General features: G+C 64.3%; 214 protein-coding genes, 1 tRNA gene, 7 pseudogenes and 1 riboswitch. Of the genes and pseudogenes, 134 read left to right on the forward strand and 88 right to left on the reverse strand.

Translation table 11 applies throughout. The features are described from left to right. Positions 1–79: 79 nt before the first annotated feature. Complete coding sequence (locus tag FJ527_RS22435; RefSeq protein ID WP_181166446.1) at positions 80–1,615, reverse strand: winged helix-turn-helix domain-containing protein; 1,536 nt, start codon at positions 1,613–1,615, stop codon at positions 80–82. Between the two features lie 113 nt (positions 1,616–1,728). On the opposite strand from FJ527_RS22435, the gene FJ527_RS22440 reads away from it, so the two are divergent. Beyond that, a complete protein-coding gene (locus tag FJ527_RS22440; RefSeq protein WP_140824042.1) occupies positions 1,729–1,917 on the forward strand; it encodes a hypothetical protein in 189 nt (62 codons plus the stop codon). A gap of 59 nt (positions 1,918–1,976) precedes the next feature. Here the strand turns inward: FJ527_RS22440 and FJ527_RS22445 are convergent, their stop codons facing one another. Further along, positions 1,977–2,417 carry a hypothetical protein gene (locus FJ527_RS22445; protein WP_140663452.1) on the reverse strand — a complete coding sequence of 147 codons (441 nt, stop codon included), beginning with the start codon at positions 2,415–2,417 and terminating at the stop codon, positions 1,977–1,979. A 221-nt stretch (positions 2,418–2,638) separates the two neighbouring features. Here FJ527_RS22445 and FJ527_RS22450 point away from each other — a divergent pair, with 221 nt between their 5' ends. Next, positions 2,639–3,004: a hypothetical protein gene (locus FJ527_RS22450; RefSeq protein ID WP_140824043.1), complete on the forward strand. Its 366-nt coding sequence runs from the start codon at positions 2,639–2,641 to the stop codon at positions 3,002–3,004. A 66-nt stretch (positions 3,005–3,070) separates the two neighbouring features. Here FJ527_RS22450 and FJ527_RS22455 read toward each other — a convergent pair whose 3' ends face one another. Further along, positions 3,071–3,781 (reverse strand): hypothetical protein, encoded by a 711-nt coding sequence (locus FJ527_RS22455; protein ID WP_140824044.1) that lies wholly within the window; start codon positions 3,779–3,781, stop codon positions 3,071–3,073. A gap of 604 nt (positions 3,782–4,385) precedes the next feature. Between FJ527_RS22455 and FJ527_RS22460 the strand changes: the two genes are divergently transcribed. From FJ527_RS22460 to FJ527_RS22470, 4 genes are all read left to right on the forward strand, one after another. Beyond that, positions 4,386–5,360 carry a GlxA family transcriptional regulator gene (locus FJ527_RS22460; protein WP_015316877.1) on the forward strand — a complete coding sequence of 325 codons (975 nt, stop codon included), beginning with the start codon at positions 4,386–4,388 and terminating at the stop codon, positions 5,358–5,360. Between the two features lie 130 nt (positions 5,361–5,490). After that, positions 5,491–5,943, forward strand: a complete 453-nt coding sequence (locus tag FJ527_RS29860; protein ID WP_281406541.1) for an aminotransferase class III-fold pyridoxal phosphate-dependent enzyme — start codon at positions 5,491–5,493, stop codon at positions 5,941–5,943. Further along, positions 5,861–6,820 carry an aminotransferase class III-fold pyridoxal phosphate-dependent enzyme gene (locus FJ527_RS22465; protein WP_281406542.1) on the forward strand — a complete coding sequence of 320 codons (960 nt, stop codon included), beginning with the start codon at positions 5,861–5,863 and terminating at the stop codon, positions 6,818–6,820. Before FJ527_RS29860 ends, FJ527_RS22465 begins: the two co-directional genes overlap by 83 nt. Positions 6,821–6,906: 86 nt before the next feature. Continuing rightward, positions 6,907–8,064, forward strand: a complete 1,158-nt coding sequence (locus FJ527_RS22470; RefSeq protein WP_140824045.1) for an FAD-dependent oxidoreductase — start codon at positions 6,907–6,909, stop codon at positions 8,062–8,064. Positions 8,065–8,236: 172 nt separating this feature from the next. Here FJ527_RS22470 and FJ527_RS22475 read toward each other — a convergent pair whose 3' ends face one another. The 6 genes from FJ527_RS22475 to FJ527_RS22500 all read right to left on the reverse strand — a co-directional run bounded on the left by FJ527_RS22475 (position 8,237) and on the right by FJ527_RS22500 (position 15,475). Further along, on the reverse strand, positions 8,237–9,400 hold the full coding sequence (locus tag FJ527_RS22475; protein WP_140824046.1) for an ABC transporter ATP-binding protein: 1,164 nt from the start codon (positions 9,398–9,400) through the stop codon (positions 8,237–8,239). Beyond that, positions 9,393–10,535 (reverse strand): ABC transporter substrate-binding protein, encoded by a 1,143-nt coding sequence (locus tag FJ527_RS22480; protein ID WP_140617953.1) that lies wholly within the window; start codon positions 10,533–10,535, stop codon positions 9,393–9,395. Before FJ527_RS22480 ends, FJ527_RS22475 begins: the two co-directional genes overlap by 8 nt. After that, positions 10,532–11,374, reverse strand: a complete 843-nt coding sequence (locus tag FJ527_RS22485; RefSeq protein WP_140617954.1) for an ABC transporter permease — start codon at positions 11,372–11,374, stop codon at positions 10,532–10,534. Before FJ527_RS22485 ends, FJ527_RS22480 begins: the two co-directional genes overlap by 4 nt. Positions 11,375–11,387: 13 nt before the next feature. Continuing rightward, the gene (locus FJ527_RS22490) at positions 11,388–12,266 is read right to left on the reverse strand and encodes an ABC transporter permease (protein ID WP_083883012.1); all 879 of its coding nucleotides are present in this window, start codon (positions 12,264–12,266) and stop codon (positions 11,388–11,390) included. A 203-nt stretch (positions 12,267–12,469) separates the two neighbouring features. After that, positions 12,470–14,362 (reverse strand): molecular chaperone HtpG, encoded by a 1,893-nt coding sequence (gene htpG / locus FJ527_RS22495; RefSeq protein ID WP_140824047.1) that lies wholly within the window; start codon positions 14,360–14,362, stop codon positions 12,470–12,472. Positions 14,363–14,590: 228 nt separating this feature from the next. Then, complete coding sequence (locus FJ527_RS22500; RefSeq protein ID WP_140824048.1) at positions 14,591–15,475, reverse strand: hypothetical protein; 885 nt, start codon at positions 15,473–15,475, stop codon at positions 14,591–14,593. Positions 15,476–15,638: 163 nt separating this feature from the next. Between FJ527_RS22500 and FJ527_RS22505 the strand changes: the two genes are divergently transcribed. Further along, positions 15,639–17,648: an ABC transporter ATP-binding protein/permease gene (locus tag FJ527_RS22505; protein WP_041163784.1), complete on the forward strand. Its 2,010-nt coding sequence runs from the start codon at positions 15,639–15,641 to the stop codon at positions 17,646–17,648. A gap of 46 nt (positions 17,649–17,694) precedes the next feature. Here the strand turns inward: FJ527_RS22505 and FJ527_RS22510 are convergent, their stop codons facing one another. Further along, on the reverse strand, positions 17,695–18,417 hold the full coding sequence (locus FJ527_RS22510; protein WP_015316887.1) for a haloacid dehalogenase type II: 723 nt from the start codon (positions 18,415–18,417) through the stop codon (positions 17,695–17,697). A 50-nt stretch (positions 18,418–18,467) separates the two neighbouring features. Then, entirely contained in the window at positions 18,468–19,403 is a 936-nt protein-coding gene (locus FJ527_RS22515) for a DMT family transporter (RefSeq protein WP_140824049.1), read from the reverse strand. Between the two features lie 205 nt (positions 19,404–19,608). On the opposite strand from FJ527_RS22515, the gene FJ527_RS22520 reads away from it, so the two are divergent. Continuing rightward, positions 19,609–20,499 carry a LysR family transcriptional regulator gene (locus FJ527_RS22520; RefSeq protein ID WP_015316889.1) on the forward strand — a complete coding sequence of 297 codons (891 nt, stop codon included), beginning with the start codon at positions 19,609–19,611 and terminating at the stop codon, positions 20,497–20,499. A 66-nt stretch (positions 20,500–20,565) separates the two neighbouring features. Here FJ527_RS22520 and FJ527_RS22525 read toward each other — a convergent pair whose 3' ends face one another. The 3 genes from FJ527_RS22525 to FJ527_RS22535 form a co-directional block, all read right to left on the reverse strand. Then, positions 20,566–20,916, reverse strand: coding sequence for a DUF2200 domain-containing protein (locus tag FJ527_RS22525; RefSeq protein ID WP_015316890.1), 351 nt, complete (start codon positions 20,914–20,916; stop codon positions 20,566–20,568). 104 nt (positions 20,917–21,020) lie between these two features. After that, entirely contained in the window at positions 21,021–22,679 is a 1,659-nt protein-coding gene (locus FJ527_RS22530) for an acyl-CoA synthetase (RefSeq protein ID WP_015316891.1), read from the reverse strand. Between the two features lie 155 nt (positions 22,680–22,834). Beyond that, complete coding sequence (locus FJ527_RS22535; RefSeq protein ID WP_140824050.1) at positions 22,835–23,728, reverse strand: LysR family transcriptional regulator; 894 nt, start codon at positions 23,726–23,728, stop codon at positions 22,835–22,837. A 103-nt stretch (positions 23,729–23,831) separates the two neighbouring features. Between FJ527_RS22535 and FJ527_RS22540 the strand changes: the two are divergent. Beyond that, a pseudogene (locus FJ527_RS22540) lies at positions 23,832–24,591 on the forward strand (SDR family oxidoreductase). Between the two features lie 87 nt (positions 24,592–24,678). Then, on the forward strand, positions 24,679–24,891 hold the full coding sequence (locus tag FJ527_RS22545; RefSeq protein ID WP_015316894.1) for a 4-oxalocrotonate tautomerase family protein: 213 nt from the start codon (positions 24,679–24,681) through the stop codon (positions 24,889–24,891). Between the two features lie 74 nt (positions 24,892–24,965). Here FJ527_RS22545 and FJ527_RS22550 read toward each other — a convergent pair whose 3' ends face one another. Continuing rightward, positions 24,966–25,502: a DUF6428 family protein gene (locus FJ527_RS22550; RefSeq protein ID WP_140824051.1), complete on the reverse strand. Its 537-nt coding sequence runs from the start codon at positions 25,500–25,502 to the stop codon at positions 24,966–24,968. 42 nt (positions 25,503–25,544) lie between these two features. On the opposite strand from FJ527_RS22550, the gene FJ527_RS22555 reads away from it, so the two are divergent. From FJ527_RS22555 to arsK, 4 genes are read left to right on the forward strand one after another with little or no spacing between them, the layout of a single operon-like run. Then, on the forward strand, positions 25,545–25,898 hold the full coding sequence (locus FJ527_RS22555; RefSeq protein ID WP_140824052.1) for a metalloregulator ArsR/SmtB family transcription factor: 354 nt from the start codon (positions 25,545–25,547) through the stop codon (positions 25,896–25,898). Beyond that, positions 25,895–26,689, forward strand: a complete 795-nt coding sequence (locus FJ527_RS22560) for an MIP/aquaporin family protein (protein ID WP_140824053.1) — start codon at positions 25,895–25,897, stop codon at positions 26,687–26,689. Before FJ527_RS22555 ends, FJ527_RS22560 begins: the two co-directional genes overlap by 4 nt. Further along, a complete protein-coding gene (gene arsC / locus FJ527_RS22565; RefSeq protein WP_140824054.1) occupies positions 26,629–27,042 on the forward strand; it encodes an arsenate reductase (glutaredoxin) in 414 nt (137 codons plus the stop codon). The genes FJ527_RS22560 and arsC overlap by 61 nt, the downstream gene beginning before the upstream one ends. After that, entirely contained in the window at positions 27,023–28,249 is a 1,227-nt protein-coding gene (gene arsK / locus FJ527_RS22570; RefSeq protein WP_140824055.1) for an arsenite efflux MFS transporter ArsK, read from the forward strand. Before arsC ends, arsK begins: the two co-directional genes overlap by 20 nt. 165 nt (positions 28,250–28,414) lie before the next feature. Here arsK and FJ527_RS22575 read toward each other — a convergent pair whose 3' ends face one another. After that, the gene (locus FJ527_RS22575; RefSeq protein ID WP_140824056.1) at positions 28,415–29,230 is read right to left on the reverse strand and encodes an oxidoreductase; all 816 of its coding nucleotides are present in this window, start codon (positions 29,228–29,230) and stop codon (positions 28,415–28,417) included. A 51-nt stretch (positions 29,231–29,281) separates the two neighbouring features. Then, positions 29,282–29,578 (reverse strand): YciI family protein, encoded by a 297-nt coding sequence (locus tag FJ527_RS22580; protein ID WP_015316901.1) that lies wholly within the window; start codon positions 29,576–29,578, stop codon positions 29,282–29,284. A gap of 114 nt (positions 29,579–29,692) precedes the next feature. Here FJ527_RS22580 and FJ527_RS22585 point away from each other — a divergent pair, with 114 nt between their 5' ends. Then, on the forward strand, positions 29,693–30,145 hold the full coding sequence (locus FJ527_RS22585) for a helix-turn-helix domain-containing protein (RefSeq protein ID WP_140824057.1): 453 nt from the start codon (positions 29,693–29,695) through the stop codon (positions 30,143–30,145). 69 nt (positions 30,146–30,214) lie between these two features. On the opposite strand, the gene FJ527_RS22590 is transcribed toward FJ527_RS22585, so the two are convergent. After that, complete coding sequence (locus FJ527_RS22590; protein WP_015316903.1) at positions 30,215–31,126, reverse strand: transcriptional regulator GcvA; 912 nt, start codon at positions 31,124–31,126, stop codon at positions 30,215–30,217. Between the two features lie 216 nt (positions 31,127–31,342). On the opposite strand from FJ527_RS22590, the gene FJ527_RS22595 reads away from it, so the two are divergent. The 3 genes from FJ527_RS22595 to FJ527_RS22605 all read left to right on the forward strand — a co-directional run bounded on the left by FJ527_RS22595 (position 31,343) and on the right by FJ527_RS22605 (position 33,620). After that, positions 31,343–31,540 carry a DUF1127 domain-containing protein gene (locus tag FJ527_RS22595; RefSeq protein ID WP_140663408.1) on the forward strand — a complete coding sequence of 66 codons (198 nt, stop codon included), beginning with the start codon at positions 31,343–31,345 and terminating at the stop codon, positions 31,538–31,540. Further along, positions 31,537–32,433, forward strand: a complete 897-nt coding sequence (locus FJ527_RS22600) for an NmrA family NAD(P)-binding protein (RefSeq protein WP_140824058.1) — start codon at positions 31,537–31,539, stop codon at positions 32,431–32,433. Before FJ527_RS22595 ends, FJ527_RS22600 begins: the two co-directional genes overlap by 4 nt. 86 nt (positions 32,434–32,519) lie before the next feature. Continuing rightward, positions 32,520–33,620, forward strand: a complete 1,101-nt coding sequence (locus FJ527_RS22605; RefSeq protein WP_181166447.1) for a KamA family radical SAM protein — start codon at positions 32,520–32,522, stop codon at positions 33,618–33,620. An 8-nt stretch (positions 33,621–33,628) separates the two neighbouring features. Here FJ527_RS22605 and FJ527_RS22610 read toward each other — a convergent pair whose 3' ends face one another. From FJ527_RS22610 to FJ527_RS22620, 3 genes are read right to left on the reverse strand one after another with little or no spacing between them, the layout of a single operon-like run. Next, positions 33,629–34,273, reverse strand: coding sequence for a 4'-phosphopantetheinyl transferase superfamily protein (locus FJ527_RS22610; protein ID WP_140824060.1), 645 nt, complete (start codon positions 34,271–34,273; stop codon positions 33,629–33,631). Then, on the reverse strand, positions 34,270–34,746 hold the full coding sequence (locus FJ527_RS22615) for a GNAT family N-acetyltransferase (protein ID WP_140663404.1): 477 nt from the start codon (positions 34,744–34,746) through the stop codon (positions 34,270–34,272). Before FJ527_RS22615 ends, FJ527_RS22610 begins: the two co-directional genes overlap by 4 nt. Before the next feature lie 29 nt (positions 34,747–34,775). Further along, complete coding sequence (locus tag FJ527_RS22620; protein ID WP_181166448.1) at positions 34,776–38,894, reverse strand: Pls/PosA family non-ribosomal peptide synthetase; 4,119 nt, start codon at positions 38,892–38,894, stop codon at positions 34,776–34,778. 627 nt (positions 38,895–39,521) lie between these two features. On the opposite strand from FJ527_RS22620, the gene FJ527_RS22625 reads away from it, so the two are divergent. The 13 genes from FJ527_RS22625 to minE all read left to right on the forward strand — a co-directional run bounded on the left by FJ527_RS22625 (position 39,522) and on the right by minE (position 54,278). After that, entirely contained in the window at positions 39,522–39,767 is a 246-nt protein-coding gene (locus FJ527_RS22625) for a DUF680 domain-containing protein (protein ID WP_140663400.1), read from the forward strand. A gap of 130 nt (positions 39,768–39,897) precedes the next feature. Beyond that, positions 39,898–40,869, forward strand: a complete 972-nt coding sequence (locus FJ527_RS22630; protein ID WP_140663398.1) for an MBL fold metallo-hydrolase — start codon at positions 39,898–39,900, stop codon at positions 40,867–40,869. 31 nt (positions 40,870–40,900) lie between these two features. Further along, positions 40,901–41,380 carry a tetratricopeptide repeat protein gene (locus FJ527_RS22635; RefSeq protein ID WP_140617977.1) on the forward strand — a complete coding sequence of 160 codons (480 nt, stop codon included), beginning with the start codon at positions 40,901–40,903 and terminating at the stop codon, positions 41,378–41,380. A 293-nt stretch (positions 41,381–41,673) separates the two neighbouring features. Beyond that, the gene (locus tag FJ527_RS22640) at positions 41,674–42,180 is read left to right on the forward strand and encodes a DoxX family protein (protein ID WP_140725199.1); all 507 of its coding nucleotides are present in this window, start codon (positions 41,674–41,676) and stop codon (positions 42,178–42,180) included. 120 nt (positions 42,181–42,300) lie between these two features. Next, on the forward strand, positions 42,301–42,900 hold the full coding sequence (locus FJ527_RS22645; RefSeq protein ID WP_140663394.1) for a BA14K family protein: 600 nt from the start codon (positions 42,301–42,303) through the stop codon (positions 42,898–42,900). 120 nt (positions 42,901–43,020) lie between these two features. Beyond that, positions 43,021–43,344: a DUF2934 domain-containing protein gene (locus FJ527_RS22650; RefSeq protein ID WP_015316915.1), complete on the forward strand. Its 324-nt coding sequence runs from the start codon at positions 43,021–43,023 to the stop codon at positions 43,342–43,344. Positions 43,345–43,538: 194 nt separating this feature from the next. After that, positions 43,539–43,826 carry a hypothetical protein gene (locus tag FJ527_RS22655; protein WP_015316916.1) on the forward strand — a complete coding sequence of 96 codons (288 nt, stop codon included), beginning with the start codon at positions 43,539–43,541 and terminating at the stop codon, positions 43,824–43,826. 56 nt (positions 43,827–43,882) lie between these two features. Then, positions 43,883–44,032, forward strand: a complete 150-nt coding sequence (locus FJ527_RS22660; RefSeq protein WP_015316917.1) for a hypothetical protein — start codon at positions 43,883–43,885, stop codon at positions 44,030–44,032. A 169-nt stretch (positions 44,033–44,201) separates the two neighbouring features. Continuing rightward, positions 44,202–49,952 carry a HAMP domain-containing protein gene (locus tag FJ527_RS22665; RefSeq protein WP_246677779.1) on the forward strand — a complete coding sequence of 1,917 codons (5,751 nt, stop codon included), beginning with the start codon at positions 44,202–44,204 and terminating at the stop codon, positions 49,950–49,952. 3 nt (positions 49,953–49,955) lie between these two features. Then, a complete protein-coding gene (locus tag FJ527_RS22670) occupies positions 49,956–52,013 on the forward strand; it encodes a response regulator (RefSeq protein ID WP_140824063.1) in 2,058 nt (685 codons plus the stop codon). 161 nt (positions 52,014–52,174) lie between these two features. Further along, a complete protein-coding gene (gene minC / locus FJ527_RS22675) occupies positions 52,175–53,026 on the forward strand; it encodes a septum site-determining protein MinC (RefSeq protein ID WP_140824064.1) in 852 nt (283 codons plus the stop codon). A 167-nt stretch (positions 53,027–53,193) separates the two neighbouring features. Continuing rightward, a complete protein-coding gene (minD, locus tag FJ527_RS22680) occupies positions 53,194–54,009 on the forward strand; it encodes a septum site-determining protein MinD (RefSeq protein WP_015316922.1) in 816 nt (271 codons plus the stop codon). Continuing rightward, the gene (minE, locus tag FJ527_RS22685) at positions 54,006–54,278 is read left to right on the forward strand and encodes a cell division topological specificity factor MinE (protein ID WP_015316923.1); all 273 of its coding nucleotides are present in this window, start codon (positions 54,006–54,008) and stop codon (positions 54,276–54,278) included. The genes minD and minE overlap by 4 nt, the downstream gene beginning before the upstream one ends. An 84-nt stretch (positions 54,279–54,362) precedes the next feature. Here the strand turns inward: minE and FJ527_RS22690 are convergent, their stop codons facing one another. Continuing rightward, complete coding sequence (locus FJ527_RS22690) at positions 54,363–55,010, reverse strand: sulfotransferase family protein (RefSeq protein ID WP_342447678.1); 648 nt, start codon at positions 55,008–55,010, stop codon at positions 54,363–54,365. Positions 55,011–55,236: 226 nt separating this feature from the next. Between FJ527_RS22690 and FJ527_RS22695 the strand changes: the two genes are divergently transcribed. Beyond that, positions 55,237–56,697 (forward strand): hypothetical protein, encoded by a 1,461-nt coding sequence (locus FJ527_RS22695; protein WP_140824065.1) that lies wholly within the window; start codon positions 55,237–55,239, stop codon positions 56,695–56,697. A 75-nt stretch (positions 56,698–56,772) separates the two neighbouring features. Here the strand turns inward: FJ527_RS22695 and FJ527_RS22700 are convergent, their stop codons facing one another. Beyond that, positions 56,773–58,014 carry an ATP-binding protein gene (locus tag FJ527_RS22700; RefSeq protein ID WP_015316926.1) on the reverse strand — a complete coding sequence of 414 codons (1,242 nt, stop codon included), beginning with the start codon at positions 58,012–58,014 and terminating at the stop codon, positions 56,773–56,775. Beyond that, positions 58,011–58,739: a response regulator transcription factor gene (locus FJ527_RS22705; RefSeq protein WP_140617985.1), complete on the reverse strand. Its 729-nt coding sequence runs from the start codon at positions 58,737–58,739 to the stop codon at positions 58,011–58,013. The genes FJ527_RS22700 and FJ527_RS22705 overlap by 4 nt, the downstream gene beginning before the upstream one ends. A 220-nt stretch (positions 58,740–58,959) precedes the next feature. Here FJ527_RS22705 and FJ527_RS22710 point away from each other — a divergent pair, with 220 nt between their 5' ends. The 7 genes and pseudogenes from FJ527_RS22710 to FJ527_RS22745 all read left to right on the forward strand — a co-directional run. Further along, on the forward strand, positions 58,960–59,661 hold the full coding sequence (locus FJ527_RS22710; protein ID WP_015316928.1) for a hypothetical protein: 702 nt from the start codon (positions 58,960–58,962) through the stop codon (positions 59,659–59,661). Positions 59,662–59,764: 103 nt separating this feature from the next. Beyond that, positions 59,765–59,995 (forward strand): hypothetical protein, encoded by a 231-nt coding sequence (locus FJ527_RS22715; protein WP_246677780.1) that lies wholly within the window; start codon positions 59,765–59,767, stop codon positions 59,993–59,995. 278 nt (positions 59,996–60,273) lie between these two features. Beyond that, positions 60,274–61,548, forward strand: a complete 1,275-nt coding sequence (locus FJ527_RS22720; RefSeq protein ID WP_140617987.1) for an efflux RND transporter periplasmic adaptor subunit — start codon at positions 60,274–60,276, stop codon at positions 61,546–61,548. Between the two features lie 4 nt (positions 61,549–61,552). After that, positions 61,553–64,708: an efflux RND transporter permease subunit gene (locus tag FJ527_RS22725; RefSeq protein WP_140824066.1), complete on the forward strand. Its 3,156-nt coding sequence runs from the start codon at positions 61,553–61,555 to the stop codon at positions 64,706–64,708. A 44-nt stretch (positions 64,709–64,752) separates the two neighbouring features. Further along, positions 64,753–64,940, forward strand: a pseudogene (locus FJ527_RS22730) (RND transporter); the annotation flags it as partial. Positions 64,941–65,171: 231 nt separating this feature from the next. Next, positions 65,172–66,254 (forward strand): histidine kinase dimerization/phosphoacceptor domain -containing protein, encoded by a 1,083-nt coding sequence (locus tag FJ527_RS22735; RefSeq protein WP_140792425.1) that lies wholly within the window; start codon positions 65,172–65,174, stop codon positions 66,252–66,254. Between the two features lie 413 nt (positions 66,255–66,667). Then, a pseudogene (locus tag FJ527_RS22745) lies at positions 66,668–67,546 on the forward strand (DMT family transporter); the annotation flags it as partial. 63 nt (positions 67,547–67,609) lie between these two features. Here the strand turns inward: FJ527_RS22745 and FJ527_RS22750 are convergent. Together FJ527_RS22750 and FJ527_RS22755 are read right to left on the reverse strand one after the other, a co-directional pair. After that, a complete protein-coding gene (locus tag FJ527_RS22750; RefSeq protein ID WP_181166449.1) occupies positions 67,610–72,019 on the reverse strand; it encodes an autotransporter outer membrane beta-barrel domain-containing protein in 4,410 nt (1,469 codons plus the stop codon). 211 nt (positions 72,020–72,230) lie between these two features. Then, positions 72,231–73,187, reverse strand: a complete 957-nt coding sequence (locus tag FJ527_RS22755) for an AraC family transcriptional regulator (protein ID WP_140824067.1) — start codon at positions 73,185–73,187, stop codon at positions 72,231–72,233. 46 nt (positions 73,188–73,233) lie between these two features. Between FJ527_RS22755 and FJ527_RS22760 the strand changes: the two genes are divergently transcribed. Further along, positions 73,234–74,535 carry a PAS domain-containing protein gene (locus FJ527_RS22760; protein ID WP_224683851.1) on the forward strand — a complete coding sequence of 434 codons (1,302 nt, stop codon included), beginning with the start codon at positions 73,234–73,236 and terminating at the stop codon, positions 74,533–74,535. Positions 74,536–74,570: 35 nt separating this feature from the next. Here the strand turns inward: FJ527_RS22760 and FJ527_RS22765 are convergent, their stop codons facing one another. Further along, positions 74,571–75,500, reverse strand: coding sequence for a LysR family transcriptional regulator (locus tag FJ527_RS22765; protein WP_015316939.1), 930 nt, complete (start codon positions 75,498–75,500; stop codon positions 74,571–74,573). 92 nt (positions 75,501–75,592) lie between these two features. Between FJ527_RS22765 and FJ527_RS22770 the strand changes: the two genes are divergently transcribed. Continuing rightward, entirely contained in the window at positions 75,593–76,603 is a 1,011-nt protein-coding gene (locus FJ527_RS22770) for an NAD(P)-dependent alcohol dehydrogenase (protein WP_140663371.1), read from the forward strand. A gap of 94 nt (positions 76,604–76,697) precedes the next feature. Here the strand turns inward: FJ527_RS22770 and FJ527_RS22775 are convergent, their stop codons facing one another. From FJ527_RS22775 to FJ527_RS22800, 6 genes are all read right to left on the reverse strand, one after another. Next, positions 76,698–79,013, reverse strand: a complete 2,316-nt coding sequence (locus FJ527_RS22775) for a xanthine dehydrogenase family protein molybdopterin-binding subunit (protein WP_140824068.1) — start codon at positions 79,011–79,013, stop codon at positions 76,698–76,700. Continuing rightward, positions 79,010–79,993 carry a xanthine dehydrogenase family protein subunit M gene (locus tag FJ527_RS22780; RefSeq protein ID WP_140824069.1) on the reverse strand — a complete coding sequence of 328 codons (984 nt, stop codon included), beginning with the start codon at positions 79,991–79,993 and terminating at the stop codon, positions 79,010–79,012. The genes FJ527_RS22775 and FJ527_RS22780 overlap by 4 nt, the downstream gene beginning before the upstream one ends. Then, positions 79,990–80,472, reverse strand: coding sequence for a (2Fe-2S)-binding protein (locus tag FJ527_RS22785; protein WP_140824070.1), 483 nt, complete (start codon positions 80,470–80,472; stop codon positions 79,990–79,992). The genes FJ527_RS22780 and FJ527_RS22785 overlap by 4 nt, the downstream gene beginning before the upstream one ends. A 230-nt stretch (positions 80,473–80,702) precedes the next feature. Beyond that, complete coding sequence (locus FJ527_RS22790; protein ID WP_140824071.1) at positions 80,703–82,961, reverse strand: xanthine dehydrogenase family protein molybdopterin-binding subunit; 2,259 nt, start codon at positions 82,959–82,961, stop codon at positions 80,703–80,705. Continuing rightward, positions 82,951–84,009 (reverse strand): xanthine dehydrogenase family protein subunit M, encoded by a 1,059-nt coding sequence (locus tag FJ527_RS22795; protein WP_140824072.1) that lies wholly within the window; start codon positions 84,007–84,009, stop codon positions 82,951–82,953. Before FJ527_RS22795 ends, FJ527_RS22790 begins: the two co-directional genes overlap by 11 nt. Continuing rightward, the gene (locus FJ527_RS22800; RefSeq protein ID WP_140824073.1) at positions 84,006–84,536 is read right to left on the reverse strand and encodes a (2Fe-2S)-binding protein; all 531 of its coding nucleotides are present in this window, start codon (positions 84,534–84,536) and stop codon (positions 84,006–84,008) included. Before FJ527_RS22800 ends, FJ527_RS22795 begins: the two co-directional genes overlap by 4 nt. Positions 84,537–84,788: 252 nt before the next feature. Between FJ527_RS22800 and FJ527_RS22805 the strand changes: the two genes are divergently transcribed. After that, positions 84,789–85,406, forward strand: coding sequence for a TetR/AcrR family transcriptional regulator (locus tag FJ527_RS22805; protein WP_140824074.1), 618 nt, complete (start codon positions 84,789–84,791; stop codon positions 85,404–85,406). A gap of 132 nt (positions 85,407–85,538) precedes the next feature. Here FJ527_RS22805 and FJ527_RS22810 read toward each other — a convergent pair whose 3' ends face one another. Continuing rightward, positions 85,539–86,492: a LysR family transcriptional regulator gene (locus FJ527_RS22810; protein ID WP_140824075.1), complete on the reverse strand. Its 954-nt coding sequence runs from the start codon at positions 86,490–86,492 to the stop codon at positions 85,539–85,541. 116 nt (positions 86,493–86,608) lie between these two features. Here FJ527_RS22810 and FJ527_RS22815 point away from each other — a divergent pair, with 116 nt between their 5' ends. Beyond that, a complete protein-coding gene (locus tag FJ527_RS22815) occupies positions 86,609–87,982 on the forward strand; it encodes an MFS transporter (RefSeq protein ID WP_181166450.1) in 1,374 nt (457 codons plus the stop codon). Here FJ527_RS22815 and FJ527_RS29400 read toward each other — a convergent pair. Beyond that, positions 87,964–88,167, reverse strand: a complete 204-nt coding sequence (locus FJ527_RS29400) for a hypothetical protein (RefSeq protein WP_181166451.1) — start codon at positions 88,165–88,167, stop codon at positions 87,964–87,966. The genes FJ527_RS22815 and FJ527_RS29400 overlap by 19 nt on opposite strands. A 296-nt stretch (positions 88,168–88,463) precedes the next feature. On the opposite strand from FJ527_RS29400, the gene FJ527_RS22825 reads away from it, so the two are divergent. Beyond that, a complete protein-coding gene (locus FJ527_RS22825) occupies positions 88,464–89,462 on the forward strand; it encodes a bestrophin family ion channel (protein ID WP_140725270.1) in 999 nt (332 codons plus the stop codon). Positions 89,463–89,504: 42 nt separating this feature from the next. Here FJ527_RS22825 and FJ527_RS22830 read toward each other — a convergent pair whose 3' ends face one another. The 3 genes from FJ527_RS22830 to FJ527_RS22840 form a co-directional block, all read right to left on the reverse strand. Then, positions 89,505–89,768 (reverse strand): hypothetical protein, encoded by a 264-nt coding sequence (locus FJ527_RS22830; RefSeq protein WP_140663353.1) that lies wholly within the window; start codon positions 89,766–89,768, stop codon positions 89,505–89,507. 99 nt (positions 89,769–89,867) lie between these two features. Next, entirely contained in the window at positions 89,868–90,614 is a 747-nt protein-coding gene (locus FJ527_RS22835; protein WP_140824076.1) for a thioredoxin family protein, read from the reverse strand. Further along, positions 90,611–90,790, reverse strand: coding sequence for a hypothetical protein (locus tag FJ527_RS22840; RefSeq protein ID WP_140618005.1), 180 nt, complete (start codon positions 90,788–90,790; stop codon positions 90,611–90,613). The genes FJ527_RS22835 and FJ527_RS22840 overlap by 4 nt, the downstream gene beginning before the upstream one ends. 115 nt (positions 90,791–90,905) lie before the next feature. On the opposite strand from FJ527_RS22840, the gene FJ527_RS22845 reads away from it, so the two are divergent. From FJ527_RS22845 to FJ527_RS22855, 3 genes are all read left to right on the forward strand, one after another. Continuing rightward, positions 90,906–92,126, forward strand: coding sequence for a helix-turn-helix domain-containing protein (locus FJ527_RS22845; RefSeq protein WP_140824077.1), 1,221 nt, complete (start codon positions 90,906–90,908; stop codon positions 92,124–92,126). A gap of 34 nt (positions 92,127–92,160) precedes the next feature. Continuing rightward, entirely contained in the window at positions 92,161–92,793 is a 633-nt protein-coding gene (locus FJ527_RS22850; RefSeq protein ID WP_140824078.1) for a PQQ-binding-like beta-propeller repeat protein, read from the forward strand. 87 nt (positions 92,794–92,880) lie between these two features. Further along, complete coding sequence (locus FJ527_RS22855; protein WP_015316957.1) at positions 92,881–93,711, forward strand: aldo/keto reductase; 831 nt, start codon at positions 92,881–92,883, stop codon at positions 93,709–93,711. A gap of 21 nt (positions 93,712–93,732) precedes the next feature. Here FJ527_RS22855 and FJ527_RS22860 read toward each other — a convergent pair whose 3' ends face one another. Then, positions 93,733–94,041, reverse strand: a complete 309-nt coding sequence (locus tag FJ527_RS22860; RefSeq protein WP_015316958.1) for a hypothetical protein — start codon at positions 94,039–94,041, stop codon at positions 93,733–93,735. A 198-nt stretch (positions 94,042–94,239) separates the two neighbouring features. On the opposite strand from FJ527_RS22860, the gene FJ527_RS22865 reads away from it, so the two are divergent. The 3 genes from FJ527_RS22865 (at position 94,240) to FJ527_RS22875 (ending at position 96,993) form a co-directional block, all read left to right on the forward strand. Further along, positions 94,240–94,947, forward strand: a complete 708-nt coding sequence (locus tag FJ527_RS22865; protein ID WP_181166452.1) for a glutathione S-transferase family protein — start codon at positions 94,240–94,242, stop codon at positions 94,945–94,947. A 337-nt stretch (positions 94,948–95,284) separates the two neighbouring features. Beyond that, positions 95,285–96,787, forward strand: a complete 1,503-nt coding sequence (locus FJ527_RS22870; protein ID WP_140824079.1) for an ATP-binding protein — start codon at positions 95,285–95,287, stop codon at positions 96,785–96,787. Next, positions 96,784–96,993, forward strand: a complete 210-nt coding sequence (locus tag FJ527_RS22875) for a hypothetical protein (protein ID WP_181166453.1) — start codon at positions 96,784–96,786, stop codon at positions 96,991–96,993. Before FJ527_RS22870 ends, FJ527_RS22875 begins: the two co-directional genes overlap by 4 nt. Positions 96,994–97,081: 88 nt before the next feature. Here the strand turns inward: FJ527_RS22875 and FJ527_RS22880 are convergent, their stop codons facing one another. Further along, entirely contained in the window at positions 97,082–97,360 is a 279-nt protein-coding gene (locus tag FJ527_RS22880; protein WP_015316961.1) for an usg protein, read from the reverse strand. Positions 97,361–97,751: 391 nt separating this feature from the next. Here FJ527_RS22880 and FJ527_RS22885 point away from each other — a divergent pair, with 391 nt between their 5' ends. The 7 genes from FJ527_RS22885 to FJ527_RS22920 all read left to right on the forward strand — a co-directional run bounded on the left by FJ527_RS22885 (position 97,752) and on the right by FJ527_RS22920 (position 102,573). Beyond that, the gene (locus tag FJ527_RS22885; RefSeq protein WP_015316962.1) at positions 97,752–98,066 is read left to right on the forward strand and encodes a co-chaperone GroES; all 315 of its coding nucleotides are present in this window, start codon (positions 97,752–97,754) and stop codon (positions 98,064–98,066) included. A gap of 59 nt (positions 98,067–98,125) precedes the next feature. Continuing rightward, entirely contained in the window at positions 98,126–99,757 is a 1,632-nt protein-coding gene (gene groL / locus FJ527_RS22890; protein WP_140791289.1) for a chaperonin GroEL, read from the forward strand. Between the two features lie 61 nt (positions 99,758–99,818). Next, the gene (locus FJ527_RS22895) at positions 99,819–100,043 is read left to right on the forward strand and encodes a hypothetical protein (RefSeq protein ID WP_015316964.1); all 225 of its coding nucleotides are present in this window, start codon (positions 99,819–99,821) and stop codon (positions 100,041–100,043) included. A 137-nt stretch (positions 100,044–100,180) separates the two neighbouring features. Beyond that, complete coding sequence (locus FJ527_RS22900; protein WP_140824080.1) at positions 100,181–100,489, forward strand: DUF982 domain-containing protein; 309 nt, start codon at positions 100,181–100,183, stop codon at positions 100,487–100,489. 105 nt (positions 100,490–100,594) lie between these two features. Further along, positions 100,595–101,197: a cupin domain-containing protein gene (locus FJ527_RS22905; RefSeq protein WP_140824081.1), complete on the forward strand. Its 603-nt coding sequence runs from the start codon at positions 100,595–100,597 to the stop codon at positions 101,195–101,197. A 773-nt stretch (positions 101,198–101,970) separates the two neighbouring features. After that, entirely contained in the window at positions 101,971–102,195 is a 225-nt protein-coding gene (locus tag FJ527_RS22915) for a hypothetical protein (protein WP_023782864.1), read from the forward strand. Between the two features lie 69 nt (positions 102,196–102,264). Then, positions 102,265–102,573 carry a DUF1236 domain-containing protein gene (locus tag FJ527_RS22920; RefSeq protein WP_015316968.1) on the forward strand — a complete coding sequence of 103 codons (309 nt, stop codon included), beginning with the start codon at positions 102,265–102,267 and terminating at the stop codon, positions 102,571–102,573. 116 nt (positions 102,574–102,689) lie between these two features. Here FJ527_RS22920 and FJ527_RS22925 read toward each other — a convergent pair whose 3' ends face one another. The 9 genes from FJ527_RS22925 to FJ527_RS22970 form a co-directional block, all read right to left on the reverse strand. Beyond that, positions 102,690–103,664 carry a nucleoside hydrolase gene (locus FJ527_RS22925; protein ID WP_140663339.1) on the reverse strand — a complete coding sequence of 325 codons (975 nt, stop codon included), beginning with the start codon at positions 103,662–103,664 and terminating at the stop codon, positions 102,690–102,692. 60 nt (positions 103,665–103,724) lie between these two features. Next, positions 103,725–104,723 (reverse strand): ABC transporter permease, encoded by a 999-nt coding sequence (locus FJ527_RS22930; protein ID WP_015316969.1) that lies wholly within the window; start codon positions 104,721–104,723, stop codon positions 103,725–103,727. A gap of 91 nt (positions 104,724–104,814) precedes the next feature. Further along, on the reverse strand, positions 104,815–105,789 hold the full coding sequence (locus tag FJ527_RS22935) for an ABC transporter permease (protein WP_140824082.1): 975 nt from the start codon (positions 105,787–105,789) through the stop codon (positions 104,815–104,817). Beyond that, positions 105,786–107,333 (reverse strand): sugar ABC transporter ATP-binding protein, encoded by a 1,548-nt coding sequence (locus FJ527_RS22940; RefSeq protein ID WP_140791302.1) that lies wholly within the window; start codon positions 107,331–107,333, stop codon positions 105,786–105,788. Before FJ527_RS22940 ends, FJ527_RS22935 begins: the two co-directional genes overlap by 4 nt. A 208-nt stretch (positions 107,334–107,541) precedes the next feature. Continuing rightward, positions 107,542–108,576 carry an ABC transporter substrate-binding protein gene (locus FJ527_RS22950; RefSeq protein ID WP_015316972.1) on the reverse strand — a complete coding sequence of 345 codons (1,035 nt, stop codon included), beginning with the start codon at positions 108,574–108,576 and terminating at the stop codon, positions 107,542–107,544. Positions 108,577–108,665: 89 nt separating this feature from the next. Further along, complete coding sequence (locus FJ527_RS22955; protein ID WP_140725298.1) at positions 108,666–109,580, reverse strand: sugar phosphate isomerase/epimerase; 915 nt, start codon at positions 109,578–109,580, stop codon at positions 108,666–108,668. A gap of 35 nt (positions 109,581–109,615) precedes the next feature. After that, positions 109,616–111,148 (reverse strand): mannitol dehydrogenase family protein, encoded by a 1,533-nt coding sequence (locus FJ527_RS22960; RefSeq protein WP_140824083.1) that lies wholly within the window; start codon positions 111,146–111,148, stop codon positions 109,616–109,618. After that, positions 111,145–111,927 (reverse strand): SDR family oxidoreductase, encoded by a 783-nt coding sequence (locus FJ527_RS22965; protein ID WP_140824084.1) that lies wholly within the window; start codon positions 111,925–111,927, stop codon positions 111,145–111,147. The genes FJ527_RS22960 and FJ527_RS22965 overlap by 4 nt, the downstream gene beginning before the upstream one ends. A 78-nt stretch (positions 111,928–112,005) precedes the next feature. Further along, complete coding sequence (locus FJ527_RS22970) at positions 112,006–112,899, reverse strand: MurR/RpiR family transcriptional regulator (protein WP_140824085.1); 894 nt, start codon at positions 112,897–112,899, stop codon at positions 112,006–112,008. Positions 112,900–113,098: 199 nt separating this feature from the next. Between FJ527_RS22970 and FJ527_RS22975 the strand changes: the two genes are divergently transcribed. Further along, on the forward strand, positions 113,099–114,286 hold the full coding sequence (locus FJ527_RS22975) for a Gfo/Idh/MocA family oxidoreductase (protein WP_140824086.1): 1,188 nt from the start codon (positions 113,099–113,101) through the stop codon (positions 114,284–114,286). 50 nt (positions 114,287–114,336) lie between these two features. Here FJ527_RS22975 and FJ527_RS22980 read toward each other — a convergent pair whose 3' ends face one another. Then, entirely contained in the window at positions 114,337–114,801 is a 465-nt protein-coding gene (locus tag FJ527_RS22980) for an NUDIX domain-containing protein (protein WP_140824087.1), read from the reverse strand. Positions 114,802–114,985: 184 nt separating this feature from the next. Here FJ527_RS22980 and FJ527_RS22985 point away from each other — a divergent pair, with 184 nt between their 5' ends. Further along, complete coding sequence (locus tag FJ527_RS22985) at positions 114,986–115,519, forward strand: sterol desaturase family protein (protein ID WP_140824088.1); 534 nt, start codon at positions 114,986–114,988, stop codon at positions 115,517–115,519. Between the two features lie 73 nt (positions 115,520–115,592). Here the strand turns inward: FJ527_RS22985 and FJ527_RS22990 are convergent, their stop codons facing one another. Beyond that, a complete protein-coding gene (locus FJ527_RS22990; RefSeq protein WP_140824154.1) occupies positions 115,593–115,976 on the reverse strand; it encodes a YkvA family protein in 384 nt (127 codons plus the stop codon). Between the two features lie 231 nt (positions 115,977–116,207). Further along, positions 116,208–116,486 carry a hypothetical protein gene (locus FJ527_RS22995; protein ID WP_140824089.1) on the reverse strand — a complete coding sequence of 93 codons (279 nt, stop codon included), beginning with the start codon at positions 116,484–116,486 and terminating at the stop codon, positions 116,208–116,210. Positions 116,487–116,649: 163 nt separating this feature from the next. On the opposite strand from FJ527_RS22995, the gene FJ527_RS23000 reads away from it, so the two are divergent. Continuing rightward, positions 116,650–118,743, forward strand: coding sequence for an alpha/beta fold hydrolase (locus FJ527_RS23000; protein ID WP_140824090.1), 2,094 nt, complete (start codon positions 116,650–116,652; stop codon positions 118,741–118,743). 52 nt (positions 118,744–118,795) lie between these two features. Here the strand turns inward: FJ527_RS23000 and dinB are convergent, their stop codons facing one another. Then, positions 118,796–120,043: a DNA polymerase IV gene (gene dinB, locus FJ527_RS23005; protein WP_140824091.1), complete on the reverse strand. Its 1,248-nt coding sequence runs from the start codon at positions 120,041–120,043 to the stop codon at positions 118,796–118,798. A gap of 161 nt (positions 120,044–120,204) precedes the next feature. Beyond that, complete coding sequence (locus FJ527_RS23010) at positions 120,205–120,621, reverse strand: helix-turn-helix domain-containing protein (RefSeq protein ID WP_140725326.1); 417 nt, start codon at positions 120,619–120,621, stop codon at positions 120,205–120,207. Positions 120,622–120,731: 110 nt separating this feature from the next. Between FJ527_RS23010 and FJ527_RS23015 the strand changes: the two genes are divergently transcribed. The 6 genes from FJ527_RS23015 (at position 120,732) to FJ527_RS23040 (ending at position 125,813) form a co-directional block, all read left to right on the forward strand. Further along, complete coding sequence (locus tag FJ527_RS23015; protein ID WP_140824092.1) at positions 120,732–121,610, forward strand: NmrA family NAD(P)-binding protein; 879 nt, start codon at positions 120,732–120,734, stop codon at positions 121,608–121,610. A gap of 37 nt (positions 121,611–121,647) precedes the next feature. Continuing rightward, positions 121,648–122,235 (forward strand): dihydrofolate reductase family protein, encoded by a 588-nt coding sequence (locus FJ527_RS23020; protein ID WP_140725331.1) that lies wholly within the window; start codon positions 121,648–121,650, stop codon positions 122,233–122,235. 123 nt (positions 122,236–122,358) lie between these two features. Beyond that, the gene (locus FJ527_RS23025) at positions 122,359–123,240 is read left to right on the forward strand and encodes an SDR family oxidoreductase (RefSeq protein ID WP_140824093.1); all 882 of its coding nucleotides are present in this window, start codon (positions 122,359–122,361) and stop codon (positions 123,238–123,240) included. Between the two features lie 106 nt (positions 123,241–123,346). Continuing rightward, positions 123,347–124,285 (forward strand): alpha/beta hydrolase, encoded by a 939-nt coding sequence (locus FJ527_RS23030; protein ID WP_140824094.1) that lies wholly within the window; start codon positions 123,347–123,349, stop codon positions 124,283–124,285. A gap of 2 nt (positions 124,286–124,287) precedes the next feature. Beyond that, positions 124,288–124,818 (forward strand): dihydrofolate reductase family protein, encoded by a 531-nt coding sequence (locus FJ527_RS23035; protein ID WP_140716281.1) that lies wholly within the window; start codon positions 124,288–124,290, stop codon positions 124,816–124,818. Further along, positions 124,815–125,813, forward strand: a complete 999-nt coding sequence (locus tag FJ527_RS23040; protein ID WP_140716279.1) for a sigma-70 family RNA polymerase sigma factor — start codon at positions 124,815–124,817, stop codon at positions 125,811–125,813. Before FJ527_RS23035 ends, FJ527_RS23040 begins: the two co-directional genes overlap by 4 nt. Here FJ527_RS23040 and FJ527_RS23045 read toward each other — a convergent pair. Both FJ527_RS23045 and FJ527_RS23050 read right to left on the reverse strand, forming a co-directional pair. Beyond that, positions 125,782–126,543: an alpha/beta hydrolase gene (locus tag FJ527_RS23045; RefSeq protein ID WP_140716277.1), complete on the reverse strand. Its 762-nt coding sequence runs from the start codon at positions 126,541–126,543 to the stop codon at positions 125,782–125,784. The two genes, FJ527_RS23040 and FJ527_RS23045, sit on opposite strands and share 32 nt — an antisense overlap. A gap of 116 nt (positions 126,544–126,659) precedes the next feature. Next, positions 126,660–127,574 carry an alpha/beta hydrolase gene (locus FJ527_RS23050; protein WP_140716275.1) on the reverse strand — a complete coding sequence of 305 codons (915 nt, stop codon included), beginning with the start codon at positions 127,572–127,574 and terminating at the stop codon, positions 126,660–126,662. A 120-nt stretch (positions 127,575–127,694) separates the two neighbouring features. On the opposite strand from FJ527_RS23050, the gene FJ527_RS23055 reads away from it, so the two are divergent. Continuing rightward, positions 127,695–128,627: a LysR family transcriptional regulator gene (locus FJ527_RS23055; RefSeq protein WP_140824095.1), complete on the forward strand. Its 933-nt coding sequence runs from the start codon at positions 127,695–127,697 to the stop codon at positions 128,625–128,627. On the opposite strand, the gene FJ527_RS23060 is transcribed toward FJ527_RS23055, so the two are convergent. The 5 genes from FJ527_RS23060 to FJ527_RS23080 form a co-directional block, all read right to left on the reverse strand. Next, a complete protein-coding gene (locus FJ527_RS23060) occupies positions 128,605–129,348 on the reverse strand; it encodes a 2OG-Fe(II) oxygenase (RefSeq protein ID WP_140618029.1) in 744 nt (247 codons plus the stop codon). The genes FJ527_RS23055 and FJ527_RS23060 overlap by 23 nt on opposite strands. Then, complete coding sequence (locus tag FJ527_RS23065) at positions 129,345–129,893, reverse strand: methylated-DNA--[protein]-cysteine S-methyltransferase (protein ID WP_140618030.1); 549 nt, start codon at positions 129,891–129,893, stop codon at positions 129,345–129,347. The genes FJ527_RS23060 and FJ527_RS23065 overlap by 4 nt, the downstream gene beginning before the upstream one ends. Positions 129,894–130,014: 121 nt before the next feature. Next, the gene (locus tag FJ527_RS23070) at positions 130,015–130,233 is read right to left on the reverse strand and encodes a hypothetical protein (protein WP_224526894.1); all 219 of its coding nucleotides are present in this window, start codon (positions 130,231–130,233) and stop codon (positions 130,015–130,017) included. A gap of 14 nt (positions 130,234–130,247) precedes the next feature. After that, positions 130,248–131,366 carry a bifunctional DNA-binding transcriptional regulator/O6-methylguanine-DNA methyltransferase Ada gene (ada, locus tag FJ527_RS23075; protein WP_140824155.1) on the reverse strand — a complete coding sequence of 373 codons (1,119 nt, stop codon included), beginning with the start codon at positions 131,364–131,366 and terminating at the stop codon, positions 130,248–130,250. A gap of 134 nt (positions 131,367–131,500) precedes the next feature. Further along, positions 131,501–132,193, reverse strand: coding sequence for a helix-turn-helix domain-containing protein (locus FJ527_RS23080; RefSeq protein WP_140824096.1), 693 nt, complete (start codon positions 132,191–132,193; stop codon positions 131,501–131,503). 176 nt (positions 132,194–132,369) lie between these two features. Between FJ527_RS23080 and FJ527_RS23085 the strand changes: the two genes are divergently transcribed. Both FJ527_RS23085 and FJ527_RS23090 read left to right on the forward strand, forming a co-directional pair. Next, positions 132,370–132,696: a DUF1330 domain-containing protein gene (locus tag FJ527_RS23085; protein ID WP_140824097.1), complete on the forward strand. Its 327-nt coding sequence runs from the start codon at positions 132,370–132,372 to the stop codon at positions 132,694–132,696. Between the two features lie 127 nt (positions 132,697–132,823). Next, complete coding sequence (locus tag FJ527_RS23090) at positions 132,824–133,354, forward strand: hypothetical protein (protein ID WP_181166454.1); 531 nt, start codon at positions 132,824–132,826, stop codon at positions 133,352–133,354. A gap of 61 nt (positions 133,355–133,415) precedes the next feature. Here FJ527_RS23090 and FJ527_RS23095 read toward each other — a convergent pair whose 3' ends face one another. Beyond that, positions 133,416–133,865 carry an ester cyclase gene (locus FJ527_RS23095; protein ID WP_140618033.1) on the reverse strand — a complete coding sequence of 150 codons (450 nt, stop codon included), beginning with the start codon at positions 133,863–133,865 and terminating at the stop codon, positions 133,416–133,418. 229 nt (positions 133,866–134,094) lie between these two features. Between FJ527_RS23095 and FJ527_RS23100 the strand changes: the two genes are divergently transcribed. Next, positions 134,095–136,200 (forward strand): EAL domain-containing protein, encoded by a 2,106-nt coding sequence (locus tag FJ527_RS23100; protein WP_140824098.1) that lies wholly within the window; start codon positions 134,095–134,097, stop codon positions 136,198–136,200. A gap of 96 nt (positions 136,201–136,296) precedes the next feature. Here FJ527_RS23100 and FJ527_RS23105 read toward each other — a convergent pair whose 3' ends face one another. Then, positions 136,297–136,491, reverse strand: a complete 195-nt coding sequence (locus tag FJ527_RS23105; RefSeq protein ID WP_023774040.1) for a hypothetical protein — start codon at positions 136,489–136,491, stop codon at positions 136,297–136,299. Positions 136,492–136,692: 201 nt separating this feature from the next. Here FJ527_RS23105 and FJ527_RS23110 point away from each other — a divergent pair, with 201 nt between their 5' ends. From FJ527_RS23110 to FJ527_RS23120, 3 genes are all read left to right on the forward strand, one after another. Next, positions 136,693–137,418, forward strand: a complete 726-nt coding sequence (locus FJ527_RS23110) for a 3-keto-5-aminohexanoate cleavage protein (protein WP_015317001.1) — start codon at positions 136,693–136,695, stop codon at positions 137,416–137,418. Between the two features lie 126 nt (positions 137,419–137,544). Next, positions 137,545–138,108 (forward strand): cytochrome b, encoded by a 564-nt coding sequence (locus tag FJ527_RS23115; RefSeq protein ID WP_140824099.1) that lies wholly within the window; start codon positions 137,545–137,547, stop codon positions 138,106–138,108. A 204-nt stretch (positions 138,109–138,312) separates the two neighbouring features. Further along, a complete protein-coding gene (locus tag FJ527_RS23120) occupies positions 138,313–139,461 on the forward strand; it encodes a Fic family protein (RefSeq protein WP_140824100.1) in 1,149 nt (382 codons plus the stop codon). A 66-nt stretch (positions 139,462–139,527) separates the two neighbouring features. Here FJ527_RS23120 and FJ527_RS23125 read toward each other — a convergent pair whose 3' ends face one another. From FJ527_RS23125 to FJ527_RS23135, 3 genes are all read right to left on the reverse strand, one after another. Further along, positions 139,528–140,631 (reverse strand): serine hydrolase domain-containing protein, encoded by a 1,104-nt coding sequence (locus tag FJ527_RS23125; RefSeq protein WP_140824101.1) that lies wholly within the window; start codon positions 140,629–140,631, stop codon positions 139,528–139,530. 242 nt (positions 140,632–140,873) lie between these two features. Beyond that, a complete protein-coding gene (locus FJ527_RS23130; RefSeq protein ID WP_140824102.1) occupies positions 140,874–142,502 on the reverse strand; it encodes an ABC transporter substrate-binding protein in 1,629 nt (542 codons plus the stop codon). Positions 142,503–142,546: 44 nt separating this feature from the next. Continuing rightward, positions 142,547–143,680: an FAD-binding oxidoreductase gene (locus tag FJ527_RS23135; protein WP_140824103.1), complete on the reverse strand. Its 1,134-nt coding sequence runs from the start codon at positions 143,678–143,680 to the stop codon at positions 142,547–142,549. 133 nt (positions 143,681–143,813) lie between these two features. On the opposite strand from FJ527_RS23135, the gene FJ527_RS23140 reads away from it, so the two are divergent. Next, the gene (locus FJ527_RS23140; protein WP_140824104.1) at positions 143,814–144,431 is read left to right on the forward strand and encodes an XRE family transcriptional regulator; all 618 of its coding nucleotides are present in this window, start codon (positions 143,814–143,816) and stop codon (positions 144,429–144,431) included. A gap of 122 nt (positions 144,432–144,553) precedes the next feature. Further along, complete coding sequence (locus FJ527_RS23145; protein WP_140824105.1) at positions 144,554–145,258, forward strand: SDR family oxidoreductase; 705 nt, start codon at positions 144,554–144,556, stop codon at positions 145,256–145,258. A gap of 178 nt (positions 145,259–145,436) precedes the next feature. Here FJ527_RS23145 and FJ527_RS23150 read toward each other — a convergent pair whose 3' ends face one another. Beyond that, positions 145,437–146,705: a cytochrome-c peroxidase gene (locus tag FJ527_RS23150; RefSeq protein WP_140824106.1), complete on the reverse strand. Its 1,269-nt coding sequence runs from the start codon at positions 146,703–146,705 to the stop codon at positions 145,437–145,439. A 195-nt stretch (positions 146,706–146,900) separates the two neighbouring features. On the opposite strand from FJ527_RS23150, the gene FJ527_RS23155 reads away from it, so the two are divergent. Further along, positions 146,901–148,436: an acid phosphatase gene (locus FJ527_RS23155; protein ID WP_140716249.1), complete on the forward strand. Its 1,536-nt coding sequence runs from the start codon at positions 146,901–146,903 to the stop codon at positions 148,434–148,436. 47 nt (positions 148,437–148,483) lie between these two features. Here FJ527_RS23155 and FJ527_RS23160 read toward each other — a convergent pair whose 3' ends face one another. Beyond that, entirely contained in the window at positions 148,484–149,080 is a 597-nt protein-coding gene (locus tag FJ527_RS23160) for a DUF922 domain-containing protein (protein WP_224622495.1), read from the reverse strand. Between the two features lie 106 nt (positions 149,081–149,186). On the opposite strand from FJ527_RS23160, the gene FJ527_RS23165 reads away from it, so the two are divergent. The 3 genes from FJ527_RS23165 (at position 149,187) to FJ527_RS23175 (ending at position 151,583) form a co-directional block, all read left to right on the forward strand. Next, positions 149,187–149,681, forward strand: a complete 495-nt coding sequence (locus FJ527_RS23165; protein WP_224719810.1) for a hypothetical protein — start codon at positions 149,187–149,189, stop codon at positions 149,679–149,681. 97 nt (positions 149,682–149,778) lie between these two features. Beyond that, a complete protein-coding gene (locus FJ527_RS23170; protein WP_140824107.1) occupies positions 149,779–150,237 on the forward strand; it encodes a GNAT family N-acetyltransferase in 459 nt (152 codons plus the stop codon). Between the two features lie 176 nt (positions 150,238–150,413). Further along, a complete protein-coding gene (locus FJ527_RS23175; RefSeq protein WP_181166458.1) occupies positions 150,414–151,583 on the forward strand; it encodes a PLP-dependent aminotransferase family protein in 1,170 nt (389 codons plus the stop codon). Positions 151,584–151,675: 92 nt separating this feature from the next. Here the strand turns inward: FJ527_RS23175 and FJ527_RS23180 are convergent, their stop codons facing one another. After that, positions 151,676–151,930 carry a hypothetical protein gene (locus FJ527_RS23180; protein ID WP_246677781.1) on the reverse strand — a complete coding sequence of 85 codons (255 nt, stop codon included), beginning with the start codon at positions 151,928–151,930 and terminating at the stop codon, positions 151,676–151,678. A gap of 156 nt (positions 151,931–152,086) precedes the next feature. Between FJ527_RS23180 and FJ527_RS23185 the strand changes: the two genes are divergently transcribed. The 9 genes from FJ527_RS23185 to FJ527_RS23230 all read left to right on the forward strand — a co-directional run bounded on the left by FJ527_RS23185 (position 152,087) and on the right by FJ527_RS23230 (position 161,390). After that, positions 152,087–152,515, forward strand: a complete 429-nt coding sequence (locus FJ527_RS23185; protein WP_140824110.1) for a VOC family protein — start codon at positions 152,087–152,089, stop codon at positions 152,513–152,515. A gap of 226 nt (positions 152,516–152,741) precedes the next feature. Then, positions 152,742–153,701: an AraC family transcriptional regulator gene (locus FJ527_RS23190; RefSeq protein WP_140824111.1), complete on the forward strand. Its 960-nt coding sequence runs from the start codon at positions 152,742–152,744 to the stop codon at positions 153,699–153,701. Positions 153,702–154,042: 341 nt separating this feature from the next. Then, on the forward strand, positions 154,043–154,690 hold the full coding sequence (locus FJ527_RS23195; RefSeq protein WP_246677782.1) for an outer membrane protein: 648 nt from the start codon (positions 154,043–154,045) through the stop codon (positions 154,688–154,690). 228 nt (positions 154,691–154,918) lie between these two features. Next, positions 154,919–155,635 carry an outer membrane protein gene (locus FJ527_RS23200; protein ID WP_140824113.1) on the forward strand — a complete coding sequence of 239 codons (717 nt, stop codon included), beginning with the start codon at positions 154,919–154,921 and terminating at the stop codon, positions 155,633–155,635. Positions 155,636–155,682: 47 nt separating this feature from the next. Then, positions 155,683–156,507, forward strand: a complete 825-nt coding sequence (locus FJ527_RS23205; RefSeq protein ID WP_140824114.1) for an outer membrane beta-barrel protein — start codon at positions 155,683–155,685, stop codon at positions 156,505–156,507. 514 nt (positions 156,508–157,021) lie between these two features. Beyond that, complete coding sequence (locus FJ527_RS23215) at positions 157,022–157,480, forward strand: hypothetical protein (protein WP_224719955.1); 459 nt, start codon at positions 157,022–157,024, stop codon at positions 157,478–157,480. An 82-nt stretch (positions 157,481–157,562) separates the two neighbouring features. Continuing rightward, the gene (locus tag FJ527_RS23220) at positions 157,563–158,180 is read left to right on the forward strand and encodes a C39 family peptidase (protein ID WP_140824115.1); all 618 of its coding nucleotides are present in this window, start codon (positions 157,563–157,565) and stop codon (positions 158,178–158,180) included. 22 nt (positions 158,181–158,202) lie between these two features. Then, the gene (locus FJ527_RS23225) at positions 158,203–159,282 is read left to right on the forward strand and encodes a D-alanine--D-alanine ligase family protein (protein ID WP_140824116.1); all 1,080 of its coding nucleotides are present in this window, start codon (positions 158,203–158,205) and stop codon (positions 159,280–159,282) included. A 122-nt stretch (positions 159,283–159,404) separates the two neighbouring features. Then, positions 159,405–161,390: an AI-2E family transporter gene (locus tag FJ527_RS23230; protein WP_140824117.1), complete on the forward strand. Its 1,986-nt coding sequence runs from the start codon at positions 159,405–159,407 to the stop codon at positions 161,388–161,390. A gap of 320 nt (positions 161,391–161,710) precedes the next feature. On the opposite strand, the gene FJ527_RS23235 is transcribed toward FJ527_RS23230, so the two are convergent. Then, positions 161,711–162,019 (reverse strand): hypothetical protein, encoded by a 309-nt coding sequence (locus tag FJ527_RS23235; protein ID WP_140824158.1) that lies wholly within the window; start codon positions 162,017–162,019, stop codon positions 161,711–161,713. Positions 162,020–162,284: 265 nt separating this feature from the next. On the opposite strand from FJ527_RS23235, the gene FJ527_RS23240 reads away from it, so the two are divergent. Beyond that, a complete protein-coding gene (locus FJ527_RS23240) occupies positions 162,285–162,527 on the forward strand; it encodes a hypothetical protein (RefSeq protein WP_015317026.1) in 243 nt (80 codons plus the stop codon). A gap of 76 nt (positions 162,528–162,603) precedes the next feature. Continuing rightward, positions 162,604–163,698, forward strand: a complete 1,095-nt coding sequence (locus FJ527_RS23245) for a PAS domain S-box protein (RefSeq protein WP_015317027.1) — start codon at positions 162,604–162,606, stop codon at positions 163,696–163,698. A 27-nt stretch (positions 163,699–163,725) separates the two neighbouring features. On the opposite strand, the gene FJ527_RS23250 is transcribed toward FJ527_RS23245, so the two are convergent. The 7 genes from FJ527_RS23250 to FJ527_RS23280 form a co-directional block, all read right to left on the reverse strand. Then, on the reverse strand, positions 163,726–163,992 hold the full coding sequence (locus tag FJ527_RS23250) for a DUF982 domain-containing protein (RefSeq protein ID WP_140824118.1): 267 nt from the start codon (positions 163,990–163,992) through the stop codon (positions 163,726–163,728). A gap of 110 nt (positions 163,993–164,102) precedes the next feature. After that, positions 164,103–164,309 carry a hypothetical protein gene (locus FJ527_RS23255; protein WP_015317029.1) on the reverse strand — a complete coding sequence of 69 codons (207 nt, stop codon included), beginning with the start codon at positions 164,307–164,309 and terminating at the stop codon, positions 164,103–164,105. 143 nt (positions 164,310–164,452) lie between these two features. Further along, entirely contained in the window at positions 164,453–164,743 is a 291-nt protein-coding gene (locus FJ527_RS23260; RefSeq protein ID WP_140824119.1) for a hypothetical protein, read from the reverse strand. 209 nt (positions 164,744–164,952) lie between these two features. Continuing rightward, positions 164,953–165,198, reverse strand: a complete 246-nt coding sequence (locus FJ527_RS23265; protein WP_140824120.1) for a hypothetical protein — start codon at positions 165,196–165,198, stop codon at positions 164,953–164,955. A gap of 204 nt (positions 165,199–165,402) precedes the next feature. Then, a tRNA-Gln gene (locus FJ527_RS23270) sits at positions 165,403–165,476 on the reverse strand. Between the two features lie 35 nt (positions 165,477–165,511). After that, on the reverse strand, positions 165,512–165,808 hold the full coding sequence (locus tag FJ527_RS23275) for a hypothetical protein (RefSeq protein WP_181166456.1): 297 nt from the start codon (positions 165,806–165,808) through the stop codon (positions 165,512–165,514). A gap of 383 nt (positions 165,809–166,191) precedes the next feature. Beyond that, complete coding sequence (locus FJ527_RS23280) at positions 166,192–167,100, reverse strand: alpha/beta hydrolase (protein WP_140716214.1); 909 nt, start codon at positions 167,098–167,100, stop codon at positions 166,192–166,194. 271 nt (positions 167,101–167,371) lie between these two features. On the opposite strand from FJ527_RS23280, the gene FJ527_RS23285 reads away from it, so the two are divergent. Further along, on the forward strand, positions 167,372–167,668 hold the full coding sequence (locus FJ527_RS23285; RefSeq protein WP_015317034.1) for a hypothetical protein: 297 nt from the start codon (positions 167,372–167,374) through the stop codon (positions 167,666–167,668). 92 nt (positions 167,669–167,760) lie between these two features. Then, positions 167,761–167,895, forward strand: a complete 135-nt coding sequence (locus FJ527_RS29865) for a hypothetical protein (protein ID WP_015317035.1) — start codon at positions 167,761–167,763, stop codon at positions 167,893–167,895. 67 nt (positions 167,896–167,962) lie between these two features. Here FJ527_RS29865 and FJ527_RS23290 read toward each other — a convergent pair whose 3' ends face one another. From FJ527_RS23290 to FJ527_RS23305, 4 genes are all read right to left on the reverse strand, one after another. Then, the gene (locus tag FJ527_RS23290; protein ID WP_015317036.1) at positions 167,963–168,208 is read right to left on the reverse strand and encodes a DUF982 domain-containing protein; all 246 of its coding nucleotides are present in this window, start codon (positions 168,206–168,208) and stop codon (positions 167,963–167,965) included. Positions 168,209–168,252: 44 nt separating this feature from the next. Then, the gene (locus FJ527_RS23295; RefSeq protein ID WP_023782817.1) at positions 168,253–168,489 is read right to left on the reverse strand and encodes a DUF982 domain-containing protein; all 237 of its coding nucleotides are present in this window, start codon (positions 168,487–168,489) and stop codon (positions 168,253–168,255) included. A gap of 112 nt (positions 168,490–168,601) precedes the next feature. Further along, the gene (locus tag FJ527_RS23300) at positions 168,602–169,045 is read right to left on the reverse strand and encodes a GFA family protein (protein WP_140824121.1); all 444 of its coding nucleotides are present in this window, start codon (positions 169,043–169,045) and stop codon (positions 168,602–168,604) included. 247 nt (positions 169,046–169,292) lie between these two features. Then, the gene (locus FJ527_RS23305) at positions 169,293–169,472 is read right to left on the reverse strand and encodes a DUF3606 domain-containing protein (protein ID WP_015317039.1); all 180 of its coding nucleotides are present in this window, start codon (positions 169,470–169,472) and stop codon (positions 169,293–169,295) included. Between the two features lie 606 nt (positions 169,473–170,078). Between FJ527_RS23305 and FJ527_RS23310 the strand changes: the two genes are divergently transcribed. Then, complete coding sequence (locus FJ527_RS23310; protein WP_140824122.1) at positions 170,079–170,507, forward strand: DoxX family protein; 429 nt, start codon at positions 170,079–170,081, stop codon at positions 170,505–170,507. Positions 170,508–170,552: 45 nt separating this feature from the next. Here the strand turns inward: FJ527_RS23310 and FJ527_RS23315 are convergent, their stop codons facing one another. Beyond that, positions 170,553–170,858, reverse strand: a complete 306-nt coding sequence (locus tag FJ527_RS23315; RefSeq protein WP_015317041.1) for a hypothetical protein — start codon at positions 170,856–170,858, stop codon at positions 170,553–170,555. Positions 170,859–170,956: 98 nt separating this feature from the next. Further along, complete coding sequence (locus FJ527_RS23320; RefSeq protein WP_015317042.1) at positions 170,957–171,226, reverse strand: hypothetical protein; 270 nt, start codon at positions 171,224–171,226, stop codon at positions 170,957–170,959. 307 nt (positions 171,227–171,533) lie between these two features. On the opposite strand from FJ527_RS23320, the gene FJ527_RS23325 reads away from it, so the two are divergent. From FJ527_RS23325 to FJ527_RS23370, 10 genes and pseudogenes are all read left to right on the forward strand, one after another. Next, positions 171,534–171,908, forward strand: a complete 375-nt coding sequence (locus tag FJ527_RS23325) for a hypothetical protein (RefSeq protein ID WP_140824123.1) — start codon at positions 171,534–171,536, stop codon at positions 171,906–171,908. Continuing rightward, positions 171,901–172,290 carry a hypothetical protein gene (locus FJ527_RS23330; protein WP_140824124.1) on the forward strand — a complete coding sequence of 130 codons (390 nt, stop codon included), beginning with the start codon at positions 171,901–171,903 and terminating at the stop codon, positions 172,288–172,290. The genes FJ527_RS23325 and FJ527_RS23330 overlap by 8 nt, the downstream gene beginning before the upstream one ends. Then, positions 172,244–172,906, forward strand: a pseudogene (locus FJ527_RS23335) (terminase family protein); the annotation flags it as partial. The gene FJ527_RS23330 and the pseudogene FJ527_RS23335, both read left to right, overlap by 47 nt. Positions 172,907–173,158: 252 nt before the next feature. Beyond that, positions 173,159–173,524, forward strand: coding sequence for a terminase family protein (locus FJ527_RS23340; RefSeq protein ID WP_348642623.1), 366 nt, complete (start codon positions 173,159–173,161; stop codon positions 173,522–173,524). Between the two features lie 47 nt (positions 173,525–173,571). Next, positions 173,572–175,995 carry a hypothetical protein gene (locus tag FJ527_RS23345; protein WP_210241263.1) on the forward strand — a complete coding sequence of 808 codons (2,424 nt, stop codon included), beginning with the start codon at positions 173,572–173,574 and terminating at the stop codon, positions 175,993–175,995. Positions 175,996–176,038: 43 nt separating this feature from the next. Next, entirely contained in the window at positions 176,039–176,986 is a 948-nt protein-coding gene (locus FJ527_RS23350; RefSeq protein ID WP_348642624.1) for a glycosyl hydrolase 108 family protein, read from the forward strand. A 2-nt stretch (positions 176,987–176,988) separates the two neighbouring features. Further along, positions 176,989–177,189, forward strand: coding sequence for a hypothetical protein (locus tag FJ527_RS23355; protein WP_140824128.1), 201 nt, complete (start codon positions 176,989–176,991; stop codon positions 177,187–177,189). After that, a complete protein-coding gene (locus FJ527_RS23360; protein WP_023769504.1) occupies positions 177,186–177,425 on the forward strand; it encodes a hypothetical protein in 240 nt (79 codons plus the stop codon). The genes FJ527_RS23355 and FJ527_RS23360 overlap by 4 nt, the downstream gene beginning before the upstream one ends. Then, the gene (locus FJ527_RS23365; RefSeq protein ID WP_140620656.1) at positions 177,410–177,604 is read left to right on the forward strand and encodes a hypothetical protein; all 195 of its coding nucleotides are present in this window, start codon (positions 177,410–177,412) and stop codon (positions 177,602–177,604) included. The genes FJ527_RS23360 and FJ527_RS23365 overlap by 16 nt, the downstream gene beginning before the upstream one ends. Before the next feature lie 25 nt (positions 177,605–177,629). Continuing rightward, entirely contained in the window at positions 177,630–177,947 is a 318-nt protein-coding gene (locus FJ527_RS23370; RefSeq protein WP_140824160.1) for a hypothetical protein, read from the forward strand. Between the two features lie 158 nt (positions 177,948–178,105). On the opposite strand, the pseudogene FJ527_RS23375 reads toward FJ527_RS23370, so the two are convergent. Then, positions 178,106–178,812 (reverse strand): annotated as a pseudogene (locus tag FJ527_RS23375) (hypothetical protein). A gap of 198 nt (positions 178,813–179,010) precedes the next feature. Here FJ527_RS23375 and FJ527_RS23380 point away from each other — a divergent pair. The 4 genes from FJ527_RS23380 to FJ527_RS23390 all read left to right on the forward strand — a co-directional run bounded on the left by FJ527_RS23380 (position 179,011) and on the right by FJ527_RS23390 (position 182,641). Then, on the forward strand, positions 179,011–180,558 hold the full coding sequence (locus tag FJ527_RS23380; RefSeq protein ID WP_224587957.1) for a glycosyltransferase family 39 protein: 1,548 nt from the start codon (positions 179,011–179,013) through the stop codon (positions 180,556–180,558). A gap of 173 nt (positions 180,559–180,731) precedes the next feature. Then, positions 180,732–181,250, forward strand: a complete 519-nt coding sequence (msrA, locus tag FJ527_RS23385) for a peptide-methionine (S)-S-oxide reductase MsrA (protein ID WP_140665813.1) — start codon at positions 180,732–180,734, stop codon at positions 181,248–181,250. Positions 181,251–181,400: 150 nt separating this feature from the next. Next, complete coding sequence (locus FJ527_RS29500; RefSeq protein ID WP_210161496.1) at positions 181,401–181,490, forward strand: putative RiPP precursor; 90 nt, start codon at positions 181,401–181,403, stop codon at positions 181,488–181,490. Positions 181,491–181,588: 98 nt separating this feature from the next. Continuing rightward, on the forward strand, positions 181,589–182,641 hold the full coding sequence (locus FJ527_RS23390; protein ID WP_140824130.1) for a formyltransferase family protein: 1,053 nt from the start codon (positions 181,589–181,591) through the stop codon (positions 182,639–182,641). Positions 182,642–182,699: 58 nt separating this feature from the next. Here FJ527_RS23390 and FJ527_RS23395 read toward each other — a convergent pair whose 3' ends face one another. Continuing rightward, a complete protein-coding gene (locus tag FJ527_RS23395) occupies positions 182,700–183,008 on the reverse strand; it encodes a hypothetical protein (RefSeq protein WP_140718388.1) in 309 nt (102 codons plus the stop codon). Positions 183,009–183,284: 276 nt separating this feature from the next. Further along, positions 183,285–183,398, forward strand: a riboswitch (TPP riboswitch). Here FJ527_RS23395 and FJ527_RS23400 point away from each other — a divergent pair. From FJ527_RS23400 to FJ527_RS23450, 11 genes and pseudogenes are all read left to right on the forward strand, one after another. Beyond that, a complete protein-coding gene (locus FJ527_RS23400; RefSeq protein WP_140824131.1) occupies positions 183,389–183,997 on the forward strand; it encodes a YkoF family thiamine/hydroxymethylpyrimidine-binding protein in 609 nt (202 codons plus the stop codon). (Overlaps the previous riboswitch by 10 nt.) Then, a complete protein-coding gene (locus tag FJ527_RS23405) occupies positions 183,960–184,823 on the forward strand; it encodes an ABC transporter permease (protein ID WP_210241264.1) in 864 nt (287 codons plus the stop codon). The genes FJ527_RS23400 and FJ527_RS23405 overlap by 38 nt, the downstream gene beginning before the upstream one ends. Further along, positions 184,820–185,587 (forward strand): ABC transporter ATP-binding protein, encoded by a 768-nt coding sequence (locus FJ527_RS23410; protein WP_140824132.1) that lies wholly within the window; start codon positions 184,820–184,822, stop codon positions 185,585–185,587. The genes FJ527_RS23405 and FJ527_RS23410 overlap by 4 nt, the downstream gene beginning before the upstream one ends. Continuing rightward, positions 185,580–186,596 carry an ABC transporter substrate-binding protein gene (locus FJ527_RS23415; protein ID WP_015317053.1) on the forward strand — a complete coding sequence of 339 codons (1,017 nt, stop codon included), beginning with the start codon at positions 185,580–185,582 and terminating at the stop codon, positions 186,594–186,596. The genes FJ527_RS23410 and FJ527_RS23415 overlap by 8 nt, the downstream gene beginning before the upstream one ends. Before the next feature lie 204 nt (positions 186,597–186,800). After that, positions 186,801–187,487: an isoprenylcysteine carboxylmethyltransferase family protein gene (locus tag FJ527_RS23420; protein ID WP_224531680.1), complete on the forward strand. Its 687-nt coding sequence runs from the start codon at positions 186,801–186,803 to the stop codon at positions 187,485–187,487. A gap of 405 nt (positions 187,488–187,892) precedes the next feature. Next, positions 187,893–188,537 (forward strand): hypothetical protein, encoded by a 645-nt coding sequence (locus FJ527_RS23425; RefSeq protein ID WP_015317055.1) that lies wholly within the window; start codon positions 187,893–187,895, stop codon positions 188,535–188,537. A gap of 230 nt (positions 188,538–188,767) precedes the next feature. After that, positions 188,768–188,932, forward strand: coding sequence for a DUF3309 family protein (locus FJ527_RS23430; RefSeq protein ID WP_023769518.1), 165 nt, complete (start codon positions 188,768–188,770; stop codon positions 188,930–188,932). Between the two features lie 236 nt (positions 188,933–189,168). After that, positions 189,169–189,337 (forward strand): annotated as a pseudogene (locus FJ527_RS29940) (ABC transporter permease); the annotation flags it as partial. A 57-nt stretch (positions 189,338–189,394) separates the two neighbouring features. Then, positions 189,395–189,511, forward strand: a pseudogene (locus FJ527_RS29945) (spermidine/putrescine ABC transporter ATP-binding protein); the annotation flags it as partial. A gap of 77 nt (positions 189,512–189,588) precedes the next feature. After that, complete coding sequence (locus tag FJ527_RS23445; protein ID WP_140824133.1) at positions 189,589–190,839, forward strand: aconitase X; 1,251 nt, start codon at positions 189,589–189,591, stop codon at positions 190,837–190,839. Beyond that, complete coding sequence (locus FJ527_RS23450; RefSeq protein ID WP_140824134.1) at positions 190,836–191,282, forward strand: DUF126 domain-containing protein; 447 nt, start codon at positions 190,836–190,838, stop codon at positions 191,280–191,282. Before FJ527_RS23445 ends, FJ527_RS23450 begins: the two co-directional genes overlap by 4 nt. 156 nt (positions 191,283–191,438) lie before the next feature. Here FJ527_RS23450 and FJ527_RS23455 read toward each other — a convergent pair whose 3' ends face one another. Beyond that, complete coding sequence (locus tag FJ527_RS23455; RefSeq protein ID WP_140824135.1) at positions 191,439–192,467, reverse strand: LacI family DNA-binding transcriptional regulator; 1,029 nt, start codon at positions 192,465–192,467, stop codon at positions 191,439–191,441. Positions 192,468–192,822: 355 nt separating this feature from the next. Between FJ527_RS23455 and FJ527_RS23460 the strand changes: the two genes are divergently transcribed. From FJ527_RS23460 to FJ527_RS23525, 14 genes are all read left to right on the forward strand, one after another. Continuing rightward, positions 192,823–194,436 (forward strand): extracellular solute-binding protein, encoded by a 1,614-nt coding sequence (locus tag FJ527_RS23460; RefSeq protein WP_140824136.1) that lies wholly within the window; start codon positions 192,823–192,825, stop codon positions 194,434–194,436. Between the two features lie 82 nt (positions 194,437–194,518). Continuing rightward, on the forward strand, positions 194,519–195,379 hold the full coding sequence (locus tag FJ527_RS23465; RefSeq protein ID WP_015317068.1) for a carbohydrate ABC transporter permease: 861 nt from the start codon (positions 194,519–194,521) through the stop codon (positions 195,377–195,379). Continuing rightward, positions 195,376–196,335: a sugar ABC transporter permease gene (locus tag FJ527_RS23470; protein WP_140824137.1), complete on the forward strand. Its 960-nt coding sequence runs from the start codon at positions 195,376–195,378 to the stop codon at positions 196,333–196,335. Before FJ527_RS23465 ends, FJ527_RS23470 begins: the two co-directional genes overlap by 4 nt. After that, entirely contained in the window at positions 196,332–197,423 is a 1,092-nt protein-coding gene (locus FJ527_RS23475; protein WP_140824138.1) for an ABC transporter ATP-binding protein, read from the forward strand. The genes FJ527_RS23470 and FJ527_RS23475 overlap by 4 nt, the downstream gene beginning before the upstream one ends. Before the next feature lie 3 nt (positions 197,424–197,426). Then, complete coding sequence (locus tag FJ527_RS23480) at positions 197,427–198,497, forward strand: ABC transporter ATP-binding protein (protein WP_140824139.1); 1,071 nt, start codon at positions 197,427–197,429, stop codon at positions 198,495–198,497. 35 nt (positions 198,498–198,532) lie between these two features. Next, positions 198,533–199,630, forward strand: coding sequence for a Gfo/Idh/MocA family oxidoreductase (locus FJ527_RS23485; protein ID WP_015317072.1), 1,098 nt, complete (start codon positions 198,533–198,535; stop codon positions 199,628–199,630). 43 nt (positions 199,631–199,673) lie between these two features. After that, complete coding sequence (locus FJ527_RS23490; protein ID WP_015317073.1) at positions 199,674–200,588, forward strand: sugar phosphate isomerase/epimerase; 915 nt, start codon at positions 199,674–199,676, stop codon at positions 200,586–200,588. A gap of 54 nt (positions 200,589–200,642) precedes the next feature. Continuing rightward, positions 200,643–201,587 (forward strand): substrate-binding domain-containing protein, encoded by a 945-nt coding sequence (locus FJ527_RS23495; protein ID WP_140620622.1) that lies wholly within the window; start codon positions 200,643–200,645, stop codon positions 201,585–201,587. A gap of 44 nt (positions 201,588–201,631) precedes the next feature. Beyond that, positions 201,632–202,651 carry an ABC transporter permease gene (locus FJ527_RS23500; protein ID WP_140824140.1) on the forward strand — a complete coding sequence of 340 codons (1,020 nt, stop codon included), beginning with the start codon at positions 201,632–201,634 and terminating at the stop codon, positions 202,649–202,651. Between the two features lie 2 nt (positions 202,652–202,653). Continuing rightward, the gene (locus tag FJ527_RS23505; protein WP_140824141.1) at positions 202,654–203,436 is read left to right on the forward strand and encodes an ATP-binding cassette domain-containing protein; all 783 of its coding nucleotides are present in this window, start codon (positions 202,654–202,656) and stop codon (positions 203,434–203,436) included. Positions 203,437–203,446: 10 nt separating this feature from the next. Further along, positions 203,447–204,628 carry an aldose 1-epimerase family protein gene (locus tag FJ527_RS23510; RefSeq protein WP_140824142.1) on the forward strand — a complete coding sequence of 394 codons (1,182 nt, stop codon included), beginning with the start codon at positions 203,447–203,449 and terminating at the stop codon, positions 204,626–204,628. Between the two features lie 79 nt (positions 204,629–204,707). Beyond that, the gene (locus FJ527_RS23515; protein WP_140824143.1) at positions 204,708–205,796 is read left to right on the forward strand and encodes a fatty acid desaturase family protein; all 1,089 of its coding nucleotides are present in this window, start codon (positions 204,708–204,710) and stop codon (positions 205,794–205,796) included. A gap of 28 nt (positions 205,797–205,824) precedes the next feature. Next, the gene (locus FJ527_RS23520) at positions 205,825–206,136 is read left to right on the forward strand and encodes a MocE family 2Fe-2S type ferredoxin (protein ID WP_140824144.1); all 312 of its coding nucleotides are present in this window, start codon (positions 205,825–205,827) and stop codon (positions 206,134–206,136) included. A gap of 59 nt (positions 206,137–206,195) precedes the next feature. Next, positions 206,196–206,996, forward strand: a complete 801-nt coding sequence (locus tag FJ527_RS23525) for a 3-methyl-2-oxobutanoate hydroxymethyltransferase (protein ID WP_140824145.1) — start codon at positions 206,196–206,198, stop codon at positions 206,994–206,996. On the opposite strand, the gene hutH is transcribed toward FJ527_RS23525, so the two are convergent. Both hutH and FJ527_RS23535 read right to left on the reverse strand, forming a co-directional pair. Then, positions 206,961–208,478, reverse strand: a complete 1,518-nt coding sequence (gene hutH / locus FJ527_RS23530; RefSeq protein WP_140824146.1) for a histidine ammonia-lyase — start codon at positions 208,476–208,478, stop codon at positions 206,961–206,963. The two genes, FJ527_RS23525 and hutH, sit on opposite strands and share 36 nt — an antisense overlap. Continuing rightward, positions 208,475–209,476, reverse strand: coding sequence for an ornithine cyclodeaminase family protein (locus FJ527_RS23535; protein WP_140824147.1), 1,002 nt, complete (start codon positions 209,474–209,476; stop codon positions 208,475–208,477). Before FJ527_RS23535 ends, hutH begins: the two co-directional genes overlap by 4 nt. A gap of 126 nt (positions 209,477–209,602) precedes the next feature. On the opposite strand from FJ527_RS23535, the gene FJ527_RS23540 reads away from it, so the two are divergent. Then, positions 209,603–211,036 carry a DHA2 family efflux MFS transporter permease subunit gene (locus FJ527_RS23540; protein ID WP_140824148.1) on the forward strand — a complete coding sequence of 478 codons (1,434 nt, stop codon included), beginning with the start codon at positions 209,603–209,605 and terminating at the stop codon, positions 211,034–211,036. Between the two features lie 270 nt (positions 211,037–211,306). Further along, on the forward strand, positions 211,307–212,105 hold a 799-nt coding region (locus FJ527_RS23545; protein ID WP_140824149.1), incomplete at its 3' end, for an ABC transporter permease.

Below are 212,105 nucleotides of genomic sequence, written 5' to 3' on the forward strand. Positions count from 1 at the left end.
ACGATCGAGCCTGAAGAATGCGGCAACTACTTCGCGAATGCTGGATACGCTGCCATCAAAACATGAAAGACTCTAGCCCTCAGTCGAGTCCGGCGACGCGCAACCCCTCGATATAGCGCGCCCGGTCCCTTCCGTGGACGATGGGGTGGTATTTCTCGACCCAGTCCAAGGACACGGCAGGATGCAGGCGCCTCGCCTGAGACAGCGCGTGGGCAGCGGCTGCGCGATCGCCCGCCATTCCGGCCGACGCGGCGTATGTGCGCCAGGCCGTGCCGAAATTCTGCCTGAGGTCCACCGCCCGCCGCTCAAACTCGGCGGCCTCGGTATAACGGCCGGCCATGAAATGGCAGAGCCCAACGACAGAGAGGCTGCCTGCCTGCGTGAAATCGCGTGGGCTGAGGCGGTCGGCAAGCGCGACATGGTGCAGGCCGTCGTCTGGCATGCCCGCATAAGCATAGGTGGATCCGAGGATCATATGCGCGTAGGCTAGGCTCGGATTGAGGTTGATCGCCTCGGAGAGAGCCTTGACCGCCGGATCGAAACGGCGCGAGGCCATATGTACGAAGCCGGTGGCGAAGTGCGTCCAGGGGTCTTCCGGGTCGCTCCGAATGGCCCGTTGCGCCATGTCGTGGGCGGTCGCCAGGGCAGCTTGGGCATCGGCCAGTCCAAGCATCGCCTTTGCGGCGAGACCCCATGCGCTCAGGCAGTTGGCCCGCGGATAGTCGGGGTCGATGTCGATGGCTTTTTGGAGCAGCGGCTCGGCGATCTCGAAATCCGGCAGCGAGGCCCAGGTCCAGACATAGGGCATCGCCTTCATCACGTACCCCCAGGCGTCGAGGTTGCCGGGCGACCGGCTCTGGAAACGCTCCTGTTCGGCGACGTAGAGTCTGGGTTCGATGGCGCCGATCACACTTTGTGAGATCTCATCCTGCAGCCCGAAGAAATCGGCAATCTCCGCGTCGTAGCGCTCTGCCCAGATCTGGCGCGCGGTATCGGCGTCGCTCAGCCTGGCATTGATCCTGAGCCACTGTCCGGAGCGGCGCACGCTTCCGTCGAGCACATAGCGCACGCCCAGCTCGCGCCCGATCTGCTTCACGTCGACCGCCTTGCCGCCATAGGTGAATGAGGAGTTTCGCGCCGAGACGAAGAGCCAGCGCAGCCGCGCAAGGCGCGTGATGATGTCTTCGGCAAGGCCGTCGCCGAAATACTGCTGCTCGGCTTCGTCGCTGAGATTGGCAAAGGGCAGTACGGCGATCGAGGGACCGGCCTCGACGCTATCGGACGGTGCGGCGGCGTCCAGGCAATCCACCGCGCCGCCGAAGCGGTAGCCGACCCGGGGGATAGTCGCGATCCACTCTGCGTCGTCGGGACCCGGCCCAAGCAGTTTGCGGAGCATTGCTATCTGGACGGAAAGGTTGCTTTCCTCGACCGCCGCGCGTGGCCATGCCGCGTCCATCAGCTCAGCCTTGGAGAGTACTTCGCCGGCCCGCTCGACCAGTGCTGCCAGGAGCAACACGCCGCGATACCCAACGGGAATGGGCATGCGGCGCCGGAGCAGCGTTCCCGCCTCCGGGTTGAGCTCGAACGGGCCGAAAGCGAACCGTTTCCCCACCATGGTGCAAACTAGCATCTTTTCGGGGCTTTTCGGAACTATTCGGCCGCGCGCCCGGGACGAAGCTGCCCGCCCGGCTCATCCTGTCACAGTGTTTCCAAGACAGGAGAGCCGGGATGTCCGCAATTGCTTTCGACCGCGTTGGACTTGAGACCGAGACCAACCGACCGGCCCCAGTGAGCAATCCGCGCTCACGCGAAGAAGAATTCCGCGCCGCTCTCGACCATTACATGGCGGATTACGTCGCCCGCCAGAAACGCTGCGCCGAGGCCAGGGATGCCGCCTCGCAACGCGATAGGGCATGACGAGGGCCAGCATCGAGACCAAGTCCGTCATCTCTGAAACGGCCGGCAGGCCGAGGCTCCTACCTCAGCGAGATGGCGAGCCCGCTCAGGTCGGCGTTGACCTGCAGGCCTACCTGTCGGCCCGTGAGTTCAAGCTGGGCGCCCTTGTCGTTTGTCATCACGATCACCTGGGCGCCTTTGCCGAGCGTGCCGCCGCCGCCGGCGGCGCCGTATACGCCAGTCACATCCCGGACGCGCTTGATGTGGCGCACGGTGCCCTGGAAATAGGTCTTGGAGACCCCGAAGGCGAGGCCGCCCGAGACGCCGCCGATCGAGATCGGGTATTTGCGGCCATGGAAAGTCAGCGTGCCCTCGCCACCGGAGCCGCCGACAAAGAAGGCCGCCTTGTAGACGGAGAAGCGGATTTTACCGCTGTCGGCATGCGCGGCGCTGGCCAGGCTGACGCCCGCAGCGGCGATCGCGGCAATGGCGATTGAACGAAATCCGGACGAAATAGTCATGATGGGAACTCCTGAAGATGGCCGCCTTGCCCGCCGGCAAGAATGTCAGCGTCGTATCAAGTTACAACTGAACAGTCTCGCCCATCATTGGTTCCAAGCCGCGGTCCAAATCTGGCGACGGGCGGGCCCAGGAACGAGGCCGGGCTCTCTGGTCGCAACGCTCCCCTTGTGAGATGAAGGCGTCCATGTACTCTCCACGGTGGTTGGCAAAGGGCTTCTGGATGAAAATTGCGGTGGGGCTTGCAATGTCCGCATTGGCCGCGACGATGGCCGGATGCGCGACCTCTCCAGTCGATTACGGAGCCTCTCTTTCGCAGCAGGACCAGAAATGGGCGTCGCCGCAATGCCAGCAAGCTCGAGCGGCGGCTTCGGACTACGCGGTCCGCGAAAAAACGCATCCGGGTTGGGAATTCGTCGCACTTGGCCCGTATGGATTGGGGATCATAGCAGCCACCAAGGAGCACGAGCAGAAGCAGCGAAAGCTGCTCGCCCGCGACGTCCATCTGCAATGTTCGAGCCTTCCCCTGCCAAAGGAGTTGCAGGGCGATCTCGGCGCTGCCGGCCCCGGTAAGGCGCAATATCCCTAGACGGGAATGGGGCGCGAGCGCGATCCTCGTCGGAAAATCGTTACACGTTTTGCTGGGGTTGTTGCTCTACCGCAGCAATCCTTCCGCCTCGAACGTGTCCCAGCCTTCGAGCTTTGGCGCATCGTCTTTTCCCGAATTCCTGGTCTTGCGGGCGTTGCCCGTCCGCTTGCCTGCTCGCGTCAGCGCGGCCTTGCCGGCTCCGCGCCTCCTGTTTTCGGATATTTCCCGCGCGTCCTCCTCCCGCCAGGCGGTCGCCAGGTCACGATCAAGAACGTCCTCGATGTGGCGTGGATCGAAGACATGGAAGGTCACGGCCTTGGATCGCCCGCGCATCTTCACGGTGCGCGTGCCGATGCTTTTCAGGCGACCGTCCCTGAGCCACCTGTGCCGCTCGCGCGACGAGATGGTGAGAATGTCCTCCGCTTCTCGCGGAAGCACGGCCAGCGCTTCGATCCCCTCCAGCGTCCTGGAGATGGTCGCCGAGGCGGCCCGGAACGCATCCGCGTCGGCTTGCAGCATGCGCAAGACGATGCGGCCGGTCTCGGCCTTGGCAAATTTCCTCACTGTCCAGGGTAGCCTGGCTCGTACTTCGCGTTCGATCCCTTTCAGGCGCAAGGAGGAGCCAAGCGTCGCAGATGGCGGCAGCGGCCATTCGGCAACCATTGACGCGGTGCTCGCGCCTTGCTCGGCCCTCCGGTCAGGGGTGGTCGCAATCGCCGCTGCGATGCCACCTAGGACCTTCCGCAGGGAACCACGCCGCTTGGCTGCAGGTTTCATCTCTCATCTTCGCTCGTCAGGTGCCTGCCGTGCAACGATCGTTCGCACAACAGACAACCGAAACCAGGCTCGATCAGTTCCCCCTGGCATGGGACCCGGCGGGTGTTCGGCTTCATCGGCGGGGCAGTTGGATTCGCCGCCCGATGGACACGCTTCATTCGGGTTCGCCAAACCACCGCGCCGCGGCCTTGGCAACTCCCTCCAGGTCCGGATCAGCGTCGGTGGCCCTGGGGCCTCCACCGCAGCCAATAAGCCAGCGCGCGCGAAGTGTCTCGCCGCCGGCGCGGACGGTCGTGCTCATCCGACTGCTCGAAGTCCTCGACTCCGAGGCCGCGCCTGATCTCGACGCTGATCGCGCGGCGAGAAGGGTTGCGCTCGCCTTCATGTCGGACGCGACGGGCGCTTGAGCAGCGTCCGATGTCGTCGCGGGGATCTCGTGCACGAAGCCGAAGACCAGAACTTTCCCGGCGAAAGGAATTCGCTGGCGAAAGGAGTTGGGCTTGCCAAACCAACTCTGCCTTTTCCGACACGGGCTATATAAGGGGGTGGCGATTGATGCGCAGCAGGGTGCAATCAGAGGGCACGAGGACGGTTCCGAACAACAATGGCCAGGCGTTTTGCGTTTCTCCTCGTTCGCGACTTCACGCTGTCGCCGCTATCGTTGTTCATCGACACGCTGCGGCTGGCGGGCGATGAGGGCGACCGCAGCCGCAGGATAGAGTTCGACTGGGAGATCGTCGGCGAACGCGGCCTGCCGATCCGGGCAAGTTGCGGCGTCGAATTGCTGCCGACCGGGGGGATCGGCAACCCCGAGGATTTCGATAACGTGGTCGTGGTCGGCGGCCTGCTCGACACAAACCGCAGCCTGAGTTCCGAGAAGGAGGCGTTTCTTTTGCGTGCCGCCGGCAAGGGAGTGCCGCTGACGGCGCTCTGCACGGGAAGCTTCGTGCTGGCGCGCTACGGGTTGCTCGACGGCTACAGCGCTGCCGTCAGCTGGTTCCACATCAAGGATTTCCGCAGCCGGTTCCCGGAGGTCAACGCCCATGCCGACAGCCTTTTTACCGTCGACCGGGGCCGCGCGACATGCGCGGGCGGCACGGGTGCCGCCGACCTCGCGGGCCATTTCGTGTCCCAGTTCATCGGCCAGAAGGCGGCCGAGAAGGCCGCCAAGATCCTGGTGCTCGACCGGATCAGGAGCAGCCGCGACGTGCAGCCCGTCGGCGACCTGTTTCCGGCGGCGTCGAGCCGGGCGGTGAAGCGGGCCTTGCTGTTGATGGAGAGCAACCTGCAGGAGACGCTGTCGGTGGCGGAGATCGCAAGCCGCCTGAACTGCTCGCGGCGCCAGCTCGAACGGCTCTTCGGGTTGGAACTGGGCATCGGCCCGATGGCGGCATATCTGGCGCTCAGGGTGCATCATGCGAAGTCGCTGCTGGAAGGCAGCGACTTGCAGATCGGCGACATCGCCTACCGCTGCGGCTTCACCAATGCCGGCCATTTCAGCCGTGTGTTCCGCCAGCAGACCGGCATCACGCCAACCCACCTCAGGCATCCGAACCGGGCAGTGGCGGCGGGAGGATAATGGTCGGTGACGGCCTGGTCGTGTCGCATACTCCGCCTGGCCGATTGCGTCGGTGCAGAAGCTGGCCATAGCATTGCGACGAGCGGCGGTGCCGCCGCCGCCTTGACGGTCGAATTCGCCAGCGAGAGCCATGCCGCATTATCCCGACGCCATGCCTGGATCAAAGAGCCTCTTCGAGCGCGCCAAGAAGGTGATGCCGGGCGGCAATACGCGCACCACCGTCTTTGTCGATCCGTTTCCGATCTATGCCGCGCGAGGCGAGGGGTGCAGGGTCTGGGATGTCGACGGCAACGTCTACTATGACTGCATCAACAATTTCACCTCGATGATCCATGGCTACACGCATCCCGATGTCGCTGCCGCCGTGGTCGAGCAACTGCCGTTCGGCACGGCCTTCGGCGCCCCGACGCTCAGCGAGATCGAGCTTGCCGAGCTTCTCGTCGACCGGCTGCCCTCCGTCGACCGGATTCGCTTCACCAACTCCGGCACGGAGGGGGGTGATGATGGCCATCAAGGCCGCGCGCGCCTTCACCGGGCGGCCGAAGATCGTCAAGATCGAAGGCGCCTACCATGGGTCGTATGATTTCGCCGAGGTGAGCCTGGACAGTTCCCCGTCCAATTGGGGCGACGTGCCAAGCTCGACGCCTTACGCAAAGGGAACGCCGCGCGGGGTGCTGGACGATGTGATTGCCGTGCCCTTCAACGATATCGAGGCGCTTCGCGCCGTCTTCGCCGCCCAGGGCGACAGCATAGCAGGCGTGCTGATCGATCCTATACCCAATCGTGCCGGCCTCATCCCGGCACGCCGGGACTATCTGCACGCAATGGTCGAGATCGCCCGGGCGGCCGGGGCCCTGATTGTCTTCGACGAAGTCATCTCGTTTCGCCTTGGCTGGTCGGGCGCGCAGGGGTTGTGGGGCATCGAGCCCGACCTGACCGCGCTCGGAAAGATCATCGGCGGCGGCTTCCCCGTGGGCGCCGTTGGCGGGCGCGCCGATGTCATGGCGGTGTTCGATCCGACCAGGGGCAAGCCCGCTCTTCCCCATGGCGGCACGTTCACCGCCAATCCGGTGACCATGCGGGCCGGGCTCGCCTCGATGCGGGCGCTGACGAAGGAGAGCTTTGCCCATCTCGATACACTGGGCGCATTCCTGCGCGAAGGGGTGTCCGCCTCGTTCGACAGGCATGGCCTTGCCGGCCAATGCGTGGGCCTCGGTTCGCTGTTCAAGGTTCATTTTACCTCGCATCCGGTTACGGACTATAGATCCGTCTATCCGGGCCAGGCCGAGCACCGGAGGTTCGATACATTCCACAAGGGCTTGCTCGGCCGCGGCGTCCTGTCTGCCAGCTACGGCCTGTTCGCGCTCTCGACGCCCATGACACAGGCGGACGCGCGCAGCATTCTGCATGCGATCGACGACACCTTGGGCGAGATCGCCGCGCAGCGTGGATCAGGATGACGTTTGGTCGATTCGCCTCCCTATCCCTTTGTCGAAGCATGAGCTCTGGAACATCGGGGATCATGCCTGAAAGCAGGTGACCCTATATGACAGCTTCCCTCCATGTCGTGGTGATCGGTGCGGGCACGCTGGGCCTATGCACGGCGCTCAACCTCCTCGAACAGGGCGCGCGCGTGACGGTGCTGGAAGCGCAGTCGATCGCTTCAGGCTCGAGCGGCAGGTCGGTCGGCGTTGTCGGGTCGCAATTTACCGATCCGTTCGAGATCATGCTTCGCGTTCAATCGTTCCGCCGGTTTCGCCAGTGGGAGGGGCAGGGGCTTCAATTCAACCACATCGGTTATCTTCGGCTCGCGCGCACGCCCGCGCAGATGGAGCTGTTCGCGAAATCAGTCGAGATTCAGGGCGGGGCCGGCCTGAAGTCGCGCCTGATCCGCGCGAACGAACTCAGGGACCTTGTTCCCCACCTCAGCCCCGACGGGCTCGAAGGCGGTTTGTACGGACCCGACAACGGCTTTCTCGATCCCTATGACATGTGCAATTTCCTGGCGCGGATCGTCCGCGAAAAGGCCGGCGACATCCGCCAGTACCGCAAGGTGCTCGGGGTGGGAAGGCGGCCAGGCGGCTACAGGCTGGAGACCAATGGCGATCCGGTCGAATGCGATGCCGTGGTCAACGCAGGCGGCGCCTGGGCGCCGCGGGTCGCCGAGCTCTTCGGCCAGCGCCTGCACATTTGGCCCGAGCGCCATGAGGCGGTCGTCATCCATCTGGACAGGCCGCTCGACTATACGATGCCGATGGTCATGGACCTCGTGGACGGCGAGGGCAGCGGCCTTAATTTCCGCCACGACAAGCCTGGCGCGCTGATTGCCGAGATCCACAAGGTGACGTCCATCGCTCCCGAGGATCCGGACAATTACAACGACCAGTGCGAGGAGCAATCGAAGGTCCACCTGGCCGAACTGCTGCTGGAACGGCTGCCCGATCTGCCGGGCGCGCGGCTTGGCCGTGGCTGGGCCGGCCTTTATCCTGTCACGGCCGATCATCGGCCGCTCGTCGGACCGATCGATGCCTCGGAACCGGCATTGGTCACCGCCGCCGGCGCCGGCGGCTATGGCATCCAGCTGGCGCCGGTGATCGGGCAGATCGCGGCGGATTGGGTTCTTCAAGGCGCGCCGGCTTCAGTGCCCGGAGCCGGGAGCCTTGCACCCACGGCCGAGCGCAACATCCGCAAAGTCGATCACTGACCGGTGCGAGTTGAAACCAGACCGGCGCTGCCGGAATTGCGGAAACAAGCGTTTAGAGCCCCGATGGGGATCTGCAGACCCCACGCCTTCAGGTGGCTGGGATCTGGGCTGTTGCGCGAGACGGCACGGGCGCGTCAAATGGTGGCTGAACCGCACCAAGCGCCCGCGACCTTCAGGAAATCCGCTTCCCGGCCCCGTCCAGCAGCACGCAGCCGTCCGGGGCAAAACCCAACTCGATCGTCTCGCCTTCGCGAAGCACGCGGCCAGTGATCGGTGTATTGGCGCGGAGGCTGGTCTTGCCGCCGATGTCGATCTCGTAGATCGCGCTGCCGCCCAGATAGGAGGCCGAGATCACGCGGCCGGACAGTCGATTGGCGCTCGTTCCAGCACCGACCGAAAATTTCTGCGGCCGCACCACGACGGTGACCTTGCTGCCGTCGGCAAGCGGCCTTGGACAAGCCACGCTGACCGTCTGGCTGGTGCCAAGCACCACCGTTACCGTTCCTTGGCCGGACCGGCTCACGGTCCCTGCAAGCATGTTGGCCTTGCCAAGGAAGTCGGCGACGAAGGCTGTCGCCGGCGCCTCGTAGACCTCCTCCGGAGTGCCGATCTGCTCCACCGCGCCCGCGTTCATCACCACGATACGATCCGACATGGAAAGGGCTTCTTCCTGGTCGTGCGTGACGAAAATGGCGGTGATGCCGGTTTCCTTCTGGATCTTCTTGATCTCGACGCGCATCTCCTCGCGCATGTTGGCGTCCAGCGCCGACAACGGCTCATCCAGCAGCAGCACCTGCGGCTCGAAGACGATGGCGCGGGCGAGCGCGATGCGCTGCTGCTGCCCGCCTGACAGTTGCGACGGCAGCTTCTTCTCGCTGCCCGGCAGCCGCACCATTTCGAGCGCCTTGCCGACCTTGCGCACGATCTCGGGCTTCGGCACGTTGCGGTACTTCAGGCCGAAGGCGACGTTGTCGAATACGTTCTTGTGCGGGAAGAGCGCGTAGCTCTGGAAGACCAGCCCGATGTTGCGCTTGTAGATCGGGACGTCGTCGACGCGCCGCCCGTCGATCATGATCTGGCCGCCCGAAATATCGACCAGGCCGGCGATGGAGCGCAGGATCGTGGTCTTGCCGCAACCCGAAGGCCCGAGCAAGGTGACGAAGCTGCCCTTGCGGATCGAGAGCGAGAAATCGCGCACCGCGACGAACTTGCCGTAGGCGATGTCGATGTCGCGGAACTCGACCGCCGGGCTGTTCGCCTCGGCGGCCGCGCTCGAGCCGGCTGCCCCGGCCTGGACAGGCCGGGGATGGAGTGTCGTGTCCTGGCTGTCAGGCACCCTTCGAGATCCTGTTCCACTGCTTGGTCCAGGCGTCCTCGTTGGTCGCCCAATAGGTCGGATCGGCGAAGGTCAGCGACTTCATCGTGCCCGTCTTGTCGAATGCCGGCAGCTTCTCGATCTTCTCGGTCAGCTTGACCTTGTTCGGATCGAGCGACGGCGGATAGCTCTGGCCCTCGGCCACCGCGATCGAGGTCGCCGGGTCGAGCATGAAGTTGATGAGCTCCTCGCACTCGGCCATGGGCGAGCCCTTGAGGATCAGCATGTCCTCCATCCAGGCGTAGGAGCCGGCCGGATCGAGATAGCCGATCGGATGGCCCTGGTCCTGCAGCGCGGCGACGCGGCCCGACCAGGCATCGGTCACCACGATCTCGCCCTTGGAAAGCAGGTCCATCAGCTCCGCGCCGGAACTCCAGAACTTCTTGGCGAGGTCGCGCGTCTCGCGCACCTTGGCCCAGATGGCGTCCATGTCCTTGAGGTTGTTGGGGTCCTGCCCGGTGGCGAGCGCCGCATACCAGACGCGCGTCGTCATGTCGGAATAGCCGCCGACCTTGCCGGCGTATTTCTTGTCGAGCAGGAGCCCGGCGCCCTTTTCCTTGGCTTCCTCCGGCGAGATCACCTTGGTGTTGTAGGCTATGCCCGTCGTGCCGTAGTCGTAGGGCACGGCGGAGAGCTTTGGCGTCAGCTTGCGGAACGGCTCGATCATTGGCTGCAGCACGTTCGCCATGTTGGGAATGTTGGCCTCGTTGATTTCCGAGGTCAGGCCGGCGTTCACGTATTTGATGTAGTAGTTGACGCCGGAGGAATGGATGACCTGGTAGTCGCCGGGCTTGGCGGTCTTGATCTTGGTGATGATCTCGTCCTCGTCGCCGAACGTGCCCTGGACCACCTTGATCTTGGTCTTGGTCGTGTAGGGCTGGAAGGCGAACTTGTCGATCGCATCCTGCACCGTGCCGCCCCAACCGTCGAAGCGAACCTCCTGGACCGCGGCGAGCGCCCGGCCCATCCAGGGCATCGAAAGGCCCGCCGATGCTGCCGCGGCTGCGGTCAGCGTCAGGAACGTGCGGCGGCTCAGGTCGCCATTGGCGTATCGATCGTGCAGCCGTTCCAGCCGCTTGGTGGTGGTGAGTTTCATTGTATTTCCTCCTTTGGTTCGCCACGTCTTCTCAGTTTTGTCAGGCTTTGCAGGATCAGGCCACCGATCAGCGGGATGCCGACGGTCACCAGGATCATCACGGTGCCGAGCGCGTTGATCTCCGGGCTGATCGAAATCTTGAGCATGGAAAGGATCTGGGTCGGCATGGTCTCGACGCCGGCCGGCCGCCAGAACAGGCTGGCCGAGGTGTTGTCGAACGAAATGGTGAAGGCGAGCAGGGCGCCGCCGACAACGGCCGGGATGAGCAGCGGCAGCGTGATCTCGCGGAAGGACGAAAAGCGAGAGGCGCCAAGCGACAGTGCCGCCTCCTCGTAGACGCGCCGGATGCCGATCATGCGCGCCTGGGCGATCAGCACCACATAGGGCACGGCGAGCAAGATATGGCCGAGCACCAGGAGCAGCATTGTCCTCGGCTGGTCGACGGCCTTGATCAGCACCAGCAGGCCGACGCCGAGGATGGTTTCCGGCACCAGCGCCGGCAGGATCACCAGCGTGCTCAGCGCCTGCTTGCCGCGAAATTCGAAGCGGACCAAGGCAAACGCCGTGGTGACGCCGATGGCGGTGGTGACGATGGCGGTGACCAATGCGATCCACAAGGATGTTCGAAAGGCAGCCAGCACCGCCTCGTTGGCCATCAGCTTGCCGTACCATTGCAGGCTGAAGCCGGTCATCGGGAAGCCGCCGAACATCGAGGCGTTGAACGACAGGACCACTGTCGCCACGATCGGAGCGAACATGAAGATGTAGACGCAGACCGTGACGAAGCCGGTCAGCCGCCAGGCCCATCTGCCTTCCTGCCTGCGCCGTGTTCCTCTCATCCTCCAAACCCCGTCATCCGCCAAGCCCTTTGACGATCTGCGACATGCCCATGTAGCGCGTGTAGACGGCGGCGAAGAAGCCGAGCACGATGAACAGCACGATCGAAAGCGTGGCCCCCATCGGCCAGTTCAGCTCGCCCATGATGGTGTCGTAGATCAGGTTGCCGAACAGCGCGTCGCGGCCCGAGCCGAGAAGCTGCGGGGTGACATAGCTGCCGGCGGCCAGCACGAAACAGAGCAGCAGGCCCGCAGCCAGGCCGGGCAGCGACAGCGGCAGCGTGACCTCGCGGAACGCCTGCGCGCTCGTGCAGCCCATCGATCGGGCCGCCGAAATCAACGTGCGGTCAATGCTCTCCAGGCTGACATAGACGTTGAGGATCATGTAGGGCAGCAGGAAGTGCAGCATGCCCAGAATGACCGCGCCTTCATTGTAGAGCATCTGCAGCGGCTCATGGATGATGCCCATTTTGAGCAGCGCGACGTTGATGACGCCCTGTTCCCCCAGGATGTTGATCCAGGAAAAGGTGCGGATGGTGAAGCTGATCCAGAACGGCACGATCAGCAAAAGCAGCAGCAGCCATTTGTGCTTGAAGGTCGTGGCCCAGATGAAATAGGCGGGGAAGTAGCCGAGCACGCCGCACAGCAGCGCCGTCATGGCTCCGACCCTCAGCGTCTTCAGGAGGAAGCCGTGATAGTAGCTGTCGGTGAGGAATTCGTGCCAGTTCGCGGTCGTCAGCGCGCTCGTTTCCACGCCGGCGGTGACAAAGGTGAAGAAGGTATAGCCGGCCATCACGGCGATCGGCAGCACCAGGAAAAAAATCAGCAGCAAGAGCACCGGCGCGACCAGCATCCAGGCCAGCCGTGGATCATACAATGTCCATCGTCGTTCCATGAGCACCCGGTGCGCTCTCTTTGAAGCGCCTGTTTTGTTCCCGGGCCAAGATTGAGGGATTGCAGGCGCGATGTCCACAGTCGGCGATTGAGCCAGCGGACTTCAGTGTCGCCGGGTGCGAGAGATGCCGAAATTTGTCGGGAGACGGGGTCGCCACGCAACCCCGTTCGACCACACGTCGGGAACGGCTGGCCGGCGTCTCCTCAGCCCTTCGAAATACCGCGCGCGATCAGCCGGGCGAGGCGCTCCGAAAACGCCCTGGCGTCGGCCGGCTTGTCGCCGTCGAGCACGCGCGCCTCGTCGTAGAGGAGGTGGGCGGCGTCGTCCTTGAAGGCCTGTTCGTCGTCGCCGAGACTGGCGAGCGCCAGGACGCGCTGGTGGCGGGGGTTGATCTCGAGGATCGGTTTGGCTGTCTTGTCGAGGCGGCCGGCGGCGTTCAGCAGCCGCTCGAACTGGCGGTCGGGACCGTGTTCGGGCGCCACCAGGCAGACCGCGCTTTCGGTCAGGCGGTCGGAGGCCTTCACGTCCGACACGGCATCGCCAAGCGCCGCCTTGACGAAGGCCAAGAAGCCATCGACCTCGGGCGTCGCCGCCGCATCCGGCTTGTTCGCCTCGTCGAGCAGCGGGATCTCGGACAGTTCGGCCACGCCCTGCGTCACCGACTTGAACGGCTTGCCGTCGAATTCGGGCGCCATCGACGTCCAGAAACTGTCGACCGGGTCGGTGAGCAGCAGCACCTCGATGCCGCGTGCCTTGAAACCTTCGAGCTGCGGCGAGGCTTCGAGCCGTGCACGGTCGTCGCCGGCCATGAAGAAGATCGCCTTCTGCCCTTCCTTCATCGCCGAGACGTAGTCGGCAAGGCCGCGCCAGCCTTCGCCGGAGGCGGTTGAGCGGAAGCGGGCGAGCTTCAAGAGCTGCTCGCGCCGCTCATGGTCCTCGTAGAGTCCTTCCTTGAGGACGACGCCGAAGTTTTCCCAGATTTTCGCATAGGCCTCGGTCTCGTTCTCCGCCAGCTTGGCGAGATCGCCAAGCACGCGGTTGGTCAGGCCCTTGCGGATCGCGGCCAGCAGCGGGCTTTCCTGGATCATCTCGCGCGAGACGTTGAGCGGCAGGTCGGCGGAATCGACCAGGCCGCGCATGAAGCGCAGGTAGCGCGGCAACAGATCGGCATCATCGGTGATGAAGACGCGGCGCACATAGAGCTTCATGCGGCCCTTCCGGTCCTGGTCGAAGAGATCGAAGGGACGCGAGCCGGGCACGAAGGCCAGCACGCTATATTCCTGCCGGCCTTCGGCGCGGAAATGGATGGTGGCGGCCGGCTCGTCATACTGGCCGGAGACGCCGCGGTAAAAGTCGGTGTATTCCTCGGGCTTGATCTCGCTTTTCGGCCTGACCCAAAGGGCCGTCCCATCGGCAATGTCGCGCGCCTCGGCACCGGGCTTCTCGACGAGCGTGATCGGCACCGGCACATGGCCCGACTGCGCCTTGGCCAGTTGCTCGAGCCGATAGGATCCGGTGTAGGACGCGGCGTCGTCCATCAGATGCAGCACGACGCGGGTGCCGCGCTTGGGCGCGACTTCGAGCGGGGCGGGCGCGATCTCGTAGGAACCCTTGCCGTCGGACGACCAGCGCCAGGCTTCTTCGCTTCCCGCCAGGCGGCTGATGACGTCGACGCGGGTCGCGACCATGAAGGCGGAGTAGAAGCCGACGCCGAACTGGCCGATGAGCTGCGTGTCCTCGCTCGAATTGCCGGCGCCGACGCGCTCGATGAAAGCGCGCGTGCCCGAGCGCGCGATCGTGCCCAGCGCCTCCGTCATGTCGTCGCGGCTCATGCCGATGCCGTTGTCCTCGACGGTGATCAGCTTGCCGTCGGGATCGGCTGCAATCGAGATGCGGGGCTTCGGATCGTCGGCCAGCAATTCGGGGCGACTGACGGCCTCGAAGCGCAGCTTCTCGCAGGCGTCGGCGGCGTTGGAAATCAGTTCGCGCAGGAAGACGTCCTTATCGGAATAGACCGAATGCACCATCATGTGCAGCAGCCGCGAAACATCCGCCTCGAATGCCTTGGTTTCCGTCGCTTTCGTGTCTGTCGTCATTCCGGGTTTCCCACGCTTTCATCCGCCCGTCGCGCCATGCGCGATCGGGACTTCCTTTCACCAATTTTCAACGGTGCTGGCAACTGCCGTCAGCAAGACCAGCGCGCCGGCAATATCGTGATGGCGTGCGGAGGCCGCAAGGGGTGGAAACGGTGCTGACGACGAAACAGCCAATCTTCCCCCGAGGGGGAGATTGGCAGCGTCGGCGCCGCGTCCGCCTCGCGCGCCCTACTTCCCAGCCATCTGGTCGGCAAGCGTCTGCGCCTGGGCAAGCAGCGCGGGGAAGGCGGGGTTGTCGCGCAGGTTCTTGCCCATGCAGGCGCGGAAGTCGCTGTCGCCTTTTGCCCAGGCGGCGTCGGCGGCATCGGATGTATTTTCGTCGCTGTCGTCGGTGGCCTGCTTGACCAGTTTCTGCGCGACGGCGTCGGCCGCGGTCCAGACCGCGTCGCAGGCCGCGATCCTTGGAACGGGCGGTGTCGCGGGCGCCTCGGCGATCATGACGCTGTTGCCCTTGACCAGCGTGACGACGACCTCCTGGTCGTAGTTCGGTCCGACATCCTGTGCCCAGCCGCCGAGGCGGGCGATCGCCATGTCGGCGCCGTCGGGCGTCTTCAGGGTGAAGTCGAGCGTGCCTGTGAAAGCGGCGTCGCTGCCGATGGCCTGGGTGTAGAACGCATCGAGCTTCAGCGCCGCGTCGAAGCTGGTGGGCAGTTTGAGATCGGCGTCCGTCTCCGCCGCACGCGATTGCAGCCAGCGCTCGACCAGCCCGCGTGTCGACGCGACGATGCTGGGGCCGCCCTCGGTGCCGTGACGCAGCCCGTCCAGCATGCCGAAGCCGACATCGGAGGAACTGAGGCTTTCGATATTGATCCTGCCGGCCGCCGGAAAACCCTTGACCGTGAAAGGTCCAAGAAGCGTCGAAAGGCGCTGTTCGAGATCGGCGCGGGCCTTCTCATTGGCGGCGTCGAGCGTTTCCACGGGAGCGTTCGCGCTTTCCATCGCGGCGATGGCCGCGATCGCCTTGTCGCGCGCGGCGATGTAGTCGTCCTCCGGCGAAGCCGCATACGCCGCACCGCTCGCCAGCGCGAACACCAAAGTCCAGACCAGACGCATCGTGAAAACCTCCGTTTTACAAGCTCTTCGCGTGGCTTGGTGGCGATTGTGCGGCGGTGAACTCATGGCGAGACGTGGCGGATATCGGGGCACCAGGACAGCCCTGGCAAGGTCGCAAGCCCTCATGATGAAACCTTCCGATACCCAGGCCGTTATGGCCGTTGTGGCAGACATCAAACCCAAACAGAGGCCGGCCGGCGGCGCCAAGCCAAACGGTGCCAGGAAGCCCCGCCGGGAGAAGGTACCCGATGTCGAGGCCGCATCCGAGGTCGTCGGCGAGGCGGCGCCGCCGCCAGCGGCGGTGGAACCTGATCCGCAGCTGAGCCCCGAACAGGCCGAACAGGCGCGCAAGAAATACCTGCTGAAGCGCTTCTGGATCAGCGCGCGCGGCTATTGGAGCCGGCGGGGCGACAAGCTCGCCTGGCCATGCACGATCGCGCTCCTGATCCTGATCTGCGTCAATGTCGGCTTCCAGTACGGGATCAATGTCTGGAACCGCTCGATCTTCGACGCCATCGAGCAGCGCAATGCGCCGACCGTCTATTTCCTGAGCGCCGTGTTCGTGCCGCTGGTGCTTGGAAGCGTCAGCCTTGTCGTTGCGCAGGTCTATCTGCGCATGACGATCCAGCGCCGCTGGCGCTCCTGGCTCACTACATCCATCATCGGCCGCTGGCTCACCAACGGCCGCTACTACCAGCTCAATCTCGTCAGCGGCGATCACCAGAACCCGGAAGCCCGCATCGCCGACGATTTGCGGATCGCCACCGAATCGCCTGTTGATTTCGTCTCCGGCGTGCTCAACGCGTTCCTGGCGGCCTCGACCTTCATCGTCGTCTTGTGGACCATCGGCGGCGCGCTGACGCTGCCGATCGGCTCCTCGACCGTCACCATTCCGGGCTTTCTCGTCATCACCGCGGTCATCTATGCCGGCATCACCTCCACCTCGATGGTGGTCATCGGCCGGCATTTCGTCGAACTCTCCGAGCAGAAGAACCAGGCGGAAGCGGAATTTCGCTACACGCTGATGCGCGTGCGCGAAAACGGCGAGAGCATCGCCCTGCTCGGCGGCGAGGAGGAGGAGCGCAGCGGCATCGACAGGACCTTCGCCGGCGTGCTGGGGAAGTGGGCGATGCTTGCTGGCCAGCACATGCGCACGGCGCTGGTCTCGCAGGGATCGAGCCTGTTCGCGCCGGTGGTGCCGGTGCTTTTGTGCGCGCCAAAATTCCTCGACGGCTCGATGTCGCTTGGGCAGGTCATGCAGGCGGCATCCGCCTTTGCCATCGTGCAGGGCGCGTTCGGATGGCTGGTCGACAATTACCCGCGCCTGGCCGACTGGAACGCCTCGGCACGGCGCATCGCCTCGCTGATGATGTCGCTGGATGGGCTCGAGCGCGCGGAAGAGAGCGACGCGCTCGGACGCATCAATCGCGGCGAGACCAAGGACGACACGATGCTCAACCTCAACAATCTGTCCGTGTCGCTCGATGACGGCACCGCCGTGGTCAAGGAAACCGAGGTGGTGATCCAGCCGGGCGAGCGGCTGCTGGTGGCCGGCGAATCCGGTTCGGGCAAGAGCACGCTGGTGCGGGCGATAGCGGGCTTGTGGCCGTGGGGCGGCGGCAGCGTCGATTTCCACCCGGGCAAGCGCATGTTCATGCTGCCGCAGCGCCCCTACATCCCCTCGGGCACGCTGCGCCGGGCCGCTGCCTATCCAGGCGCCGCCGAGGATTGGACGATCCCGCAGATCAGGGCTGCCCTCGACAAGGTTGGGCTCGGTCATCTTGGCGACCGGATCGAGGAAGACGCGCCGTGGGACCAGACCCTGTCGGGCGGCGAGAAGCAGCGCCTGGCCTTCGCGCGGCTGCTCCTGCACGCGCCCGATATCATCGTGCTGGACGAGGCGACGGCGGCACTCGACGAGAAGAGCCAGGACAGGATGATGGAGACCATCATCCACGAATTGCCTAATGTGACCATCTTGAGCGTGGCGCACCGCGCCGAGCTGGAGGCCTTCCACAGCCGCAAGATCACGCTCGAGCGGCGCAAGGGTGGCGCCAAGCTGGTCAGCGATATCGACCTCGCCCCGCGCAAACGCAGGGGCTTGCTCGGCCGCGCCCTGTGGGGTTCCGGCACTTCCGCCGAAAAGCGCGGCGCCGCCCGTAAAAAGAGTTGATGACGCTCAGGCGAGTTCTGGTTTCAGCTCAAGGGATGGCCTTCTATCAGCCGCCCAATTCTTCCTGATGCGCCTTGGCGAGGTCGGCCATGCTGTCGAAGCGGAAGTCCACCTTCGGCATCTCGCCGGGATGCATCGTGGCGCCGAAACCCTGATCGGCATGCCGGCGGTGGATCCAGCACGATTTAAGGCCCAGGCGGTTGGTCACGGCATGGTCATGAAACAGGCTTTCGGCCGTGTGCAGGACTTGCTTGTCGCCGATCCCGAGCGTCGCCAGTTTTTCCAGCATATAGTCGAAATTCCGGGGCGACGGCTTGTAGGAGCCGATGTCCTCCGCCGTGTAGATCGCATCGAAATCGACGCCGAGCTTCCTGTTGCTGAAGGAGAAGCTCGTATTGTCGACGTTGGAGAGGATGACGAGCTTGTAGTGCTGCTTGAGGTATTGCAGGGCGGCGGCGGTATCGGCAAAGGCCGGCCAGTCCTTCACGCTTTGGCCATAGGCGATGCATTCCTCCGGCGTGGTCACGACGCCCCATTCCTCGGCGAGCCGCTTGTAGACGACAGCCAGAAGGTCGCAGTAGCGCTTTTGCGGCGTCCAGTCCTGCTGGCTGGATTCGTGCCTGGCATGCGCCTGCAGGATCTCGTCGCGGCCGAGGCCGCGGCCAACCCGTCCGGTCAGCGGCTTCAGGGCGTCGATCATGCCGGATTCCCAATCGATTAGCGTGCCGTAGCAATCGAAGGTCAAGGCCTTGAAATCAGTCAGCTTCATGGTTCACTCCCTTGAGTTGGATAATTGGCTGGCGTTTGCGTGGATCGCGATCAATCGGCCGGCTGCCCGGCTGGGCGCAAACCTGCCTCGCCCTTCGATGTGGTGCCACGCGACGATGTCAGCCAGACGCCGAACAGCGTAACCGCGAGGCCGAGGACCATCGCCGCCGAAAGCGGCTCGCCGAAGAGCAGCCAGGCCCAAAGCATCGTCACCGGCGGGCTGAGATAGATCACGCTGCTGACCTGCGCGGCGCTGTGGAGGCGCAGGCTCGCATAATAGACGCCGTAGCAGAAGAAGGTCGAAAACAGCACCAGCCAGGCGATGCCGAACTCGAACCGGCCATCAAGGGGCGGCATCAGCCCGCCTTTCCATTCGGCGCAAGCGGCAAAAAACAGCGCCGCTGTCAGGCATTGGATGCACAGGCTCTGGTGGATGGGCATGTTGATCGTCCCCATCCGCTTCTGCAGCACGGTCGCCAGCGCGAAGACCATCATGGAAGCGATCGTGACCACGTACGCCCAGGCCGGCGCGGTGCCGAGACTGAGGCTGTTCAGCGAAACGATCAGCACGCCGAGCACGCCGAGAGCCGTTCCGGTCCACTGCCTCGATGTCAGCCGGTGGCCGAGAACGGGCTGCGATAGTGCCGCGATGGCGAGGGGGACGAGGTCGGAGATCAGCGCGACAAGGCCGGTCGGCACGCGCTGGCCGATGGCAAGCGCGAAGCCGCCGAGATAGAGGAACATCATCGCCACGCCGAACGCCATCTGCTGGAGCAGCGCCCGGACGCCGATGCGCGGCCCGACCATGAGCGCGAAGGGCAGAAGGACCAGCCCTGACATCAGGGTTCGCCAGAACAGCACGAGCATGACGTCGGCGCTCTCGCTGGCGTAACGGATGCCGACAAAGCCCGAGCTCCAGCTTACGACCAGGGCTGCCGCGAGAAGCGGCCAGGCCAGGCGACGGGACGGAGGTTTCGGGAGCGTCATGCGGTCTCTTCGTCGAAGCGAGTTCGCCAGCGGATCACGGCCGATCTCGGATGCGGGATTTATGGCGGCGCGCAAGCGCCTTTGCACATGACAAATTTCGATGTATTCATGAAATAGGCGCGAGATGTGGCATATATGATTGACCTCAAAGCCCGTTCTCTGCCGAAACCTTGAAGCGCTGCTTTCGTTTCAAACGAGGATTGTCATGACTGGAGTGATGAGCCGCCGCCTGGATGTCGATGCCTTGCGGGCGATGGTGGCGATCGAGAAACATGGCGGCGTTACCCGGGCAGCCGAGATGCTCGGCCTGTCGCAATCGGCCGTCAGCCACAAGATCAGGCGGCTGGAAGCGAGTCTCGACTGCGAAATCCTCAGCCGCAAGGCGAATGCGCCGATGTTCACCAGTTCAGGGCAGGATCTGCTGGGCTATGCCAGGCGCATCCTGGGCATCCATGACGAGGCGATCCTGAGCCTGTCGAAGAGCACGCTGCAAGGCAAGATCGCTTTGGGGATGACCGAGGATACGACCTGCACGGACCTTTCGCGCATCCTTGGCCGGTTTCGCCGGCTGTACCCCGAGGTGAGCGTGCGCACGCAGGTGCGTATGAGCCTTGCCTTGCAGAAGCTGTTGGGCGAGGGCGCGCTTGACGCTGCCATCATCCAGGTGTTCCAGCACGACGTCCGCCCCACCGATGTCCCGCTGTTCCGCGAGACCCTGCATTGGGTGAAGTCGCCCGAGCTGACCCTTGGGAAAGGCGACCCGGTGCCGTTCCTGTCCTTCGACGAGAACTGCTTCTATCGCCGTTGGGGCCTCGATCTCGGCCAGGACGAGGGAACGGTGTTCGAGATCGTGTTCGAATGTTCGAGCGCGGCCGGCATCATCGCCGGCGTGACCTCCGGCCTCGGCGTGGCGCTGCTCAGCCAGCGCCATCTGCGGCCCGGCATGGAGATCGTCGACAAGTCGTTCCCCAAGCCTCCGGACCTCGCCTACGTCATTCGCCGCACCCGCAACGTCCGCAATCCCGCGCTGGAGACGCTGGTGCGGGAGATAGAGGCTGAGGTGAAGCGCCACGGGACCCTGCAGATCGCGGTGTGAGGAGGCGTGATTAGCGTTGGCGCCCGTGCGCCCGGTCGATGATATCGCGCGCTCGAGCCTCTCGCCTCATTTCCGGAGTATCTTCTCCATCGCTTTCCCCTTCGCAAGCTCGTCGATCAGCTTATCGAGGTAGCGAATTTCCTTCATCCGTGGATCCTCAATATCTTCCACGCGGACGCCGCAGACCACCCCTGTAATCAAATTCCGCAAAGGATTCAGTCGAGGGGCCTGACCAAAGAAATCCTCGAAGCTGGTTTTCTTCTCCAGTTCGGCGTCGAGTTCTTTCTCGGTGTAGCCCGTCAGCCAGCGGATGATCTCATCGACCTCGGCTCTGGTGCGTCCTTTCCTTTGCGCCTTGGCGACATAGTGCGGATAGACGCTGGCAAAGCTTGTGGAATAGATTCGATGCTCCGTCATGACGTGCCCTTACCGGTGGCGCCTATCGCCCGCACTCAACTTTGCCTCCAATGCGCAGGTCTCAGCAATTGGCGCAGGACCGACTCCAATCTTCCCGCCGCCCTTCACCCGTTCCTTTTCTCCACCTCAGCCTTGCGCAACAAGAACCGTTGGATCTTGCCGCTAGGGGTCTTCGGCAATTCCCCGACGAAGTCGATCTCGCGCGGATAGGCATGGGCCGAGAGGCGTTTGCGGACATGCTGCGCCAGTTCTTCGGCGAGTTCCGGGCTGCCCTCGTAGGCGGGCGCCAGGATGACGAAGGCCTTGACGATCTCGGTGCGCTGCGGGTCGGGTACGCCGACCACCGCCGCCTCGTTGACGGCGGGATGTTCGATCAGCGCGCTTTCGACGTCGAAGGGGCCGATGCGGTAGCCTGACGAGGTGATGACGTCGTCGGCGCGGCCGATGAAGGAGACCGAGCCGTCCGGCTCGTATTCCACCGTGTCGCCGGTGCGGTAGTAGCCGCCCGATATGGCCGGCGTTTCGGCCTGGTGGTAGCCGTCGAACCAGCGCAACGGCGAGTTGGCGATGTCGACGGCGAGGATGCCGGGCTGGTTGGGGCCGAGCTCGTTGCCGGCCTCGTCCAGCACCACCATGCGATAGCCCGGCATGGCAAAGCCCGCCGAGCCGGCGCGGACAGGGTGCGCCAGGCCGTGATGGTTGTTGACCATCATGCCGTTCTCGGTCTGGCCGTAATGGTCGTGGATGGGCGCGGCGAGATGGGCGTCGAACCAGCGGATCACTTCCGGGTTGAGCGGCTCGCCGGCGCTGCTCACCACACGCAGCCGGCCTTTTGCACGCGCGGCGGCATCGGGACCTTCGGCGAGCAGCAGGCGGAAGGCGGTGGGCGAGCCGGCAAGGCTGGTGACGCCAAGCCGCTCGATGACATCATAGGTGTTTTTGGCGGTGAAGGCGCCCTCGTTGAAGGTCGTGGCGATGCCGAGCAGCAGGGGTCCCGTGATGGCGTAGTAGAGGCCATAGGCCCAGCCCGGATCGGCGATGTTCCAGAAGATGTCGTCTGGGCGCAGGCCGATCGCGTCGCGCATATAGGCGCCGAAGGCGAGCAGCGCGTTGAGCGGCACCGGCACGCCCTTCGGCAGGCCGGTGGTGCCCGAGGTCGACATCATCATGAACAGGTCTTCGCCCTTGCGCATCACCGGGTCGCAGTTGGGTGAGGCGGCGGCAAGCGCGGCACGGAAATCGATGTCGCCCGGGGACAGGGCGTCGCCAGCACCGAGGATGGTGGCGATTTGCGGAGGGTTCGCGACCTCGTCGAGCTTGCCGCGATTGGCCGGATTGGTCACCACCAGCCTGGCGCCGCTGTAGCCAAGCCGGTGTTCGATCGCCTTCGGGCCGAAGGCAGTGAACAGCGGCTGGTAGACCGCGCCGATGCGCCAGGCGCCGAGGATCAGCGCCACCAGTTCGGGGATGCGCGGCAGCATGCCGGCCACGACATCGCCCGGGCCAACGCCCAACTCCTTCAGCAGAGTGCCGACGCGGCCGGACATGTCGGCGAGATCCTCGAAGCTGAATTCGCTGAGTTCGCCGCCGGCAGAGATGGCGCGCAGCGCCAGGCGGTTTCCGCCGGTGTGCCGGCCGCAGCATTCGACATAGGCGTTGATGCCGGTCGCGGGGTCGCCCTGCAGTCTCGCGATCTCATCCTCGATACGAAAGCTTGCAACGGCATCGTCATAGCGCGGCAAGCCGGCTTGCTGCTTGGTCATGAAAATCCTCCCTGGCGGTGCGCCATCTCCCCATGGCGCGCTGTCGCGGCGACATTGACATCAGATGGCGCCGATGGGCAACGGCGAGTGCCTGTTCCTTTGTATTGACGCAACTCCGGACGAAAAACCGCTACACACTTTTCCCGGAATTGCGCTTACAGGTTCGCCTCGGCGAAGATGCGTGCCGCCCAGTCGAGAAAGACGCGCAGGCGCGGCGAAAGCTGCCGGTTCTGCGGATAGAGCGCCGAGAGCGGTGTCGGCGAGGGCGGATACCCGGCCAGCACCTCGACCAGTGTTCCCTCTGCCAAATCCTTCTCGAAGCGATAGCGCGGCGCCTGGATGAGGCCGAGGCCAAGCCGGGCGAGGTCGGCGGCGGTGTCGGAATTGTTGGCGGCGACGCGGCCGGGCAGCCTGACCTCGCGCGTCTTGCCGCCGACGGTGAATTCGAAGGGCAGCACTTCGCCGGTGCGGGAGGAGACGAAACCGATCGCCTGGTGGCCGTCCAGCGCATCGGGGGAGGCGGGCGTGCCGTGGCGGGAGAGATAGGTGGGGCTGGCGCAGGTCATCTCGCGGATCATGCCAAGGCGGCGCATGATCATGCCGCTGTCCGGCGGCTCGCCGACGCGGATGACGCAGTCGACACCCTCGCGCACTAGGTCGACCAGCCGGTCGCTCTGTCCGATCTGCAGGTCGATGCGAGGAAAGCGGGCGAGCAATTCCGGCAGGCGCGGCAACAGGAAGGTGCGGGTGAGCAGCGTGCTGGCGTCGATGCGCAGCAGGCCATACGGCTCGGCATTGCGGAAGGCGGCCTCGGCATCCTCGATCTCGGCCAGGATGGACAGGCAGCGCCGGTAATAGGCCTCGCCATCCTGCGTGGCGTTCACCTGGCGCGTGGTGCGCTCGAGCAGCCTTGCGCCGAGATGTTCTTCCAGCCGCCGGACCGCTTCCGTCGCGGTCGAGCGCGGCAGGCCGAGATCGGCGGCGGCAGCGGTGAAGCTGCGCCGCTCCAGCACGCGAACGAAGAGCCGCATCGTGTCCAGGCGATCCATGGTCTTTGTTCGCAGTTTCCGAATAGTGATGTCAAGACAAGGCTGATTATCCGGAAGTTGGTTCGGCCTATATCCGTCTCACCAACAAGAAGGAGAGACTTCCATGACTTCAGGCCAAACGAGCACGGGCCAAACTAAAGCGGCGATCGTGACCGGCGCCTCCAAGGGCATCGGCGCGGCGATCGCGCGGAGGCTGGCCCGCGACGGCATCGCCGTCGTCGTCAATTACGCGCGGGGACAGGCCGAGGCCGAGGCGCTGGTGCGCGCCATCGAAGCCGATGGCGGCAAGGCGATCGCCGTGCAAGCCGATATCGCGGTTCCGGCCGGTATCGCCAGCCTCTTCGACGCCGGCGAGAAGGCGTTCGGAGGCATCGATATACTGGTCAACAATGCCGGCATCATGAAGCTTTCGCCGATCGCGCAGGCCGATGATGCCTTCTTCGACACCCAGGTCGCGATCAATCTCGGCGGCGTGTTCCGTGGCATGCGCGAAGGCGCAAAACGCATTCGCGATGGCGGCCGCATCGTCAATTTTTCGAGCAGCGTGGTCGGCCTCTACCAGCCGGGTTACGGCGTCTATGCCGCCACCAAGGCGGCGGTCGAGGCGATGACGCACATCTTGGCCAAGGAGCTTGGCGCGCGCGGCATCACCGTCAACGCACGCGGTGGCGCCCGGACCGGTCGAGACGGCGCTGTTCACCGATGGCAAGAGCGCGGCGCAGATCGAGGCCACGGCCAAGATGATCCCGCTCGGCAGGCTCGGCCAGCCCGACGACATTGCCGGCGTGGTCTCGTTCCTGGCCGGGCCGGACAGTGGCTGGGTCAACGGGCAAATCATCCGCGCCAATGGCGGCGTGATCTGAAGGAGGCTGGCCGCTGCTGCTGTGGCGGTCTGCCTCCCGTTCCATTCGAAACCTAGCCTAAATGATTGAGAAGACAAGGAAAACACCATGCCATTCGCCAACATCAAGATGCCGCAGGCGGCGCTCTCCAAGGCACAGAAAGAAGACCTCATCCATCGCACGACCGCCATGTTCGTCGACTTTTTCGGCGAGGGCGTGCGGCCCTACACGATGGTGCTTGTGGAGGAAGTCGCCGATGGCGGCTATGGCCGCGCCGACGAAGTGTTCGTGGTGCCGGACGCTTTTCGCGCCAAGGACTAAGGTTGCCGATGTCCGGCCGGCCTGCACACCGCTCAACCGCGCTTCCTGTGCTCACATGCTCAAAGCACCCTCCGCTAGCCGCAGCATGGCTGTGGTCCGGCGGAGGGCCCGCAGCGGGCCTTGGCCTTCTTTTCCTCTTCCAGCCAGCGGTCGCGCGGCTTGCAACTCGCTGGCCGTGGCGCAAGCGTGACATGCACGGCGCCGTCGGCCAGCCGGGGCAGGGCGGCCCGGTAGAGCTGCATCGGGCGCACGCCGTCGCTGACCTCGAAGGTCAGCTTGGCCGCCTGGTCGAGACCGACATGCTCGGTCACTTTCCGGATGATCGCCGCGAATTTTCCAGCCGGCATATGGGTGCGGTCCTCATTGACGTCCCATAGCTGCACGAAGATCTCCGACCATGATTCCGGATTCCCGCCGCAGTCGAGCGCGTCGAAGCGGCCGGCCTTGACCTCGGTGACATGGTAGCCCGGCAACACTGGCCCGCCTTCATGGAAAAACACCAGTGGCTTTTCCCTGTGATCCGCCAGAAAGTCCAGCAAGCCGGCCATGGTGATGTCCCGCGGGTCGGCCGTGATCACGGGATCAAATTCCCGATTGTCAGAGGCGAGCATGTGCGATAATCCTTGCTTCAATATTCATAGGATTGTTGAAATATGAATGAACGTCAAGCCCTGGCGGCCTTCGCGGCGCTGTCGCAGGAAACACGGCTGCGCGTGCTGCGCCATCTGGTGATCGCCGGCCCCGACGGCATCGCCGCCGGGGCGATAGCCGAAAAGGTCGAGGTTTCGGCGTCCAACGTCAGCTTCCACCTCAAGGAGCTTGAACGCGCGGGGCTGGTGAGCGTGCGCCGCGATTCCCGCTCCATGGTCTACAGCGCCGAGTATGACATGCTGAGCGGTCTTATCCGCTTCCTGATGGAGGATTGTTGCTCCGGCCGGCCGGAAATCTGCGCGCCGGCGGTGTTGCCGGGCTGCTGTGCGGCCGACACGCGGGAGCTTGCCCGATGACTGGCGGCCACACTGTGCCTGGCGCGTCCTCCATCCGGGACACGGCCGGTTTTGATTTGCCGCGCCGGCTCACGGCGGAAGCTCTCGGCACGGGCTTGCTGGTGGCCACGGTGGTCGGCTCCGGCATCATGGCGCAGTCGCTGACGACCGATCGCGCGCTGGCGCTGCTTGGCAACACCTTGCCGACGGGGGCAATCCTCGTGGTGCTCATCACCATACTGGGGCCGGTCTCGGGCGCTCATTTCAATCCGGCCGTTTCAATGGTCCTGGCGCTGTCGCGCCGGCTGCCGGCGAGCGACTGCGCCTGGTATGTGCTCGCCCAATTCTCGGGCGGCGTCGCCGGCACGGTCGGCGCGCACCTGATGTTCGGGCTTTCGCCGCTCGCCTTGTCGACGCATGACCGAACGGGACCCGCGCTCTGGCTTTCGGAAGGGATCGCGACCTTCGGGTTGCTGGCGGTCATTCTCGCCGGCCTGCGTTTCGAGCGCTCGGCCATCCCCTGGCTAGTCGGCCTCTATATCACCGCCGCCTACTGGTTCACCGCATCGACATCGTTCGCCAACCCAGCGGTCGCGGCCGCACGGTCACTGACGGACAGTTTTTCCGGAATCAGTCCGGCAAGCCTGCCGGGCTTCATCGCCGCCGAACTGGCCGGCGCGGGCATTGCCCTGGCGCTGACGACATGGCTGCTGCAGCCGCACGTTCAACCGTTCCCCAACGAGGCCAGCCCATGCCGATCACCATCTACCACAATCCGGACTGCGGCACCTCGCGCAACACGCTTGCCATGATCAGGGCGAGCGGCGAGGAGCCGACCATCGTCGAATATCTGAAACACCCGCCGCCACGTGCGCGGCTGGAGCAATTGATAACGACGCTGGAAATTCCCGTGCGCGCCTTGCTGCGTGAAAAGGGCACCCCCTATGCCGAACTGGGCCTGGCCGATCCAAAGTGGTCCGACGGCCAACTGCTCGATGCCATGCTCGAGCATCCGATCCTGATTAACCGGCCGATCGTCGAAACGCCGAGAGGGACACGGCTGTGCCGTCCGTCCGAGCTTGTGCTGGATCTGCTCGATCACCCGGTGAGCCGGTTCACCAAGGAAGACGGCGAGGTGGTGAGCCATGACCGCGGTAGGCAATGATGGAAGCCTTGCAAAAGCCGAGACCGCGGAGCGTGCCCCGATAGCGGCTGTCGCCGCGCTCGGGATCACCCAGATTATCGGCTACGGTACGCTTTATTACAGTTTCAGCATCCTTGCCGGCGACATGGCGAAGGATATGGGCTGGCCAACCGAATGGATATTCGGCGCGCTATCGGCCGCGCTGCTGGCCGGCGGGCTAACCGCCCCCTTGCTCGGCGGCTGGATCGACCGTTTTGGCGCGGGACGGATCATGACCGCGGGCTCGGCCGTTGCTGCCGCTGCGCTTGCCGCCTGTGCCTATGCGCCCAACGGTCCAGCCTTCGTCGGCGCGCTGATTGCCCTGGAGGCAGCATCGAACCTTGTCCAATACGGCGCGGCCTTCGCGCTGCTGGTCCAGATACGGCCGCGTGCCGCGCAGCGCAGCATAACCTATCTCACCCTCGTCGCCGGTTTCGCATCGACAGTCTTCTGGCCGATCACATCGGCCATGCATGCGCATTTGCCTTGGCGAGACGTCTACCTCGTCTTTGCCGGGCTGAACCTGCTGGTCTGCCTGCCGCTGCACGCCTGGCTCTCGCAGGGGCTGGCCAGGAGCAGGCGCGCGGCGATCGAGCCGCCACGGCACGTCGCGGGATCGCTGCCGGCCCCGGCGCGGCCGCTCGGCTTTGCCTTGATGGTTGTCGCTTTCTCGCTCCAGAACCTGGTCAGCGCCGCCGTGCTGGTCCATATGGTGCCGCTGCTGTCCGGGCTTGGTCTGGGTGCCGCCGCCGCCATCGTTGGAACGCTGTTCGGGCCGTCGCAGGTGCTCAGCCGTTTCATCAATATGGTCTTCGGGATCAACCTGCCGCCGCTGCGGCTCGCCATCATCTCGGCCGTGCTGATGACGGCGGGCGTGGCCATCCTGCTTGGCACCGCGCCTTCGATCGCCGGCGCGATGGCGTTCGCCATCGTCTTCGGAATGGGCAACGGGCTGTTCAGCATCGTCACCGGGGCACTGCCGCTGATGCTGTTCGGCAGAGAAGGCTATGGCCGGCTGCAGGGACGCGCCATGTCCGCCCGCCTGATCGTCTCGGCGGTCGCGCCGTTCGCCCTGGCATTGGCGATGGCCCATATCGGCATTTCCTGGTCGCTGGGCCTGATGGCGCTTGTTGGCTGTCTGGCTCTGCTGGTGCTGGCGGCGATCGCGAAAGTGTCGAGCGCCACCTGAAACCGGGCAGGGATGCCCAGAGGCGGTTTGGCGCCACTCCGCCGGCTCAATTTCCCCTCTCGGAACCGTCGTGGATCGGCTTGTGATGCCTCAAATCGTCCGGCCGCAGCAGCGGATGTCTGGCGTTTCAAAACCGGCTCGCCGAACAGTGGCTACGCGCCTTTGTCACGACGGCAGGTTCATCTGTTTTCGGAGGCTTTTGTCGAAGGCATGCGCGGGAACAAACCGTCGCAGCAGGTATAGGCGACGCGCCTGCTTGCTGGCGGGATAGCGCAGCTTCGGCGATGTCGCGGTGGCCGCGGTGACGACCGCCTGGCCGACTACCTCGGGAGCATCGCCGGTTTCGATCGCCCTGTTCCAGACCGCGGTTGCCGTTGCCCGCGCCTGGTCATAGACACTCATCATCCTGTCCGGCTTCGTCGCATTGTGATCGAGAGCCGTACGGGTGAAGGCCGGTTCGACCAGCAGGACGCGAATACCGAAGGGGCGGACCTCATGGTCCAGCGACTCGGAGTAGCCCTCGACGGCATGTTTCGTGGATGTGTAGAGCGCGCTGAACGGGCTGGGGACAAAGCCGACAACCGAGCTGATGTTGACGATCCGGCCGCCGCCCTGACGTCGCATGATCGGCAGCACCTCGTTTGTGACGCGGATGAGACCGAAGACGTTGACGTCGAAAAGGGTCTTTGCCTGTTCAACGGACGATTCTTCCGCACCCGCGATCAGTGCATTGCCAGCATTGTTGACCAGCAGGTCGATGCGCCCGGCCTGGCTTATCACTTGCGACACCATGCTTGCGACGGAGTCCGCGTCGGTCACGTCGCAGCTCAGCATCGTGATCCCGGGCGGTGACCCGGTCGCGGCTTTCCGGCTCGTGCCGAAGACGCGGTAGCCGGCCGATTGAAGGGCTTTGGCTGTCGCAAGCCCGATGCCGCCCGCTGCTCCGGTGACGACGGCGACGCCGCGATTTTTGTTGTTCATTTCAATATCCTTCGAGATGCATGATCATGACGCTTTGTGCCGACGGACTTGTCAGCCGTGTACGCTCAGATGAAGCATGGGGTGATGTTCGTAATGGCCGGCGCCATTTCTCACGATGGGGTCTTGTGAGGTTATCGCCTGGATGTCCTGGTCGTCGGCGATCCGGTATAGTGACAAGCCATAGCCGCCGCCTGGATCCATCACCGGACCGTGGGCGACGATCAGTCCGCGGTCGAGCAACTCGTCCAAGAAGGCGCCATGCTGCCTCATCCATTCCCGCTCGTCGCCGGTCATGGATGCAAGAAAGTCGGCACGGGGCGGGATGTACTTGCACAGATAGAATTTCATTTGGGACTCCCAGCGGCGCGATGACCGGCCGTCACCATCATTTTGCGGTGGAACGGCCTCGCGAGATCAGATACTATCAAACTAATAGTAAGTCACTATCAAAATGGTATCGACGTGAAGAATCTTTCCAACCAGCCCTGTTTGATCGCCCGCAGCCTCGGCACGGTGGGTGACACGTGGAGCATGCTGATCATGCGCGATGCCCATGCGGGGCTCAGCCGTTTCGACGAATTTCGCAAGAACCTCGGCATCGCTCCGACGATGCTGACCAGCCGGTTGGCGACCTTGACTCAGGAAGGGCTGCTGGAGAAACGGCGATATTCGGAGCGGCCGCCACGGGATGAATATGTGCTGACCGAGGCCGGTCGGGATTTGCTTCCGGTGCTGTTCTCGCTCGCCGCCTGGGGCAGCAAGCACCGGGGCGGTGGCAATTTCACCCGGTTCTTCGACGCCGAGACAGGAACCGAAATCGACCCAGTCAGCATCGATCGCGGGACCGGAACGCCGATCGGCAGCCGTCCCATACGGATCGTGACGCCCAAGCTGTCTGACGGCCCGTCGGACTGACTGGATGCGCCGGAGCGAACGGCGATAGCTGGCCGGCAAGAGAGGGAATTCAGGTGGGCCTTCCTCGGATCAGCCGCTCTTCTTCGCACCAATCCAGTCGGCGGCCACTTCGGCGAACAGCCAGTCACGGAACGCCCTGATCTTTTTCTGGCGCAGCGCGCCTTCGGGATAGACGACGTAGTAGCTGGCCGCCGATTTCAGCGCGAGATCGAAGGGCCGGACCAGCCGGCCTGCCGCGAGGTCGGCCGAGACCAGCGCGCTGCGGCCGAGCAGCACGCCTTCGCCATGCACGGCGGCCTCGACGGCGAAGGTGGCGGAATCGAAGCGCACGCCGCGTGTGGGGTCGATGCCTTCGACACCGGCCTGCTCAAGCCATGTCGCCCAGTCGATGCGAAAGGCGTCGTGGATCAGTTTGTGGTGCCTGAGGTCCGCTGGCAGATGCAGCGGATGCTCGCCTTGCAGCAGTTCCGGGCTGCAGACGGGGAAAACCTCCTCGTCGGCGAGGAATTCCGCCGTCACCCCGCTATAGCCGCCGCGGCCGTAGCGGATGGATATGTCGATGCCGTCGCTGACGAAATCGGCCAGCACGCCCGAAGTCGCCAGCCGCACGTCGATGTCGGGATTGGCGCGATGGAAACGATGCAGCCTCGGCACCAGCCAGCGGCCGGCGAAACCGTCGGACGTGCTGACATTGAGGATGCGCGTCGAGCGGTCGGGTGTGGCGGCGATGGTGGCGGCGGCGATCTGGTCGAGCGCCTTGCCGACCTCCGCCGCATAGGCCGCGCCGACGCCCGTAAGGCGCACGGAGCGTGTGCCGCGATCGAAGAGCTGGATGCCCAGCCTGTCCTCGATGTTGCGGATGGCGCGGCTGACCGCGCCATGGGTGAGGTTGAGCTCCTCCGCGGCCTTGGAGAAACTCAAATGCCTGGCTGCCGCGTCGAAGGCGGGCAAAGCGGTGAGGGGCGGCAGTCTGCGCGGCATCGGATCGACCTGTGAGTGTTACTCACAAATCCTGCACAAAGAGTCGTTTGTCGTCCAGCCCTTAATGGCCCAATATTCAGGCGTACCAAGCATCCACACCGGCTTCCCGGTTCATCGATGCGCTGAATTGACCAGACAAGTGTGAGCAATCGTCATGCTCGCCCCACTCGGGCGACATCGGCAGGCTTGCGCCCAGTGAAACACAGGAGACGGATTATGACCTTGACCCTTCGACCCATCGGCGCCGCGATGAGCGGCCTTGCCATGCGAAGCGCGGCAGCGTTCGAGCGCCGCCGCACGTTGCGCCGCATCTCCCGGCTTTCCGATCGCCGTTTGCATGACATCGGCCTCGAACGCGACTGGGACGGTTCCATCCTTGCTAACGGAATTCTGGCCAATGGGAGGACGATATGACCAGCACCCTGATCATCGGCGCGACCGGACTGCTCGGCAGCGAGATGGCTAAGGCCAGCGCGCGCAATGGCGACAGCCTGCATGTTCTGGTCCGGCAGGCAACGTCGGCCAATGAAGCGCGGATGCGCCCGCTGAAGGATCTCGGCGCCACCGTGCATGTCGGCGATCTCGACGACTATGACAGCCTCGTGCGCGCCGTCGGCAAGGTCGACCGCGTCATCAGCTCGGTGCATGTGGGGTCGGCCAGCGAGATGACGCTGGTGCGCGCCATCAGGGATGCCGGTATCTCCCGCTATGTCCCGTCCGCCGGCTTCGGCCTCGACTTTGCCGCCGCCGCACCCGGCTCGATCGAACCGCTCGACATCAAGCGGGCCGTCTTCGACGCGGTCCGTGAGGCCGACCTGCCCTATACGGTGATCTACACCAACGGCTTCTTCTCGACCTGGGTGGCGACGCTGGGCGACCTGACGCGCTTCGGCTCGACGCCGCTGCCACCCGACGAGGTGACGCTCTATGGCGAGGGCAACGTGCCGGCGACCTTCGTCAGCGAGAAGGATATCGCTGCGGTCACCATGCGCGCACTGGAGGATGCCAATGCTGTTCGCAGCGAGATACGGATCGCGCAAAACAAGATCACCCAAGGTGAAATGATCGAGCTGTGGCGGCAAGTGAGCGGCCGTTCGCCCCGCGTCAAGCAGATGAGCGCCGAGGAGCTGGAGGCGCTGATCGCGGCGGTTCCCGGCCTTGGATTGCTGCGCGCATTCTGGATCCGCGGCGAGACCGCGCTCGAGACGGCTACGCCTGAAGCGGGCGCGCGTTATCCGGAGCTGAGGTTTGAAAGCATCGAAAGCGCTTTTGTGGCGATGGCTGGCGCGGATGGACATAGGTTGTGAAGGCGGCGGACATGGTTGGCGTTGCGACAGCGGTTGACCGCGCTGTTCATCCGGCCGATAGGTCCGCGCAAACAGCCGAGACGCCGATGCCCAATCTCAAAGATGCGACCCGCGCCGCCGACACCGCCTGGCAGGACGATGTCCGCGCCGGCGTGCGCCATGTGCGCGACCTCGCTTCCCTGCCGCTCTCGCCGGCCGAGCGCGAAGCCGCGCACGCCGCCGCGGCGCTTCACAAGGTGCGGGCGCCAAAGGCCTATCTCGACTTGATCGACTGGAACGATCCCGCCGATCCGATCCGGGCGCAGGTGATCCCGTCGCCTGGGGAATTGGACGAGGCTGAGGGTGAGCTTGGCGACCCGATCGCCGATCACGAATTCAGCCCGGTGCCGCGGCTGACGCATCGCCATGCCGATAGGGTGCTTTTGTTCCCGACCTATCAATGCGCGGTCTATTGCCGGTTCTGCTTCCGCAAGGAATCGCTGACGTCGATCGGTCGTGGTTATACGCGCGAGGCGCTGGAGCCGGCGCTGGCCTATATATCGGAGCATCCCGAAATCCGCGAAGTGATCCTGACCGGCGGCGATCCGCTGTCGCTGCCCGACAAGGCACTGGCCGAGATCCGGGCGCGCATCGAGGACATCGCCCATGTGCGATTGCTGCGCCTCCACACGCGCGTGCCGGTGGCACTGCCGTCGCGCATCACGCCAGGGCTGGTCGCGGCGCTGCAGGGCCGGCTTATGGTGACGGTGGTCACCCACTTCAACCACGCGCGCGAGATCACCGACGCCACCGAAGTGGCCTGCCGCGCCTTGCGACAGGCCGGCTTCGTGATGCTCAACCAGAGCGTTCTGCTGAAGGGCGTCAACGATACGGTCGAAGCGCTGGAAGAGCTCTGCCGCGAGCTGATGTACCGGCTGGGGATAAAACCCTACTACCTCCACCATGGCGATCTCGCACGCGGCATGGCACACAGGCGCACCACGATCGCGCAGGGCCAGGCGCTGGTGGAAGCGCTGCGCGCGCGCCTGTCGGGCATCTGCAACCCTGCCTATGTGCTCGACCTGCCCGACGGGGGAGGGAAAGTGCCGCTTGGACCTTGCCATGTCGAGGAACAGGACGGGCAGCGCTGGCGCATACGTGGGCTGGATGGTGCGGTGAGGGCCTATCGAGAGGTGGTTGGCGAATAGGCCAACGCCTATCTGGCAACAAACGCCAGCACGACCACGCGCGGGGCGATACAGTGTGCGAGGCTGACCTTGCGGCCCGTCCTCGTTGTCGCGTGGCCGGTTTCGAGGTCCACGGCGATATCCTCATAGCCCAGCACCTCGCGATCCAGCGGATAGGCGGCCTTGTAGACCGCTTCCTTGGCGGCGAAAAGGATGCGTCCGGCAAGCTGCCGGTCGGCGGCGTCGATCCGGTCTTCGGGAATTGCCACGAGCGAGAAAATCTCATCGGGCAGGGGCAGCGCCGGCTCGACGTCGATGCCGAGCGAGGCGATGCGGCCAACAGGCGCGACCGCCGCCACGGCCATGTCGTCGTCATGCGCGAGCGAGCCCGTTATCCCGTCCGGCCATGCGGGTGCACCGGACGGCGTGCGCAAGAGGGCGAAACCGTCGAAGCCGGCATCCGTCAGCAGTCGGTGCGCGAGCCAGCGCGCCGCGCCGCTGGCCCGCCGCATGGACGGCTGGCGAGCGGGGATGGAGCGTGCTTCCGCCGGCAACAGATGGGTCTCGTCGCCTTCGCGGATGATCCGGCAACCGGTGCGGACCCCGGCAGGAGCCATGGCGGCCATGGCGCGCGCCATGGCGATTTCCTCGGACGGATCGGCGGGCGGCGTCATCGGTCGCCGGTGGGCAGAATGAGATCCGCGATCATTTCGCCGTCCTCGTCGAGCCCCTGTTCGACGAAACCGGCACTGCGATAAAGCTGCCGCGCCGCCTCGTTCTCCGGTTCGTAGCAGATCGACACATGCCTGATGTGGCCGAGCCCGTCGATTTCCTCCAGCACTTCACGCAACGCGGCCTTGCCGTAACCCCGGCCTTGCGAGGCACGGTCGATCATGAAGCGGTAGATGCGCGCCTCGTCATCGTCCCGCGGCGCCTCGTACATCAGGAACCCGACGATCTGGTCGCCTGCCATGACGGCGCGTGGCCGCGCGTCCCGATCGGATCTGGCCTCACGCAGGGAGGCTGCATTGCTGGCGACGAAATCCATCTGCTCCGGCGCCAGCTGCAATGCGGTGACCAAAGCGCGATTGGCTGGGGTCACCGGGCCGATCCGGATGTCCGCGGTGCTTCCGGATCGCTCTGCCATGTGGCCTCCGACGATATCGGGATCGAGCGTCAGGACGACGCCCTGGAGCCGTCTTCCATGACCGGCTCGACGAACCGGTGCAGCTTGGCCGGATTGCCGCGCCAGATCGAGTTGGGCTCCAACTCCTCGCCCTTCATCACGAAGGAATCGGCATCGACCATCGATCCCTTGCCCATCACCACGCCGTAATGAACAAAGGCGGAAGGTCCGAGCGTGCAGCCATCGCCGATACGGATGAAATCGGACTTGAACGCACCTTCTTCCAGCGAGTGGGCCTGGATGACGCAGCCTTCATTGAGCGTGACGTCATCGCCGATCACCACGAGGGAACGCTCGGTCAGGTTGGCGCCGCCGTCATAGACGCGCTTGCCCACCTTGACCCCAAGCATGCGCAGGATCATCGGCCGGAACGGGGTGCCGGCGAACAGGCGCACAACAGGCGAATCCGCGAGCTTCCAGTGGCGCTCGTGGCGCCAGAATGTGACGTCGTAGATCGTCGTTATCTGCGGCTTCAGCTTGCGAAAACCGAGGCTTGCCCGCTCGACGAAGATGTAGAACGGAATGGTGATCGCCGAGGTCAAAAGCACCGCCACGAAGAGGGCGATCTCAGCCCATTCGGTGTAGTAGTTCAGTGCCCGGTCCCAGATCGCCAGCGTGGCGAACAGCATGATCCATTGCGTCGCCATGAACAGGAGGATCGTCACCAGGTTGTGACGGTTCTTGAGCGGGATGCGCTGGCGTCGGTCTTGCTCGTCGATGCCGGCGATGAGTTCCTTGTCGCGGTTCACCATGCGCGGGATTTCAAAGGGCGGCGAGCCGAGAAGGCCGACATTCTCGCGCAATGACCCGTCGATGGGGACCATCACCTTGGTGCCGAGCAGGACGTTGTCGCCCGTGCGTCCATCCGGCGGATAGTAGATGTTGTTGCCGAGATAGTTGCGCTCGCCGATCCGGGTCGGCTCGAGCCGGAACGCGGAAGCGGACTTGTGCATGTTGATCATGAAAAGCCCGTCCGACACCATGGTCTGGGTGCCGATCTCGCACAGGAGCGGGTTTTCGTGCTGCTGGTTGGAGCCGAAATTGGAGCCCGTCTGCACCACCTTGTTGAGGTTCCAGCCGATGGCGCTCATGTAATGGACGATGGCCGAGCTGTCACCGAACAGCAGCCCGAGCACGCGGGAGTTGCTCGAGAACTCGGCAACCGTCTGCAGCCAGTAGCGGAAGCCATAAAGCGTGTAGGTACGGCCGGGTTTCAGGATCAGGCTGAACAGGCGCGGCACCACCGTGGCGGCGAAAAAGGCCGCGGCGATGTAGCCGAACAGCGTGACCGTGGTGCCGATCGCCACAATGCCGATGGTCTCCTGATAGTCGTCGCCGACATTCTCCCAATAGCTGTGGAACAAAAGCGGCAGCGGGGTGACGATGGCAAACAGGCCTATCAGCTGCACGGCCTCGTAGAGGAAGCGCCGGATGCGGGGAGGATTGACGTTGCGCACCTTGCAATAGTCCGCCGTGGTCGGCACCGCGGGCGATCCATGCCAGTGTTCGCCGTCGGGGATGCTTTGCCCGTGCTGCAGCGAGGAGGAATGACCGAGCTGGCCGCCGTCGCCGATCGCGGTGTCGATGTCGAGCGTGCAGCCGACGCCGACGAAGGCGTCGCGGCCGATGGTCAGCGGCCCGGTGTGGATATAGCCGGCCTGGGCGCGATAGCCGAGGATCAGCGATTCCTTGCGCAGGATCGTTCGGTCGCCGATCGAAATCAGGTCCGTGCACACCGGCACCGCCCGGGATTCGATGACCACGTTCTTGCCGATCCTGGTTCCCAGAAGCTGCAGGTAGAGGCTGTAGAGCGGGCTTCCGCGGAACAGCACGACGGGTGCCGTGCGGATCAAGGTTTTGACCACCCAGAAGCGATAGTAGCGCAGGCCCCAGATCGGGAACGCTTCCGCCTTCCAGCGGCCCACCAGCAGCCATTTGGCGGCAATGGCGAAGCCCGACATGCCGAAGAACACGCCGGCAGAGAGCACCACGCACCTGACGTAAAGCTGCAGCGGGTCGTCGAGCGTGTCATAGACCCAGTTGAGGCCGTCATTGATCGCCCACAGCGCCACGTAGCTGTAGAGCGCGTAAAACAGCAACTGCGCCGCGCCGCAGGTCCAGTAGACGAAATTGGACGCCTGGCGGGTGAGAACGGGCTCGTTGGTGGCCGTCGTCATCTCTTCCGCGACGCTCAGGTGCTTGGCCAGGCGCGCCACCGTCGGATAGAGATAGATGTCGCGCATCGACGTCGTCGCCCATTCCTTGCGGGTGCGCACACGCGCGCAAAAATGCGCCATCAGCAACGAGTTGGCGCCGAGATCGTCGAAGAAATTGTCCTCGACGGACACGTCGTCGAACTTCAGCACGGCGCATAGCGCGTCGGCCAGGAAACGCTCGCCGTCATTGCCGGGCGGCACCATGGCGCGATCGGCCGAGAGCCGGACGCTGGTTGGTTTGGGCAACTGGCGAAGGTCGACCTTGTTGGAGACCGTCATCGGGATTGCCGGCAGTTCCTCCAGATAGGAGGGCACCATGTAGTCGGGCAGCCGCCGCTTCATCGTCTGGGCAATGTCGGCGCGCGAGAGCGCCGGCTGGCCGACCTTGGGCGCGTAATAGGCAACGAGTTCGACGCGGCCGGGCTCGATCTCCCAGGTGGTGACGGCGGCCTGCGCGATCTCGGGCTGGTCGAGCAGCACGGCCTCGATCTCGCCGAGTTCAATGCGATAGCCGCGGATCTTCACCTGGGTATCGATGCGCCCAGCATACTCGATCTCGCCGGCGTCACTGATCCGGCCAACGTCGCCGGTGCGGTAGATGCGCTTCGACGGGTTGTTCGGCAGGCCGAGGAAATCGGCGATGAATTTCTGTTCGGTCAGGTCCGGCCGGTTGAGATAGCCGACCGCCAGCCCGATGCCGGCAATGCCGATCTCGCCCAGTTCGCCAGGTTTGGCGAGCCGCGGCAGCGAAGGGTCGAGAATGACGATCGAGTAGGTGGGCAGCGGCGCGCCGATCGTCACCGGCCGGTCCGGCGTCAATGCACCCATGGTTGCCGTGACGGTCGCCTCGGTCGGGCCATAGGTGTTGAGGATCTGCCGGCCGGGCTTCGACCAGCGCACCACCAGATTGTGCGGGCAGGCCTCGCCGCCGACCAGCAGCGTGCGCAGGCTGGGCACGTCCGATGTCATGGACGACAGAAGCGTCGGGCTGCAGGCCATGCAGGTGATGTCGTGATGGCGCAGGAAATCGGCGAGCTCTTCGCCCACGAGAGGCATCTGGCCTGGTGCCGGCACGACCGTCGCGCCGGCGACGAACGGCACCCAGATTTCCTCGGAGGAAAAGTCGAAGGCGATGGTCATGCCCTGATAGACGCGATCGCCCGGCCGGTAGCCGTAGGATGCGGCGGCGACGCGGATGAAGTTGACGAAGCTCTGGTGGCGGATGGCCACGCCCTTCGGCCTGCCGGTCGTGCCGGACGTATAGAGGATGTAACAGATGTCTTCTGCCGCAGTGGGGGCCGGCGTCTTGTGCGGCTTCAGCGGCGCGTCGGACTGGGCTGATATTTCGGCGGCGGCGCTGTCGATCAACAGGTGCGGAACCGGCAGCTGGTCGGCCCGCGAAGCGTAGGTGGCGATGGTGACGACCAGGCTGACGCTGGCGTCTTCGATGATGAGCGCCATGCGCTCTTGCGGAAAGGCGGTGGCCAGCGGCACGAAGGCGGCACCCGCCTTCACCACGGCGAGCAGGGCCACATAGGTTTCCGCGGACCGGTCGAGGATGAGCCCGACACGGTGACCCGGCCGTACGCCGCGCTTGACCAGCAGACGGGCGAACTGATTGGCGCGCTTGTCCAGCTCCCGATAGGTCCAGGCGCGGCCCTCGGAGATCACCGCCGGCAGCGTGGCGAATGTCTCGGCGAGTTGCTCGAAGACCTTGTCGAGTCGCTCGTCCGGTTGACCCGCCCGGGCAAAATCGGCGCCCGCCAGGACCTGGCCGTGTGCTCCGGAGGCAATTCCCGCAAGTGCATCGACGCTGTCGGAGCTGGTCTCGGGTCCTGCGCCCGATCTTGCCGCTTCCCTGTCCAGTTCGGCGATATCGATACCGTGGTCCATTTCCAAACTTTCTCGTCCTGGCAAGCCGTTACAGGCACATCTCGGTCACGCCGCCGCGCCGGCGGGCATTGCCGGCTGTGCCGTCGCTGCAATTTGATCGTTGTTCATGGAGGGGAATGACTGAAGCTTCCAGAACGGAAGATTCCGGAATTCAGACCGGCGATCGCCGGCCGCACCCTCTTTGGCCGGGCGGTTATCACGGAATCGACCGTCCTGTCTTCACAGTTTCGGGAGCATGGGCGTGGGGCGAGAGCGCGCATTGCCTGGGCGCTGCCGGCGGCGAGCGACATGCCGGGCAGGCCACCCATCGATCCGTTCGAACCTCGTTGCATTTGCCCTTACCCAATTCGGTGCGCCTGTGTCCGTGCGCTTGTGCGGCGGCCAGATTTCCGGCCATTGAGGGATGCTTATGCCATCCGATCTTTTCGCCAGTTTTTCCGAACTGTTGAATCTTGTTTCTGAATTGTGTCTGGGCAGCTTTCCGTAGGGCCGCTTTCTGCGGTTTCAGCCCTTCCAGAAAAATCTCATAGCGCCCGGGAATAAAGCGCGGCCCTTGCGGGTCTTCTCTGCAAGCGGGGCAATCTTGCGGTCCGCGACCCATAGAAAACGAAACAAGGATTTACCGAAATGACCAAGCTCGCTCTCAGCGTGGCTGCGATGTTGCTTGCCTCGACTTCTGCCTTTGCCGGCAGCGACCATTTCAACGCCAATGCCCCCAACCAGCCGGGCGTCGCCGTCGACACCAATGCCACCGCCTCGATCCCCTACACGGCACGTCCTCACGGCGTCGACACCAAGGTGACGACCAAGCCGAGCCGGCCGGCGACCAAATCCGATGCGGACGAACCCGGCCAGGGCATCTGGGGCAACTGAGTTCACGGGTCGACACTCGATCCCGGCGGCGCCAATCCGATCCGCGACCAGCGACGGAGGGCCAGGGCTTGGCGCTCCGTCATTCCCTTCGACCTTTCGCCTTAGCCACCACTCAACAGAGGAGATCACCATGTTCAGCATGTCACGCCGCACAGTGCTTCAATCCGCCGCCGCCGCTGCCGCCTTCGGCCTTGCCGGCAAGCTGGAATTCACCCGTCCCGCTTTCGCGCAGACGCCGGTGGAACCCACCGTCGGTTTCTACAAATACACGGTCGGCGATATCGAGGTGACCGCCGTCTATGACGGCATCTGGAAGAAGCCGCACGACCCGGCCTTCATCAAGGATGTTTCGGTCGACGATACCAAGGCAGCGCTCGCCAAGGCGGGGCTGACGACCGACTTCATGCCCATTCCGCTCACCGTAGCCGTGCTCAAGATGGGCGGCAGGCTGATCATGATGGATGCCGGCTCGGGCGTCGGCCAGTGGCAGGCCAACGCCACGCACCTGCCGGCCAACATGGCCGCCGCCGGAATCGACTACAAGGCGATCGACACCATCATGATCTCGCATTTCCACCCCGACCATGTCTGGGGCCTCATGGAGAAGGGCACCAACACGCCGGTGTTCCCCAATGCCGAGCTCATCGTCAACGCCACCGAATACAATTGGTGGACCGACCCGAGCAGGCTGGCGAAGCTGCCCGAGGGCCGCAAGCCGGCGGGCAAGCGCATCGCCGAAAACTTCCCGAAATGGAAGAACTGGAAGCTGGTCGAGGATGGCGCCGAGGTCGCGCCCGGCATCCAGATCATCGCCGCCCCCGGCCACACGCCCGGCCATTCGGTGTACCTCGCCAATTCCGGCAAGGAACAACTGATGATCTCGGCCGACACCATGTATGTGCCGGCGCTTCTCGCACCGCATCCGGAATGGCAGGGCGCCTATGACCAGGACGGGCCGACGGCGATCGCCACGCGCCACAAGATCATCGACCGGGTGATCGCGGACAACATCCGCATTTCCGGTTCGCACTTCCCGTTCCCGGGCACCGGCGTCTTCGTCAAGGACGGCAATGCCTACGGCTTCACGCCTGTCGAAATCTGAGCGCGAGCTCCCAACCCAAGCGAGACAGACAATGAAACAATCCTTTTTGGGCAAGCACGCCCTGTTCGGCCTGCTCGGCGCCATTGCCGTGCTGACCGTGGTTCCCGTCGCAACCATCATCCCAGCCTATGCGGTCGACGACATCGAGGGCGCCGACGCGCCCGACCTCACCGCCGTCAAGGCCAAGATCGACGCCAAGGATTACAAGGGCGCGCTGGCGGACCTGCGCGACCTCGCGCAGGACAACCAGCAGGCCGACGTCTACAATTTGCTCGGCTTCACGCTGCGCAAGACCGGCGACTTCACCACCGCGCTGACCTACTACAACAAGGCACTGGAGCTGAAACCCGACCACAAGGCCGCCCGCGAATATCTGGGCGAGCTCTATGTCGAAACCGGCGACATGGCCAAGGCCGATGAGCAACTGGCCTCGCTGCAGAAACTGTGCCCGACCGGCTGCGACGAGCTTTCCGACCTGCGGAAAGCCATCGATACCAAGGTGACGAAGTAAGTTCTCCCCCCGGATTGCCCCCACTTGCGAAGGGCAATTCGGGGCAATCCGACCTCCCCCTCGGGGAGAGGAGGCGCCGCCTTTCTCTTCTCCCCGCTGGGGAGAGGTGGCCGCGAAGCGCCCGGATGAGGGGCTTGGCGCTAACCCACCAAAGTTCGGGCGCTCGTGGCTGGCGCCCATTGCCGGAGCCGGCGCCTCTCCCTCGAGCCGGCTCCGGCCCTTTCAAGCATCACATTCGGCAGGCGCCGTCCTCGCGCGGCGCATGCACGGTGTCAAAATATCGGAGGCTGACCATGACCCTGAACGAACGCGCCGAGAAGCTGCACGCCCTCGCCATCAAACTCTATGTCAGGGATCTGACCCTGCTTGTCGGGCGCCTGCTCATGTCCTTCATCTTCCTGCATGAGGGGGTGACACTGGCCACCCATTTCGACGGCGCCGCCAAGGCGATGGCCGCGCAAGGCGTCGGTCTGCCGCTGTTTGTCGCCACCATCGCGTTGCAACTGGGGGCAGGGCTCTCGGTGGCAACGGGCGTGCTGACGCGGCTGGGGGCGATCGGCCTCGGCCTCTTCTGCCTGGCAACGGCCACACTGTTCCACACCAACTTCGCCAGCCAGAGCGAGCTGCTGAATTTCGAAAAGGATCTGGCGATCGCCGGCGGCATGTTCGTTCTGGCCGTAGCCGGCGCCGGCCGGATCTCGCTGGATTGGCTGCTGGCCTGCACTCTGCAGCAGCGCCAGCGCGATCGGGAAACGGTGGCGTCGCTGCTGGCGGTCGAGAACCAGTTTTCCCAGAGGTGAGGCTGCCGGTCTGAGGAGGAGCTGAGCGCGCGCGACCCGTTCAAGCGCCTGCGACACGTACTTTGCTGGAACCAGCCTTGATGCTCCGCATTCTATAAGCAGGGGCTGAAGGAGCGTGACGTGAAAGCGATTTTGGCATTGGTCGGCGGCTTTGTCTTGACCCTTGCGGTCTTCGGCAGCGGGCTGGGCTTTGCCGCCTGGTTGCTCGCCGCCAAGCCCGCGCATGAGGCAAGGCCGACCGTCAGCGTGGCGGAACTGTGGACCAGGGACGCGCGGCCGGTGAACAAGGCGGCGCAAAATCTGCAACGCTTGCCGGCCGACCAGCCCGCGCCGCCCGATATCGCCGTCAAGCCGCGGGCACCCGATCCGGCCGCGACCGGATCGATCGCGCCGGCGGCTGGAGCCGACGCGCTGCCGGCGTCCCATGTCAGTTGGTGCGCGAACCGCTACCGCTCCTACAATCCGGATGACAACAGCTACATGTCCTATAGCGGGCAGCAGCGCCCCTGCGTCTCGCCCTATCTCGACGCCGGCGACGACCAGGGCGCGCAGCCATCGGCAGCCGTCAGCTATGTCGAGGGCGGTGTCGCCCCGGCGGTCGCGACGACGGCGCTTTCCGCCGACCATGTCGATTCCTGCTTCAGCCGCTACCGCTCCTACAGGCCCGACGACAACAGCTATCAGCCATATTCCGGCGGACCCAGGCGCCAGTGCGAGTAGCCGCCGTTGCCGTGCAGGCCTGGCTGAAGGGTTGCATCTTGTCGTCCCGACGATCACGCAGATTTTTTGGATCGTTCGCACCGGCGCGGCGTTCATGCCTCACATGAGTGGAGGAATGACATGAGCGACGACCGCGACGACAAGATCAGGAACCGCGCCTACGAGATCTGGCAACGCGAAGGCGGCGGCCATGGCGACCATGAGCGGCACTGGAGCCGGGCCGAGATGGAGATCGACAGGGAAGCCGCCCTGCCGCTGACGGCGGATGACGCGCTGCCACAAACCGGCGAGATCGCGAGCTCCGACGTTCTGACGGTGGAGGAACTGGCGATCCGCGCGGGCATATCGGGCGAGGAGGCGCAGGAGCTGATCGACCGTCTCGGCACCGACCGCGCCGCGATCGAGCAAGCCGCGCGCAGCCTCAAGCCAAAGCGCGGGCGCTGAACGCGCGAGCCTTTCGAAACAACGCGTTGGTGCAACTCGATGACAAGATGATTCATCGAGCCACCGAGCGCAAAACCATGATCGCCCCGAAGCCGGCGCTCTCTTGGAGCGCTATCCCTGGTCATCTCCGACAATGTCGGAACCCTTGGCCGCCTCGGAGGTTCACCCTGTCCCACCGCAAAGGAGATGCACTCATGGACCACGCCAATCACGTAAGGCTCAGCCGCGCCGAACTGACCCCGGATACGCTTGAAGGCGCGACCATCTACGGCCCCAACGACGAGAAGATCGGCTCCGTCGACCATATGCATGGCAGCAGCCAGGTCGTCATCGACGTCGGCGGCTTCCTCGGCATCGGCGCCAAGCCGGTCGCCGTCGCCGCCAACGAACTCGATTTCATGCGCGACGAGGACGGCGACGTTCACGCCGTGACCAGCTGGACCAAGGATCAGCTGAAAGCCATGCCCGAACACCGCGACTGACAATAGGAAGGGCTCGGCGATCGCCGGGCCCTTCGTCCTTTCCTGAGGAGAGACCAATGATCAGGAAGCTGAAACACGGAAAATATCGGCTTTATTCAAGGAAAAAGGACGAGAAGACGGGCAAGCGGCGAAATCTGGGCACGTTCGACAGCCGCGAAGCGGCGGAGAAGCACGAAAGGGAAGTGCAGTATTTCAAGCGGCATTGAAGGGATCGCTGTTGCATAGCGGTACACAGAGACCGAGGCCGCTGTAGGCCTGTCGGCCTCCTAGGGGGCCAGCAAAGCGGCGGACCTTTCAGCCGCGCTTGCAAGCCATATGGAACCAAATACGCGGCCACGCGTTAAGGGCTTCGGCCCGATCCGGCCGGGGGTTCGCGTGGAGGGGTTTTTGGGCGCATCTCGGTTACCAAAAGAACAACTGGACTCTCGACAAATCCTTAGCGCTCTCAAAGCTTTTCGAAACGGCGATTTCTCCGTCCGCATCGAAAACGTCTATGATGGGCTGAGTGGCGAGATTGCAGACACGTTCAATCAAATCGTCGAACTCAATGACCAGGTGACGCGGGAATTCGCGCGGCTCAGCCGGGTGGTCGGCAAGGACGGGCGCATCAGCGAGCGCGGCCATGTCAGGAACGCCAAAGGTAGCTGGGAATCGAGCGTCCGATCGGTCAACGACCTGATCGAGGACATGGTGCAACCGACCGCCGAGGTGGCCCGGGTCATCGGCGCCGTCGCCAAGGGCGATCTGTCCCAGACCATGATGGTGGAGATCGACGGCAGGCCGCTGCGCGGCGAATTCCTGCGGATCGGCAAGATCGTCAACACAATGGTCGAGCAACTCGCCTCGTTCACTTCGGAGGTGACGCGCGTGGCGCGCGAGGTCGGCACCGAGGGCAAGCTAGGCGGTCAGGCCCGGGTCAAGGGGGTGGCGGGCACCTGGAAGGATCTGACCGACAATGTGAACGCGATGGCGACCAACCTGACGAGCCAGGTGCGCAACATCGCGGAGGTGACCACCGCAGTCGCTTCGGGCGATTTGTCGAAGAAGATCACCGTCGACGTGAAGGGCGAGATCCTGGAGCTGAAGTCGACCATCAACACCATGGTCGACCAGCTCAACTCGTTTGCCGGCGAGGTGACGCGCGTCGCGCGCGAGGTCGGCACCGAGGGTAAACTCGGCGGCCAAGCTCGCGTCGAGGGCGTCGGTGGCACCTGGAAGGATTTGACGGACAGCGTGAACCTGATGGCCGCCAATTTGACCGGCCAGGTCCGCAATATCGCCGATGTGACGACCGCGGTGGCGCTCGGCGACCTGTCGAAGAAGATCACCGTCGACGTGAAGGGAGAGATTTTGGAGCTGAAGTCCACCATCAATACGATGGTCGACCAGCTCAACTCATTTGCCGGCGAGGTGACGCGCGTTGCGCGCGAGGTCGGCACGGAGGGAAAGCTCGGAGGGCAGGCGCAGGTGCGGGGTGTCGCCGGAACCTGGAAAGATTTGACCGATAACGTCAATTCAATGGCGGCCAACCTGACCGGCCAGGTGCGCAACATCGCCGAAGTGACCACCGCGGTGGCTCTTGGCGATCTGTCGAAGAAGATCACGGTCGACGTGAAGGGCGAGATCCTGGAGCTCAAGAACACCATCAACACGATGGTGGACCAGCTGAATTCCTTCGCCTCGGAAGTGACGCGCGTCGCGCGCGAAGTCGGCACCGAGGGAAAGCTCGGCGGTCAGGCGGAAGTCCGTGGCGTCGGAGGCACCTGGAAAGACCTGACCGACAACGTCAATCTGATGGCCGCCAATCTCACCGGCCAGGTGCGCAACATCGCCGATGTGACGACGGCCGTCGCGCGGGGTGATCTCTCCAAGAAGATCACGGTCGACGTGAAGGGCGAAATCCTCGAGCTCAAGAACACCGTCAACACGATGGTGGACCAGCTCAACTCATTCGCCTCCGAAGTCACGCGCGTTGCCCGCGAAGTGGGCTCGGAGGGAAAACTCGGCGGCCAGGCCCATGTCGAGGGGGTCGGCGGCACCTGGAAGGATCTGACCGATAACGTCAACGCCATGGCCGGCAACCTGACCGTGCAGTTGCGCGATGTCTCCAAGGTCGCGACCGCGATCGCGACCGGCGATCTCACCCAGAAAATCACCGTCGATGCGCTGGGAGAGATTCTGCAGATCAAGGACGTCATCAACACGATGGTGGACCAGCTGAACTCCTTCGCATCCGAGGTGACGCGCGTGGCCCGCGAAGTGGGGTCGGACGGCAAGCTTGGCGGCCAGGCACAGGTCCGCGGTGTCGCCGGTACGTGGAAGGACCTGACGGATAACGTCAACGCCATGGCCGCCAATCTGACGGGCCAGGTCCGCAACATCGCGGAAGTGACGACCGCCGTTGCGCTGGGCGACCTGTCGAAAAAGATCACGGTCGACGTTCGCGGCGAAATTCTCGAGCTCAAGGACACCATCAACACGATGGTGGATCAGCTCAACTCTTTCGCCTCGGAAGTGACGCGTGTCGCGCGCGAAGTCGGCACCGAGGGGAAGCTTGGCGGCCAGGCACAGGTGCGCGGCGTCGCCGGCACCTGGAAGGACCTGACCGACAACGTCAATTCGATGGCCGAGAATCTGACCGGCCAGGTGCGCAACATCGCCGATGTGACGACCGCGGTGGCGCGAGGCGATCTGTCGAAGAAGATCACCGTCGACGTCAAGGGCGAGATCCTGGAGCTGAAGTCCACCATCAACACCATGGTCGACCAGCTCAACTCATTCGCGGGCGAGGTGACGCGCGTGGCGCGCGAAGTCGGCACGGAGGGAAAGCTCGGCGGCCAGGCACAGGTCGAGGGCGTGGCGGGCACCTGGAAGGACCTGACCGACAACGTCAACCTCATGGCGACCAACCTGACCAACCAGGTGCGCGGCATCGCCGATGTCGTCACCGCCGTGGCGCAGGGCAATCTCAAGCGCAAACTCGCCGTCGATGCCAAGGGCGAGATCGCGTCCCTGGCGGACACCATCAACGGCATGATCGAAACGCTGGCCACCTTCGCCGATCAGGTGACCAACGTCGCCCGCGAGGTCGGCATCGAGGGCAAACTCGGCGGCCAGGCGAGGGTGCCTGGCGCCGCCGGCCTGTGGCGCGACCTGACCGACAACGTCAATCAGCTGGCGGCGAACCTGACCACACAGGTGCGGGCCATCGCGGAGGTGTCGACCGCGGTCACCAAGGGCGATCTTACGCGTTCCATCAGCGTCCAGGCTTCCGGGGAGGTCGCGGCGCTCAAGGACAACATCAACGAGATGATCCGCAACCTGAAGGATCAGACGCTCAAGAATGCCGAGCAGGATTGGCTGAAGACCAACCTCGCGCGGTTCTCGCGCATGCTGCAGGGCGAGCGCGATCTGGCCACGGTGTCGCGCATGATCATATCGGAACTCGCGCCGCTGGTGAACGCGCAGTATGGTGTTTTCTACGTGACCAATCGCGACGAGGAAGAATCTTATCTGGAGCTGGCCGCGTCCTACGCCGCCGAGGGCAAAGCCAAGATCCGCCAGCGTGTGGACTTCCGGGAAGGCCTGATCGGTCAAAGCGCGGCCGACAAACGGGCGATCATGCTCGACGAGGTTCCCTCGAGCTTCCTGCGCATCAGCTCGGGCCTCGGTGAAGCGCCGCCGGCCAGCGCCATCGTTCTGCCGGCATTGTTCGAGGAAGAGGTCAAGGCGGTCATCGAACTCGCTTCGTTCAGCCGCTTCAGCGACACGCATCGCCTGTTCCTCGAGCAATTGATGGAGTCGGTCGGCATCGTGCTCAACACGATCGCCGCGACCATGCGCACGGAAGGGCTTCTCAAGCAGTCCCAGCTTCTGACGTCCGAACTGCAGTCGCGCCAGACCGAGCTCACCAAAAAACAGGAAGAGCTTCACGCCACCAACGAGGAATTGCAGGAGAAGGCGCAGCTTCTCGAGAACGAGAAAAAGCAGGTCGAGAACAAGAATCTCGAGATCGAAATGGCCAGACGCGCACTCGAGGAGAAAGCGGAACAGCTGGCGCTGACGTCCAAGTACAAGTCCGAATTCCTGGCCAATATGAGCCACGAGCTGAGAACGCCGCTGAACTCGCTGCTGATCCTGTCCAACCTGCTCGCGACCAACCAGCAGGGCAACCTGAACGACAAGCAGATCGAGTTCGCTCGCACGATCAACTCGGCGGGCACGGACCTGCTCAGTCTCATTAACGACATACTGGATCTTTCGAAAATCGAATCCGGCACGGTTTCGATCGAGCTCAACGACATGCCGCTCGCACATCTGCGCCAGCATATGGAGCGGACCTTCCGGCAGCTTGCGGCCGACAAGGGGCTTGGGTTTACGATCAAGATCGATCAGATCCTGCCCGAGACGATCCGCACGGACGAAAAACGGCTGCAGCAGATCGTCCTCAACCTTTTGTCCAACGCCTTCAAGTTTACCTCTCAAGGCGACGTGACGCTCAGCATCCATGCCGAGCGGACCGGCCGCGCAAACGGCGCGGCGGCACTGCCGCAAGCGCTGGCCATCGCCGTCACCGACACGGGCATCGGCATTCCGGAGGACAAGCAAAAGCTGATCTTCGAGGCGTTCCAACAAGCCGACGGCACCACCAGCCGCAAATACGGCGGCACTGGCCTCGGCCTCTCGATCAGCCGGGAAATCGCCCGCCTGCTCGGCGGCGAGTTGCGCGTCGAAAGCCAGCCTGGAACGGGATCGACCTTCACGCTTGTCATTCCCTTCGACGGCCCGCGCAGCAGCAGTCTTGCACCGCAGGTCGAGCTTTCGCCGGCCGCCGTTTCCGTTGCGGCCAGCAGCACGACAGGAACGCCGGAACTCGCCGACGACCGTGATGCGATCGATCCATCGGACAGGGTGGTGCTGATCGTGGAGGACGACCCCACTTTTGGCGGGCTGCTGCTTGGTCTTGCGCGATCGGCCGGATTGAAAGGCGTGCTCTCCACCGCCGGCTCGGGAACGCTGGCGCTTACACGCAAGCTCATGCCTGATGCGATCACGTTGGATCTCGGCCTTTCGGACATTGATGGCTGGGTTCTCTTCGACCTTTTACGGCACGATCCGAAGACCAGGAACATACCCATCCACGTTATCTCCGGCGCCGAAGACATCGAGCTTCTCACGCGCCGAGGCGCCGCAAGCGTTTCCAGCAAGCCGGTGTCCGCCGGTGAACTTTCACGTGTCTTCGACGACATTCAGTCGAGGACACTCAGGACACAACGCAATGTGCTGGTCGCCGATCCGGATCCAGAGCGTCGCCTGGCGCTGGTGGAAGCCATTCGCGACGGCGTCACGTCGGTCACCGCCATCGGCCGCGTCGCGGCTAATGCCGACGGGGGTGGTATTGCCGGATATGACGCCGTCGTGTTCGGATTTGGCCGTTCGGCCAAGGACAACGCCCAGATGCTCGATGAGATCATGTCGCAGTTCGGCGATTTTGTCCCGCGCCTGCTCTTCTTCACGCCCCATCCGGACGCGTTTCAACAGCAGGTCGCCTTGCATCCGCCGCTCAGCGATGTTCCGCGTGCCGACAACTTTGCCCAGCTTGGCTTGTTGATGTCCGCCGCCCTTCCAGGCGACAGGCCCGACAAGGAAATCCTGGCTTCCGAGCAACTCGACAACGCCGATCTGGCCGGAGCCAAGGTTCTGATCGTCGACGACGACATTCGCAACATCTATTCGCTGACCAGCGTGCTGGAGACCTACGGTATCGAAGTGCAGCATGCCGAGCGGGGGCGGGACGGCATAGCCATGCTTGAAGAGGCGCCGGACGTCGACGTCGCCCTGATCGACATCATGATGCCCGAGATGGACGGGTACGAGACAATGCGCCGGATACGCTCCCAGCCGGAAATCGCGCACATTCCGCTGATTTCCGTCACGGCCAAGGCGATGAAAGGAGATCGCCAGAAATGTCTGGACGCCGGCGCGTCCGACTACATCGCCAAGCCCGTCGACCTCGACCTGCTCCTCGCCCTGCTGCGGGTTTGGGTCGGTCGCTCGCGCTCGCGAACGGGGACATCGCGGGAAGACGGCGACGACCGCAATCTGATCGCGCCCCGGCGGATTTAGCCAATGGCGGCGATGGAAGCAGAAAGCAGCGAACCGTTCGAAAAGCTGCGGCCGGTTCGCGTTCTGGCTGTCGACGACGATGCGCGAAATCTCCTTGCCATTGAGGAGGCACTTGACGGGGTCGGGCAGGTGATTTGCGCCCAGTCGGGCGACGAGGCGCTGCGCTTTCTGCTCAAGGACGACTTCGCCGTCATTCTGCTGGATGTGCTGATGCCCGGTCTCGACGGCTACGAAACCGCTTCGCTGATCCGGAGGCGCGAACGTTCGAACGCCACACCGATCATCTTCCTGACCGCCATCAACAAGGAAGAAGCACATATGTTGCGCGGCTATGACGCCGGCGCGGTGGATTATCTGTTCAAGCCATTCGACCCGTCGATGCTGCGGTCCAAGGTCATGGTCTTCGTCGATCTCTATGAAAAGACGAGGGAAATCGAACGGAATGCGGCCAGGGAGCAACTGCTGCTTGAGCGAGCACTGAAGGCGACCTCCGACAAGCTCGATGCCGAGCGGGCGCTGCGGCATTCCGAGGCCCGGCAGGAGACGATCCTCGCCTCGCTGCCGATCTGTTTTCACGCTCGCGCGGCCGCGGCGCCATTCGCCGCAAGCTATGTTTCCAAGGGGGTCGAGCGGTTGACGGGATTTTCTCCGGAGCGGTTCATGTCGGATCCAGATTTCGGCATCAGCCGGGTCCATCCGGCTGATCGGGACGCGGTGACAAGATCGCTTTCGGCCGCCCACGAGACCGGCTCTTATGCGTGCGAGTTCCGCTGGCGATGCGCCAATGAGGAATACCGGATATTCCTCGACCAGGGAGTGGTCGCCAGGGATGGCGCCGGGCTCGAACTGCTGGGCACCATGCAGGACATCACCGAGCAGCGCCACCTGGAAAGCCAATTGCTGCAATCGCAGCGGCTCGATGCGATCGGCAAGCTGACCGGCGGACTTGCCCACGATTTCAACAATCTGCTTGCGGCGATCCTCTCCGGGCTGAGCCTGCTGGAAAGGCAAGTGAGCCTCGACGGCAAGGCGGCCCAGGTTCTCGACATGACGCGCCGCTCCGCTTCCCAGGGCAAGGACCTCATCCAGCGCATGCTCGCCTTTTCAAGGCGCCAGGATCTGAAACCGGTTGCCGTGCGGATGTCGAGCCTGGGAGACACGATGACCGGCCTTGTGGCGCCGATCCTGGGCGGCCTGGTGCGCTTCGACTGGCATGTCGGTGACGACATATGGCCGGTGCATGCGGACCCGGCGCAGCTTGAGCTTGCCTTGATGAACCTGGTCTTCAATGCCCGCGACGCGATGCCTTCCGGCGGGACAATCTGCGTCAGGGCCCACAATCGCAGCGTCGGCCATTCCGGCCAGGGGCTTGCCGCGGGCGACTATGTCAGGCTTGCGGTCGAGGACACCGGGACAGGTATCGCCGCGGATGTCATCAGCAAGGTGATCGAGCCGTTCTTCACGACAAAGCCGATCGGGAAGGGCACGGGTCTGGGCCTCAGCACTGTCTATGGTTTCGCCAAGCAGTCGGGTGGCACGCTCAGGATTGACAGCGAGCTTGGCCACGGCACCACCATGGAGCTCTGGCTGCCCCGTTCACGCGAGGCGCAAGACGTTACCGCCAGGGATGGGCTCGTTTTCGAAGCCAGTGCCGCCAACAATGCCGGCACCGACCTCCCGACGGCGGCCGAGGATCAGTTGCCGACTGTTCTGCTCGTCGACGACAGTCAATCCCTGCGGGAGTTGACGGCGATGTCGCTGCGGCAATCGGGTTTCGACGTGACGGCGTTTTCCGGCGGCGCCCAGGCACTGGCCGCCATCGAAAAGGAACCGGACCGTTTCGACGTCATCGTAACCGACTTCGCCATGCCGCTCATTTCGGGCATCGACGTCATCCGCTTCGCCCGAAGCCTGCGCGCGGATTGGCCGGCACTCATCGTCACGGGCTACGCCGATGCCGAGAAGATCTCGGACCGCCCTCACGACGTGGCGTTGATCAGCAAGCCCTTCGAAGATGCCCATTTGGTAGCAGCCATTCGATCAGCTTCGCGCCGCCGCTGATGTTCTTGCTTCGGGAGGAGCCGCACCTGCCGTCGGTCTTCGCAGGGCGCTCAGCCGACCTTCCAATTTCTCGCACCAGCTGCCGAGTTGCCCTCTCCACGTTAACCATTCGTTAACCATTAACCCCCTAGCGTTTACCTCTCAGTAAGGATTCGCTGGCCGTGACCTTTGCCGCCCCCGTCGAAACAAAATCCATTCGTTTTCGCGCCCGTTCGTTCGTGGCCTTTACGCTCACGCCGGAGGCGCCGATTTCCGCCTGGCTGGAGGGGCTGGATCACTGGATCGGCAATTCGCCGGGGTATTTTGCGGGGCGGCCGGTGGTGCTCGATCTAAACGTGCTGAAGCCCGACGCGGGCGACATCGGGCTGCTGGTTGCTTCGCTCGGTGCACGGGGCATCCGGGTTTATGCCATCGAGCTTGAAGGGGCCTCGCTCGGGCTTGACCTGCCGCCGTTGCTTGGCGGCGCCAAGGAGGCCACCACGGATGGCCTGCTGTCGCAGCCCGGCCGCAAGGGCAAGGCTGAGGCGGCTGATGAAGCCGGCAAGCTGGAAACGGTGTTTTCGGATCGCGGCAAGGATGCCGGCGAAGTCATGGGAGGCGAGGGCAAGGCCGGCGAAGCCAGGGCCGAGGCGGGCAAGGGCAAGGCGGCCAAGGCGGAAGCCGGCGCGATCGAAACTGTCCAGGCCGGCACGCTTATGGTCAAGTCGCCGATCCGCTCGGGTCAGTCGATCTTCCATCCACATGGCGATGTCATCGTTTTGGGCTCGGTCGCGTCCGGCTCCGAAATCATCGCGGCGGGCTCTATCCATGTCTATGGCACCTTACGCGGCCGCGCCATCGCCGGCTCGCAGGGCAACCGCTCGGCACGCATCTTCTGCCGCAAGAACGAGGCGGAGCTGATTTCGGTCGACGGCTGGTACACCACCGCCGAAGAGATGGAAGGCGTCTCGCGCGGCAAGGCCGTGCAGGCCTTCCTCGAAGGCGACATGCTCGCCGTCGTGCCGCTGAACTAGGGCGGCGCGATGCTGACGCCCGGCTTCACGGTTCCGGCCCGGACAAGCGCCGAGGCATCGCCGCGCGCAAGCCTCGGACCGGTTTGGGATGGCATGATGGCAGGCTCTGACAACAGCCGTGCGGCGCACGGCACAACAAACGACAACAGGCAACGGAGGCTTTTTCCATGGGCAAGGTAGTGGTCGTCACATCGGGCAAGGGGGGCGTCGGCAAGACCACCTCGACGGCCGCGCTGGGTGCCGCGGTCGCCAAGACCGGCAAGAAGGTGGCGCTGGTCGATTTCGATGTCGGCCTGCGCAATCTCGACCTGATCATGGGCGCCGAGCGGCGCGTCGTGTTCGACCTCGTCAACGTCATCCAGGGCCAGGCCAAGCTGTCACAGGCGCTGATCCGCGACAAGCGCGTCGACACGCTGTTCCTGCTGCCGGCGTCGCAGACGCGCGACAAGGACGCGCTGACCGAGGACGGCGTCGGCGAGGTGATCGACAAGCTGCGCTCGGTCTTCGACTATGTCTTCTGCGACAGCCCGGCCGGCATCGAGCGCGGCGCGCAGCTCGCCATGCGCTTTGCCGACGAGGCCGTCATCGTCACCAATCCGGAAGTGTCGTCGGTGCGCGATTCCGACCGCATCATCGGTCTGCTCGACGCCCGCACCATGCGCGCCGAACAGGGCGAGCAGATCGCCAAGCATGTGCTGGTCACGCGCTATGACGCGGCGCGCGCCGCGCGGGGAGAAATGCTCTCGATCGACGACGTGCTGGAAATCCTGTCGGTGCCGCTGCTCGGCATCATCCCGGAAAGCCAGGATGTGCTGCGCGCCTCCAACCTCGGTTCGCCGGTGACGCTGTCGGAACCGCTCAACAACGCCGCCAAGGCCTATCTCGAAGCGGCACGGCGGCTTGAAGGCGAAGACTTGCCGGTGGTGGTGCCCTTCGAACGCAAGGGTTTCCTCGACCGTCTGCTCGGAAGGAGGGCCGCATGAGCATCCTCGACCTCTTCAAGCGGCGCACCAGCGCGCCGGTGGCGCGCGAGCGGCTGCAGGTGTTGCTCGCCTATGAGCGCCGCAGCCGTGGCCAGCCCGACCTCGTCTCCATTCTGCGGGAGGAGATCATGGCTGTGATCGCCAAGCATGTGCAGATCGACCAGGACTATCTCCAGGTCTCAATGGAGCGGGGTGAGACCATGTCGACGCTGGAAATCGACATCCAGATCCCCAACAAGAGCGCCGTGCCGCTGGCCATGGCGGGGTAAAAACGGTGCGCCTTTTCCTCGCCCCGCTCCACAGGGGGCGAGGAACCCGGATTGCCGGGCCGGCACCGCCGGTTTTCGTCCAGATCAGTTCAGCGAAAATCTCGACCTGAAGCCCGCGGCGCTGTTGCGATTGGGATAGTCCTGATCCGGTATCGCAACGCCCAGATGAGTGCACAGCGGTTCCCAGCCATCGCCAAGAGCGTGGACCAGCAGCCGCTCCGGTGGCACTTCGGCGTACACCGCACGGACATTGGCTTCGTAGCAGGCAATGGCATGCGCTCGATCGCCGGACCGGCCGCCGAACACCTGCCTGGCGATCAGGGCGAGGCCCAGCGATTCTTGATCGACGCTTTGCTCAAGTCCCGCCGCGATCGTTTTTTCAAAACTTTCCCACCAGCTTTCGGCCGAGCGGTAGGTCAGGATCACCCTGGCATTCGGATAGAATTCGATCAGTTCGCGCCAGTAGTACGCCGAAGGCCAGTCCAGGCAGGAGACATAGCCCGACAGCAGCTGGTTCCAGTCCGGCGCGGCACCTTGGGCCAGCGCACGCCACATCCGTTTCTGCTCCTCGTTGCCGATCACTTCATGCATGTGATGACAGGGGCCGTAGCCGAGAATGGCCAGCGCCTCGCGCATCGAATCCGTGCCCGTTCGGCCAAAGCCGGTTCCGATCACCTTGATCGACATCTCCATCCCCTCCCGTTCGACCTGCAAGCCGTTTGCTGGCAGCATATCAGGCTGCACACCGAATATGCACGAGAAGCGTTGACATCGCCGCGAACGCTACGGTCTGTGCCAGCCCGGGACCCGGCACTGGCTGTCGCGGCGGTGCAAATCCCCAAATGTCTGAAATTTACATTTCCCTAGGGGGGCTTCCCCTGCGGAATAAGCGGATGTAAGGATACATATTAGCAGTTTGTTAAATATCTGGTTTTCTTTGCGTAAGAGGGAGTTCCGTATGAACTTCAAGAGCCTGATCAAGCGTGCTGAAGACGTAGACGACGCACTCCAGGAGTTGCAGGACGATCTGGCGGACGCCCTGGATGCCAGCCTCGACAGCGAATTCGAGGCACCGCCGCAGGGCGACGATATCCCCGATGACGCGTCAACCGTCTCGCCACCCCAAGCCGATGCGGCGCAAGCGGAGGGCGCGGACAATCCCGACGATGCGGGCAACACCGACACCGCCGAAACCACGCCACGACTGACGCCCCATGCCCAGACCCGGCTCGCGGCGTTGAACGCCTTCGAAGGAATGTTCCACGACGCCAGGGATTATCTGGATGAGATCAACGGCAAATTGTCGGAAATCTCGACCTCGCACCATCTGACGCGCGAATTCCTCAACATCCTCCACACCGACATTCTTCGCGCCAATGAGCTGGAGCTCGCAAACGCCGGCCTGATCGCCGAGCAACGAGCGCTGTCGGAAAAGCTGCACGACACGGCGGCGAAGCTGCGCGAGCGTGACAGCACGTGCGAAGTGCTGCAGCAGCGCGAGACAGACCTGGTCCAGGACCGGGATGCGCTTCGCACAGCGCTCGCGGCGGCAAGGCTCGAGCTCGCCGAGATGGGCAATGCCAGCGCCAAACGCGACGCGGAATTCGGCGACATCGCCAACCGGCTGACGGCAAGGACGGTCGAGGCCAACAGGCGCTTGCGCGAGAGCAAGATGCTGCGGGAAAAACATGTCAGCCTGTCGGTCGAACTCGACAAGGTGCTGAAGCGGGAGAGCCAGGCGCGCCACAGGCTGGACGAGCTTTCGGCAGTCCACGCCAGCGAAGCGGCGCGCCTTGCCGAACTGATGGCGGCGCTTGGCAAGAGCGAGAAAGAGGAGATCCGGCTGCAGAAGGCGCTCGAGGCCACACAGGCGAAGCTGGCGGAAAAGACCGAAACGGCCAGCCTGATGGAAGGTGACTGGGAAGCCGAACGGGCTCGCGGCCAGACGGAGATGCGCGGATTGCGGTCCGAGATCCAAGACCTGGAATCGCGGCTGGAGCGGGCCTCGAACGAGAACAGTGCGGCCGCCGCCGAAATCGCCAGGCTCAAGACCGACCTGGACGACGCAGTGGCCGAAAAGAAAATCGCCGATGAAAGATTGTCCGCGCTCACCGACGAGAACGAAGCCGACAAGCTGAGCCTTTCGAAAGCGAACGCCAATCTTTCGCAACTTGCGCTGCAACAGGCATCGGAGGACATACAACGGGATGTCCAGCGGCAGGAATGCGAGGATTTGCGGGCCGAAATCGCGTCGCTCAATGCCCGGATCAAGGAACTGCTGCCCTACGAGCGGCTCCACAAGGCCACTAACGGCAAATCGCGCGAGGGCGAGGTGGTGGAGATCGCTGCCGTGGTGGCCGAGAAAGCCCGTGCAACGGGCAGGCGTCCCATCCGCAGGAATCTGCGCGCCACGTCGTAGCGCGCTTCGCAGACCTCGTTGCTTGGCAGTCCCAGCATTGGGCTGCCTTTCGCGATGTGGACGGGCCTGACCCAATCACACCGCCGCGAACACCACCGTCTGCGCCAGCCCGCCGCCCTGGCGGTTCTCCAGCGTCACGGTGCCGCCGTAGCGCTCGATGATCTCCTTGGCTATGGCGAGGCCGAGGCCGGCGCCTGGAATGGATTGCTGGCGGCCGGGGTCGACGCGGAAGAAGGGCTCGAAGGCCTTGTTGATGAGGTCGGGCGGAATGCCCGGGCCGACGTCCGATATGGAGAGCACGGCGCGCCTGTCGGCGAGGTCGAGCGCGATCGTGCAGGCCTTGCCGTGGGTGGCGGCGTTGACGACCAGATTGCGCACGGCGCGGCGCAGGCCGAGCGCGCCGGCGCGGACCGCAACCCTGTCCAGCTGCCCGATCGAGACGGAATGGCCGAGCGTAACCATCTCGGCAGATATGTCGCGCACCATCTTTTCCAGGTCGAGCGGCTCGACGGCATCCTGGTTCACCTCCTCGCGCACCAGGCGGATGGCGCTGTCGGCGATGCGGTCGAGCTCGTCGAGGTCGTGCAGCCACTTGTCGCGCTCCTCGTCGAGGAATTCGGCGCGCAGCCGCATGCGCGTCATCGGCGTGCGCAGATCGTGGCCGGCGGCGGCCACCAGCCGCATGCGGCTTTCCATGGCGGTCTTCAGCCTGGACGAGAGCTGGTTCAGTGCGTGCGCCGTGGCCTTGACCTCGGCCGAGCCTACCTCCGGCACTGGCGCCAGCACGCCGTCGCTGCCGATCTTGGAGACGGTGGCCTCCAGCATTTCGAGCGGCCGGATCAGCACCGAGGTGAAATAGACAGAGACGGCGGTGGCGCCGGCCACGATCAGCGAGATCCAGCCGGCAAGAACCAGCCATTCGCGCCTGGGCGGGTCGATATGTGCTATTTCGAGGATCGCCCACCGGCTGTCGGGCAGGCGCATCGAGGCACGTTGGCTGGGTTCACCCGGTTTGTCGCTGACGATGGCCAGCACGTCGAAGCCGCGGCGGCGCAGCAGATCATTGAGCATCGCCGTCTCCTGCCGGTCCACCTTGCCATCCGCCGGCCGGTCGCTGAATTGCACTCGCAGCACATCCGGTATCGGCCCCGGCAGCAGCCGCACCACGAGTTCCATCTGCTGGGCAACCCATGGCACGACGAGTTCCGGCGGCGGCCCGCCGCCGCGCACGCTGAGGACCGCCGCCGTCGCCAGGCCGACGACACCGACGATAGAGGCGACCAGCAAAAGGATGAGGCGGCGGCGCAGCGAGTTCACGCCTGCGCCTCCACCGTCTCGACGCGCGCGGTCAGCTGGTAGCCGCCATTGCGCACCGTCTTGAACAGCGGCCCGTCGCCGGTGTCGGTGAATTTGCGGCGCAGCCGGCTCATCAGCACGTCGACCGAGCGTTCGAGCGGGTCGCGCTCGCGGCCTTGCGTGAGATCAAGCAGCTGGTCGCGCGACAGCAGCCGGCCGGGGCGGTCGAGGAACACCTGCAACAGGTCGAATTCGGCGCCGGTGAGATCGACGGCCGCGCCCTGCGCATCCGTCACCTTGCGGGTGTCCGGCTCCAGCCTGTAGCTGGCGAAGCGGTAGGCGCGGGGTGGGGGCGCGGGTGCCGCTTCTTCCGGCGTCGAGCGCCTGAGCACGGCGCGGATGCGGGCGGTGAGCTCGCGCGGGTTGAACGGCTTGCCGAGATAGTCGTCGGCGCCGAGTTCCAGCCCGATGATGCGGTCGACATCCTCCTTCAGCGCCGTCAGCAGGATGACGGGAATATGCGGCTTGCGGTCGCGCAAGCCCCGGCAGATGTCGAGCCCCGAACCATCCGGCAGCATGACGTCGAGCACGGCCAGGTCGAACTGGCCAGTGGCCAGCTTCTGCTCGCATTCGCGCCTGTCGGCCGCCACCGAGACGCGAAAACCCTGGCCGTCGAGATAGCGCCCGAGCAGCGTACGGATTTCGCGGTCGTCGTCGACGACGAGGATGTGGGGTTGTGACTGCATTATCGTGCCCTTGCCCATGATCCCGGGCTTGTCCTGATTATAGGGAGCGCGCGCGCAAGCGGCATGGAAAATTGCAACCCAATGTTTCTGGCCGGGGGATGGAAACATTCGGAAACAAATTGCCCTTTTGCGGAAACCTTCGGCAACATGCCGACGCGAAGCAGACAAACACGCTTCCTATCCTCCTGACGTCCAAAGCAGGGATGAAAGGAATACCGTCATGCGAAGCAGACTTCTTGCGGTCGGCCTGTTTTCCGCCGCCGCCATCCACCCCGCGCTGGCGGCGCAGCCCGACCCGGGCGCGGCGCCAGGCGGGCCGCCGCCTGCCATGGCAATGCAGGATGGAACGGACCATGGCTCGATGCCGCATCCTCCGCAAGGATGGGGTCCGCAGGGTTTTGGCCCGCACAGTTTCGGCCCGCAAGGCTTCGGCCCCCGCCGCGTGGGGCCGCCGCCGGAATTCATGCTGGCCGCCCGGCTCGCCGCGCTCGAAACACGCGTCGGCATCCGCAGCGAACAGCTCGACGCCTGGCGCGACTACACCAGCGCGCTGCAGGCGGTGCTTTCGCCACCGCGGCCGGACCGTGGTCCGGGTGGCACTGGCGGGCCTGGAGGGCCGGATGGCGGGCCGCAGGCGAAAGGCCCCGATGCAGGGCCGGCCGGCAAGCCCGATCCGTTCGCCTTCCAGGAAAGGCTGGCAGACGACGTCACGGCGCGTGCGGCTTCGGCCGCCAAGCTGAAGGACGCGATCGCCGAGCTGCGCGCCAAGCTCACGCCTGAACAGCTCGAAATCCTCGTTTCGGCGGAACGCCCACATGGACCACCCCCCGGTCCATGGGGCGGCCCGCCGAATGACGCAGTCGGTCCGGCAGGCCCGCCCAATGATGGCCCGATGCCGCCGCCCCAGCCCGGGAACGGCTGACAACCGACCGGCTGCGCCGGCCGGCCCCGGTACCCAACCCGTTCCCGGGCCGGCCGGGTTTCCTTCTCCGGGATGGCGGATCGCGCCTTCCCGGATTCACCCCATGCAACAAGGCACGACAATGTGGGAAGCCCTGATGCTGCTGCGGCTGATCGCATCGGCCAGCCCGAAATATTCGTTCGGCCGGCGCATCGATCATGCCGCAAGGCCGCCGGCCTTGCCGGTCGACACGCTGCAAGGCGCGATCCGGCTGGAATTCGCCGCCTGGCGCCTGTCGCTGCCGATCTCGCGGCACGCCGATGGCCACGGAAATCATGACCGCAAGATCGCGTGAGACCTGGCAAGGCGCTTGGCATGTCGGTGCTGATCGGCATAATGGCGCGGAGGGCATCGCGGCCAGCCATCCGATCCTCGGGTGCGCTCCAGCCAGGAAGAAGGAGCGCGACATGAGCCGCTTCGAAGCACCGCTCGACGCCGCCCGCAAGTGGGCGCGACCCCTCGTCACGACATCGTCCGCCTCAAGCCTCACCTGCGACCGCCGGCGTTTGGCCTCGCTTTGCATTGGCCAAAGCCCAGGCGGTCACCGCACCCCCAGCGAAAGATCATTCAGCCATGTCCATGCAGTCTAGGCAGTCCTCCCCGCCAGTTCGCCGGTTCGCGTCCTGGACGGCGCTTGCCGCGGCTCTTCTCCTGGCGGCCTGCTCACAAGAGGGCGGCAAGGCTCCCGCAGGCATGGGCGGCGTCGGCAAACCGGAAGTCGGCGTCGTCACGCTGCATCCGCAATCGGTGGCGATCACAGCCGAACTGTCGGGGCGCACGGCGGCCTCGCTGATCGCCGAGGTGCGTCCACAAGTGAACGGCATCATCCAGCAACGACTGTTCAAGGAAGGCAGCGAGGTGGCGGCGGGACAGCCGCTCTACCTCATCGACCCGGCGAGCTACAAGGCGGCTTATGACAGCGCGGTCGCGGCGCAGCAGAAGGCGGCGGCGGCGGTGCCTACCGCGCAGGCCAAGTTCGACAGATACGCCGGCCTGTTGAAGCAGAACGTTGTTTCCAAACAGGATTATGATGACGCCGCCGCCACGCTTGCGCAGGCGCAGGCGGATGTGGCTTCCGCCAAGGCGAGCGCCGAAACCGCGCGCATCAGCCTCGACCGCACCTCGATCACCGCGCCGATCGCAGGCCGCATCGACAAGTCCACGCTGACACCGGGCGCGCTGGTCACCGCCAACCAGGAGACGGTGCTGACCACGATCCGTTCGCTCGACCCGATCAATGTCGACGTCACGCAGTCGAGCACCAATTTGCTCAACCTGCGCCAGGCGATCTCGGAAGGGCGGCTGAAGTTCAGCGGCCCCAATGTCAGCGTCAAGCTGAAGCTCGAGAACGGCACCATCTACGCGCAGACCGGCAAGCTGGAATTCGCCGGCGCCAATGTCGACCAGACCACCGGCACGTTCGCGCTCAGGGCCGAGTTCCCCAACCCCGACCGCCTGCTTCTGCCGGGCATGTATGTGCGGGCGCTGGTCGAGGAGGGCGTTGCCCAGAACAGTTTTCTCGTGCCGCAGCGCGCCGTCACCCGCAACACGAAGGGTGAGGCGACGGCCATGGTCATCAATGCGCAGGGCAAGGTCGAGACGCGCGTGCTCGCCGTGCGCAACACCGTCGGCAACAGCTGGCTGGTCGACAGCGGCGTGGGCGATGGTGACCGTGTCATCGTCGAGGGCCTGCAGCTCGTGCGCCCCGGCGGCGATGCGACCGGCGTCGAAGTGACGATTGACGAGGCGACCGGTGAGATCAAGGATCGCGGCCAGACCTCCGCCTTGCCGGCCCCATCCAAGGTGGCCAGCACCGGCCGGCAACCCGCCGCGTCGACCGGGAACTGAGACGATGTCAGCATTTTTCATCAACCGGCCGATCTTCGCCTGGGTGATCGCCATCGTGATCATGCTGGGCGGTCTGCTCGCACTCACCACGCTGCCGATCTCGCAATATCCGCAGATCGCGCCGACCACGGTCAATATCAGCGCCACCTATCCGGGCGCGGACGCCCAGACGGTCGAGAACTCGGTGACCAAGGTCATCGAGCAAGGCATGACCGGCATCGACAACCTCGATTACATGACGGCGACGTCGACCTCGACCGGTTCTGCGTCGATCACGCTGACCTTCACCAGTTCGGCCGACCCCGACACCGCCCAGGTGCAGACGCAGAACAAGCTGCAGCTGGTGCAGTCGCAACTGCCGCAGGTAGTGCAGAGCAACGGCATCACCGTCTCCAAATCCTCGACCGGCTTCCTGATGGTCATCGGCTTCGTCTCCAGCGACGGCAAGATGAACTCGACCGACCTCGCCGACTATGTCGACGCCACCGTCAACGACACGCTGAAGCGCGTCGAAGGCGTGGGCTCGACGCAGCTCTTCGGCTCGGGCTATGCGATGCGGATCTGGCTCGACCCCGACAAGCTGGCCAAATACGCGCTGATGCCAAGCGACGTGGCGAGCGCCATCGAGGCGCAGAACACGCAGGTTTCGGCCGGCCAGCTCGGCGGTCTGCCGGCGCGCAAGGGCCAGCAGCTCAACGCCACGGTGACCGCCAAGAGCCGGCTGCAAACCGCCGAACAGTTCCGCAATATCATCCTGAAGAGCCAGACGGACGGCTCGCTGGTCCGCCTCAACGACGTCGCCACCGTCGAACTCGGCGCCGAAAGCTATACGACGCAAGCCAACTACAACGGCAAGCCGGCGGCGGGCGTCGCCGTCAACCTGGCGACCGGTGCCAACGCGATCAGCACCGCCGAAGCGGTGCGCTCGACGATAAACCGGCTGAGCTCGACCTTCCCGCAAGGCGTCGAGGTCGTCTATCCCTACGACACCTCGCCCTTCGTGCGGCTGTCGATCGAGGAGGTGGTCAAGACGCTAGCCGAGGCGATCGTGCTGGTGTTCCTGGTGATGTTCATCTTCCTGCAGAACTTGCGGGCGACGATCATCCCGACCATCGCGGTGCCGGTGGTGCTGCTGGGCACGTTCGGCGTGCTGTCGCTGTTCGGCTATTCGGTCAACACGCTGACCATGTTCGCCATGGTGCTGGCCATCGGCCTGCTCGTCGACGACGCCATCGTCGTGGTCGAGAATGTCGAACGCGTCATGCAGGAGGAAGATCTGTCGCCGAAGGAGGCGACGCGAAAATCGATGAACGAGATCACCGGCGCGCTGGTCGGCATCGCCACCGTGCTGTCGGCGGTGTTCGTGCCGATGGCCTTCTTCGGCGGCTCGACCGGCATCATCTACCGGCAGTTCTCGGTGACCATCGTCTCGGCCATGGTGCTGTCCGTGCTGGTGGCTCTGGTGCTGACGCCGGCATTGTGCGCCACGATCCTGCGGCGGCCGAAGGACCATGCCACGCAGACCGGTCCGTTCGGCTGGTTCAACAGGATGTTCGATCGCGGCACGACGGCCTATCGCGACGGCTCGCACGGCATCATCAACCGGTCGTGGCGATTTCTTGCCATCTTCCTCGCCATCGTCGTCGCCATGGGCTGGATGTTTGCGCGGCTGCCGAGCTCGTTCCTGCCGGAAGAGGACCAGGGCATCCTGATCACCAGCGTGCAATTGCCGGTCGGCGCCACGCAGGACCGCACGGAGCGCGTGCTGAAGCAAGTCACCGACCATTATCTCAACGACGAAAAAGACGCCGTCGACGGGGTCTTCACCGCGTCGGGCTTCGGCTTCGGCGGCGCCGGGCAGAATGTCGGCATCGGCTTCGTGCGGCTGAAGGATTTCGCCCAGCGCAAGTCGGCCGCAATGGCCGCGCAGGCGATCGCCGGCCGCGCCATGGGCGCGTTCTCCAAGATCAGGGATGCGCAGGTCTTCGCGCTGGCGCCCCCGGCCATCCAGGGTTTCGGCAACACCAACGGCTTCGATTTCTACCTGCAGGACGTCAACGGCGCCGGCCATGACGCGCTGATCCAGACGCGCAACCAGCTTCTGGCCTTGGCTGGGCAGAGCAAGGTGCTCGCAAACACGCGTCCCAACGGCCAGGAGGACCAGCCGCAATTCTCGGTCGACATCGACCAGGAGAAGGCGAGCGCGCTGGGCGTCAGCCTTGCCGACATCAACAACACGTTGTCCAGCGCCTGGGGCAGCGATTACGTCAACGACTTCATCGATCGGGGACGGGTGAAGCCGGTCTACATGCAATCGGACGCGAATTTCCGCATGCAGCCGGAGGATCTCGACAAATGGCAGGTCCGCAATTCAAGCGGCGCCATGGTGCCGTTCTCGGCCTTTGCCTCCAGCCACTGGACATTCGGTTCGCCCCGGCTCGAACGCTATAATGGTTCGGCCGCGGTCGAGATTCAGGGCGCGGCGGCAGCGGGCGTGAGCTCGGGTGCGGCGATGGACGAGATCGACAAACTGGTCGCGCAACTGCCGGCCGGCTATTCGCATGAATGGACCGGGCTGTCGCATCAGGAGCGGCTTTCGGGCAACCAGGCGATGTCGCTCTATGCGATCTCGGCCTTGGTCGTGTTCCTGTGCCTGGCCGCGCTCTATGAGAGCTGGTCGATCCCGTTCGCGGTGATGCTGTCGGTACCGATCGGCATCTTCGGCGCGCTGCTGGCGGCAAGCCTGTTCGGCCAGACCAACGACGTCTATTTCAAGGTCGGCCTGCTGACCACGATCGGCCTCGCCGCCAAGAACGCCATCCTGATCGTCGAGTTCGCCATTGAACGGCAGGCGGCCGGCATGGGGCTGGTGGAGGCAACGCTCGAGGCGGCGCGACAGCGGTTGCGGCCGATCCTGATGACGTCGCTGGCCTTCATCCTCGGCGTCACGCCGCTTGCGATCGCCAGCGGCGCCGGCTCGGGCGCGCAGAACTCCGTCGGCATCGGCGTGATGGGCGGCATGATCGCCGCGACCGTGATCGGTGTGTTCCTGGTGCCGCTGCTGTTCGTCACGGTGCGGCGCATCTTCAAGGGCAGGGTGGCCAAACCAGATCCCGGGCAGGATAAGGGCGAAACGCCGGTGACGGCCAACCAGCAGTAAGGGTTCTTCACATGACAGGTTTTTGAACGTGGCTCGGTGGCCGCGAGGCCCAGCGCTCGCTCTACTCGGCCGAGGTTCGCTGTTGCAGAGCCGCGTCCTTCTGGCGACCGACTACATCGCCCTCAACAAGGCGCTCTGCGGCGGCTGGGACGGCGCGGTCGACAGCGCCAGGCCCGAGATCGTCGACGGCAAGACCGGTCCGCGGCTGGCGAAGGTGGCCGGCCAGAGTTGACCGGTTCGGGTTCCTGCAGGGGTTCCAGGCTGGGGAACGCTTGCAATGCGATGCCATCATCAAGGTGAATTATCTTGGCGACGGCCTGGATTTCACCATGGCGCTTCCGTTGCGCGGGACCAGGCCGGCGCGGGCCTAGTCCTGATGCCGGTGAAAGTGGCACTTTTGGCGATAGCTCGCGCATCGCTTCGCTGATATTGGTGGCGTCCAGAAAATTCCTGGATGCAAGAGATGACATCGAATTCAGATAAGGCGGAAACGGTCGAGCAGTTGCTGGAAACGCCCGACCTTGCCAGCGCGCTGGAAAGCGAACAGTTCAAGAAGTTCCTCGACCAGGTGCCGATTGCCATCGCCGTTTCGGACCTCGGCGGGCAGGAACGTGTCGTCTATGCAAATCCGGAGTTCGAGAAACTGTCGGGCTTGAAGGCGGCCAGCCTCGCCCAGAAGCATTGGGCGGCACTTTCCGGCATTGGCCTGCACCAGCAGAAGGACAGCGCGCTGTCCGATGCGGTGGTCGACGGGACCGATTTCGTCGGCACGTTCCGGCTCGAGCGGGCCGAGGACAAGCCTGCGATCGTCGACGTCTATTCCAACGTCATCGAGGATGACAACGGCAAGGCCTGCTTCCGGCTGGTGGCACTGGTCGACGTCTCGGCCCATGGCGAGACCGAAGATGCGCGCTCGATCGAGGAGCGCGTCCGCGAGAAAGACACGCTGCTGCGGGAATTGCAGCACCGGGTGAAGAACAATCTGCAGATGATCACCGCCCTGATCCGCCTCGAAACGCGCAATGCGACCGAGCCGGACCGGAAACGCTTCGAAAGACTGGCCGGCCGCGTCGACGCCTTGGCCATCCTTTATCAAACGCTGTCGGGCGAGGAGCACAAGGAGGAGGTCGATCTCGGCGTCTATCTGAGCCAGATCGCGTCAGCCGTGATGAGTTCGCATGCTGTCGAGGGCATTCGCCTCGACATGAAGGTGGACACCTACCCGGTTTCGATCAACGTTGCCATGCCCACCGGCCTGGTGGTCAACGAATTGCTGACCAATGCGCTCAAGCATGCATTTCGCGGGCGTGACAGCGGCACGATCACGCTGCACAGCGTCGTGAACGGGGATGGCTGTCGCGTCGTCGTCGCCGATGACGGGATCGGGTTGCCGGAAGGCGAGAGCTGGCCCAAGCAAGGCAAGCTCGGCGCGCTCATCGCACAATCGCTGACAGAGAACGCCAAGGCTGAGTTCGACGTGACTTCCAGCGCCGACGAAGGCACCCGGGTCACGATCGTGTTCAAGCGCTCCGCCGCCGCGGCCTAGGGCAATTCCAGGAAACCAACTGGTTAGGGCGGGTTCGGCGTTCTGCCAAATCCAGTCTGGAGCGGCGATCCTGCGCGTGCTGCGCGACGACGGTCCGCAGTCGTGCCGAACTGGCGCGGCGCACGGCGCTTTCGCCCACCACGCTGACCGACTACGGCGCATCTGCTCAGGGCAGGGACCGTCGTCGAACTCAACCAGGCCGCCGCCAGCGACGCGTCCGTGGGCCGGCGGCCATCGGTGTCGCGCCGGTGCCGGATGCCCTGTCGGTGGCGGAATCGCCCTACGGCATCGGCCGCCTCTGGCCGTGCCCCCATCGAGGCATCCGCGCTGTCTCACGACAGCCAGGCCGGTTCATCCTATTGCATTGCTGCCGGGCAGGTTTTCGCCTCGGGGCATGGAGGGATGAAGCACAAGTGACATCAATGCCGGTTGCCAGCCGCGAAGCCGCACCCTTGCCGGTCGCGGCGCTGATGGGCGCCATGGTGTCGATCCAGATCGGCGCCACCTTCGCCAAGACGCTGTTTCCGGTGATCGGCGCGCAAGGCACGACGACGCTCAGGCTGGTCATCGGCGCGCTGATGCTGATCGCGGTGCTGCGGCCCTGGCAGGTACGGCCGTCGCGCGCCACCATGCCGTGGCTCGTCGCCTATGGGGTGACGCTGTGCGCGCTCAACCTTCTGTTCTACGCGGCACTTGCCAGGATCCCGCTTGGCGTCGCGGTAGCGCTGGAGTTTTCCGGTCCGCTGCTTGTGGCGACCCTGACCTCTCGGCGGGCCAGCGACTTCGCCTGGATCGCGCTTGCGGTAGCCGGCATCGTGCTGTTGTCGCCCTTCATCCACTCGCTAAAGCCGCTCGACCCGATCGGCGTGATGCTGGCGCTGGCGGCCGGCGGGTTCTGGGCGCTCTACATCGTTCTGGCGCAGAAGGCGGGCGCGGAACTCGGCACCCGCACCACCGCCTATGGCATGGCGATCGCCGCTGTGCTGGTGCTGCCCTTTGGCATTGCCGAGGCGGGAAGCGGCCTGCTCGCGCCGTCGATCCTGGTCAGCGCGTTGCTCGTCGGCCTGTTCTCCAGCGCGCTGCCGTTCTTCCTGGAAATGGTGGCGCTGACCCGCATGCCGGCGCGCATCTATGGCACGCTGACCTGCCTCGAGCCGGGGCTCGGCGCGCTGGCCGGTTTCCTGTTCCTGCGGGAAAGCCTGACCACGCCGCAACTGGCCGGCATCGCCGCCGTGATCGTGGCCGCCGCCGGCACCGCGCTGACCTCGAAACCGCCGGTGCCGTCGCCGGAGCAGGGGACAGACGCCAGGACCGCCCGCGACGTCAATTTGGCGCGAGCCGGCGGCCTGTTGTCGTCAGAACTTGACGCTGAGGTTTGCCTTGGCGCCGTTGTCGACGGCGCCACCACCGAACTGCCCGGAATAGGACAGGCCGAGCGTGGCATTGGGCGACATTTTCATGTCGACGCCGGCTTCGATTACCGCCGCGTTCCTGGCGATCGGTATGCCGGCGATGGTGAAGGCGTCGCCGCCGGCGAAGGCGAAACTTGAAGTCGGCGTGACGTCGCCGAAAGCGTGGCGCCAGCCGAGCATGCCGCGCGCGGTGGCATTGACGCCGCCAAGCCCAAAATCGGTCGAGCCGCGCAAGCCGAGCGTGGCGAAGGTGACGTTGCTGCTCGCGCCAGCGCTGGTCAAGGCCGCCGCACCGCCGGTTTCGCTGAAGCCTTCAGTGTGCAGGCTGACATAAGCGAGGTTGGCGAAGGGTTCGAACTTGAAGGCCCCGCTGGTCTCGGCCTTGTAGGCGAGATCGCCGAACATCTGCGCGGTGCCCGCATCGTAGTTGGCCGAGAGCTGATCGGCAAAACCGGTGAAGGCGACGGAGCGCTTGGTCGAGAGGCTGCTCCAGCTGTAGGCCGCACCGGTGCGGAAGGCGATGGCGCCCCAATTGGTGCCGCCATAGAGGCCGAGATGGTAGCTGTCGCTCTTGCCGGAGGAATTGCGATCGTCGGCGTTGAAGGAGGAATGGCTGTAGCCGCCGAGAACACCGACGCGCCAGCCGCCGACCAAAGTGTCGGCGCCGGCCAGCAGGCCGCCGGTCGAGCGGTCGAAGGCGGCGGCGTTGCCGTCGCTGTCGCTACTGCCCGTGGAACCGAACGCCTGGCCCCAGACGGCGAAGCGATCGGTATCGGCGGCGACCATCTCGGGGCCGCCCTCGCCATAGGCCATGACCGGAAGTGCCGCCGCGCCGGCATCGCCGAAGGCGGCAGCGATGCGGCTGTTGGCGGCGTCGCGAACGAAGCGGGAGTCCTCGATCAGCAGGCCCTTGGCCGAGGCATGGATTTCGCCGGAAAGCTGGTCGAAAGCGTCCTGGGCGGCTGCCTCGCTCGACAAGGCAAAGATGGCATCGAAGAGCGGATTGCCGGCGCCAAGGCTTTCGGCGCCGCCGCCGGTGGCGATCTGGTTCGGCGTCAGGCCTACACTGGCAAAGCTTGCCTTGGCCAGGTTGAGATAGACATTGTTCGCGTCATAGGTGAGCGTCGGCGCAATGAAGATCGAGCCGTCTTCGAGACTGGCCTTGTCGAAGGTGCCGGTGACACCGCCTGCCGCCGTGACGATCGTATAGGTCGTGCCGGTCGCATAATCCGGATAGGGTATGACGTCGACCGTGCCGCCGCCAATCGTCACCGTACCGGTGGCGTTGATCCGATCGGATGTGCCGCCGATTTCGACTTCAACTGCGTAAGTCGAACCGGCCGAGAAGGCTGTGTTGCTAACATTGATCGTGCCGATCGAATTGCCCGGTGCAAAGGTGCCGCCCGAAGCAATGGTCACAATGCCTACCGTGCCCGACCCGCCAAGCAGGCCGCCGGTGACATTTATCGCGCCGCCGAGCGAGCCGTTGACATAGAGGCCGCCGCCGAGAACGTTCGTCGTCCCGGTGAAGCCGGAGGAATTACTGGTCAACTTGGTGTTGCCGGCGATCTGGTTGATCGTCCCCAGTCCGCTGATCGCCGAAGCGAAGCCATTGTTCGCGCTGGTATGGTTGAAATTGAGCGTGCCGGTGCCGGAGCCGAACTGCAACGTTGCCGAATCGAGGACGCCGGCGCCCGCCGCCGCGGAGCCCGCCGCGCCGCCGATGTTAAGCGCGCCGACAGAGCCGGCCTGGCTGGCGATCACGGTAGAGCCGTCCACCAGAGCGGTGCCGCCGTTGGAGAGCGTCACCGAAGCAGTGCCGCCGAACCCGATATCCAGGTCGCCGTGCATCTCCCACAGTGAGGCCGGGCCATCAACGGTTGCCTGGCCGGTGGCACCGGCGGCGAACGCCATGTAGGTGCCGCCGCCGGATGCGACGCCGCCATTGGTGACGGCAAGAGTGCCGATTCCCAGACCGCCAAGGTACATGCCGTTCTTGTTGGTCCATTTCGAGCCCACGCCGTCGACGGTAACCGCACCGGTGGCTGTCGCCGCCTGGCCGACAAAGACGGAATCTGCATCCGCTGAACCGCCGCTGGAGATGGAAAGTGCCGCGTGACCGGCGCTTCCCAGGATAAGATTGTCATCGGTGCTCCAGGAGGATCCCGCCCCGTCCACCGTCACGGTGGCGGTTGCGGTTTCAAACACTGCGAGGAGCGCGGCCTGGTTGAGGACATGGCCGCCATCTGCCACCTGGAGCGTGCCGGCGCCCTTGAAACCGAGGAACAGGTCGCCGGAATTCGTCCAGCTCGAACCCGGTCCATCGACCGTGACGGTGCCCATGGACCCGACGTCGTAGCCCGCAGAGCCAGTCTGGTTGCTAACGGCGCCGCCATTGGTGATGTCGAGCGTGCCGGTTCCTGATTGGCCGACAATGAGTTCGCCCGTATTCGCCCAGGTTGAGCCGGTGCCGTCCACCGTCGCCGTCCCGGTCGAGCCCGCGGCATATCCGAGATAGCCAGCAAGGTTGCTCACGCCGCCACCGTTCGTGACAACTAGCGTGCCCGTGCCCGCAACCCCAACCTTGAGGTTTCCGCTGTTGGTCCAGGTCGAGCCTGCACCGTCGACCATTGCCGTGCCCGTCGAGGCCGCCTCGAAGCCAACGTAGCCCATGGCATTGCTGACTGCGCCACCGTTCAGGATTTTCAGCGTGCCAGTGCCTCCATCGCCGACATAGAAGTCGGAACTGCTTGTCCAGGTCGAGCCCGCACCGGTGATAGTGGCAAACCCCGTCGAGCCCGCCATGGTGCCCACAGCGCCCACAGTGTCGCTGACCGCGCCGCCGTTCGAGATCGTCAGCGTGCCCGTGCTGAGACCCCCGAGGTAGAGATTCCCGCTATTTGTCCACTTTGATCCCGTGCCGTCGACGAACACTTCGCCAGCCGAGCCCGCCGAGTTGCCGACAAAGCCCCAGGCGTTGGTGACGGCGCCGCCATTGCTTATCGCCAAAGTGCCGGCGCCGAAATCGCCAATACTCAGGTTTCCGCTGTTGGTCCAGGTCGAGCCGGCGCCGTCGACGAACGCCATGCCGATGGAGCCCGTCTTCGCGCCGACAGCGGCCCAGGTGTTGCTGACCACGCCGCCGTGAGTGATCCCCAGTGCGCCGTTACCCAAATTGCCCACAATCAGGTTGGAGCTGTTTGTCCAGATCGAGCCGGCGCCATCGACGAACGCGATGCCGGTCGAGCCCGTCTGCGCGCCGATCATACCGATGGTGTTGCTGACCGCGCCGCTATTCGAGACCGTCAGCGTACCCTGGCCCTGGAAGCCGATGAAGAGGTCCGAAGTGTTGGTCCAGGCCGAGCCGACGCCGTCGACCGCCACCAGGCCCTTGGAGCCCGCGGCATAGCCGGCATAGCCCACCGAACTGGTGACCGCGCCGCCATTCGTGACCGTCAGCGCGCCGAAGCCCGCGTTCCCGACCGCAAGGGCCGCGTTCGCCCAGGTCGAGCCAGCACCGTCGACAGTTGCCGTGCCACTGGAGCCCGCCAGGTTGCCCAGGATACCGCTCAGATTGCTGACCTTGCCGCCGTTCGAGATTTTCAGCGCACCGGTGCCCTGATCGCCGACGTATAGGTGGGAGGAGTTTGTCCAGGTCGAACCCGCTCCGTCGACCGTCACCGTGCCGGTGGAGCCTACATGCCAACCGATGGTGCCCATGGCATTGCTGACCACGCCGCCATTGGTGATGTCCAGCGTGCCTGTGCCAAATTCGGCGATATAAAGATCTCCGCTGTTGGTCCATGTCGAGCCCGGGCCGTCCACCGTTACGGTGCCGGTGCCCGGGCCGTAGCCGACATGACCCACTTTGTCGCTCACAGCGCCGCCGCTGGAGATCGTCAAGGTGCCGTTGCTGTTCGTACCCAAGGCAAGGAAAAGGTCCGAACTGTTGCTCCAGACGGAGCCTGCTCCAGTGACGCTCACGGTGCCGCTCGCGTCCGAAGCGTAGCCGAGATAGCCGGCAGTGTCGGAGAGGGTGCCGCCATTGGTGATCGTCAGCGAGCCCGAGTAACTCGAAATGGTGCCGACAAACAGATAATGAGCGGCCGCATTCGCCGCATTGACCACGGTCGGGTGCGGGAACACCGGATCGAGCATGACATCGTCGCTCGATGTCGGAACAGCGGCGGGGTTCCAGTTTCCGGCGGTAAACCAATCCGTGGAGGCGGCGCCGGTCCAGATCTCGGCTGCCGATGCGGGGATCGGCAGGCCAAGGCAGACCAGTGCCGTCGACGCCAGCGCCAGGTTTTTCAATGCGTTGGCCTTGCGGCCTCCAAATGCATTCCGCGGCATTCGATCCCCTGACATGACAGTCGTTTCACCCTGAGGCTGACATGTCATTGGAGCCCGGCCTTGTCTTGGGCAGGGCCGCACCGGAATTGGACTGGAGTGAAAAGCAGCGTGTTTTGCGCGCATTGTGGCAGTTCGGCGTCATCGGTGGCGCAAGCCGCTGCGGAACGGCCTCGCACGGGCGGTACCGGACTGCTGGCGAAGGCTGCAAAACTTATCTGGCGCTTGTCGGCGTATAGCCGAAACGGCGACGAAAGCAGCGGTTGAAGTACGATACGTCGCTGAATCCGCTTGTCAGGGCGATGTCACTGACCCGCATGTCGCTGTGTTTGTGCGAGAGCATCCTGTGGGCGCTCTGCAGACGCAGTTCGAGAACGCGTTCGGAGAAGCTCATTCCCGTCTCCTGAAGGAGGTCGTGGACGTAGCGCACCGACAGGCCGAGTTGTAGAGCGACACTTTGGGCGGAGATGCCGGGGTCGATAAAATCCTCGGCGATCCTTGCGAGGACGGCCTCCAGCCTGGCAGCGCGCAGGCCCCGAAGCCCGGCCAGTTCGGCAGCCCGACCTTTTGCGCCGGTCGCCAGGCCGATCAGATCCACGATCGTGTCCGTCGCGTGCGTGATCAGATCCGCGGAGGCAAGCGGGCTGCCGCTTTCAAGAAGCAGGCAATAGCGTTTGAGAAGCTCGAGGGCTTCGCTGTCGGCGCCGATCTTCAGCCCCAGCCTGTCATCGATCTGCGGGAAGGCGCGCAGGAGGATCGCGCGTGGGACCACCACATTCGTCCAGACATTGCTGTCGGCACCGTTCATTTTCAGAGCTTCCGATGCGGTGACAAGCACGGCCTCTCCCCGGCCGACGGCATATTCGCGGCCGGCATGTACCCCTGACAGCATGGTGTTGGCCTTGTTGATCATCAGCAGATAGCCGTCCTTGTCGTCATTGGCGATGTTGCTCGCTTTGCGTGTGGCATGCTTGACGGGTCCGGACATCTGGCCGAGAACCGCTGAACCGACGGCCGTGGCTTCGATGGCTTCGAAGTGCAGGTTTTCCGGACTGTCGTATTCGGCCGACCGTATTTCCGCGACAGGGATGTCTTGCCACGGGGAAAATCGTTCTCGTTCATCAAGATGCGGTGGCAACCGAGCCGATGAAAGCACCGTCTTTCGCGACAATGGGAAACCTCGACAACTGTCCACGGCTTAAAAAATATCGAACGCGATGCTTTCCATTGCGACAATAACCGGCAACAGTGGCGGCCCGGCGTTCAAGCGACCAAGTTCAACCCATAGTCGAGAGCGGCCGCGACTTGCGTCATCCAAAAGTATGATGTCACAAATTCCTCCGAGGCGAGATCGGGGCGTGCCTGGAGGTGTGATGGAAAGGCTGAGCAGCGAAGTCCTGAGTTCAATTATCGGCGATATCTACGATTGCGTTTTGAACCCGGAAGGCTGGGCCGGAGTCATGACCCGCGTCACGAAAGCTGTCGACGCGGCCTATACCACCATCGCGCTTGCCGGCACCGCCCATAATAGTGGCCGTTTCGCGGCTCAGTCGCCCTGGGATCCCGTACGGATGCGGGCCCTCGAGGAAGACTATGACTTTGATGGAATTCCCGGGCTGAAGGCAGCGGTCGTCGGCGATGTCGACCGGCCCGTTGCGACGCTGTCGCTCATGAGCGAAAGCGAACTCCAACTGACGCCGTTTTTTCAGAACTGGGCCAAACCGCAGGGACTGCGCGAGGCTTGCATCACCAAATTCGTTCATACGCCGGACCGAATCGGGCTTCTGGGCTGCACCACGCGAGCCAGCAGGGGAGGCATCTCGATCGAAGAGCAGCATTTCCTGGCATTGCTCTCGCCGCATCTGCGCCGTGCTTCGCTGATCGGCGATCTGCTCGACCAGGGCCGCATCACCATCGATCTTTATCGTCAGGCGCTCGATCATTTGGCTGTGCCTGTCGTGCTTACCCACGCCAATGGAGCAATCCTCCATGCGAATGCGGCCGCCGAACAGATGTTTTCGGTGCAGGGGCCCATTCTCTCCAGGAACGGCCTGCTCCAGGCACAGAATCGGGTGGTGGCCCGCGCCCTGCTCGACGCGATCGCCAGCACGGCGAGCGCGGATGCCTCGCTTGGCGCGCGCGGCATAGGGCTGCCGGTTTCGGCCCAAGGCCAGCCGCCCGCCGTTGCCTATGTGTTGCCGTTGACTGAAGGAACGGCGCGCGCGGTTTTCCGGCCGGCATGCGCGGCTGTGTTCATATCGACGACGACATCGGCTTCTCCCCTCCCGGAGGCCGTTCTGACCACGCTGTTCGATCTTACGCCCTCGGAGGCGCGGGTGCTGCTGCGGATCGGCAGCGGATTGTCAGCGTCCAAGAGCGCGTTGGCGCTCGGCATTGGCGAAAACACCTTGAAGACCCACCTCAACCGAATCTTTGCCAAAACCGGCACGAGACGCCAAGCCGACCTCGTCAAACTCGTGTCGGACATCGGCATGCCGCTGGCGGCTCATGGGCCCTGAAGCGCGCAGTCTCTACCGCGAGCGGGTCAGCGGCTTTACCGCCAGGGCGGTTCCGGCGCGAAGCGCTTGCCGATCCAGTCGGTGAAGGCGCGGGTCTTGGCGGCTTTTCCCTTGGCCGAGGGCGTGACGACATAGACGGCGCCTTCATCCGCCAAGGTCCACTCCTCCAGCACAGGCACCAGCCGTCCATCGGCAAGCTCGCGCCCGACCAGCCAGTCGGTGCTCATCATCAGGCCGAGCCCCTGCACGGCGGCCTCGACCAGCACCTCGGCATCGTCGCTGACCAACGGCCCGGAAACCTCGACGCGCGCGCGCCGGCCCTCGCGGTCGGTCATCTCCCAGGCCGGAAAGGTCTGGAAGCCCGAGAAGCCCAGGCAGGAATGATCGAGCAGCGCCTGCGGCGTCTCCGGCGTGCCCCTGCGGGCGAGATAGGAGGGAGCCGCGCAGAGCAGCCTGCGTCGCGTCGCCACCTTGCGTGCCACCAGGCGCGAATCCTCCAGGCTGCCCAGCCGCACGGCGACGTCGAAATTCTCGGCGACCAGATCGGTGAAGCGGTTGGAGAATTCGGCCTCGATGCGGACATCGGGAAATTCGGCAAGGAATTGAGGCAGCAGCGGCCCGATCCACATGCGCCCGAACGTGCCGGGCAGCGCCAGCCTGAGCACGCCGCGCGGGCGGCCTCCGGCATGCGCGGACGCGACGGCCTCGGCCTCGTCGACGGATGCAAGGATGGCGCGCACGCGCATCAGGAATTCGGCGCCCGCTTCGGTCAGCGAGACGCTGCGCGTCGTGCGCGAGAGCAATCTCACCCCCAGCCGCGTTTCCAGCGATTGCAGGCGCCGCGACAGAATGGTCGCGTCGCGCCCGACCCGCGCCGCCGCTTTGGTGAAGGAGCGCGCCTCGGCGATGGCCGCGAACGCAGCCATCTCGGCAAGGGCAGCGGGTTCGTGAGATTGCTGCATCATTCACAGTTCTCAATTTCGCGAAACGAGGATTATCCAGAGATAACGCAGCAAATAGGTTCACTCAACCACCAATCGTCCACCGGAGTGAAACCATGAAAGCCATCGAACTCAGCCAGCCCAGGCTGGACGCCTTCCGCGCCGCCACCGTTGCAACCCCCGAACCGCAGCGCGGAGAGGTGCTGATCCGCCAGCGTGCGGCGAGCCTCAATTTCGTCGATGTGGCGGTGGCAAGCGGCAATTATCCCGGACCGAGCTTTCCGCTCATCCCCGTAGCCGACGGCGCCGGCGAGATCGTCGCGCTGGGCGAGGACGTTGCGAAATTCGCCATCGGCGATCGCGTCATCGCCCATGCCAAGCCGCGCTGGATCGGTGGGCCGCCGCGGCCTTACGAAATGACGCAGATGCGCGGCATTTCGCTGCCGGGGTCACTGGCCGAATATGTCGCGTTGCCGGCCAATTCGCTGGTGCCGGTGCCGGCGCATCTTTCCTTCGAGGCGGCGTCGACGCTGCCCATCGCCGGCACCACCGCCTGGAACGCCATCCGCGCCGCCGATGTCGGGCCGGGCTCGGTCGTCGTGCTGCTTGGCACTGGCGGCGTCTCCATCTTCACCCTGCAGCTCGCCAAAGCCGCCGGCGCGACCGTCATCATCACCTCGTCGTCGGACGAAAAGCTGGAGCGGGCGAAGGCGCTCGGCGCCGATCATCTCATCAACTACCGCGCGACGCCCGAGTGGGATGGCAAGGTGCTGGAGCTGACCGGCGGCCTCGGCGCCGACCTTGTCGTCGAGACCGGGGGCAGCGCCACCTTCGCCCGCGCCGTCAACGCCACCGCGCCCGGCGGTACGCTGTTCACCATCGGCTTCGTCACCGGTGCCGAAGCCACGATCAATCTGCTGCCGATCATCATCAAGGCGCTGAAAGTGGTCGGCAACAACACCGGATCGGTGTCCGATCTCAGCGACGCCGCCCGCGCCGTCGGCGCGGCCCGGATCGAGCCGGTGGTCGACAAGGTGTTTTCGCCCGACGAAGCGGCCGAAGCCTACGCCCACATGGCCGCCGGCGGCCTGCACTTCGGCAAGCTGGTGTTCGGGCTGGAGTGGTGATCGGCGCAGGCGCTTTTTTTTCAATGTTGAAAATTGGCGGAACCGCCGCGACATCCAATCTCCCCCACGAGGGGGAAGATTGGCAGCCTCTCCGTCAGATCAGCTTCTCCAGCGTGATCGGCAGATCCCGCACGCGCTTGCCTGTGGCATGGAACACCGCGTTGGCAATGGCCGGCGCCATGCCGACGATCGCCAGCTCGCCGACGCCCTTGCCGCCGAGCACCGAGGAGTGCGGGTCGGGAATCCCCACCGAGATCACCTCGATGTCGGGGATGTCGGCATTGGTCGGGATGAGATAGTCGGCGAGGTTGTTGTTGACGATGCGGCCGTGGCGGCGATCGACGATGCCTTCTTCGAGCAGCGCCTGGCCGATGCCCATGATGATGCCGCCCTTCCACTGGCTCTCGGCGAGTTTCGGATTGTAGAGGCGGCCCGAATCCAGCGCCGACACGACGCGCGACACACGCACCGTGCCGAAATCCTCGTCGACGCGCACCTCGACGAAATGCGCGCACCAGGAATGGCGCGAATAGTCACCCTCCGTGTGTGGCAGCGCCATGGCGATGGTGGTGTAGTTCTTGTAGCGATCCTCGACGCTCGAATTGGCCGGCATGGTGTCGCCCGTCGCCTCGATGCGGTCGCGGCCGACGCTTTTGAGCAGTTCGCCGATCGAGACGTCGGGGCCGTCGCCCCGCGGCGCGGTGATGCGGCCATTGGCGACGACCAGCGTGTTGGCCTGCAGCGCGTTGAAGGGCGAGCGGGGATCGCTGATCGCCAGGCCGACCAGCTGGTCGAGTGCCGAGGTCGCGGCCTTGTGGACGGCGCCCGTCATCACGCCGGCCAGCCGCGAGCCGCCGGCGACGCCGGCGCGGGGGAAGCGCGAATCGCCGAGCTTCACCACCACGTCGTTGGCCGCAACGCCGACCGTTTCGGCGGCCGTCTGCGCCAGGATGGTGTAGGTGCCCTGGCCCATGTCGATGGAGGAGCTTTCGACCTCGACCGAGCCGTCGGCCAGGATGCGCACGATCGCCTCGCCATAGGCGCGCCGCACCGGATAGGTGCCGGCGGCCACGCCCCAGCCGACCAGATGGTTGCCGTCGCGCATCGAGCGTGGCTCAGGCGTGCGCCTGGCCCAGCCGAAGCGTTCGGCACCCTCTGCGAAAGCCTCGCGCAACTGCCTGGTCGACCAGGCTTTTTTCGCGTGCGGATCCTGTTCGGCGTAGTTGCGCAGCCGGATTTCCAGCGGATCGATGCCGATCTCGTAGGCGAGCTCGTCGATGGCACTTTCGATGCCGAAGGCCGACGGGTTTTCACCCGGTGCGCGCATGGCGCCCGGCACCACCGAATTCACCCGCACGACATTCTGTTTCGAGGAGAAGTTCGGCGTCGCGTACATGATCGAGGTGACCGAGCCCAGTGGCTCGACCCACATGCCGTCGATGGAGGTTTCGTTGACACCGCGATGCACGATCGACTGGATTCTTCCGTCATGGTCGGCGCCGATCGTCACCGTCTGCCGCGTCGCGGCGCGGCCGCCATAGCCGGTGAAGGTCTGCGGCCGCGTCATGACCAGCCGCACCGGCCGGCCGAGCATTTTCGCGGCACTTGCGGCGATCGCGCCATGGCTGAGCGCCAGCGCCTTGGAGCCAAAGCCGCCGCCGACATAGGGCGATACCAGCCGCACATTCTCGAACGGCACGCCGAACCATTCGGCATAGGTGCGCGCCATGCCGTCCAGCCATTGGCTCGGCTCCCACACGGTGAGACGGTCGCCCTCCCAGCGGGCGATCAGGCCATGCGGCTCCATCGGCGCCTGGTATTCGCGCGGTGTGTTGTAGGCGGCGCAGATGCGCACCGGGGCGGAGGCGAAGGCGGCGGCCGCGTCGCCCCATTCCTTGGTCATGGCGTCGACCGGGATGCCGTCGCCGGCCTTGCCGTCGCTGAGGTCGACGATGGCCGGCGTCTCATCATAACTTACCTTGACCATCGCCGCGGCGGCCACGGCCTGCTCGAACGTCTCGGCGATGACGGCGGCGACGTGCTGGCCCGAGAAGGTGACGTCGCGGGCCAGCGGACAATAGGGTTTGTCCGGCGGCGGCGTGCCGAACCAGTCCGAGGCGGTTTTCAGGCTGATGATCGTGTCTGGTGTCAACACCTTGAGGACGCCCGGCGCAGTCTCGGCCTCCGCCATCTCGATGGCGCGCACCTTGCCGGATGCGATGGTGCTTTCGACCAGCACGGCATGGGCGAGCCCCTCGAGCCGCTGCTCGACGGCGTATTTCGCCGCACCCGTGATCTTGGCCGGGCCGTCGACGCGCCACAGCCGGCCGCCGACGGCCTCCACCCGCGCGCCGTCGGACGCGTCGCCATGTCTTCCGACGTAAACAGTGCTTGCGATGTGAACGGTCATGCCGCTTCTCCCAATTTGAGGATGGCGCGTGCGACGACGCGCGGCGCGAGTTCGATCTTGTAGCGGTTGGCGCCATGGTCGACGGCGCCTTGGACGGCGAGCAGGCTGGCCGTGCGAACGGCTTCCGGCTCCAGCGCCTTGCCTTTTAGCGCGGCTTCCACGGCTCGCGCCCGCCAGGGTTTGGTCGCGACGCCACCGAGCGCCACGCGCAGGTCGCGGATGGTGCGCCCGTCGGCCTCCAGTTCGAGCCCGACAGCGGCACTGGCCGCGGCGAACTCATAGGACTGCCGGTCGCGGATCTTCAAATAGGTCGAACGGCGGGCGACGGCGGAAGAAGGGATTTCGATGGCGGTGATCATCTCGCCCGGCTCGATCGCGTGTTCCCTGTCGGGCGTCGTGCCTGGCAGCAGGAAAAAGTCCTCCACCGGCACGCGCCGTTCGCCGAGATGGACCGTTGCGTCGAAGGCGACGAGCGCGGTGGCGAGGTCGCCGGGATACATGGCGATGCAAGTCTCGCTGGTGCCAAGCACGGCATGGCCCCTGGTAACGCCGCCGATCGCCGAACAGCCGCTGCCTGGTTCGCGCTTGTTGCAGGCGGCAAAGTTCGAGGGATCGCGGAAATAGGGGCAGCGCGTGCGCTGCATCAGATTGCCGCCGATGGTCGCCATGTTGCGGATCTGCGCCGAGGCTGCCTGCCAGAGCGCTTCGGAGATGGCGGGGAAGCGGCTCTTGATGTCGTCATGGTCGGCGACATGGCCCATCCTGGCGAGCGCGCCGATGACGGCGCCGCGCTCGTCGATCTCGATCTGGTCGAACCCCTCGAGATGGGTGATATCGACCAGCGTGTCGGGCTCGGCGACACCGCATTTGGCGAGGTCGATCAGCGTGGTGCCGCCGGCCAGAAGCATGGCGCCGGGCAGCGCGGCCGCCTGGCGGGCGGCATCAGCCGAGGTGGCGCGAAAATAGGAAAAATCCCTCATGACGCGGCCTCCAGCGCCGCCTGGCGCACGGCGGCGACAATATGCGGATAGGCGCCGCAGCGGCAGAGATTGCCGGCCATGTATTCGCGGATTTCCTCGTCCGAGCCGGCATGGCCCTCGCGGATGCAGGCCACCGCCGACATGATCTGGCCTGGCGTGCAGTAGCCGCACTGGAAGGCGTCCTGCTCGAGGAAAGCAGCCTGCACGGGATGCAGTTCGCCCTCCCGTGCAAGCCCCTCTATGGTGGTGATGGCGCGGCCCTCGGCCTGTGCGGCCAGCGTCAGGCAGGCCAGCACGCGCTCGCCGTCGACATGGACGGTGTAGGCGCCGCACTGGCCGTGGTCGCAGCCCTTCTTGGTGCCGGTCAGGCCGAGCCTGTCACGCAAGGCGTCGAGCAGCGTGACACGCGGCTCGAGTTCCAGCGTGTGATGCTGGCCGTTGATATCGAGATGGACGGGAATCGTGGTCTTGCTCGTCATGGGCGTCTGGCTCCGGTTGCTTGACGCTGGGGGAATGAATTGAAACTGGGCAGGGCGCTCCAACCGACCGCTTGCCTGCCCTAGAGCCGGATGATTTCAGGTCCGTTCGGCCTGAAATCTGAATCCGCCTCTAAATCAAAATAGATAGAGCATGATGTCGTCCGAAAACCGGTTCCCACTTTTCGGCATCATGCTCTGGCGCAGGCCTGTCGTTTCGGGCGGACCGCTCGTCACCCCAGCAGGTCCTCGATCCGGATCGGAAAGCGCCGTGGGCGCACGCCGGTCGCGTGCCAGACCGCATTGGCGATGGCGCCGGCAGTGCCGGTGATGCCGATTTCGCCAACGCCCTTGATGCCGAGGGCGTTCACGTGAGGGTCGTCCTCGTGAACCAGCAGCGCCTCGACCGAGGGCACGTCGGCATTCACCGGGACATGATAGTCCGCCAGGTTGGCATTCTGGATGCGGCCGGAACGCCGGTCCGTGACGGCTTCCTCATGCAGCGCGAAGGAAACGCCCCAGATCATCCCGCCATAATACTGGCTGCGCACCAGCCGCGGATTGATGACCCGTCCGGCGGCGAATGCGCCGACCAGCCGGGTGACGCGGATCTGGCCGAGATCCGGGTCGACCTTCACCTCGGCGAAGACGGCCCCATGCGCGTGCTTGGCATAAGTCTCCTGGGAGGCCGGGTCCGGAGCGCCTTTGCCCCGGCCCTCGATTTCGGTCAGGCCCGCGCGGACGAGGATCTCGGCATAGCTTTCGCCGCGGCTTTCGTCATCGCGCCGGTAAAGGCGTCCGCCGCGTGCAACAACGCCTTCATTGCCGGCGCCGAACAGCGGCGAGGCTTCGTCGCCGGTGGCGAGATCGGCAAGGTTGGCGATGACGGCCGCACCCGCATTGTGGATGGCCATGCCGGCCGTCGCCGTGTGACCCGAACCGCCGGCGATGCCCGCATTGGGCAGGTCGGAACTGCCGGCCCTGAAATCGACCTGGTCGATGTCGAGCCCCAGCCCGTCTGCTGCGATCTGGGCAAAAGCCGTCCAGGCGCCTTGGCCCATGTCCTGGGCGCCGGTCTCCATCAAGCCGGTGCCGTCGGCCCTCAGCACCGCGCGTGCCTCCGCCTGGAACATGAGTGCCGGGAACGTCGCCGTGCCCATGCCCCAGCCGGTGAGGAAACCATCGGCGTCGCGCATCCGCCGCGGCTGCAGCGGGCGGCTCGCCCAGCCGAACGCCTCGGCGGCCTGTTCGTAACATTCGCGCAGCGCCTTGGAGGAGAACGGCTTGCCGGTCATCGGTTCGACCTCGGCGTAATTCCTGAGCCGGAATTCCAGCGGGTCCATGCCGCAGGCATGGGCCGCCTCGTCGATGGCGCTCTCAAGCGCGATCGATCCGGTGGCCTCGCCTGGCGCCCGCATGAACAGCGGCGTGCCGGTGTCGAGCCGCACGGCATCGTGCGAGGTGGCGATGGCCGGGCTGGCATAGAGCGTGTGCGAGGCATCGGCGGCCGGTTCGAAGAAATCGTCGAACGTGCTCGACGTGGTCCTGGCGTGATGGGAGATCGCGGTCAGCAGCCCTTCGCCATCCATGCCCATGCGCAATGTCTGGCGGGTCGGGGCGCGGTGACCGACGGGGCCGTACATCTGCTCGCGCCGGAGCACCAGCTTGACCGGGCGGCCGACGAGACGCGCCGCCAGGATGCCGAGCACTTGCGGTCCGGAAATCATGCCCTTGGAGCCGAAGCCGCCGCCCAGGAAAGGGCTGCGGATATGGACGTTTTGCGGCGCGATGCCGAACAGGCCGGCGATGCGGCCCTGCGCCATGGCCAGGCCCTGGCTCGGCGTGTCGATCGACAGCCGGTCGCCATCCCAGGCAGCGACGATCGCGTGGGGCTCCATGGCGTTGTGGTACTGGGCCGGCGTCTCGTAGGTCGCCTCGATCCGCGTCCTTGCCGATTTGAGGCCGGCCTCGACATCGCCCTTCTCCTGCACAGCCGGATTGCCGACGCCGACGCCGCGCGGCACGAAGCTTTTGGCGCCGTCCAGACCAACGCGCGCCGGCAACTCCTCATAGCGAGGCGACAACAGTGCCGCCCCTTCGGTCGCCGCTTCCAGCGTCCGCGCGATTACCACGGCAATGCTCTGGTTGGGGTAGCGAACCCCATCGTTCTGCAGCAGGTCGAGCCGGAACATGAAGGGATGGTCCTTGGCATCCGGATCGACGGCGAGCGCCGGCCGGTTCAGTGGCGTCATCACCTCGACCACGCCCGCATGCGCCTTGGCCGCCTCGACATCCAGCGAGACAACCCGGCCGCGTGCGATGCTGGAGACGGCAAGCACGGCATAGAGCATGCCGGGCGGATTATTATCGGCGGCAAAGCGCGCGGCCCCGGTGACTTTCAAAAATCCGTCGCGACGCGTCAGCGGCTGGCCGATGCTGGAGCCCTGGCGCGTATGGGCAGGCTGTTGGTTGAGGCCGAGTTCAAGCGTCATGACGCACTCCGGGAAGGGAGGAAAAAGGGGAAGCAGGCAAAGCGGGCATCAGAGCGGGCGTTCCCGCCTGTGCGGACATCAGCGCCCTGACGACAATGCGGCGGGCAAGCTCGATCTTGAACGCATTGTCGCCGGAGGGGCTGGCGTCGACCAGAGCCGCATCCGCGGCCCGAACGAAGCTCGCTTCATTGGCATCGGCGCCGAGCAGCACCGCTTCCGCCGAGCGCGCCCGCCATGGCTTGGCCGCGACACCGCCGAGCGCCAGCCGCGCGGCGCGGATCTTGCCGTCGGCGACCGTCAGGGCCGCGGCAGCCGAAACGACGGCGAAGGCGTAGGAGGTGCGTTCGCGAAGCTTCAGGTAGCGGGCGTGGGGGGCGAAGGACGCTGCTTCCGCCGGCAGGCGCACCGCAACGATCAGGTCGCCCGGCTGCAGCACGGTTTCCCGCTGCGGCGTGTCGCCCGGAAGCCGGTGGAATTCCTCCAAGGTCACGTGGCGCCGGCCTCCCTTGCCCTCGATCTCGACGACGGCGTCCAGCGCCACCAGCGGCACACAGAAATCGGAGGGATGGGTGGCGATGCAGGCATCGCTCCAGCCAAGCACCGCATGCAGGCGGTTCTCGCCGCCAAGCGCCGAGCAGCCGGAACCGGGTTCGCGCCTGTTGCAGGCGCTGGCGGTGTCGTAGAAGTAACTGCACCGCGTGCGCTGCAACAGATTGCCGCCGACAGTGGCGGCGTTGCGAAGCTGCGCAGAGGCGCCCGAAAGCAGCGCTTCGGCCACCGCCGGATAGGCTCTGGCGAAGGCCGGATCATGTGCGAGATCGGCATTGCGGACCAGCGCGCCGATGCGCAGGCCGCCATCATCGAGCGTTTCGATGCGATTGAGTTCCGGCAGGCGGGTAATGTCGACGATCCGTTCGGGGCTGGTGATGCCGCCCTTCATCAGATCGAGCAGATTGGTGCCGCCGGCGAGATAGGCCGAACCCGGTTCGGCCGCCGCCGCTATGGCGTCGGAGACGGTGGCCGGCCTGATGAAATCGAAGTCTCTCATGCCGCGGTCCTCCTGCGTGCCTCGGTGGTGGCGGTGTCGGCCATGTTTTTCTGGGCTTCAATGTTTTTTTGGGCTTCCAGGACGGCCTCGACGATGCCGCCATAGGCCGCGCAGCGGCAGATGTTGCCGCTCAGCCCCTCGCGGATGCGCTCGGGATCATCGCCAGCCTGTCCTTCGGCGATCAGGCCGAGCGTGCTCATGATCTGCCCGGGCGTGCAGAAACCGCACTGGAAACCGTCATGGGCGATGAAGGCGGCCTGCACAGGGTGCAGTTCGTCACCGTGAGCGACACCTTCGATGGTCAGCACTTCGGCGCCGTCATGGCTGACCGCCAGCGCCAGGCAGGAGTTTATGCGCTTGCCGTCGACCAGCACCGTGCAGGCGCCACACTGGCCGCGGTCGCAGCCCTTCTTCGTGCCGGTGAGCTCAAGCCGCTCGCGCAGCAGGTCAAGCAAGGTGACGCGTGGGTCGACCTCCAGTTCGTGTCGATGTCCGTTGACGGTAAGCGAGATGGGAAGGCTGGTCATGGGCGTCTGGCTCCAGTTGCTTGACGCTGAGGGGAATGAAGTGGGGTAGGGGCGGGGAAGGGCAAGGTCAGGCGACGGCCAATCTCCTGCGGGGTGGGAAAGTGGCGGGTTGCGGCTTCGAAAGACGTGACATACCGTTTCCCCTGATTATATGATGAGGGTTCTCCACTAAAAGCGGAGGTGCCTCCGTTTATTTACGTGGGGGCTGGCCAGGCGTGGTTCAAGCCCCCATATCCCTGGTGGAGAAAAAAATTGGCTTTTGAGCCCGTCACAACCGCTGACCAAAAAATCGCCGCCGCCGACAAGCCGTTGCGTGCCGATGCACGGCGCAATCGCGACCGGCTGGTCGAGGCGGCGGCTGTGGTCTTTGCCGAGCGCGGCATCGACGGCTCGCTGGAGGAGATCGCTCGGCGCGCCGGCGTCGGCATCGGCACGCTCTACCGGCATTTTCCGACACGCGAGCACCTGGTCGAGGTGGTCTACCGCCGCGAAGCGGAGGGGTTGTGCGCGGCGGCCGGCGAGCTCGCTGCAAGATATCCCTCCGATGTGGCGCTGGAAGAATGGATGCGCCGCTTCGTCGACTACATCGCCACCAAGCGCGGCCTGGCGACCAGCCTGCGCATCCTGTTCACCACCAATTCGACGCTGTTTTCCGACATGTCGGGGCGGGTGTCGCAGGCGCTGCGGCAACTGGTCGAGGCGGCGGTGGCCGACGGCACCATCCGCGGCGATGTCGATGCCTCCGACGTGCTGCATGCGCTGGGCGGCATCTACTCGGCACCAGATACGCCCGAGTGGCGCGACCGCTCGCGCCGCCTGGTCAAGCTCCTGATGGACGGGTTGCGGTTCGGGGCGACGAAGGCTGGATGAGAGGGCGAACGCCGCTTGCCCTCCGGCATGAGGCGAGCGACGACAAACGATGGTCGTGCGATCGTGTTTGGGGGCGGCTGAATTTGGCTCCGGCATGGCAGCTCGGCGACTGCTCCCGGTCCGGGAAAAGGATCAGTCGGTCCGCCGTCGATCCGTAACCAGACTCCCTGCCTTCGCCGGCTGCTCGAGCCGGCGAACCGCGCCTGGAAACTCCTTGAAGATCAACGATCGCAGCCAGCGATGCACGGGATCGGCATCCATGCGGGGGTGCCATGCCTGGGTGATGGTGAAGCCTGGGATTGCCACCGGCAGATCAAACATCTGGGTACGGCCTGTCGCACCCAGATGGTACGATCGCGGCACCAGCCCGACAAGATCGGATGCGGCCGCGACCGTGACAACCGCCGGATAGCTGGGCACCACCAGATCGACCTTTCGCGAAAGGCCGAGCTCGGCGAGTGCTTCATCGACCGGTTCGATGAAATGGCCTCGCCGGGATGAGACCACGTGCCGGCACGCGGCGTAACGCTCAGCGGTTATTTCGGTCTCCAGAAGCGGATGCCCCGTTCTCGCCACACCGACAAAACGGTCCTCGAACAACGCCTGACCGCGCAATTCGGCACCATCACCCGAAAGCACGCCAATATCGAGGTCGATCGTGGCTTCTCTCAGCAGTTCGATGCGCTTGTCCGGTCGGGGCGCGAAGCGCAGCCTTATGCCGGGCGCGGCACTGGTGACAAGGGCATGGAGGCGCGCGGCGTAGAGCAGCACGAAGGCTTCATTGGCCCGGATGGTGAAATCGCGCCGCACCTGGCTGATGTCGATCTCCGGCGAGGGGCTGAGCACGGACCGGACCGCCGACGTCAGCGTGTGCACCTGTTCGGCAATCGCTTCGGCATGAGGCGTCGCCACCATGGCGCGTCCCGCCGAAACCAGGATGGGATCGCTCAGCGCCAACCGCAATCTCGACAGTGTGCGGCTCATCGCGGACGTGCTGAGGCCAAGTTTCTTGGCGGCGCCCGAGACGCTGCGCTCCCGCAGCAAGGCGTCAAGCGCCACCAGAAGGTTCAGGTCGAGATCGAGCATGAGAGAGCCTAACGAGATGAGGCGTTTGACGCAACGGTCAATTTACTCCGTTGCGCCTGGTGCAATCATGGGGTGAGCGGTATCGATTCGGCGACACCAACGAAGCGGAGCCTCCGATGTCCATAGCCGCAACGATCAATGCCGCCCATGACGGCCTGCCGTCGCCACGCCGCTACCTGGCCATCGCCGTCCTGCTGATGACGCTGGTGCTCGTCGTGCTGGACGGCGCCATCGCCAATGTCGCGCTGCCATCCATCGCGGCCTCGCTCAATGCCAGTGCCAGCAGCACCGTGTGGGTGGTGTCGAGCTACCAGCTTGCGGTCCTTGTGGCTCTTTTGCCTTGCGGCGCGCTGGGCGAGATCCACGGCCCCCGGCGTGTCTTTCTTCTAGGTGTCGCGCTGTTCACGGTGGCTTCGGCGGCCTGTGCCTTCGCCGGCAGCCTGCCTGTTCTTGTGGCTGCCCGGTCCATCCAGGGGCTGGGGGCGGGCGCCATCATGGCGACCGGGCCGATGAACCTGCGCGTTTCGGTGCCGCAGCGGCTGCTCGGAACAGTGATCGGCTTCAACGCGATGACGATTGCGATTTCCGCGGCCGCCGGCCCTGGTGTCGCCGGCGCGGTCCTCTCCGTTTCCAGCTGGCCGTGGCTGTTCGCCGTCAACATCCCGATCGGCATCATCGTCCTGTTGTCTGGCGGGTTGCTTGCGCATCTGGATGGCGTGAAGCGTCACCTCAACCTCGTGGCATTGCTGGCCAACACACTGATGTTCATCCTGTTCTTCACGGGCGCCGACCGCATCGCCGGTGCGCCGGTCAGCGGGTCGATCCTGATCGGTTGTTCCGTCCTGTGCCTCGTCATCTTGTTGTCTCTCGAACGCAGGAGTGCCGCACCGATCGTGCCGACCGACCTCTTGGCCGATCCAGCCTTCCGGGTAGCCGTCATCGCTTCGATCTCGTGCTTCACCGGGCAGATGCTCAGCTACGTCGCGCTGCCATTCTACCTGCAGCACACCTTGCACATGAGCCCGGTCCAGGCGGGCCTCTACATGATGCCATGGCCCATCGCGACGATCATCATCGCTCCGATTTCGGGGCGGCTGGCCGATCGTTTCAAGACAGCGTGGCTGTGCGCCGCCGGCGGCGGGTTGCTGGCGATCGGCCTTCTGATCGCGGGCCTGACACCGCCCGGTCCAAGGGCGATTGCCTTCCTGGTCGGAACCGTCGTCGCGGGCACGGGTTTTGGTCTTTTCCAGACGCCGAACAATCGCATCCTGCTTCTCTCCGCACCCAAGGCGCGCAGCGGTGCGGCGGGAGCCATGCAGGGCACGGCACGGCTGTTGGGACAAACGCTTGGCGCCATTTCGATGTCGATCATTTTCGCGACCGTGCCGCTGACAGGCGCACCCAGCCTCGCGCTGGTCCTGGCCGGCGTCTGCGCGGCCATCGCCTGCCTGGTCAGCCTGAGCCGCGCCCGCTACGAGAAGGTGGCATGAGACCAGCTGGCGCTCGACACGCTGTCCTCGATGCGCGCGCAAGGCATCGACATTCCGATACCACGGTCGATCTCGGCCTGCGCTCGGCAATCGAGATCGCCAAAGGCTACCGGCTCGTGGCGTCCCGATGACAAGGGCGTCGCCGAGGCGCTTGCCATGATGAAGTCGCTTATTGGTGAACCCACGCCGGCGTCGATCGGAGTCCAGGCCTTGCCGACGGTGCAGTCCGGTGCTGCTGGAATCCTTCAAGACGGTCTTCCACAACCACTCGCCGGGCGGAACTGGCGGACGCCTGCAACTCGCCAAGCCGAAGTGCAATTTAAATAGGGGGAACGATCACGGGCGCGGGCGAGATCCTGTGCCCATGGCGGCGTCCTGCGCACACCGCGGTCGACGGCTCTTCGCCCTGTGCAAACGATATGATAGGCGTCAGGCTATCGGTGGTCCGATTGCCGCCCGTTCGTGATTGAGGGGCATTTCAATGTATGTAGGCCGTTCCTACAAGGTGATCGATTTCGCACTGTGGTCACGGCGCAGCGTCCTCTACATGGTGGTGGTGAGTGGGCTGGCCGTGGCTGCCTACCGCTTTCCGGGCATTGCCGGTTTCTCCGTGCCATGGTCGGTGGTGCTGGTGCTCGGCACCACGGTGTCGCTGGTCGCCGGCTTCAAGAACTCGCAGGTGTTCACCCGCAGCAGTGAGGCGCTGCAGGCCTTCACGCAGATCACGGCCAGCAGCCGCGTATGGTCGAATTTCTGTCGGGATTTCCTCGATGCGCCGACGGCCAGGCAGCTCATCTACCGCCATATCGCCTGGATGACGGCGCTGCGATATGCGCTGCGGCGGCCGATGCCGTGGGAATCCATGGGGAACGCCGCCAATATCGAATACCGACGGCGTTACCACATTCAGGAGGACAAGGGTTCGATCGCCGACGAATTACGCCCGCTGCTGGGCGACCAGACCGCGGATGTCCTGAAATCGCCTCGTCCGGCGATAGCCCTGCTCGAATTGCAGTCCGTCCAGGTCAATGCACTGTTCAAGGACGCCAAGGTCCCGCCGCAGATCCATGGCGAACTGACGAAGCTGATCCGCGACTTCCACGACCAGCAGGCGCGCTGCGACCGCATCAAGAACAATCCCTATCCCCGGCAATACGCCATCGTCAGTTCCATGTTCGTCATGATCTTCTGCACGCTGCTGCCGTTCGGCGTGGTTCCGGTGTTCGCCGACATGGGCAAGCTGGGGGGAATGCTCGGCTCGATCGGCATCTGGCTGACGATCCCGTTCAGCACGCTGCTGGGCTGGGCCTACATGTCCCTCGACCAGGTCGGCGAGAGCAGCGCCAACCCTTTCGAGGGCAACGCCAACGACGTGCCGATCTCGCAAATCTGCCGCGACATCGAGATCGAGATGCGCGCCGGGCTCGGCGAGAGCGATCTTCCCAAGCCATTGCTGCCGGTCAATGACATCGCGACGTGAGGTCGGGCGCCGGAGTCGGGCAGAGCCATGCCTTCTCAGCGCCTAGCGGCGGGACATCACCCTCAGCCACGGCGCCAGATGGAAAGCGCTCATCAGCAGATACATGGCCGGCATGCCGGTCAGGATCGAGCCGGCCAGCGGCGAGGCGCCCATGCACAGCATGGTCCCGTCGCCGCCGTGAAGACGGGAAAGCAGCGCCATCACCGCAAAGGTCGGCGCCGCGGCGAGGCATAGCCAGTCGGCTATGCCATGGGGGACGACATTTTCGGGGGTCACGCTGCCGATGCCGGAAGGGATATCGCTCATGATCTTATTCCCTTGATGGTTGCGGCCCGTCATGACCTGGGGTCCTCGGCCCTGCCGGAGGCGGGAAGAGGAACCCAGGCTGGACGGACTTGCGCCAGCTTACTGGTTGCCCTTGTCGCGGAACGCGGCCTCGCCGGCAGCTGACACTTCGGCCCATTTCTTGTCGGCTCCGGCATCGTAATTGTCGTGCCAGTTCCACCAGCTGTAGAGTGGCGTCTGCGGGTAGCCTTCGGGCGAGTCTTCCCACACCTCCTGGCGGCCGAGCGGCGTGATGTCGAGATAGCTCCAGACGGTGCCCAAAGCCTCGTCGCCGCGGTTGTTGATGAAATAGGTGCGGAAGATGCGGTTCCCGTCATGGATGAACACGTTGTGGCCGTGCCATTCGTCGACGCCGAAGTCCTTGTCGAAGCTATCGGTGATCGTATACCAGGGCATCTCCCAACCCATCCGTGTCTTCAGCCGCTCGATGTCTTCCTGCGGGGCGCGAGAGGCGTAGGCGAGGGTGGTGTCGCGGGCGTTGAGATGGGCGAGGTGGCCGACCTGGTCGGCGCCGAGCGAGCAGCCGCGGCAGGCATGATCGGGCCAGCCATAGACGCCGGGCTCGAAGAAGGCGCGGTAGACGATGAGCTGGCGGCGGCCTTCGAACAGGTCCAGCAGGCTCACCTTGCCGTCAGGGCCCTCGAAGACATAGGCCTTGTCCACTTCCGTCCACGGCATGCGCCGGCGTTCGGCCGACAGCGCGTCCCTGGCGCGCATCGTCGCCTTCTCCTTCACCAGCATCTTTTCGTGCGCGGCGTTCCAATCCTGCTGTGAGACGATCGGTGGGGTCTTCATGGTCATGGTCATTGGTCTTCTCCTTTGCCGGTCGTGGCGTCGTTGCGGTGTGGTGTTGCCTGGACGTGTGGGGGAGCCGCAGGCGCGGCGAAATCCGAAAGATCCGGCCCGGCGCAGCAGGGGTGGCGTGCGGCGCGCTTGGCCGTATCATTGGCCGCGTCGAGGTCGAGGTCGGTGGAGGCAGGCATTTTTTTGGTTCTCCCTTGCTGCCGTCATTGCCGGCACGTCTTGCTGGTTGACGGTACTGACGTAAGTTAGGCGGCGCTGCGCCGAGGTGGGAGTTACAAGTGTGACGGGATTTGAATGGACTCGCTGATCACCGCGGCAGCGCTGGCGCTGGCGGCCGGCGATCCACTCGGCGCGCTCGACCGCGTTGCCCTGCGCGAGGATGCGCCGGCGCTGGCGCTGCGCGGCATTGCCATGGCGCAGCTCGGCGACTTCGATCGCGCCAAGCTCTTGTTGCGGCGGGCCGCGCGTGCCTTCAGTCCGAAAGAGGCGGTGGCGCGCGCCAGATGCGTCGTCGCCGAGGCCGAGATCGCGCTGGTTTCGCGCGATTTGGGCTGGCCGGCCAAGGCGCTCGACGCGGCCCGCACGGCGCTGGAAAAGCATGGCGACCGGTTGAACGCGGCGCATGCCGGTCACCTCAAGATACGGCGCCTGCTCTTGATCGGCCGCCTCGACGAGGCCGAGCAGGTGCTCGCCGGGCTCGACCCGGCGCCGCTGCCGCCGGCGGCAAGAGCCGCGCACGAACTCGCCGTCGCCGGCATCGCCATGCGGCGCCTGCGGACCAGGCCGGCGCGCGCGGCGCTGGAGTGGGCGCGCCATGCCGCTCGCAAGGCCGGTATTCCCGGCCTCATCGCGGAGGTCGACAGCGCGTGGCTGGCACTGGAGACACCCGCGGCGCGGCTGATCGCGCAGGGCAGGGAGCAGCCGCTGCTGCTCGAAGAGGTCGAGGCATTGCAGGGATCGCCGGCGCTGGTCGTCGATGCTTTCCGCTACGCCGTGCGCGTTGGGCGGACCACGGTTTCGCTGGCGAGCCGGCCTGTGCTGTTCGCCTTGGCGCGGACGCTCGCCGAAGCCTGGCCCGGTGATGTGTCGCGGGGGGAACTCGTGGCGCGGGCTTTCGGCGGCAAGCATGCCGATGAATCGCATCGCGCGCGCCTGCGCGTCGAGATCGGGCGGCTGCGTGCCGAGTTTCGCGCATTGGCCGGCATCAGCGCCACCAGGCATGGCTTCACGCTGGTGCCGCGCCAGGCCCATGCAGTGGTGGTGCTGGCGCGGCCGATCGAGGAACGGCACGCGGCCGTGCTTGCCTTGCTGGCCGACGGCGAGGCCTGGTCGAGCTCGGCCTTGGCGCTGGCACTTGGAACCGGCCAGCGCAGCGTGCAGCGGGCGCTTGAGCCGCTTGCCGAGGCCGGCAAGGTACAATCCTTCGGCCATGGCCGGGCGCGCCGCTGGATGACGCCGCCGGTGGCGGGTTTCACGACCACCTTGTTACTCCCCGCGCCGCTTCCCAATGGCTAGAAAGTGACGACGACCACCATCGAGGGACAAGGACATGAAACATTCGGCAGCCGAAATCTTGAGGGAATACGGGCCTTTTCCCGGTGCCAACACGGTGGCCGGGGTAAGCTTTGATGGCAAGAATGTCTGGTTCGCCTCAGGCGACAGGCTGAACGCCTTCGATCCGGAGAGCGGGCAGGCCCTGCGCTCGATCGATGTCGCGGCACATGCCGGCACCGCCTATGACGGCCGGCATTTCTTCCAGCTCGCCAAGGACCGCATCCAGAAGATCGATCCCGACACGGGCGAGGTGCTTTCCACCATTCCAGCCCCCGGCAATGGCGGCGATTCCGGGCTGACCTGGGCCGAAGGCACGCTATGGGTCGGCCAGCACCGGGAGCGCAAGATCCACCAGATCGACCCCGAGACCGGCGCGATCCTGCGCACCATCGAATCCAACCGGTTCGTCACCGGGGTGACCTGGGTCGACGGCGAATTGTGGCACGCCACCTGGGAGGGCGACGAAAGCGATCTGCGCCGCGTCGACCCGCGGACGGGCAAGGTTCTGGAGAAGCTCGACATGCCTGCCGGCATGGGCGTCTCGGGGCTGGAATCCGATGGCGCCGACCGACTGTTCTGCGGCAGCGGAAACGCCGGCTTGGTGAGGGCGGTGCGCCGGCCGAAATAAGGGTCCGCGAATTTTCCCCAATCGACTGGCCGTTGTGCGATGCCAAACCTAGATAGGCTGGACCATCCCCCACAAAAGGATTCTCCCATGCCCGAACAGATCACGTTGAACGACGGCACCGCCATTCCCCAGCTTGGCCTTGGCGTCTGGCAGGTCGATCACGACATCACGGCGCAGGTGGTGGGCTGGGCGATCCAGGCCGGTTACCGGCTGATCGACACCGCCGAGGGCTACCGGAACGAGGAAGGGGTCGGCGAGGCGATCCGCGCCGCCGGCGTGCCGGCGGCAGAGCTGTTCATCACCTCGAAGCTGCGCAACGGCGCCCACCAGCGCGATGCGGCGCTGCGGGCCTTCGACGACACGATGAAGAAGCTCGGCGTCGAGCAGCTCGACCTGTTCCTGATCCATTGGCCGGTGCCCAGCCAGGACAAATATGTCGAGGCGTGGAAGACGCTCGTCGAGCTGCAGCAGGCCGGCCGCATCAAGTCGATCGGCGTTTCGAATTTCAACAGGGATCATCTGGAGCGCATCATCGGCGAGACGGGCGTGACGCCCGTCGTCAACCAGATCGAGCTGCACCCGCGCTTCCAGCAGCGCGATCTGAGGGAATTTCACGCCCGGCACGACATCCATACGGAAAGCTGGAGTCCGCTGGGCAGCGGCCGGTTGCTGAGCGACCCGACCATATCAGGCATTGCCCGCAAACACGGCAAGTCCACCGCGCAGACAATGATCCGCTGGCATCTCCAGCAAGGGCTGATCGTCATCCCGAAGTCGGTGCGCCAGGACCGCATCGCGGCCAATTTCGATGTCTTCGATTTCGAACTGGACGCACAGGACCTGGAGACGATCGCCGGCATGGATTCGGCTGACGGCCGTAACGGTCCGAATCCGGTGACGGCGGCGTTTCTGTTCTGAGAGGACGAAGCGGCCGGCGCGCTAAATCCCCGAGCCGTCCAGCTGTTGCGCGTCGTCGCCTTCCCACGGCGCCGGCATCGAGGCGCCCCGGCTGAGATTGGCCGAGGGCATCGGCATCCAGCACTTCAGCTCCGGCTCGGCATATTCGACGACGCGGCCGGGCGAGGAATCGGAGGCGCGCCAGCCCTCGTCACCGAACTGATCGGCGCGTGACCAGTAGGCGAGGTCGACTTCCGCCGGCCCCTGCTCGGATGGGCGGACCGTCACGAGGATCCGGCTGCCGTCTTTTGGCGCGCTCGACATGTGGCGCCAGCGGTCGGGCTCGTCCATCGTATTTCCTCCTGCCTTGCTGTGGGATGAAGTGTCGCCTCGTCGTCGGAGACGGTCAACCCAAACTTTGCGCAACCCGTCCTGTTTCGATAGGCTGCTCGTTCCGCCCGGCGCACGGGGAGTGGATGATTTGTCGGATTGCACCAGCCGCATCCGTCCTTGATCTGGCGACGGTCGCCGAGACAAGGAGAGGCATTCATGAGTGACGAAGTCGAGCCGATGCCGGCTGGGGTGGAAACAAAACTGTACTTCAGCCGCAACCCCAATCCGCGCCTGGGGGTCGCGGTGGCGCGTCATCTCGGGGCGAGGGTGACCTTCGAATTCGCGTCGCCGTTCGCGCCGGGGCAAGCGGAGCGATTTCGGCCGCTCAATCCCAACCTTTCCCTGCCCATACTGGCCTGGCCCGGCGGAAGCCTGTGGGAGGCCGACGCCATAGCCTGCCGGTTGTCGCGCGACATGGGGTCCGATTTCTGGCGCAGCGGCGACGATGAGCCCGAGATGATCCGCTGGCTGAGTTGGGGCAAGGAGAATTTCATGCGGGCCTGCGACATGGTGCATTTCGAGCGCGGCACCAAGCAGCGTTATCACATCGGGCCGATCGATCACCAACTGGTCGAGGATGGGCTGAAACTGTTTCACACAACGGCGGCGATCCTGGAGACCGCGCTTGCGGGCCGGCAATGGCTGGTCGGAGACGAAGTCTCTTATGCCGACTTCCGCATGGCGACCTTCCTGCCTTTCAACGATGTCGCGGGCCTGCCGCTCGGCGACTATCGACTGGTCGATCGCTGGTATCGGCGGCTTGAAGCGATCGACGCCTGGCGTGATCCCTTCGAGGGTCTGGACGCGCCGCGATTGCCGCCAGTCCCAGGACAGGTCGAGCCGCATGAGGCGCCGAGGCTGTAGTCGAAAGGGGTGGCGACCGGCGTATACGTTTGGAGAGAAACTTGAAAACGCCGGCCGCCATTTGGGGGCGTTGGGGTGCATCGCTTTGGGGGGCGATGCAGAGGCCAGGCTAAGCGGATGGCCGGCCGCCGCAATCGAAACGCCGGCCCATGGTGAACAGGTGGTTACTATCCACAGGTCAGGGCCGTAAACGGCAGGCCCGCCGGATTGCGGCCGTCCATCGCGGCCAGATCGTCATTGTCTCGGCTGTGCGCAACGCGAATCGGCAGCCATGCCCTGCTCGACGGGCCGCGATCGGATTGCTAAGCCCGTCCGCGAAGGAGCTGATGAGTCTGGCATGACCGTTGCGATCGAGATGGGACACACGACAGCGGGCGCGCCGGCGAAACTCGATCTCGAGGAGTTGCTGGCGACCCGCCTTCTGGTGCAGGGCAATTCGGGGTCCGGCAAGTCGCACCTCTTGCGGCGTCTCCTGGAACAGAGCGCGCCTTGGGTGCAGCAGACCATCATTGATCCGGAAGGCGACTTCGTATCCCTGGGCGAACGCTACGGCCATCTGGTGATCGATGCCGAGGAGCACACCGAGCGCGGCCTGCAGGCGGCCGGCGAGCGGGCGCGCATCCACCGTGTCTCGACCGTGCTCAACCTCGAAGGCCTCGATGCCGAGAACCAGATGCGGCGCGCCGCCGCTTTTCTCGGCGGGCTATTCGAGGTCGCGCGCGACCACTGGTACCCGATGCTGGTGGTGGTCGACGAAGCTCAGCTTTTCGCGCCGGCGGTGGCCGGCGAGGTGTCGGACGAGGCGCGCAAGCTTTCGCTCGGCGCCATGACCAACCTGATGTGCCGGGGCCGCAAGCGCGGGCTTGCCGGCATCATCGCCACGCAGCGGCTGGCCAAGCTCGCCAAGAACGTCGCGGCGGAAGCCTCCAATTTCCTGATGGGCCGCACCTTCCTCGATATCGACATGGCGCGCGCGGCCGATCTCCTAGGCATGGAGCGGCGGCAGGCGGAGGCGTTCCGCGATCTGGAGCGCGGCCAGTTCATGGCGCTGGGGCCGGCACTGTCGCGCCGGCCGCTCGGCCTGCGCATCGGCCCGACCGACACCAGCCCGCGCAACGGCACGCCCAAGCTGATGCCGCTGCCGGAGGCGGCGCTCGAGGATGCCCGCGCCATCATCCTGGCCGCCCCGCCGCCCGAGACGATGCGTGCGCCGCGCCGGGTGGCGTCGCCGGACCTGCTCGACCAGTTGATGGCGGCGAAGTCGGCTGCGCTGGAAATCCGCCCCGAACCGGCGGAGCCGCAAGTCAGCGCCGGGGATCTGGCGGAGCGGCGCGAGCGGGTGGACCGCGTGCTGCGCGCCATTCTTGCACAACCTGACGCGGGCTTCCGCGTGATCGGGGTGCTCTACCAGGAGTTTGTCGTGCGCTGCCGCATCGAGGGCCTCGCCTCGGTCGTGCCTGACCTGCCCACCTTCCGCCGCATGTTGACGCGCGCCCGTGCCGGACTGGGGGCCGAAGCCAGCGAGGACGATGTGTGGCGCGACGTCTCGGTGCGCGCTTCGCTGCTGCCGGAGGACATGCAAGGCGTGTTCATGATGATCGCGCGCGCGGCGAAGGAGGGCTGGCCGTGCCCGAGCGATGGCGCGATCGCCCGCGCCTACGGCTCGCATTCCATGCGCCGCGCCCGGCGGCTGCTCACCTATATCGAGGAGCAGGGCCTCATCGTCTGCCAGGTCGACGGCACGGGGAAGCGCACCGTGACGCTGGTCGAACTCGCCTGGGCAACGGCGCCCGGCGATCCCAATGCCGAGGGGGCGGAGCAGGGAAGCCTGGCTTTGTGAGGGCATCCAACGTGGCCGTGGCGGCACTGCGAGCTCATCGACGAACGCTGATCCGCTGGTTCTCGATGGCGGACCTGGCGGCGGCCGGCATCGCCTCGCTGGCCCTTGCGCGGTCCCCGGCAAGCGGCGCAAGGTGGCTGGTGCCGGGAACCTGCGGCTCGATCCTTGCCGGGCTCGGCGTGGCGCTGGTCAATCATCGTATCTGAAGCTTGCTTGCAGACGGCGGGTGCGAAGGCGATGGTGAGGTCGCTGGTCGGCTTCTGGTAAGGTCAGCACCGCGCGATGACGCCGCCCTTACTGGACCGTGATGACACCGTCGACCGCCCGCCATTCCGATGGGGTGATGAGCCGGTGGTGGGCGATGTGGACGGAGTGAAGCGGCCCGTCCAATTCGCGCTCCCAATAGGAGAGAAAGCCCTTGAGTTCGGGGAACTCCGGCGCCAGGTCGTAGTCCTGCCAGACATAAAGCTGCAGCAGGCTCCGATGGTCAGGCAGACGGTAATGGATTTGTGCGGTGGTCAGGCCATAGCCTTCCATCTGGAGGCGGAACTCCTTGCTGACGCTTGCGATCATTCGTGTCTCCTTTCGGCGGCAGCGGTGGCCGCAACGGCGAAAAAGTCTCTCGGCCCATCAATGTGCGCCGTCGGTAAACAACTCCTTCAGAGGGTGAGCGGTTCCGGCGCCGGCGATGGTACCGGCTCGGATAATTTTGCCGGATCTAGGCGTAAATTCAAGGGGCGGCTCCCGACGCAGAGCGAATAAGACCGCTATAACAGTGAGTTGGCACTCCGACGGCGTGAGTGCTAAAATTTTCTGGCCGGCCTCTTGAAACCGAAAAAAGGGAAAACTAGCTCGATATGCGCGCGCGATGCCTGACAAAGGGTCGCCGCATTCCGCATCGGCCCGAATTGCCGGTCCGGTGTGGAGGAAGCTGAAAACCTGTTTGTCCCAAGAGGAGAACGACATGGCGTTCCGTCCATTGCATGACCGTATCCTGGTCCGCCGCATCGAGGCCGAGGAAAAGACCTCCGGCGGCATCATCATTCCCGATACCGCCAAGGAAAAACCGCAGGAAGGCGAAGTCATCGCCGTCGGTCCCGGCGCGCGCGACGACAGCGGCAAACTGACCGAGCTGGATGTCAGGGTGGGTGACCGTATCCTTTTCGGCAAATGGTCCGGCACCGAGATCAAGCTCAATGGCGAGGATCTGCTCATCATGAAGGAAAGTGACGTGATGGGCGTGATCGAACAGACCGCGCAAGTGAAGAAGGCCGCCTGACGGCTTCTTAGAAAATCCACCAGTCAACGAATGCTGCCTAGACATAGAGGAGTGATCCAATGGCTGCCAAAGAGGTAAAATTCCATACCGAAGCGCGCGAGAAGATGCTGCGCGGCGTCGATATCCTGGCCAATGCGGTGAAGGTGACGCTCGGCCCCAAGGGGCGCAATGTCGTCATTGAAAAGTCGTTCGGTGCGCCGCGCATTACCAAGGATGGCGTCACCGTCGCCAAGGAAATCGAGCTTGAGGACAAGTTCGAGAACATGGGCGCGCAGATGGTGCGCGAAGTCGCCTCCAAGACCAATGACCTTGCCGGCGACGGCACCACCACCGCGACCGTGCTGGCCCAGGCCATCGTCAAGGAGGGCGCCAAGGCCGTTGCCTCGGGCATGAACCCGATGGACCTGAAGCGCGGCATCGACAAGGCGGTGGACGCCGTCGTCGCCGAGCTGAAGGCCAACGCCCGCAAGGTGACCCGCAACGACGAGATCGCGCAGGTCGGTACCATCTCCGCCAATGGCGACGCCGAGATCGGCCGCTTCCTCGCCGAAGCGATGGAGAAGGTCGGCAATGAAGGCGTCATTACGGTGGAGGAAGCCAAGACCGCCGAGACCGAGTTGGAAGTCGTCGAAGGCATGCAGTTCGACCGTGGCTATCTCTCGCCCTATTTCGTCACCAACCAGGACAAGATGCGCGTCGAACTTGACGAGCCCTACGTGCTGATCCACGAAAAGAAGCTCGCCAACCTGCAGGCGCTGCTTCCGGTGCTGGAAGCGGTGGTCCAGTCGGGCAAGCCGCTGCTGATCATCGCCGAGGATGTCGAGGGCGAGGCGCTGGCGACGCTGGTCGTCAACAAGCTGCGCGGCGGCCTCAAGGTCGCGGCCGTCAAGGCGCCGGGCTTCGGCGACCGCCGCAAGGCCATGCTGGAAGACATCGCGATCCTCACCGGCGGCACCGCGATCTCCGAGGATCTCGGCATCAAGCTCGAGAATGTGACGCTGGAGATGCTGGGCCGCGCCAAGAAGGTGGTGATCGAAAAGGAAAACACCACCATCGTCGACGGCGTCGGGCGCAAGGAAGAAATCCAGGGCCGCGTCGCGCAGATCAAGGCCCAGATCGAGGAGACCACCTCCGACTATGACCGCGAGAAGCTGCAGGAGCGGCTGGCCAAGCTTGCCGGTGGTGTCGCGGTGATCCGCGTCGGCGGCTCGACCGAGGTTGAGGTCAAGGAGCGCAAGGACCGCGTCGACGATGCCTTGCACGCGACCCGCGCGGCTGTCGAGGAAGGCGTGCTGCCTGGCGGCGGCGTCGCGTTGCTTCGGGCCGCCAAGGCGCTCGATGCTGTCCAGACGGACAATGCCGACCAGAAGACCGGTGTAGAGATCGTGCGCCGCGCCATCGAGACGCCGGTCCGCCAGATCGCGGAAAATGCCGGTGCTGAAGGCTCGATCATCGTCGGCAAGCTGCGCGAGAAGGGCGAATTCGGCTGGGGCTGGAACGCTCAGACCAACGAGTTCGGCGATCTCTATGGCCAGGGCGTGATCGACCCGGCCAAGGTGGTGCGCACCGCGCTGCAGGATGCGGCGTCGGTCGCCGGCCTGCTGGTGACCACCGAGGCAATGGTGGCCGAGAAGCCGAAGAAGGAAGCCGCCAGCCCGGCAATGCCGGCCGGCGCCGGCATGGACTTCTGAGGTCCGACCAGTCCGCCCGCTCCCTCGACAGGGAGCGGGCATCGGTTGAAGGGAGAGAGATATGGATGCGCTTGCTGACCTTGGGCCCGTGCCCGCGCCGACACATCAGGCAAAGGAGTTCCTGGCCTATGAAAGCGAATGCCGCGGTGCGTTGAAGCCGCTGCTGGCGGAACTGCTCGACAGGGCCGAAGCCGCCGGCTGGAAGCGGCGGACCGTTGCCGCGACGCTGATGTTCCTGGCCGCGCAACAGGTGTCGGAGGCGTCCGAGGCCTCGGCCGGCGGCTGAGCGCTGACATTCAGTCCCATAAACTTACGGGCAGTCCCATGAACCTTACGGGCAGTCCCATGAACCTTACGCGGCGGGCCGCGCCTTCCGGTGTTCGGCCCGCCGCGGGTCCGCACAATCGAGAGGAGGCACAAGCCATGCATCGCTGGCAGTTTGAAGAACCGGTGACCATTCTGGTCGGAATGGGCTTTCCGAGGAAGATCGAAAGCGTGATGGAAGCCTACGCGCTGTTGCAGGACTGGCCGGCCGCCAGCCGCAACGGCGCTCATGCCGTCGCCCTCAATGCCTGCAAGGCGGGCATCGCCGGTGAGATCGACCCGGAGACGGTGCGCGCGACGCTGGTCACCTTCGCACGTCGCAACGACATATTGCTGCCGGATATGGTTTCGCCGGCCGCTGCGATGGACAATGCGCTGCAGGCGGGGCGAGGCGGCAGGTCCGTCTGATCTTCAGCGGTCCGCCTCGCGGCGGTGGCGGGCGCGAGCCCGCGGGGAACCAAGCGATGGCCATCGGGTTGAATCAGTGTTGGTTCCCCGAGGCGAGGCGACGTCATGAGCATCCTGCAAAGCATCAAGAAAGTGGCCGAACAGGTGACCGGTGCCGCAAGACCGGACAGCCGTCAGGCGGCCGACCTTGTCAGGCCGCGCAAAGCGAACGAGTTCAGGTTTGGCGATGATGGCCTGGTGCCCAATCATCCGTCCTGGCCGCTGGTCGTCTATCACGGCGCGGTGAGATTGCCGGAAGACTTCGATCCCGCGGCCGTGTTAGAGGCGCTTTTCTCGGCCAATGGCTGGGGAGACAGCTGGCGCAACGGCATCTACGATTATGTTCACTACCATTCGCGCATCCACGAAGTGCTCGGCGTGGCGCGTGGCACGGCGAAGGTCCGGTTTGGCGGCAAGAAGGGCCGAACGCTGGCGCTGAAGGCCGGCGATGTCGCGGTTCTTCCGGCCGGCACGGGGCACCAGCGCATCTCCGCTTCGGACGACTTTCTCGTCGTTGGCGCCTATCCGCCGTCCGGCACCTATGACGAATGCACGACCACCGCCGATCACGCCAAGGCGGTGGTGACGATCCCCAAGGTCGGCCGTCCGCGCAAGGACCCCGTCTATGGAAGCAAGGGCCCGCTGCTGGCGGCGTGGAAGAAAGATTGAGTTCGCCGAAGGCGAAAGAGAGCAGGCCCTGCCTCGGAACGATCGACGGGCAGATCGAAGCATAGTTCATCACTCCGGTGGAACGCTCTCGGGCATTGGAGGTTGATAGCCGTCGAATGCTTTATCAACGGACTGGAAAACGGAGAGAGCCCGCCTTCGGTTGACGCCGGGGCGGGTTCTTTTGTGTCTGAGATTCTCGGGATTGATGGCGCGCGGGAACATGTCCGGCATGCCAGGCGCAATGGGAGCAAGCCTGGAGAAAGCAGGTGGTGAAGAGATTGCGCCTGCCTCGGAGCGGACAGACGACTGATATACCGTCTACATTCCGTAGGTGAGGGCAACATAGATCGCCGGGATAAGCGTCAGGCAGATCGCCATTCCCACGACAACGGCGATGGCCAAGCGCTCGGTTCGCCTGACAAGATCGACCATGTTGGCGTCCTCACTCAGACAGACGGGCGGGCCCGACGGGATTTCCGGGGCCTGAACATCATTGTCATTTGCGGGGCGATTGTCGTCGTGGATGCTCGGTCTCTGGGCTGATGTCACTGCTTGCCTCGCTCTCAGAATATCCGGCGGTCGAGCTGGATTCCGCGATGATGGATGATTGGCTGCGTTGCTCCGGCGCGAAACCCAACGTATCGGCAAGACATGGGTTGCCGCATACGACTTCAGTCTTGCCAATTCTTAGACCTAAGCCTTGCCCGGGAACGCAATGCAGCGGGAGCCGTTGGTGACCGGTGACAACTCAAAGAATAGGAGAGGAGAAAGTCATGGCTGACGGTCCAACTGTTGTTAATTCTGGAGGTGGTGGCGGCACTGCGGTCGCTATTGTTCTTGCGATAATCGCTATCGTTGTCCTGCTGATATTTACCGGTGTCATCAACATCGGTGGCGGCGGCGGGAAGGACATCAACGTGAAGGTTGAGGCGCCAAAGGTGGAAGCTCCGGCCACTTCAGCGCCCGCGAAGCCCGCGGCACCTGCCAATGGTGGCTGATTGGCTGCGGCAGAGGCCAGAATAATTCTGGCCTCTGAAAATGTTTCTTGGTTCACAAAAGGACTTGTCATGAAAAGATATCTTGTCGGCGCTGTCGCGGCCCTCGCGCTTATGGCTGGAATTGGTGCTTCCTTCGCGGGAGACGTCGTAATTCTCAAGCCTGAGCAGCAGACGGTCGTCCGCGAATACATCCATAAGCAAAAACTCGCATCAGTCAGCCTGCTCGGCGTCGAACTCAACGTCGGCTCCGCTCTCCCTGACACCGTCGAGCTTCATACAATCGACGTCCCCGACGTCAGATACAAATACACTGTTGTCGGCGATCATGCGGTTCTGGTTGACCCCGATACACGCAGGGTCGTGCAGATCATCGAGTGATGCCGGTAGTTCGTCCCTGGCCAACGGGGGCGGCCCGCCGTGCCGCAAAAATGGCGCGGCGGGCTTTCTATACGGAGCCACTTAATCCCTGTGAACATCGCCGAAACCTTCACCCGTCAGGCCTTGGCGTGGGTTAACCGCTCCAGCGCATCGACGATCAGGCCGCAGAATTTCGGATGGTCAAGTTTCATCGCCACGGTATGGCGGAAGTCGACCTGCTCGCTCGCAGTGCCGCCAAAATGGTGCATCCCGCCCATCTTCTCGAAATTGCACACCGTCATGCCCTTGGTCCACCGCCCGGCGATTTCGACGCGGATATCGGCCTTCTCGGTGGTGAAGACGGTCGGGTCGATCATGGCCGCGACGCAGCACGCGTCGTGGACGGCTGGATACTCGATCTGCAGGAGGCCGCCATGCGTGGTCGCTATGAACTCCCAGATATCCAGGATGAACTTGGCGATCGGGCCGCCGACGGCGCGCACCCTGTTTTGCAGGTCCGGAGTGGCCAGCGCCTGGTGCGTGAGGTCGAGGCCGACCATGGTGACATCCCAATCGGCGCGGAACACCACGTCGGCGGCCTCCGGGTCGCCATAGACATTGAACTCCGCCGCTGGCGTGATGTTGCCGCGCGTGTAGGCTCCGCCCATCGCGACGACGCCCTTCACCCGCCCGATGATGCGTGGGTCCTTGCGAATGGCGAGCGCGATGTTGGTGTAGGGACCGACCGGCACCAGCGTAATGGTTTTCGGCTCGTGTGCCATGACCGTGTCGATGATGAAGTCGACGGCATGCCGCTTGTCGAGTTCGAACGAGGCGGGCGGCAGGACGGGGCCGTCGAGCCCGGTATCGCCATGGATTTCGACGGCCAGCACCTGCTCGCCGATGAGCGGGCCGGGTGAGCCCTTCGCCACCGGCACCTTGATGCCGTAGGCCGTGCATACGGCCAGAGCATTGCGCGTGGTGTTCTCGACATTGTGGTTTCCCGAAACCGTTGTGATGCCGAGAAGGTCGATATTCGGGTTTCCCGCCGCAAGCAGGATGGCGATGGCGTCGTCGTGCCCAGGATCGCAGTCCAGGATGATTTTTTCCATGATTTCGTCTCCCTTGTCGGCGGAGCCTGTGGCTGCCCCGTGCCAATAGTCGGCCCGCGCCTACTTGTCCTCGACAATGCGCAGATAAGCCGCCGTCACGAACAGGACGATCAACCCGAACAGTATCCGCCTCGCTCCCTCCGGCATCTGCAAAATCGTCAGCAGCGTCGTCAGCACCGTGAGGATCAGCGCGCCGATGATGGTGCCGGTGTAGCCGCCGCGACCGCCGAAGATGGAAGTGCCGCCGATGACGGCGGCGGCGACCGATGGCAGCACCAGCGGTTCGGCGAGCGACAGCGATGGCGCCTTGATCAGGCCGATGTAGAGCAAGCCGGTGATGCCGGCGAGCACGCTGGAGGTGACGTAGAGCGCCGTGATGACCTGCCAGTATTGCACGCCCGACAGGCGCGTCGCGCGCTCATTATCGCCGACGGCGTAGAGCAGGCGGCCGAAGCCGGTGCGGGCGAGCGTGAAGACGATGAGAGCCGCCAACGGAACGAACAGCAGCAGCGCGTTGGGGAAGGCAAAGCCGAGTACGGGGGTGACGCCGGTACCCAGCCAGGCGAGAAAGTCGGGGATCTTGGCACCGGACGCGATCACCGTGCGCTGGTAGACCTGCAGGCAGCCGGTGCCGATCAGGCTGGTGCCCAGCGTCATGATCAGCGGATGGACGCGGAAGACACCGACGCCGATGCCATTGACGAGGCCGATCAGCACCGCCGGCATCATCGCCAAGAGGAAGGCCACAGCCGGGTCCTGGCTGACGATCTGCGTTGCCATGATGAAGGCGCTCATCGTCGCCACCGTGCCGACCGAAAGGTCGATGCCGCCGGTCAGCATGGTCATGGTCTGGCAGCCGGCGAGGATCGCCAGCGGAATGGCGAATTTGATGGTGTTGGCGATCCAGCGCTCGTTGACGATGCCGGGGCGCAGGATCTGCAGGATCACCACCAGGATGACCAGCAGGATGATCAGCGGGATGAGGGGCCGGTCGGCCATGAAGCGTTTTATGCGGCGGCCGAAGGGGACCGGCCCGGGCGTGATCGCGGTGGTGCTCATGGGTTGGCTCCTGCTCGCGAGGAGGTGGGCTTGGTGGTGGCGTTCTGGAAGGATGGTGCTCTACGGCGCCGTACAGCGCTGCGGGTGAATTTCATGATTGCCGCCCTCGCATCGTGATGAAGGCGCCGAACATCACCACGGCGACCATGATCAAGCCTTCGATGATGGCGGTGACGTTGGGGTCGATGGCGAGCAAGGTGAGATCCGTGCGCACCAGCCGCAGCACGAAGACGGCGACGATGGGGCCGAGCAGGCCGCCCTTGCCGCCGCCGAGCGCCACGCCGCCCAGCACGACCGCGGCGACGCTGGCCAGGAGATAGGGGCCGGGGATCGGCGCGCCGATGCCTGTGCTCATGGTCAGCGCCAACCCGCCCATGGCCGCGAACAGGCCTGACAGCGCGTAGGCGATGACCCTGGTGCGGGCGACAGGCACGCCGCTGCGGAACGCCGCCAGTTCGCTGGAGCCGATGGCGTAGATGGAAAGGCCGAGGCGCGACCGTCGAAGCGGTATCCAGACGATGCAGAGGCAGACGATCAGCACCAGCAGCGCCTTGGGCAGCCACGCGTCGACGGCGTCGGGCAGGCCCGGGATCGGCACGGTGCCCGAGATCAGCGCCTTCAGCCATTCGGCCGCCGCGCCGCCCGGGGCGCCGAGCACCAGAAGGGCCGCGCCTTGCAGCACGAACAGCATGGCGAGCGTGACGACGATGTCCGGCACGCGGGTGACGACGATGAGCATGCCGTTGAGCGCGCCGAGCACGAACCCCATGGCGAGCACGAAAGGCACCACGAACAGCGCGTATTCCTCGTTCGCGCCCGCCATCATCGAGGCGGCGGTGACGCTGGTCAACGCCATCATAGCGGCGACCGAGAGGTCGATGCCGCCGGCGATGACGACGACCGTCTGCGCGGCGACGGCAAAGGCGTAGGGCAGTACGGCCCGCGCCAGCGAGCCGAAATCGCCGCTGCCATACGCCGGCTGGATGATTTTGGTGGCGATGAACAGGATGACGAGAAGGGCGAACAGGCCTGTTACCCAGCCTTGCCGGCGCAGGAAATGGCTCATGGCGTTGCCTCCGGCGCATCGGAAGCATTCGCCGTGGGTGCGGCCAAAATACCGATATCCGCCTTGACGCCGCGCGGCAGGCCGTAGGCGGCGCGCATCAGCGTCGGCTCGTCGGCCTCCTCGACAGGGAAAATATCGACCAGGCGGCCGCCGAAGATGACGATGACGCGGTCGCAGACGCGCTGCACTTCTTCCAGTTCCGAGGTGTAGAACAGAACCGACTTGCCGTTGCCGGCGAGCTCGCGCAGCAGACGATAGATCTCCTGCTTGGTGCCCACATCGATGCCGCGCGTCGGGTCGAAACACAGGATGGTGCGCGCGTCGGCCGCGATCCAGCGGGCTATGGTGACCTTTTGCTGGTTGCCGCCGGACAGGCGCTGCACCTCGCCTTGCGCGCGGGTGTCGATCTGCAGGCGCTGGATGGCGCTCGCCACGGTGGCGCGCTCCTTGCGCATACGAATAGGCCCCCAGTTGCGAAGGGCGGCACTGAAGGGGAGCGCAATGTTCTCCCGCACCGAGCGCTGCATGGCGAGCGCCTCGGAACGGTCGCCCGGCACATAGGCGATCCCCGATCGGATGGCGTCGATCGGGTGGGCGAATTTCACTGGGCTGCCGTCGACCTCGATCGTGCCGCCCGATGGTTTGATCGAGCCGGCAAGGGCGGCGAACAGTTCGTCCTGGCCTTGGCCTTCCAGCGCCACGACGCCGGCCACCTCGCCATCGCGGAGATCGAAGGAGACGTCGCTGAGCTTGGTCCCGACGCGCAGGTTTCGCACGGCGATGCGCGGGCGGGCAGGGGGGCGGGCCTCTTCGCTGGCGCCGCGGGCGGCGACATGGGTCTTGACGATGCGAGTGCCGAGCATCAGCTCGACGATCTTTTCCTCGACGCCCGGCACGATGTCGACGACCCCGACGGTCGCGCCGTCGCGCAGCACCGTGGCGCGGTCGCAAAGGGCCGAGATTTCGACGAAGCGGTGGGAGATGAAGATCACGGCGCGGCCGGCGTCGCCCTGGCGGCGCACCACTTCCAGCACCTTTTCGGCAAGGTTGGCGGGGAGTGCGGCCGTCATCTCGTCGAGCAGCAGCACGTCGGGCTCGACGGCCAGCGCGCGCGCCAGGTCGAGCACACGCAGGATGGCGAGGGGAATGTCGCGCGCGGTGTCGCGCAGGTCGAGGTCAGGTATGCCGAGTTCGCGTACCCAGGCGCGGAACGGCTCGACCGGCGTGCCGGTCAGCCGCAGATTGGACAGCACATCGAGATCGGGGATCAGCGACGGCTCCTGGTAGACAGGCAGCAGCCCGGCCCGGCGCGCGGCGGCCGGCGAGCGTATGTCGCGCGCCTCGCCACGGATCAGGATGCGCCCGGCATTGGCTGATATCGCGCCGGTCAGGATCTTCACCAGCGTCGACTTGCCGGCGCCGTTGGCACCCATCAGCGCGTGCACCTCGCCCGGCAGCACGGAGAGCGACGCGTCGCGGAGAGCCGCGACCGCGCCGTAGTTCTTGGCGACGCCTGACGCGTCGAGGAGGGGGGCGGTGGTCAAATGATTTGGGTCTCGATTTATGTGCCTAATAACCGCGAATGTCAGCGCCGCCCCTCACCTGCCTGCCGGCATCCTCTCCCCGTATAGAGACGGGGAGAGGGGGCTTGCCTCCGGCGTTGCGGCCAGCTTCTCTCGCCCCGTTTTACGGGGAGAGATGTCCGGCAGGACAGTGAGGGGCGGCGCCGACCATGGTCAGCAAAGCCGCTGCTTACTCGCCCGGGCCCTTGCAGGCCACGATCTGGTCCTTGGTATACGTCGTCCAGTCGGGGATCATGATCGAGACCGGCCATTCGGGGCTCAGCGACGGGTCGGCGGCGGCTTTCAGCTTGGCCTTGCCTTCCTCGGTGGCATTCTCCCACAGCTGCGGGTCGACCAGCACGGTCTGCTGTGCCGGCTTCTTGCCGTCGAGGATCTGCAGCGCCAGCGTCACGCCGGCACCGCCGATCGAGCCGGGGTTGGTGACGGCGGCACCCACGAGGCCCTTGACCGAGCTCAGCTGGCCGACGAAGCCGGCATTGTCGGCGCCGACCACGGGCACCAGCGGCGCCTGCGATTCGACCAGCGCGTCGACGATCACGTTATCGATGCCCGACGTCCACACGCCGTTGAACGGCGTGCCGGTGGCCAGGAAAGACAGCATCTGCTGCTTGGCCTGATCCTGCTGCCAGCCGGTGAAGACCTCCTGCGCCACCTTCACGTCGGGGAATTCGGCCAGTGCCTTCTTGAAGCCTTTGTCGCGATCGCTATCGGCCGAAGCGCCTGCCGCGCCGCGCATGTAAAACACCTCGCCCTTGCCGCCCATCTGCTGGAACAGCCATTTGGCGCCGAGATACGCATACTGCTCCTGATTGTTGGAAATGATGTAGGCCGACGGCTCGGTGACCGCCTGGTCGACGGCGACGACGACGATGCCGGCCTTGGTGGCTTCTTCCAGGCCGGCCTTGATGCCGGCAGGGTCGGCGGGGTTGACGACGATGGCGTCGACCTTGGCACTGATCAGGTTGCGGATGTCTTCCAGCTGGCCGGCGGCATCGGTGTTGCGGTGGGCGATGTTGAGCTTGGTCACTTCGCCGGAGGCGAGCGCCTGCGCCTTCATGGCGCAAACCATTTCCTCGCGCCAGCCATTGCCCTGCACGGTGTTGGAAATGCCGATCGTGTATTTGCCGGCAGCGGACGACACGCCCACCGAGGCCAGCAGCGCCGCGCTGGCAAGCAGCGGGACCATGGTCAGATAGTTCTTCATTTCAGTCTTCCTCCACATTGTTTTTCAGTTCAGTTTTAACCTGTTAGGCCGCGCCACTCACAATCAGAGTCAAGTGGCTCGCTTTGCCGTTACTTGACGAAAGGACGCAGCACGTCGCGGGCGAGCAGAAAACCCCGCTTCACCTGCTCGTCGCTGCCTTCAAATCGCCTGTCCTCGTGCTCGATGATGACCGATCCGTCATAACCGGCGCGGTAGAGGCCCGAGAAGAAGCCGCTCCAGTCGACATCGCCGAGCCCCGGCATGCGCGGCACCTGCCAGCCTATGCCCGCCGATAGAATTCCGCGCTCGTACAAACCATCATGATCAATCATCAGGTCCTTGGCGTGGACATGCAGCATATAGGGGCCGAATTCCCGGATGAAGCGGGCCTGGTCGATCATCTGCCAGACCAGATGCGAGGGGTCGAAATTCATGCCGACATCGCCGCCCCAGGCTTCGAGAATGCGACGCCAGACCTGCGGCGAATAGGCGATGTTGTGCCCGCCCGGCCATTCATCATGGCTGAAGATCATTGGGCAGTTTTCGAAGGCGAGTTTTACCCCGTGGCCGCGCGCATGGGCAACGATTTCCGGCCAGACTTTCAGCGCGTCCTGCCAGTTGACGTCGACTGTCTTGGAGGCATCGCCGCCGCAGAAGGTGTTGACCAGGGGAACGCCCATGTTGGCGGCCAGGACGATGACCTTCTTCAGGTGGCCGATGACCGCCTCGCGATGGGCGGTATCCGGGTGCAGCGGGTTGGGGTAATAACCGAGACCGGAGACCGTGAGGTTCTTTTCCGCCAGCGATGCAACGATTTCTTTCGCCCGCGAGGCCGAAGTGCCATCGACATCGATATGGCTGGTGCCGGCATAGCGGCGGGTCGCGCCGGAGGTTTTCGGCCAGCAGGCGATTTCCAGTGCCTCGAAGCCGACAGAGCTTGCCCAGCCGGCGACCTCGCCAAGCAGCGTGTCCGCGAACGGTGCGGTGAGCAGTCCAAGTTTCATCATGCCTCCCCTGGCCGCGAACCCGCGATCGATTCCTATAATGCCGATTGTTTGGATCGCTTCAACCTCGCGACCTCATCTTGTTCGAGACTGTGACGGACTGCCGCCATCGGATCGCCCGAAAGCAGTTCGCCAAGCGCTGACGTGACGGCCTGCCGGAACGTCTCGTCCGCGGCAAGGCCCGGGTCGAATATCGTGTCGATGGCCAGGATGGCGGAAGCCAGCGCCCGCGCATCGTGGCCGGTTTCGTCCGCAATCGCGGCGACCTTGCCGGCATAGGGATCCGACACCGGCCAGCGCTTGCCGAAGCGCGCCGAGGCCAGGATCAGATAAGCCATCCAGCCGGCGACCGGCACCGACAGCAGGCCGATGCTGGCCCCCAGGTTCAGGCGGTCGCGGATCGGGTTGAGCAGGCGCTGCACGATTTTTTGCGAGCCATCGGTGGCGATCTGGTGGTTGCGATGGTGGATCGCGGTGTTCTTCAACCGGCCAAGGCTCTGCTCGACATAAGCAGATGGATTCATGCCAGCCACCGGCATCAGTGTCGGCAGGGTTTGCTCGACCAGCATGCGCCTGACGAAGACCGAAAGCAGCGGGTCGGCGATGGCATCCGACGTGTGTTCGAGGCCGGCCAGTACGCCGAGCGTGGCGAGTGTCGTCTGGGCGCCGTTGAGCACCCGCATCTTGAGATGCTCGAACGGGGTGACGTCGTCGACAAAGGTCGCGCCGGCCAGGTCCCAGCGCGGCATGCGGCCGGCGAACTTTTTCTCGATCACCCATTGCCGGAAGGGTTCGCCGACAGCGACGGCGGCGTCGCGATAGCCGAACCGTCGCTCGACGCCGTCGAGATCGTCCTGTGTCACCGCCGGAGCGATGCGGTCGACCATGGCCGAGGGGAAGGCGGCATTGGCCGCGATCCAGTCGGCCAGGCCATTGCCGCGCCGTTCGGCAAAGCTCCGCACGACATTTTCCAGGATGACGCCGTTGGTCGGAATGTTGTCGCAGGAGAGCAGCGTCAGCTTCCGGCCATGCGTGGCCCTGCGTTGCTCCAGCGCCCGCGTGAGGATGCCGGGCACGCTGCGGGGCGCTTCCGGGTTGGCGAGGTCGTGGACGATGTCGGGATGATCGAGGTCGAGCGCGCCAGTCGAGGGCACATGGCAATAGCCTTTTTCGGTCACCGTCATCGTCACCAGTTCGATGTCGGCGGAGACGAGCACCTCGAGCGCCGGTGCGGCGCTGTCCTGGCTGTCGACCACCTTCACGATGCTGCCGATGACGCGTGCCTCGACATCATCGTTCTCGCGGATCAGCCTTGTGTAGAGGCCGTCTTGCCGGCCAAGCGTCTCGGCCAGGGCGGGCGGGCGAATGTTGATGCCGACGATGCCCCAGCGGTCGAACCGTCGCGAAAGCAGGTCGTCGGTGTATTCGGCTTGGTGACAGCGATGGAAGGCGCCGACGCCCAGATGCGCCATGCCTGGTGAGAGCACCGCGCGGTCGTATGACGGCTTTTGCACGGCCGCGGGGAGCCGCTCCAGCAGTCTGGGCCCGAGCCTTTCGATGGCGTTCACCGGTTCGCCCCGATCACCGACTGTTCCTGGTCGATCACCGCGCCGGTCATCGGCCCGGCCGCGTCGGAAAGCAGGAACACGGCGAGATTGGCGATATCGTCTGGCTTGAGCAGCCGACCGAAGGGCTGCGCGGCATTGGCGGCGTCGAGCCATCCCGGGCCATTACCCAGCGTCTGCGCCTGCATGATGCGTTCGGCCGGCGTGTCGGTCCAGCCGACATTGATGCCGTTGACGCGGATGCGGTCGAAGCGGTGGGCGTTGGCGGCGTTCTTGGTCAGCGTCGCCAGCGCGCCCTTGGTGGCGGAATAGACGGCGAGTTCCGGCGAGCCGCAATGGGCGTTTATCGAGAGGATGTTGACGATCGCGCCGCCCTGGCCACGCTTCTTCATGTCGGCGATCGCGGCCTGCATCAGGAAGAAGGGCGCACGGGCGTTGACGGCAAACAGCGCCGACCAGTCGTCCGGCGTGGCGTCGAGGAAGGAGGCGCGGTCGGTCAGGCCGGCGGCGTTGACCAAGCCGTCGATGCGGCCGAAGCGGTCGATGCAGGCCTGCGCCAAGAGGGCGGGAGTTTCCGGGTCTCCAAGGTCGGCGGCGACGAAGAGCGTCGGCGTACCGATGGCCGACAGTTCCGCAGCCACGGCCTCGCCGCGCTTGCTGTCGCGCCCGGTGATCAGCAGGCCGGCAGCGCCGGAGCGTGCCAGCGTCCCGGCGATGGCACGGCCGATGCCTTGCGTCGACCCGGTGACCAGCGCCACCTTGCCTTCGAGCCTGATCTCCATTCCTCCTCCCGGAACAAAGTTTCTATTTCCTGAAATATGGAATGCCAATTCCCGATAGTCAATTGTACCAGCGGCGCCTCATGTGCCGCGGCGCGCCGCGACGCCTTGGACCAGCGCCATGCCCACCGCCAGCGACGCCGCCAGCGAGCGGAAGCCGGCGAAGTCCGACTCCACCACTTCCAGCCAGCTGTCCGACAGCCGGATCAGCGGCGAGAAGGTGCTGTCGGTAATGGTGACGATGCGCGCCTTGCGCTCATGCGCGACGGCCACCAGGTCCGGCGTGATCGAATTGTAGGGGCTGAAGGACACCGCCAGCACCGCATCCTGCCTGCCGATGCAGCCGACCTGATCGAGCGCGGTCGAGCCGACATTGTCGACCAGCACATTGCGCACGCCTTGCTGCGAAAGCGTCAGCGACAGATAGGTGGTGACGGGGAAGGCGCGCTTGGAGCCGATGACGTAGATCAGGTCCGCCTTGGCCAGCGTCGCCACCATCTTCTCGAAGCTTTCGATATCGAAGCCGCTTTCGATGCGGCCGAGCGAGGCCTGCGAGGCGCCAACCATGCCGCGCAGGAAATGCGTGGCGGCATTGGGCTCGGCCTCGGCGCGCTGCTCGCCGCGGCCTTCCGGCCACGATCCCTTGACGTGGTCCTTGAACAGGCCCTGGAAATCGGAAAAGCCGGAATAGCCGAAGATCTGGGCGAAGCGCACCAGCGTCGAGGGCTGCACGCCGGCCTGTGCCGCCACTTGGGCAATGGTGCCGAGCGCCACCTCGCTCGGGTGCTGCCACAGGAAGATCGCCACCTGGCGCAGGCGCTTGGGAAAATGCACGGTGCCGGAAGACAGCACCGCGCGCAGCTCCTCATAGGTTCGCGGCTGTATATAGCCGAGTGCCGCCAGCGAACGGCCGCGTTTGCGCGTCGCTGCCTCGTCGGCACTGGATCGTCCGGATGGTTTTCTCGCCCCGCTCATGAATTCAGGCTAGCGCGATACGATCGTTTTACAATATGGAAATTGGAAATGGTGTTCGATGGGCATGGGGCGGGCTCGGTGATTTCGTCATCCCAGGGCGAAGCAGCCGCGCAGATCCTGGGGTCTGCGCCGCGTCGCTCCACTCCTTGCTACGCCCTGGGATGACGACCCCGCTAGTGATCAGCCCCGAGGAGAAAACATGGTCTATGCAACATCGGATGGATCGACGCGCCAGCGTCTGCGCGTCGGCATGGTCGGCGGCGGCCGCAATGCCTTCATCGGCGCCGTGCATCGGCTGGCCATGCGCCTCGACGACCAGATCGCGCTGGTTGCCGGCGCGCTGTCGTCCGACCCGGACAATGCCGCCGCCTCGGCCGCCGAGATCGGCATCGCGCCGGAGCGCAGCTATGCCGATTACCGCGCCATGGCCAAAGCGGAGGCCGCGCGGCCGGATGGCATCGAGGCGGTCGTCATCGTCACGCCCAACCATCTGCACGCGCCGATCGCCACCGCCTTCCTCGAGGCCGGCATCGACGTGATCTGCGACAAGCCGCTGTCGACGACGCTGGCCGACGCCGAGGCACTGGTTGCACTCGCGAGGGCGAAAAACCGCCGCTTCGTCGTCACGCTCAACAACACCGGCTACGCCATGGTGCGCCAGGCGCGCGAGATGGTGATGGCGGGCGAGCTTGGCCGGGTCGTGTCTGTGCATGGCGCCTACATCCAGGACTGGCTGACCAAGCCGATCGATGCCGACGGCCAGAAGCAGGCGGAATGGCGCACCGATCCGGCGAGGGCAGGGCAGTCGGCGGTGCTGGCCGATATCGGCGTGCATGCCTTCAACCTGGCAGGCTTCATTTCGGGCCGCGAGGCCGAGACGGTGTCGGCCGATCTGTTCACCGCGGTGCCCGGACGCCGGCTCGACGACAATGCCCATGTGCTGGTGCGCTGGACTGATGGGGCACGCGGCACGATCCTGGCCAGCCAGACATCGCCCGGCCACTACAACGACCTCTCCGTGCGCATCTATGGCGACAGGGCCGGGCTCGAATGGTCGGGCGGCCGGCCGGAGGAACTGCGCTTTTCCAGATATGGCGAGGAAACCCGCACGCTGGTGCGCGGCGGCCATGGTTCGACGGAGGAATCCCGCCGCGTGTCGCGCATGCCGGCGGCGCATCCCGAAGGCTATATCGAGGCCTTCGCCAATTTCTACCGCGACGCCGCCGACATCATCCGAGCCCACCGCTCGGGCGGCGCGGTGGATCCCGCCCGCGCGGCGCGGGTGCCAGACGTGATCGACGGCGCGCGCGGCGTGAAGTTCGTCGCCGCCGCGGTGGAGTCGAACGCGGCGGGCGGGGCGTGGACGGCGGCAAGGTTTGCGGGATGAACAGCCGATCTTCCCCTTGGGGGGAGATCGGCGGCTTTTGCCGTCGGCAATTATTCGATATCCAACTGTTCTGCCAAATCCGACAGCATCGGGCGCTGACCCTGCAGAATCTTCACCCCGGCTTCGGCCAAGGTGAACCAGTCGGCCCTGTCGACCTCCGGGAAGTCCTTCATCGATCCAGATCGCGGCGGCCATTCCATGGTGAAGGTGTTGCTCTTGACAGCGGCCACATCGATGTCGGCCTCGACGGACCAGGCCATGACGATCTTGCCGCCCGGCTGCCTGTAGTCGCCGAGGCGCGCGAAAGGGCCTTCGACTTTCATGCCGAGCTCTTCCTCGGTCTCGCGTCGTGCCGCCGCCAATTCGTCCTCATCCTCGTCGACGAGGCCCTTCGGGATCGACCAGGCGCCATCGTCCTTCTTTGCCCAGAAGGGGCCGCCCGGATGAACCAGCAGCACCCTGATACCGTCATCGCTCCGGCGATAGATCAGCAGACCCGCGCTGCGTTTTGCCATGTTTGCATGTCCGTTTGCGGCACCGGTGCGAAGCCGGCCGATTCTGAGCGATCATGGCTGCCGATCTTGCACCTGGAAATTGCGACGCTATGTCAGATGCATCCGCATTGCACCTCATACGCGAGTCCGGCAAACTGATAGCATCGTTTCTGGGGCGGCGTCGAAAATCAGGTGAGGCGTCCGAATGCAGCTGGGTCTGATCGGCTACTACAGCGACTTCGTGGTCTATCCCCTGGTGATCGCGATATTGGGGGTGGCCGGACTGATCGAGGCCGGAGAAGAAAGCGCGCCGGACTGGGTCGGCACGATGCTGATCTGCCTTGGCCTGTGGACGCTGATCGAATATGTGCTGCACCGTTTCGTGCTGCACCACGTCCCCTGGATCCGAGACCTGCACGACCGTCACCATGTCGAGGAGCGCAGTCCGGTGGGCACGCCCACCTGGCTCAGCCTGGGCGTGCATGCGCTGGTGGCGTTCCTGCCCGTCTGGATGGTCTCCGACTTCGCGACCGCCAGCGCGGTGAGTTGCGGGTTGATGCTGGGCTATCTCTGGTACATCAGCGTCCACCACATGATCCATCACTGGCATCCGCCCCATCCGAGCTATCTCTACACGCTCAAGCGCCGCCACGCGGTGCACCACCATATCGACGACAACGCCAATTTCGGCGTGACCTCGATATTCTGGGACCGGATTTTCGGCACCGCTAGGCTTTGACAGGGGAACCTTTCGACCAGGCGACCAACTTCATTCGTGGTCTGCCGGGTGAACGCCCAGCCTGAAATCCATATCAGGCCGAGCGATCTGGCCAGAATAGCCAGATGAGCGCGGCGGCCATCAAAACCCAAAGTCCGACAATGAATGCGAGACCGCCGCGGCTGGTCGGCCTCGATCGGCGAATGGCCTCCGCGCGAAACTCCGCCATCAGATCGGCGGGGATCAACTTCACCGCGAGCAGGATGCCAAGCGGTACGATGATCAGATCGTCCAGATATCCGAGTACGGGAATGAAATCGGGTATCAGATCGATGGGACTGAGCGCGTAGGCGGCGACGATGCCGGCGGCAAGTTTGGCGTACCAGGGAACGCGAGGATCGCGGGCGGCCAGCCATAGGGCCATCACATCGCGCTTGATGGCTCTCGCCCATTGCTTTGCCTTGTCGAGGACAGTCACCCGGCAACTCTCTTTAGAAGGCCCCGAACATCGGGCGCCTCCGCTCTTTCCCTCGATCATTGCAGCGATGTCGACGATCCGCAAACTGACTCCGCCGCCCAACGGGCGTGCCGTGAAGAAGACCTATTGAAAGCCGGCGCTGGTGACGACCACCGCGCCGCCTGGTTCGGGACGTCGATCCGCAAAGCGTGAGCGACGGGGAGGGCTCCTCCGCTCACAATTCCTTCTCCGCTAGTTCCTGAATGCGTCGGGCAGCGAGCGGGCCGCTTCCAGGGCCACCGTACCGTAGCCGACCGCCTGTTTGCCGAAACGCTGACGGATCTTGTCGATAAGGCGGCCGAGGAGGCCTGGCCGGCGATTCATCGCCTCCCGGTTGGCCGCCTGTTTCTCCAGGTACCCCGCCAGCGCCAGGTCGTGGCGCTGCGGCGCGACCCGGTCCGGAGACCGCGACGTAAGCCAGGGATCGCCGTAGAACAGGAGCGGCCAGTCTGTTGGGTGCGGGAGCAACATGGTATTCTCCATGACAGTTGTCAGCAGCACCGTGCGTCACACCCGTCGGAATCGCGTTCGCGCCAGCGTGACGAAATCGTGAAAAGCGTCGCGCGACGCAGAAAGCCGGTTGAATTGGTATCGGCACCGGTAAAGGATTGCCGCTGAAGCTGTGGTGGATCCGATGGCGCGCCTCTCACTGTTGGGTGGGTTCGATTTCGCTGGCGGTGCCGTGGCCCCGTCCTTCACCCGCAAGGCGCGCGCCATGGTCGCCTATCTTGCGATCCATTCGGGGCATTCCCTCTCGCGCGAAAAGCTTGCCGCCCTGCTATGGGGCGACACCGGCGAGCCGCAGGCACGCATGAACCTTCGGCAGGCTCTTTCTGTCGTGAGGAAGGCTATGCCCTCGGCCCATGGCGTTCGCTTCCTGACCGATGGCGACGGCATCATGCTGGCGCTGGATGATCTTGATTTCGACGTCGCCCGGTTCGAGGTGCTGGCCGCCGAGGCGGCACCCGAGCAGCTTGAGCAGGCCATCAGCCTCTATCGAGGCGATCTCCTCGATGGCTTCAGCCTGAAGGAGGAACCCTTCGAGGACTGGCTGCGGATCGAACGCGCACGGCTGCGGGCCACGGCCGTCTTGGTGCTGGAAAAGCTCGTCGCGCATTACTTCGCGCAGAACGATCTGGCGTCCTGCGTGCAGGCGGCGACACGCTTGCTAGCCTGGGAGCCGCTGCGTGAAGACATCCACCGGGCCTTGATGCGGGCCTGTGCGGCCCAGGGCCGCATCAATTTGGCGCTGAAACAATATGAGCTCTGCCGCGACTCCTTGCAGCGCCAGCTACGTGTTCAGCCGGACCCGGAAACGAGGCAGCTCTATGAACAGCTTCGCGCCCGACGCACGGCGTCGGCTGCTCCAGCACCCGCCGGGCCGGTTGCGCCCGGTGCTCAGGCTACATCGCCGCCGACCCACTATGTCAAATCGGCTGGCAGCAACATCGCGTATCAGGTAACGGGCAACGGCCCCGTAGACCTCATTTATGTGCCAGGCTGGGTTTCCAATCTCGACCTTGCCTGGGCATCGCCCAGGCTGGCGCATGTCCTGCACCGTCTCGGCTCTTTTTGCCGGCTGATCCGGATGGACAAGCGCGGCACCGGACTGTCGGATCGCAATGTCGGCCTGCCGACGCTCGAAGAGCGTATGGAAGACGTGCGCGCGGTCCTGGACGCGGTCGGTTCGAAGCGTACCGTCCTGTTCGGCAGCTCCGAGGGCGGCAGCATGTGCATGCTGTTTGCCGCGACCTATCCCGAACGCACGGCCGCCCTCATCTTGAACGGGACCTATGCCCGAGGTGTATGGGCGCCGGACTACCCCTGGGCCAAAACCAAGGCGCAGGTGGAAAGAGAACTCGTCGCCATCGAGCGCGAATGGGGAGAGCCGGCCGACCTCAGCAATGCCGCGCCCAGCCTGATGAACGATGCATTCGAGCGCGAATGGTTCGCGGCCTTCCTGCGCAATTCAGCTTCGCCCGCCGATGCGATCTCGCTGTGGTACTGGAGCACCGAAATCGACGTTCGGGAGATACTGGGAGCCATCCACGTTCCAACGCTAATCGTTCAGAGAACGGGCGATCGCTGGGTCAAGGCCGAGGAGGGGCGCTACCTGGCGAAACACATACCGAGCGCGAGCTACATCGAGCTCGCGGGCAACGACCATGTCATCTGGGGGGAAGGCTCCGATCGCCTGATCGATGAGATCCAGTCCTTTGTCAGCGGCACCTTGCCGGCGGCACCCGGCGAGCGTGTGCTGGTCACCATTCTCTGCGTGGACATCACCTCGCCATCTGCGTCCCCCGATGGCCAGGATTTGAGGCGGGGATATGTCGACGCGATCTGCGATCAAGTCCAACTGGCCCAGGGCAGGGAGATACGGCGCAACGCGAATGGCCTCCTCGCTGCCTTCCAGCGTCCGACGCGGGCGATCCAATGCGCCATGGCGATCCGCGACGGTTTGAAGCCATCTGGCCTCGGCGTCCGTGCCGCGGTGCATATTGGCGAGTGCGAAAAGCAAGACGGTGATTTAACCGGCACCGCCATCGACCAAGCAGTGCTGATGCTCGACCAAGCCTTGCCGGGCGAGATCGTTACGTCGCGCACAATCCACGATCTCGTGCCGGGCTCCGGCCTTGTGTTTACAGAGCGCGGCGGGACGGAAACAGGCGCCGTGCCGGGAGGCGGGCAACTCTATGGGGTCGGTGCAGCGTCGGCCCGACAGTAGCGAAGCGCCATGGTGTCGGTTGGCGCGCCGTCGGGGACAGTCCCTTTTCCACTCAAAGCTCCTTTTCCGCCAGCTCCCTGAATGCGTCGGGCACCGAGCGGGCCGCCTCCAGCGCCACCGTACCGTAGCCGACCGCCTGTTTGCCGAAACGCTGGCGGATCTTGTCGATGGCGCGGTCGGCGCCGAAGCGCGCGAGGCCTTTTTGGCTACCCGGGCGGCGCTTCTCGTCGGCGAGGCCGAGCGGCAGGTCGAGCTGCAGTTCGGCGCTCTCCTCCAGATGCGAGACCGAGATCGCCAGCAGCGAGATCGTTTTCTCCCGGGGATGCTCGGCGAGCACGCCGCGCACCAAATCCCCTGCGATCTCGGCCAGCATGGCGGTCGCCGAGATCGGCTGTTCCAGCGTGATCGAGCGCGTGACGGCGCTGAGATCGGCAAAGCGCACGCGCACGGTTACCGTGCGGCCGGGACGGTTCTTGGCGCGCAGCCGGCTGGCGACGCGATCGGCCAGATGCAGCAGTGTGGGCACGATCACTCGCGCCACGGCCGGCTTTTGCCCGAGCGCCGATTGCGCGCCGGCCGAGTGCGCCCGGCGCTTCGTCTCCAGCTTGCGCGGATCGCGGTTCCACGACAGCGCCGTGAGCTTTTCGCCGGCCGCGGGGCCTAGCAGCCGGGTCAGGGCGCCGCTGTGGGTCCGGGCCAGCTCGCCGATGGTCTCGACGCCGATCTCGGCCAAGCGCGCCCTGGTTGCCGGGCCGACGCCCCACATCAGCGAGACCGGCAAATCGTGCAGAAAGGCAAGCTCGGTGCCGGGCTCGACCACCACCAGCCCGTCTGGCTTGGCGACTTGCGAGGCGATCTTGGCCAGATGCTTGGTGCGAGCCACGCCGATCGAGATCGGCAGGCCGAGTTCGGCCCGCACACGGCCGCGGATCGCCGTCGCGATTTCCCGCGGGGAGCCGAACAGATGCGTGCAGCCGGCGACATCAGCGAAGGCCTCGTCGATGGAGATGCGTTCGACCACCGGCGTGAAATCGTCGAGCACCTTGATCGCCGCGTCGCCCAGCCGCTGGTAGTGGCTGAAATTGCCGCCGACGAAGATCAATTGCGGGCAAAGCTCGCGCGCTTTGCGTCCAGGCATGCCGCCGCGCACGCCAAAGGCGCGCGCTTCGTAAGAGGCGGCGAGCACCACGCCGCCGCCAACCGCGATCGGCTTGCCGCGCAGCGACGGGTCGAGCAGTTGCTCGACCGAGGCATAGAAGGCGTCGAGATCGGCATGCAGGATGGTGGCCGTTGTTTCCATCCTGTTCCGCTCATCCGCGATTGCTGATAGACAGGAACCTATAGTGAACAAACAGAGATCATTGTCAATTGGGTCCTTGGTGCATCGGTGTCCTTTGGGCGTAACCGAGGCGCGTAAAGTGCCTCCTTTTCCCACAGGGCGGAAGGAGGCAGCGCCACTTCCTAGACAACATGCTCCGCCCGCAGTGCCGCCTTCATCCGTTCCAGCGCCGGCTCGCCGCCGGCCGCCAGTTCGTCGGCGATGCGGGCGAGCTTGTCGTCGGATTTGCGGTGCCTGCTGCCCCAGGCGCCGAGCGTGGCCAGCACCGGCAGGAGATCGATGCCGGCTTCGGTCAGCCGGTAGATCGCCTTCAGCCCGTGGCTAGGGTCGTCGCTGCGGGTGAGGATGCCTTCGTCCTGCAGCGTCTGCAGCCGCTCGGCCAATGTGCGCGAGGAGATGCCTTCATCGGATTGCAGGAACTCGCGAAAATGCTTTTTGCCGGCGAAGACCAGGTCGCGGATGATGAGCAGCGTCCAGCGGTCGCCGAGCAATTCCAGCGACAGGCTGATCGGGCAGCCGGATCTTTCACGCGTCGACATCTCTACGGTTCCATTTTTAAATCACTTTACTATTGACATCGTTCTTTCCATCAGTCAAATGCTTCCAAAAGTAAATCGTTGGGCCGCAACTTGGCCAGCAGGAGGACGTCATGAGTCAGGCCGTCGGGAAAATCAGCTCACCAAGAACCGTCGTGGTCATCGGGGCCACCAACGAGGTTGGCAAGGCGGTCGCTCAGGTCCTGACCGGGCAGGGGCATATTGTGCGCGGCGTGGCGCGCAGCCTGGGTGTCGCGCTTGACGATAGCGACGCGCTCGCCTCCGCCTTTTCCGGTGCCGACAGCGCCTATGTAATGATTCCGTTCGACGTCACGGCGCCAGATCTTCATGGCTTCGAGGATGAAGTCGGCGCGCGGCTGGCGGCGGCGATCGCGAAGTCAGGCGTGCGCCGCGTCGTGCTGCTCAGCGGCCTCAATGCCCATCTCAGGATGGGAACTTCGCTCGGCGCCGCCTTGATGGAGGACCGGCTGGCGGCGCTCGGCCTCGACGAACTGGTGTTTTTGCGCGCCTCGTTCTTCATGGAGAACTTCGCCAAGGGCATGGGCTTTGTCCAGCAGGCCGCTTCCGGCATCTTCATGACGCCGTTCCGTGGCGATCTGCCGATGCCTTTGATTGCTGCCAGCGATCTCGGCCAGCGCGCCGCCGCCCTGCTGGACGCTACGCGTTTTCCAAGCGAGCGGATTATCGAATTGCATGGCGGCGGCTATTATACCTTCGAGCAGGCCACCGCGATCCTGGGCAGCGCGATGGGGAGGCAGGTCACTTACAAGGCGGCTCCATTCACTGAGGCGCGCGCCGGGATGATCGCCAACGGCCTGTCACCGAGCTTTGCCGATGCGCTCGGCGAAACGGCGGCGAGTTTCAACAAGGGTGAACGCTGGGCACTTGAGGCACCGTCAATCCGCAACGCCACGCCGACCACTTTCGAGAGCTGGGCACAAGCCTTTGCCCGTTCGCAAAGCGCGGCGTGATCCTTCCTGCCTGGAATCCGGAAACGAGGAGAACCCCATGAAAAAGCTGATCCTTCAGATGCAGATGTCGGTCGACGGCTTTGTCGGTGCCAATGAGAACCACCCCTGGCAACTTTGGGGATGGGGCGACGACATCGGCTGGGACGAGGAACTGAAGCGTGATTTCAACGCGGTGTTTGCCGGCATCGACACCATCCTGCTCAGCCGCAAGATGGCTGAGGAAGGTTACCTCACCCATTGGGGCAACGCGGCGCGGAAATATCCGGCCGATCCGTTCTATGCCTTCGCCCAGCGTATCGTCGAAGCGCGCAAGGTGGTGCCGAGCGACAGGCTCGAGACCTCGCGATGGGAGCGCACGACGGTGGTGAGCGGCGACCTGCCGCGCGAGGTCAACGCATTGAAGGCGGGTGAGGGCGGCGACATGGCCGTCTTCGGCGGGGCGGGCTTTGCGTCGGCGCTGATCGCGGCCGGGGTGGTCGACGAGTTCCAGCTGTTCGTCAATCCGGCCGTGCTGGGCGCCGGCCGCCGCATCTTCGACCAAGGCGGGTTCCGAAACCTGCTTCTGCTCGGCTCGAAGGCTTATGGCTGCGGCATGGTGGTCAGCCGCTACGCGCCAGCGGGCTGATTACCGGCGTGCAGGCCGCACGCCGGTAAAAAGACGTTTGGCCGGAATCCTTTGCCCGCTTCTCTTCGTCTTCAAGGTGGGTCGCCGGAAGGGCGGCCGCATCAACGCTGAATGGAGAGACAAATGATCCTGGTGACAGGCGCCACCGGCCTGAACGGCAAGGCAATCGTGCGCGAGTTCGCGCGGCGGAAGCATCAAGTGAGGGCGCTGGTTCGCGATCTTAACCGGGCATCCGCGGCAGGGCTCGGCGGACTTGCCGGCGTCGAGCTGGTCGACGGCGACATGCGCCGGGCGGAGACGCTTGGCGCGGCTCTCGATGGTGTCGATCGCGTGCTGATGATTTCGACCGCCGCGCAAGACATGGTCGAGACGCAGTGCCGTTTTATCGACGCCTGCAAGCAGGCCGGCGTCGCGCATGTGGTGAAGTTTTCCGGTGCCGAATCCAACATCGGCTATGACGCGACGAAGTTCCGCTTCACGCGCATGCATGAGGAGGTCGAGCGTTATCTCGAAGGAGCCGGCATGGCGTGGACGCATCTGCGCCCCAGCCAGTTCATGCAGGTCTATCTGCGCGACGCGCCGACCATCGCCGCCGAGGGCGCCTTTTATCTGGCGCTTGGCGGCACCGAACTGTCGCCGGTCGATGTCGAGGACATCGCCAAGGTCGCCGTCCGGCTGCTGCGCGATGGCGGCCATGAAGGCGAGAGCCTCGACATGACCGGACCCGAGGCGCTGACGATGAGCGACATCGCGGCGCGGATTTCGCAGGCGATCGGCAAGCCGGTCCGCTACGTCGACATCAGCCCGCAGGACCGCCGGCGCAACCTGCTGGCCGCCGGCGTTCCCGCCGACTTCGCCGATGCGCTGGACGAGCAGTTGACCGAGCGCCTGCGGCGGCCGAAATCGCGGGTGCATCTGGCCACCCACGATATGTTCGGCGTGCGCGCGACGCCGTTCGTCGAATTCGCCCAACGCCACGCGGCGATGTTGCGGGGCGAGGCGTAGGCCGCCGAAAAAAAACGCAGGTCGGCACGTATCCTTTTTGCCTGCCCGTCCGTCTCTTGCCTGAAGGTCGCGCCGGACCGCGATCGGCAACCACGGAGAAACGGTCATGGCGAGCATGCAAAGTCAGGCAAACAGGAACCACTACGCCGCGCTCGCGGCCAATGCGGGCAAGTTGACCACCCCTCAGGCGGTCATCGACTACAACGACGTCAATTGGACGGCACTGACCGGCGAACCGGGCGGCGTCGATTATATCGAGGTCGATGCCGGCGGCGTGCCGGCGATGTGGGTGGTGCCGAAGGGCGCCGACGAGCAGCGGGTGCTGCTTTACGCGCATGGCGGCGGCTTCATCGGCGGCTCGATCTACACGCACCGCAAGCTGGTCGGTCATCTCGCCAAGGCCGTCGGCTGCCGGGCGCTGCTCTACGACTATCCGCTGGCGCACCAAGCCAAGCATCCGGCCCAGCTCGAGGCCGCGACATCGGCCTGGGACTGGCTCGTCGACCAAGGCTTCGACCCCAAGCGGATCGTGATCGCAGGCGACTCCTGCGGCGCGGTGCCGACCTATGGCGTCCTGCAGCGGCTGCGCGCGCAAAGGCGGCCACTGCCGGTCGCCACGCTGATCATCTCCGGCTGGTTCGACATGGCGTTGACCGGCGCCAGCTACGAGACCAACCGCGACAAGGACCCGGCCTTCGCTAGGGAAGCCGTCGACTGGCTGGCGGCCAATTTCATCGGCGATGCCGATCGGCGCGATCCCGAAGTCAGCGCGCTCTACGCCGACCTCTCCGGCTTTCCACCCGTCTTCCTGCAGGCCGGCGCCGACGAGACGCTGGTCGACGAAAGCCGCATGTTCGCCGAGCGGGCGAGGCAGGCGGGCGTCGAGACGCGGCTCGACGTCTTTGACGGCATGCTCCACTCCTTCCAGATGATGGCAGGGCGGGCGCCGGAGGCCGATGACGCCATTGCCCGCTTCGCCGCCTGGGTGCGGCCGAGACTGGGGCTGCCGGCTCCCGGTGAGAAGACCAGCGAAAAGGCGGCGTGAGCATGCGGCGGCTGATCGTGTCGAGTTTCGTCTCGCTGGATGGCGTCATCGAGGCGCCGATGACGTGGGCGTCGCCATTCTTCGTCGGAGAGAATGTGGACCATGCCTTGCGGGCGCTTTCGAACGTCGAGTTCTTCCTGCTTGGCCGCGCCACCTACGAGATGTTCTTCGCGCGCTGGCCCTGGGCCAAGGGTCCGTACATGGACCGCATCAACGGCCTGAAGAAGCTGGTCGCCTCGACGACGCTGAAGACGGTGTCGTGGAATGCCGCGCTGATCGAGGGCGACATCGCCGAGGCGCTCGCGGCGCTGAAACGCCAGCCGGGGGGCGACATCCTGAAATATGGCGTGTCGCAGCTCGACCGCACCTTGCTTTCCACTGGGCTGGTGGACGAGTATCATCTGTCGATCGTGCCGACATGGGTCGGGCAGGGCAAGCGCGCCTTCGACGACGTCGGGCCGATCGATCTCGAACTGGTCGACATCAACCGTTTTGCCAATGGCGTGGTGACCCTGACCTATGTGCCGCGATGAACCAGCAGATCCGCAAATCCCCCGACACGGCACGAGGCATGCGGGTCTGGCCTGAGCCCGACCGCGTGTTCGACCTGCGCTATGCCGCGTTCCTGGAGACGGTTTCGCATCTGCGCGCCAGGCTGCATCGCTATTGCGCCCGCATGACCGGCTCGGCGCTGGATGGCGAGGACATCATGCAGGAGGCGCTGTTCGAGGCCTATCGCAAGATCGAGCTGCTCGACGATGCGCAGGCGCTGCGGCCGTGGCTTTTCCGCATCGCGCATAACAGGTGCATCGATTTCATCCGCAATCGCCGCACGCGGCACGCGGCAGAGGCCTTCTATGCCGACGACGACGTGGTGCAGCCGGTCGAGCCGGCCGGTCCGGGCGCCGGCCGCGCCATCGAGCGGTTGGTGGTGCATCTGCCACCGAAGGAGCGCGCCTGCGTGCTGCTCAAGGATGTCTTCGACCATTCGCTGGAGGAGATCGCCGAGATGGTCGGCTCGACACCGGGCGGCGTCAAATCGGCGCTCAATCGCGGCCGCGCCAAGCTCGCCGCTCTACCCGCGCAACCGGCCGCGGCGCCGCCACACGATCCCGAACTGGAGCGGCTGCTTGATCGCTATGTCGCGCTCTTCAACGCCAGGGACTGGGACGGCGTGCGGGCACTGACCAGCGCCGATGCACGCCTCCAGGTGTCGGACTGCTACAGCGGCTTGCTGTCGGGTTCGCCCTACTTCGTCGAATATGAGCGCAGCGAACTGCCCTGGCGCGTGCGGCCAGGCGCGTTCGAAGGGGAGATGGTGCTGGTCGTCGACAGGCAATATGGCGAGGTCTGGCGGCAGGCATATCTGGTCCGGATCGGCGCCACGGGCGGGGTGATCGACAGCATCAGCGACTATTATGCCTGCCCGTGGATCCTGGAGATGGCAAACGTGGAGGGGATCTATCCTGGCCTCCTCGCCGGTATCGTTTCCCTGCCTACTTCACCGAGTCCACCGCCGCCAGGATAACATCGGCGACTTCGCGGGGCTTGGCGAGCATGGCGACGTGGCTGGTCGGCAACTCGGTGACCTTGGCGCCGATCGCCTTCGCCATCGCGGCCTCGGCCGCCGGCGGGATCATTCCGTCGTGCCTGGCGACGATGTACCAGCTCGGCTTTGTCTCATACGCGGCCGCGGTGAGCTTTTCGTCGAAGATACCGGAGAAGGCTGGTCCCTGGGTGGCGGCGATCACCCCGATTTCCGCCGGCGGCAGGTCTTGCGCGAAATATTTGGCGACACCCTCGGCGCTCAACCTGAGATAGCCGCCGCTGTCGGGTTGCAGCGCGCTTGCCCAGGGCGGCGGCGGCTGACCCTTGCCAAGCTCGTTGATCGACACGCCCTTTGGCGGCGCGAATGCGGCGACGTAGACCAGCGCCTTGACCTTGTCGTTCACGCCGGCCTGGCTGATGACGACGCCGGCCCAGGAGTGACCGACGAGAATGACCGGACCCGGCTGGGCATCAATGACGCGCATGGTTGCGTCGACATCGGCGGCAAGCGAGCTCAAAGGATTTTGCACGGCCACCACATTGAGCCCCTTGGCCTCCAGCAAGGGAATGACCTTGCTCCAGCTCGATCCGTCGGCGAACGCGCCGTGCACCAGGACGACCGTTTTCTTCGGGACATCGGCGGCTGACGCCGGTGCTGTCGCCGTCAGGAGAACGGCGGTTCCCAGAGTCAGGAAATGCGTTAACGGCATAGAATGTCTCCCATTGTCGCGACGGGCCGCACCATTGCTGGGCGCGATCCCGTTCGGCTTCATCGTTACAAAGGTCGGCCCTGGCAGAGCCCACGGTGGTCGCTGAAGCCGTGCTGTTACTTGGCGAGGAAATCTGTAATCAGCGTGACGGTGACGTCCGGGTTTTCCTCCATGATCCAATGGCCCGATGCAGGCACGATGGCTCCGGTCACGTCACTGGCGACCAACCGCAAGATGTCGGCCTGCGTCGTGCCGGCCGATTTTTCCGCACCCGCCGCGAGCACTGGCATGGTCAGCTTGCCGCCCGTGGTGAGCATCGCCTGATTGTCGATCGCATCCTGGTCGAATGCCTTGAACTGCTCGAAGGCGTCGTGCATGGCATGTGGCCGGGCGTAAAGCTTGGCGTAGTGGACGCGCGTCGCCTCGTCGATCTTCTTGGGGTCGGCCGACAATTCGTTGTAGAAGCGATCGAGGTAGATGCGCTCGCGGCCCGCCACCAGCCGTTCCATGTCGGGGCCGCGGAAGTTGAAATGCCACAGCAGCGGGCTCTGCTTGATCTTGTCCCAGTCGCCTATGCCCGGCAGCGGCGCGTCGATGACAACCCATTTGGTGATGCGCTTCGGATACTGCGCGGCCAGCGCATAGCCGACCATGTTGCCGATGTCATGGGTGACCAGGTCGGCCTTGTCGATCTTCAGCGCGTCCATCACGCCGGCGATGTCGACGGCTTGGTTCTTCTTCGTGTAGCCGCCGTCGGGATGCGCCGAAAGGCCCATGCCGCGCAGGTCCGGCACGATCACGGTGTGGTCCTTCATCAACGCTATCGCAGCCGGCGCCCACATGTCGCCGGTGTCGGCGAAACCATGCAGCAGCACGACCGCCGGCCCTTGTCCGCCGACACGGACGTTCAGGCTGGTGCCGTTGGTCTCGATCGTCTGCGTCTTGAAGCCGGCCGGAAACGCGACAACGCGCGCGGAGGCCGGAACACTCATGGCCAGCAGACCAAGGACGACAACCAACGGACGAAACATGCTGCACTCTCCGAGCTTTTGTTCTGTGATCGCGGTATCGCGACCTGCACAATTATGGCACCATGTCCTTGATTTCGTTAGGTGGCTGTCGCCTGATGGTGAATTTGGGAAAGCCGAACAATGCTGAAGCTCGAATCGGCCGCCGCGTTTGTCGCCGTAGCGGAATCCGGTTCGATCAGCGAAGCGGCCAGGCGCATGAGCCTGTCGAAATCCGTCATCAGCGAGCGACTGTCGGAACTGGAGCGCGGCCTCGGCACAAAGCTGCTGGACCGCACCACCCGCAAACTCTCCATCACCGAGGCGGGACGAGGTTTTTACGAGCGCGCCAAGCGCATCATGCAGGAGGTGGCCGATGCCCGCGCCGAAATCGCCGAGCGCCGCGGCGAACTCGCCGGGCCGCTCAGGATATCGGCGCCGACCAGTTTCGGCATCCTCCATCTCGGCCCGGCGCTATATGGCTTCCTGGCCAAGCACCCGGGAATCGAACTGACGCTCGATCTCGAGGATCGTTTCGTCAGCATGGTGGCCGATGGCTACGATGCCATTGTGCGTCATGGGCCGGTCGTCGAAGATGGACCTGTCATCGTCAAGAAGCTAGCTTCCAGCCGTCGCTTCCTGGTGGCCTCGCCGGATTATACCGAGCAATTCGGGTTGCCCGTGACCACCGATGAACTGAAGCGCCATAAGGGCATCATCTATTCCATCCGAGGTGCCGCCGACTGGCGGTTCAAGATTTCGCGGCGGCTGGTGACGATCCGCCCGGAAACCGCGCTGCGCGTCAACAATGGGATTTTGATGCGCGACGCCGCGCTTGCCGGCCTGGGCCTGGCGCTGCTCCCCGCCTACTTCATCCGCACCGAGATCGCCGACAAGCGATTGACGGTCGTCGATGTGGGTGCGGAGCCTGAAGGAGCCACCATCTATATCGCTTGTCCCGAGGATCGGCGCGGATCCGCCAAACTGCGCGCACTTACCGCATGGCTGCGCAACGCTTTCGGCGATCCGCCCTATTGGGAGCATGAGCCGGCGCTCACTTCGCATCGTGAAAAATGATGCCGACCGTGTGGCGCATGCCGGAGCGCAGGCGGCTGACGCCGTGGCGCAGGTTGACGCGGTAATTGCCCTTCGTGCCCTGCACCGGCCGGTTGTGGACCGCGAAAGCCACCGCATCGCCCTGGCGCAAGGGCACCACTTCGACCCGGCTCTGCATGCGCGGCCGCTGTTCGGTCAGCGCGAACTCGCCGCCGGTGAAATCCTCGCCCGGCTCGGAAAGCAGGATCGCCACCTGGAGCGGGAAGGCGAGGTCGCCATAGAGGTCCTGGTGCAGGCAGTTGAAGTCGCCGGGCACATATTGCAGCAAAAGCGGCGTCGGCCTGACCTGACCGGCGGCATGGCACTGGTCGAGAAACGCGCTATGCGTCGCGGGGTAGCGCATGGCGATCCCCATGCGCTCGTTCCAGCGGTTGGCGACCGCGGCCAGCCTGGGATAGAGCGCGCCGCGCAGGCCGCCGACCAGATCGGGCAAGGGATAGCGGAAATAACGGTATTCGCCCTTGCCGAAACCGTGCCTGGCCATGTGGATGTGGCTGCGGAAATGTTGCTCCTGGGGATAGAGGCCGGCGAGTTGCCGGCACTCATCGGCCGAGAGCAGCTTTTCCATCACCGCGCAGCCGAAGCTGTCGAGCTCGGTGGCGAGCGCCGGCCAGTCATAGGCGGTGATGCGTGTCTCGGCGGCTGCGACCAGCGGTGGCGCGACCCTGGCGTCGGCGTTCATATCGCGGCCTCCCTTTCCAGCAAGGCGCGCTTGCGCTCGATGCCCCAGCGGTAGCCGGACAGCGAGCCGTCGGCGCGCAACACCCGGTGGCAAGGAATGCCTAGCGCGACGGCGTTGGCGGCACAGGCCGTCGCCACGGCGCGGGCGCCATCCGGCATGCCGAGGCGCCGGGCAAGGGCGGTGTAAGTGACGGTGGCACCGCATGGGATGGCGCGCAGCGCCTCCCACACGCGCTGCTGGAAGGGCGTGCCGTTGCGCATGTCGAGCGGCAGGTCGAGACCGGCGCCGGGCGTTTCGATGAAGCGCGCTATCGCCGCGAGATCATCGCGCAGGCCGGCCGCGTCTTCGAGCAGCACCCTGCCGGGGAAGCGGTTGGCGAGGTCCTGCCGCAACGTGCCGGCGTCGGAGCCGATGAGGATGGCGCAGACGCCGATGGGGCCGCGCGCCGCCAGGATGTTTCCAAGCGCGGACTGGCCGATGGCGTAGCTGATGGTGTCAAGGACGCTGGTGGTTGTCGCCTGCATATCGGTTTGAATGTGGTTCATTGCCTTCACTCCTGTCTATGCCTTGACCCTAACGAACTCGCCGGTGCCGCTCACTCCGATGCTTGCTTTCAAATTCAATCCAGGAGGCTGAACGGCGAAAGCAAGTGCGGTTTGGACCGCCTCAAGCGACACGGGTGACGCCGACCTCGTCCAGCAAAAAAACTTCGCCTGATATCAGCCGCAGCTCGAACTCGCCGGTCGTCGTGCGGCTCCACTCGGCCTTGCCATCCTCGACAAGCGTGCCGATGACGGCCAACACCAGCGCCTTCGCGTCCTCCAGGCTGACGGCAGCGCCGTTGGCGACCTGACCGTTCGCACCGGTGGTGGAAGAACTGGCCATCGCGCGCATTGCCGTCAGGCCCGCGAGGACCGCGAGGCATTGTCCGCAGCATCGCCGGCCTCGCGGTCGAGCAGCGCGCGTTTGCGCTCGGCGCCCCAGGCATAGCCCGACAGGACGCCATCCTTCCTGATCACACGGTGGCAAGGGATGGCGACCGCGAGGGCGTTGGCGGCGCAGGCGGCGGCGACGGCGCGGGTTGCGTTCGGCGCGCCGATGCGGCCGGCGATCTCGGCATAGGAAACCGTGCGGCCAGCCGGGATATCCCGCAAGGCCTGCCAGACGCGCTGCTGGAACGCGGTGCCGCGCACGTCGAGCGGCAGGTCGAGACCGAGCGCCGGCGCCTCGACGAGGCCAACGACGCGGGCCACCAGCGCCTCGTAGTCGCTGTCGCCACCGACCAGCCGCGCCTTGGGGAAACGGTCCTGCAGGTCGCGCACCAGCGCGTCGGGGTCCTGGCCGAGCAGGATCGAGGCGACGCCTTTCCGGCTCGATGCGACCAGGATGGTGCCGAGCGAGGTTTCGCCGACGGCGAAGCGGATCTCTTCGTTGGCGCCGCCGGCGCGATAGCGCGTCGGCGTCATGCCGAGCATGCCGGTCGATTTCTCGTAGAAGCGCCCGCTCGAATTGAAGCCCGCATCGTAGATCGCCGATGTCACGCTGACGCCGTTTTCCAAGCCCTGGCGGACCCGGGCGGCACGCCGGGCCGCTGCATAATCCTTCGGCGTCAGCCCGGTGACCGCCTTGAAAATGCGGTGGAAATAGCCGGGGCTGCGGCCGGCGGCATCGGCCAGTTCGATCAGCGACGGTTCAACCTCGCTCTGCCCGATCCTGCGGCAGGCATCGGCGATCATGGCGGCGTTGGCGACCTCGAGCGAAGGGCCGTCCGGATTGCACCGCCGGCATGGGCGAAAGCCTGTCGCCTTCGCCGCCTGTAAAGTGTCGTGCAACTGGACATTGGCTGGATTGGCGCGCCGCGACGGACAGGACGGCCGGCAATAGACGCCGGTCGTCGCCACCGAATACCAGAATGCGCCGTCGGCCGACTTGTCACGGGCGACAATGCGCCCCCAGCGTGGATCGTCGGCCACCGGCAGCGGCGCGGGTTGCGGATGTTTGGCCAGGGTGATGAACATGGCCGGCATTGAAGCCGCCAAAAGCCGGCCTCGCCACCCGTTTCCTGACAACTGTCAGGAGGCGCACGCGTGATTGGAACCGGGATGTTGCATGTGAGCGCAGCCGAGAATGGCTGCACAGGCAGGACCGGCTCCTACGCCGCGCGTTTGGGCTCCACCGCGAACGGGCTGAGCCCGAGCCAGGCCTGCATCTTCCTGCCGATGGCCTGGTCGCCGGTCAGGACGACCTTCGCGCCGGCTTTTTCGACAGTGAGCACTCCCATCCAGATCTCCGTCATCGTGTGCAGGTCGGTCGAGACATAGAGGTCGACGTCGAAGCCCGGATCGTACCAGCACAGATCGACTTCGCCGTGCTTTTCGACGATCAGCCACCAGGAGCGTTTGGAGGCGGGGAGTTCCTGATACAGAAATTGTATCACCGTTCGTCCTTCCGGCAGCGGCGAGGGGTTCAAATTGCGCCGCATGTCCCACATCAGCAGCGACGGATCGAGGTTCTTGAGGGACAGGCGGGACTCGACCCATTTCTGCCCCCAGAAGCCCATCGCCTCGACGACCGGGCGCAAATCGCGGCCGGCTTCCGTCAGCCGATAGTCGAAAATTCCTTTTTCTCCCGGGACCTCCTTGCGCTCGACGATCCCCGCCAGCTCGAGCTCCTTAAGCCGTTGCGACAGAAGGGTCGGCGACATTTTGGGCACGCCGCGGCGCAAGTCGTTGAAACGGGTCGAACCGGCCACAAGCTCACGCATCAGCACCATCGTCCAGCGGGTGCACAGCACCTCGGCGGCCATCGATAGCGGGCAGAACTGTTTGTATCCGTGCTGGGTCATGACCGTGCCTCTCCCTAGAACCTGCGGGCAACATTAGTCCTTCGTGATCGAAGCGGCGAGTACAGAAACTGTACCGGCCCAGTACAGATCGCGGACTGGTCGGCTCGGGTCCCGCCATGCGAGCCCTCTGGACGGTTGCACGGGATATCCCTGTGCGCCGCAACCAGGAGACGACAATGACTGCTTACGTTATCGCCGACATCAAGATGAAGGACCCGAAATGGGTGCCGGCCTATGCCGCCTCGGTGCACGACCTCGTCCACAAGCATGGCGGGAAATATCTGTCGCGCAGCGGCAATGTGACGACGCTCGAAGGCAAGCCGCTCGACACCACGCTGATCGCCCTGATGGCGTTCCCGTCGGAAGCAGCGGCGCGCGCCTTCACCACCGATCCGGCCTACGCGCCCTTCGTTTCGGCCCGCCAGGGCGGCAGCGACAGCCGTTTCCAGCTGATCGACGACACCGATCTGGCCGGAACGATCCCGTATCTGCCGAAGGGATGATCTCTCCCGGCATTCCTTGCACCGTATCCGGGATCACCAAGCAACAACAGCCACGGCGCTTGCCTGCCGGGCCTCCGTATTTTCGGCGGCCGGCCCGCTGTGCTTTTTCAAGAAGAATGGAACAAACATGATACGCGATTTTCGCAACGGGCTTTTCGTGGCAGGGGCCATTCTGGCCGCCTGCACCACCTTTGCCCAGGCGCATCAGGAGGCGGCTGAAACCGCGTCCGGTGCCAATCCGCTGGCCGAAAAGGTGCGGGCCGCCAACAGCCGGTTTCTCGATGTCAACGCCGCGACGGCGGAAGGCTATGCGCCCATTCCCTGCGCCAGCGGCATCACCGGCGGCGCCATGGGCATCCACTATGTCAATGGCGGGTACCTGAAGGACGACAAGATCGACATCGCCCGTCCCGAAGCGGTGATGTACGAGCCGATGACCGACGGCACCCTGAAGCTGGTGGCGGTCGAATACATCACCTCGAAGGGGCCGGCGTCGCTCGAGGGACAGCTGTTCAACTTCAACAGCGCGCCCAACCGCTATGGCCTGGGTGAGTTCTACGAACTGCATGTCTGGGCCTGGAAAGGCAACCCGACCGGCACGTTCGCCGACATGAACCCGAAAGTGTCGTGCGAACACGCGATGGCGCCGAGCCAGTAAGCGGCATAGCCAGGCGGCGGCAATGCCGCCTGGCTCCCACCTCGGTTCTGCGTGAGATTTCTCAGGCGGGCTTGATGAGGCCGAGCTGGGTAAGGGCGGTGACGCCGTCGTCGAGACCGATTTCCTCGACGATCCTGCCGTCGATCACCTTGAGCACCGTGGTGCCGGTGAAGCGCATCGTGCGGCCGGTGGCGGCGGGCAGCGAACCGATGAGAAAATCGCCGAAGGCCGGGCCGGTATGCGTGCCGCCGCCCTCCCATTGGCCGACGACATAGTCGCCCTCGGCGATGAGATCGGCGGTGGCCCAGAAGTTGAGATCCGGGAAGGCTGCGCGAAAATCGGTCATGAAGGCCTTGATGTCGTCGCGCCCGCGGCGCGGCTCGTGCAGCGAGTATTTGAGCAGCATATCGGGGGCCGCGACGGCGTCGACGACGGAGAGGTCGCAGGTTTCACCCCAGAAGTCGGTGAACCATCTGATGACGACGGCCTTGTTGTCTTCCTGCTTGGTCATTGGGAGGTCCTTTTCCTGTCTTGCTTCGTGATCACCGGACTGGCTGGTGAACACGCCCATTCCTATGACCAATCGAGCCGGGCCAAACTCCGGTTCTTGCCGGCCAATCGAAAGGCTGATGCCAAGACTGTCAGTGGGAGCGTGGACATCCCCCCTTCCGCGGCCCGGTAACGGTTTCTTTTCTGGTTTTGCCGCAGATTGCCGCGGGTGGAGCGGGCAAAACGGACGAATGGCGGGTCAGGATAAGAAAAGTCGCAGCGGAGCGTTCTGGGCCAAGGCCTTGGAGCGCGCCCATCTTGGCGTCTGGGACTGGGATCTCAGCACGGGGGACTGCTTCTATTCGGCGACCTGGGCCCGGATGCTGGGTTACGAGGACGGCGAACTCGCCAATACCAGTGACCTGTGGCTGCAGCTTACCCATCCCGACGACCGGGAACGGGCGCAGGCCAGCGGCGACCGCCACATTGCCGGGCTGACCGACGCCATCGAGACCGAACTCAGGCTCAAGCACAAGCAGGGCCACTGGGTTTGGGTGCTCGACCGAGGCGGCATCGTCGAGAGCGACGCCGACGGGAAGCCGCTCAGGCTGATGGGCGTGCAGACCGACATCTCCAAGCAGAAGGCGGCCGAAGCCGCGCTCGAACAGGTCAATATCCGCTTTCGCCTGGCGCTCGCCGCCAGCGGCACCGGCATCTGGCACTACGACATCGCTACCAACAAGAGCTATTGGGATGCGCGCACAAGAGAGATATTCGGCCTCGTCGCAGTGACCGACGAGGTGACGGCCGATCTCTGGCACAGCTACCTGCATCCCGACGATAAGGACGCCGCCGAACGCGCCCACAGGGTGCCATTGGGAACCGACGGCGTCATCGCCGCGCAGTACCGCATTATCAAGCGCGACGGCCAGATCCGGCATGTCGAATCGCTGCTGCGCTTCATCGCCGCCGCCGGTGCCACCGGCCAGGTGCTGGGGACCGTGCGCGACATCACCGAGGACAAGCTGCGCGAACAGGAGCTTGCCTTCGCCGCCCGCCACGACGCGCTGACCGGCCTTTGGAACCGCGCCGCCTTCGACCGTCTGCTCGCCCACCATATCGCCACGGCCGTGCCGCTGGCGGTGTTCTATGTCGACCTCGACTACTTCAAGGCCCTCAACGATTTCGCCGGCCATGCCGCGGGCGATCTGGCGCTGAAGAGCGTCGCGGCGGGTATCGGCCGCTGCCTGCCGCCATCGGCGCATGCGGCGCGGCTCGGCGGCGACGAGTTCGCCCTGATGGTGCCCGATTGCGACGCCGTGCAAGCCGAAGGTCTGGCCGGCGCCATCCTGGCGGCCGTGCGCGACGCCGATCTCGGCCTCGCCGCGACGTCGCGCCGGTTGGCGGCCAGCATCGGCATCACCGTCGTCCGCGACCGTGCCACCACGGTTGCCGACGCGCTGGCCTGCGCCGACGATGCCTGCTACGCGGCCAAGGCCGCCGGGCGCGATCGCTTCGCGCTGTTTTCGACCGATGCCGTCTCCGGTTCGGTCGGCCTCAATGCGGCGCGGCTCGCCGCCGACACGGTCGACGCCATGGATGACGGCAGGCTGAAATTGTTCGGCCAGCAGATTCACCGGCTGGGCAGGCCCTGGGAAGAGAGCCGCCATGTCGAGGTACTGGCGCGGCTTGCCGGACAGGGCGGCCGGCTGATCCCGCCCGGCGAGTTCATTCCGGCGGCGGAGCGCTTCGGCGTTGCCGCGCGGCTCGACCGCTGGATCATCCGCACCGCCCTGTCTCGGCACGGCGCGGCGATGAAATCCGGCGCGATCACGCTCGGCTTCAACCTGTCGGCGCAGACGCTGAGCGACCCAGGACTGTGGGACTTTGTCGACCGGGTCATCGAGGAGACCGGGACGCCGCATTCCGGCATCGGCTTCGAGATCACCGAAACCGCCGCCGTCACCAATTTCGACGCCGCCGAGGCGTTCGTGCGCAAGGCGCGCGAGCGGCGCTGCCGGGTCAGCCTCGACGATTTCGGCGCCGGCATGAGTTCGTTCGAATATCTCAGGCGCTTTCCGGTCGACGCCATCAAGATCGACGGCTCCTTCATCGAGCACGTCACCGAAAGCCGCTTCGACCGCGAGATCGTGCTGGCCATCACCAGCATTGCCCGCAGCCTCGGCTGCGCCGTGGTGGGCGAGAAGATCGAGCGGCAGGACACGGTAGCCATGCTGGCCGATATGGGCGTCGAGTTCGGTCAGGGTTTTCTGCTGCACCGGCCCGAACCGCTGGAGCGGGTCGTGGCGCAATCGGCGCGAATGGCCGGTGCCGCGTCGAGACGCAGGGCGTCCTGAGAGATCAAATGCATGTCGCTCCAAAAGCGGCCCGGAGCGACATGCGTGAAGACGAAGATTTGATCCGCGCGGGCTGAACAACGCCACGCGTGCTGTTCAGCCGAGTCGGCGTGCCGACGCTCGCGGAAATTCCAGCACCCCGGGTTCCGGCTTCCTGTGTTGTGCTTCCGCTACCATCTCGATCAACAGGTCGAGGGCCTCGCATGTGGCGCGGCTCGTCTCGTCATTGCCGCGCAGATAGTGGTAGGCGCGTTCGAGATGGAGACGGGCGGCTGAAAAATCGCTGGTCAATGGTTCCCTCCATGATCCCGCCCTGATGGATATTGGCCTGCCTGGCGCAAGGTGGGGTAAATATCCACAGGCGCCTTTTATTCAAATGCCGGCGAACGTCGTGCTGCTGGCGGCGCCATCGTGTCAGGAGTGACGGCCCTGCCGGCTTTGCGCGGTTTGGCGGCTTGTCTAGACTGCGCTCTTTTGCCCGAGGTGAAATCGATGATCGTCCAAGCCTGCATCAACGGCGCGCGTTCGCGCGATTTCCATCCCAGGCTGCCGCTGACGGCAAAGGCAATGGCCGGCGATGCGGCTTCCTGCGTCGCCGCCGGTGCCGCCGAACTGCACATCCATCCGCGCGGCGCCGACGGGCGCGAAAGCCTGGCGGCGGCGGATGCGACGGTCCTTGCCGTGCGCCAGGCCTGTCCGGGCACATTGATCGGCGTGTCGACCGGCGCCTGGATCGAGAACGATGTGGCGCGCACCCGCGCGGCGATCGCCGCCTGGCGGGAACTGCCCGACTATGCCTCGGTCAATCTTTCAGAAACCGACGCGCCCGCCGTGATGGAGTTGTTGCGCAAGCAGGGCGTCGGCATCGAGGCGGGGCTGGCCACGACGGAAGATGCCGAGCGCTTCGTGACGCTCGCCGATCACGGCCGCGTACTGCGCATCCTGATCGAGATCGACATACCGGACCTGCCTGCAGCCCTCGACGAGGCGCACGGCATCGCCGCCATTCTCGAACGCGCAGGCGTGCGGCGGCAGATCCTGCTGCACGGCGTCGACGGCACGGTCTGGCCGTTCGTGGACCTTGCGCGGCAAAAGCGCTGGTCGACACGGGTCGGGCTGGAGGACGGCAAGACACTCGCCGATGGAACGGTGGCGAGGGACAATGCCGAGATCGTGGCCGCGGCCGCCGCGAATTTCCACTCCACGAGTATGAGCTGAACCTTGTCGGGCCGCGCGCCGGCGAACTCGGCGATGCCATTCGCTCGGGCAAGGCGATTGAGGAACAGCTGAAATAAGGCCACATTCGCGGGCGAGGAGAGATGTCCAACGTTTCGGAGCTCTCGCATGTCATTGTCCGGCACGACAACCCGCTATGGGCGCCTCGCCCAGGCATTTCATTGGCTGACGGCATTGCTGGTGCTCATTGCCTTCCTGGTCTCGGCGGGCGGTCCGCCGGAGCGGGTCTATTCAGCGGCCAGGGCGTCGACGCTGCTGCTGCACGAGTCGCTCGGCTTCACCGTTTTCTGCTTGCTGGTCGTTCGCCTGATCTGGCGCCGGTTCGATCGCATTCCCGATGCCCCGGCCATGCCGGCCTGGATGGAGATCGCCTCGAAGGCAACGCATTGGGCGCTTTATGCGCTGCTGTTCGCGGTTCCGGCGACAGCCATGGTCGGCGCCTTGTTCGGCGGCCACCCGGTCACTGTCTATGGGTTGGGAGCGATCAATCCGTTTTCGGGCAGCTGGGGCGCGCCGCTGGCGGAGATCCACGGCACGCTCGGCGATATCATCATGTGGCTGGCCGGCCTGCACGCGGCCGCTGCCATCTTCCACCATTTCTTCCTTCGCGACCGGGTGCTGAGCCAGATGCTGCCGGGCCTGCCCGATCCATCGTCGCGGCAGGGCGGCTGAACGCGGTCAGTCGAGAATGATGCGGATCGCCCGATCGACGACCGGGTGCAGGCCGCTGGCCCGTCGAAGCCGCAATACGGAAGTTTCTGAAATAGCCGAACCCTTATTTCAGAAACCTGGTGAGAAATTGAAATAGCTTTTGGAAGTTGGTCGAATCTGACATAACGATTTTCTTATTGTAGAAATCGTGGACGTTTCTGAAATATGGATTTGTCGTCTTACAAGGCGGGGCAGTACGAAAAGCGGTTGGAACATCGCAGCTTCGTGCCGACCTCGATCAATCATCCCTGGATCGTCTCCGACCCGAACATCATAGAGGTGCTTGGCCGCGCCGATCGAGCATTGGGTGAATTGAATGCATTCGCACAGCTCGTTCCCGACATCGATTTTTTCATCAGCATGTACGTTGCGAAGGAAGCAACCCAGTCCAGCCGGATCGAAGGCACCCACACCAATATCGAGGACGCTTTCAAGCAGATCGAAGATTTGTCTCCTGAGGCACGCGACGACTGGGAGGAGGTGCAGAACTATATCCAAGCGATCAATAGCGCCATTACCAGCCTGGAGCGCCTGCCTTTCTCCAACAGGCTACTGAAGGAAACTCACGCCATCCTCATGCAGGGGGTGCGCGGCGACACCAAGCAACCCGGCGAATTTCGAACCAGTCAGAACTGGATTGGCGTGAGTCTAAGAAACGCGGTCTTCGTCCCCCCGCATCACGAGCATGTTCCCGAGCTCATGAGCGATATGGAAAAATTCATCCATGCCGACAGCCTGCGCGTACCGCCACTCATCCGCATTGCGATCGCCCACTATCAATTCGAAACCATCCATCCGTTCCTGGATGGCAACGGGCGGCTGGGCCGCCTGATGATTTCGCTTTACCTCGCCTCGCAGGGGCTTCTTGTCAAACCCGCGCTCTATCTGTCCGACTATTTCGAGCGCAACAAGACAGCGTATATCGATCACCTCATGGCCATACGCGAGGGCAACCATATGCGCGACTGGCTGATTTTCTTTCTCCACGGAGTTGAAGAGACAGCGCGTGCGTCTGCTGACGTGTTCCGCAAAATTCTGGTGCTTAAAGAGCGGATAGAACGGGAAACGCTGCCGCGCTTCAGCCATCGCCGTCAAGGAAACGCGCAACAACTTGTAAGACATCTCTACAGGCAACCATTGGTCGACGTGAAGGGAGTCACCATTCTGTTGGACACGACGACAAACACGGCTACGTCATTGATTGCCGATCTCATAAGCCACGGCGTTCTAATCGAAGTCACCGGCCAAAAACGCAATCGGTTTTTCGTGTTCGAACGATACCTCCAGCTCTTCGAGAGGCGCAGAGATGGCTGACGTCCGCGCATAGATCGCGTGAGGCCCTCTTACGGCAGCAGTTCGATTTCCTACACCTCCCTAAGATCACAGCCGCAAGATTGTCGCGATCGCTTGATCCACCACCGGATGCATGCCGCTCGCCTGGAAGGAGAGGCGATTGCCGGAGCCGACATTGCTGGTCATGGCGATGGTGAGGTCCGTCTCGGGATCGTGCAGCATGACGGCGACATAGCCCGGAATGCTGCCCTGGTGCCCGTAGAAGGCGCGGTCCGCATAGGTGCTCTGGAACATGCCCGCGCCCGTCTCGCGCATGCGGGTGCCGGGGAAACTCGCCGGCACGCGGTGTTCGGACATCTCGGCGAAGAACGGCGGCGACAACAGTCCGCCGGAGAACAGGCCGCGCATGAAGCCCACCATGTCTGACGGCGTCGACACCATGTCGCCGCAGCCATAGGCGGCGCCGAAGGGGAAGGAGTCGGAGGAATCCTGCAGTTCATTGGAGTAGGGCAGCACGCCGTCCATTTGCCACATCTCGCCGCCCGAGGCGATGTCGGTGGGTGCGTTCGGCGCCGGCGGCGGCCGGTGGTAATAGCCGCGCACCATCGATTTATCGGGGAAGGCCTCGGTTGCCGGCGACCAGGTGTTGTTCAGGCCGAGTGGCTCAAGGACCGCGCTTCTGACATAGGCGCCCAGCTTCTGGCCGGTGACGGCCTCGATCACCATGCCGGCCAGGACATAGCCGGTGTTGTTGTAGACGGCCGGTCCGCCCGGTGGCTTCTGTTTGTCGGAGGCGAAGGCGATGTCGACCAGCTGTTGCGGCGTCCATTGCCGGCTCGGGTCCATCGGAATGTAATATTCGAATTCCGGCAGGCCGCTGCGATGGTTGACCAGCTGGCGTACCGAAATGGTTTTGGCGCCAGGCAGGTCCGGGAACCAGGAGGCGATCGGCGCGCCGAGGTCGAGCTTGCCGGTCTTGGCGAGCTTGACCAGGGCCGCGGCGACGAAGGTCTTGGTACAACTGCCGATCTTGAACAGATGGTTCGGCGCGACGGGCGTGCCCTGCGCGCGATCGGCGAGGCCTGATGTGAGGGCGGTAGGCGCTGCTCCGTCGAGGGCATATGCCAGGGAGGCACCCACCGCGCCATCGGCGATGTAGGTGGCGAGGAGGGCGGTCAGGTCTTTTGGCATGGTGGTCTCGTTTTTTTGGATTGCGGGATCTTCGCAAAATCGGCTGGCGTTGTGCCTTTGGAGAAGCCCCCTCATCCGGCCCTTCGGGCCACCTTCTCCCCGACGGGGAGAAGAGGGAGCCATGCTTTATCAGCTTCCTCTATTGTCAGCGGTTGACAGTGGAGACCGTCGCCCGAAGACCTCTTCTCCCCGTCGGGGAGAAGGTGGCCGCGTAGCGGCCGGATGAGGGGGCGGCGCCCGCCTCACTCCGCAATATCGACGGCGGTGAAATTCTGCCGGCCGAAGGGGTCGAGCACGTAGTTCAGCACGCTCTTGCGGATCGGGATCGCCACCATCGAATGGGCGATCGGCGCCACCGGCACCTCGGCCTTCAGGATGGCCTGCGCCTTTCCATAGATCGCGGCGCGTTCCTTCGGGTCGGCGGCAACACGGCCCTCGTCGAGCAGCTTCTCGAAATCCTTGTCGCACCAGCGCGAGCGGTTGGAGCCGCCCTTCACGCCGTCGCAGGAGAGCAGATAGCTCAGCATGTTGTCGGGATCGCCATTGTCGCTGCTGCCGCCGAGCAGGAAGGCGTCCTGTTCGCCCGCCGCGGTGCGCTTGAGGTATTCGCCCCATTCGAAGCTGACGATCTCCGTGTGCACGCCGATCATCGCCCAGTCGGCCTGGATCATCTCGGCCATGCGCTTGGCGTTGGGGTTGTAGGGGCGCGACACCGGCATCGCCCACAGGCTGATCTTGAGGCCGCTTTCGTGGCCCGCTTCCTTGAGCAGTTTCTTGGCGCCATCGGGATCGTAGTCGATGCCGGCATCGGTGACGGCGCCGAGCTGCGCCGGCGGCACGACGCTGCCGGCCACCGTGCCGGCGCCGGCGTAGACGGCATCGACGATCGCCTTGCGGTCGACGGCCTTGGCCAGTGCCGTGCGCACGCGCACGTCGCCCAGCGGCTGGTGCTCGACATTGAAGCCGAGGATGCCGATGTTCTGGCCCTTGAGATCGAGAACCGTGATGTCGGGATCGCTGCGCAGGTCGGCGACAGCACTTGGCGGCGGCGGCGCGGCGACCTGGCATTCATTGGCCTTGATGCGCTCGACGCGGGTGGTCGGCTCGGGCGTGACGGCGAAGACCAGCGTGTCGATCTTCGGCGCGCCGCGCCAGTAATCCTTGTTTGCGGCATAACGGACCTGGCTGTCGGGCACATAGGCCTCAAGCACGAACGGTCCGGTGCCGACCGGCATGCTGTCGATCAGCTCCGGCGTGCCGGCCGCGACCATCTTTTCGGTCTGCTCCAGCGACAGGATTGAGAGATAGTCGAGTGCCAGCCCGGCCAGGAATGTGACGTTGGGAGCCGTCAGCGTGAAGCGCACGGTGTAGTCGTCGACCTTGTCTATTCTGTCGATCAGCGTGCCCATGCCCAGCGCGTTGAAGTACTCGTAAGAGCCGCCGCCAAGCTTGTGATAGGGATTGTTGGCGTCGCGCTGGCGGTTGAAGGTGTAGAGCACGTCGTCCGCGTCGAAGTCGCGCGTGGGCGAAAAATGCTCGTTCGACTGAAACTTCACGCGGTGCCTGAGATGGAAAGTGTAGGTCTTGCCATCAGGCGAAACCTCCCAGCTTTCTGCCAGCGCCGGGCCGACCTCGGTGGTGCCCGGCTTGAACTCGACCAGCCGATTGAAGATCGTCTTGGCGGCGGCGTCCATGGTGGAATCGGCGATGCCGATCGCCGGGTTGAAGGTCTCGGGATTGGCTTCCGAGCAATAGACCAGCGTCTTGGCGTAGGCCTGTCCGCCGAGAAGGATGGATGAGGCCAGAACGGACGTGGCCAGGAGGGACGTGGCCAGAACGGACGGGGCAAGCACCGCGCGCAGAGATTTCATCGCAAACGCTCCTGATGACACATTCGGGGTTGAGGGAAGGAACTTCATGGCGTCGCCGCCGGGGAAAGGAGGCGATCGGGCGCCAGCGCCCCAGCGGTGACGCCGAGCGCGGTGACATCGTCGGGCAGCGGCTCGCCGCGCATCAGCGCCGCGCTCAGCCTGGCCAGCGTCAGCGACACCTGAAAACCGTAGCCACCCTGGCCGCCGAGCCAGAAGAAGCCGGGCAGGCGCGGGTCGAAGCCGGCGACCGGCGTGCGGTCGGGAGCGAAGGTACGCAGGCCCGCCCACGGCGTCGACGGGCGGCCGATGCGCATCGACGTCGCCTGTTCGATGCGGTCGACGGCGATGGCGACGTCGATATCCTCGGGATACGCATCGCAAGGCTCGGAGTCCGTCTCGTCGGCGAGCGAACCGATCAATCTGCCGGCATCGGGCTTGAAGTAGAACTGCTCGTGCAGGTCGACCACCAGCGGCCAGCCGGCGATGTCCAACCCGGCGGGCGGATCGAACAGGAAGGCGGTGCGCCGTTTCGGCTGGAAGCCGAGGCCCGGGAGCCCCACCATGCCGGCGACGACATCGACCCAGGCGCCGGCGGCGTTGACGACGATGTCAGCCGAGTAGACGCCGGCGCTTGTCTCAATCCCAAAAGCGCTGCCGTCGCGTGAGATGGAGCGGACCTCCTCGCCGGTGCGGATGGTGCCGCCGCTGGCTTTGAGCTTGGACGCGCAGGTCGCCAGCATCTTGTCCGTGTCGACATCCACCGCGTCCGGCTCATAGACGCCGCCGCAGGTGGCTTGCTGGGCAATGACTGGAACCAGCGCGTGGAGCTCGGCCGCCGAGAGGCGGCGCACTGATGGCACCAGCGCCTGCAAATCACGAGCCAGCTTGTCGATGGCGGCATCGTCACCGGTCCATCCGACATGCAGCGCGCCACGCCGGTGGGCGACGAAACCGCCCTCGACGATCGCCTGCCGGCTGGCTAGCGTCAGCCCGCGCACCAGGCGGTTGCCATAGGTCTCGGTGAACAGAGCGGCGGAGCGTCCGCTGGCGTGGTAGCCGAGATGCGGCTCGCGCTCGATGACGGTGACTTCGGCCGAGGCCGCCACCTCGGCGGCAAGCGAGAGGCCGGCAATGCCGCCGCCGATGACGGCGATTTTCTGGGACGATTTCGACTGCATCCGTCAGTCGTAAAAATAATTTCGTATACAGTCAATATTTAGCGTATAAGAAAATTCTTGGTATTGTTGATGACGGCGGGGAGTTCGACTACCTAGGGGGGCAAGCGGCCCGACCGCCGCCATGGAGCTGACAATGTCGGAGCAACCGAATCTCGGTGATTGTCTGCGGGCTTTGAGAAAGACGCATGGCTGGACCTTGCAGGAGGTCAGCGCGCTCACCGGGGTCGCGGTGTCGACGCTGTCCAAGGTCGAGAACGACCAGATGTCGCTGAGCTACGACAAGCTCTTGCAGATCTGCGAGGGGCTCGGCATCCATGTGACGGAACTGCTCAGCGGCGACCGCAAGCAGCCGGCAGCGCGCACCCGCCGCTCGGTCACCTCGCAGTCCAACACGCTGCGCCAGCTGACCCGAAATTATGACTACCGGTATCTCGCCACCGACCTGGTGCGCAAGCGCATGGTGCCGATCCACGCCTATGCGCGCGCCCGCACGCCGCAAGAATTCGGCCCGCTGACCAGGCATGCCGGCGAGGAATTCCTGATCGTGCTCAAGGGCGAGATCGAACTGCATACCGACCAGTACGCGCCGGTGCGGCTGAAAGCGGGCGAGAGCGTCTACATCGATTCCACCATGGGCCACGCCTATCTGTCGGTGGGTGAGGGCGACGCCGAGATGCTGTGCGTCTGCTCCGGCGACGAGCCCGACATGGAAGGCACGCTGCTGAGCGAGCTGGAGACGGTTGAAGGATAGGGCGCATCTCACCGCGCAAGTTTTCTGCAGCTCGATTCAGGCTTTCTCGTTCGAACTGCGCGGCCAAACCGGCTATAGGACCGCTGAAACCGTAGCTCCCGCCAATCTGAAAAGGAAATCCGATGAGTGTAGAAAAGACAGCCGTGATCGTGGCCGGCGGCAGCGGCATGGGGGCGGCGGCGGCCAAGCGGCTGGCGGCGGATGGTTTCAAGGTCGCCATCCTGTCCTCGTCCGGCAAGGGCGAGGCGCTGGCCAAGGAGCTTGGCGGGCTCGGCGTCACCGGCTCCAACCAGTCGAACGACGATCTGCAGCGGCTCGCCGACCTGACCCTGGAGCGCTATGGCCGCATCGACGTGCTGGTCAACAGCGGCGGCCATGGGCCGCGCGCGCCGATCCTGGAGATCACGGACGAGCAGTGGCACACCGGCATGGACGTCTACCTGATGAACGTCATCCGGCCGGTGCGCATCGTGGCGCCGCAGATGGTCAAGCAGAAGGGCGGGGCCATCATCAACATCTCGACGGCCTGGGTGGCGGAACCGAACGCGATGTTCCCGACCTCGGCCGTGTTCCGCGCCGGCCTTGCCGCCTACACCAAGATTTTCGCCAACACCTTCGCGGCCGACAATGTGCGCATGAACAATGTGCTGCCCGGCTGGATCGACAGCCTGCCCGCCACCGAAGAGCGCCGCGACAACGTGCCGATGCAGCGCTACGGCACATCAGAGGAGATCGCCGCGACGATCGCATTTTTGGCGTCGGACGGGGCAGGGTATATTACCGGGCAGAATATCCGCGTGGATGGGGGTGTGATCCGGGCGCTGTGAGGGGCGGCTGGCGGCGGTCCAATACCTCTCAGATTAGTCGAAGACCTCCCTCCCTTCGTCATCCTAGGGTCTGCGCCGCGTCGCTTCGCTCCTTGCTCCGCCCTAGGATGACGAAGGGAGGGAGGGCTTCGGCTAATCCCCACGTCAACTAGCGACCCTTACGACGTGGCTTCCCAGTTCACTGCGACCGCTTCGCCGCCTGATCCGCATCCGTCAGCGTCTGCAGAAACGCCACGATATCGTCGATCTCGGCATCGTTGAGCGCCGGCTTGTCGCCGGGTTTCTTGCCGTCGAAGGGCGGGTCTTGATTCAGGTTCGGCCAGTAAGCCTTTGGCAAATCGTCATATTTGTCGACCGTGCCGTAAGCGTTTTTCGGGTACCAGCGGCCGGGGTCGGTGTCGCGGCTGGCGTAGAAGGCCACCGCTTCGCGCAGCGTGTGGAAATATCCGTTGTGGAAGAAGCTCTTGCGCAGCGCCACGTTGCGCAGGCTCGGTGTCTTGAACAGGCCGCAATAGTCGGTGCGGCCACGGAAATCGGTGCGCAGGGGACCGCACAGGCCGAGATCGACATAGGTCGGGTCGGCGTTGGCCGGGATGGCCGGATTGCGCGGCACGGCGATGGCGATGAGGCCGAAATCGGTGAATTGCGGCGGCTCACCGTCATTGGCCGGTTCGCTGAGGTGGCAGGAGGCGCAATTGCCTTTCGCCTCGTCCTCGAACAGGGCGCGGCCATGCAGTTCCCGCGCCGATAGCGTCGCCTTGCCGGCGAGGAAGGCGTCGTAGCGGCTGGAATAGGGGTAGAAGTCGACCGCGCTCTGCTCGAACGTGCCAAGCGCCTCGGCGGCGGCGTCGAAGGCATCGTCCGGGCGGTCGAAGACATCGTTGCCGAAGGTTGCCTTGAAGTCATCGGCATAGGCTGACTTGCGCAAGGCGGCGGTGACCGCCACGGCATCCTTGTTTGCCATCTCGAACGGCGAGAGCAGGGGGATTTTCGCCTGGTCCACACCGTGATCGGCGCGGCCGTCCCAGGTCAGACCGCCGGTCGGGCCATTGTCGACGCTCTCGTCGCCCTCGTCCTCGGAATCGTGGAAATGCTCGGTGAAGGCGGGCGCGGCCTGGATGTAGCGCAGCGACGGCACCGCGCGCACGCCGGACTGGTCGAGGTTCGGGCCGCCCATTTCGACCGGTGTGGCCGAGGCCGGACCGAAGGCATGGCGTGGATCGTGGCAGGAGGAACAGGCCTGTTTTCCCGACGCCGAGAGCGCCGGGTCGAAGAACATCTTTCGCCCCAAGGCAGTCAGCGCCTCGGCGCGTGCGAAGGCTTGCCCACGCGACAGCGGACCGGGATGGACGCCGTCCGGCCCCGCCGTATTCGGGGGTGCGGCAAAGCCAAAGGTCGAGATCGCGGCACTCGCGATCACCAGGCTTTTCCATCGTCTCATCATCATGGGGCACGGTCCGCTTTGGCCCGGAAATAAGAACGCAGTGCAACGGATTGATGACCGCTCCCAGTGCTCACGAAACCGTGTTCGCCGCGGCGGCGGATGTCACAAAGGTGACAAGGCATCCACGTTAGCTGCCCATGGTTCCCGCGCCATAGCCGCATAAGCCCCATAGCCACAGTCAAGCCACGAGGTCTTTCCATGACGAGGCCCAAGTTCCTCACTTCCTTCTGTCTGGCCGGTTCGGCCTTGTTTCCCCTTGCGGCCGCCAATGCCGCACCTCCCGGCTTCGACAAGATCGACACCGTCGTCGTCATTTATGCAGAGAACCGCAGCTTCGATAATCTTTATGGTGGCTTCCCCGGCGCCAATGGACTGGCCAATGTCTCGGCCGACCAGGCGCGCCAGCTCGACCGCGACGGCAAGCCGCTGACCGAACTGCCGCCGGCCTGGGGCGGGCTGACCGGAAAGGGCGTCACGCCCGTGGTGACGGAGGCGCAGACCGCGCATCTTGCCAACGCGGCCTTCGCCATCGACGATCCCAAGGGCTTCAACGAAGGCACCAATGTCATCACCCACGATTTGTGGCACCGTTTCTACCAGGAGCAGATGCAGATCGACGGCGGCAAGAACGATAAATTCGTCGCCTGGGCCGATTCCGGCGGGCTGGTCATGGGCCATTATGACGGCTCGAGCCTGCCGATGTGGCAGGTGGCGAAGAAATATGTGCTGGCCGACAATTTCTTCCAGGGCGCCTTTGGCGGCTCCTTCCTCAACCATTTCCAGCTCGCCTGCGCCTGCGCGCCGTTCTATCCGCATGCCGACACCAGTCCGATCAAGGGCCAGATCGCGGTGGTCGAGGCCGACGGCACGACCTTGAAGGTGGCCGACAATTCGCCGCCGTCGGCGCTGGGCGGTGTGCCGAAATTCGTCAATGACGGCGCCATCACGCCCGATTTTTACGCCGTCAACACCATGCAGCCGCCTTACGAGCCGAGCGCCAACAAGCCTGCCGAGGGCGGTGACAAGGCGCTGGCCGATCCGGCCGCGCCCACCACGCTGCCGCCGCAGCACGACATCACCATCGGCGATCTCCTGTCGCTGAAGGGGGTCGACTGGGCCTGGTACGCCGGCGCCTGGCAGGCGACCCTCGACGGCAAGAACGCCACGCCGGTGCCGAACTTCCAGTTCCACCACCAGCCGTTCAACTATTTCGCCGCCTACGCGCCCGGCACCGCCGCGCGCACCGAGCATCTCAGGGATGGCGGCCTGGATGGCGCCGAGTTCATCAAGGCGATCGACGACGGCAAGCTGCCGCAGGTCGCCTTCTACAAGCCGCAGGGCAATCTCAACGAGCACTCAGGCTATGCCGACGTGACATCGGGCGACCGGCATCTGGCCGACCTCGTCGCGCATCTGGAGAAGAGCCCGCAATGGAGCCACATGCTGGTCGTCATCACCTATGACGAGAATGGCGGCTTCTGGGATCACGTCGCGCCGCCCAAGGCCGACCGCTGGGGCCCGGGCAACCGCATCCCGGCCTTCATCGTCTCGCCCTATGCCAGGATGGGCACGGTCGACCACACGCAATACGATACGACGTCGATCCTGCGCTTCATCACCGCGCGCTACGATCTGCCGGTGCTGACGGGCATCGTCGCCCGCGACAAGGCGCTGGCCGCCAATGGCGAGCCGCCGATGGGGGATTTGTCAGCCGCGCTTAATCTCAGCCGCTAGGGCGGAGCGAACCGCGAATATGCCACCGCGCCGCGAGGCGCGGTGGCTCAGCCGCCATTGACCAGGGCAAGAATGAGCTTTTGCAGATTGCCGCCCTGGCCGAGTTCGATGCGGTCGAAATCGCGGCTTGCCTGCCGCTGCGCCTGCGAAAGGGCGGACAGGCGTTTGGTCATCTCGACCCGGATCTTGCTGCATTTGGGATCGTCGGGAACGGTGAGGCCGACCGTCGCCGCCTCGATCTTGCGCGCCATGTCGACAATGGTCGCGCCATGCACCTTTTCGTGGGCGCTGACGCCTGCGAGGAAAACCTCCCAGTTCTTCTGGATGGCGGACGGCAGCGGCGAGGAGGGGCTGGGCAAGGTGTAGGTGATGATGAGCTTTGGCTTGGCCGAGACCAGCACGCAGGCTCCGGCACGCGGCTGATAATCCCTGGTCCAGGTCAGCTTGAAATTGGTGTGAGCAATGGCGCGGGTAATGCCGACATTCGGCCCGTTCTCGCCAATCGACCGGTAGAGCTCGAGCCCGGACTGGCCTGAAATGGCGTAGGTCTCGACCTTCTCGACAGGCTTCCACTCGGCATGCGCCGCAAGCGGCAAGGCCACCAGGGCGGCGGTCGGAAGATACAGGCGAACACAGGCTCTCAACACTGCTCTCTCCGAGGCGCGCGGCCCTGCCATTCAGGCAACGCTATTCAACGGCTTTTCCTATATGCTGCCGGCGGGCGCTGCAAATGGCCCGGAGGGGGAAGTCATGAGAAGAAATCTCGTTGCCGCCGGTGCCTTGGCGGCGGTGCTTGGCTCGCAATCGGCCTTCGCGGCATCCTGCGGCGGCTGGAGCGCCAAGATGGAGGAAGACGAGGGTGGCAGCGTGCTGACCGCTTCGGTCTGCGGCGGGCCGAAGGGCGACGCCTATCTGATGCTCAATTGCTACGACAAACCGGTGCTGAGCTACGATCTGGGCGCCAGCGGCCAACAACTGGAACCGGGCATCAGCGGCGCGTTCGACTTCAAGGCCGACGGCAAGACGGTGACCAAGACCCTGCAGCTGGAGGCGATGTACAATTATTTCGTGGTCGATCTGGAGAAGGGGGACCCGCTGCTCGACCTGTTGCGGTCCAAGGGGGACGTGTCGGTCAGCGCTGCCAAATATGGTTCGATCAGTTTTGCGCTGAAGGGTTCCAGTGGGGCAATCGGCAAGGTGCTGGCGCAGTGCGGCAAGGCGAAGCCCGCGGGCGACGGGGATTGAACCTCGAGAGGTTGCGCCGCCCCTCATTGTCCTGCCGCCCATTGATCCATTCCATCAGCGGCTTGCCGCCAGCGCCGGGCGGCCGTATCTCACGTCCATGACCGACATCCAATTCCGCAAGGCGCAAGCCTCCGACCTGCCAGCCATCGTCGCCATGCTCGCCGACGATCCGCTGGGTGCCGCCCGCGAAGACGCCTCGTTGCCGTTGGCGCAGGGTTATATCGATGCCTTCAACGCCATCGATGCCGATCCCAATCAGCTGCTTGCCGTGGCCGTGGATGGCGCGGAGGTAATCGGCACCTTGCAGATCAGCTTCCTTGCCGGTATTTCGCGCAAGGGCGGCTGGCGCGGGCAGATCGAGGCGGTTCGCGTTGTCAGCGGCAGGCGCTCCGACGGCGTCGGCAAGAAGATGTTCGAATGGGCGATCGACGAGTGCCGGGCGCGGGGCTGCGGCCTTGTGCAGCTCACCACCGACAAGGGGCGAGCGGATGCGCACCGCTTCTATGAAGGGCTCGGCTTCAGTGCCAGCCATATTGGTTACAAGAAGAGCCTTTAGCGGAAACCCGTGCCGGTTCGGGCCTGGCGGTGACTGGCGTATAGCGGAAGCCCTTCAGGCACTATTCAAATCGCCTGGCAAAGCGGATATAGGTCAGTCAGGTTGACCTATTGTAAAAACGTCCGGGGAGGCGTGTCGTGACCCTTTTGAATCTTCTGGCCTCGCGCTCATCGCGCATGAAGGCCTCCGAAATCCGCGAGCTGTTGAAGCTGCTCGACCAGCCCGACATCATCTCTTTCGCCGGCGGCATTCCCGATCCGTCGCTGTTTCCGGCAGACGCCATCCGCGATGCCTATGCCGACGTGCTCGGCGGGCCGGAAGCGGGGGCAGCACTCCAATACCAGGTTTCGGAAGGCTATCTGCCGCTGCGGCGCTGGCTCGCCGGGCAAATGGGCAAGCTCGGCGTGGCCTGCGACGAGGCCAACATCTTCATCACCTCCGGCTCGCAGCAGGCGCTGGATTATCTCGGCAAGCTGTTCCTGTCGCCAGGCGATACCGCGCTGGTGACATGGCCGACCTATCTCGGCGCGCTGCAGGCCTTCAACGCCTACGAGCCCCGCTATGACCGGCTGCGGCCCGAGGGCGGCAACATGACGCCCGAAGCCTACCACACTGCCGCCGCCGCCAATGGCGGCAAGGTGAAATTCGCCTATCTGGTGCCCGATTTCGCCAACCCGACCGGCAACACGCTGGACCGAAAGCAGCGCGAAGCGGTGCTCGACCTTGCCGGCGAGCTCGACATCGCCGTCATCGAGGATGCCGCCTACCGGGCGCTGCGCTATGACGGCGAGGGTGTGCCGCCGATCCTGGCGCTCGACTGCATCAGGTCCGGCGGCATCGACAAGGCGCGCACGCTCTATTGCGGCTCGTTCTCGAAAATTCTGTCGCCGGGCATGCGTGTCGGCTGGGTTTGCGCGCCGCGCCACGTGGTGGAAAAACTGGTGCTGATGAAGCAGGCTTCGGACCTGCACAGCCCGTCAGTCAACCAGATGGTGATGCACCGCGTCGCCGAAGCCGTGTTCGACGGCCAGGTGGAAAAACTCATCGGCGCCTACCGCGAGCGCCGCGACGGCCTGCTCGGGGCGCTTGAAGCCAACATGCCGGAGGGGGTGACCTGGAGCCGTCCGGAAGGCGGCATGTTCGTCTGGGTGACGCTGCCGGAGGGCACCGACGCCACGGACCTCCTGGCACGGTCGGTGAAGGAGGCGCGGGTCGCCTTCGTGCCGGGCAACGCCTTTTACGCCGACGGCACCGGGCGCAACACGCTGCGGCTGTCGTTCACGCTGGCCACCCGCAGCGCGGTGAGCGAGGGCATTCCCCGGCTGGCGGCGCTGCTCAAGGGTTAGAGCAAATTCCAGGAAAGTCTGAAATGGTTTTCCCGGGACAAGCGCGCAGCGCTTTCCCCAGGAATTGCGTAATAGCAAAGAGCGGCATGCGCCTAAGCCGGCACGTTCACCAGCTGCTTGAGCTTCGCAAGCCTGGCGCGGGCGAGCTTGCGGATCGGCTTTTGGAAACCCTCTTCGCCGGCTTCGACGACGAAGACCAATGTCTTTAAGTCCAGCAGGAACTCGTCGATGGCCCGCGTCGTCTGTTCGGACCTGTCCTTGAAGCGGAGCAGCAATGCGTTCGCTTCCTCGATGGCATCGGCATTGGCGCCGTCGACCAGCGCTTCAAGCTTCTGAAAACAATCCAACCGAAAATTCTCCCGCCGCCCCACCAAACTTGCCATCGGCCCAAAAGTTCCATTCGGCCTCGAAAAATTGTCGCTGGTTGTCAGCAGAGGCACGCGCCCCGCGTTGACGCCCTGCCAACCGCGCCTAAATTCGAGGCCTTGCGAGGAGGCGCTTTCATGGAAACCCAGGAATTGCATCGCGGCCGGCTCATCGACCACCTCCAGCTCGTGGTCCGGGATCTCCCCGCCAGCCGGCGTTTCTACGAGGCGGTTTTCCAAGTCCTTGGTGTCCCGATCGGCGGCACCGGCGAGGATTATTTCTGGGCCGACGAATTGTTCATTTCCAGCGCCGACAGCCGGGCCGCGCTGGGAAAGCTGACCGGACGTCATCATCTGGCCTTCCAGGCCAGGGATCACGCCATGGTCGATGCCTTCTACAAGGCCGGGCTCGAAGCCGGCGGCACGGACAATGGCGCGCCTGGCGAGCGGTCCTATCATCCCGGCTATTATGCCGCCTTCCTGCTCGACCCGGACGGCAACAACATCGAGGCCGTCCACCACGGCCAGGCCAACCGCAGCGCCGCGTCGGTGAAGATCACGTTCTAGGAGCAATCGATCGACCGCGTCGAGGCGAGGTGATTCCGATGCCGCATTTCCGGGGTATTTCGGAAACTCGGACGCCACACCGGCGAATCCGATCGGATTCTTGACCTGGGCGGCACTGAAATTGTCCTGCGGAGCATGGATGGCGCCGTCTCTGGACAAGAGGCAAATCGGTCCCATACGGTGCGGTTTCAGGGAAGACGCGTGCGCGGGAAAGGCCGGTTGCTCGTTGAAAAAGAACGTCTTCTCTTCGCTCGATCTGCCGTCGCATCTCGACGACCGCGCGCGCTTCGCGCTCTGGCAGGACATTCATGTCGCCGAGATCTGGTCGGTCGAATATGCCATCTCCGGCAATGTGCCGTTCCAGGCGGATATCGAAGCCACCGCCATCGGGCCGCTGGTGCTCGGGCGGATGGCCGGGACGATCAAGCATGCGAGCCGCAAGACGCGCAACATCGCCGACGACGGCCGCGACGGCTATCTGCTGCTGGTCAACGATGGCGACACCAGGCTGAGCGGTGTGCAGACCGGCCGCGACTACAGCATCGGCAGGGGCGAAGGCGCGCTGGTCTCGGCTTCGGAAGCGCTGGAAATGACCGGCGGCGACCGCAATGTCTGGACCAATGTCGTGGTGCCCCGCGAAATCATGGAAAATGCCTTCGCCCATGTCGAGGACCGCCTGGCGCTGACCATCGGCGTCGACAATGAAGCGCTCGACATGCTCAAGCGCTATTGCGGCTTCCTGGAAGCGGGGCCGGCATTGCTCTTGCCCGATCTTGTCGCCCATGCCACCGAAACGATCGTCGACCTGATCGGATTGGCGACGGGCGCCAAGGGCGAGATCGCCGAGCTGGCGGGCGTGCGAGGCCTGCGCGCGGCAAGGCTGCAAGCCATCCTGCAGACGATGCGGGACAATTTCGCCGATCCCGGCATCTCGGCCCAGCACATCGCCCAGCGTTTGCGGCTTTCCGCGCGCTACGTCCATGATCTCCTGCAGGAAACGGGCTCGAGTTTCGCCGAGCATATTCTCGAACTGCGCCTGCAGAGGGCCCACCGCATGCTGCGCGACCGGCGCAACGACAGCATGCGGGTCAGCGAGATCGCGCTGTTGAGCGGCTTTTCCGACGTCTCCTATTTCAATCGCTGTTTCCGCCGCCGCTTCGGCTCGACGCCGAACGCCGCGCGCTAGAGCGAATCATCGTCTCACGGAATCGATGGCCGCTCTAACTCCCTGTTTTTCCGGGCGGAAGCGCGGCACCAAAGACAAGGACTCGAAGCGAGTCGGATCAGTTGTCTTCGAACCGATCGACTGATGCCGAACGGCCACACCGATCGCCCGAATGCCGCGGCGCTCTCCACGACAATTCCAATGCGGCTCAGCCCAAGACGCCGCCCGTGAACAATGCAAAACCTCGACGATACCCGGGTCGCCGCGGAGTATTTCCACGGCCGGGGGAAGCAACATCATTGGGGTAGCAAACAGTGAAAACGATTCTTCTCGCCACCATCCTCGCGCTTGCGCCGGTCGGCATGGCGTCCGCGGCGGACGTCAACGAAACCTTGCCGGTTGCTGCCGGCTATGACTGGTCCGGCCTCTATGCCGGCGTTCACTTCGGTTACGTAGCCGGGAAATCCAATCTCTTCATCGGCGGCGCCGGCATTGGGGGCACCGACGTCAATGCTGCCTTCGATCCGGACGGTTTTATTGGTGGCATCCATATCGGCGTCAATCAGGAATTGGCGAACCGTTTCGTGCTCGGCGCCGAGGCTGACCTTGCCTACAGCAATGTCGATGCGGTGGGGACCTTCGCCGGTGCCGGCGCGTTGTTGTCGAGCGAACTCAAGTGGTCGGGTTCGGCCCGGCTGCGGGCCGGCTATGCGTTCGATCGGACGTTGCCTTATATCAGTGCCGGCGTGGCAGCGGCCAAGTATGAAATGAGTGTGGTCAGCAGTGGTCCCCTCGGTACAGTAACAGTCCACGACGAAACCCATCTTGGCTGGACGGTTGGGGCCGGCGTCGAGCACGCTTTCACCGACAAATGGATCGCCCGCGTCGAATATCGCTATTCCGACTTTGGCAAAGAGGATCTCTCGGTGCCGATTTTTGGTCTTGGCACGGTTTCGAACATCGATCTCAAGACGCACGATTTACGCGTCGGCCTCAGCTATAAGTTCTGACACGCCGGTTCGAACAAAACCCTGGCGTCCGCGCCGGGGTTTTGCCTGCGCCGCGGCTGATGCTGAACGGCCACACCGGCCGGGCGGGGTGCGGCGGCGCGCTCCAAGACAATTCCGATGCTGTCCAGCCCAAGACGCCGCCGGCGATCAATGCAACACCGTAGCTTCGACTGACCGCCACTGACCATGTCGGTCGTGGTGCAGCATCCCGGGGACAGCAGACAAGCAATGAAAACGATTCTTCTCGCCACTGCCTTTCTTTTCGTTCCCGCCGGCATGGCGTTGGCGCCCGACCCCACCGAGACCTTGCCGGTCGCGGCCAGCTACAACTGGTCCGGCGGCTATTTCGGAGCACAGGCCGGATATGCCCGGAGCGACGCCAGGGTCGGACAGACTTTCGCGCCGGGCAGCTTCGACAATTACGGCTGGGGTTACAGCCCGTCCGGCGGTTTCGGCGGTGTGTTTGCCGGCTACAACAAGCAGTTCGACAGCGGATTGGTTGTTGGCGTCGAGGGAGACTACAGCTTTGCAAGCGTGAACGACACGACGCTCTACCGGGCGCTCGGCGTCGACGACCCCGCCTTTGGTGGCGAGCTCGAGCTTGAGGCGGTAGGCACCGTGCGCCTCAGAGCCGGTTATGCGATCGATCGCTGGCTTCCTTTCGTCACCGGCGGCCTGGCGGTGGCAAGCTACAAACACACGACCACCAACATTCCGGGCGGTCCCTATGCCGACGTCCGAGATACCGTCGCGGGTTATACGCTGGGTGCGGGCGGCGAATACGCCGTCACCGACAATTGGGTGGTTCGGGGCGAATACAGGTTCGCCGATTTCGGCCGCCACACCTCCGTGCGCCACGCCTTCTCCAATGGCGCTCCCCTCAATCGGGATGCCATCGAACTGACGACACAGGATCTGCGGATCGGCGTGGCCTACAAATTCTGATCTCCACGGCCGGACGCTGGTCCGGAAATTCGCATTCGAGGGCTCTAATGCATCGCTTTTCAATCTTCGCCGCGTCGTCGCTGGTCGCCGCGACCTCCGCTTACGCCGCCGATACGCAGCAGCCGCTGGCAGCGGAGACGGTGGTGACGCCGCATGTTTCGGGCTACGGCGAACTCTATCTCGGCGGGCTTCGCTTCGTCGGCGACGACTACACGACCCGGGCCGGCGGCGGCGCCGTGCGCGTCAACATTCCGTTTGCCGAGCGCTGGAATTTGCAGGGCGACCTGACCTACGACCGCATCTGGGGCCATTACGATCCCCTGGATGACACGCGCGGTGCGGTCCATGGCTTCTACCGCGATTCCGACCGTTTCGCCGCCGGCATTTTCGCCGCCTACACATCTGTCGGCGAAAGCGGCGTGACCGTAAACAACTATGCGGTCGGCCCGGAAGCACAACTCTATTTCGGCAATCTGACCCTCTATGGCCAAGCCAGTTTCGGCCAGCTCACCATCAGCGACTTTCATGGCGACCAATGGGGTATACGCGCGGTGGCGCGCTACTTCGTCCGGAAGAACCTTCGCCTGGATGCGGAGCTCGACTTCAACCGAACCGACTATAATGGCACCAACGAGGACGTGGTCGGTGCCGCCGTCCAGGCCATGTACCGGTTCGACGAAACGCCATGGGCGGTGTTCGGACGCTATGAATTCGAGCGGAGGAAGTTCGAAACGTCTACGCAGGACACCAGGGCCAACAAGGTCGTCATCGGCCTGCGCACCAGCTTCGGCAGCGATACGCTGTTCGACGAGGACCGCAACGGCGCGACCATGGACACCTATCGGGCCGCTTCGGTGATCAATACGAAGTGAGCCGGCGGCACGACTGGAAAGGCGCGGCGGGCCTGGCTTTTGCCTTCGACCTGCATGCCGAGCGGGTTATCGGACTGGTGCGCACGGCCGATGCCGCCTTCGCGGCGCGTCCTGGAAAAACACGTTTTTCGCTTCGAAGGCGAGGTGACGCCGCACGGTGCGCCGACCGACCTCTTCGCTCTCGAAAGAAGGCGGGAAACAACCGGCACATCCGGTCAATGACAGGGCTGCCAGCCGCAAGCGGGCTTTCTCGCGCCGGCACATTCGCAAGCGGCACGAGACGGTGGAGACTGGCGCCGATCAGCCTTGTTGAGCCGTGCCTTGCGTTGCCAGATTGGTGGCCGCGGTGCTAACCGGGAAATGGCGGACGGGAATCGACCTCAAAGCAATGCGCGAGGTCTTTCCCAATAACATCCCGAACAGACCATCTCTTGCCCACCGTGGAGAAACAATTCTTATGCAAAAACCAGCCCGGGCGATCCGTGTCGCCGCGCCGTTGCTTACGATTTTGGGCATGGCCACACCATTCATATTAACAATTTCTCATATATCTTCGGCGCAGGCTCAGGAGGAATATCTTCCGACCCAGAAGGACTTTGTCGGCAAATGGCAACTCAGCGGCGCGACCACCCGGCCGCCGCGCGACATGAAGGATGCGGCAACGCCGGAACAGGAAGCGGCCGCCAATGACTTCCAGCAGACGGTGACCGCGTTCTACGGCGCGTTCGACTATCTGGAGATCACGGCGGACGGCCGCTACAATTTCCATCAGCCCGGTGACCCGGCATCGGGTTCCTGCGTCTGGTGCGGAACCTGGTCCTTCAACAAGAGTTCGCTATGGCTGGAGCTGGACACGGCACCCCGGCTTGATATCTACGCCAAGGGCGGCGACATCCAGATGACCTATACCGCCGAACCCGACGAAAAATCGAAATACGCCTGGCTGGTTTTTGGCTGGACGAAGGTCGAGTAGACGCCGCGGCCCTCGACAGGTCCGAGCGGCTTTTCTCCAATCTTGTATGCTCGTATACGAGTTGAAGACCCGGGGAGTTCGCATGAGTCCATTGCCTGAAACCGTGCCGTTTTTCAGTCAGTGGGAGACGCCTGACATGACGCTAGCGGTGCTCGCCGACGGCGCCGAAGCCGCGTTGCGGCGGGATCCGCTATGGCAGGGATCAGGCGCTGCCACGCTCGACGAATACGCGGCCTGGGCCGCCAATGTCTGCGGCATGGCGTGTCTCAAGATGATCCTGGCGACGCGCGGCGAGATCGTGCCGACGATCGAACTGGCCAGGCGATGCACTCCATATGGCGGCTATGTCGTCAATGAAGGCTCGATCAAGGGGCTGATCTATGCGCCCTTCGTCACCTTCGTGAAGGCGGAATTCGGCCTCGATGCCGAGGTGATGACCAGTGTCGCGACGGCGGACATTCCGTCGATCCTCGGCCGGTCGCGGTTCTTCATCGCTTCGGTCAGCAGTTCGATCCGCTGGCCCGAGCGCGAGCCGCCATCGAAGGGCGGACATTTGGTTCTGGTCACCGCCGCCTCGGATGAAGGGTTCCGCTTTCACAACCCATCCGGCCATACCAGTGCCACACAGGTCAACGCAGTGTTGGCGCCAGCCGCTTTCGACCGCTTCTTTGCCAATCGCGGCATTGCCGTCGCCACTTGATTTTGACAGTTGAGGGATTTCGATGACCGGAAAGATCAGGGTTGCGATCCTCTATGGCGGGCGCTCGGCCGAGCATGACGTGTCGCGGCTTTCGGCCGCCAATGTGCTGAAGGCGATCGACCGGACGCGCTACGAGGTGGTGCCGATCGCCATTTCCAGGGAGGGCAGATGGCTGCTGCAGCCGACGTCCGAGGCCGTGGGCGAAGGGGCGGGAGCTCCAGTGTCGCAGGATGGCGTGGAGATAGCCCTGCTGCCCGGCGGCAAGGGCCGGCTGATCTCAGCGTCGCCTACGGGAACGCGGGCTGACCTGGCGCCGGTCGATGTCGTCTTCCCCGTGCTGCACGGTCCTTTCGGGGAGGACGGCTCGGTGCAGGGCTATGCAGAGGTTGCCGACGTCGCCTATGTCGGCTGCGGCATCCTGGCCTCGGCCGCGGCCATGGACAAGGATGTCGCCAAGCGGCTCATGCACGGGGCCGGGCTTGCCGTCGCCCGCTCGGTCACTGTCCATCGTAACGACGTCGGTTCCTTCCAGGAGATCGCCGGGGCGCTGGGGCTGCCATTCTTCGCCAAGCCGGCGCGCCAGGGCTCATCGTTCGGAGTGAGCAAGGTGAACGACAGGGATGGTTTCGATCAAGCCCTCGAAACGGCTTTCCGCTATGACGGCAAGGCGTTGATCGAGGAGTTCGTCGAAGGCCGCGAGATCGAGTGCTCGGTGCTGCAACGGGCCGACGGCTCGCTCACGGTGTCGCTGCCCGGCGAGATCATCCCGGCCGGCAAGCACGGCTTCTACACTTATGAGGCCAAATATTTGGACGCCGACGGCGCGGTGGTCAAAGTGCCCGCCGATGTGCCGGCAGCAGTGATCGACCGGGCGAGGGAAATGGCTGGGCAAGCCTTCAAGGCGCTCGGCTGCGAGGCGATGGCGCGCGTCGACTTCTTCCTGCGCGCCGACGGCTCCCTGCTGGTCAACGAGGTCAACACGCTGCCCGGTTTCACCGACATCTCGATGTACGCCAAGGCGCTGGCCGCGATCGGCATCGGCTACAGCGAGGTCATCGATATCTTGATCGAGCATGCGCTGGCGCGGCACGGCGCGCGCTGATCCGAGTCAGCGGCCGCCGCATCGGATAAACCGCCCTTTGGACGGCGTGTCTTTCCACCTCTGGCTAATGTTGCTGGCCGGCTCTATATGCCCGATCATGGGACTGGCAGGGGAGGCATGGAATGGCGGCCAATCGTCGAAACGGGATGGCGTCGCCCGCGCATGGCTTGGAGGATATTCTTTCGCCCGCCGCCCCGCACCCCCGAACGTCATTGCCCAATGTAGCCACCATCGTCACCACGGTGGCGGCGTTGTATTTCGGGCGTGAGGTTTTCCTGCCGATAGCGATCGCGCTGTTGCTGACTTTCGCGCTCGCCCCTCTTGTGTCCGCGCTCAAACGGGCCGGTGTTCCCCGCATCGCGGCCGTCATCGTCAGCGTATTGGGGGCTTTCGCCGCACTTGCCCTGTTCAGCTTCATCGTCGCCACGCAGGTCAGCGAACTGGCGCAAAACATCCCGGTCTACCAGGCCAACATCCTGACCAAGGTCCGCTCGCTCAAGGAGACTGGCGTTGGGGGAGGGATCATTGCCAGGTTGAGCAAGGTGGTCGAACGTGTCGGCCAGGAGATCGACAGGCAGGAGACGTCGCCGCCGGCCGCCACCCCGGAAAAGCCGCCGCGTGAACCGGTGCCGGTCGAGATCGTCTCGCGCGAAAGGCCTTTGGAGGTTCTGCAGAACATAGTCGGGCCGCTGATCAGCCCGCTCGGATCGGCCGGGCTGATCATCGTCGTCGTCATCTTCATGCTGCTGGAGCGGGAGGATTTGCGCGACCGCTTCATTCGCCTTGTCGGGTATGGCGACCTTCACCGTACCACCGAGGCGCTTCAGGATGCCGGCAAGCGTGTTGGCCGGTACCTGCTGATGCAATTGGTCGTCAACATCGTGTATGCCGTACCAATCGCGGCCGGCCTGTGGGTCCTGGGCATTCCGAATGCCTTGCTGTGGGGGTTGCTGGCACTTGGCCTGCGTTTCGTTCCCTATATCGGCCCGGCGATCGGCATGCTGCTGCCGCTGTTCCTGGCGCTGGCCGTGGCGCCAGGCTGGTCGCTGGTGCTGTGGACAGCCGCCCTGTTCGTGGTGATGGAACTGATCACCGGCAATGTCGTGGAACCTTGGCTTTATGGCTCGCGAACCGGGCTGTCGTCCCTGGCCATCATCGTTGCGGCCATCTTCTGGACGTGGCTGTGGGGCCCGCTCGGGCTGGTTTTGTCAACACCGCTCACCGTGTGCCTGGTAGTGCTGGGCAGGCACGTGCCGCAGTTTGAATTCCTCGATGTCCTGTTTGGCAACGAGCCCGTGCTCGAACCTCATGCACGCCTCTACCAGCGTCTGCTGGCCGGTGACCCTGACGAAGCCACGGACCACGCCGAGGAGATGCTGGAAGAGAAATATCTGGTCGAGTTCTACGACAAGGTGGCCATTCCCGCCCTCCTGCTGGGCGAGCAGGACCGTGCGCGCGGTGTCATGGGCGACCAGCAAAGGCGTCAGGTGGCCGAGAGCGCCCTGGTGATGGTGGCAAACCTCGACGACAGCGCGCATGAGGAAGCAGAGGAAGAGGATGCCCCGACGGCGGCCGAAGAGGAGCCGGATGACAAGGATCCTTCCCGCGAAGACGAAACCGAACTGCCCGACGGCACGGATCTGTCGGTGCTTTGCACAGGCGGGCGCGGTGAACTGGACGATGCCGCCGCCGCGATGCTGGCACAGGTGCTGGAAGTCCAGGGCACGACGGTGTCGAAGGCCGGCTTTGCCGATATGGAACCCGCCAACATCCGCCGTCTCGAGCTCGAAACCATCGATACCGTGGTGGTCGGCTTCCTGAACCGGGATTCCATCAAGCACGCCCGGTTTCTGGTTCGCCGGCTGAAGCGGGCAAAAGCGGCGTTGAGGGTGGGAATCGTATTCTGGTCGCAAGCCGCCAATGAGGACAAGGAAGCGGCCGAAAAGCTCGCCCGTGACATCAACGCGGATTTCGTGGCGCATGGCATGGTGGACGCAGTGGTCGGCGCGCTGTCGAACGAGCCGCCAATTGCCCTCAAGCTCGTCGCCAAACGCCGGATGCGGCGACAGCGCGCCACCTCCCGAAAGGCCTCGGCGGCCTCGACCTAGCCGTGGGTGCCGGTTGATCTCCGAGACTGGGTCGATCTCGGTCGTTCACATATTGGAAGCGACATCGCGGGAGGAGGGCGGCCTTGACTTGTGCGCCGGCCGGATCCTCGCGGCCTGGCGGGGGACGCGGGAAACGGGTTTGACTGGATTTCCAGCGAGTGATTTCTGCACCTTGCGGCGCTGGAGCCAGCTGGACGACAGTTCGGCAAGCAGACTGCGCAGGACCTTCACGATGTCCTCCTCTGCTGGACGATGCGGTAATCTCCGAAGGCCGGACTGGTTCCATGCCGCATGGAGCCGTCGCACCTTGGCGCTTTTGGCTATTGCATCGAGCCTGATCGATGCAGAGCGAGAGGGATCATCGAGCTCTCATCACGGTTCTCGACGAGTCCGGTTCCAGGCGGGGCCAATCCGTTGCCCAAAGCGTCGAATTCGATCGCAGCGCCAACCAGTTGGGCAGCCTGCAGGACCAGATGTTCAATGTCCTCGAGGGCGACGTTCTCGGCCAGGTTCCTGATCCTGATCCTTTCCGCCACTACCGACACGTTGATGATGCCCGCGGTCTTGAACGCTGCGCGGACGCTCGCATAGACGTCTTCACGCAGTCGCGTGGAATAATCGTATCGCATTGAAACCTCCCAAAGCGAGTTGGTTTCCTCAAGCTGGCAGGATGCGCCCCATGGCGGCGCATGGCAAGTTAAAAGTGAAAAAAGTGTGAACAAAATCAGCCAGTTAGCATAGTTACACGAATGGGCAACCTGCGTTGGATGATCATCATTGGTACGACGCTGCATTCACCCACTGACCGCGCTTGACGCAGGATGCCGAAATTCCTAACTGTAAGTAGAATGAGACGGTTACTAACTCGCCTGATCTTTGCGCTTGGAGGCGCACATGGCTGACCTGGAACGCCCGGAACGACTGCAGATCATGTTGACCCAGGATGAACTGGCCGCACTGGAAAACTGGCGTTTCGACAAACGCATGCCCAGCCGCTCGGCGGCGGTACGCGAATTGCTGCGCCGTGGCCTTGCCTCCGATGGCTTCCTGACGGCCGAGGTGGGCGCCAAGTCGCAGGAATTCGGCGTGCTCCTGCCCAATGGCGACGGCAAGGCCCCGCCGGAACAGGCGGAGTGAAAAATTTCGCGGTAAACCTTCCATTCTCGCGCCGGCGATTGCCTTGATCCGTTTGCGCCTTATCTGATCGGGAAAGATGCAATTGCGGGTGGCGATGAACGACATCGACGGCAGCGACAGACAGGGGGCGACCGCCGACGCCCGGCTCGCGGCAATTGTCGATTCCTCCTTCGATGCCATTATCAGCAAGGATCTGAACAGCGTCATCCAAAGCTGGAACCAGGCGGCGGAACGCATGTTCGGCTACACCGCCGAGGAGGCGATCGGCCAATCCGTCCTCATGCTCATTCCCGATCACCTCAAGAGCGAGGAGACCGAGATCATCAGCAAGATTCGCAGCGGCGACCGCGTGGCGAGCTATGAGACGACGCGCAAGCGCAAGGACGGAGCGCTGATTTCGGTCTCACTGACGATTTCGCCGATCAAGAACGGCGATGGCGAAATCATCGGCGCCTCGAAAATCGCCCGCGATATTTCCGCCGCCAAGGAGAGCGAGCGCCGGATCAGGCTGCTGATGCGGGAGGTCAACCATCGGGTCAAGAACCAGTTCGCGGTCATCCTGTCGATGGTCAGGGAGACCAGCAAGCGCTCGAATGGTCCGGGCGAGTTCGAGGAATTGATCCGCGCCCGCATCATGGCACTGTCGCGGTCGCACGATCTGCTCGTCACCTCGGAGTGGGCGGGGGCGAGCCTGTTCGACCTTATCCAGGAACATCTCAAGCCCTTCGGCCTCGAGGAGCAGATCCTGCTCTCCGGCCCGGTCCTGACGCTGCAGTCGAACGCGGTGCAGAACCTCGGCATGGCCTTTCACGAACTGGGCACCAACTCATCAAAGTATGGCGCGCTGGGCAGCGAAGGCGGCCGGGTCGAGATTACCTGGACCATCGGCTCCGGAGCGCATGCTCCGGGCTCCGCGGGCGAACGAGAATTCCAGCTGACCTGGGAGGAAAACTGCGAACCGCATCCCGGCGACCGGCGCGATCAGACCACGCGCAAGGGGTTCGGCACTGTCGTGCTGCAGCGTGTGGCGCCGCAGTCGCTCGGTGGCTCCGCCATTTTGGAGCGGTCCCCCGGCCATCTCAAATGGCAGCTGAGCGCGCCGCTGGCCTCCATCATCGTGGCGCAGGCCGGCAGCGAGGCCGATGGTGTTTCGCCGGGTTTCGGCATCTAGGGCGATCCGCCGGTCTGGACACCGCCCCTATTCCCTGTCGGGCTGCACCTGCTCGACCAGGATATGCGCCTCGCGCGCGGCCTCGACAAAGGCCTCCCTGGCGATTTCGGGGGGCAAGTCGCCGCTCAGTGCCCTGCGGCAGGCGCGCAGCGCGGACTGATGTTTCAGGCTGCCGGCATCGCGCCAATGTGTCGTCAGGAGTTCGATCGCCTGTTGTGTGTTGGACAGGTTGCGGATGCCTCCGGCAACGCCTACGGAAACGACGACGGGCTTGGAGAACCATGCAGTTTGCATTGGAACCTAGACCATGTTTAGCCCGTGGAACGCGTTGGGCGGCATGAGGTTTCATCGCCGCCGATCACTGTAGCGTGAGGCTTTCCGGGCATCTCCGCGCGAACCAATCCCTAGAGGATGCTGGTCGTCACTTCGACGATGATCGCGGCGCCTTCCAGTCCACCGTTGGGAACGTGCACGACGCGCGAGACCCGCAGATCCTGTGGGTTTCCGTCGACCGACAGGGACACGCTCTCGCCAATGCGCGGCACCGCCTGGAAAGTAACATTGGTGGCGTCAGGCCTGTTGTCGATGGATATGCGGCAATTGACGGTCATGGACTCTCTCCAGTGTCTGGCGGTGCCCCGGGTCGTCAACGCGGGGTCCATGAAATGGTTTCAGGAGGTCCGGCTCAAACACCTGCCGATGTCCGCGGGCGAAGTCATCAACCGCCCGGTAGCCCCGGCGTCCGGCCTCTGATTCAGTCGTCGGCTCTCGGAACGAAATAGTTGGTGGTGACCGCATCGCCGCCGATTCCACGCGTGACTTGAACCGAGGCATAGCCTTCCGGGGCAATCGAGCCGGTCGCCATCCGGTCGACCTGCTTGCACCGGCCGACCATTTCGCCGCTCGGCCAGGGTGCCAATCTGATTTCAAGCGCCGCTTGGCACTCCGCCATCGATGAATAGACGACCGGGCGCGACTCCATGGGCCGACAGAGCGATGCGTTGCACGACAGCATGATCATCACCGCCGCGGTTGCCGGATCCATGAAACTCTCCTGTTGGCCGACAATGAACGTCCAACAGGCCGCAAGGTTTCATGCTGACGGAAGCGACCCCAATCGGTTGGTCCGATTGTCGAGAAGCTCAGGACGTGCGGGAACAGGCCAGGAGCGAGATCTGACGGCGCACTCACGCCTTATCAAAAGCCCGGCGGCTTCGGTCTCCGCGCCTCTGGGCAGCCAGAATTCCGGGAACATCAAAGGCCAAACGAGGACATGGTCCAGGGGTTTTGGTACCCAAGGCGCGGCTTGGCATTCGCTGCGTCGGTCGGGGTCGATGTTGCTGTTCCGGTTGCTGTGCAGTCCAATTTTGCTGCCACCGCCGCCTTGAACGACAGACCGGCGCATGCCTTCGAGGCGGTGACGGTCGCCTTCTTTTCGTGTGCCGCAGCGACATTTGAGCCGGCGAGGACAAGCGCCAGGCAAATGAAAACCATCTTCATTAGATCCCCCCTAGTTTAGCTTAAGCTAAATTAAAGTTAACGTAACGTTACCTGGCCGTCAATCGCGACGGAGGTCCAGGGAGGAAGCCACCTTCCTCCTGCCCGGATACCGGCCGGTTCCTGTCCCGGATCACGGCATCATTGATCGGAGAGGATCGGGAGCTACCCGACCTGGTTCCGGCTACTCGTTGGCTTGCAGTTGCCTGGTTCCCGCTCATGGGCTCGAACCACGATTCACGCCTTCAAAGGGCGCTGTCCTACCATTAGACGAAGCGGGAAAGCCGGCACGTTATGGCGCCCAGGCAGCTTGCGGTCAATTCGGGAAATTGTTGACCGGCTCTTCGCAGCGATAGACCGGGCAGTCCCCGTCGCGGGACGGGACATAGGCCGACATCGGCACTTCAGGCCAGTCGCACTCGTTGCCGAACTGCCTGACATAGCGATCGTAGGTGTTGGGGCCAGTGGTCAGCACCACGGCGCGGTGGTTCTGGATCATGGCCCGGATCTGAGCGCAGCCCATGGAGCGGCTGTCGGGCCGGGCGTCGGCCAGACCGGTCGCCGCGAGCACGACGGCCATGGCCATCAACAGGGTCGGAACGCGAACGGACATGATGGTTCTCTTCGGTTTGACGGAATTGCGAACGCGGCTGGCCCGGATTCGCCGGGGAATGGCCGCATGCATTGTCGCACATAACCCCCTATCGTGTCCGTTGGTTCCGCGACGGGCCTAGCCGGGCGCGCGTTGGCGCGCCGCGCAACCAAATCAGGCGTTGCGCATTGCTGGGCATGGACGGCAGGAAACCTTACGAAACACCGCAATGGCGGCCCGGAAACGAGGGCCGCGAGGCGATGTGCTGCTCCTTCTGCGGCGGCCGCGACCATCGGTTCGAGGAATGTCCGCGAATGCCCGATCCTTTCCGGCCCGGCGAGCCCGAGGGCGAGGATATAGCGGAGGAACCAGCCGGCTGATCCGAGGTGCCCGGTGGCGGGTGGCTAACCGGCATCCGACTTGAGCCCGCCGAAGAAATCGATCAGCGCACCTGCCGTTTGCGCGGGCGCCTCCTCCGGGAAGAAATGTCCGCCCGAGATCGCGCGGCCGCGCACGTCGTCGGCCCAGTTCCGCCAGAGCGCCAACGGCCCACCTTCGCCGGCATACCATTGGGCAAGCGCGCCTTGCCCGCTCCACAAGGCCAGCACCGGGCAGGCGATGCGCCGGCCGGCGGCTTTGTCCGCCCGGTCGTGGTCGCGGTCCAGCGTTGCCGCGGCCCGGTATTCCTCGCAGATCGCGTGGAGGTGGGCGGGGTCGCGCAAGGCTTCGACATAGGCCTGGCGGGTGCCGGCCGGAAAGACATCGGGCGACGACCCCCAGCCACCCAACGCATTGTCGACGATGGCGTCGGCGGCGCCCGCCAGGATCTTTTCCGGCAAGGGTTCGGGCTGTGCCAGCAAGGACCACGGCCAGAAGCCGAGGGCCAGCCGCGCGTCGGCCCGGTCCCAGGCGTCGGCCGTGGGGACGATGTCGAGCACGGCGAGTTTTTTGATACGGCCGGGATGGTCGAGCGCCATGCGGTAGGCGACGCGCCCGCCGCGATCATGGCCGGCGACCATGAAGCTGGTAAAGCCGAGCCTGGCCATCATCGCCACCATCTCCGATGCCATGGCCCGCTTGGCATAGGGAGCATGATCGGCGCTCGAGGCCGGGCAGGCGCTGCGCCCATAGCCACGCAGGTCGGCGCAGATGACGGTGAAACGATCGGCAAGCAGCGGCGCAATATCGCGCCACATCAGATGGGTTTGCGGAAAGCCGTGCAGCAAAAGCACCGCCGGTCCGGCACCGGCGCGGCGCACGAAGATGCCGGCGTCCTCGATGTCGACGTCGATAGGCTGGAAATGCTCGAACATGGCTGGCCTCCGGCACAGGCAACGGCTGGAGAACGGGATTGGTTGCGGCGCCTTCGCAAGCGCCGGCTTTTGCGCCGACCACGGCGATCCCGGGGGGAACCACGGTCCGCCGCCCCACGGGGAGGGCGACGGAAAAGCCGCCCCGGCCGCGACGGACCGGTCCCGCGCATAAGCCTCTTGCCCAATCCTTTGGGCCAACCTTTTGGGCCGGCGGACGTTGTCCCCGTGAACGGAAGGCCGCCGTGGGGCGGCTTCAACGAAGGAGGCCGAGATGAAATCCCTCGTCATTGCGTCATGCGCCGCGATGCTGGCCCTGGCATTGCCGGCAGCGGCACAGACGGCCCAGCAGTCGCCGAACCAGCAGGCCGACAAATGCCGGGCACAAACGGATCAGGGCGGCAAGCAGCAGCCCGGCAACGGCGACCTGAGCGAGAAGCTCAATGATTGCGGCGGCGTGCTGAAACCGCCCCCCACAGGCGACCAGGGCATGGCCGCGCCGGCGCCCGATGAAGGCAAGACGCCGGTCATCAAGCCGGGCGAGGTGCCGCCCCAGCCGCCAAAGCAGTAGAGATCGTTCAGCAGCATTGTCATGACGGCGGAGGAACTTCGCGGATCAGGAAACGTTTCTGTGACAAAACCGGATCTGGAAAGGATGGAGCCGTGAGAGATGTTGCCAGTACCGCCGCGTTGCTTGCCTCTATTGCCATCGTCATCGTCCTGATGCTGACGGCGCCGAAGAGCTTCGGCTTCGAGGCCTCCCACCCGATCGTGGACGGCGATCTGCCAGTGGAATGACCGAAAGCGGTTCCGCAACAAGAAAGCAGGCGAGTTCGCCTGCTTTTCGTTTCCATGGTGCCTTGACTTACCTGACCAGAAGGCCGGCGTGATCGCAGAGCGCGGTGAAGGCTTCCTGCGCCTGTGCCGCGCCCTCATTGTTGGCCAGCGCCGACTCGATCTTTTCGCGCGCGGTCTGGTAGAAGGGGCCGCGCCTGGCTTGTGGCCAGTCGATCAGGATTTCACTGGCGTCCTGAAGCGTGGCCACCTCGCGGATCGTGTCCGAGCCATGAGGCTTGACCCGCAGCGGTGTCGACAGCATCAAACCGGCCATTGGTTTCTCCCGCTACTGGGTCCTCATTGCCCGCTACCAGGGCCTCATTGCAGGATGCGCGCCTCGCGCGCGGCGTCGATCATCGCCCGCATCGCCTTTTCCGCCGGCGTCCAGCCGTCCAGCGCATCGCGGCAGCTGCGCAGTGCCGCCCGGTATCGGCGGCCTTGGCCGGCCGGCCAGTCGCCAAGGCATTCCAGCCCCTCCCAGGCGCTGCGCACCACGCGCTCCCGCTCGGGAGCGAATTTCAGGCGGATCGGTCGGGGAAACATCTTGTCGTTCAACGGTCGTCTCCATGAATCATGCACATCGGCCGACATGCACCGAGGAAGCGCCGGATAACGTCGACGACAGGGGAGGGTTCCAAGCCCGGACAATCAATTTTTAACCATGCTTTCAGTCGCGCGCGACGGCGTCCGAAGAGGGCTTGGCCGCCGGCAGATCGACATCCTGTGCTTGCGGCCGGTCATGTTCGAACTGCTCGGCGTCGGGCAAGGCATGCAGCCAGGTCTCGCGCCGGCCGGTCCACAATTCATATTGCGGTGCCAAATCCGTCGGTGCGACGTCGAGGCTGCCGAGCATCACCTCGGCCTCGTTGTCGTCGACCCAGGCGACGCGGCTGCCGCAGGTCGGGCAGAAGCTGCGTGTGCCGTAGCTGGCGACCTCGCCCGATGTCTCGAACGCATCGCGCGGCCAGATGGCAAAGGCCGAATAGACCGAACCACCCGCCTTGCGGCAATCCTTGCAATGGCAAAGGCCAACCCGCGACGGCTGGCCGTTGACGACGAAATGCACGCCACCGCACAGGCAACTGCCGGTCCTGCGTGTTTTGTCGGACATGGTTGCGCCCTCCGTTTCGCCAGCCTGGCTTTGCCTGCCATAGGGCTGCTCCAGCCGTGGCCGGCTCCGTCAGTTTGGCATGCCGCGGGCCGGGCGGGACAGATGCTCGTCTGCCACTTCGTTGGCCAGGATGAGAAACCGGGAAAAAGACATCCTGTTCACCGTACCGCCGAGCCCGGTTGACGCGGCCCGCAGCATTCTTCAACACCATGCCGGCGAATTGGTTGCCGCCTTTCGGCCGCTCCTTCTATCCGCGGGCGGCCATGTGGTTGTCGAGCTTCTTGCGCGAGGGTCCGTAGCGCTTGATGATGGTCTGGGCCTCGCTCTGCGGAATGCCGTATTTGCGCGCGAAGGCCGCGACCTCGTAAGTTTCCTCGCTCGAGACCAGCTTGCGGTCCTGTTTGGTCTTGGATTTGTCGTCAGGCATGTCGGGCCTCACTTTCTGTAAGCCGCATGGTCGCGCGGACGCCTATATGTCGCGGTCACACATAACACGGATCGGCGATGCTGGTTCCATCGCGGAGCAATGCCAGTTCAGCCTAGGCCGATGAAGAGGTCGGGCCGGTGCTGTCGGTGTCGCTGCATTGGGCGCAGCGCGCGCTGGCGCCGGGACAGCCGCGGCGATGCGTACCGGCGGGGCAGCAAAGGCCGCTGGAACTCGTCCAGCGCGGGCATTGGAAAACCTGTCCGGTGCCGCCGCAGCCTTCGCACTCCAGAACCGGTGTCCGGACCAGATAGGACTTCGTCCCCAGCCTGACGCTTGCGCCCAAAACCCACCCACCCATATCGTGCACCAGACATAGCTGTGCATTAGCCCCGGCTAACAATATCACGATCAGGGTTACGGACAAGTTTCAGGATCATTAAGGATTTCTAAAGCTGGGCCTGCCGGGAAGCGGTCTTGCTTCTTCCTTCGGGCGGTGCGCTGCCATAGCATCGGGCGTCAAACCGGAACCGGTGAAAATTTTCGCCCGGCATGTCGGATCGGCACATGGCGGTGCGTCCTTGGGGCTGATGAAGCTGGAGAACAACCATGTCGCCCCAAATCGTACAATCGCCGTGGCAGACCGCGGCCCTTCTCGTCGCCCGCCTGATCTTCGCCGCCGTCTTCCTGATGGCGGTGACCTTCAAGTTCATGGGCATGGAGGCCACGGCGGGCTATATCGCGGCCGCGGGCTTTCCGTTCCCGCTCTTCCTGGCATGGTGCGCGGCAATCCTGGAGGTGGCCCTGGTGCTGTGTTTCCTCAGCGGCGCTTTCTTTACCCAAGCCGCCCTGGTCGCCGCCGCCTATGTGCTGTTCCTGGCCTTTGCCTTCCACGGACCCGGCCACTGGGCCGGCAACCAGGCCGAGTTCGGCTTCTTCGTCGACCATTTTTCGTTCCTGGCCGGACTGCTGTTCGCGGCGGTCCACGGACCGGGAAGAATTCTGGCGCTGAACGTGGGATGGCCGGGCAGGGCATAAAGCCCGCCCGGGGCAGGGCATGAGGGTCCGCCAGGGGCAGGAATCTCACATCTGATCGTTGTAGGGCTCCTTCATCTGGCCGACCATGCGGGCCAGCTTCGAGAAAGACGGCATGTCGGCCTCCGGCTGGCACTGGTTGGCGAGTTCCAGCAGCCGGATCGGAAAATTGACGGCATCGCGGTTCGACGCCGACATGCCGTCCGATCGCTCCTCGCCGGTTTCCGACGCCTCGGCCTTGCGGAGCGCGATGTCGATCTCCTCCGACGTCAGCACCCCCTTTTTGACCAGGACGTGGTTGATCGAGGCGACGGCCATCAGCAGGCCTTCGAGTTGCAGGTTGGCGACGTTCATGGATTTCTCCCTCCGTTGATCGCAGTGGAACGCATCAGCGGCGTTTCCGATCCGGCCGGCGTGCGGGAACCAGCGCGCCGATCGTGAGCGGTCAGGCGCTACTCCTGCGTCAGGCGCTCGCCATACTCGCGCCAAAGCGCCCTGACTTCCAGGCTGCCGAGGCGTGGGATCGAAGGGTCGCCGCAGTCTATGGCGACGGTGCCGATGTCGTAATTGGGGTAAGCGTTGGCGACGAAGCGGATCGCTTCGCCAAGCGAGTGCACCCGGATGACCGGATCAGCCTGGCCCTGGCCGGTGCTGCGCACACCGGAAACCGTGGCCGGAGCGTGCCGCATCCTGAAGACGGATGCCATGGCTGGTCTGTCCATCGTCCTCTCCCACAAGGCCGTGCGACGGGAATCATTCCATGAGCTGGCGCTGATGATTTCACAGGTGCCGGTTCATGAACAGCCGGATAAATGTCAGCCGCCGGGATCATGCCCTCCCGGAGAAATGTGAATTTTTTCCTATTTGGCATTGACCGGTGAGGGCAGCGATGCTATAAATCTATCCATGGTGCTGATTTGCGCCACCGACCCGCCGCCGAGGCGGGTTTTCTGTTTCTGGCCCCTGGTTGGGCTGCCTGCCGATGCGGTGGCGCCGTAGAGCGCTGCTTCCGCGAGATGCGAGAATCCCATGCCCCGCTATGCCAGCATCATCACCGGCGATGACGGCCGCGAGATCGTCAGCGCCATCGGCGAATTCGAGGGCGCCGGCCCTGTGGCGCGCCTCGGCCGCGTCGAGGAGGTTCCCGCCGGCGTGCTGATCGGCATGGTGCGCGATGCGGCCGGTGGCTTCTGCTTTCCGCAGGCCGGTATCGGCGCACAGCTCGTAGGTCTCGCCATGGCGCGGCTCAAGGCCGCAAGGCCTGTGGCGAGGCCCGCACAGGCCGCGAAGCCGAAGCGCGGAAAGGCCAGGAAGAAATCCGCCCGTTTGAAAAAGCGGGCCAGGCAGGCGCCGCCGAAGGCCGCCGCCGGTGATGTCAATGTCGGGGCGCGGACCCATGACTGATGAAACCGGGCCGGCGCGCCGCAAGGCCCGGGCGGCAAGGCGCAAGCCCGCTGCCAGACCGGCAGCCGCGAGGACGCCCCGGCCGAAGCGGACCAAGAAGACATTGGGCGACGATTTCCTGGCCGCCGTGCGGGCCGATTTTCAGGCGCATGGCGCCGGTGTCCTCGCCGAGGTGCGGACCGACAAGCCGGACCAGTATCTGAAGATCGTGCTGTCGGTGCTGCCCAAGGATTTCGGTGTCGCCGTCAACCAACTGGACGCCCTGAGCGATGACGAGATACGCAACCGCATCCGCGCCCTTGAAACCGTCGTCAAACCGTTCCTCGAGGAGCCGTCTGATCTCGGCCCGAACCGAATATCTGGCGCTGCTGGCGGAGCTTGACCGCAGAAAGCGCGCCAACCAACTGGCTTCTTACAAGCCGTATCAGCGCCAGGCCGAATTTCACGCCGCTGGCGCGGCCAACCGCGAACGCCTGTTCATGGCCGGCAACCAGCTCGGCAAGACAAAAGCAGGCGCCGCCGAATGGGCGATGCACCTCACCGGCCGCTACCCCGCGTGGTGGCAAGGCAAGGTGTTCGACACGCCGGTGCGGCTGTGGGCGGCCGGCGTCACCGGCGAGGGCACGCGCGACAACCCGCAGCGCGTGCTGGTCGGCCCGCCGCAGCAGCAGGCGGCATGGGGCACCGGCATGATACCGGCCGACGCCATTTTGGACACCATCATGGGGCGCGGCGCGCCCGGTGCGCTCGACAGCGTCGTGGTGCGCCATGGCGGCGGCGGCGATGTGCAGGCCGGCGAGAGCGTGCTGTCGTTCAAGAGCTACGAAAAAGGTCGCGAGAAATGGCAGGGCGAGACGCTGCACGGCGTCTGGTTCGACGAGGAGCCGCCGCTCGACATCTATTCCGAAGGCCTGACCCGCACCAACGCCACCGGCGGCATCACCATCGTCACCTTCACGCCGCTGCTGGGCATGAGCGACGTGGTGATGTTGTTCGTGTCGGCGGGGGAGGCGGAGCGGATGGGGAAGGGGTGACCTCTCAAAACCTGGGTTCCTCCCCCCGCCGGAGGCGGGGGAGAGGTGGCCGCGTTAGCGGCGGAGAGGGGGCTTCGTAGGGCGCCGTCTTGGCAAGATGGGATTCACTTTCGTCTGCTAGGTCTGCGCCATCCCCCTCTCCGTCGCGGCTTCGCCGCGCCACCTCTCCCCCACTCCGTGGGGGCGAGGAACCCAAGCTTTCCAAAAGGCTTCCCCATGACCCGTCACGTCACCTTCATGACCATCGACGATGCGGCGCATTATTCGCCCGGGGAACGCGCGGCGATCGTCGCCGCCTATCCCGAACATGAGCGCGATGCCCGCGCCAAGGGCATTCCGGTGCTGGGTTCCGGCCGCATCTTTCCGGTGGCCGAGGCGTTGATAGCCTGCGAGCCGTTCCGGCTGCCGCGCTACTGGCCGCGCCTCGGGGCGCTCGATTTCGGTTGGGACCATCCTTCGGCCGCCGTCGAGCTCGCCTGGGATACGGAGGCCGATGTCGTCTATGTCACCAACGCGAACCCGTTCGCCTGGCAACCACGGCGAACCTGGAGACGGTACTCGTCGACGGCGTGGCGTGGATAGAAGGCCTCAAGCCCATCGACGGGATCCAGACCGCGGTTGGCGACCGCGTGTTGGTCAAGGACCAGAACGACGCCAGGCTGAACGGCATCTACACGGCCTCGCAAGGTTTCTGGTATCGCGCAGCCGACGCCCGCACCAGCCGCACCATGCAGAAGGGCACGACGGTGCATGTGCAGGAAGGCGCGGTGTCGGCCGGTTTCGTCTATGCGTTCCAGACGCTGGCGCCGGCCGTCGGGCGCGACGACATCGCGCTTGCCTTCTTCAGCTCGGACGATCTTGTCGGCGACGCGACGGCGGCGGTGAGGGACGAACTGGCCGGCGTCATCGCCGAGGCGGAGCGCGCCCGCGACCTCGCCCAGCAATATGCCGCCGACGCTGCCATGGTGTCGGGCGTCAATGTGCCGATCTACGTGTCCGTGGCGGCAGCTGCCGGCGCCGCCATCGCCGCCGGCGTCAAAGCCATCCGCACGCAGTTCTACGCCCCGGTCTTCAACGCGCCGGCAACCCTCGTCGGCGGCGCCACCTACGCCCGCATGTCGCTGGCGGCAATCACCGCCGGCGGCTACCCGGCGCTGGCATATTTCCGCTCCACCGATCGCTTCATGCCGGATGGGACCGTGGATGCGGGGAGTGGAGGGTATTGGGTGCTAAGGGAGAGTGTAGCCAGCGCGACGATGCTCGGTGCCTACGAAGGTCTCGTTGACAACGCGGCTGCGTTAAACGCACTCGGCTCTTATTGCCGGATCACCAGTGCCGCTCTCGTCCTGCCCGCCGTCGCGACATATTACATGGTTGGTTCTTCAATCGACTGGCGTGATGTAGGCGAGATCAATGGCAAGGGCGCGCTGATACGTGGCGCCTTTGATGGCCTTTCAGCGGTCCGTGTCGGTGGGGCCGGGGCCAATATTTTGCGCCGTGCGAAGATTTGGCTGGAGGTCCAGAACACCTCGGATAAATCAATTATCGCGAACACGCGGGGGGTTCATTTCGGCGGTATGGCAGAAAGCAAGCTTTGGCTGCATGTGCGCGGGTTTGACGAAGGTCTCTATTTCGACGGCGTAGCGAATAACACCAATTGGGTGAGCAACGAGTTCAACATTCTTACACTCTACAATAATGGCTCGCATGTTCATTGCGATCTCGCTGGCTCGTCGTATTTTGTCAATTGCCAGTTTCGCGGCGGAACCTGGTACATCGGCACCAATCAGAAAGTGATCGGGCGGGGAACGGTCAAGCTGACCTTGGCAGGGACTGCCGCCATTGAGGAGGTGCTCATCGATGGTCCGCAGATGGGAATTGACGGCGCGTCTGCAGGCGTCGGCCATGCGATCTTCGTACTTGCTACCCTAGGGAGCACAAGCAATCTGACTACGGTATTTTTCAGGAATGCGCGTATCGAAACCTACGGTGCATTCACTAACACGCCTGCTTTGATCAACGTGCCGTCAGCGACTGGCTTCGCCTCATTCAATATCGACCTTTTGTCGGCATCGGGCATTGACGATGCAAACATCGTCTCACCCGATCTAAAACGCATCTTTGTCACACTCCGTGACATTTCCAATAGGCCCACAGGTGGCGCGAACCTCGTGCGGCGGTTTGAGGGAGCAAAGTTCTTTCCCATCCAGGCAGAGGGCCGCATAACGGTGCCTGGCGTAGTGCTATATGACAGTGCGACTGGCGGCTATGCTGCACCGTCACCCTTCCTGACGAATGGTGTTACAGCGCGCACGTCGCGTGCCAACGGCGACGGTCAGCTCTTGGTGTCGAGTTCCGGCCAAGCAGTTGGCCATATTTATAAGAAGGCGAACACCACTCAGGCCGCCTTCCTTAGCTTCCTCAATGGCTCGCGCCCCGTCACGGTTGTATGCTTCGACGCCTCTGGCGGAGTGCTTTCTGGCAATACCCCATACTATGCCAAGGGTAGCAACGGTCAGTCGATCGTTCGGACGGGCGCGGCGGTCTATGAGTTCTCAACCAACTGGCTCTGGATACATCCATCGGTCGCCTCTTTTTTCGTCGGGGCTTCTGGCTGGATAGGCGCGGCGATCATCGAAGGTATCGATTTCGAACAAGGTTTCGCTGCGCCAATGCAGCGCCAACGGGACTTTGAAACCGACATTAGCCGGCTTTGCTACAGCGCCAATATGGAGAGCTATTTGCCTCTCGGTGCCACGATCGAGCGGAATGGTTTTCCGGGATATCGAAATACATTCCTCCTGAAAACTGCGCTCAGTACTGCGTCGCTCTCGGGAGCGACCACCATCGACGTTGTGAACGCTTCAGGAATCGCTAGCGGCGACCGGATCGGAATTGAGATTGATACGGTCATCATTGGCGCTGAGCGGCAGTGGCACAATACAACCGTGAACGGCGCGCCAGTTGGCAATACTGTGACGCTAGCGGCTGTATTACCTGCACCCGCCGCCTCAGGCCGGGCTGTAAGACTCAACCGTTGGGTGACACGATGATCAGTTCGATTTCTTCCGCAGAAGGAGGAGGACTTCGTCGCCGTTGCGCGGCGCCAATATAGTTTCTCATCCGAAACCCGTTCGTCCTGGAATTGAATTTTTCTATCACGTGCCGGCCTGCGTGCAAGGCGGCATGCCAGACAACGCACAGTTACCGAGGGCTGGTGCGCTTGTCGTTGGGATTGGGATCCTGGGCGAGGGCATGGCCGACTTCCTGCGTCGACCAAAACCATTACAACGCGAAAGGGAAATACCCATGGACCGCAATTTCGCGCGGGCGCTTGCGCTCGTTCTGAGATCCGAAGGTGGCTGGTCGGACAATCCGGCCGATCCGGGCGGCGCCACGATGAAGGGTGTCACGCTGGCGAACTTCCGCCGCTACGTGAAGGCCGGCGCTAGCAAGGCCGATCTGCGCAAGATCGGGGATGACCAGGTGGCAACGGTTTTTCGCCGGTTCTATTGGGATGCCGTGCTGGGGGCCGAGTTGCCAGATGGCGTCGACTGCGCCGTGTTCGATTTCGCGGTGAACAGCGGACCCGGCAGGGCAGCGAAGTATCTGCAAGCGGTGGTGGGAGCTGCCCAGGACGGGCGCATCGGGCCGGCCACGCTCGCCGCGGCCAGGGCAAAACCGGCCGGCGCCGTGATCGACGGGCTCTGCGATGCGCGGCTGGCGTTCCTGCAACGCTTGCCGACATGGGCGACATTCGGGCGCGGCTGGTCGGATCGGGTCAAGTTGGTGCGGGCGCAGGCGCTGCTGATGTCGGCGCCGGCGGCTGTACCCGCGCGGCCTGCAAAACCGTCGCCGCAAGCAGCTCCGCCAAAGGCTGAAACGCCCGTCGATGCCGTGCCGGCGGCCGAGCCGGCGTCGCCAGCGCCCGACAATTCCGGGATGCCGATGGCCGCGAAGACCGGCGGTATCATCGCCGCCTTCGTGCTCGTCATCCTCGCCGCCTGGCACCATATCGCCGATGCCCTTGAAGGGATGTTCTGACCATGGCCACAGTTACCCAGCCGACCAGCCGTCCAACCAACAAGCTGACGGCCGCCACGATCGCCGCCGCGGCCGTCTCCGTTGCAGGCGTCGTCGTACGCAATTTCTGGCCATCCTGGTACGACGCCGAGACATGGGCATCGCTTTTGCCGATAGCGATCTTTGCCGTCGGCTATCTCCTCAAGGATGAGCCAAACCGATGAGCGCGCTAATGTCTTTCCTGCTCACCAATCCGACCATTCTGGGCGTGGGCGCCGCTATCCTGGCGGCATTCGGCTGGGGCGTTCGCCAGCGGCTGGCCGGCGAACGCGCGGAGCGCGCGCGACAGGCTGCCACCGAGGCCGAGGCGCGCGCCATAGCCGACCAGGTCCAGAACGATATCGGTGCGCTGCCGTCCGCCGCCGCCCGAAAGGAGCTCAAATCATGGGCAAGGGACTGATGCTCGCCTCGGTCGTGGCCGTGATATCAGGCTGTACCACTGCCAAGGGCGGATTTTGCGCGGTGTCGAGCCCGCTGCGCCTGTCGGTGGCAGCGGTCGATGCGCTGTCGGATGGCGAGGTCAAGGCATTGCTGGCGCACAACCGCAAGGGCGAAAGACTGTGCGGATGGAAGTCATGACGATCGTCACGAGGACGGTCAAATGATGCACGATCTCTTCGACCTGCTTGGCATCAAGGGGCCGGTCGTTGCCGCCGGTCTCGCCGGCGGCGTCCTGCGGGCTTTGTCGCGTCACCGCTACAAGCTGCGCGAAATGGTCGGGTCGCCAATCTGCGGCGCGCTTGCCGCGGCCTATTTGACGCTGCCGGTGGTCCAGTATGCCCGCGCCACCGGGCTGCCGCTGGCCAGTGACGACACCACGACGCTGGCGGCTGCCTTTCTCATCGGCGTCTGCGCCATGTGGATCTCGGATATTCTGTTCGAGGTGATCGTGCGGAAGTTCAGGCCAGCCCCGGAGGACTGACGGCCGGCCCTGCTTTGGGACCGGCACCTGAGGCCTCGATCGAACCAAAAGCCCGCCTTGGCTCACGCCAGGGCGGGCTTTCTCGCGTTTCCGGGCAGCTCGCCGTTTCACGGATACGAGGCCCGGCTCCTCTTCGGCGCAAGGTCGGAAAACCGTACTCAGGCCAGGATGTTGACGGCGCGGGCCGCGACCAGCGCGATCGTGAGCAGCGAGATCATCGCCTCCGCCATCATCAAAAGCTTGGCGCGCTGGGAAAGCGGCAAGGTGTCGGTTGGTGAAAACGCCGTCGCATTGGTAAAGGCGAGGAAGAAATAATCAACGAAGCCAGGCAGCCAGTCGCGGATCTCGCGATCGTCCAGGGTCATTTGCGGAAACAGGAAATCGGCATGGGCGCGTTTGACCAGTCCGCAGGTCGGCGGCCCGCCGCGATCGGTGCTCCAGAACCACAAGGCGAAGACGATGATGTTGGTGAGCCAGATGTTGAGCGCGTCGACGAGCAATGTCTGGCCGCTGCTGCCGGCATGTCCCGCCAGCAACACGCGCACCAGCAGCACCAGCGAACCGCAGTTCATGACGCTGACGACGCCGGTCATTACCAGGGCCGTCCTGCGGATCATGACGCGAAAACGGCCGACGAGATACCAGTGCTCTTCCTCGACCGCTTTCTGGGTGGCGACCTGCGTCCAGGCGGTGGCCACGGACAGGGGCACCAGCAGGGCGGCCTCCAGCGCCGGCGCCAGCCAGCGAGGGCCGAACGAAAGATCGTTGATGACCAGAAGCTGCAGGCAGATGATGACGAGGACAGCGCGCGCGCCAGCCAGAAGTCGAGCGCGCGGTGATGGATGACGGCATGCTGGTGACGCATCGAATGTCCGGGATGCTGAAGTGGGATCAGGTGTGCGGGCTGTTTTGCCCGGGGAGGGCAATAGAACGCCGAGATTCCCGCTCAATCTTGGTATTGCAATGGCGCACAAGTATACTTTTTTGTAAGCTTTGACCTTGGGGCTATTCGGCAAACCGGGCGATGTGATTTAAGCGCGGCATGGCGGGAATTGACGACTCCATGGATCGTTGGGTGCCGGCAGCACTGCCTGCCGTGGGCCTGGACTCGTCATTGGTCTGGTCCGCGCTGCTTCGGCACCCTTGGGGTTTGCTGGCACTTTTGTGCCTGGTGCAGATCCTGTGCTGGACCCTGGTGCCAACACTCATCGATCCCGCACCGCCCGGCGACGTCGTGGAAGGCTTCATGTGGGGCCGCGAATGGGTGCTTTTGACCTACAAGCATCCGCAACTCCCCGGCTGGCTGCTCGAGACCAGTCATCTCCTGACCGGATCGTTCCGCTGGCCGCAATATCTGCTGGCCCAGCTGACGATCTCGGCCACTTTCGTCCTGGTCTGCCTGCTGGCTCGCGACACGCTCGGCCGCGACAAAGCGCTGGCCGCCGTGCTTTTGATGCCGTCGGTCTATTTCTTCGGCTGGCCGACGCCGCAATTCAATCACGACTATGCGCAGATGCCGTTCTGGGCGGCGATCTGCTGGTTGCTGTGGCGCGCCAGCCGCGGCGGCGGGCCGGGCTGGTGGCTGGCGCTCGGATTGGTGTCGGGCGTTGGGCTCTACGCCAAGTTCTCCACCGGCTTGCTGCTTGCCTTCGGCGGCCTCTGGCTGCTGTGCGACCCACGTGCGCGCAGCCGGCTGGCGACACCCTGGCCATGGCTTGGCCTGGCTGTGTTTCTCGCCGTCGCCGCGCCGCTTGCCATCGCACTCTACCGCATCGATTTCCTGCCGTTGACCTATTTCGCCGGCCGCGATGCATGGGTGAGCGAGCATCGAGCGCGGCTCTATTATATCGGCGTCCAGATGGCCGGCCTTTCCGGCTTTCTCCTGGTGTTGGCGCTATCAGGGCTATTGCGGCGCTCACCAGCCCCGCAAGTGCCGGTCGAGCGCGACACGCTCGTCTATCTCTGCTGGATGGGGCTTGGGCCGGCGGCGCTGATCATGGTGGTCTCGTTGTTCACCGGCACCGGGGAAGCCTGGGGCGCGCCGATGTACAATCTTGTCGGCGTCGTCGCGCTCGCCTTTCTCGGTCACCGGCTCGGTGCCGTCGAGATGAGAAGGTTGGCGATCTGCGCCTTCATCTGCATCGTCGCCATGTCGGGCGCCTATGGGGCGATCCGATGGACGGACTGCAATGTGCGTGGACGCATGGACGCCGTCTGCTGGCCGGCGCGGCCGATCTCGGACGAGGCCGAGGCAATCTGGCACGCGGCGGCGCCGGGCCGGCTCGACATCGTCGGTGGCGACACCAATCTTGCCATGCTGGCTGGCCTCAACGCCTATGACAAGCCGTCTATCTTCACCGATCTCGATATGCGGTTCGCACCCTGGATTACGAGGCAGCGGTTGCGCGACCACGGCATGCTGATGGTCTGGTCGGGTCGTCACGTGCCGTCAAGGCTGCTGGCATGGGTGGACAATATCCCGGTCAAGACCGTTCTTTTCAACTGGTCGCGCGAGGCACCGCCGGTGGTGATCAGCTTTGCCGTCATTCCGCCCGGCACGCGATATCTGCCGGCTGCCGCCAGCAGCCGGACCCGGCATCCGCGCAGCTAGGGTGAGCGGCGACGTGCGATCCCATTCCCTATAATACAAGCGGACGGCCGCTCGTCTGACTGGACGAACCAGGCAACAATGCCCATTTATGGCGCTATCCAAGTTTGTTGCCGCGCAATTCCCGACGGAGAGCCGCTACACTTCCCCGGAATTGCCTTTTGAGGAGACGTGACATGGCGACTTCGAGTGAACGTGCAGTGCTTGCCGGCGGCTGCTTCTGGGGCATGCAGGATTTGATCCGGCGCTTCCCGGGAGTCCTTGCCACGCGTGTCGGCTACAGTGGCGGCGACGTGCCGAACGCCACCTATCGCAATCATGGCACGCATGCCGAAGCCATCGAGATCACCTTCGACCCGGCGAGAATCAGCTTTCGCCAGCTTCTGGAATTCTTCTTCCAGATACATGATCCGACGACGCGCAATCGCCAGGGAAACGATGTCGGCATGAGCTATCGCTCCGCAATCTACTACACCGATGAGGAGCAGAAGCGTGTGGCGGAGGACACCATCGCCGATGTCGACGCCTCCGGCCTGTGGCCCGGCAAGGTCGTCACCGAACTTGCGCCGGCCGGAGCGTTCTGGGAGGCCGAACCCGAGCACCAGGACTATCTCGAGAAATATCCCAACGGCTACACCTGCCATTTCGTCAGACCAGGCTGGAAGCTGCCGGTTCGTGAAAAGGCGGTTTCATAAGGTTCACCAGCCGTTTTGGCGGTAGGTGGGGTATAAACGCCCGTCGATTGCCAAGGATCATACGCATAGGGGCTGTTGGCCGCCGTGGCGGTTGACAGTTCGTTGCGTTGCTGGCCAACTGTGTGGGTTGATCGATCATCGGGGATGAGCATGAAGAAGATCTACGAAAAGCCGGTGTTGGTGAAGCGGGAAAGACTCTCAAGTGTTGCGGCGGGACCGCTTTCTTCCAAGGCAGCCTGACCGGCCAGGCCGGCTTTCGGGCCTGGCTGGCCGAGTTGTAACGGTGATCGAATTGCTGGTGCGGGCAGGCTACGTCTTGCCCCGCTGGGCTTGAGAAGATGATTTCTTCCGAACCCGCGGCCTGCGCCGGGCAACTCAATGCAATTTTCATCCTGGATGTTTCTGCTTATACCGGGCCGCTGCTTTCCGGATGGATCGAGGCGGGAAACCGTGTTGGTGCGATCATCGTGCCTGGTTTTCAACGCCCATCCAGAGGCTTCAGCATTGGCAATTTTCGGCGCAGGCTGAGGCGCCGGCTTTTGCTCAGGCGCCATCTCGGCAACACGCCGGTAAAGCTGATCGAATTCCGCCGGCCTTACGACTGGAACGAGCTTGCCCGGCAATTGCCTGATATCGCCGCGGATGTGCTGATCTGCTTCGCTTTCCCGACCTTGATCCCGCAGCAGCTGCTCGACCTCTTTCCCAAGGGCGGGCTTAATTTTCATCCGGCGCTGCTGCCCAACTACCGGGGGCCGCATCCTCTCCATCGTCTTGTCGCGGATGGCCAGCATGCGGTCCATGGCGGCGTGACACTGCATAAGATGTCGGCCAATTTCGACGACGGCGACATCCTCGGACAAGTGCTGTTCACCGAAGCAGACTGGGCATCGCGGCGGGATATGGTGGACGGCGTGGCGAGCGCGATGCGCCGGTTGGTGCGTGAGGTGGCGCCAGCCTATTGCAAGAATCTGGTGTCGGGGATGCGGCAGCCAGCCGGTGATTTCGTCTGGGCTCGACTTGAGCGGGACCACATGGCGATTTCGTCCGACATGTCAATCGGGCACGTTGCCCGGATGTGGCACGTATTGGGCGCTAAACCCGGTATCTATCTGGATGTCGCCGGCCGCAAGGTCAGGCTGGCCTTCCAGGTCAGGCGACTGGGTCCGCCAACCGGAAAGGGTCCCGTAAGGCGGTGGGGGATGGTGGAGTTCGATCTTGCCAATGGCCGGGTTCGGCACCTCATCTACGGGCGCCTGCTCAAACGGCTGATGAAAATATACGCCTCATTCCCACGCCCCCGGGCCGGCAAACCGTACGCTGAATTAAGGGTCTTTGGCCGGGTGGGCAGTGAAGCGGCACCAGAGCCGCAAGCGGGTAGTCGCGGACACTGAATCCCAATAATGGGAACCGCGGAAACTGCGTCCGCGGTTCTCATATCGCGATGGCAAACTACTTTCCGCAGTTGTTGTCGTTCACGGTCGGCGCGGTGGCGTTGCCATTGGCGTCCGTCTGTGCACCCTGCGGGTTGGTCGGGCAATTCTTGTCCGCATTGGAATTCATGTCGCCCGGCGTGGTGGTCGTGCTGTTGGTCGCGCCCGGATCGATCGTACTGGGTGAAGCCGGGGTGCTTGGGTCCACAGTGACGGACTTGCCGCTACCGCCGGGCCCATCCGCGCCCGCTGCGCTATTGCTTTGTGCCATGGCGGATGTTGCAACGGCAATGGTGAAGGCCGAAGCCGCGAGGATTTTCATGAACATGATTTGTCTCCATTTTCTGTGAACTCGTCGCCGGGAACGGTGCACGGTTTCGCGGAAATCATGAACCGCTCAATCTCTTGTTTTGACACAATCCCGAACGGAAAATTGGTCCTGGAATCGCGTCCAGCGACTGGTGGGACAACCCCTCGGAATGGCGAAGGTTCCAGACAAATTTCCGCGCCGGCGATGTCCAATTGCCCTGGAGCTCGGGCAATGCTTTAGCGCGGCTTGCCAAAAAAAACAGCTTTCCCAACCGTCCGAATGATGCTTTAACGCGCCTATCCACAGGGGTGCTCCGTACGGTCGGGGCTGAGACGGGGGCGGCAAGCCCACAGACCCTAGAAGCTGATCTGGGTAATACCAGCGGAGCGAGGCGGGCGATGTTTTCAGGCGCACAGGTTTCCCTATATCCAATGGCCGACGATTTCGTCGGCATCATTCTGGGCGCGCTCGGCGCGCTCGATCCGTACCGCGATAAGCTCAGGATCGAGACCGACGACATTTCGACCTTGCTGGTCGGGCCCCCCGAGGTGTTATTCCCTGCGCTGCGCGACCTTTTCGTGGCCGCGTCTCGCAGCGGCAGGCATTGCGTGCTGTCAGCCACCATTTCGCGTGGCTGCCCAGGCGAGCCGGATGACCCGATCTGCCGCTCCGACACGTTCGGCGGACCTGCCGGGCCACTCGGCCCGCGCAAGCAAGCCGCCATCACCGCAGTGCGCGGCGCGCCGGCCACTGGCCAGCCGGCGGCGGCGCAGTTCTCGCTCTATGTGATGGGCACTGACGACCACATGGACGAAATCTATGGCTGCATAGATTTCCTGAAGCAGTCCGGCGTCTACGATCGCTCCAAGAATTTCTGCACCAAGCTGCGCGGCGATGCCGGCGCGATCTTCTCGGCCCTCGATGAAGCCTTCTACCGCTTCGGGCCCGGCGCCGGCCATGTAACCCTCGATGTCACGGTCTCGGCCAACAGTCCCACCGCCGTCTGAACCGCTCGTGGTCTCATCGTCATTCAACCCGCGTAACGTCGCGGGCTTCTTCGCAAAAACAGCGCCGGCCGTGATATCGATCGGTTTGGTGCTCGTGGCCTGGGAACTGTACGCAAACATTTCCGGCATCAAGCCGACGGTTCTGCCGGCGCCCTCGCGCGTCTTCGAACAGGCGATGCTCAATCGGGAAGCCTTGGTCGACAACGCCATTCCCACGGTCCGCGCCACGCTGATCGGTTTTGCCTGTTCGCTCAGTGCCGCCTTCGCCCTGTCGATGCTGGTCGACTTCTTCCAGCCTTTGCGGCGAGCGCTGTTTCCCATCTTCATAGTCAGCCAGACTTTGCCGCTGGTCGCCATCGCGCCATTGGTGGTGCTGTGGTTCGGCTTCGGGCTGGCGCCCAAGATCGTGCTGGTGGCGCTGGTCACCTTCTTCCCGATGCTGGTCGCGCTGGTACAGGGCTACGAGGCTACCGAGGTGGAGATCGGTCAGATGCTGCGTGCCATGGGAGCAGGGCGTTGGCGTGTCTTCATGCTGGCACGATTGCCTTCGGCGCTGCCTTATTTCTTCGCTGGCCTCAGGATATCCATCACCTATGCCGTCGTCGGCGCCATTTTCGCCGAATATGCAGGCGCGGCCAAAGGGCTGGGCATCTACATGCTCAACGCCAAGAACAATTTCCGTCCCGACCTGGTGCTCGCCGCCGTCTGCGTCAGCGCAGCGCTCACCCTTGTCCTGTTCGGGCTGACGATGCTGCTGCAGCGTCTTGCCATGCCCTGGGAACGAGCCCCTGGCAGGCAAGGCGCTGGAAAAGGTCCAGAAGCATGAGCCGGCTCGAATTGCGGCATGTTCGCAAGGCGTTTGGCGGGCTCGATGTGCTCGCCGACATTTCGCTTCGTGTCGATGCCGGCGAATTCGTCTCGATCCTTGGACCTTCGGGAGCCGGCAAGTCGACGCTGTTCCAGCTTCTGACCGGCGCCGAGCATGGCGAGGGTGAGATGTTCTTCGACGGCGTGCCGCTCGACGATCACGGCAGGCATTTCGCCTTCATGCCGCAGCGCGACGCGCTGATGCCGTGGCGGCGCATCCTCGACAACACCACGCTCGGACTCGAGGTGCAAGGCGTCAGCCGCAAGGCGGCACGGAAGCGTGTGGCTCCGCTGATTGCCGAGTTCGGCCTTGCCGGCTTCGAGTGGCACTTTCCAGCGCAGCTCTCGGGCGGCATGCGCCAGCGCACGGCGCTTTTACGTACCGTGGTGCAGGAACGCGATATGTTGCTGCTCGACGAGCCGTTCGGCGCGCTCGACGCACTAACCCGTGCGGCCCTGCAGCGCTGGCTCGAACAGATGTGGCGGCACCACCACTGGACGGCGTTGCTGATCACTCATGACGTGCGCGAAGCCCTGTTCCTGTCCGACCGCATCTATGTGCTGTCCGCGCGGCCTGCCCGGGTCGTGCGCGAGATCAAGGTGCCGCTGCCGCGCCCGCGCGATTCCGCCAGCGCGGCCACGCGGCAGGCCGGGGCACTCGAGGCCGAGATTCTCGACATTTTGCTCAACCTCCAGCCATCCAAAGGACATGACCATGATTGACTTGACGCGCAGGCAAGCCCTGCTGCTCACCCTTGCCGGCAGCGTACCGCTGATCACCGGATCGAGCCGTTCCTTCGCGGCAACGCGGACGGTCACAGTCGCCCTCGACTGGACGGTCAACACCAACCACATCGGCCTGTTCGTCGCCCGCGATAAGGGATTTTATCGGGAAGCCGGCATCGAGGTCGACATCCTGCCGTACAGCGATACCGGTGCCGGCACGCTTGTCGCCAACCATGTCGCCGATTTCGGGATCAACGGCACCATCAGCCTGTTCACCCAGAAGACCGCGGGAGCCGATCTGAAGGGCGTCTATGCCGTCGTGCAGTCCGAGACAGGCCGGCTGGTGTTCAATGCCGCGCGCAGCGAAATCAAAAGCCCGAAAGATCTGGATGGCCTGACCTATGGCGGTTTCGGCAGCGCCTGGGAGACCGCGCTGATCTCGACCATCATCCGTCACGACGGCGGCAAGGGCGATTTCGAGACGGTGACGCTGGGCACTTCCGCCTACGAGGCGCTGGCCAACGGTTCGGTCGACTTCACGCTGGAAGTGTCGACCTGGGAGGGCGTCGAAGCCGAACTCAGGGGCGTTAAGCAGCGCAGTTTCGTCTATGCCGACCATGGCGTCCCCGATGAGCACACCACGCTTATCTCTTCGAGCGAAGCGTATCTCCAGGCGAACCCCGAATTGTCGTCATCCTTCATCCAGGCAACGCGGCGCGGTTACCAATTCGCCGTCGATCATCCAGGGGAGGCCGCCACGCTGCTGATAGCCGCCAACAAGGATGCCCTGACGAATCCGGCCTTGGTCCACGCCTCGCTGAAGGCACTGCTCGAGGGCAATTATCTACGCGGGCAAAATGGTGCCATCGGGACGTTGGACCCTGCCAAGATGGAAGCGATCGGCAACTACCTCTTCGCCGCCGGCATTCTGCGCGACGCCGACGGTAAGGTTCTGCCGCAGAGCCCGGATTTCGCCAGGTATTTCAGCAACGCATTTCTGGGGTAGCTGGCCAATCCCTTAAGGAGAGGATCAACTCGGGCGAAACCCATTCCTGGCGATCCTCGAAGCGGAGACAATCTGCACGGCCGTGCCTTGTGTCTCTTTCGGCGGCGCCGTCGCCGTTTCTGATGCCGATATGATCTTCTCGGTTAACCGCACAGCAATGGTTGCGTGCAAAGGTCCCTCCGAGGGATGATCGGGGTTCTTGCCTTGCTTGCACCAAAAAGCGAAACGCTTCCGCGCGTCAACCAGGGCGGGATGATATCCGAAGCGCGCAAGCGCGAGATCCTGGCCGACTTGCGCGAAGGCTTCTTTCGCATTTGTGCGCTCGCATGCGCCGCGCTGTTTGTGTACCGGGGCGTGTATCACTTCGTGCAGGATCCCACCCGGTTCAATATCGCGCTCGTGGCGGTCTCCGAGACGCTCACCTTTACCTGGCTGCTGCTATCGCGGCGGCCGGTGACGCGTGACTGGAGCCCGCTTGCGGTAGTCGCTTCGGTGACCGCCAGTTTTGGTGTCGCCTTGATCACCATGGAACCGGGCATCCCCATCATCCCCATCTATGTCGCCGCGCCGCTGCAGTTCCTGGCACTGTGGTTCGTCATCTGGGGAAAGCTGTCGCTGGGTCGTTCCTTTGCCATCCTGCCCGCCAATCGCGGCGTGATGACCGGCGGCGCCTACCGCCTGGTGCGGCATCCGATCTATGCCGGTTACCTTACCGGCCATGTCCTTTACCTGCTGTCGGCCTTTTCCTTCTACAATCTCGCCGTCTATGCGGTTATCACCTATCTGCAGGTGTACCGCATTCTGCGCGAGGAGGCCTTGCTTGCCGCGGAACCGGAGTACCGCTCTTATATGGAGCGCGTGCGCTATAGGCTGTTTTACCGGATATTCTGAAGGCCAGACTGTCACGCGAGAGTGGCCGGTCCTGTTTGATCCAGAGTTGGCCAACAGGGCTCCTTAGCGGCTAGTGGTCCGGAACTGCTCCGCAGGTGAGGTGCTGTATCCTGGCTGTTCGGTAGCAAGCAGCCTGGCACCAAATCATCGGCTCTCCAACAGCTGGCTCTAAATCGTTTTTTCTCGTAAACTTCTCAAAATATAGACATTGCAAACGTCTGCCATTAGATATTTTCTACAAGTATATTATATTTTTATTATCATTACCGCTTTCTTGTTTCGACAGTTAATACCATGCCGCTCACATGTATAGCGTGAATTGAAACTCAAAACTCTCTTCGACGTAGTTGCCATCGCAATCGGCTGCATGCCGACTGCCTAGCGCAACGACAACAGGAGAGTGTTATGGCCTTTACCATCAAGACAGTCGCCAGTGTGTTGGCGGGTAGTGCAATAGTCTTGGTTCTGTCCGTGCCAGCAAACGCAGCAGGTCTTGGCGTCGGTGTCGGCGCCTCGGTTGGCGGTAGCGGCGGTGTCAATGCCGGTGTCGGCGCCTCGGTCGGCGGCGGTGGCGGCATCAATGCCGGCGTCGGTGCCTCGGTCGGCGGCAGCGGTGGCGTCAATGCCGGAGCCGGCGCCAATGTCGGCGGCTCGAGGGGCGTCAGCGCCGGGCTCGGCGCGTCGGTCGGCGGCAGCAATGGCGTCAATGCAGGAGCCGGCGCCAATATCGGTGGTTCGGGCGGCATCAACGCCGGGCTCGGTGCCAATGTTGGCGGAACGGGTGGCATCAATGCGGGGCTTGGCGCCAGTGTTGGCGGCGCCGGTGGCATTGGTGTCGGCGCGGGCATCGGCAACGGCACCAATCCCAGCAATCCGTCCAACCCGAACAACCCATCCAATCCCAATCACCCCAACGTTCCTGGTGTCGTGGCCCAGATGTCAAGCTCGCAGGTGACGCGCATGAAGAAGCGCTGCGTCGATGTCCTGAGCAGCGAAGGGACCTATGACCGCGACTTGCGGCAGCTCTGCCTGCTGATCGCACGCCGCTGAGGCTGAGGGAGGTTGCGGAACCAGCCGTAGGCCTGACCGCACTCTCCTGGCCTCCGGCCGGTTGGAAAGCCCGCCGTCCAGGCGGGCTTTCTGCGTTGCGGGCTGTGTGTTCCGTAGCCGCAATAGTCCAGCGGAACGCCAGCCCCTCTAAAACGTTCATACCTTGCGACATCCGAAATGGCGCGATGTTGAACCAGCGCGAAAGCGCGCATTCAGGAGCAGGGAAGGCCATGGGTCTCGGAACGATACTTATCATTATTCTAATCCTCGCGCTGCTCGGCGGCTTCAGCGGTCTGGGCGGTGGCCCGTTCTACGGAACCGGTTACTATGGCGGTGGCGGTCTCGGACTTGTGTTGATCATCGTCATCATCCTTGTCGTCCTGGGACGCATCTAGCCGGCTCCTCTTGTGTCGCCGGCGTCGCGGTCCCTGAGCGAACCCGCGCCGGCGTGCACTGGAATGTGATGGAAGCAGGCCGGCTTGTGATCATGCGCCCCGCAGGACGGCTGTATGGTGATTGCGGTCCACACCCCCCGTGGAAACAAGAGGAGAGGGTCCCACCCCTTCATCCTCCTCGAAGGCCCGCCCCGGTTCCCGGAGCGGGCTTTCGTTCTTCTGCAAAGCGATTGCCTTCGGTCTTTCTGCCGCTCTCGGCCACGGTCTTTTTTCTCCGTCATGACCGACCTGCCGCTGACGGGAAAGCCGTGGGCGTTCACGCTGGGCAATTACGCCGCCTTCTTCTCGCAGAATCTCTATCTGACGCTGCTGCCGGCTTCACTCCGCCTCGGCCTCGAGGTGACGGGCTATCGACGACTCGCTGATCGAAGCCGGGCGCTCGCTCGGCCTCGCGGCTGCGCCGGCCAGACGTTGAAAGTCATCGTCCAAAATACTGGCGCCGACAGGCTGGTGGAAGGTCAGGATGTGGTGCTGCGCTGGTCGCCGGAGAGCACAGTGCTGATTGCGGCGGCGGGCTGATCGTCGTTTCGGCTCTTGCCAGACCGCTGACAATGAGGAACGCATAGCCGGGCCCAAGTTAAGCCCGGAGCACCTTGATGACGTTTGACCTGACGGCCCGCGACCAATCCATGCTCGATGGCGAGCAAGGCCCAGCCGCGGCCGCCGCCATGAAAATCCTCGTCGCCTTCTCGAACGCGGTTGGGGCCGGCAGCCTGCTCGACATCTCAGGCGCTCATATCGATGGCTGTCTCTATCACGGCAAGGCAGGGCTCGATTTCGTCGAGCGGCTGGTCGAGGGAAGCGGACGTGTCCGAGTGCCGACGACGCTCAATGTCGGCTCGTTCGACCTTATCCATCCCGGCATGGTCAAGATGCCGGCGGCTGAAGAAATGCCGGCGCGGCGGTTGATGAAGGCGCATCTGGAACTTGGCTGCCAGGCCACATTCACCTGTGCCCCCTACCAGACGCGGTTCCGGCCTGAATTCGGCCAGCAGATCGCCTGGGGCGAGTCCAATGCCATCGTTTTCGCCAATTCGGTGATCGGCGCTCGCACCAACCGCTATGGCGATTTCATCGACCTGTGCTGTGCCATGACGGGTCGCGCACCGGGCTGGGGCCTGCATCTCAGCGAGAACCGGCGCGGCCGCATCCTGTTCGAGCTGGATGTTGCCGACGGGGAGCCGAGCGACAGCCTGTTCGTCGGCGTCGGGCTGATCATCGGGCAAGCCAGTGGGGACCGCATTCCTGTGATCGTCGGTCTGCCGCAACCGCGCGACGAGGACCAGTTGAAGGCGCTGGGCGCGGCGGCGGCAACGACCGGCGCGGTGGCGCTGTTCCATGCGGTCGCGGTCACGCCGGAAGCGCGGACGCTCGACGAGGCGTTCCATGGCCATGCGCCGGAAGAGACGATCCGCATCAGCCGCGCCGATATCGACCATGCGCTGGCCAGACTGTCTGGAGTGCCCGACGGCGCGCTGCTTTCAGCCGTGTCACTGGGCACGCCGCACTTTTCCCACCAGGAATGGATGCGCCTGTTGCCGCTGCTGCGTGCGGTGGCGCCGGGCAGGGGCATCCCGATCTATGTCAACACCGGCCGCGCGACGCTGACACGATTGCAGGAGGAGGGGGCATTGGCTGGCATGGAGGCGTTCGGCCTGGTCCCGGTCGCTGACACCTGCACCTATGTCACCTCGATTCTCGAGCGTCTCGACGGCGTGGTGATGACCAATTCCGGCAAATGGGCGCATTATGCGCCGGGCAATATCGGCGTGACCGTCGCCTTCGCCGAAATGAAGGATTGCATCCGCTCCGCCGCCGCAGGGCACGTCGTGCGGAGCGCCTCATGACGCGGTCGATTGAAGTGAAGGTCGTTGAAAGAGCCGGCACATTCCAACTGGCGGGTGCCGCCGAGGGCGAGGCGTTGGTGTTCTCGCAACCGCTCAGCTTCTGGGGCGGCATAGACGCCGAGACCGGCGATATAACGGATCATTCGCACCCAGGCCTTGGCCAGAATGTCTCCGGCAAGATACTGGTCATGCCGAGCGGGCGAGGGTCCTCGTCTTCTTCCTCTGTCTTGGCCGAGGCAATCCGCAGGGGCACGGCGCCGGCCGGCATTCTTCTGGAACGGCCGGACCCGATCCTTGCCGTTGGCGCCATCGTCGCCGAGTTCCTCTACGCGATCAGCATGCCGCTGGTGGTTTGCGGGATTTCGGAGATTGTTTCCGGTGATCGGATAGCGATCGATGTGGGCGGTGATGGCGGGGCGATTGTCCGCAAGGTCAGGAAATGAGCACGCGCTGATAGGGTGAGCGCTGCATCCGGCTGCCGCCTGCCTCTAGGACGCGCCAACCTACCGGCCGATCAGGCCTGTCATTACTCCAAATGATCTAACCGACACCGCCTAAATCCTTGTTTTGTGCGTGCCGAGCCAAGTGCTGCGCGCGCCTCAAATCTCCGGGATGTTCTCCTTGAAGATCACCTGCAGCCTCGGCTGGTGCAATTCATAGGGGAGGCCCCGGACGGCGTGGGTTAGGATGTTGAGCGCCTCGCGGGCTTCGACGCGCGGGTTCTGGTCGATGACGGCGTCGAGCGTGCCGTCGAGCAGCAGTTCCTTGGTGCCGTCCGTCGCCTCGTGGCCGAGGAAAACCATGGATTGCGCACAGCCGCGTTCCTTCAGCGCACGCGCTATGCCGGTGTTGCCGGCGCCGACATTGTAGATCGCGGCAAGGTCGGGGTGGCGTTCCAGAAGGGCTGACGCCTCCGAATAGGCCTTTTCGCGGTCGTCGAGCATTTCGCGCATCTCGACGATCTCCAGATTGGGCGATTCCTCGGTCAGTATGTGCCGGAAGCCCATCTCGCGTTCCTCGTGGCCACGATAGGACAGCGAGCCTGCAAACAGCGCCACCTTGCCGGGGCGCCCCGGTCCCATGAAACGGTTGAGCAGATAGCCGGCCAGCCGCCCGGCGGCGCGGTTGTCGATGCCGATATAGGCAACCCTTGGCACATGCAGGATGTCGGAGGCGATGGTCACCACCTTGACGTCGTTGGCCGATAGCGAGCGGATCGCCTCGCGCACCGTCGGATGGTCGAGCGCGATGACACCGACGCCTTGCGTCTGGCCGCGCAAATCCTGCAGCAGGCGGGCGAGCCGGTCGGGATTGAAGCCCTCTATGGTGGCGATATGGACGTCGAGATCGGGGCGCGCCAGGGCTTGTGCCTCGATGTGGCGGTGCAGCATCTTGATGAAGGAATTGGTGCCGGCCGGCAGCGCGAAGTCGAGCCGGATGACCTCGCCGGGCACCGGCCTGGGCGGCGCCCCGTTCGGGCCTTCGGCGATGTAGCCGAGCCGCTGTGCCATTTCGAGCACGATCTCGCGTGTGCGCGCCCGCACGCCGGGGCGATTGTTGAGCACGCGGTCGACGGTGGCGGCGGAGACGCCGGCTTCCCGGGCTATGTCGGTCAGGGTGGAACGCACCGTCTCATCTCCTCAATGCATCAGGGATGACGCAGTGCCGGCTGGCGGCTGATTGCGCCCAACGCCCCGCGATCCGCGATTCTGATGGGAAATGATGTATCCGGCCTTGGCCGATGCGCAAGCCGCCAAGCTAAATCAACTCGTCCGGCACGATCGTGTCGGAAAGGGAGATCACATTTCCCATCAAATCGACGCATTCGGAGGGGTCTATGAACCTTGGTATGACGCATTTCCTCACTCTATGCGATGTTGTGATGTGTTTTGATTATTAATGATGTTGACAGCCTTCCGATCCTGCCGTCAATATCCCTCATGGGCTCGTGGAGGAAACATTGGGCCTGAGGGAGGAATTCCAATGTCTGATTTGATCCGCATCTCGCGGCGCCGGTTGCTGGCGTCCGGAGGAAAGGCGGCGGTGTTCGTGGCCGCCGCAGGTATCGCTCCGCAATTCATTCGTCCCGGCCGCGCCTTCGCGGCCGATGCGCTCGCACCTGGCATGATCGGCGGTCGGACGGGCTTCGATGGCGCCGAACGCTATCAATACGGTCCCGACACACCGGAGGGCCGCGCCATTGAGGCCGCCAAGGCTTTGAAGGGCGCCGGCAAGGCGCCGGCCAAGATCGTGCTTGGCCTGTCGGACGGCTCGATCGGCCAGCTCACCCAGCCTTTTCCGGCCGGGGCGCCGTCGATCAAGGAGCTGTGGGAAAAGGAAACCGGGATCCCGATCGAGATCGTCGGTCTGCCGAACGGCCAGGAATTCACCAAAACCATGCAGGACATCTCCACCAAGGGTGGGGCCTACGACATCTATTCGACCGAGTGGAATCGCCTTGGCGATCTCGCCGAGACCGGCGGCATCGCCAAGCTCGACGACTTCGTCGCCCAGTACAAACCCGAATGGGACGATCCCAAGACCGGCTATGTCGACGGCGCCAAGGGTGTATCGCTGCTCAACAAATATCGCGGCTCCAACTATGGCGTGTCGCTGGACGGCGACTTCCAGACCTGGGTCTATCGGACCGATCTGTTTGGTGACGAAGCCGAGAAGAAGGCCTTCAAGGACAAATACGGCTACGATCTGGCGCCGCCGAAAACCTGGAAGCAGCACGGCGATATCGCCGCCTTCTTCCAGCGTCCGGACAAGGGCCTGTTCGGCTCCACCGACCTGCGCAACCAGGGCTGGGGCTATACCAACTGGTACCAGCGCTATGTGTCGATGGCCTCGCCCAACCAGTTCCTGTTCGGCGACGACGGCAAGCCGCTGATCAATTCCGAGCATGGCATCGCCGCCACCAACGAATATGTCGAATCGTTGGTCCATCATTCGCCGGACGCGATCTCGTGGGGCTGGCCGGAGCAGTACGGCAATTTCGCCAAGGGCGGCGCGGCGATGACCTGTGCGTTCTCCAACCTGCCGAAATTCCTCGACAATGCCGGCAACAAGGATTCCAAGGTCACCGGCAAGATCGGCACGATGCTGCCGCCCGGCCGCGAGATCGACGGCAAACTCATCAGCCGCTCCGTGTTGTGGTTCTCGCTGACCGGCATGGTCTCGTCGCAGTCGAAAAACCAGGAGGTCGCCTATCTCCTGCTGCAATGGCTGGGCTCGGCCCGCATCTATGCCTGGATGAGCGCCAACCCCGGCGGCTATCTCGATCCGTTCCGGCTTTCGGACTTTTCCGATCCGCTGGTGCGCCAGACCTACCACGCCTACCACATGGACGTGGTGCGCGAGACGGTCGCCCGTACGGTGCCGACCATCAACTATCCCGGCGCCACCGCCTTCCACAACGCGCTGGACGAAAACCTGATGGCCTCGCTGACCAAGGCCAAGACATTGGAGCAGGCGATGGCCGACACGGAAGCCGAGTGGAAGAAGATCGCCCGGCGCATTGGCGAGGACAAATTGCTCGAAGCCATCAGGACCAACAAGGAGGCATGGCCGACCGTTCTCGATCCGATCAGCTGATCCATCTCCCTGGATCAAAGCCGGAGGGGAGGAGCATCCGCTCTTCCCCTCCGCAACCGACGCCACCAGCAAAAGCAGCCAGATGAAGCGTTCCGTCCCCTTCGAGATATTCCGCTACGCCGCGATCCTCGCGGCGATGGCTGTTACGCTGGTGCCGATCCTGTGGATGGTGTCGATGGCCTTCAAGCCGATCGCCGAATGGTCGGCGACGGGTGCGGACCTGACGTGGTGGCCGAAGAACCCGACGCTCAGCAATTTCCAGTTCGTGTTCGGCGAGTCCACCAACAATCTGATCGTCGCGCTCGACCGCACCGCGCTGAAGCCGATCCTGTCGTCGCTTCTGTCGGCGGTGTTCGGCACCGCGATCGCCATGTCGGCCGGCACGGCCGCCGCCTATGGCCTGTCGCGCTTCGGCTCCGGCCAGAACCTGCCGCTGGCGCTGATCCAGCTCAGGCTGTTTCCGCCGATGGCCGTCATGATCCCTGTGATGATCATGTGGGCCTTCCTCAACTTCACCGACAGCTGGTGGGGGCTGGCGCTGATCTACGGCATCGTCACGCTGCCGTTTGCCTTCTGGCTGATGAAGACCTTCTTCGACGACATGCCGCGCGAGATCGAGGAAGCCGCCTTGGTCGAGGGCTGCTCGCGGCTGCGCGTCTTCACCCGCATCACGCTGCCGATGATGCGCGCGCCGTTGGCGAGTGCTGCCCTCTTCGTCTTCATCCTCAACTGGTCGGACTATCTGATCGCGCTGCTGCTCACGACGCGCGAATGGGTGACGATCCCCGTCTACATGGCCTCGCTGTCGTCGTCGATGACCGGCCAGCTCTATGGCGCCAAGGCCGCACTCGGGCTGATCGCGGCGGTGCCGCCGGTCATCATGGGCATCGCCATCCAGCGCCATCTGGTGCGCGGGCTGACTTTCGGAGCGCTCAAGCAATGAGCGCGGTGGTTGCGACGATTTCGGAGGGTGAGATGGACGCGGCCCGCGCAAGGCCGGCGCTGCGCGACGAAGGCATGCGGCTTGGCTTTCGCCTGACCTTGCCGGCGCAGATCCTGGTGCTGTTCATCTCGGCCTTTCCACTCTTGATGCAGCTCTACATCAGCGTCACCGACTGGTCGCCACTCTCGGGCCTCGGCTGGTGGAACGCCTGGGAGATGTGGAACAGCTTCGCCAACTATACCGACCTTGCCGCCGACGCGCGCTTCTGGAGTGCGCTGAAGCGCACGGTCATCGTGATGGTCGTCTGCGTGCCGGCCGAGTTCCTGTTAGGCTTGGCGCTGGCGACGCTGTTCGCCGACGATTTTCCGGGCAAGCGCATCTTCTATTCGGTCCTCCTGATGCCGATGATGGTGGTGCCGGCGGTGGCCGGCTACATGTTCTTCATGCTGTTCCAGTCCGGCGGCCCGGTGAACGACATCCTGTCGGCAATCACGGGCACGCAAGTCACCATTGCCTGGCTGTCGGACCCGACGCTGGCGCTGATCGCGGTGATGATCGCCGACATCTGGCAGTGGACGCCGCTGATGTTCCTGATCCTGCTCGCCGGCCTGGTCGGAGTGCCGGAGGACCAGATCAAGGCGGCAACGCTGCTCGGCGCCAATCCCTGGCAACGCTTTACCACCATCGTGCTGCCGAAGATGAAGACGATCATCATCATCGCGCTGGCGATAAGGGTGATCGAGAACTTCAAGATCTTCGACACGCTGTACATCATGACCGGCGGCGGCCCCGGCGTCGCCACCGAAACGATCTCCGTCTACATCTACAAGGTCACCACGCAGGATCTGATCTGGGGCTATGTGGCGGCGATCGCGCTCGCCATTCTGGTCGTGCTCTCCATCGTCGCCGTGTTCGCCATGAAGCGCATGGCCCGGGCAAGGCAGGTGGCGGCATGAGTACGATCCAGCTCAAGCACCTCACCAAGACATTCGGCGACTTCACGGCGCTGAAGACCATGGACCTCGATATCGCCGATGGCGAGTTCATGGCTCTGCTGGGGCCTTCAGGCTGCGGCAAGTCGACGACGATGAACATGATTGCCGGAATGGAAGAGCCGACCAGCGGCAAGATCCTGTTTGGCGAGCGCGACATGGCCGGCGTGCCGATGGGCCGGCGCGGCGTTGGCTTCGTGTTCCAGAACTACGCGATCTTCACCCATATGACGGTGCGCCAGAACCTTGCCTACGGGCCAAGGATGCGTGGCGCCGCCACGGTCGAGATCGATCGTCGCGTCGGCACGATTGCCGAGCTGCTGCAACTGACGCCGCTGCTCGACCGCAAGGCCGACCGGCTGTCGGTCAACATACTGCAGCGCGTGGCGATCGGCCGCTCGGCAATCATGGAGCCGGCGATCTTCCTGCTCGACGAGCCGCTGTCCAATGTCGACGCCGCCTTCCGCGCGGTGATGCGCACCGAGCTGAAACAGCTGCAGCGCCAGTTCAAGCAGACCATGGTCTACGTCACGCACGACCAGCTGGAAGCCATGACCATGGCCGACCGTATCGCGGTCATGGACCACGGCGTGCTGCAGCAGGTCGGCACGCCGCTCGAGGTCTACAACAATCCGGCCAATGTCTTCGTCGCCCGCTTCATCGGCGCGCCGGGCATGAACCTGCTCAAGGGCCGACCTGCGGAGAGCGACCGGGGTCTGGTCGTCGATTTCGGGGCGCTTGGGGTCTCGCCGCCATTGCCGGATGAGCTGGCGGCCAGCGTGCGCGGTGCTCGCGGGGAGGTGCTCTACGGCTTTCGGCCGGAACAGGTGGCCCTGGCGGAGAATGGACGCGGGCTTGCCATGCCTGTCACTTTCGTCGAGCGCATCGGCGCGCGCACCATCGTTCACCTCGGCCAGGGCGACGGCGCCGTGAAAGCGGTCTTCGACAATGATGTCGGGCTGTCGATAGGGCAAACCGCGGTCGTCGCACCCGCGGCGTCGTCAGTGCGGGTCTTCGACGCCGTTAGCGGCCTTGCGATGAGAGCGGGTTGAGCCATGGCCGACATCGTCTTCCGCAATGTCACGAAACGCTACAGCACGATGCTCGCCGTCGACGACGCCTCGTTCACTGTCAACGACAACGAGTTCTTCTGCTTCTTCGGGCCGCCGCTGTCGGGCAAGTCGACAATCCTGCGCCTGGTGCTCGGGCTGGAGACGCCGGATGCCGGCGAAATCCTCATCGGCGGCAAGCCCGTCAACACGGTGTCGCCAGCAGAGCGCAATGTCGCCATGGTGTTCCAGAACTTGGCGCTGTTCCCGCATATGAGCGCGCTCGACAATGTCCGTTTCCCGCTGGTCGAGCGCCGGGTCGCCGAGGTCGATATCAAACGGCGCGTCGCCGATGTCGCGGCCAAGCTGCATATCGGCCATATCCTGCACAAGCCGCCGGCACTGCTTTCGGGCGGCGAGCGGCAGCGGGTGGCGATCGCCCGCGCCCTGGTGCGCGACCCCAACGCCTATCTGATGGACGATCCGATCTCGGCGCTCGACGCGCGGCTGCGCGAGGAAACGCGCGTCGAACTGAAGCGCATCCAGCGTGAGCTCGGCAAGACGCTGATCTATGTCACGCATGACCAGGAAGAGGCGATGTCGATCGCCGACCGCATGGCCATACTGGAAAGCGGAAGGATCCGGCAGATCGGCGCGCCGGCCGAGATCTATGATCGCCCGGCCAGCACCTACGTGGCGCGGCTGCTGGGGTCGCCTGTCATGAACATCCTCAAATCCGTTCAAGGCGAGGGCGGCATCGAGGCCGCCGAAGGCGCGATCAGCATCGCCGATCGCACGGCTCCGGCCGACGCCGTCGAGATCGGGCTGAGGCCGGAGGATATCAAGGTCAGGCCCTGGAGCGACACCGAGAAGGAGAGCCCCGGCCGCCCGGCGCGGGTGTTCGAGGTCGAGCCGCTTGGCGGCTATACCGTGGTGACACTCGCCGCCGGGCAAGCGCGGCTGAAGGCTTTGCTGCGCGGCCAGCCTGACATCAGGCCCGACGCGATGGTGGCGATATCCTGCGAGCCGGCGCGCGTGCATTATTTCGGACAGGGCGGAGGCGCGTTGGCAAGATGAACGCGGCCGCAAGGACAGGATTTCGGGAGGAAGGCATGACAGGCAAGGGCTTCGAGCCGGATGTGAAGGTCCGCACGAAGGAATATCGGATCGGCTGCGTCGGCGCCGGCATGATCATGGCCGAATGCCATCTGGCCGCCTATAAGGACGCTGGCTTTCCGGTCGTGGCGATCGCCTCGCGTACCAAGGCGAATGCGCAAAAGGTCGCCGACCGTTGGGGTATCCCGACCGTCCACGACACCCCGGAACAGCTGATCGAGGATGCAGATGTCGAGATCATCGACCTCGCGTTTCCGCCGGACCAGCAGCCGGCGCTGATCCGCCATGCGCTGAAGCAGAACCACATCAAGGCGATCCTGGCTCAGAAGCCGCTGGCGCTGTCGGTCGAGGAAGCCGTCAAGTTGCGCGACGAGGCGGCGAAGGCCGGCAAGATACTCTCGGTCAACCAGAACATGCGCTACGACCAGTCGATGCGCGTGTTGAAGCAGCTCATCGACAGTGGCGCGCTCGGAGACATCGTCTTCGCGCAGATCGACATGCACGCCATTCCGCACTGGCAGACCTTCCTTCAGGGTTACGACCGGCTGACGCTTGCCAATATGAGCGTGCACCACCTTGACGTGCTGCGCTTCCTGTTCGGCGATCCCGATGAGATCACGACGCTGACGCGCAAGGATCCGCGCACGACATTCGACCATTCCGACGGCATCACCGTATCGACGCTGAAATTCCCGTCCGGCGTGCTGGCCGTGTCGCTGGAGGATGTGTGGTCCGGTCCGCGCCAGCAGGGCTACAAGGACGACCAGCACATCAACTGGCGCGTCGACGGCACCAAGGGCGTTGCCAAGGGCACGATCGGCTGGCCGACCGGTGCTGCTTCGACGCTGACCTATGCTTCGGCCGAAACGACCGGCGGCGAGTGGGTAACTCCAAGCTGGGAGACGATGTGGTTCCCGCATGCCTTCATCGGCGTCATGGAGCAGCTGCAGCACGCCGTGAAGACCGGTACGCCGCCGGCGCTCACCGTTGCCGACAACGTCAAGACCATGGCGCTGGTCGAAGCGGGCTATCGCTCGATGGCATCGGGCCGCACGGTCAAGCTTTCCGAAATCTCCACAAACGCAACTAACTGAAATCGCAGACAACTGAATCGCTTACAGGGAGGAATTCAAGATCATGATGCAGGCAGGTATTTTCACGGGCTATTTCCCGTACGGCCTCGAAGAGACGGCAAAGAAGATCCGCGGGCTCGGTTTCAACACGGTGCAGCTCGACCTGCACTTCAGGGATGTCGACCTGTCGGCTGGGCAGATCACCAAGGACAAGGCCAGGAAGGTGCGCGACGTCTTCCGCGACCACAACCTGCCGGTCTGCTGCGTGTCGGGCTACACCAACATCATCCATCCCGACAAGGCGGAGCGCGACAAGCGCGTCGGTTATCTCAAGGAGATCATCCGCAATGCGCGCGAGTTCGGCAGCCCTTACGTGATCTCGGAGACCGGCACCTACAACACCGAATCCGACTGGGTGCATCACCCCAAGAACAAGACCGAGGAAGGTTTTGAGGAATGCCGCAAGGTCATCGCCGATCTTGCCCAGACGGCTTACGACCATGGCGCGGTCTTCCTGCTCGAAACCTATGTCAACAACGTCGTCGGCTCGGTCGAGGAGACGGTGAAGATGTTCGCGCAGGTCGACCATCCAGGCCTTGGCCTGCTGATGGACCCGACCAATTATTTCGAGACGCACAACATCGACCGGATGGACCAGATCCTGAACCAGGTGTTCGACACGCTGACCGACAAGATCAGAATAGCGCATGCCAAGGACGTCAAGCGCTCAGGCGATGACAAGTCGGAGAAGCACGCCGACATCGGCGATGCCGACGCGATGGAAAGCCATACGTTCCGCGGGGTTGGCGAAATCGAACTGCCGGCGCCCGGCCTTGGCTCGCTGAACTACGACCTCTACCTCCAGCGGCTGGCCGAAAAGCATCCGAACATACCGGTGATCATCGAGCATCTGTCGGAAGACGACGTGCCGCGCGCCAAGACATTCCTCGACGGGAAATTCCGCGCCAACGGCCTGTGACGGCTAGCCGCGCCACGGTGCATGGCGGCGCGGCTTCAAACAAGGGAGGAAAGAATGTTGAAATTCGCATTGAAATTGGCGGCCGCCGCGACAGTGCTCGCCGGCGTCGCCCTTGGCACGGCGGCGCAGGCGCAGGACGGCCAGAAGACCTTCTATCTCTTGTCGCATGGCGGTCCGTCGGATGCGTTCTGGATCGACTGGAACGCCGGTGCGACCAAGGCCTGCGACCAGCTCAAGGTAACCTGCAAGATTTCCTTCAGCGGCGGCGACATGGCGGCGCAGAAGGAAGCCTTCAACTCGGCGCTTGCCGCAAAGCCCGACGGCATCGCCACCACGTCGGCGCAGCCGGGCCTGTGGACGGAGGAGGTGAAAGCAGCCAAGGCGGCTGGCATCCCGATCGTGTTCTTCAACACCGACGATCCGGCGACAGGGCGGCAGGCCTATGTCGGCGCGGACCTGAAAGAAGCGGGTGTCATCTGGGCCAAATATCTGGTCGACCACAAGATGGTGAAGCAGGGCGACAAGGTTTTCCTGCCGGTCGAGGTTCCCGGCGCCAGTTACCAGCAGCTCGAGACCGAGGGCATCGCCAGCGTTTTCGATCCCTTGGGGATCAAATATGACGTGGTCGATTGCGGCACCGATCCGGCTGGCATCATCGCCAAGATGACCGACTACATGGTCGCCAACAATCCGCCGGCGATCATCGCGCTCGGCGATTCCGTTGCCGCCAGCGTCAAGCGCGTGTTCGATGGCGCCGGCGTGCCGGCGGGCAAGATCCCCGTCGTCGGCTGGGGCAATTCGAAGGAGACGGCACAAGCCGTCAAGGACGGCTTCGTCAATGCCGCCGCCTGGCAATATCCCTCTGCGCAAGGCTTCATGCCGGTGGCGCTGCTCGGGCTTGCCGCGTCAGGCGAGCCGATCGGCTACGACATCCACACTTTCGGTCTCTACGACGCCTCCAGCGTCGACCCGATTCTGAAGCTTTACGACAAGAAATGAGAAAAACAGCGCCCGCCGGAAAAGCGGCGGGCGTCTTTTCAAGCATGGTTCAAGCAGTCATGACAATTGCCGCAGAAGACGAAGTGCCGAGGGTGAAAGGCAGATCGCGCCTGCTGCGCTCGCCGCAATTCTCCTCCTTCGTCATCCTCCTCATTTTGCTGGCGGTATTCGCGGTCGCCGACGCCAATTTCCTGTCGCCGCTCAACATCTCCAACATGATGGCGTTCCTGCCCGAGCTCGGCATCATCGCACTCGGCATGACGCTGCTTTTGACGGCAGGCGAATTCGATCTTTCCGTCGGCGCGGTGTTTGGGCTGGCGCCGGTGGTGGTGATGCTGCTGGTGCAAAATGGCGGGGTGGATATAGGTGTCGCGCTTCTGGCCGGGCTGCTGCTTTGTATCGCGATCGGCGCGATCAACGGGCTGATCGTCACCAAGATCGGCATCTCCTCCTTCCTGGTGACGCTGTCGATGTTGCTCGTCGTACGCGGGGCAGCGCTTTACATCACGCAAGGCTTTCCGCTGAAATCCTGGGACCAGCCCGGCTTCTTCGTGACGCTGCTCGCCGGCAGCTTCAACATCGGCTCGTTTCGCTTCTACACCTCGCTGTGGTGGTTCATCGGCCTCTCGCTGTTTGCCATTTACATCCTGCGCTACGCCAAGCTCGGCAACTGGATCAGTGCCATCGGCTCCAATCGCAACGCGGCGGTGGCGCGCGGCGTGCCGGCCGATACGGTCAAGATATGGCTTTTCATCGCGACTTCGGTGCTGGCCGGCCTTGCCGGCATGATCAGCGCCTTTCGCATCTCGGCCGCCTCACCGGTGGCCGGCACCGGCTACGAGCTGGAAGTGATCGCCATGGTGGTGGTGGGCGGCACGGCGCTGACCGGCGGACGCGGCACCATCCTCGGCACCATCGTCGGCGCGCTGATGCTGCGCGCCATCCGCAACGGCATCGTACTGATCGGCGTGCCGGGGCTCGCCTACAACATCTTTGTCGGCCTCATCATCCTCGCCATGCTCATCCTGCACGCTTTGCTGCAGAAGAACGCCGCAAGGGGCTGACGATGGTGCAAGAAGTACTTCGGCTGCAGAACCTGCAAAAGTCCTTCGGCAGCGTGCGCGCGCTGAAGAACGCCTCGCTGACACTGCGGGAAGGCGAGGTGGTGGCTCTGCTGGGCGACAATGGCGCCGGAAAATCGACGCTGATCAAGGCGATCTCGGGTGTCTTCCCTGTCGATCGTGGCGACATCTTTGTACGCGGCGAAAAGGTTTCGATCCGCTCGACCCGGGATGCGATGGACCTCGGCATCGAGACCATCCATCAGGACACCTCACTGGCGCCTGATCTCAGCATCGCGCGCAATCTTTTCCTCGGCCGCGAGCCGGTCAATTTCGGCTGGCTCGGCGTGTTCGCGCCGCTCGATCTCGCGAAGCTGCGCAAAGCCGCTTCCGAACTCCTCAAGCGCGTCGGCATCTCGAAGAAACTCGACGCCGATGCGCTGGTCTCGACGCTGTCGGGCGGCGAGCGGCAGTCGATCGCCATCTCGCGCGCCATGCAGTTCGCCGCCAAGGTGATCATTCTCGACGAGCCGACCAACAATCTCGGCGTCGAGGAAACCCACGGTGTGCTGCGTTTCGTCAAGGAGGTACGCGACGCCGGCCATTCGGTGCTGCTCATCACCCACAACATCCACCATGTCTTCCAGGTCGCCGACCGCATCGTCGTGATGCGGCGCGGCGAGATCGTCGCCGAACAGACGGTCGCCGACACCGACCTCCTGACCGTGGAAAGCATCATCACCGGCGCCGACATGTCGGCCTTGCTCAAGGAGGCGAGGGCAAAGTGAAGGGCGTCGCATGGTAGAGCTTTACGGCAAGACGCTGTCGCGCCGGCAAGTGGCCGAGCGGTCAGGCCAGCTGTCGCAATTCGCGGGCGTGCGGCTGATGACGCTCGGCGACGGGTTGGAGCGCGGCATCCGCATGCTCGAATTCCGCACCGGCTCGGGCCTGCGCTTCACCGCGCTCGTCGACCGGGCGCTCGACATCGCCGATTGCGACTTCAAGGGCCAGGCGATCGGCTGGCATTCGCCGAGCGGCTTTCGCCATCCGGGCTTGCACGACTATGAAGGGGAAGCGGGGCTGGCCTGGGCGCGGTCCTTCTCGGGGCTGCTCGTCACCTGCGGCCTCGACCACATTCTGGGGCGGGAAGAAGTGCCGGCCGAGAGCTACAACTATCCGGGGAAGAAGACGGTGCTTCATTCGCTGCATGGTCGTGTCGGTACCATCCCGGCGCGGCTGACCGGCTATGGCGAGCGCTGGGAGGGCGACCGCTGCGTGCTGTGGGCAGAAGGCATGGTGCAGCAGTCGGCTGTATTCGGCGAGGATCTGCATCTCACTCGCCGCATCGAAGCCGATGTCGGGGGTAACGAGATCCGGCTTTCGGACCATGTCGTCAACCACGGCTTCAACCGCACCCCGCATATGTATTTCTACCATGTCAATGTCAGCCATCCCTTGCTCGACGAAGGCTCCCGTTATCTGGCGCCGATCCGCGACGTCGTCTGGGCCAGCCATGCCGGCGAGCGCTACGAGGCGCAGAGTGTCGGCTATCGCACGGCGCCGGCACCGCAACGGCACTTCAGGGAGCAGGTCTGGCAGCACGAAATGGCCGCCGACGCCCATGGCGAGGTTCCGGTGGCCGTCGTCAACGACCGGCTCGGTCTCGGCTTCGAAGTGGCGACCCGCCAGGACCAGTTGCCGTGTGCCTACCAATGGCAGAATTTCCAGGCCGGGCAGTACGCGCTTGGGATAGAGCCATCGACCCACCATGTGCTCGGCGATCTCGCCGCCCGCGAGCGCGGCGAGATGATCTGGCTGGAGCATGGCGAAAGCCGGGCCTATGACGCGGTGTTCCGCGTCCTCGACGGCAAAGAGGAAATCGCTGGCGCCGAAGCCAGGATCGCGGATATCGCCCGGCAGCCCGAGCAGGATTATCCTCAGCCTTCAGAAAATTTTCCAAGACTGGCCGGCAGGACATGAGCGCGACATTTATTCAAAGCAAGCCCTCCGGCCGGCGGACCGGATTGCCAGCGCTGCGCGACGATTGGAGGCCAATTTGATGACGATGGCGAAAAAGCGCGACTACAGCCTGGTCGGCGAAAGTACCAGAACGGCGATCGAGACCGGGCTTGCCTCGGCCGAGTGGTACCACACCGACGTGCCGCGCAAGGCGATGAAGGAACTGATGCAGCGTTCCGACGGCCCGGCGATCCGCGACACCATCATCTGGATCGTCGCGATCCTGGGTTCGGCCGTGGGTATCGTCCTGTTCTGGGGTTCGTGGTGGGTGGTGCCGTTCCTGTTCGTCTATGGCGTGCTCTACGGCTCGTCGAGCGACTCGCGCTGGCACGAATGCGGCCATGGCACGGCTTTTCGCACGCGCTGGATGAACGATGTCGTCTACCACATCGCCTCGTTCATGCTGATGCGCAATCCCGTGCAATGGCGCTGGAGCCATGCCCGCCACCACACCGACACCATCATCGTCGGCCGCGACGCCGAGATCGCGGTCATGCGTCCGCCGGACCTGTTGAAGGCGGCGCTCGCCTTCACCGGCATTCTCGACTTTCGCTATTCGCTGCCGACGCTGGTGCGGCAGGCATTCGGCACGCTATCCGACGAAGAGAAGAGCTATATCCCCGAGATGGAACAGCATAAGGCCGTGGTCGCGGCCCGGTGGCATGTCGCGATCTATGTGGCGACGATCGCCCTCGCGATCGCGCTGAGGTCATGGATACCGCTGGTGCTGATCGGCCTGCCGCGCCTCTACGGCACCTGGCACATGGTCACGACCGGCCTGCTGCAGCATATCGGGCTCGCCGACAATGTCGTCGACCATCGGCTGAACACACGCACCGTCTACATGAACCCGATCAGCCGGTTCATCTACTGGAACATGAATTACCATGTGGAGCACCACATGTTCCCGATGGTGCCGTATCACGCGCTGCCCAGGCTGCATGAACTGATCAAGCACGATCTGCCGAAGCCCAATCCGTCCATGTGGCACGCCTACCGCGAGGTCTGGCCGGTCCTGCTCAGGCAGCTGAAATACGAGGACTATTACCTTAAGCGCGAACTGCCGCCGACGGCCAGGCCCTATCGCGGTGAGTTCCACGAGGTCGATATGTCGGCGGCGGCCGAGTAGCGATCGCGAATGTCCGCGGGAGATAGAGATGGCCGATTGGGTTGAAGCGTGCGCGGTGGACGATGTCGAGGAAGAGGATGTCATCCGCTTCGACCATGGTGGGCGGACCTTCGCGATCTACCGCTCGCCGGATGACGAGTTCTTCGCCACCGATGGTTTTTGCACGCATGAGAAGGCGCATCTGGCCGACGGGCTTGTCATGGACGACATCATCGAATGCCCCAAGCACAATGGCCGCTTCAACTACAAGACCGGCCAGGCCAAGGGCGCGCCGGTCTGCATCAACCTCGCGACCTATCCGGTGAAGATCGAAGCCGGCAAGGTGATGATCCAGATCTGAAGCGGGGGTATGATCAATCGATCCGACCGCGACGGCAAACAACAGAGGGGAACGCTTTAATGAGCCGAAAGAGACCGACCGTCGCCGATTTGCGCGCCATGAAGGGCAAGCGTCAGCTGACCATGCTGCGTGTGCTGACCCTGGACGAGGCCGAGGCCGCCGAGCGGGCAGGGGTCGACATCGTCTCGGTGCCGCCCGAACTGGTGCTCAACCCGCGCTACCGCGATGCCGCGCCCAGCCTGTTCACCATGCCGGGCGACAATTTCTACGAAATCGGCACCGCGGATGATTTCGTGCGCTGGGCCTTCCGGCTCTACAAGGCCGGCGCCGACGCGGTCTATTGCAGCGCGGGCTACGCCACCATCAAGCGCATGGCGGACGATGCCATTCCCGTCATCGGCCATGTCGGCCTCATTCCTTCCCGCGCGACCTGGACCGGCGGCTTCAAGGCGGTCGGCAAGTCCGCCGATACGGCGATGCAGGTGTTCGAAGCGGTCAAGCAACTGGAGGCGGCCGGCGCGATCGGCGCCGAAATAGAAGTTGTACCGGTCGAGGTGGCGAAGGCTATCTCGGAGCGCACCTCGCTGATCATGCTGTCGATGGGCGCGGGTACCGGCTGCGACGCGCAATATCTGTTCGCCGACGACATCCTTGGCCAGAACCGTGGCCACATGCCGCGCCACTCGAAGATCTACCGCAATTTCGCCGCCGAATACGATCGGCTTCAGGCGGAGCGGGTTGCGGCATTTTCCGAATATGTCGCCGACGTCAACAGCGGCGCCTATCCTGAGGACCGGCACATCGTGCACATGGACCCGGCTGAGCTACGCCTGTTCCTCGACAAGGTCGGCCGGGGCTAGGATCGTTTGCCATTTGCCGCCGGCGAGCGCTGCGTGGAGTGCTTCCGCATCGACGCCGAGCGGCCGGTCCTCGTTGAGCGCGGGGACGAGCGCGCGTATTGCGTTGTGGACGGCTGATGTGCGTGTCGCCAGCGTCAATCTCTCGCGCAGGTCGACGGCTTGCGCCGCCGCCATCAATTCGAAGGCGATCAGCCGCCGCCACAGCGCGATCATGTCGGCGCATTTTGAAACCACCAGCGGCGTCTGCGTGGCGTGATCCTCCACGCCTTCCGAAACCGGCAGGAAGTCGAGCATCACCGGATTGGCCTTGTGGCGGATGGCAGCCAGGATCGACGTCACCGTTTTTTGCAGCGGCACCAAACCGGCCGAGGCGCCACCGACCGGCGACAGGTATTTGGGCAGGCCGTTGCGGCCCGGGCCGGTGAGCTGGATGAAGCGGGCGGCACTGGCGGCCGCACATTGAGCGATTGCCAGGCTTAGCGTCTCGAAGGCGAGCGCCAGCGAAGCGGTGTGAAAGTTGCCGGTCGACAGCACCAGCTCGTCGTCGCTCAGAACCAGCGGGTTGTCGGCGGCGGCATTGAGTTCGGTCTCGACGGCGCGTCTTGCCTGGCCGATCGCCTCGATCAGCGCGCCATGGATCGAGGGCATGCAGCGGATCGACAGCGGGTCCTGTATGGTGGTGGGCGCGGGCGCTTCGTCGCGGGCGAGAAGATCATGCAGCGCCTTGGCGGCTGCCTGCTGGCCGGCGGCGGGCCGCGCCATGTGCAGGCGGGGGTCCAGGATGGTGCGGTTGGCGCCGAAACCTTCCATGGTCAGCGCGCCGGCCTGGTGCTGCTGGGCAAGAGCCGACAGCGCGTCCGTGACCGCAAGCGCGCCGCCGCCGGCGGAGACGGCGGAAGCGTTGATCAGCGACAGTCCATCCTTGGGCGCCAGGCCGATGGGGCCGAGGCGGGCCATCATCAGTGCCTTGACCGCTGGCATGCGCCTTCCCTGATAATCGGCTTCACCTTCGCCGATCAGCAGGCGGGCGATCGCGGTCATCAACACCAGGTCGCCGGCGCCAATCGAGCCGAGCGACGGCATCACTGGATGGACGCCGGCGTTGAGGACTTCGATCAAGGCAACGAACACGGCGGGCGACAGGCCGGAGCCACCGGCCGACAACATTGTCAGACGGGCAAGCATGGTGGCGCGCACGGCCTCGACGGGCAGCGCTTCGCCGACCGCCCCGCTGCGGCCCTCGAGTAGCTGGCGCTGGAAGGCGCTGGCGTCACCCTCGACCGATGTGCGAAGATTGGCGCCGAGCCCGGTGTTCAAGCCGTAGATCTGCTGGCCGGAGGCCGCCGCCTGGTCGAGCACCTTTCGCGCCTTCTCCAGCCTGCCGATGACATTGGCTCCGATCTCCACCTTGCGTGCCTCGCGGGCGACGGCGGCGACATCGTCGACACTGACGCCGGCCCCGGTGAGGACGAGCGCGCTCATGCGAAGCGCAGCCTTTGGCCGATGCCTTGCGCCTGCGCCTTGGCCAGCATCGCCTTGCCGAGCGCAATGTCGGACAGCGACAGGCCGCGATGCCAGAAGAGGATGGTTTCGTCGTCGCTCTGCCGTCCCGGCCTGAGGCCAGCGGCGATCTGGCCGAGTTCGGCATGCAGCGTCGTCTCGCTCAGTCGCCCGGTCTCGACATGCGCACGCAGCGAGCCGAACTTGCCGCCCTTGCACTGGCCCCAGTCGTCGACGACCATCTTCTGCATGATGTCGGTCAGCGACAGCTCCACGGCGCTCATCGTGCCATAGGGAACGACAAGCGCGCCCGGCTTGATCCATTCTGTCTTCAGCAGCGGCTGCGGCTCGGGCAGGCGTGAGGCTTCGACGACGATGTCGGCGCCCTTGACGCAACTCTCCCAGTCGGCGACCGCGGTGATGGGCTTGCCGAGGTCGGCGGAGAGTTTTGCGGCAAAGCCATCGCGGCTTTCTGGGCGACGCGAATGGACGCGGATCTCATCGAAATCGAAGAGATGGTCGAGCAGGCGCACATTCCAGTACGCGGTGCCGCGCGCGCCGATATGGGCGAGCACCTTCGCGTTGTTGCGCGCCAGGTGCTTGGCGCCGATGGCGGTGACGGCGCCGGTGCGCATGTCGGTGATGACCGTGGCGTCGAGAATGGCGCGCGGCGTGCAGGTGCGTGGATCGAACAAATTGAGGATGCCGAATTCCGAGGGCAGGCCGTGAAGATAGTTGTCGACATAGTCGCCGACGATTTTCACGCCGGCCGTATCGAGCGGCGCGACGTAGCCGCGCAAGACATTGAAATGGACGTGGAAGGATGGGTCGGGTTCGAGGTGGACACGCGGCTCGATCACCGTCTGGCCCTTGCCTTGCGCAACGAGCCCGGCCTCGACGGCGTCGATGATCTCGCCATCGGCCATGGCAAGCGCTTCGATGTCGAGGGCGTTGAGGTAGTCGATATAGATAGGCTTCATGCCCGCACGGTTCCTGTTGTTTAAGACCGAGGCCCATTCATTCCATAACAGGCGGCGATGCGACACGAAAGTTTGTTGGTCCATCTCTGGACGCAGTTGGCTAAATGTTGTTGAAACCGACCCGACATGACGGCCATTCCCGAAAATGAAGCCTTGCCCGAGACAGCCACGAATTCGCGGCGCGTGGCGCTGATCGTCGCCATCGCCTTCTTCATGCAGCTGCTGGATTCGACGATCATCTCGACGTCGCTGCCGCAGATGGGCGCTTCCTTCGGCGTGCCGGCGGTGGCGATGAGCATCGGCATCACCGTCTACATGCTGACCATGGCCGTGTTCGTGCCGCTGTCGGGGTGGCTCGCCGACCGGTTCGGCGCGCGTAACATCTTCCTCGCAGCCATCGCGCTGTTCACGCTGGCGTCGCTCGCCTGCGGCTTCTCCGGGAATCTGACCGAATTCGTCGTTGCCCGTGCCGTGCAGGGCCTGGGCAGCGCCTTGATGACGCCGGTCGGCCGCATCCTGGTCCTGCGCAACGCGTCGAAATCCGAATTGCTCAACGCCACGGCGCTGATCACCTGGCCGGCGCTCTTCGCGCCCGTGGTCGGCCCGGTGCTTGGCGGTTTCATCACCACCTATCTGTCCTGGCACTGGAATTTCTTCATCAACATCCCGCTCGGCGCGATCGGGCTGGTGTTGGTCGCCCGCTTCATACCGGGTGATCGTGAAGCCGATCCCAAGCCGCTCGACTGGCCGGGGTTTTTCCTGACGTCGCTGGGGCTCGCCTGCCTGCTCTATGGCCTTGAGCGCATCGCGCATCCGGAGGATGGGGCCTTGCCTACGGTGGGGCTGATCGCGGCGGGGATCCTCGTCGGCTGTCTAGCGGTGCGGCATCTGCGCCGCGCGCCGCATCCGCTGCTCGACCTCTCCTCGTTCAAGGTGCAGACCTTCGCCATCTCGACGCTTGCGGCCGGCACCATCTTCCGGGTGGCGATCAACGCCACGCCGTTCCTTTTGCCGCTGCTGTTCCAGGTCGGCTTCGGCCTATCGCCCGTCGATGCCGGCATGATGATCCTGGCCTATTTCCTCGGCAATCTCGGCATGAAAACGGTGACGACGCCGACGCTGCGTCGCTTCGGCTTCCGCTCGGTGATGGTCGTCAACGGCATCATCGCCTCGGTGTCGATCATGGCCTGCGCGGCGATCTCGCCGCAGACGCCGCAGCCGCTGGTGATGGCGCTGATGCTGATCGCCGGCCTGTCGCGCTCGATGCAGTTCACCGCGCTCAACACGCTGGCCTTCGCTGATATCGCCGCCGCGCAGCGTAGCTCCGCGGCGACCTTGTCCTCGATGCTGCAGCAGGTGGCGATGCTGTTCGGCGTCGCGGTGGCGGCGGCGATCCTCAACCTGTCGCAGATCGCGCGAGACCGGCCGGCGCTCGACCTCGTCGACTTTCGAGCAGCCTTCCTGCTGATCGGCATCATCGGGCTGGTGGCGTCGTTCCGTTTCCTGGTGCTGCCGAGAGGTGCCGGCGCCGAGGTCTCCGGCCATGTTGCCGGGAACTGAAATCGAATTTTCCGCCAGATCGCAGGGTTAAATTCCATCTTCGCCTTTCGCCTTGGTGTTGTGCTTCGCCAAGCGCCGAGACGGTGCAAACAATTGTCAAAAGTGCAGGAGTTTCCGGGCATTGCGCCAGACTCGGCAATCAATGCGTCCACTTTGCGAATCTCATCGCCAGCCCACGTTTTGAACGCGGATTCATTTGACGAAGCGGCGTTGAGCCGATTAGCTTTCTCTCCAGGGGTGGCAGCGCTGCCACCGGGGTGAAAGCAGACAATGAACATGGCCGGCTGGCTGAACTTCAGAAGCCTGAATCAGGAAGGCATTGTCTTTGCCATAGCGGTGGTGCTGTTCGTTGCCGCGGCTATAGGCCTGCCAGGCTTCATCGATGCCGACAATCTGGTCGCCATTATCCGCTCCGTCTCGGTGCTGGGTATACTGGCGCTGGGCATGGCTGTCGTCATCATCGGCCGCGGCATCGACCTGTCGGCGGTTGCGATCATGGCCATGTCGGTCGCCTGGTACCTGCAACTGCTCAACAGCGGAACGCCGGACGGGCTCGCCTTCGCCTATGTGCTGGCCGGCGTGCTCGCCATCGGCTTGCTCAACGGCTTTCTCGTCGCCTACGCCGATGTGCCGGCGATCTTCGTCACGTTGGCGACCGGCTCCTTCGTCTTCGGCTATGTCCGTTCGCAATTGATCACGCAGGACGCCGTGCCGGTGCCGCAGGGCCATTGGGTGGAACTGCTCGGCGGTCTGCGCTTTCTCGACGTCCCGATCGAGGTGTTCGTTTTTGCGGGGCTGGCGTTCCTGTTCTTCCTATTCCTGCGCTACACCAAATGGGGCCGCTACATCTATTTCGCCGGCGACAATCCGGTCGCGGCGCGCAATATCGGCATTCCGGTGCGGCCGATGCTGGTCCTGCGTTACGTGCTCTCGGCATTCGTCGCCCTGATCGCCGGCCTTTTGACCGCGGCCAGCCTGCATTCGATCAACACGCGTGTCGTCAATTCGACGCTGCTTTACGACATTGTGCTGGTGGCGGTGATCGGCGGCATCGGGCTGTCGGGCGGGC

The organism is Mesorhizobium sp. B2-4-18, assembly GCF_006441385.1.
In the GTDB taxonomy this organism is placed as follows: domain Bacteria; phylum Pseudomonadota; class Alphaproteobacteria; order Rhizobiales; family Rhizobiaceae; genus Mesorhizobium; species Mesorhizobium australicum.

Excerpts from the sequence above, each read along its gene's own strand:
- FJ527_RS22435 (WP_181166446.1), bottom strand. The coding sequence starts at position 1,615 with ATGGTGGGGAAACGGTTCGCTTTCGGCCCGTTCGAGCTCAACCCGGAG.
- FJ527_RS22440 (WP_140824042.1), top strand. The coding sequence starts at position 1,729 with ATGTCCGCAATTGCTTTCGACCGCGTTGGACTTGAGACCGAGACCAAC.
- FJ527_RS22445 (WP_140663452.1), bottom strand. The coding sequence starts at position 2,417 with ATGACTATTTCGTCCGGATTTCGTTCAATCGCCATTGCCGCGATCGCC.
- FJ527_RS22450 (WP_140824043.1), top strand. The coding sequence starts at position 2,639 with ATGAAAATTGCGGTGGGGCTTGCAATGTCCGCATTGGCCGCGACGATG.
- FJ527_RS22455 (WP_140824044.1), bottom strand. The coding sequence starts at position 3,781 with ATGAAACCTGCAGCCAAGCGGCGTGGTTCCCTGCGGAAGGTCCTAGGT.
- FJ527_RS22460 (WP_015316877.1), top strand. The coding sequence starts at position 4,386 with ATGGCCAGGCGTTTTGCGTTTCTCCTCGTTCGCGACTTCACGCTGTCG.
- FJ527_RS29860 (WP_281406541.1), top strand. The coding sequence starts at position 5,491 with ATGCCGCATTATCCCGACGCCATGCCTGGATCAAAGAGCCTCTTCGAG.
- FJ527_RS22465 (WP_281406542.1), top strand. The coding sequence starts at position 5,861 with ATGATGGCCATCAAGGCCGCGCGCGCCTTCACCGGGCGGCCGAAGATC.
- FJ527_RS22470 (WP_140824045.1), top strand. The coding sequence starts at position 6,907 with ATGACAGCTTCCCTCCATGTCGTGGTGATCGGTGCGGGCACGCTGGGC.
- FJ527_RS22480 (WP_140617953.1), bottom strand. The coding sequence starts at position 10,535 with ATGAAACTCACCACCACCAAGCGGCTGGAACGGCTGCACGATCGATAC.
- FJ527_RS22485 (WP_140617954.1), bottom strand. The coding sequence starts at position 11,374 with ATGAGAGGAACACGGCGCAGGCAGGAAGGCAGATGGGCCTGGCGGCTG.
- FJ527_RS22490 (WP_083883012.1), bottom strand. The coding sequence starts at position 12,266 with ATGGAACGACGATGGACATTGTATGATCCACGGCTGGCCTGGATGCTG.
- htpG (WP_140824047.1), bottom strand. The coding sequence starts at position 14,362 with ATGACGACAGACACGAAAGCGACGGAAACCAAGGCATTCGAGGCGGAT.
- FJ527_RS22500 (WP_140824048.1), bottom strand. The coding sequence starts at position 15,475 with ATGCGTCTGGTCTGGACTTTGGTGTTCGCGCTGGCGAGCGGTGCGGCG.
- FJ527_RS22510 (WP_015316887.1), bottom strand. The coding sequence starts at position 18,417 with ATGAAGCTGACTGATTTCAAGGCCTTGACCTTCGATTGCTACGGCACG.
- FJ527_RS22515 (WP_140824049.1), bottom strand. The coding sequence starts at position 19,403 with ATGACGCTCCCGAAACCTCCGTCCCGTCGCCTGGCCTGGCCGCTTCTC.
- FJ527_RS22520 (WP_015316889.1), top strand. The coding sequence starts at position 19,609 with ATGACTGGAGTGATGAGCCGCCGCCTGGATGTCGATGCCTTGCGGGCG.
- FJ527_RS22525 (WP_015316890.1), bottom strand. The coding sequence starts at position 20,916 with ATGACGGAGCATCGAATCTATTCCACAAGCTTTGCCAGCGTCTATCCG.
- FJ527_RS22530 (WP_015316891.1), bottom strand. The coding sequence starts at position 22,679 with ATGACCAAGCAGCAAGCCGGCTTGCCGCGCTATGACGATGCCGTTGCA.
- FJ527_RS22535 (WP_140824050.1), bottom strand. The coding sequence starts at position 23,728 with ATGGATCGCCTGGACACGATGCGGCTCTTCGTTCGCGTGCTGGAGCGG.
- FJ527_RS22545 (WP_015316894.1), top strand. The coding sequence starts at position 24,679 with ATGCCATTCGCCAACATCAAGATGCCGCAGGCGGCGCTCTCCAAGGCA.
- FJ527_RS22550 (WP_140824051.1), bottom strand. The coding sequence starts at position 25,502 with ATGCTCGCCTCTGACAATCGGGAATTTGATCCCGTGATCACGGCCGAC.
- FJ527_RS22555 (WP_140824052.1), top strand. The coding sequence starts at position 25,545 with ATGAATGAACGTCAAGCCCTGGCGGCCTTCGCGGCGCTGTCGCAGGAA.
- FJ527_RS22560 (WP_140824053.1), top strand. The coding sequence starts at position 25,895 with ATGACTGGCGGCCACACTGTGCCTGGCGCGTCCTCCATCCGGGACACG.
- arsC (WP_140824054.1), top strand. The coding sequence starts at position 26,629 with ATGCCGATCACCATCTACCACAATCCGGACTGCGGCACCTCGCGCAAC.
- arsK (WP_140824055.1), top strand. The coding sequence starts at position 27,023 with ATGACCGCGGTAGGCAATGATGGAAGCCTTGCAAAAGCCGAGACCGCG.
- FJ527_RS22575 (WP_140824056.1), bottom strand. The coding sequence starts at position 29,230 with ATGAACAACAAAAATCGCGGCGTCGCCGTCGTCACCGGAGCAGCGGGC.
- FJ527_RS22580 (WP_015316901.1), bottom strand. The coding sequence starts at position 29,578 with ATGAAATTCTATCTGTGCAAGTACATCCCGCCCCGTGCCGACTTTCTT.
- FJ527_RS22590 (WP_015316903.1), bottom strand. The coding sequence starts at position 31,126 with ATGCCGCGCAGACTGCCGCCCCTCACCGCTTTGCCCGCCTTCGACGCG.
- FJ527_RS22595 (WP_140663408.1), top strand. The coding sequence starts at position 31,343 with ATGACCTTGACCCTTCGACCCATCGGCGCCGCGATGAGCGGCCTTGCC.
- FJ527_RS22600 (WP_140824058.1), top strand. The coding sequence starts at position 31,537 with ATGACCAGCACCCTGATCATCGGCGCGACCGGACTGCTCGGCAGCGAG.
- FJ527_RS22605 (WP_181166447.1), top strand. The coding sequence starts at position 32,520 with ATGCCCAATCTCAAAGATGCGACCCGCGCCGCCGACACCGCCTGGCAG.
- FJ527_RS22610 (WP_140824060.1), bottom strand. The coding sequence starts at position 34,273 with ATGACGCCGCCCGCCGATCCGTCCGAGGAAATCGCCATGGCGCGCGCC.
- FJ527_RS22615 (WP_140663404.1), bottom strand. The coding sequence starts at position 34,746 with ATGGCAGAGCGATCCGGAAGCACCGCGGACATCCGGATCGGCCCGGTG.
- FJ527_RS22620 (WP_181166448.1), bottom strand. The coding sequence starts at position 38,894 with ATGGACCACGGTATCGATATCGCCGAACTGGACAGGGAAGCGGCAAGA.
- FJ527_RS22625 (WP_140663400.1), top strand. The coding sequence starts at position 39,522 with ATGACCAAGCTCGCTCTCAGCGTGGCTGCGATGTTGCTTGCCTCGACT.
- FJ527_RS22630 (WP_140663398.1), top strand. The coding sequence starts at position 39,898 with ATGTTCAGCATGTCACGCCGCACAGTGCTTCAATCCGCCGCCGCCGCT.
- FJ527_RS22635 (WP_140617977.1), top strand. The coding sequence starts at position 40,901 with ATGAAACAATCCTTTTTGGGCAAGCACGCCCTGTTCGGCCTGCTCGGC.
- FJ527_RS22640 (WP_140725199.1), top strand. The coding sequence starts at position 41,674 with ATGACCCTGAACGAACGCGCCGAGAAGCTGCACGCCCTCGCCATCAAA.
- FJ527_RS22650 (WP_015316915.1), top strand. The coding sequence starts at position 43,021 with ATGAGCGACGACCGCGACGACAAGATCAGGAACCGCGCCTACGAGATC.
- FJ527_RS22655 (WP_015316916.1), top strand. The coding sequence starts at position 43,539 with ATGGACCACGCCAATCACGTAAGGCTCAGCCGCGCCGAACTGACCCCG.
- FJ527_RS22660 (WP_015316917.1), top strand. The coding sequence starts at position 43,883 with ATGATCAGGAAGCTGAAACACGGAAAATATCGGCTTTATTCAAGGAAA.
- FJ527_RS22670 (WP_140824063.1), top strand. The coding sequence starts at position 49,956 with ATGGCGGCGATGGAAGCAGAAAGCAGCGAACCGTTCGAAAAGCTGCGG.
- minD (WP_015316922.1), top strand. The coding sequence starts at position 53,194 with ATGGGCAAGGTAGTGGTCGTCACATCGGGCAAGGGGGGCGTCGGCAAG.
- minE (WP_015316923.1), top strand. The coding sequence starts at position 54,006 with ATGAGCATCCTCGACCTCTTCAAGCGGCGCACCAGCGCGCCGGTGGCG.
- FJ527_RS22690 (WP_342447678.1), bottom strand. The coding sequence starts at position 55,010 with ATGCTGCCAGCAAACGGCTTGCAGGTCGAACGGGAGGGGATGGAGATG.
- FJ527_RS22695 (WP_140824065.1), top strand. The coding sequence starts at position 55,237 with ATGAACTTCAAGAGCCTGATCAAGCGTGCTGAAGACGTAGACGACGCA.
- FJ527_RS22705 (WP_140617985.1), bottom strand. The coding sequence starts at position 58,739 with ATGCAGTCACAACCCCACATCCTCGTCGTCGACGACGACCGCGAAATC.
- FJ527_RS22710 (WP_015316928.1), top strand. The coding sequence starts at position 58,960 with ATGCGAAGCAGACTTCTTGCGGTCGGCCTGTTTTCCGCCGCCGCCATC.
- FJ527_RS22715 (WP_246677780.1), top strand. The coding sequence starts at position 59,765 with ATGCAACAAGGCACGACAATGTGGGAAGCCCTGATGCTGCTGCGGCTG.
- FJ527_RS22720 (WP_140617987.1), top strand. The coding sequence starts at position 60,274 with ATGTCCATGCAGTCTAGGCAGTCCTCCCCGCCAGTTCGCCGGTTCGCG.
- FJ527_RS22725 (WP_140824066.1), top strand. The coding sequence starts at position 61,553 with ATGTCAGCATTTTTCATCAACCGGCCGATCTTCGCCTGGGTGATCGCC.
- FJ527_RS22735 (WP_140792425.1), top strand. The coding sequence starts at position 65,172 with ATGACATCGAATTCAGATAAGGCGGAAACGGTCGAGCAGTTGCTGGAA.
- FJ527_RS22750 (WP_181166449.1), bottom strand. The coding sequence starts at position 72,019 with ATGCCGCGGAATGCATTTGGAGGCCGCAAGGCCAACGCATTGAAAAAC.
- FJ527_RS22760 (WP_224683851.1), top strand. The coding sequence starts at position 73,234 with ATGCTTTCCATTGCGACAATAACCGGCAACAGTGGCGGCCCGGCGTTC.
- FJ527_RS22765 (WP_015316939.1), bottom strand. The coding sequence starts at position 75,500 with ATGATGCAGCAATCTCACGAACCCGCTGCCCTTGCCGAGATGGCTGCG.
- FJ527_RS22770 (WP_140663371.1), top strand. The coding sequence starts at position 75,593 with ATGAAAGCCATCGAACTCAGCCAGCCCAGGCTGGACGCCTTCCGCGCC.
- FJ527_RS22775 (WP_140824068.1), bottom strand. The coding sequence starts at position 79,013 with ATGACCGTTCACATCGCAAGCACTGTTTACGTCGGAAGACATGGCGAC.
- FJ527_RS22780 (WP_140824069.1), bottom strand. The coding sequence starts at position 79,993 with ATGAGGGATTTTTCCTATTTTCGCGCCACCTCGGCTGATGCCGCCCGC.
- FJ527_RS22785 (WP_140824070.1), bottom strand. The coding sequence starts at position 80,472 with ATGACGAGCAAGACCACGATTCCCGTCCATCTCGATATCAACGGCCAG.
- FJ527_RS22790 (WP_140824071.1), bottom strand. The coding sequence starts at position 82,961 with ATGACGCTTGAACTCGGCCTCAACCAACAGCCTGCCCATACGCGCCAG.
- FJ527_RS22795 (WP_140824072.1), bottom strand. The coding sequence starts at position 84,009 with ATGAGAGACTTCGATTTCATCAGGCCGGCCACCGTCTCCGACGCCATA.
- FJ527_RS22800 (WP_140824073.1), bottom strand. The coding sequence starts at position 84,536 with ATGACCAGCCTTCCCATCTCGCTTACCGTCAACGGACATCGACACGAA.
- FJ527_RS22810 (WP_140824075.1), bottom strand. The coding sequence starts at position 86,492 with ATGCTCGATCTCGACCTGAACCTTCTGGTGGCGCTTGACGCCTTGCTG.
- FJ527_RS22815 (WP_181166450.1), top strand. The coding sequence starts at position 86,609 with ATGTCCATAGCCGCAACGATCAATGCCGCCCATGACGGCCTGCCGTCG.
- FJ527_RS22825 (WP_140725270.1), top strand. The coding sequence starts at position 88,464 with ATGTATGTAGGCCGTTCCTACAAGGTGATCGATTTCGCACTGTGGTCA.
- FJ527_RS22830 (WP_140663353.1), bottom strand. The coding sequence starts at position 89,768 with ATGAGCGATATCCCTTCCGGCATCGGCAGCGTGACCCCCGAAAATGTC.
- FJ527_RS22835 (WP_140824076.1), bottom strand. The coding sequence starts at position 90,614 with ATGACCATGACCATGAAGACCCCACCGATCGTCTCACAGCAGGATTGG.
- FJ527_RS22840 (WP_140618005.1), bottom strand. The coding sequence starts at position 90,790 with ATGCCTGCCTCCACCGACCTCGACCTCGACGCGGCCAATGATACGGCC.
- FJ527_RS22845 (WP_140824077.1), top strand. The coding sequence starts at position 90,906 with ATGGACTCGCTGATCACCGCGGCAGCGCTGGCGCTGGCGGCCGGCGAT.
- FJ527_RS22850 (WP_140824078.1), top strand. The coding sequence starts at position 92,161 with ATGAAACATTCGGCAGCCGAAATCTTGAGGGAATACGGGCCTTTTCCC.
- FJ527_RS22855 (WP_015316957.1), top strand. The coding sequence starts at position 92,881 with ATGCCCGAACAGATCACGTTGAACGACGGCACCGCCATTCCCCAGCTT.
- FJ527_RS22860 (WP_015316958.1), bottom strand. The coding sequence starts at position 94,041 with ATGGACGAGCCCGACCGCTGGCGCCACATGTCGAGCGCGCCAAAAGAC.
- FJ527_RS22865 (WP_181166452.1), top strand. The coding sequence starts at position 94,240 with ATGAGTGACGAAGTCGAGCCGATGCCGGCTGGGGTGGAAACAAAACTG.
- FJ527_RS22870 (WP_140824079.1), top strand. The coding sequence starts at position 95,285 with ATGACCGTTGCGATCGAGATGGGACACACGACAGCGGGCGCGCCGGCG.
- FJ527_RS22880 (WP_015316961.1), bottom strand. The coding sequence starts at position 97,360 with ATGATCGCAAGCGTCAGCAAGGAGTTCCGCCTCCAGATGGAAGGCTAT.
- FJ527_RS22885 (WP_015316962.1), top strand. The coding sequence starts at position 97,752 with ATGGCGTTCCGTCCATTGCATGACCGTATCCTGGTCCGCCGCATCGAG.
- groL (WP_140791289.1), top strand. The coding sequence starts at position 98,126 with ATGGCTGCCAAAGAGGTAAAATTCCATACCGAAGCGCGCGAGAAGATG.
- FJ527_RS22895 (WP_015316964.1), top strand. The coding sequence starts at position 99,819 with ATGGATGCGCTTGCTGACCTTGGGCCCGTGCCCGCGCCGACACATCAG.
- FJ527_RS22900 (WP_140824080.1), top strand. The coding sequence starts at position 100,181 with ATGCATCGCTGGCAGTTTGAAGAACCGGTGACCATTCTGGTCGGAATG.
- FJ527_RS22905 (WP_140824081.1), top strand. The coding sequence starts at position 100,595 with ATGAGCATCCTGCAAAGCATCAAGAAAGTGGCCGAACAGGTGACCGGT.
- FJ527_RS22915 (WP_023782864.1), top strand. The coding sequence starts at position 101,971 with ATGGCTGACGGTCCAACTGTTGTTAATTCTGGAGGTGGTGGCGGCACT.
- FJ527_RS22920 (WP_015316968.1), top strand. The coding sequence starts at position 102,265 with ATGAAAAGATATCTTGTCGGCGCTGTCGCGGCCCTCGCGCTTATGGCT.
- FJ527_RS22925 (WP_140663339.1), bottom strand. The coding sequence starts at position 103,664 with ATGGAAAAAATCATCCTGGACTGCGATCCTGGGCACGACGACGCCATC.
- FJ527_RS22930 (WP_015316969.1), bottom strand. The coding sequence starts at position 104,723 with ATGAGCACCACCGCGATCACGCCCGGGCCGGTCCCCTTCGGCCGCCGC.
- FJ527_RS22935 (WP_140824082.1), bottom strand. The coding sequence starts at position 105,789 with ATGAGCCATTTCCTGCGCCGGCAAGGCTGGGTAACAGGCCTGTTCGCC.
- FJ527_RS22950 (WP_015316972.1), bottom strand. The coding sequence starts at position 108,576 with ATGAAGAACTATCTGACCATGGTCCCGCTGCTTGCCAGCGCGGCGCTG.
- FJ527_RS22955 (WP_140725298.1), bottom strand. The coding sequence starts at position 109,580 with ATGAAACTTGGACTGCTCACCGCACCGTTCGCGGACACGCTGCTTGGC.
- FJ527_RS22965 (WP_140824084.1), bottom strand. The coding sequence starts at position 111,927 with ATGGAGATCAGGCTCGAAGGCAAGGTGGCGCTGGTCACCGGGTCGACG.
- FJ527_RS22970 (WP_140824085.1), bottom strand. The coding sequence starts at position 112,899 with ATGAGCGGGGCGAGAAAACCATCCGGACGATCCAGTGCCGACGAGGCA.
- FJ527_RS22975 (WP_140824086.1), top strand. The coding sequence starts at position 113,099 with ATGGTCTATGCAACATCGGATGGATCGACGCGCCAGCGTCTGCGCGTC.
- FJ527_RS22980 (WP_140824087.1), bottom strand. The coding sequence starts at position 114,801 with ATGGCAAAACGCAGCGCGGGTCTGCTGATCTATCGCCGGAGCGATGAC.
- FJ527_RS22985 (WP_140824088.1), top strand. The coding sequence starts at position 114,986 with ATGCAGCTGGGTCTGATCGGCTACTACAGCGACTTCGTGGTCTATCCC.
- FJ527_RS22995 (WP_140824089.1), bottom strand. The coding sequence starts at position 116,486 with ATGTTGCTCCCGCACCCAACAGACTGGCCGCTCCTGTTCTACGGCGAT.
- FJ527_RS23000 (WP_140824090.1), top strand. The coding sequence starts at position 116,650 with ATGGCGCGCCTCTCACTGTTGGGTGGGTTCGATTTCGCTGGCGGTGCC.
- dinB (WP_140824091.1), bottom strand. The coding sequence starts at position 120,043 with ATGGAAACAACGGCCACCATCCTGCATGCCGATCTCGACGCCTTCTAT.
- FJ527_RS23010 (WP_140725326.1), bottom strand. The coding sequence starts at position 120,621 with ATGTCGACGCGTGAAAGATCCGGCTGCCCGATCAGCCTGTCGCTGGAA.
- FJ527_RS23015 (WP_140824092.1), top strand. The coding sequence starts at position 120,732 with ATGAGTCAGGCCGTCGGGAAAATCAGCTCACCAAGAACCGTCGTGGTC.
- FJ527_RS23020 (WP_140725331.1), top strand. The coding sequence starts at position 121,648 with ATGAAAAAGCTGATCCTTCAGATGCAGATGTCGGTCGACGGCTTTGTC.
- FJ527_RS23025 (WP_140824093.1), top strand. The coding sequence starts at position 122,359 with ATGATCCTGGTGACAGGCGCCACCGGCCTGAACGGCAAGGCAATCGTG.
- FJ527_RS23030 (WP_140824094.1), top strand. The coding sequence starts at position 123,347 with ATGGCGAGCATGCAAAGTCAGGCAAACAGGAACCACTACGCCGCGCTC.
- FJ527_RS23035 (WP_140716281.1), top strand. The coding sequence starts at position 124,288 with ATGCGGCGGCTGATCGTGTCGAGTTTCGTCTCGCTGGATGGCGTCATC.
- FJ527_RS23040 (WP_140716279.1), top strand. The coding sequence starts at position 124,815 with ATGAACCAGCAGATCCGCAAATCCCCCGACACGGCACGAGGCATGCGG.
- FJ527_RS23045 (WP_140716277.1), bottom strand. The coding sequence starts at position 126,543 with ATGCCGTTAACGCATTTCCTGACTCTGGGAACCGCCGTTCTCCTGACG.
- FJ527_RS23050 (WP_140716275.1), bottom strand. The coding sequence starts at position 127,574 with ATGTTTCGTCCGTTGGTTGTCGTCCTTGGTCTGCTGGCCATGAGTGTT.
- FJ527_RS23055 (WP_140824095.1), top strand. The coding sequence starts at position 127,695 with ATGCTGAAGCTCGAATCGGCCGCCGCGTTTGTCGCCGTAGCGGAATCC.
- FJ527_RS23060 (WP_140618029.1), bottom strand. The coding sequence starts at position 129,348 with ATGAACGCCGACGCCAGGGTCGCGCCACCGCTGGTCGCAGCCGCCGAG.
- FJ527_RS23065 (WP_140618030.1), bottom strand. The coding sequence starts at position 129,893 with ATGAACCACATTCAAACCGATATGCAGGCGACAACCACCAGCGTCCTT.
- FJ527_RS23070 (WP_224526894.1), bottom strand. The coding sequence starts at position 130,233 with ATGGCCAGTTCTTCCACCACCGGTGCGAACGGTCAGGTCGCCAACGGC.
- ada (WP_140824155.1), bottom strand. The coding sequence starts at position 131,366 with ATGTTCATCACCCTGGCCAAACATCCGCAACCCGCGCCGCTGCCGGTG.
- FJ527_RS23080 (WP_140824096.1), bottom strand. The coding sequence starts at position 132,193 with ATGACCCAGCACGGATACAAACAGTTCTGCCCGCTATCGATGGCCGCC.
- FJ527_RS23085 (WP_140824097.1), top strand. The coding sequence starts at position 132,370 with ATGACTGCTTACGTTATCGCCGACATCAAGATGAAGGACCCGAAATGG.
- FJ527_RS23090 (WP_181166454.1), top strand. The coding sequence starts at position 132,824 with ATGATACGCGATTTTCGCAACGGGCTTTTCGTGGCAGGGGCCATTCTG.
- FJ527_RS23095 (WP_140618033.1), bottom strand. The coding sequence starts at position 133,865 with ATGACCAAGCAGGAAGACAACAAGGCCGTCGTCATCAGATGGTTCACC.
- FJ527_RS23100 (WP_140824098.1), top strand. The coding sequence starts at position 134,095 with ATGGCGGGTCAGGATAAGAAAAGTCGCAGCGGAGCGTTCTGGGCCAAG.
- FJ527_RS23110 (WP_015317001.1), top strand. The coding sequence starts at position 136,693 with ATGATCGTCCAAGCCTGCATCAACGGCGCGCGTTCGCGCGATTTCCAT.
- FJ527_RS23115 (WP_140824099.1), top strand. The coding sequence starts at position 137,545 with ATGTCATTGTCCGGCACGACAACCCGCTATGGGCGCCTCGCCCAGGCA.
- FJ527_RS23120 (WP_140824100.1), top strand. The coding sequence starts at position 138,313 with ATGGATTTGTCGTCTTACAAGGCGGGGCAGTACGAAAAGCGGTTGGAA.
- FJ527_RS23125 (WP_140824101.1), bottom strand. The coding sequence starts at position 140,631 with ATGCCAAAAGACCTGACCGCCCTCCTCGCCACCTACATCGCCGATGGC.
- FJ527_RS23130 (WP_140824102.1), bottom strand. The coding sequence starts at position 142,502 with ATGAAATCTCTGCGCGCGGTGCTTGCCCCGTCCGTTCTGGCCACGTCC.
- FJ527_RS23135 (WP_140824103.1), bottom strand. The coding sequence starts at position 143,680 with ATGCAGTCGAAATCGTCCCAGAAAATCGCCGTCATCGGCGGCGGCATT.
- FJ527_RS23140 (WP_140824104.1), top strand. The coding sequence starts at position 143,814 with ATGTCGGAGCAACCGAATCTCGGTGATTGTCTGCGGGCTTTGAGAAAG.
- FJ527_RS23145 (WP_140824105.1), top strand. The coding sequence starts at position 144,554 with ATGAGTGTAGAAAAGACAGCCGTGATCGTGGCCGGCGGCAGCGGCATG.
- FJ527_RS23150 (WP_140824106.1), bottom strand. The coding sequence starts at position 146,705 with ATGATGATGAGACGATGGAAAAGCCTGGTGATCGCGAGTGCCGCGATC.
- FJ527_RS23155 (WP_140716249.1), top strand. The coding sequence starts at position 146,901 with ATGACGAGGCCCAAGTTCCTCACTTCCTTCTGTCTGGCCGGTTCGGCC.
- FJ527_RS23165 (WP_224719810.1), top strand. The coding sequence starts at position 149,187 with ATGAGAAGAAATCTCGTTGCCGCCGGTGCCTTGGCGGCGGTGCTTGGC.
- FJ527_RS23170 (WP_140824107.1), top strand. The coding sequence starts at position 149,779 with ATGACCGACATCCAATTCCGCAAGGCGCAAGCCTCCGACCTGCCAGCC.
- FJ527_RS23175 (WP_181166458.1), top strand. The coding sequence starts at position 150,414 with ATGAAGGCCTCCGAAATCCGCGAGCTGTTGAAGCTGCTCGACCAGCCC.
- FJ527_RS23185 (WP_140824110.1), top strand. The coding sequence starts at position 152,087 with ATGGAAACCCAGGAATTGCATCGCGGCCGGCTCATCGACCACCTCCAG.
- FJ527_RS23195 (WP_246677782.1), top strand. The coding sequence starts at position 154,043 with ATGGCGTCCGCGGCGGACGTCAACGAAACCTTGCCGGTTGCTGCCGGC.
- FJ527_RS23200 (WP_140824113.1), top strand. The coding sequence starts at position 154,919 with ATGAAAACGATTCTTCTCGCCACTGCCTTTCTTTTCGTTCCCGCCGGC.
- FJ527_RS23205 (WP_140824114.1), top strand. The coding sequence starts at position 155,683 with ATGCATCGCTTTTCAATCTTCGCCGCGTCGTCGCTGGTCGCCGCGACC.
- FJ527_RS23215 (WP_224719955.1), top strand. The coding sequence starts at position 157,022 with ATGGCCACACCATTCATATTAACAATTTCTCATATATCTTCGGCGCAG.
- FJ527_RS23220 (WP_140824115.1), top strand. The coding sequence starts at position 157,563 with ATGAGTCCATTGCCTGAAACCGTGCCGTTTTTCAGTCAGTGGGAGACG.
- FJ527_RS23225 (WP_140824116.1), top strand. The coding sequence starts at position 158,203 with ATGACCGGAAAGATCAGGGTTGCGATCCTCTATGGCGGGCGCTCGGCC.
- FJ527_RS23230 (WP_140824117.1), top strand. The coding sequence starts at position 159,405 with ATGGCGGCCAATCGTCGAAACGGGATGGCGTCGCCCGCGCATGGCTTG.
- FJ527_RS23235 (WP_140824158.1), bottom strand. The coding sequence starts at position 162,019 with ATGCGATACGATTATTCCACGCGACTGCGTGAAGACGTCTATGCGAGC.
- FJ527_RS23240 (WP_015317026.1), top strand. The coding sequence starts at position 162,285 with ATGGCTGACCTGGAACGCCCGGAACGACTGCAGATCATGTTGACCCAG.
- FJ527_RS23245 (WP_015317027.1), top strand. The coding sequence starts at position 162,604 with ATGCAATTGCGGGTGGCGATGAACGACATCGACGGCAGCGACAGACAG.
- FJ527_RS23250 (WP_140824118.1), bottom strand. The coding sequence starts at position 163,992 with ATGCAAACTGCATGGTTCTCCAAGCCCGTCGTCGTTTCCGTAGGCGTT.
- FJ527_RS23255 (WP_015317029.1), bottom strand. The coding sequence starts at position 164,309 with ATGACCGTCAATTGCCGCATATCCATCGACAACAGGCCTGACGCCACC.
- FJ527_RS23260 (WP_140824119.1), bottom strand. The coding sequence starts at position 164,743 with ATGGATCCGGCAACCGCGGCGGTGATGATCATGCTGTCGTGCAACGCA.
- FJ527_RS23265 (WP_140824120.1), bottom strand. The coding sequence starts at position 165,198 with ATGAAGATGGTTTTCATTTGCCTGGCGCTTGTCCTCGCCGGCTCAAAT.
- FJ527_RS23275 (WP_181166456.1), bottom strand. The coding sequence starts at position 165,808 with ATGTCCGTTCGCGTTCCGACCCTGTTGATGGCCATGGCCGTCGTGCTC.
- FJ527_RS23280 (WP_140716214.1), bottom strand. The coding sequence starts at position 167,100 with ATGTTCGAGCATTTCCAGCCTATCGACGTCGACATCGAGGACGCCGGC.
- FJ527_RS23285 (WP_015317034.1), top strand. The coding sequence starts at position 167,372 with ATGAAATCCCTCGTCATTGCGTCATGCGCCGCGATGCTGGCCCTGGCA.
- FJ527_RS23290 (WP_015317036.1), bottom strand. The coding sequence starts at position 168,208 with ATGGCCGGTTTGATGCTGTCGACACCGCTGCGGGTCAAGCCTCATGGC.
- FJ527_RS23300 (WP_140824121.1), bottom strand. The coding sequence starts at position 169,045 with ATGTCCGACAAAACACGCAGGACCGGCAGTTGCCTGTGCGGTGGCGTG.
- FJ527_RS23305 (WP_015317039.1), bottom strand. The coding sequence starts at position 169,472 with ATGCCTGACGACAAATCCAAGACCAAACAGGACCGCAAGCTGGTCTCG.
- FJ527_RS23310 (WP_140824122.1), top strand. The coding sequence starts at position 170,079 with ATGTCGCCCCAAATCGTACAATCGCCGTGGCAGACCGCGGCCCTTCTC.
- FJ527_RS23315 (WP_015317041.1), bottom strand. The coding sequence starts at position 170,858 with ATGAACGTCGCCAACCTGCAACTCGAAGGCCTGCTGATGGCCGTCGCC.
- FJ527_RS23320 (WP_015317042.1), bottom strand. The coding sequence starts at position 171,226 with ATGGACAGACCAGCCATGGCATCCGTCTTCAGGATGCGGCACGCTCCG.
- FJ527_RS23325 (WP_140824123.1), top strand. The coding sequence starts at position 171,534 with ATGCCCCGCTATGCCAGCATCATCACCGGCGATGACGGCCGCGAGATC.
- FJ527_RS23330 (WP_140824124.1), top strand. The coding sequence starts at position 171,901 with ATGACTGATGAAACCGGGCCGGCGCGCCGCAAGGCCCGGGCGGCAAGG.
- FJ527_RS23340 (WP_348642623.1), top strand. The coding sequence starts at position 173,159 with ATGACCCGTCACGTCACCTTCATGACCATCGACGATGCGGCGCATTAT.
- FJ527_RS23355 (WP_140824128.1), top strand. The coding sequence starts at position 176,989 with ATGGCCACAGTTACCCAGCCGACCAGCCGTCCAACCAACAAGCTGACG.
- FJ527_RS23360 (WP_023769504.1), top strand. The coding sequence starts at position 177,186 with ATGAGCGCGCTAATGTCTTTCCTGCTCACCAATCCGACCATTCTGGGC.
- FJ527_RS23365 (WP_140620656.1), top strand. The coding sequence starts at position 177,410 with ATGGGCAAGGGACTGATGCTCGCCTCGGTCGTGGCCGTGATATCAGGC.
- FJ527_RS23370 (WP_140824160.1), top strand. The coding sequence starts at position 177,630 with ATGCACGATCTCTTCGACCTGCTTGGCATCAAGGGGCCGGTCGTTGCC.
- FJ527_RS23380 (WP_224587957.1), top strand. The coding sequence starts at position 179,011 with ATGGATCGTTGGGTGCCGGCAGCACTGCCTGCCGTGGGCCTGGACTCG.
- msrA (WP_140665813.1), top strand. The coding sequence starts at position 180,732 with ATGGCGACTTCGAGTGAACGTGCAGTGCTTGCCGGCGGCTGCTTCTGG.
- FJ527_RS29500 (WP_210161496.1), top strand. The coding sequence starts at position 181,401 with ATGAAGAAGATCTACGAAAAGCCGGTGTTGGTGAAGCGGGAAAGACTC.
- FJ527_RS23390 (WP_140824130.1), top strand. The coding sequence starts at position 181,589 with ATGATTTCTTCCGAACCCGCGGCCTGCGCCGGGCAACTCAATGCAATT.
- FJ527_RS23395 (WP_140718388.1), bottom strand. The coding sequence starts at position 183,008 with ATGTTCATGAAAATCCTCGCGGCTTCGGCCTTCACCATTGCCGTTGCA.
- FJ527_RS23400 (WP_140824131.1), top strand. The coding sequence starts at position 183,389 with ATGTTTTCAGGCGCACAGGTTTCCCTATATCCAATGGCCGACGATTTC.
- FJ527_RS23405 (WP_210241264.1), top strand. The coding sequence starts at position 183,960 with ATGTCACGGTCTCGGCCAACAGTCCCACCGCCGTCTGAACCGCTCGTG.
- FJ527_RS23410 (WP_140824132.1), top strand. The coding sequence starts at position 184,820 with ATGAGCCGGCTCGAATTGCGGCATGTTCGCAAGGCGTTTGGCGGGCTC.
- FJ527_RS23415 (WP_015317053.1), top strand. The coding sequence starts at position 185,580 with ATGATTGACTTGACGCGCAGGCAAGCCCTGCTGCTCACCCTTGCCGGC.
- FJ527_RS23425 (WP_015317055.1), top strand. The coding sequence starts at position 187,893 with ATGGCCTTTACCATCAAGACAGTCGCCAGTGTGTTGGCGGGTAGTGCA.
- FJ527_RS23430 (WP_023769518.1), top strand. The coding sequence starts at position 188,768 with ATGGGTCTCGGAACGATACTTATCATTATTCTAATCCTCGCGCTGCTC.
- FJ527_RS23445 (WP_140824133.1), top strand. The coding sequence starts at position 189,589 with ATGACGTTTGACCTGACGGCCCGCGACCAATCCATGCTCGATGGCGAG.
- FJ527_RS23450 (WP_140824134.1), top strand. The coding sequence starts at position 190,836 with ATGACGCGGTCGATTGAAGTGAAGGTCGTTGAAAGAGCCGGCACATTC.
- FJ527_RS23460 (WP_140824136.1), top strand. The coding sequence starts at position 192,823 with ATGTCTGATTTGATCCGCATCTCGCGGCGCCGGTTGCTGGCGTCCGGA.
- FJ527_RS23465 (WP_015317068.1), top strand. The coding sequence starts at position 194,519 with ATGAAGCGTTCCGTCCCCTTCGAGATATTCCGCTACGCCGCGATCCTC.
- FJ527_RS23470 (WP_140824137.1), top strand. The coding sequence starts at position 195,376 with ATGAGCGCGGTGGTTGCGACGATTTCGGAGGGTGAGATGGACGCGGCC.
- FJ527_RS23475 (WP_140824138.1), top strand. The coding sequence starts at position 196,332 with ATGAGTACGATCCAGCTCAAGCACCTCACCAAGACATTCGGCGACTTC.
- FJ527_RS23480 (WP_140824139.1), top strand. The coding sequence starts at position 197,427 with ATGGCCGACATCGTCTTCCGCAATGTCACGAAACGCTACAGCACGATG.
- FJ527_RS23485 (WP_015317072.1), top strand. The coding sequence starts at position 198,533 with ATGACAGGCAAGGGCTTCGAGCCGGATGTGAAGGTCCGCACGAAGGAA.
- FJ527_RS23490 (WP_015317073.1), top strand. The coding sequence starts at position 199,674 with ATGATGCAGGCAGGTATTTTCACGGGCTATTTCCCGTACGGCCTCGAA.
- FJ527_RS23495 (WP_140620622.1), top strand. The coding sequence starts at position 200,643 with ATGTTGAAATTCGCATTGAAATTGGCGGCCGCCGCGACAGTGCTCGCC.
- FJ527_RS23500 (WP_140824140.1), top strand. The coding sequence starts at position 201,632 with ATGGTTCAAGCAGTCATGACAATTGCCGCAGAAGACGAAGTGCCGAGG.
- FJ527_RS23505 (WP_140824141.1), top strand. The coding sequence starts at position 202,654 with ATGGTGCAAGAAGTACTTCGGCTGCAGAACCTGCAAAAGTCCTTCGGC.
- FJ527_RS23510 (WP_140824142.1), top strand. The coding sequence starts at position 203,447 with ATGGTAGAGCTTTACGGCAAGACGCTGTCGCGCCGGCAAGTGGCCGAG.
- FJ527_RS23515 (WP_140824143.1), top strand. The coding sequence starts at position 204,708 with ATGACGATGGCGAAAAAGCGCGACTACAGCCTGGTCGGCGAAAGTACC.
- FJ527_RS23520 (WP_140824144.1), top strand. The coding sequence starts at position 205,825 with ATGGCCGATTGGGTTGAAGCGTGCGCGGTGGACGATGTCGAGGAAGAG.
- FJ527_RS23525 (WP_140824145.1), top strand. The coding sequence starts at position 206,196 with ATGAGCCGAAAGAGACCGACCGTCGCCGATTTGCGCGCCATGAAGGGC.
- hutH (WP_140824146.1), bottom strand. The coding sequence starts at position 208,478 with ATGAGCGCGCTCGTCCTCACCGGGGCCGGCGTCAGTGTCGACGATGTC.
- FJ527_RS23535 (WP_140824147.1), bottom strand. The coding sequence starts at position 209,476 with ATGAAGCCTATCTATATCGACTACCTCAACGCCCTCGACATCGAAGCG.
- FJ527_RS23540 (WP_140824148.1), top strand. The coding sequence starts at position 209,603 with ATGACGGCCATTCCCGAAAATGAAGCCTTGCCCGAGACAGCCACGAAT.